This window comes from Mesorhizobium sp. 1B3, assembly GCF_050958605.1.
In the GTDB taxonomy this organism is placed as follows: Bacteria; Pseudomonadota; Alphaproteobacteria; order Rhizobiales; family Rhizobiaceae.
This window is the reverse complement of record NZ_JBJHDO010000002.1, coordinates 1-229,976: the sequence shown is the minus strand read 5'-3', so window position 1 is coordinate 229,976 and position 229,976 is coordinate 1. Positions and strand designations below refer to the sequence as shown.

Genomic DNA, 229,976 nt, shown 5'->3' with positions numbered 1-229,976 from the left:
GATTGTTCCTGGGCAGATTTTCCTTGGCGAGCCCCTTCAGGAGTTCGCGCCCGATAATGAGCTTCTGGACCTCGGTGGCGCCTTCATAGATGCGCAGCGCCCGGATCTCCCGATAGAGACGCTCGGCGATTTCGCCGACCCGCACACCGCGCCCGCCGAAGAGCTGGACGGCCTGGTCGATCACCCATTGGGCATTTTCCGTGGCGGTCATCTTCGCCATGGCCGCTTCCTTCGTCGTCGGAAGCTTCTGCACGTCGCGCCGCCAGGCGGTGCGGCAGGTGAGCAGGGCCGCCGCGTCGACGGCCGTCGCCATATCACCAAGCGTGCCCTGTGCCGTCGGTAGATCGGCGAGCGTCGCGCCGAACATGGCGCGGGAGCGCGCATGTGCCAGCGCCTCGTCGAGCGCGCGGCGTGCGAAACCGATCGCCGCCGCGGCAACGGAGGGGCGGAAGATATCGAGGGTGCGCATCGCGATCTTGAACCCCTCCCCCGCTTGCCCCAGCAGATGCGAGGCCGGGATACGGCAATTCTCGAAACGGAGCCGGGCGAGCGGATGCGGCGCGATCGTCTCGATACGTTCGGCGATGGAGAAGCCCGGCGCGTCGGCAAAGACCACAAAAGCCGAGATGCCTCGCGTGCCCGGCGCTTCGCCCGTGCGGGCAAAAACCGTGTAGACGTCTGCTATGCCGCCATTGGAGATCCAGGTCTTCTCGCCATCGAGCACGTAGGAATCGCCCTCGCGCCTTGCCGCGCAGCGCATCGCGGCAACATCGGAGCCCGCTTCCGGCTCCGACAGAGCGAAGGCCGATATCAGCTCGCCCCGTGCAACTGCGGGCAGGACGCGCTTCTTCAGTGCGTCCGAGCCGGAAAGGCTGATCGCCCCCGTGCCGAGGCCCTGCATGGCGAAGGCGAAGTCGGCGAGCCCGTCGGCATAGGCGAGCGTCTCGCGAACGAGGCACAGCGACCGGCTGTCGATCTCCTCGGAGGCTCCGCCGAACGCCTTGGGCACGCAGTTCTTCAGGATGCCGGCGGCACCGAGCGCCTCGACCAGCCTGCGGCAGGCGGCGTCTACATTCGCGTGGTCGATCGTTCCAAGCCCTCCTCCAGAGACGAAGCGGTCGAGCTCACCGGCGAGCGCGCGATGGGCCGCCTCGAAGAACGGCCACTCCAGATGATCCCGCGACGGGGCGGCTGCGCGAGGCGCGGTCATCTCAGTTCCCCTGGAAGTCGGGTTTAGACTTGCCGGCGAAGCCTTCGAAGGCACGGCGGAAATCGCCGGTCGCCATACAGATGGCCTGGGCCTGCGCCTCGTGCTCCAGCATTTCCTCGATGCCCATCGACCACTCCTGGTCGAGCATCTTTTTGGTCATGGAATGGGCGAACCACGGGCCATCGGCCAGCATGCGCGCGAAACGATGGGCCTCCTCGTGCAGGGACGCGGCGTCATGCAGCGAATTGTAGAAACCCCAGGCGTGGCCTTCCACGGCCGTCATGGCGCGCCCGGTGAAGAGGAGCTCGGCGGCCCGTCCCTGCCCGATGATGCGCGGAAGGATCCCGCAGGCCCCCATGTCGGCGCCGGCGAGACCGACGCGGGTGAACAGGAATGCTGTCTTGGTTTCCGGCGTCGCGATACGGTGATCCGATGCCATGGCGAGGATCGCTCCGGCACCGGCGCAGACGCCGTCCACGACGGCTATGACCGGCTGCGGGCAGGCGCGGATCTGTCTGACGAGATCGCCCGTCATCCGCGTAAAGGCAAGGAGATCGGGCATCGTCATGCGCGTCAGCGGCTCGATGATCTCGAACACGTCTCCGCCGGAGCAGAAGTTGCCGCCAGCGCCGGCAAGAACCACAACGCGTACGTCGCTCGCGCGAGCGAGAGCGCGAAAGAGATCGCCCAATTCCTCATAGCTTTCAAAGGTCAGAGGGTTCTTCTTCTCAGGGCGGTTGAGCGTGATCGTCGCGACCCGCCCGTCTTCGTCCGTCTCGAACAGGAAATGCGTGGCCTTGTGGCCCTTGAAGGGACGCTTCTTGTCCTGCATGGGGTTGGTCATCGTTGTTTCATCCCTTGTGTCATGCTGCCGCGCTTGCCGCCCGGCAGCCTTATTTCCTGGCCGATCAGCGCGCCTGCCGTTTATTCATTCGCGGCCGGCGGCAGGAACTGCACCTCGTGTTCGGCCGACACTTTCACCACCTCCTCGGGATCGCCCAGATTATCGAGCTTCTCGAACAGTTGCTCGAGCATGCCGGCCGGCGAGACCCAGAACAGCGCCCGTGTCGGCTTATCGGATTTGTTGAAATAGCCGTGCGGGATGCCGCGCGGCATGCGCACCAGATCTCCGGCCTGCGCCTTCACCCATTCACCATCGAGCTTGAGGTCCAACTCGCCCTCCTGAACCAGGATGAACTCGTCCTGGGTCGGGTGGATGTGGACCGGCACGAATTGCCCGGGCTCGCTGTTGGTCTCGAAAGCGAATGTCGATTCGCAGACGGCTTTCGGAAAATAGACCTGCCCCAATATGTTCCAGCTTTTTCCGTTCACGCCGCTTCCATTGCGGGTGATACCCTTCTCAAGCTCTCTTGCCATTTCCGTCTCCTCCCTTTCACGCACCAGATCCGCCGATACCGCGCCCGCTTTTCGCGGTCCGCTGCCCCTAGCCTCCCATGACTTCGCCGCCGGCAACGGCGATCGCCTGACCGGTGATAGACTTCGATGCGGGCGAGACCAGCCAGCGGACGGTGTCGGCGACTTCTTCCGCCGTCACCAGCCGCCCCTGCGGATTGACGCCGGCGAGACTCGCCCGGGCCTCCTCGTGGCTGCGGCCCGTCTTGCCGGCGATGGTCTCCACGGCCGCGTCGATCAGCGGCGTCTCGGTGAAGCCGGGACAAACGGCATTCACGGTGACATCGGTGCGCGCAAGCTCGAGCGCCAATGACCGGGTAAGGCCGACGAGCCCATGCTTTGCCGCGCAATAGGCCGAGACATATGGATAGCCGGTCAAGCCGGCCGTGCTCGCAATATTGACGATACGACCGTTGCCGGCGCGGCGGATCGAGTGCAGCAAGGCCTGAGTGACGTGGAAAGCCCCGGTGAGATCGACCCCGAGCACTCGGTTCCACAAGTCCGCCCCGGTCTTCTCGAATGGCGCGGACGGCGCCTCGCCGGCATTGTTGACAAGGACGGCAACTTCGCCGCCTTTCGCCAGGGCTTCGGTCACGCCGCGTTCGACCGCGCGTGGATCGGTTACGTCGAAGCTATCAAGGACGATGCTCTCGCCGTTTTGCGCTGCGATCTCCTTCGCCACGTCCCTGAGCGGTCCGGCTCGCCGCCCGGCAAGCGACACGAACATTCCCTCTCGGGCGAGCGTGAGCGCGACCGCGCGACCGATGCCCGTCCCCGCCCCGGTGACGAAGGCGTGCCGTTTCATCGCGATTTGTCCGCTTCGGCTGCCGCCCGAGCGAGATTGTTCTCATACTGGGTCCGCGCTGAAAGATACTGCTTGGGCCAGGTTTGGTCGGCAAAGCCGATCTTGGCGGCCTCATGCAGAACGAAGGATGGGTCGGCCAGGTGTGGTCGTGCGATCGCGCACAGATCGGCGCGGCCGGCCGCGATGATCGAATTGGCGTGATCGGCTTCGGAGATCGCACCGACCGCGATCGTCGGCACGCGGATCTCGTTGCGGATCTTGTCGGAAAAGGGCGTCTGGTAGAGACGCCCGTAAACCGGCTTGTCGTCCTTCACCACCTGGCCCGACGAACAGTCGATCAGGTCGGCGCCGGCCTCCTTGAACATTGCCGCGAAGATCGCCGCATCCTCGGGCGTGTTACCGCCCTCGCACCAGTCATGCGTCGAGAGCCGCACGGACGTCGGTCTGTCCTCCGGCCATGCGGCGCGGATCGCCCGGAAAACCTCGAGCGGAAAGCGCGCCCGCCCCTCGTGGTCGCCGCCATACTCGTCGTCGCGAAGATTGGTGAGCGGCGACAGGAAGCTCGACAGGAGATAGCCGTGGGCTGCATGGAGTTCGAGAATATCGAAGCCCAACGCGGCGGCACGCTTGGCCGCAGCGACGAAATCGGCAATCACGCGATCCATGTCTTCCCGTGTCATGGCGCGCGGGCAGTCGGAGTTTTCGAGATATGGAATCGCCGAAGCCGAGATCAGCGGCCAGGCCCCCTCGTCGAGCGGCTGATCGATGCCTTCCCAGGCGACACGCGTCGCGCCCTTACGGCCGGCATGGCCGAGCTGGATGCCGATCCGCGCAGGCGTCGCCTGATGGACGAAATCGACGACCCGTTTCCAGGCTTGCGCCTGTTCGTCGTTCCAGAGGCCGAGGCAACCCGGCGTGATGCGGGCATCCGGCGAGACGCAGGTCATCTCCGGGAAGATCAGCGCCGCGCCGCCCATGGCGCGCGCGCCGAGATGCACGAGGTGGAAATCGTTGGGGACGCCGTCGACCGCCGAATACATCGCCATGGGCGAAACGATGATGCGATTGCGGAGCGCCAAGTTCCGCACCCTGAACGGCGTGAACATGGGCGGCGGGACCACTCCGTTAGGCGCGGATATCACGCCGGAGCGCTCGGCGAACCAGCGTTCGTAGCCTTCCAGCCAAGTCTTGTCGCGCAGCCTGAGATTCTCGTGGCTGATGCGCTGCGAGCGGGTCAGCATGGAATACATGAACTGCTCGGGTTCCAGCGTGTCGGCGTAGCGCGTGCCCACCACCTCGAACCATTCCATCGCGTTGCGCGCGGCATTCTGGATCCGCGCGACGTCGACCCGGCGCACTTCTTCGTAGGCGGCGAGCACTGCCGGAATGTTGCTTGCCTCGTGGCCGGCGATGTCGAACTGCCGCGTCAGCTCGATCGCGTCGTCGATGGCGAGCTTGGTGCCGGAACCGATGGCGAAATGAGCCGTATGGGCGCTGTCGCCCATCAGCACGACATGGCTGCGACCGTTGAAATGGCTCCATTTCTCGCAGACCAGCCGCCCGAAATTCAGCCAGGCCGAGCCACGCATATGGCGGGCATTGGTTATCAGCCGATGCCCGTCGAGGGTTTCGGCAAAGAGCTTTTCGCAAAACGCGATGGACTGGTCCTGGTCCATGGCGTCGAGACCATGGGCCTTGAACACGTCCTCGGTGGTCTCGACGATGAAGGTCGAGGTGGTGGCGTCGAAGCGGTAGATATGCGCCTGGAACCAGCCGTGCTCGGTCTTGCGGAAATCGAAGGTGAAGGCATCGAAGCCCTTGTCCGTGCCCAGCCAGACATAGCGGTTGGGGCGGATAATCATGTCGGGCTTGTAGAATTCAGAGTACTTTGCACGCATCCTCGAATTCACGCCGTCAGACGAGATGATGAGGTCGGCATCCGTAAATTCCTCGTCGCTCTCAACCTCGCGGTCGAAGACCAGTTCGACGCCGAGCTCGACACAGCGGTCCTGCAGAATGTTCAGCATCTTCTTGCGACCGATGCCGACGAAGCCGTGCCCGGTGGTGCGGATCTTGCGGCCCTTGAAGACCAGTTCGATATCGTCCCAGTGATTGAAGGCATCTTCTATCGAAGCGGCGGTCTTCGGGTCCCACTGTCGCATCGACTGCATAGTGGCGTCGGAGAAGACGACGCCCCAGCCGAAAGTGTCGTAGGGGCGGTTGCGCTCCACGACGGTGATGCGATGCTGCGGATGCCGGCTCTTCATCAGCAGCGCGAAGTAGAGCCCTGCCGGTCCGCCACCGATACAGACAATTCGCATGGCCGTTCTCCCAATCCGCGCGCTTGACGGTGCCGGCCGAGGAAGATGGTCCAAAGCCGCGCCCCGGCAAGATGGACTGGGCGCAAAAAAACTTCAAGCTTAAAGTTTTTTTGCGCAAGGGCCGAACGCCAAGGCCCCGTTTCGAACCTGGTGGTCAATGCCTGCCGCTTGGTCTCGGAACTGTGGACGGCATCAGGCGGATTTCGAACCTGATCATGCATCCTCGCGGTAAATCCAGCGGCGCCAAAGATCGTTCCTCCGGCGGGCCTTGATCAGCTTGTAAGACAGCCGCTCTCCACCTTCTGTGGCCTTCCTTCGTCGCGCAATTCCCAAGGCCGTTACGCCTTGCAAGACTCAGATCTCAACGATGACGCCGGCCGCGATGATCGCCAGTACAAGCGCCGCAATAACGGTGTAGGCGTAATCTCGCTCGCGCAGGAAGATGGTCAGCATAAGCACCACCCGAGCGACCGGCAGGAGAATGAACACCGCAACGCCGGCCTTCACCGCATCAAACTCGCTCAGCGAGGCGAGCGAATCCACAAACGGCTCGAAGGCCGCCAAGAGCATGCCCGCAGCGATCAGGGCCGAGGCGAACCATGTTCCGTACCAGAGCAGTCCGGCAACGATCCGGTCCCGCCGCTCAAGATTGTTTGACGTGGGCTTCATGCTGCTCCTTCGAGAAGATGGATGCCGAAGGCGCTCAGGAGCATCTGAACCGCCAACAGGGCGAGAACGACCACGAAGAAGGCGCGCAACTTGTCGGCCGGAAGCCCGATCAGCAGGCGTGCACCGACGAGCGCGCCGACGACAGAGCCGAGTGCAATGGGGCCGGCAATGCCAATGTCGATATCACCCCGCATGAAGTAGGCACCCGCGCTGGCGGACGCCGTCACCCCAATCATGAAATTCGACGTGGCGGAGGAGACCTTGATAGGGAGTCGCAAGGCGGCGTCCATCGCCGGGATTTTCAGGACGCCGGAGCCGATGCCGAGCAGCGCAGAGATTAACCCCGCCACGTACATGAGCACCATGCCGAGCGGGATACGGCCGACCTGATAGGCCACCTCCTGTCCCGTCGCATGATCGGGAAAGCTGGAATGCAGGCGCAGAATGGTGGCCCAGCTCTTCATATTCGGGGCGCTCGCGTCGATCACCTCGCGCCGCCGCGCAAGCATCTGCTTCGCCGAAAGCGCCAGAATGACCGCGAACAGGCCATACAGAACCGGCGTCGAGACGATCCCGATGAGAAACACGCCGGTCAGTGCGCCGAGCGTGGTGGCTGTCTCAAGGACGATGGCAAGCCGGATATTGGTCAGGCGGCCTTTCAGGAACGGGGCCGCACTACCGCAGGAACAGGCGATCACCGAAACGATGCTCGCGCCGATTGCGACGTGAATGTCCACGCCGAAAAGCAGAGTGAGCATTGGCACGATGAAAATGCCGCTGGCCATGCCGAGCACACCGCCAAGGGCGCTTGCGCCGAAAGCGGCCACGAAGAGCCATAAGGTTTCTATTGCTCTGCCTCCGCGTCAGGAATGTTCGCGCGAACGCCGGGCCAAGCGGGTGACGAAGCTGATCAGGTCACCGCGATAGTGGAGCTTTTCGTAGTCTATGGGCCGGTGCCCCTCGGTGTAGGACGTGCGCTCGATCAGGAAGACCGCGCTGCCGGGATCGACGGCGAGAGCCTGTGCTACATCCGGCGTCGCGGTGACCGCTTCAAGCCGATACTCCGCATCGGTGAGTGGCAAGTCGTACTTGCCTTCGAGCAGCGAGAAGATCGGCTCGGCCTCCAGATCGTGCGTCACGACCTTCTCCCCGATCTCGCACGGCAGGTAGGTTTCATCGAAGGACATGGCAATGCCATCGGCCAGCCGGACGCGCTGTATCCGCATGACGAGGGTGCCGGATGGCACAGCGAGCCGCCGGGCAACGCCTGTATCGGCCGGTACAATTTGCTTATCGAGCAGCCGGGCGGTCGGGGTACGACCGAGCGCCTGCATGTCCTCGACGAAGCCGGTCAGCTCGGTCAACTCCTGGGTGATTTTGGGCTGCGCGACGAAAGTGCCTTTGCCGCGCCGGATTTCGACTAATCCGCGCGCCACGAGGTTTTCAACCGCTTTGCGCACCGTCGTGCGGCTGACGCTGAAACGCTTGATCAAGCCGTCTTCCGGCGGCAGCTGGCTACCCGGAGTGAGGAAGCCCGCTGAGATGTCGGAAACCAGAGCCGCTTCGACCTTCGTGTATAGTGGGCTGTGGTCGTGTTCGATGCTCATACTGACATCGTGACATCATGATGTCACGATGTCAACGAGCGCCCTTGAGCGCTGGATCGGAGGATAGATTATGCTGACTGGCTCCTGCCATTGCGGCTCTGCGCGCTGGACCTTCGCAGGCGATCCCGGTTCCGCCACGGCATGCAACTGCACGCTTTGTCGTCGTTATGGTGCGCTCTGGGCGTATGACTATGAAGGTCAGAGAATCGGCATCTCCGGACCAACCTCCGCCTACGCTCGCGGAGGGAAGAATGATCCCACACTGGAGATCCTCTTCTGCCCCTCATGCGGCTGCGTGCTGTGCTGGCGAGGTCTACGGCTTGAGGCCAACGGTCGTCGTCGTATGGCAGTCAACCTTCGACTCGCCTCGCCAGAAGCCGTGGCCGATCTCCCCATCGACCACTTCGACGGACTGGACACATTCGAAGACTTGCCGCCGGATGGTCGATGCGTCCGGGACCTGTGGTTTTAGGACGGTCCGGTCGGCTTTCCGCCCACAGCTCCGGCAGCCCGCAATGAGTTACGGCCTCAGCAAGGACTTCTTGAGGGCGCCCAGCGCCGTCTCCGCATTTCTCCGGGCAATGTCCGCGTCATCCGCTGCCGAACGAATCGTCAGGCGGTCTCCATCCCGAACAAGGAACACATTTGCTCCTTTCATGCCGCCACCCAGCGATATCGTGATGAGGCGGCCGATGCCTGTCCCCACATGAACGTCCTCGATCCGGCACGGGATACCTTTATTGGTACAGGTGTCCTCCATCTCGGCGATGTAGGTCTCGTCGGTTCGATTCTCCTGGCCGATCTCGTCCGTGTGTCGATCGATCTCGATGGAGATGATCTGGTTTTCCTCATTGTCGCAGCAGCTTAGGCTCATCGTATTCGGGATGGCCCAGTGATAGAATTCAGGCGCGAATGCCGAAGCTATGTCAGCCTCGACGGTTGTGAGATCGTGAATCTTGAATCCCTCGGCATATGCCGGGCCGCCGAACAATGCGGCAATTCCAGCCAAGAACGCAGTGATGCCGTTCATCGTCATTCCCAATGTCGGTTCCTTCCAGGCCGCTGCTCTTCGCCACCGGCTGAAGCAGTCAGCCGGCTGGAGACGGCCGTCTAGTCCGCCGTCTCGAGTCCCAACCTAATGGACCGTTTGAGTTTGGCCAGTTCCTTCATGAGCGCCGCCCCGTCCCGCTCTGTCAGGCTGGCGAAGAGGCTGCCGATCCAGTCCGCGTGCCGTGCAGCCATCTTCTGGAATTCGGCATGGCCGAACGGCGTCAGCGAGATGATCTGTACGCGCCGGTCAGCCGGCGAGGTCGTGCGGGAGATATGACCGCTCTGCGCGAGTCGGTCGACCAGCGACGTGATGTTGCCGGCCGACACCATCATGCGCTTCGATACCTCGCCCAGCACCATGCCGTCGGGAGCCCGCTCGAGCTGCGCCAGGAGATCGAAGCGCGGCAGCGTGAAATCGAACTCCTCGCGCAGGCGGCGCCGCACCTCCGTTTCGACGAGTGTCGTGCACGTCAGGAGCCGAAGCCACAGGCGCAGTTCATCGCCGTGGTCTCCCGGCGCCTCCAGCACCTTGGTCTCGCCGTCGAGCCACGGATCCGCCAATTCGTCTTCAGCACTCAAGCCGTCTCTCCCGGCCCACCCAAGGGGGCAGGCCCAAATTCCTTCAAGCTTGAAGTAGCTGGTTATGACGCAACATCAAGGAAAATCGCAAGCGCCGTTCAGTCGGCGGGCTCGCCGAGCGTGTCGGCCATCACCGCGCCGCGCTGCCCCATCGGTTCGGGCGGCCCGGTCGTCGAATCGACGGCGGTCTGATGTTCCATCTCCGAATTCAGTTCGCCTCCGACAAGCAGCACCAGGACGGAAAGCCAGGTCCAGATCATGAACCCGACCACGGCCCCCAAGGACCCATAGGTGACGTTGTATTGGGCAAAGTTCTCCAGATAAAACGAGAAGCCGATCGACACGACGAGCCAAGCGATCGTGGCCAACGCTCCTCCCCAGGTAACCCAGCGCCACTTCGCTCTCTCACGGCTGGGTCCATACCGATAGATCAGGGAGATGCCCACGGCGAGCAGCAGCACGATCAGCGGCCACCGCGCCAGCCGTATGACAAGATCGGCTTGATCACCGAGATTCAGCAGGGCGAGCGCCGCGGGAACGATGCCGATGGCGGTGATGAGCACGAAACCGACCGCCATGGCCCCGAAAGTGAACAGGACCGCAATCAGGTTGAGGGCAAGGAAGCTGCGTTTCTCGCGTTCGTCGTAGACGATATTCATCGCCTCGAAGAGCGCTTTGATCCCGCTGTTGGCGCTCCAGAAGGCGATGGCGAAGGCGACGAGAAAGCCGAGGCTCAGTGTCCTGTCGCTTTTCGCGGCCAGCGTGTCGAGTTGTTCGCGGATGATATCGATACCGTCTTCCGGCAGCAGGCCGGCCAGATAGGACAGGTGGTTCGCGATCGTCAACGGGTTCGCGAAAAAGCCGTAGAGGGAAACAAAGGCCGCCAGGGCAGGAAACAAGGCCAGCAGCAGGTAATAGGTGGCTCCGGCAGCGATCAGCATGAGCCGGTCTTCGTCCGCCTCTTTCCACACCCGCCAGAACACGTCGCGCCAGCCGCGCCACGTCATCTGCGAGGGCGAATCTGCGTTGCGGCCGCGGGCCGCGTCATCAACGCTCATGTTCAAGGTTCCTGTTGCCAACCAAACGATCGGAACGAGCTTTTGTTCGTCCTGTTCGGTCGAGACATGAACCTACGGTGAGACCTCGGCGGCGTAGGCCTTCATGAAGAGATCGACGCCGGCGGTCACGATCTGCCGAATCTCCTCCTCGCTCGGGGTAGTCGTCCGATAGCCGAACAGGCATTGGCGGAAGATCCGCGAGGTGCAGAGATCGCCGAACTGGTAGGCCGCAAGGTCGATGTCGGGAATGGAAAGCTTCCCCGCTTCGACGGCACGGGCAAGGAATGCCATCAGCTTGTCGTGGCCGCGCTTGGGCCCGCGCTCGTAAAAGCGCATCCCGACTTCCGGCATGCGCTCGCAGATGCCGATGACCGTGCGCTGCGCCCGCAGCACCGTCGGCGCCGTGACCTTTTTGGCCAACGCCACGCCATAGGCGATGAGGGTTTCGCGTAAACCTCCGTCATGTTCGAGGGCGTCGTAGAGATTGGCGAAGATCGACCGACGTTCTTCCTCGATCAACGCCTCGAACAGGTCTTCCTTGTTCTGGAAATAGACGTAGATCGTACCCTTCGAAACGCCGGCTTCGCGCGTGATGTCGTTCATCGAGGCTGCATCGAAGCCCATATTGATGAAGACACGCCGTGCGCCGTCAAGGATCTGCCGGCGCTTGATCGGGTCTTGCCCCGCTGCCGGGCGCCCGCGTCGAAGGCAATCCGGCGCCTCATCCCCCGCCTCGATTGAAGACGCGATCTCCCTGGATTCGGTGCCCATCGTTTCCTCTATTTTTTTCGAACCAATCGGTTCGATTGCCTCTTGATATGCCCCCTCCCATACGCTACGTCAAGTCGAACCGAACGGTTCGGTTTAATCTAGGAAGTTCAGTCATGTCCACGCGCGTCGCATCCAAGCCTGAAACGGCTGCCATCACCCCCTTGCACAGCGTGCCGTCCATGAAGACGGAACAGGAAGTGGACAGGACGGCTCCGGTCGCGGAACCGCCGGCACCACCACGTGCCGAGGCGCCTGCCCCCAAAAAGAGGTCGGCCAAGTCCTTCCTGTTGCCGCTCGTGGTCATGGCTTTGGTGGCAGGCGGGGGCTGGTACGGATACGGCTACTGGACGGAAGGCCGCTTCATGATCTCGACGGATGACGCCTACGTCCAGGCCGACATGGCTTACGTCACGCCGAAGATCACCGGCTATGTCGCGCGCCTCGACGCCGCGGAGAACCAATTCGTCAAGGCCGGCGATCCCATCGTAACCATCGACGATGGCGACTACCGCATTGCTTTCGACCAAGCCCAGGCGCAGATCGACGTCCAGAACAAGACGCTGGAGCGCATCAAGGCCCAGGCCGAAGCCGCGCGCGCCGCACTGGGCCAGGCCGAGGCGCAAAAGACGTCGGCCGTGGCCGCCGCGAACAACGCGCGGCGCACGGCCGACCGCACGGCACAACTGTTGAAAACCCATGTGGCGACGCAGGCCCAACTCGACGACGCACAAACCGCCGTTGAGCAGGCCGATGCGGCGCTGACGGGCGCAGACGCGCAGATCGCGAGCGCCAAAGCCAACATCGGCGTGCTGGAGGCGCAGTATCAGGAAGCCCAGTCCACCTTGCAGAACCTCGAGCTTGCCCGAGACAAGGCCGCGCGCGACCTCTCCTTCACCGTCCTGCGTGCACCTTATGACGGCGTCGTCGGCAATCGCGCCGTCGAACAGGGCGATCTCGTCTCGCCGGGTCAGAAGCTCGCGGTGGTCGTGCCGCTGAACAAGCTTTACGTCGTCGCCAATTTCAAGGAGACACAGCTTGCCAAGCTCGTGCCCGGCGAGAAGGTGAAGCTATCGGTCGACGCCGTCGACGACATCGCTTTCGAGGGCACGGTCTCGTCGCTGGCTCCGGCCTCCGGCGCGGTCTTCTCGCTGCTTCCCCCGGAAAATGCCACCGGCAACTTCACCAAGATCGTGCAGCGCGTGCCGGTTCGCATCGATCTTTCCGAGAACGCGCTGGCTTCGGGCAAGCTGCGCGCCGGCCTCTCCGTTGTCGTCGAAGTCGACAGCCGGACCGCGCCGGCAGCAAAGACCGCGAGCCTCTACTGAGCGCTGGAGGCTCGCCATGGCCACCGCCACGACCGCAGCCATTCCCGCACGCCCTGCTCCTTCCGAGGACGCGCTGCCGAGCACGCGCCGCATCGTCGCCTTCCTGGCGATGGTGTTCGGCATGTTCATGGCGATTCTCGACATCCAGATCGTGTCGGCGTCCCTCACCGAGATTCAGGCGGGCTTGAGCGCCAGCTCCGACGAGATCTCCTGGGTGCAGACCTCGTATCTGATCGCGGAGGTCGTCATGATCCCGCTGTCGGGCTTCCTGGCGCGCCTGCTTTCGACACGGGTCCTCTTCGCGGTTTCCGCAGCCGGTTTCACACTCGCGAGCGCACTCTGCGCCACCGCCACCAGCATCGAACAGATGATCGTCTACCGGGCGATCCAGGGTTTCATCGGTGGCGGCATGATCCCTAGCGTCTTCGCTGCTGCCTTCACGATCTTTCCGCCGTCGCGCCGCGCGGTGGTGTCGCCGATGATCGGTCTCGTCGCCACGCTCGCGCCGACGATCGGTCCGACGGTCGGCGGCTATATCAGCCACGCAATGTCCTGGCACTGGCTGTTCCTGATCAACGTGGTGCCCGGCGTCTTCGTCACCATAGCGGCCTGGACGCTGATCGATTTTGACAGGCCGGAGCGGGACCTGCTCTCTAAGTTCGACTGGTGGGGTTTGATCGGCATGGCGGCCTTTCTCGGCTCGCTCGAATATGTGCTCGAGGAAGGCCCGCGCAACGACTGGATGCAGGACGAGACCGTCTTGGTCTTCTCGATCGTGCTCGCCATCGGCGCCATCGTCTTCTTCTACCGCGTCTTCACACAGGAGGAGCCGATCGTCGACCTGCGCGCCTTCACCAATGTGAACTTTGCCTTCGGCTCGGTCTTCTCCTTCACCATGGGCATAGGCCTCTACGGCCTGACCTATCTCTACCCGCTCTTCCTCGGTCAGATCCGCGGCTACGATTCCCTGATGATCGGCGAGGCCCTGTTCGTCTCCGGCCTCGCAATGTTCATCACCGCGCCGCTTGCCGGCTTCCTGTCGACGCGCATGGACCTGCGCGCCATGATGATGGTGGGTTTCCTCGGCTTCGCGGCCGGCACGTGGCAGCTCACCCATCTCACCGCCGACTGGGATTTCTACGAATTGCTCCTCCCGCAGATCCTGCGCGGTATGTCGCTGATGCTGTGCATGGTGCCGATCAACAATCTGGCGCTCGGAACCTTGCCGCATGACCGGCTGAAGAACGCTTCGGGTCTCTTCAACCTGACGCGCAATCTCGGCGGCGCGGTCGGCCTGGCCGTCATCAACACGGTTCTCATCCGGCGCAACGACTTCCACTACGGCAGGCTTGCCGAACATGTGACCTGGGCCAATCCGGAAGCCGTCAAGAAGCTGGACGACATGACACGGAACTTCCAGTCGCACGGTCTCGATGGCCCGACCGCCGCGCTGTCGAAGCTGAGTGGCATGGTCGCCCAGCAGGCGACGCTCATGTCCTTCATCGACGTCTTCTATCTGCTGACGGTGCTCTTCGCCTCACTGGCGGTCTTCGCCATGCTCATGCGCAAGCCGCCCGCGGCGGCCGGAGGTGGCGGCGGGCACTGAACGACACGAAGATCCTTTTTGACGGCTATCGAACGAGGTTGTGGCCTCGTTCGGTCCCGGTCGTGCCGAGACGATTCCGACCTCTATTCGAATCGGCTCAGCACCTGCTCCACTTCCGTCAGGCTCGGCATGGAGGGGGCGGTGCCGTGCCGGGTCACGGAGATGCCAGCCACCGCGCAGGCGAAGCGAACGGCCTCGATCCCGGTCAGACCGCGCGCCAGCGCGAAGGCGAAACCGCCGTTGAAGGCGTCACCCGCCCCGGTCGTTTCCACGACGGGGCCCACGACAAAGGCCGGCACATGTTCCGACTGCGAGGCGGTGTGGAACAGCGCACCTTTTTCACCGAGCGTGACGATGACAGCCCCGGCACCTTTTCCCAACAGGGTGTCGGCCGCACGACGAGCGCTGTCGATGGAATCGACGGCGATGCCGGTCAGCGCCTCGGCCTCCATCTCGTTCGGGGTGAGGTAATGACACTGTGGGAAAATGTCGTCGGGCAACGTCGTGCCCGGCGCCGGATTGAGGATCGTCGTCACGTCGGCGCCGCGCGCTATGGCCAGGCCCCGTCGGGCGGCGTCGATCGGCTGCTCGAGTTGCGTCACGAAAATCCCGGCCGAGCGGATCAGTTCGGCATTGGCTTCGATGTCGGCGGCAGAAATCAGCATGGCCGCGCCCGGAGAAACGATGATGGCGTTGTCGCCGCTCTCTTCCTCCACGAAGATATAGGCCGCGCCCGTATAGCTTTCCGGCGTTTCGATGACGACGGGCTTCACCCCGGCCTCCGTCCAGGTCGTGACCGCCATCTCGGCGAAGGCGTCACGTCCGAGCCTGGTGATGAAGCTGACATTGCCGCCGAGCCGTCCCGCAGCCACGGCCTGATTGGAACCTTTGCCGCCGGGGCCAAGCTTGAAGGCGGTTCCAAGGACGGTCTCGCCGATGCGCGGCTGTCGCGTCGCCCGATAAGCGGTGTCGGCGACGAACACGCCGAGGATGACGATCGGCGAGCCGCTCATGCGGCATCCGGCGCAATTACGCCCTTACGCAGCGCGAAGCATCCATAGAAGCGGCGCTCGCCTGTCTGAACGACACAATAGGCCTGTTTGGCGCGTTCATAGAAGGCGTAGCGCTCGACACCGACCATCGGCCAGGAACGGCCTTCCGCCGCGTCGATCGCCCTCTGCACTTCCTGCTGCACCGCTGGGATCTCGGTGGGATTGCCGACGATCTCCATGCGCGCGGCCGCGTCGTCGACGAAACTGTCGAGCGGATAGAGCGACAGGATGGCCGCCGCGGCCTCTCCCGCGGTCACGTTGTCGATCCTGAGCAGCCGGCCGAGCCGCGTCTGCCTGGCGACCGAATCGGCCGGGAAGTTGGTGTCGCAGATGATGAGGTCGTCGCCATGTCCCATCGCCCTCAGTGCGTAGAGCACGTCGGCGTTGAGAAGCGGGCTTATTCCCTTGAGCATGAATTTCCCTCCAACGCCGCACCGGCCGGTGCGGAGGCACAATCAGATGCGCTGCGCGCTGGCCGCGTCGAACAGATGCACATGGTTGGGACGAGGCCGCAGGCGGATCGTATCGCCGGGCTTGAAATCATGGCGTTCGCGAAACAGCGCCACCATGTCGCTTTCCCCGAAACGCAGGAACACCATGGTTTCGGAGCCGGTCGGCTCGACCACCGAGATGCGCGCCGGAAAACCCTCTTCCGACAGTTCCAGATGCTCGGGCCTGATACCGAAGATCACCGGCTGCCCCTCTCCGGCGGCCTGGTGGCGCCCCGCGACGGCGAGACGGGTGCCGTTCACCTCGACCGCCTGGGTCGCTCCGCCCGCGACGGTGCCCTGGAGCATGTTCATCGCCGGAGAGCCCAGGAAGCCCGCGACGAAGGTATTCACCGGCCGATCGAACAATTCGAGCGGTGCGCCCATCTGCTCGACCCGCCCGTCCTGCATGACGACGATCTTGTCGGCCATTGTCATCGCCTCGACCTGGTCGTGCGTGACATAGACGGTCGTGGTCTTCAGGCGCTGATGCAGTTCCTTGATCTCGGTGCGCATCTGCACCCTGAGCTTGGCGTCGAGATTGGACAGCGGTTCGTCGAACAGAAAGACCTCGGGATCGCGTACAATGGCCCGGCCCATGGCCACGCGCTGGCGCTGGCCACCCGACAATTGTCGGGGATAGCGATCGAGGAACGGCACCAGGCCGAGGATTTCCGCCGCCTGCTTGATGCGCTTGTCGACCTCGGCCGGGCTCGTCTTGCGCAGCCTCAGCGCGAAGGCCATGTTGTCCTTGACCTTCATATGCGGATAGAGCGCGTAGTTCTGGAACACCATCGCGATGTCGCGCTCGGACGGTGGAAGATTATTGACCACGCGGTCGCCGATCGAGATCGCCCCGCCGCTGATGCTTTCCAGCCCGGCGATCATCCGCAGCAACGTGGACTTGCCGCAACCGGACGGCCCGACCAGCACCACGAACTCGCCATCGGCTATGTCGATGTCGACGCCGTGGATGACCTCCACTTCGCCGAAGGCTTTGCGCACCTGGCGCACCGAAACCTTTGCCATGCTTCCTCCCGCCGCAGTTCTCCTCCGGGCGACGCCACGGAAGAACAGACGAGCCGGGCCGTCATGTCAACCGCGCTCGTGACCACCTTCGCTTTTTCGTCCGATCGGGCCTTGCGCGCGTCGACGGCACGAGACCGACCCCAATGCTGCAGGTTTTTCGTTTTCGCAGCGTTATTGCCGAAAACTGTTCCGTGTTTCGTATACGCCGCAGGTTCGTTTCGTCTCCCTCTCGGATTTGTTGACTCGAAAAAGTTTTGGCCCGCATACTGGCTTCGCGTGTCGGGCCGGAGGAGGTGCGACGCTCGGGTATACGCCGACAGAACCGTCGGGCAGCCGGGCATGCATGGCTCGAACGTGGTGCCGCGGATCCATGCCACCGCGACATCGGCGGGATGGCATCCGGTTCCGAGGGAGGAATTCCATGAAAGTGCATGTGTACGAGCGGCTCATGGCCATGCAGGCCAGCCGCAGGAATGTTCTGAAGGCCGCGGCCGGCGTTTCTGCCCTGGCCCTCGGCGCGACGAGCGGATTGGGTGTGCTTGCCCCGAAGGCGCGGACGCAGGACAATCTGCGCGCCGAAATCCTCAAGATCCCGGGCGTCGGCAAGGGGTCTCCGACCGACGCGGACTGGCAGAAGGTCGGCGAAATGTGCCTGGCCGGCACCAAGTCCACGGTGAAGGAAGGCGAATTCGCCGGCGTCGAGCTCACCTTCATGGGGCTCAACAACCAGAACCTTCACAACTTCCTGTTCCGCGGCTTCCTGAAGCCGTGGGAAGCCTATACCGGGGCCAAGATCAACTGGATCGACCTCGCCCAGGCCGACTACAACGCCCGCCTGCAGCAGTCGATCGCGACCGGAACGGTCGATTTCGACATCATCGAGATGGGCGCGCCCTTCGAGGGCGACGTCTGTGGCAAGGGCCTCGCCTCGGAGATGCCCGACTGGGTGAAGAGCCTGATCGAGATGGACGACTATGTCGGCTATCTCAAAGCGCCGGTCGGCACCTGGGAAGGCAAGACCTATCGCATCTCGATCGACGGCGATTGTCATACGCTGAGCTTCCGCAAGGACATTTTCGAGAATGCCGATCTCGCGGCTGCCTGGAAGTCCGAAGGCAACCAGGGCGAGTGGAAGGTTCCCACGACCTGGCAGGAGATGCAGGCAGCCACGAAATTCCTGAAGGGAAAGAAGGATCCGCTGACCGGCCTCGACGCCTATGGCTATCTCGACCCGCTCAAGGGCTGGGGCGGGTTCGGCTTCTACTTCCTGGAAAGCCGTGCCACCGCCTATGCCAAGCATCCTGACGACAAGGCTTGGCTGTTCGACCCCGACACGATGAAGCCGCGCGTGAACAATCCCGCCTTCGTGCGCGCCATCCAGGACGTGCTCGACGTCATAGCCGCCCAACCGCCGGACCAGATCAACGCCGATCCCGGCACCACCGCCTTCCAGCAGTTCCTCGCCGGCACCGGCTCGGCCTTGAGCTGGTGGGGCGATGTCGGCTCGATGGCCCGCACCTCCGACACCTCCGTCGTCGGCGACGTCGCCAATTTCTCGATCCTGCCGGGCTCCGACGATGTCTGGAACCATGGCAAGGGAGATTGGGAGAAGCTCGCCTCCGGACCCAATTTCGCGCCCAACATGGCCTATATCGGCTGGGGCGTTTACGTGATGGCCCGCGTCGACGGCGACGAAAAGAAGAAGAAGGCCGCCTGGTCGGCCGCCGCGCATCTCGGCGGCAAAGATCTCTCGCTCTGGTGCTCGGCCTACCCCTCCGGCTTCCAGCCCTACCGCAACTCCCATTTCAACTACGACGAATGGGAAGCAGCGGGCTACGACCGGGCCTATATCGAGGACTATCTCGGCTCCAATCGGGATTCCTACAATCACCCGAACGCCGCGATCGAACCGCGCATTCCCGGCATCTTCCAGTATTATTCCGTAGCCGAGGACGAACTCGCCAAGACCTTCGCCGGCCAGTACAAATCGGCCCAGGAAGGCGCGGATGCGATCGCCGCGGCCTGGGAGAAGATCACCGACCAGATCGGCCGGGAGAACCAGATCAAGCTCTACAAGGCTTCTCTGGGCATATGAGCGACGGAGCATCGGCTCCAGCCTGACCGGCGGGAAGCTTTCCGCCGGTCCAGAATTCTGATCGCATATCGGTGGCACCATGCAAGACGCGTCGGCAATCTCGGCCGATCCCAAGGACCTCGTGGCGCCCGAGCCGGTGCCGGCGGCACGGCAACGCCTCGGCCAGCTCGTGCTGATCGCCGGTTGGGCCGTTCTGCTCGGCACGCTCGCGGTGCAGGTTCTGTCCAGCGCGGGTCTTATCTACAAAGGCTTCGATAACTGGCGACCGCTCGTCTACGCCTATCTCGCCTGGGCCGTCGCCTTCGGCTGGTCCCAGGTGCTGCGGCGCGGCAACGAAGGTTCAAAGGCGCTGTTCGTGCTGCCGGCGGTGCTGTTCATCGCCGCCATGGTGATCTTCCCGCTGGTGTTCGGCCTCTATATCGCCTTCACCGACTGGAATCTCTCCGCATTCGAGGGCCGTAAGTTCAACGGGCTCGACAATGTCAGGCAGATGCTTGCCGATCCGTTCTACTGGAACGCACTCGCCAACATGATCTGGTACACGCTTTCGGTCCTGGTCGAATACGCCATCGCTTTCGGCCTGGCGCTGCTTCTCAATTCGCAGATCCGCGGGCGCAAGTTCTTCCGCGTCGTCTTCCTCTTGCCGCTGATGCTCTCCCCGGTGGCGGTGAGCTGGATGGTCGGCAAATCCATGATGGAGATCCGTTTCGGGCCGGTGGCGAACCTCGCCCGTTGGCTGGGCTGGGAAAACCCCTCCTTCTTCACCGACCCCTGGCTCGCCAAGCTGTCAATCATGGCGATGGACGCCTGGACCTTCATTCCGCTGATGATGATCATGCTGCTCGCCGGTCTCCAGGCGCTGCCGCGCGAGGTACTGGAAGCCGCCAGGGTCGACGGCGCGAGCGCCTGGCAGAGCTTCTGGAAGGTGGTGTTCCCGCTGACCCTTCCCGTCTCCATCACGGCGATCATGATCCGCATCATCTTCAAGCTGAAGATCGCCGACATCATCATCAACGTCACCTCCGGCGGGCCGGGCGGCGCCACGGATTCCGTGACGAGCTTCATCTACCGCGAATACCGCGACCGCTCGAATGTCGGCTACGGCACGCTGCTGGCCATGGTCTATCTCGTGCTGATCGTGGTGGCGCTCACCTTGATGCTCAACATCGCCGGCCGCTGGCTGCGTGGGTATGGGCAGGAGGAGGCTTGATGACTGTCCTCCTTGCCCGGCAGTTCCCCCTCTCCGTCTCGGCTTCGCCGAGCCACCTCTCCCCAACATTCGTGTGGAAGAGGAAAGGCGCCAAATGTGCCGCCGGCGCTTCCTCTCCCCTACGCGCAGCGTGGGGGAGAGGTGGCTCGGCGAAGCCGAGACGGAGAGGGGGACCTGGCGTACCCGCCATGTTCATCTGCAAAGGAAGTGGCGTGCCTCAATGACAGCCATCGACCTGCCTCACTCGACCGTTACCCCCGCCGAAAGCGCCACCGGCCGCATTCGCCACATCGCGGCCCGCATCGCGATTTACGGCATCCTCATCCTTTGGGCCTTCATCTGCCTCTTTCCGATCTTCTGGACCGTAACCACCTCCTTCAAGATCGCGCCGGACGTGATGAAGGGAAATCTCATCCCCTTCGTCGATTTCTGGCCGCAATGGAAAGGCTGGCAGTCGCTGGGGCTCTCGCCCGACACGATCTTCCAGACCTCGACGGTGCGCGACGAATTCCTGAAGCGTTTCTGGAACAGCGTCGTGGCCTCGATCGTGGCGTCGTTCCTGGCGCTGGTGATCGGGTCGCTCGCCGCCTATGGGCTGAGCCGCTTCTCCTACCGGTTCCTGTGGATGCGCAACAAGGACATCTCCTTCTTCTTCCTGTCCCAGCTCATCCTGCCACCGGTCGTTCTCGCCCTGCCCTTCCTGGTGCTCTACAAGGAGATCGCGCTGCTCGACTCGCGCATCGGCCTCATCCTCGTCTACACGCTGATGGTGCTGCCGATCGTCATCTGGATCATGCGCGACCAGTTCAAGGCGATACCCGTGGAGCTCGAGGAAGCGGCCCTGGTCGACGGGCTCACCGTATGGGGCGCATTCCTGCGCATCGTGGTGCCGATCGCCCTGCCGGGCATGGTGGCGGCCTTCATCCTGGCGCTCATCCTGTGCTGGAACGAATATTTCTTCGCCTCGCTGCTCACCAGCACCGAAGCCAAGACGCTGCCCGTGATGGTGGCGAGCCAGACCGGCAGCCAGGGCATCAACTGGTGGGCGATGGCCGCGCTTTCGACCGCCGCCATCGCCCCGCTGATCATCGTTGGCATCGTTCTGGAACGCTATATCATCGCCGGCATGGCGACAGGCGCGGTGAAATAGGGACAGACTGAAAATGAAGACACGGCATTTCGACCGGCTTGGCAATGGCGGCATCGATTTCACCGAGCTGGGCTTCGGCACCGCGCCGCTCGGCAACCTCTATCGGGCGATCTCCGACGAGGATGCGCGCCGCATCCTCGACACGGCCTGGGAGACCGGCTGCCGCTATTTCGATACCGCGCCGCTCTACGGTCTCGGCCTTGCCGAAACCCGCCTCAACCCCTTTCTTCGCGGCAGGAAGCGCGACGACTACGTGCTCTCAAGCAAGGTCGGGCGGCTCCTGAAAGCCTGCCCGCCGGAAGAGAGGACGGGCATCGGCAAGTTCTTCGACACGCCGACCCGCCGCGAGGTCTACGACTACACCTATGACGGGGTGATGCGCTCCTTCGAGGCCTCGCTCGAACGCCTCGGCGTCGACCGCATCGACATCCTCTACGCCCACGATCTCGACGTCTTCAACCATGGCACGCAGGAGGCCCTCCAGGCGCGCCTCGATCAATTGATGACCTCGGGCTACTACGCGCTGCTTGCGCTGCGCGACCAGGGCGTGATCAAGGCCTTCGGCGCCGGCATCAACGAATGGCAGCCCTGCCAGTGGCTCGCCGAGCGCGGCGACTTCGATCTCTTCCTGCTCGCCGGCCGCTACACGCTGCTCGAGCAGGAGGCGCTGCAATCCTTCCTGCCGCTCTGCGAGAAGCGCGGCATCGGCATCGTTCTCGGCGGCCCCTACAATTCCGGCATATTGGCGACGGGCGCCCGCCCCGGCGCCTATTACAATTATTCGGAAGCACCGCAGGAGATCCTCGACAAGGTCTCGCGCATCGAAGCCATCTGCCGCCGCCATGGCGTGCGGCTCATCGAGGCGGCACTCCGTTTCCCGCTGCTCCACCCCCGCGTGATGTCGGTCATCCCCGGAGGACAGGCCGTCGAAGAAGCCAAAAGCAACCGCGCCATCTACGATGCGGTGATCTCCGGTGCATTGTGGGACGAGCTCAAGGCGGAGGGGCTGATGAGGACGGATGCGCCTGTTGGTTAGGTGGTGATGGTCAGGCAGGTCGGATGATGGCTGCTGTCACTGCCGTTCGGCCACTTCGTTCTGCACCATTGGGTGGGTTGCCCGAACGTAACGGAATGGATCCACGGGTCACGTCGCCATCGCTTCGCTCGGCGCCGGCCCGAGGATGACGAAGCTTCCATGGCGATGCCAATCGCCAAGGTTGGTGATTTGGGCAGGTCTTCAACGCAATCGTCATCCTCGGACGGGAGCCCGCGCCAGCGGGCGAGCTGATCCGAGGATCCATTCCGCTACGGTTGAGCAAGCCACCCAACGGTGCAGAACGAAATGGCCGAATCGGCACCAGCACCATCCCGCTCTTTGAGCTTTCCATACGTTGCGCCATGTATTTCACCATCCAAGGCGTCCTCCCAGGACTTATGAACGTCTTCTCCCTGTAGGAGGGAGAAGACCGCTGTCATCTTCGGTTTCGCCAATCACCAACATTCCGATTAGCGAAACCCAAGCGGCCGGCGTCTCTCGCCCCGCTTGCGGGGAGAGATGTCCGGCAGGACAGTGAGGGGCAACTCGCCATCGCCGGAGCTTCACGCCGTCTTCGCCACCACCAGATCGAGCTCCTCGATCATCGTATCGCGCATGATGAATTTCTGCGGCTTGCCGGTCACCGTCATCGGCAGCTCGGTCTTGAAGCGGAAATAGCGCGGCACCTTGTAGTGGGCGATCTGGTCACGGCAATAGTCGCGCATCTCCTCTTCCGTCACCGTCTGGCCGGCGAGCGGCACGATCCAGGCACAGAGCTCTTCGCCATATCTGGCATCCGGCACGCCGAACACCTGGACCTCGCGCACCTTGGGATGGCGATAAAGGAACTCCTCGACCTCGCGCGGATAGATGTTTTCGCCGCCACGGATCACCATGTCCTTCACCCGGCCGACGATGTTGCAATAGCCTTCGTCGTCTATGGTCGCGAGGTCGCCCGTATGCATCCAGCCGCCTGCGTCGATCGCCTCGGCGGTGCGCTCGCTGTCGTCCCAATAGCCGGACATCACCGAATAGCCCCGCGTGCAGAGCTCGCCGCGCGCGCCAGTCGGCAGCGTGTTGCCGCTCTCGTCGACGATCTTGACCTCGACATGCGGATGGACCCGCCCGACAGTCGAGACACGGCGCTCGAGCGGGTCGTCGACCGCGCTCTGGAACGAGACCGGGCTGGTTTCCGTCATGCCATAGGCGATGGTCACCTCGCTCATATGCATGCTGCCGATCACGCGCTTCATCACCTCGATCGGGCATGGCGCGCCGGCCATGATGCCGGTGCGCAGCGACGAGAGATCGAAGCTCTTGAAATCAGGATGATCGAGCATGGCGACGAACATGGTCGGCACGCCGTAGAGCGCCGTGCATTTCTCGGCTTCCACGGCCCTGAGCGTCGCGGCTGCGTCGAAACCCTCGCCGGGAAACACCATGGTCGCGCCCTTGGAGACGCAGCCGAGCGAGCCCATCACCATGCCGAAGCAATGATAGAAGGGCACGGGAATGCACAGCCGGTCCTCCTTGGAGAGGTTCATCGCGGCGGTGACGAAATGCCCGTTGTTGACGATGTTGGTGTGGGTCAGCGTCGCGCCCTTCGGCGCGCCGGTTGTGCCGCTGGTGAACTGGATGTTGATCGCATCGCCGGGCCGCAGCGCCGCCGTCGCGGCGTCGAGCCGCCCGCGCGGCACGGCCTTCCCCTTCTCCATGACCTCGGCAAACGCAAACATGCCGGGACTTTGCTCCTCGCCCATCAGGATAACCGACCGGAGCGAGGGCAGCTTCTCAGCGCGCAGCTCTCCGGGCGCGCATTGGTCGAGTTCCGGCGCGAGCGAGCGTAGCATGCCGACATAGTCCGACGTCTTGAACTTCGACGCCGTGACCAGGGCCGCGCAGCCGACCTTGTTCAGCGCATAATCCAGCTCGAACATGCGATAGGCCGGATTGATGTTGACGAGGATCGCCCCGATCCGCGCCGTCGCATATTGAGTGACCAGCCACTCCCAGCGGTTCGGCGACCAGATGCCGACGCGGTCGCCCTTGCCGAGCCCCAGCTTGATGAGACCGCCGGCGAAGGCGTCGACCTCCTCCTCCAGCTGATCCCAGGAAAGCCGCCTGCCCTGCTCCGGAAACACCGCCGCGTCGCGTGGGCCGTTGCCCGCTACAGCGAGCTGCAGAAGCTGCGGGATGGTGAGGGGAAGCAGCAGTTCGGAAGTTTCCCCCGATACATGCGCCAACCCATCCCGAGGGATGCGGCCGGGTTTCGCGTTGCCGCTTGTGCCCGTCATGGGAACCTCCATGTCTTTCGAATTCCAGCCTAGCCATGTCGGCACAGTTAGGCCAGCTACTTGATAAGGTTGCAGATTCCTGCTTGACTACCTGAAATTGCCGAGTGAGCATGCACCTAGGTGGAGGGTTTGCATGTTCTATGCACATTCGGGCGCGCCGACCGCTCGTCTTGGCAGCCATTGGCAGAACATCTCATCAGCGTTGCCGATCGGGCAGAAGCATTCGGCCGTAGGATAGGCCTCGGCAAAGCCGCGCAGCTTGCCGGGCTGATGCATGGCAGTTCAAGAAAAGAAAAGCTTACAGTGAGCTATGAAGAGCTATTTCAACGACAGCCCGATCGAAGACTCCGAAGACGACCGATATGGTGTCACGCCATTTGCCGAGGCGCTGGCAAAAAGCATACTGAACATCGAAAGTCCCATAGGGACCACCATTGCTTTGAATGGTCCGTGGGGCTCTGGCAAAAGTAGCGCCGTCAACTTGTTACGATCTGCATTGAGCAGAGCTGAAAATCAACGACTCATACTTACAGAGTTTAAGTGCTGGTGGTACCGGGGTGAAGAGGCGTTGGCGCTTGCATTTCTTCAGAACCTCAACGCGATCTTAAGCTCAACACTCAAGGACAAAGTTAAGGATTTGATTCCCAAATTGGGGCGTGGGATCTTACAGGCAGGGCCGATAATTGGACAGGCAATCGCGCTGACTCCGGCAGGCCCGCTAGCGGGTTTGGTCGGCGGAGCGTTCGACTTTGCGAAGCGATTTTTTCCCGACGGTGAGACGTTAGAGGGAACGTTTCAAAAGCTCGCGAAAATCCTTGCGGAGCAGGATCGGCGGTTTCTCGTCATTATTGATGATCTGGATCGGCTAACCCCAGAAGAAGCGCTTGCCATTTTTCGGCTGATCAAGTCTGTGGGGCGGTTGCCCAACGTAATGTACCTCGTGGTTTTCGACCGACAACTTGCTGAAAAAGCGGTTAGTGAGAGGTACCCATCCGAAGGGCCCCACTTTCTAGAAAAGATAATACAAGCTGGGTTTGAACTTCCGGCCCCGCTTCCAACCGATCTCAACAATGCCGTTCTCGCGTCGATTTCTGAAATTTGTGGATCGCCTAACGAGTATCAAATAGTTCGGTTTATGAATGTCTTTTATGATGTCGTTGCACCGTACATCACTTCGCCGCGTCACGTCAGTCGATTCCAAAATGCCATCAGCGTGACGTGGCCTGCTATTGCCGGTGAAGTGAACCCGGCCGATTTCATGGCCTTGGAAACACTCAGGCTGTATGAGCCTGGTCTCTTTGCAGCCGTCAGATCAAACAAGCATCTGGCATGCGGCACCCTACGCGAGGGTGGTGGAAATCGAACCGATCAAAACCGATTCGACACTTTCCTAAAAAGCGTCCCTCAAGATCGCCATGAACTCGCAAGGACGGCACTACAGCGGCTGTTCCCTCGACTAGAAGAGACGAGCTATGCCGGCGACTGGATAAGCGACTGGAGCTCAGAACGTCGTGTCTGCGTTGAAGCGCATTTTGATACCTATTTTCGACTTTCGCTCAGTGACGAGGTTTTGTCGGCTCAACAGATCGGGGAACTGGTCGAGAAGGCAGATGATCGGGAATTCATAAAAGCGGCTTTTCGGAGGGCATCTGAAGTCGAGCGTCAAACAGGGCAATCAATGGTCCCGGTTTATCTCGACGAGCTCACCACGCATGGGAAACGCGTCGACAAGGTCAAGGTTGAGCCACTACTGGGTGCACTGTTCGAGATCCACGACGAAATCGATCACAAAAAAGATGTCGAGGATGGATTTATGGCGGTGGCGAACACAAGCCGTCGCTACCATTGGCTCATCAGGCGTCTTACGCGAGATCGTTTCACTATCGAGGAACGGACCAAGATGTATTTCGAAGCCACCAAGGCTGCGTCCTTGGGATGGCTTGTGGACTTTGTGTCCTCAGCGCGTGGCGACTACCAGCAGCGAGAAGGGAAGTTACCTACGAGGGAGGAAGATTGCCTCACAACGGAAGCCGCTTTGCCCGAGCTGATTGATCGAGCTCTCAAACTAATTCGTTCAGCCGCTTCCAACGGTTCGCTCTTGGGCCATCAAGACTTGCTTTACATCCTTCACCGCTGGGTGGAATTTATGAACAATGATCCTTCGGAAATACAAGAGTGGACGGGCGGATTATTGAAAGAACCAAAGGCACTTGTCGCCCTCGCGCGAGCAATGACCGGGTCTTCTTGGACAATGGCCATGGGTGGGTTCGGTTCGTTAGGTGACCGCGTCGCCAAGCGGTCCATAACTGCGCAAATCAGGGAAGACACGAACATTATTGATGCCACGGCTTTTCGTGAAGCCTTAGAATCCGTTCGGAACTGCGGCGAGCTCGATGATGACGAACGACACTCAATCCACGCGTTTTTAGACGCATGGAACCGCCAAAAATCCGGCGATGACGATTGACGTCACTAACAGCCGTTTTCCGACCAAACGTCAGGCATTGGTGCTCCGTATGCGTCAACTCACTGCGTTGTGCCCCATGGATGCATACAGTCGGCGGAATACGGATAGCGGTCGACGAAGGCCAACCACTGAACGTCTGTTGTCAGGCGTGAAACCAACGTCTGCTATCGGCAAGGGTCATTTGCGATGCAGATGGCGGACGGCCAAGCGGCAAACCGCTCCGCACACGAGCACGTCAAGATGGGGTCTGGACATGTTCAACCTGATCGTCGTTGCCTCCGCCTGCCCTGAACCGCACCAGCAGGCCGCGAGGAAAACTCCCCTCGCTGCCCGCATTCGCACGCGAACCAAGCATACCGGCAACAACGCTGCTGTCACACTCGCTACGCTACGCACTCACCGCGTCGGCTTGGGCCCGGGGAAGGGCGAGGGGTCCGGCTGCGGGTCCGGCATGGGCGGAATAGGGTCCGGCGGAGGCACCGGCTTCGGACCACCCGGACCCGGCGCCTTCATTGCGGCTCTCCGCTGACGGCGTTGTATTTGATTTCCACCTTCGCCTTGTCGGTCGTGTAGTAAGTGACGTCGTAATAGCCCTCTTCGCTCCACTCGATGTCGTCGACGTAGTGGAAGTCCTGGCGCTGCTCGACCTTGGCGACGATCTCGGACAGTTTCTTTGCGTTGTCGGGCGGTATGCGGGGCCGATCCTGCGCAAGGGCAGCAGCCGGGATTGCCAGGAGAAGAATCGTCAACCCGGCACATGTTTTGCGAAGCATGGCAATATCCCTGTCTGAAATAACCCTTACAACGAGGACAGGCCCTTCCGGTTCCGACAGAACCGGCCACGGCAGCAGACGGGATGCCGTTACCCTGCCGATCCCGCTGCGAACCTTCGTGCCGACAACCGGCATCCACATTTCGGCAGGATGCTCTATACAGCTACGCCGAAGTGCCCTCCCCTTCGGTGAAAATGACCCCGCATCGCAATTTCTTCGAACGACGTGCCCTGGAACTCGCGCCAGAACTCATCGGCGCCGAACTCGTGGTCGGCTCGACCGGCGGTATCATCGTCGAGACCGAAGCCTACGAGCCCGACGATCCGGCCTCTCACAGCTTTCCCGGCCCGACCCCGCGCAATCGAGCGATGTTCGGCCCGGCCGGGCATGCCTATGTCTACCGCTCCTATGGCATCCACTGGTGCCTGAACATGGTCTGCCTGCCGGGCAGCGCCGTCCTCATCCGTGCGCTGGAACCGACGATCGGGACAGATGCGATGCGCAAGCGGCGAGGGCTGGAGAATATCCGCCTGCTCTGTGCGGGACCCGGGCGGCTTTGCCAGGCGCTCGGCGTGGACGGCTCCTTCGACGGGCTGCCGCTCGACGCGGCGCCCTTCGGCCTGCGGCTGCCCGCCGACAAGCCCGAGATCGCGGCGGGAACGAGAATCGGGATCAGCCGCGCGGCCGGCCATCCCTGGCGGTTCGGCCTGCGCGGCTCGCTCTATCTCAGCCGGAAACTCTGACGAAGAATCTGGATCAAAAATGGAGAGCCCGGCGAGCGATAGCTTCACCGGGCTCCATGTGACGGGGATTTTCGACCCTCGGGCCGGTATCCCTTCACGGCACCCGAACGACCCAGAGGCCGAAAGGTTCCGCGGTACTGTTTTTTGCCGCCTCCGCGACGAATTTCAGAAGCCTCCGATGTGTCCCGTGCTGTTGGATTCGCGCGCCTCGATGGCGAAGTCGAAAGCGACGTTGCGCCCGCGACGGATGGCTGACGCGGCGACCATCTCCGCGAGCTGACGATCGGAGAGATCGCAATTGGGCAATACGGTTCGGATCGCGCGCAGCGCGTAGCCGGTGGAAATCGGCCATTCCGGGTCCCTGCGCGACTCCACGTACTGGTCGACGACGAAGGCGATGGATCTTTCCTGGAAATGGATATGCGACATGACTGTTCCCTTTATCTGCCTCGCCCTGGCGCCCCGGACTCTAGCAGCGGTCCATGCAGCTTTGATGACTGCCGGAACGCTTGGAATTGCCGGGGGGTACGCAGAACAACGACAACGAATGATGCCGGTCGTTGTTGCCTGGCTCTTCATTCGTCGAAGCGCATCATAGCGGGAAACAAGGCTGCACCGTGGCGGTGACGAGGCAGGAAGGAGATAACCGGTAACCTCCTTTGGATGCTCGGAAATTTGGCGATCACGCCTTTTGGAGGAAGCCCGCTCCATTGCGGTAACCCTTTTGCGCGGTCGCGCTGTATTTTCATAAGCTTAAACGGTAATTTGCTCAACGGGCGGGGCGGCCGATGGAGAAGCGGCATGAGCACCAACAGCACTGTCGAAAGAAACTCCGGCGACGAGGCCATGAGCAGGCTGCTCGCCGAAAACTGGTGGGCGCTCGCCATTCGAGGCGTGGCGGCCATCCTTCTCGGACTCATCGCGATTTTCGTACCCGGCGCGGCGATGCTCTCGCTGGCGCTGTTCTTCGCCGCTTATTTGCTGGTCGACGGCGTTTTCGGCATCATCTCGGCCATTCGGGCCGCCCGCGCCGACCAGCGATGGGGCCTGCTGCTCGCCGAAGGCGTTCTCGACATCGTGGTCGGCATCGTCGCTTTCCTCTTCCCGGTCAGCGCCGTCTTCGCCTTCGTGATCGTCACTGCGGCCTGGGCCCTGATCACGGGCGTCCTGATGCTGATATCCGCCTACAAGCTGACGCGGGAGCACGGCCGCTGGTGGATGGTGCTCTCCGGCGTCGTGTCGATCCTGTTCGGCATAGCGCTCCTGATCGCGCCCTTGATCGGCGCGGTGGTGCTCACCTGGTGGCTCGGTGGCTACGCCATCGCCTTCGGCGTGTTCATGCTGATCCTCGCCTTCCGCCTGCGCAGCCGCCGCGAGCACACCAGTGCGCCCCATGGCGGGGCACAGCCGCACGGGGCCTGACGGATCGCACCAGCAGGCTTGCGTGGCTTCGCCCACGCTTCACCTGCTTAGCTTTCTGTTTTGCCGCAGGTTTTGTCGGAAAACCGTGGGACACTTTCCCGAAACCTGCTTGGGCGGCGATGCCGCGCCGCCCTCGCCTGTCCTTGTCTGTCGAGGCCCATTCCTTTGGGCCAGCCCTTGACTTTCGACCAAAAGCGCGATGAGCAGGGCGCCACCGGCAAGAAACAAGAGGTGAACCATGTCCGTCCCAAGGGAAACGCACGCGATCCTGTCGAAACTCGGCGTCGCGGAAAGAGCCTATACGAACGGCAGCATGGCCTCGTTCAGCCCCGTCACCGGCGAGCAGATCGGCGCGCTGGCCGTGACCAGCCCGGCCGACGCCGCTGCGATGATCGAGAAGGCCGACGCGGCGTTCCGCGCGTGGCGTCTGGTACCGGCGCCGAAGCGTGGCGAACTGGTGCGGCTGCTCGGCGAGGAGCTGCGCGCCGCCAAGGAGGATCTCGGCCGGCTGGTGTCGATCGAGGCCGGCAAGATCCCGTCCGAGGGCCTCGGCGAGGTCCAGGAAATGATCGACATCTGCGATTTCGCGGTCGGCCTGTCGCGCCAGCTCTACGGTCTCACCATCGCCACCGAGCGTCCCGGCCATCGCATGATGGAGACCTGGCATCCGATCGGCGTGGTCGGCGTCATCTCGGCCTTCAACTTCCCGGTCGCGGTATGGTCGTGGAACGCGGCTCTGGCCCTGGTCTGCGGCGATGCCGTCGTCTGGAAGCCGTCGGAGAAGACGCCGCTTACCGCGCTCGCCTGCCAGGCGATCTTCGACAAGGCCGCGGCCCGTCTCGGCGGCGTGCCGGAGGGCCTGAGCCAGGTGCTGATCGGCGACCGCGCCGTCGGCGAAGTCCTGGTCGACCATCCCAAGGTGCCCGTGGTCTCGGCTACCGGCTCGACCCGCATGGGCCGTGACGTCGGGCCGCGCCTGGCCAAGCGTTTCGCCCGCGCCATCCTCGAGCTCGGCGGCAACAATGCCGGCATCGTCTGCCCTTCGGCCGATCTCGACATGGCGCTGCGCGCCATCGCCTTCGGCGCCATGGGCACGGCCGGCCAGCGCTGCACCACGCTGCGCCGCCTGTTCGTGCATGAAAGCGTCTACGATGCGCTCGTGCCGCGCCTGAAGAAGGCCTATGAGAGCGTCTCGGTCGGCAACCCGCTGGAAACCAGCGCACTGGTCGGGCCGCTGATCGACAAGGCCGCCTTCGACAACATGCAGAAGGCACTGCGGGAAGCCGAGGCCAATGGCGGAGAGATCACCGGCGGGGCCCGCGTCGAGAACGGACTTGCGAACGCCTATTACGTAAAGCCGGCCCTGGTCGAGATGCCGAAGCAGGTCGCTCCGGTGACGGAGGAGACCTTCGCGCCGATCCTCTATGTGATGAAATACAGCGACTTCGACCAGGCCCTTGCCGACCACAACGCAGTGGGAGCCGGCCTGTCCTCGTCGATCTTCACGCTGAACCTGCAGGAGGCCGAGCGCTTCCTCGGCGCCGACGGTTCGGACTGCGGCATCGCCAACGTCAATATCGGCACCTCCGGCGCGGAGATCGGAGGCGCGTTCGGCGGCGAGAAGGAGACAGGCGGCGGCCGCGAGAGCGGCTCCGACGCCTGGAAGGCCTATATGCGGCGCGCCACCAACACGGTGAACTATTCCAAGGCGCTGCCGCTGGCGCAGGGTGTGTCTTTCGACATCGATTGATTCGAGCGCGAAAAGGGCCCCTCACTGTCCTGCCGGACATCTCTCCCCGCAAGCGGGGCGAGAGAGGCCGGCCGCTTCGGTTTCGCCAGTCAGAAACGTTGATGATTGGCGAAAGTGGAGATGACAGCGTCCTTCTCCGCGTTTTACGGGGAGAAGATGCCGGCAGGCAGATGAGGGGCCCTGCCACAAACCCATCCTTACCCCTGCGATCTTTGACGCCGCACGCGCACTTCCAATTCTGGGCCTCATGCAGCCCCTCACTGTCCTCCCGGACATCTCTCCCCGCAAGCGGGGCGAGAGAGGCCGGCCGCTTCGGTTTCGCCAGTCAGAAACGTTGATGATTGGCGAAAGTGGAGATGACAGCGTCCTTCTCCCCGTTTTACGGGGAGAAGATGCCGGCAGGCAGATGAGGGGCCCTGCCACAATCCATCATATCGCTGCGATGCGTGCCAGCCGCAGGCGCCCTTGCAAATTCTGAGCCTCGTCAAGCCCCTCACTGTCCTGCCGGGCATCTCTCCCCGCAAGCGGACCGAGAGAGGCCGGCCGCTTGGCTTTCGCCAGTCGGAAACGGTGATGATTGGCGAAAGCGGAGACGGCAGCGTCCTTCTCCCCGTTTTACGGGGAGAAGATGCCGGCAGGCAGATGAGGGGCCCTGCCACAAACCCATCCTCACCCCTGCGATCTTTGACGGCCGCAGGTGCGCTTACCAGTTCTGCGCCTCGTGCAGCCGCTTGTACATCCCCCCGGCGGCCACCAATTCCCCGTGCGAGCCCTGCTCCACGATGCCTGAGGGGCCGACAACCACGATGCGGTCGGCTCCCCGGATGGTGGCGAGCCGGTGGGCGATCACCAGCGTCGTGCGGCCCTGCGCCAGTTCGGCGAGCGATTGCTGGATCTGGCGTTCGGTTTCAGTGTCGAGCGCCGAGGTCGCCTCGTCGAGGATCAGGATCGGCGGATTCTTCAGGAACATGCGGGCGATCGCCAGCCGCTGCTTCTGACCGCCCGACAATTTCACGCCGCGTTCGCCGATGATCGTATCGTAGCCGGCCGGCAATCCTTCGATCATCGTATCGAGGTGCGCGCGGCGCGCCGCGTCGGCGATTTCGGCTTCGGTCGCATCCAGGCGACCATAAGCGATATTCTCGCGGATCGAGCCGCCGAACAGGAAGACGTCCTGCTGGACGATGCCGATCTGGCTGCGCAACGAAGCGAGCGTCATGTCGCGGATGTCGATGCCGTCGATGGTGATGGCTCCGGATTCGACCTCGTAGAACCGCGGCAGCAGCGAACAGATCGTCGTCTTGCCGGCCCCAGAGGGCCCGACGAAAGCGACGGTCTCGCCGGCCCGAATATCGAGATTTATGTCCTGCAGGACTTTTCTGTTCCCGCCATATCCGAAACTCACGCCGCGATAGCGGATATCGCCCTTCAGCCCGTGCACGTCGCGCGCATCCGGCCGGTCGGCAACGTCGGGCTCGGTGTCGAGCAACGCCGCATAGCGCCTGAATCCGGCGATGCCCTTCGGATAGGTTTCGATGACGGAGTTGATCTTCTCGATCGGCCTCATGAACACGCCCACCAGCAGCAGGAAGCCCACGAAGCCGCCATTCGACAGCTCGCCCGTGATGACGAAATAGCTCCCCGCCACCATGACGACGAGCTGGACCAGGCGCATGCTCATGTAGCTCAGCGAGTTGCTGGCCGTCATGATGCGATAGGCGTTGAGCTTCGTCTCGCGGTAGCGGGCATTGTCGCGGGCAAACAGCGCGCGCTCATGGTCTTCGTTGGCGAAGGCCTGGACCACCCGCATGCCCCCGACATTCTCTTCGATGCGGACATTGAAGTCGCCGACACGGCCGTAGAGTGCCTGCCAGTTGCGCTCCATGCGCTCGCCGTAGCGGATGATCACCCACCCCACCAAAGGCACGATGACGGCCGTGACCAGGGCGAGCTTCACGTTGACCGCGAACATCAGCGCGAAGGCGCCCAGGAAGGTCATTACGGCGATGAACAGGTCTTCGGGCCCGTGATGGGCGACCTCGCCGATCTCTTCCAGATCCTTGGTGACACGGGCGACGAGGTGGCCCGTCTTGTGATTGTCGTAGAAGCGGAAGGACAGCTTCTGCAAATGGTCGAAGCTCTTCCTCCGCATCTCGGTCTCGATGTTGATCCCGAGCATGTGGCCCCAATAGGTGACCACCCCCATCAAAGCCGTGTTGAGAAGGTAGATCAGCAGCAGGCCCGCCGCGGCAACCAGGATGAGAACCCAGTTTCCGCCGGGCAGCAGATCGTCCACGAAGGATCGCACCGCCATCGGGAAGCCGAGTTCCAGCAGGCCGGACAGAACCGCACAGGAGAAGTCCAGCAGAAACAGGCCCTTATACGGGGCGTAATAGGAAAAGAAGCGTCTGAGCATGGTCCGAAATGCCGGGAATATGCGACCGGCGCACGGCTGTTTAGCCCTATAAAGATGATATGGCTAGTCGAGTTACATCTTCATCAGCCACTCGTGTTCCCTGGCATTATGGAATTTCCAGGTGCGCCTGGGCCCTGCCATGACGTTGAGGTAGTAAAGGTCGTAGCCGTGGCAGGCCGCGCAAGGGTGATATCCCCGGGGCACCAGCACGACGTCGCCATCCTCCACCGCCATGGCCTCGTCCAGCGAACGGTCGTCGGTGTAGACGCGCTGGAAGGCGAAGCCCTGCGACGGGTTGAGACGATGATAGTAGGTCTCCTCGAGCAGCGATTCGGCGGGCAGATTGTCCTGGTCGTGCTTGTGTGGGGGATAGCTGGATGTGTGGCCGCCAGGCGTGATGACCTCCACCACCAGGAGCGAATCGGCCGGCTCGCCTTCCGGCAATATGTTGGTGACGTAACGCGTGTTGGTGCCCTTGCCGCGCGTTTCCTGGCCGAGGCTGTCCGGAGCGATCACTCTCGCCGGGAGGCCGCCCCCGAGGCCAGGCGCCGAGCAGACGGCGAGTTCCAGATCGGTCTCGGCCGTCACCGACCAGTTCGAGCCCTGCGGCACATACACCGACCAGGGCTTTCCCTCGAAGGGCGACATGCGGCCGCCGAGCAAGCCGAAATCCTGTCCCGCCGCAGAGGCCCTGCCCTTGCCGGTAACGAAAACCAGGCACGCCTCGCGGCCGCCCGTCTCGGCTGACACAGCCTCGCCCGGCTTCAACCGATGGAGGTCGAAGCCGACATAGGTCCAGCCGGCGCTTTCCGGTGTCACGTGGCTGACAAGACCGTTTCCCTTTTTCGGCTTCACCAGCAGTCGCGACATCGTCCTACTCCTTGTTTTCCGCGGGCGGATTGTAGGTGAGGAGGAAAGCCCAGACGGCATAGGCGGTGAAGCCCAGAGCGATCATGCCCCAGCCGGGCGCGTTGGTAGCGAACTCGAGAACGGCCCATCCCACGCATACCAGAATCACGGCGATGCGCCGCCATAGCGGCCGGAAGAACGGATGCTGGTTGTCCTTGGTCACCAAAACGCCACCTCGATCACGTCAACCCCGCTTCCGCAAGATATTCCGACAGGTTCTTGTGGCCGAGCTTCGCATATTTCGAGGGCTTTGCCTTTTTCGGATCCTGCTCGGCCTCCACGACCACCCAGCCGGAATAGCCTTTCAGCTCCTTCAGCACACGCACATAATCGATCATGCCGTCGCCCGGAACGGTGTAGACGCCGGCCAGGACCGAATCCAGGAACGACCAGTCCTCGCGATTCGACTGCCACATGACGGCTTCGCGAATGTCCTTGCAATGGACGTGCGAGATGCGCGCCTTGTAGTGGCGCGCAAGACGCGCCGGGTCGGCGCCGCCCCAGGTGGCGTGGCCGGTGTCGAGCAGCAGATGCACGGCATCGCCGGTAACCGCCATGAAGCGGTCGATGTCGGCTTCCGACTGTACGGTCGTGCCCATGTGATGGTGATAGACCAGCTGGAGCCCATAGGTCTCGCGGATCGCGTCGGCGAATTTCGTGTAACGCTCGCCGAACTGCCTCCAGGCCTTCTTCGGAAGGATCGGCCGAGCCGAGAGCGGCAGTTTGCGGTTGGAGTGGATGGCGTTGGATGTTTCCGCCGCGATGAAGACCTTCGAGCCCATCTCCTCGAGCAACGTTGCATGCGCCTTGGCGGCCTTGAGCTCGGCGGCCGCATTGCGGGTAAGAAGCTCCGTCGAGTACCAGCCGCCGACGAGCTCATGGCCATATTTTTTCAGGATCGGCTGGAGCTTGCCGGCATTGCGCGGGAATTTATTTCCGAGCTCCATGCCCACGAAACCCGCCGCCTTGGCTTCCTTGAGACAGGTCTCCAGCGGAATGTCGCCGCCGATTTCCGGCATGTCGTCATTCGACCAGCCGATTGGGTTCGCCCCGATACGGATCATTTCGTCCCTTCTCTCCATTGCCGGCGCGGATTTCGCGCGCCGTGACCCCTCATCCGACCTCGCTTCGCGAGGCCACCTTCTCCCACGAGGGGAGAAGGTGGAGCTTGGCAAAAGGGACGACTGCAAATCGCAGACGTTAGTGATTGTGCCCGCAGCTTTCCCTTCTCCCCTTGTGGGAGAAGGTGGCCTCGCGGAGCGAGGTCGGATGAGGGGTGGTCTCCCAATCCCCCCGGTCGCCTAATCCCCTACCCTCTGCAGCTTCACCTTCTCCTCATATCCCCGCCGCGCCGCCTCGACCTCGCGACGTGGGCTGACCTCTGGCACCGCGACGTCCCACCAGTGCCCGCCGGCTTCCGTGGACACCAGCGGATCGGTCTCGATCACCAATACGGTCGTGCGCGTGTTCGCCTTGGCCCGTTCGAGCGCCGCCTCCAGATCGGCGATCCCCGCCACTTTCTCCGAGATCGCTCCCAGGCTGGCGGCATGAGCAGCGAAGTCGATCTCAGGCAGCACCTCATGGCGCGCGTCCGTGAAGAGGTTGTTGAAACTGGCCCCGCCTGCGCTCATCTGGAGCCGGTTGATGCAGCCGAAGCCCCTGTTGTCGAGGAGCACGATGGTGAGCTTGAGACCCAGCATCACCGACGTGGCGATCTCTGAATTGAGCATCAGATAAGAGCCGTCGCCGACCATGACGACGACCTCCTCGTCGGGCTTCGCCATCTTGACGCCCAGCCCGCCGGCGATCTCGTAACCCATGCAGGAATAGCCGTATTCGGCGTGATAGGAGCCCGGTCTGCCCGCCTGCCACAGCTTGTGCAGCTCCCCCGGTAACCCGCCCGCAGCATGAAGCAGCGTGACGCCCGATCCCATCACCCGCTGCACGGCCCCGATGACCTGGGCATCCGAAGGCAGGGCTGCATTGGTCGCTGCCGTAACCCTGGCGGCAGCCTGCCGCCATTCGTCCTTGCCCCGCCTGGCATTCTCCGCCCAACCGGGCGGAGCCGACCAGCCCTCCAGCGCCTTCTCCAACTCCTTCAAGCCTTCACGCGCGTCGGCCACCAGCGTGATTGCCCTATGCTTGCCGGCATCGAAAGGCTGGACGTTGAGGCCGATGATCGTTTTGCCTTCGCTCTTGAACAGCGCCCAGGAGCCGGTCGTGAAATCCTGGAGCCGCGTGCCGACGGCAAGCACCACGTCGGCCTCTTCGGCGAGGCGGTTGGCAGCAGACGTGCCGGTGACGCCGATCGCCGCCATGTTGAGCGGATGGTCGTCCGGAAGGGACGACTTGCCACCCTGCGTCTCGCAGACCGGAATGCCGGTCGCTTCCACGAAACGCGCCAAGGCGGCGGAAGCTTGTGAATAGAGCACGCCACCGCCCGCGATGATCAGCGGCTTGCGGGCGCGACGAAGCGCCTCGGCGGTCTCCATCAGCTCGGCCAGGTCGGGCCGCGGCCGGCGTTGCGTCCACAGCCTCTCCTCGAAGAAACTCTCGGGATAATCATAGGCTTCCGCCTGCACGTCCTGGCAGAGCGCCAGGGTCACCGGTCCGCACTCGGCGGGATCGGTCAGCACCTGCATGGCGCGCCCCAGCGCCGGCACGATCTGCTCAGGGCGCGTGATACGGTCGAAATAGCGCGACACCGGCCGAAAGCAGTCATTGGCCGACACCGTCCCGTCGCCGAAATCTTCCACCTGCTGCAGCACCGGATCGGGGATGCGGTTGGCGAAGACGTCACCGGGCAGCAGCAGGAGCGGCAGCCGATTGACATGGGCTACCGCAGCTGCCGTCACCAGATTGGTTGCGCCCGGCCCGATCGACGTGGTCGCGGCCATCGCGCGACGGCGGAAGTGGGCCTTCCCAAAGGCGATCGCCGCATGCGCCATCGCCTGCTCGTTATGGGCGCGGAAGGTCGGCAATTCTTCCCGGACCTGGTAGAGTGCTTCGCCGAGCGCGGCCACGTTGCCGTGGCCGAAAATCGCCCAGACGCCGCCGAAGAACGGTAGTCGCTCGCCGTCGATCTCCGCCATCTGCCGCGCGAGGTAACGGGTCAGCGCCTGCGCCATAGTCAGGCGGATGGTCTTGGCCATGATGACTTCCTCCCGCGGAAACTATGCCGCCTTGCGGCTGCGCGCGGCAAGCCAGGCTTCGGTCAATTTCTCGAAGCGGGTCGCCATGTCCTCGATCGCGGCCTCGTCGGAGATCGCGCCGGCCAGCCATCGCTCTGCCGCATCCATGAAGATGGTGCGGCCCACCGCAAAGCCCTTCACGACAGGCGCGTCGGCTGTCGCGGAAAAGGCCGCTTCCAGCGCGTCATGCTGCGCCTCGAGCCCGAGCAGGACGACGCCCCGGCAATAGGGATCATTGGCGGCGATGACGTCCTCGATCATCGCCCAGGCGTTCGCCGAGGCCTGCGGCTCGAGCTTCCACCAGTCGGGTTTGATGCCGACCCCATAGAGCTCCTCCAGCGCGCGCGGCACCGTGTCGTCCTCGAGCCTACCGTGCTTGCCCGCGATGATCTCGACGAGCAGTTCGCGGCCAACCTTGCGGGCGGCATCATAGAGGCTGCGCAGTTTCTCCTGCTGCTCGCTCTTCAGCGCAGGCGAATCGTCCGGATGATAGAAGCACAGGCACTTGATGCAGTGCTCGACGGGCCATTCCGCAAGCTGCGAGCCGATGTCCTGCGAGAATTCAAAGCGCAGCGGGCGCGAGCCCGGCAACTCCACGGGCCGGCCCAGCCAGGCGAAGGAGTGCTTGGCGAATTCGAACATCGCCTTGCGGCCGAGCCGCTCGTCGATCAGCATGCCGTAGCCGTCGCGACCGGCGGCGACGCGAGCGGCCGCCTTGACGGCCAGCACCTTGAAATCCTCGATGCGGGAGGGGGCAGCGCCGGTCTTGCGGGCGGCTTCCTCGAGCTGGACACGATGATCGACCGCAAGAGCCATCAGCGAGGGGATCGCCCGCCGGCGCGTGGTGGCCCAATGGATCTGACCGAGCACCTCGTCCTTGCGAAGCGCTCGGTGAGGGCTGCCATTGCGGAGGAAGAACTGCAGCTCTTCCCAGGTCGGATATTCCGGCGAGCAGAGCAGGCGCGACACGGCGAAGGCACCACAGGCATTGGCCCAGGTGGCCGCCGTCTCCAGGCTCTCGCCGCCCAGCCAGCCGCGCAGCAGGCCGGACATGAAGGCGTCGCCCGCGCCCAGCACGTTGAAGACCTCGATCGGAAAGCCTTTGCCAACCACCCCATCCTCGAGATCGTCGCTGATCGGCCCGGCATAAACGATGCAGCCCATCGCCCCGCGCTTGAGCACGATGGTCGCGGGCGACTGCGAGCGGATCGTCTTCAGCGCGCTCAAGACGTCGTCTGAGCCGGAAGCGATCATGATCTCTTCTTCGGTGCCGACGATGAGATCGCAATCGGGCAACACGGTCTTGAGCTTGCCCGAGACCTTGTCCGACTTCACGTAGCGTTCGAACCCCTCGGCGTGGCCGGCAAGACCCCAGAGATTGGGCCGGTAATCGATGTCGAATACGACCTTGCGGCCATTCTCCTTGGCGATGCGGATCGCCTTGCGCTGCGCGGCCTCGCTGCTGTCGCGCGAGAAATGGGTGCCGGTGACGACGACCGCGCGTGCCGACGCGACGAAGGCTTCATCCACGTCGTCCGGCGCGAGTGCCATATCGGCGCAGTCGGAGCGATAGAAGATCATCGGCGAGACGCCCTCATCCTCGACCGAGAGCAGCACCAGGGCGGTCAACCGCGCGGGGTCGGTGACGAGGCCACTGACGGACACTCCCTCTCGCTGAAGCTGTTCGCGTATGAAACGGCCCATCTGCTCGTCCCCGACGCGGGTGAGGAGCGCCGAGCGAAGTCCCAGCCGGGCCGTGCCGATGGCGATGTTGGCGGGGCACCCGCCGACCGATTTGGCGAAGGAGGTGATGTCTTCGAGACGCGAGCCGATCTGCTGGCCGTAGAGATCGACCGAGGCCCGCCCGATGGTGATGACGTCAAGCTGCGCCTCTCCGCCGCTTCGAGCTGCCGTCATGATATCCTCCACCGCATCGGCCTGAAAAATCGAACAGATTTTCGGAAGCACGTTTGTCGGCCGACATCATGAAATATTAATTCTATTGTTGCGTCAACATGGAATATGTATTCTCGATTGCGCCAAGGCATCCGCCGGAGTTCAGATTTCCTGGCGGCGCTCTGCGACGGCGACTGTCAGCGCCATGGCCAGGGCCATGGTGGCCGACAGCGAACGGAAGCCGGCGCAATCGGCTTCGGCGACCTCGAACCATTCCGTCGCCGCCTGGGCCAGCGGCGAAAAGGAGCTGTCGGTGATGGCGATCACCGGCACGCCCTGCTCCGAAAGCTGGCGCGCATTGTCGATGGTCGCCGCCGCATAGGGCGAAAAGCTGACCGCGATCACCGCATCCCGCGGCGTCGCGAAAGAAACCATCTCCGGCTCCAGGCCGGAAGCGGATTCGACGAGCTGATAGGGAATCTTCAGCTTGCCCAGCGCATAGGCCATGTAGCTGGCGATCGGGTAAGCGCGCCGGCGCGCCAGGAGGTAGACGGTCTCGGCGCGGGCCAACCTGGCCACCGCGCGCTCGAAGCTGTCGTCATCCAGGCTCCGGGAGATGGTTTCGAGCGACCTGCTCGCCGCGTCGATGAACCCGCGCAGGATCGCGCCGCCCTTGGTCTGCTCCGCGCCCCCACGCAACGCTTTCAGGCGCTCCTCATAGGAGCTGTTTCGCTCGCGAAGCCTTTCGCGGAAAACGGCCTGCAGGCTGGTGAAGCCGTCGAAGCCGAGATGCTGCGCAAAACGGATCAGCGTCGAGGGCTGTACGCCGGCGGAAGCCGCGATGCTTGCCGCAGTGCCGAAGGCGATCTCGTCAGGATTGTCGAGCGAGAATGCCGCGATCTGCGCGATGCGCTTCGGCAACTCCTCACGTTTCTCCAGGATCCGCGCCCGAAGCGTCTCGAAGTCGCGAGGCAATTGCGGTTCAGCATTCATGCTCAGCCTGTTTCCCCCGGCGGCGAATCCAGATCGCTTGACCGCTGGGCTATCGATTCAGCGCGGTTTCGGATGTGAAGCCCTGATATCATCAACCCTCTGCGCACTTCAAATCCGCCGGCGAGCCTATAGGCGCGGCGTCTCGATGTCCACAAAATGAATTGATCATTCCATTTCTTGTCGCAATGGACTATTTCAACCAAAACATTGAAGGAACGGACGGTATGATCGGAGTGGGGCTCATCGGCTCTGGTTTCATGGGCAAGTGCCACGCCATGGCTTGGAACGCCGTCCATCTCGCCTTCGGGGATACGCCGGCAATAAGGCTCGTGCATCTTGGCGAGGCCAACGCGGATCTGGCGGAACGGCGCGCTGGAGAATTCGGATTTGCCAAGGCTTCGGGAGACTGGCGCGCCGTCATTGCCGACCCCGAGATCGATGTCGTCTCTCTGACCACGCCCAACCAGTTCCATCCGGAGATGGCCGTCGCGGCGCTCGAAACGGGCAAGCATCTCTGGTGCGAGAAGCCGATGGCACCCTCCTTCGCGGAAGCGCAAGCCATGGCCGATGCCGCGCGAAAATCCGGCAAGGTCGCGGTGCTCGGCTACAATTACATCCAGAGCCCTGCCATCCGCCACATCAGGACGCTGCTGGACGAAGGCGTCATTGGCACGGTCAACCATCTGCGCATCGAGATGGACGAGGATTTCATGGCCGATCCCGACGCGCCGTTCTTCTGGAAGCACGAGGCGGCTTCCGGCTACGGCGCGCTCGACGATTTCGCCGTGCATCCGCTGTCGCTGATCCAGAACCTTTTCGGGCGCGTTGCTAGCGTCATGTGCGACATGGCCAGACCCTATCCTGATCGACAGACCGACAGCGGCTCGCGCCGGCCGGTCGAGACCTACGATATCGCGTCGAGCCTGATCCATCTGGAAAACGGCGTCTCCGGCACGTTGCTCGTCAACCGCTCGGCCTGGGGGCGCAAGGGCCGCATCGCGCTGCAGATATTCGGCTCCAAGGGGTCGATCCTCTTCGACCAGGAACGTTTCAACGAGGTCCAGCTTTATGTGACTTCGGACCGCCCGACAGAACAAGGCTATCGGACGATCCTTTCCGGACCGCCGCACGAGCCCTACGGCCGCTTCATCCCCGCACCCGGACACGGGCTGGGTTTCAACGACCTCAAGACCATCGAATGCCACGAACTGATCGCCGCGATCGAGGGCCGGCCGGCCAATGTGATCGGTTTCGACGAGGGCCTGGAGATCGAGCGCACCGTACATGCGATGGCACGGTCGTTCGAGGAGCGGCGATGGGTGGAGGTGAGGGGGTGATCACCCTCGTCTGTGCAGATACAAGGGGTAAGCCCTCTAATCCCCGATCACCCCCGCGACATTCTGATCATAATCCACCAAAGACCCCGTCATGACGCCGGATTGCGGGCTCAGCATATAGGCGATCAAGACGGCGAGCTGGTGGGGTTTGACCAGTTGCCCCATGGGCTGTGCGGCTTCCGCCTTCTCCAGCCAGTCCGGTCCGGCGCCGTGGAACTTCGCCTGCACGACCGCTTCGCCCGGGGTATCCATCCAGCCCGGCAGCACGGCATTGCAGCGGATACGGTTTCCCCGATACGCATTGGCTACATTCTTGGTGAGCACGGCAAGCGCGCCCTTGCTCGCCGAATAGGCGGTCAGGAACGACTGGCCGGCATGGGCCGACATCGACAACACGTTGACGATAGCGCCGGGTTTCTTCGCCGCGAGCAGATGCCGCACGACGCCCTGCATCATGAAGAAAGGCCCGCGCACATTGGTCGCAAACAGGCTGTCGAAAAGCTCCGGCGTGGTGTCCGTCAGCGTGCCTCGCGCCGAGGAAGCGGCGGCGTTGACCAGTCCGTTGATCGTACCGAAGCGCTCCAGCCCGACCTCTACTGCCCTGGCGCATTCATCCGGTCGGGACATGTCGGCGCTGACGAAGATCGCTTCCGCGCCGAGCTTCTCGAGCGCTGCCACGGCCAGCGCTCCTTTCTCCGGCGAACGCCCAACGAGCACCAGTGCCTCGCAACCTTCCGCGACGAGTTGCTGCGCGACGGCGAAGCCTATCCCTTGTGCGCCGCCCGTGATGATCGCCCGTGTCCCGGCGTTGCGCTCGACACTCATGCGCCATCTCCCAGACCGATCGTCCTGCCTTCCCTGACCGAACGCAGTGCCGCTTCGGCGAGGACCAGCGCCTTTAGCCCGTCCTGTCCGTCCGGCGAGGCCTTCCGGCCCTTGCTCATCGCCGCGATGAAGGCGGCAATCTCGTTGGCATAGGCTTGCGTGTAGCGCGTCATGAAGAAATCGTGCAGCGGCGGCCGCGTGTAGCCGCCGGCATTGGCGACCTCGATCGATACCGGCCGCTGGTTCTCCGCCGCCACCATGCCTTTGGAGCCGTGCACCTCGATGCGCTGATCGTAGCCATAAGTGGCGCGACGCGAGTTGGAGATCACGCATTGCTTGCCCGATGCGGTCCGCAGGAGAACGCTCACGCTGTCATAGTCGCCGAGCTCGCCGATCCTCTTGTCGACCAGCACCGAGGCCTGCGCGCTGACCGTGACCGGCTCTTCGCCGAGCAGGAAGCGCGCCATGTCGAAATCATGGATCGTCATGTCCCGGAAGATGCCGCCCGACCGGGTGATATAGTCATGCGGCGGCGGGCCGGGATCGCGCGACGTGATGGTCACCATCTCGATCTCGCCGATCGCGCCATCGTCGATCGCCTTCCGCACGGCGGCGAAATGCGGATCGAAGCGCCGGTTGAAGCCGACCATCAAGGTCGCGCCCGTTTCCTCCACCACGCCGAGGCATCGCCCGACGCGGGCGAGATCGAGGTCGATCGGCTTCTCGCAGAAGATCGCCTTGCCCGCTCGGGCAAAACGTTCGATCAGGTCGGCATGCGTGTCGGTCGGGGTACAGATCACCACCGCATCGATATCGCCGGCCTTCTCGATCTCCTCTATCGAGCGCACCTCCGCGCCGTAAACAGACGCAAGCTCCTTCGCCGCCGCCTCAAAAGCGTCGGCCACAGCCACCAGCTTCGCATCGGGATCGCCGGCCACTGCCCTGGCATGCACCTTGCCGATGCGGCCTGCACCGAGCAGGCCAAAGCGAACAGTCATAAGATCCTCCCGACAACTTGGGTTCCGCGCATCCATTGCCTTCGAAGAAAGTGAAATGTATGAGCCAAAAGTTGCGCAGACGAAATGAATATTCCATAGCCAGTTCGGGATCAAGCGGTCTCAATCGCCATCCGCGACGGCAATCTCGTTGTCCTCGCACCATTCGCGCAAAGCCTCCTCGGTCGCTTTCTCCTCGAAGGCGTGCCACGCATGCAGCTTGCCCTTGTCGTGCAGCCATTGCTTGAACCGGCCATAGGCGCCCTTCCTACGAAACATGTCGGAGACGTCTTCCCATTCGTCGGGAGCCTCCTGGCCGACGAAGGACAAAACCACGTCACGGCCGAGCTGCAGCTCGCTCCTGGTGGGAATGGCAAGAAACTCGTCGGACTCCTCCATGTCCTCCGGCCCCTCATAGATCCCCGCCGTGTCGGAGATGACGAAGATCTCGCCCGTCAGGCGGTGAACATAGGCACGGTCACCATACCCGGCTCCCGCGCTTGCGATTTCGAATGCATTGATCAAATCACTCATTTTCACAGGCATCTATCCGCCTCCTTCACAACCGCCATTGAAGTTAAAGCGAGCGAGTGGCTGTGAAAAGCGCTCGAGGAGGGTCATACTCGCAACGGCAAACAAGAAAATCATTCGCCAAATGATGCCAATTCAGGAATGACTTTTCTCCTAAGCCGCCTATTTTTCATTACATGCAGTCCATCATTCCAGCTCGCATTGCGATACTAGTTGCATCCGGCTGGCGGCCGAGCCGTCGCGGCCCGAAAGCTCGCCGGAACGGGAGAAAACGCCATGAGCCGCCTGCGCGGACCCTATTCGTCTGTTCTCGACCTGATCGGCGAGACGCCGGTCGTGGAACTCACCCGCTTCGACACTGGCCGATGCCGCCTCTTCGTCAAGCTCGAGAGCCAGAACCCCGGCGGCTCGATCAAGGACCGCATCGCGCTTTCCATGATCGCCGACGCGGAACGCTACGGCAGACTGGCTCCAGGCGGTACGATCGTCGAGGCGACGGCTGGCAATACCGGTCTCGGCCTCGCCCAGGTCGGGATTCCCAAGGGGTACCGCATCATCCTCGTCGTTCCCGACAAGATGTCGCGCGAGAAGATCCAGCATTTGCGCGCGCTGGGCGCCGAAGTCCGCCTTACCCGCTCGGATGTCGGCAAAGGCCATCCCGAATATTACCAGGACATGGCGGAACGGATCACTGCCGATATCCCCGGCGCCTTCTATGTCAACCAGTTCGCCAATCCCGCCAATCCGCTGGCGCATGAGACGACCACCGGACCCGAAATCTGGAAGCAACTCGGTGAAGATGTCGACGCCGTCGTGGTCGGCGTCGGCTCGGGCGGCACGTTGACCGGGCTCGGCCGGTTCTTCAGGTCAGTCTCGCCCAAGACCGAAATGGTGCTGGCAGATCCCGTCGGCTCGGTGCTCGCGCCCTACATCAAGACCGGCAGGATGGAAGAGGCGGGAAGCTGGACCGTCGAGGGCATCGGCGAGGATTTCATCCCACCCAATGCCGATCTGTCGCTGGTCTCCAAGGCCTATTCGATCCCCGATAAGCAGAGCATGCTCGCCGTGCGCGATCTCCTGGCCAGGGAGGGCATCCTGGCCGGCTCGTCTTCGGGCACGCTGCTTGCCGCCGCGTTGCGCTACTGCCGCGAGCAGAGTTCGCCGAAACGCGTGGTGACGCTGGTCTGCGACAGCGGCAACAAGTATCTCTCGAAAGTCTTCGACGATTTCTGGCTGGCCGAACAGGGCCTCGCGGAACGCGAGCAGCATGGCGACCTCTCCGACCTCGTCGCCCGCTCGCACCGCGAGGGCGGCACGGTCTTTGTCGGACCGGAAGACAGCCTGCTCACCGCCTATGGCCGCATGCGTCGTGCCGACGTCTCCCAACTCCCCGTATTGGAGAACGGCAAGCTGGTCGGGATCGTCGACGAAAGCGACATTCTTTCGGTCGTGGAAGGTCCCTATGACGCCCGCTGGGATCGCTTCAACGCCCCTGTCCGCAACGCCATGACCGCCGAGCTCCACACGCTTCAGGCCGACCAGACGCTCGACGCGCTCCTGCCCGTCTTCGAGCGCAACGAGGTGGCCATCGTCTTCGACGGGGAGGAGTTCATCGGCCTCATCACCCGCATCGACCTGATCAACCATTTGAGACGCAACAGATGACCAACCGCAATCGCCTCGCCTTCTCGACCCGAACCATCCATGGCGGCCAGAGCCATGATCCCACCACCGGTGCGGTGATGGTTCCGATCTACGCGACGTCCACTTACGGCCAGCAGAGCCCAGGAGTGCACAAGGGCTTCGAATATGCGCGCAGCCAGAACCCCACCCGTTTCGCCTTCGAGCGCGCAGTGGCGGATCTCGAAAGCGGCAGCATTGCCTTCGCTTTCGCTTCGGGCCTGGCGGCCATCGCGACGATCTTCGAGCTGGTCGATTCCGGAGCGCACGTCGTCGCGACAGACGACATCTATGGCGGCACGTTCCGGCTGCTGGAACGGGTGCGCAAGCGCTCGGCCAACCTCCAGGTGAGCTTCGCCGATTTCACGGATCTCGCTGCCGTGGAAGCTGCGATCAGGCCGGAGACGAAACTGCTCTGGATCGAGACGCCCACCAACCCGCTGCTGCGCATCGTCGATCTGGAAGGGGTGGCCGCCCTCGCCCGCGGCAAGGGGCTGCTGACCGTCGCCGACAACACCTTCTGCAGCCCCTATCTGCAGCGCCCGTTGGAGCTCGGCATCGACATCGTCGTGCACTCCACGACCAAATATCTCAACGGCCATTCGGACATGGTGGGCGGCGTCGCAGTCGTCGGCGACAACAAGGATTTGTCCGACCGGCTGAAATTCCTGCAGAACGCCGTCGGCGCGATCTCCGGCCCCTTCGACAGCTTCCTCGCCCTGCGCGGCCTGAAGACGCTCGCACTCAGGATGGAACGCCACTCGTCGAACGGCCAACGCATCGCGGAATGGTTGGAGCGCCGCCCCGACATCCGGCGCGTCATCTATCCCGGGCTCGCCAGTCACCCGCAGCACGCGCTCGCGCGCCGGCAGATGCATGGCTTCGGCGGCATGATTTCCGTTGAGCTCGATCGCGATCTGGCAGGCACCAAGCGCTTCCTCGAACGGACACAGCTCTTCACGCTGGCCGAAAGCCTGGGTGGGGTCGAAAGCCTGATCGAGCATCCCGCCTTGATGACGCACGGCAGCATTCCGGCGGAAAAACGCGCTGCTATCGGCATCAGTGATTCGCTCGTGCGTCTCTCCGCCGGCATCGAGGACGCCGACGACCTGATCGCCGACCTCGATCAGGCGCTTGTTGGCTAAGCAGGTTCCGCAAAAGTGTCGCACGGTTTTGCGGCAAGAGCCTGCGACAGACAAAAGAATCTAAGCAGACGTTCGTGGGGTACCCACGAACGTCTGCTTAGTCATCCACAGGCGGGCTTGCCGGCCATGCCCTCAGATGTGGTAAAGGGTTTCCGCCTCGCTGTCGGGGCGGAAACCTGGAACACGACGCCCGGATGAAGCCGCCTTTCAAAGCCTATGACATTCGTGGCCGTATTCCGGCCGAGATCAACGCGCCTTTTGCCTATCGCTTCGCGCTTGCCGCAGCACGAAGTCTCTCGGCAGGGAAAGTCGTTGTCGGCCACGACATGCGCCAGGACAGCCCGGCTCTTGCCGAGGCGCTGACCCAAGGTTTCCTCGACAGCGGCGCGAGCGTGCTCCCTGTCGGTCTTTGCGGCACCGAGGAAGTCTATTTCCACACCGCCGACAGCGAGGCCGATATCGGGCTGATGGTGACGGCGAGCCACAATCCGGAAGATTACAACGGCATCAAGATGGTGCTGAAGGGCGCCACCGCGGCTACCCGCGACAATTCCTTGGCGGCCATAGAGCAGCTTGTTTTCTCGGGCGAGGACCTTCCGGTCGTGGGTGCCTATGCCGAGCGCGGACGGTTGGAATCGACGCTGGATCGTTCCCGCTACATCGACAGGCTGTTGCAGCAGGTGGCCGGGAAGGCTCTGAAGCCGATGAAGATCGTCTGCCATGCCGGCAACGGATGCGCGGGGCCGATCATCGATCTCCTCGAAAAGCACCTGCCGTTCGAATTCATCAAGATCGATCACGAGCCGGACCGCCGGCTGCCGAACGGCATCCCCAATCCGCTGCTGCCGGAAAAACGGGCAAAGGCCTCGCAGGCGGTCGTTGACCAGGGAGCCGATCTCGGGATCGCCTGGGACGGCGATTTCGACCGTTGCTTCCTCTATGACCATCGCGGCCGCTTCGTCGAAGGCTATTATCTGGTCGGCATGATCGCCGAGACGATGCTCCGCGACGAGAAAGGCGCAACCGTCCTCTACGATCCGCGCCTCACCTGGAACACCATCGACATGGTCGAAAGCGCGGGTGGCGTCGCCAAGGTCTGCCCGACCGGCCACGCCTTCTTCAAAGCCAGGATGCGCGCCGAAAATGCCATCTATGGCGGGGAGATGAGCGCACACCATTATTTCCGCGATTTCGCCTATTGCGATTCCGGCATGCTCGCCTGGCTGGAAGTCGTGGCCGAGCTTTCCGCCTCGGGCATGAGCCTCGCCGAAGCCGTCGGCGAGCGCATTGCCGCCTTCCCCTGCTCGGGAGAGATCAACTTCACCGTGGCCGACTCCAAGATCAGCCAGGCCAAGGTCTCAGACGCCTACCAGCGCTTCAACCCGACGGTGGAAACCATCGACGGGCTCAGCATGGAGTTCGACGACTGGCGCTTCAATTTGCGCGCATCCAACACCGAGCCCCTGCTCCGGCTGAACGTCGAAACCCGGGCCGATCAGGCGCTGCTGGAAGCCAAGGTCGCGGAGCTGCGCGGACTGATCGCGGGTGAATAACACCACCAGCGTTGATCTTTGACCGGTCGCGAGTTGCCCCTCACTGTCCTCCCGGACATCTCTCCCCGCGAAAAAGCGCGGGGAGAGAGACGACGGCCGCTTGGGTTTCGCCAGTCGCCAACGGCGGACGATTGGCGAAAGTGGAGATGAAAGCGGTCTTCTCCCCGCAGGCGGGGAGAAGGTGCCGGCAGGCGGATGAGGGGCTTGCGCAAAGGTCAATGCTCATTGCCGCCGGTATATCTCGATTTCCGCCGCACGGCCGCGGGCGGGGCGGCGCTACAACACGATCAGACGAACAGCGCCACCGCCTGCCGGCCGGCGGCAATCCTGTTTCCCCCGGCGTCCCAGAGCGACATGGCCTGAAGCGAGTAGCCGTCCGCGGCCTGCTCGCTGGTCGAGCGCAAAAGGTGCCAGCCGCTTGAGGTTACCGGCTGGAAAAGGTCGATGCCCCATGACATCGTGCTGATCGGCGCCATCGCTGGAAACTGCACCATGGCCGCGGGCGGCAGGCTGTCCGCCAGCGCGAGAAGCGCGATCGCGGGATCGACGCCGTCCTCCTCGACATGCCTGACCCATACGGTGAACTCCGGTTTTTCCGCCCCGGAGAGCGGCCGTGCGCCGCCGGCAAGGCGCATCTCGAAATTCGGGAAGAAGCCGGGCGGAGTGTGCCCCTCGGGAAAGAAGAGCTTGCAGTCCTGCGGCGCGGAGACGGATGGACGTTCCGTTAGGTCATGCCCGACGCGGCTTTCGCGGGCGACACCGTAGGTCAGCACGACCCGAGCCGCGAACTTGTCGTCACCGGTGCAATCGACACTCACCACGGTGGTAGTCCTGCCGCGCCGGAGGAGATCCGCGCGAAAGCCGAGGCGCCCCTGCGCCGGCCCGGCGAAGGTGATCTGCGCGGAACGGAGCGGCGGCAGATCGGAGGCCGACAGCCTGGCCGTTTCCGCGCACAAGGCCGCGACGATCCCGCCGAAGAGGGCGCGGCCCTGCGCCCAGTCCTGTGGCGCATCGGTGAAATACGCGCCATTGTCTTCAGATAGTGATCCGAGCACCGAAAAGAGATTCGGCATCAACCTCTCCCTTCAGCTCGCGGATACCGAAGTCACTCGCTTTTCCGGAAGCCAGGCTTCGTAGTCCGACACCAAGAGATGGACAGGCTCCTCGTCCTCCTCGATCGTGGAGAAACGGCCGATCTTTTCGCGGAAGATGTTGTCGGTCAGGTCGTCATTGACGGTGGAAACCTCGCCGATCAGCACATCGCCCTCTTCGGCCCAGAAAGCATGCCAGACACCGGGCATGAGCGTGACGCTTTCGCCGGGATCGAGCTTGAGCAGCGCCCCCGCGGCCATGGTCCGCATCACCCCGTCAGTCGGCACGCGGACCTCGGCGCGATCGTCGATCGAGCCGTCCGGATGCGACATGAAAAGCTCCAGCACGAGCTTGCCGCCACCGCGATTGATGATGTCCTCCGCCTTCACGTTATGACGATGCATCGGCGAAAGCTGATCCTTGCGCGAGATCATGATCTTCTCGGCATAGAGCATGCCGCTGCCGCGTTTCAGGTCCTCGGCCCGGCCGTTGCGCACGGTGAAGAGGAAGAGCCCGAGTTCGTCGAATTTTTCCACCCCATAGTCGGTGATGTCCCAGCCGAGTCGGGCATCGATGATGCCGGCCGGGCGCCTCTTGCTGAGTTCGGCCGGCGACCAATAGGCGAAAGGCGGCATGATGTAGCCAAAGGAGCGGATGAAGGCATCGCCTTCGCGGATGATCTCGTTGACGCGCGAGCGTTTCATGGTCTCCTCCCGGGCAAGCCACGTTCCGCCCTGCCTCGCATATTTTCCCGCCGCGCGGAAGCCGCATCCGGCCGCCACGGATCAGCGTTTATCCCCAGGCACGTGCCGCCGTTAATCAGGCCGAAACAATTCGTTACCATATTGGCCTCACCGAGGATTGGCCGTTACAGCCATAGGCATGATGCCGCTCCTCGGACCCGGCTAATCCGGAATGAAATGCCTTCCCAGAAATTTTGGATTACCCATGGCTACCCAGGGCGGCCCCCGCACCTCTATGAACGACCACCTCGATTTCATGGGCTTCGATACGGAAGGCCGCGCCCGGCTGCGGGCTCTGAAGCCGGTCGTGGCCAAGGCGATCGGCCCGGCGCTGGCGGTGTTCTACGAGAGGGTGAAGGCGAATCCGGAGACCCGGAAGTATTTTGCCAACGATGCACACATCGCGGCGGCCAAGAGCAAGCAGGAACAGCATTGGCATATCATCGCTGACGCCGAGTTCGGCCCGACCTACGAGACGGCCGTTCGCGCCATCGGCCGGGCGCATGCGAAGATCGGCATCGAGCCCCGTGTCTATGTGGCGGGTTACGCTCTGGTCGCCGAACAACTGATCAAGGCCGTCGTGGCCGAACACTGGCCGCGTCGTTTCGGCCTGTCCGGCAAAGGTCAGGAAGAGTTCGCCGCGACCCTGTCCAGCCTCATGAAGGCGGTGATGGTCGACACTGGCCTTGCCATCTCGATCTATCTCGAGGAGCTCGAAGAGCGGCGACACAAAGCCGAGGCCGACCGGGTCGCCGCCGAGGAGGCCCAGCGCGTCGCGCTCGATGCCGTCAATGCCGCCTTGCGTGGTCTCGCCCAGGGTGACCTGAAAATTCGCATCACCACTGATGTCGCGCCCGAATTCGAACGGCTCAAGACGGATTTCAACGAGGCGACGGCCGAACTCGAGAAGGCGATCGCCTCTGTCGCGACGTCGGCAAGCGCGATCGGGGGCGGCTCGTCCGAGATCGGCCAGGCTTCCGACGACCTGTCGCGCCGCACCGAGCAGCAGGCGGCCAGCCTCGAACAGACCGCGGCCGCGCTCGGTCAGCTCACCGCCAGCGTCAAGCGCGCTACGGCCGGCGCCAGCGAGGCGGCCAAGAAAGTGGTCGCGGCGCGGGCCGAGGCCGAGCATTCCGGCAAGATCGTGCAGAACGCCGTGGCCGCGATGAACGGCATCGAGAAATCCTCGCGCGAAATCTCGCAGATCATCGGCGTGATCGACGAAATCGCGTTTCAGACCAATCTCTTGGCGCTCAACGCCGGCGTCGAGGCGGCCCGTGCCGGCGAGGCCGGCCGCGGCTTCGCCGTGGTCGCCTCGGAAGTCCGTTCGCTCGCCCAGCGCTCGGCCGACGCGGCCAAGGAGATCAAGGCGCTGATCTCGACCAGTTCGGCCCAGGTCGACGCAGGCGTGAAGCTGATGGCCGAAACCGGCAAGGTTTCCGAGAACATCATCGTCCAAGTGGCCGAGATCAACAATCTCGTCTCGGAAATGGCGGCTTCCTCGCAGGAGCAGTCAACCGGCCTCAGCGAGGTCAACATCGCCATCAACCAGATGGACCAGGCGACCCAGCAGAACGCCGCCATGGTCGAGGAGACCACCGCCGCCGTTCATTCGTTGCGCAGCCAGGTGGCCGAACTCGTCCGCACCGTGTCGCGCTTCCAGGCCGAAGGACAGCCGGGGGTTACTTCAGCCCCGCTGCCTGCGGCGCCGAAACGGCCCTTGCCGTCGCAGACCAGCTACGCCGTGCAGGGCAACACAGCATTCGCCGCAGGAGATGTCGATGGATGGGAAGAGTTCTGAGGTATCTGCCGTGAAGGAGCACGTGAACATCGCACTGCCCGCAGTGATGGACATCACCGCGGCCGGTTCGCTGGCAAGCGAGATCCTGCTCCATCGCGGCAAGGATGTGACCCTCGACGCCTCCGGAGTCGAGCGCATGGGCGCGCAGTGCCTTCAGGTGCTGCTCTCCACCGCCGCCACATGGTCGCATGACGGGATGCAGCTTGAACTCGGCAGCCCGTCCCCGCAATTCACCGAAGCGCTCGAGACGGCTGGTCTCGTTGTGGACAATCTCTCGGCAAGGAACAGCTAATGAAGAAGGTCATTCTCACTGTCGATGATTCGCGTACGATCCGGGAAATGCTGCGCACCGCGCTGTGCGAAGCGGGCATGGACGTCGTTCAGGCCGAGGATGGTGTGCAAGGCCTCGAAGTCCTGCAATCGACGATTCCCAGCGTCATCGTTACCGACATCAACATGCCGCGGCTCGACGGGTTCGGTTTCATCGAGGCTGTACGCAGCAACGATCAATACCGGGCCATCCCGATCCTTGTCCTGACCACCGAGAGCATGGACGAGAAGAAGGACCGCGCGCGCCGAGCCGGCGCCACGGGCTGGATCGTCAAGCCCTTCGACCCCGTCAAGCTGGTCAGCGCGATCAATCGCGTCGCCGCCTGAGCACGCAGGGAGGCATTTCCGACATGGATACGATGGCGGCCATCAGGCAGACTTTCTTCCAGGAATGCGAGGAGCAGCTCGCCGAGCTGGAAAGCGGCCTGCTTGCGATCGAACGACAGGAAAGCGACTCCGAGACGATCAATGCCGTGTTCCGCGCCGTGCATTCGATAAAGGGCGGCGCCGGCGCCTTCGGGCTCGACGAGCTCGTCCGCTTCGCTCACACCTTCGAGACGACGCTCGACCTGATGCGCTCGAACGCGCTGGAGATCACCGGCAATCTGGTCAAGCTCATGCTGCGGTCCGCCGACGGCCTCGCCGATCTCGTTCGTTTCTCGCGCGACGGCACCGATCTCGACCGTGCTCGCATTGCGCAACTGCATGCCGAGTTGACAAGCGCCGCCTCAGGCGATGCCGCTCCTACCATAGAAGCTGCCCCTGCCCCGGCCGCCGCGGACGAAAGCAACGGACCCGACGAGAACGGCTTCACGCCGATCCGCTTTTCTCTGGAAGACCTTGTCGCGACCGAACTGGACACTCCCATGGAAGAGACGACGCGAGGCCCGCTCGTCGTCTCCTTCCGTCCGAAGCCCGAACTCTATGCCAAGGCCAACGACGCGCTCGTACTCCTGCGCGAAGTAAGGCGCCTCGGCGACGTCTCGATCTCCTGCGACATCTCCGAGGTTCCGCTCCTCACCGAACTCGATCCGGAGGGCGCCTATCTCTCCTGGAAGGTCGAACTCGATCCGGCCATCGAGGAGAACGCCGTCCGCGAGGTCTTCGAATTCGTCACCTTCGACTGCGACCTCGACATCTCCGTGAAGGCGGCATTTTCTTCGCAGGATACCGAAGCGGCCGATTTCCAGGTGATCCCCGTTGCCGACATCGCCACCATGCTGGCCGAGAGCCCCGCACCCGCAGAGACCGCCCCGATCACGCCGCCCCAGCCGGAGCGCGAGATGACGCCGACCGAGACGCTGATCAAGGCCGGAACGGCGCAGGCCGCGCCCCAATCGGCGCAGCAGACCACGATCCGGGTCGACCTCGACCGGGTCGACAGGCTGATCGACCTCGTCGGCGAGTTGGTCATCAACCAGTCGATGCTCGCCCAGCGCGTCACGGAGGCCGGCATCGCCCGCTTGTCGGAAGTGGCCGTCGGCCTCGACGATCTCGAACATCTCACCCGCGAGATCCAGGACAGCGTCATGGCGATCCGCGCCCAGCCGGTCCGTCCGATCTTCCAGCGCATGTCGCGTGTCGTGCGCGAAGTGGCCGATATGACGGGCAAATCGGTGCGCCTGGTGACGGAAGGCGAGAACTGCGAGGTCGACAAGACCGTCATCGAGCGCCTCGCGGATCCGCTCACCCACATGATCCGCAACGCGATCGACCATGGGCTGGAGAAGCCGGAAGATCGCCTGGCGGCCGGCAAAAGCGAACAAGGCCTGGTGCGTATGACAGCCGCGCACCGCTCGGGACGCGTGATCATCGAGGTCTCCGACGACGGCGCCGGCATCAACCGCGCTCGCGTCAGGCAAATCGCGGTCGACAAAAGTCTGATAGACCCCAACGCTCAGCTTTCCGATGGCGAAATCGACGATCTGATCTTCGCCCCCGGCTTCTCGACGGCCAGCACCATCTCCGACGTGTCGGGCCGAGGCGTCGGCATGGATGTGGTGAAGCGCTCGATCCAGGCGCTGGGTGGCCGGATCAGCATCTCCTCGCGGCCTGGCCACGGCACTACCTTCACGCTCAGCCTGCCCCTCACGCTGGCCGTTCTCGACGGTATGGTGGTGACCGTCGCTGGCCAGACGCTGGTGGTTCCCCTCACAGCCATCGTCGAGACCCTGCAACCCAAAGAGCAGGACGTGCACGGCCTTGGCGAGACGAGCCGCGTCGTCGCCATCCGCGGCTCCTTCATACCGCTCATCGATATCGGCCTGCAGCTCGGCTATCGCGAGGAGGAGGCCGATCCGTTCAACAGCGTCGCCATCATGGTCGAATCGGAAAACAGGACGCAGAGCGCGCTCCTGGTCGACGGGATCATCGGCCAGCAACAGGTCGTCATCAAGAGCCTCGAGACCAATTACGGCCACGTCTTCGGGGTCGCGGCAGCAACCATTCTCGGCGACGGTCGTGTCGCCGTCATTCTCGACGTCGACGCGATCGTCGCCGGCACTCGTTCGGAGATGAACCGGTCGGACAATCGCAAAAGGAGCGCAGCATGATACAGGCTAGCGAAAAAGACCTTTCCGCCAACAGCGAACTGATCGCCTTCCGGATCGGCGGCCAGGAGTTCTGCGTCGACATCATGTCGGTCAGGGACATCAGGGGGTGGACGCAGACGACCCCCCTTCCCCACTCGCCCGATTACGTGAAGGGCGTGATCAACCTGCGCGGCTCGGTGCTGCCGGTCATCGACCTCGCCGCGCGGCTGGGGTTCACACCAACGGAGCCGACGGCGCGCCACGTCATCATCGTCACGCAGGTCGCCAACCAGAGCGTCGGCCTCCTGGTCGAGGCGGTGTCGGACATCCTCACCATCAACGCGGCCACTATCCAGCCCACGCCGGACGTGGCTTCGGAGTTGGCGCGCGTCTTCATGAAAGGAGTGCTCGCGATCGAGGGGCGCATGATCAGCCTGATCTCGCTCGACTGCGTGCTGCCGCAAACCCAGGAAACCGCGGGAACCGTGCATTGAGCACTTCGACCACCATGGACGCGGCGGCCCTCGTGCCGGGCGAGTATCTGCTGACGGTCTCCGATTTCCGGCAGATCGCGGCGATCCTCCATGACGATGCCGGCATCAGCCTGTCGGAATCGAAGGCGGCGCTCGTCTATGCGCGCCTCGCCAAACGCCTGCGCGTCCTTGGTCTGTCGAGCTTCCGCGACTATTGCGCGATCGTTTCCAACGGCAACGCCGTCGACGAGCGCCAGAAGCTGGTCGCTGCGCTGACCACCAATGTGACGAAGTTCTTCCGTGAGAAGCACCACTTCGACCACCTGCGCCAGAAAGTGCTGCCCGGGCTGATCGAGCGCGCCCGTAAGGGCGGCCGGGTCCGGATCTGGTCCGCCGGTTGCTCGAACGGTCAGGAAGCCTACTCCGCCGCGCTTGTCATCCTTCAGATGATGCCTGACGTGCTCGACTACGACTTCAAGCTCCTGGCCAGCGACATCGACCCCAACATGATCGCCGAGGGCCGCATCGGCGCCTATGCCGAGAGCGCGATAGAAGACGTGCCGGCGGAACTCCGGAACCGCTGGCTGAGCCGCAGCCGCGACGGCGGCGAGACGAGATGGCAGGTGGCCGAGGAGGCACGCCAGCTCGTCGCCTTCCGCGAGCTCAATCTTTTCGCTCGCTGGCCGATGAAGAGGCCCTTCGACGTCATCTTCTGCCGCAACGTCGCGATCTATTTCGACAAGGACAAGCAGGCGGACCTATGGGCCCGTTTCGCCGGCGTGCTGGTGCCCGGCGGTCATCTCTATATCGGACATTCGGAGCGGATCTCCGGCCCCGCAGCCGACATCTTTGTGAATGACGGCATCACCACGTGGCGCTGCGCGCAGGGAGGTGTGCGATGAATCCCGTCCGTGTTCTGATCATCGACGACAGCCCGACCATGCGGAAGATCATCGCCTTCGCGCTGAACGGCGCGCCGGGCATCGAGGTCGTCGGCGAGGCACCGGACCCGACCGAAGCCTTCCGGCTCGTCGACACGCTCGACCCCGACGTCATCACGCTCGACGTCGAGATGCCGAAGATGAACGGCCTCGACTTCCTGCGCCGGGTGATGAAGCACCGCCCTCGCCCGGTGATCATGGTGTCCACGCTTACCGTCAGCGGCGCCGCTGTCACTGTCGAAGCACTGGCGAACGGCGCCTTCGACTGCGTCGCGAAACCTTCGCTCCAGGACGACCGCACCTTCCGCGAACTTGCCGAGAAGGTTCGCGCCGCCGGTGAATCGCGCCGCAAGCGGCAGGATGGCCTTGCCGCGCCGACGCAGGCGCCAGCCGCGCCGCACAGCTATCGCGCCACCGAACGCATCGTCGCCATCGGCGCTTCGACCGGAGGTGTCGAGGCCCTCATCACCGTGCTGAGCGGTTTTCCGGCGGACTGCCCGCCCACCGTCATCACCCAGCACATGCCGGCCAATTTCACCCGCAGCTTTTCCGAACGCCTCGACCGTCTTTGCAAGCCGACGATCACCGAGGCCAAGGATCGCGAAGTGCTGACTGACGGCCACGTCTACATAGCGCCGGGAGGCCAGTTCCATCTCGAAGTGTTCAGGCGCGGCAACGGCTTCGAAAGCCGGCTCCGAGAGGGCGATCCCGTCTCCGGCCATCGGCCGTCCGTCGACGTCCTGATGTCCTCCGTAGCGAAGGCGGCCGGCGCCGGTTCCGTCGGTGTCATCCTCACCGGCATGGGCCGGGACGGCGCTCAAGGCCTCCTCCAGATGCGCCAGGCGGGTGCCCGTACGATTGGTCAGAATGAGGCAAGCTCCCTGATCTACGGCATGCCGCGCGTCGCGTTCGAGATCGGGGCGGTGGGCCGGCAGGTCCCCCTCACAAGAATAAGCCAGGAAATACTCGACCCCCGGTCGAGACCGGAATGAAGGGAGCATGGAATGTCACTCCTCGCCCAATTGAAAATCCTCGTCGTGGATGACACGACGACCAGCCGGCTGCTGCTGCGCGACGCTCTCGAGAATCTTGGCTTCCGTCAGATTCACGTCGCGGCCGACGGCGAGCAGGCGCTGAAGATGATGATGACCGCTCCCTGCCATCTCATCATCTCGGATTACAACATGCCGAAGATGGATGGGCTGCAGCTTTTGAAGGCGATCCGCGAATGCAAGCCGCTCAGCCGCACGCCCTTCATCATCCTGACCGGCAATGCAGACCGCAAGGTGCTCGAGGACGGCGCCAAGCTCGGCCTGAACAACTACCTGACGAAACCCTTCACGCCCGACAATCTGCGGCGTTCGCTGGAAGCGATCGTCGGGAGGCTTCATTGACGGAAAGCCGCCGGCCCAAACGGGTCCATGTCATACAAGGCGAGTGCCACGTCACGGACGATCGCGAGACCGTGATGACGACCGTGCTCGGTTCCTGCATCGCCGCCTGCATGCGTGACCCCGTGCTCGGGATCGGCGGCATGAACCATTTCCTGTTGCCCGGCGATGGCGAACGCGGCAGCCAGAAGGAGGCCGAACGCTTCGGTGTCTACTTGATGGAGCTCCTGGTCAATGGGCTCCTGAAACGCGGAGCCAGCCGCCATTCGCTCGAGGCCAAGCTGTTTGGCGGGGCCCGCACCGTCCAGGGTTTCGCCGATATCGGGGCCAAGAATTTCGAATTCGCCCGCAACTTTCTCGAAAATGAATCGATCCGCTACGCCGGCGGCAGCGTCGGCGGCGATCAGGGGCGCAAACTGGAGTATCACCCCGCGACGGGACGGGCGCGTCAATTCCTGCTGCCGCGCAGCACCCCCGAGCCGGTCCTGCCCGCCATCCGCCGTCCATCTCCCGCCGAAGTCGGCAATGTCGAACTCTTTTGAGGAACCCATGAGCGTCGAAGGGGACATTGCCCTTGCCGAGGAATTCCACGAGCCCCTTGCCGACGTTCTTTCACGGGTGGAAGGGGCACTTGCCGAGATGGCCCGGCTGGTCGATCACAACCAGTCGCTGATCGCCCGCCTCACTTGGACGGCGGGCGCCGCCGACCCGTCCTACGTCGCGGCCATGCAGGAAGCCGATCTGGTTTCTCAGAAGCTCGACGGCATCGCAGGCTTTCTGCGCGCCATCGCCAAGACGCTCCCGGCGGATTTCCGTGTGGAGACCCATCGCGCGACCGGCGACCTGCTCCTGGCCGAGCTGATGCACAAGATCGGCGCACGAGGCCGTGAAAAAGCTCATGACGCCGGTCAAGCGGCCGGCGATTTCGACCTGTTCTAGGGTCAGAACTCAATCGGCATTATCGTTTTGCGGCACGGAAGCCGGTTGAGCGTGAGTGACGGCTTTGCGCCCCATGTCGGTCATTCGGAGTGCCTCCCCGAATTCCCCAAAGCTACCGGTCCGCTGAGGCCGCTGCAGTGTCCATGACAGCGTAGTTACGCGCTGCAAGGCAGTGAGATTTCGAGCCTATTGAGTGCAATTCCTGACCATTTTGCGAAGCGCTTGGCTGCGGAGCAACCCCACCGTGAAAAAGGCATGATCTTCTAACGCTCCACGAACAGAACACAGATGACACTCCATTTTCCAGCGGGTAGGGTTCACGGAACCGTCAAGGGGGACGGCAACTGGCGATCAGCGCCGAGGGTTCGGGAGGGGTGATGCGGCTTGATCCGTTGGTCCGGGATTATCCGTCCTACCTCGACGACCTGATACGCGCGCTTTCTGATCCCAAGACGCGGGTATATCTCGACACTTCCCTGCTGATGTGGTTAATTCGGATTGGTGCCGACGCCCGAGCGGAATTTATGGTTTGGGCCGCCTCGCGACCCGCCGGCGCAGTGCGGGTCCCCGTCTGGGCCGCGCACGAGCTGCATAAACACCTGTCCGCCAACACCATCCCCAACAACGTGTCGGCCACGATCCGCGAGGCCATGGGGAAATACGACGAATTCGTCTGGCTCGCCGCCGAGCGGGCCGACGAGGACTGCTCGCGCCGCGGCGGGTTTACCGGGCGGGTCGAACTCCTGTCAGCTTTGAGTTTGTCGCACACTCAGGTCGCCCGGATCGCCAAGGCGATCTCGGTTGAGGACGCGCAGATCCGCGCCGCGACGGAGGAGGTAATCGCCTTCGCCAATGATCGTATGATGGACACGGACGTCAGCGCCATCCTGCAGACTCTCAACGAAGTCGGGCAGTTCCGTTACGACCACCGCGTTCCGCCGGGTTTTCAGGACAACAAGCCCGAGAACCGCTTTGGTGACGTGATCCTGTGGGAAGAAATCCTCGCTGACATGGCCGCGGCGGGCCAGACCAAGGCGGGCAACCCGCGAAGGACGCCGCTTGCCACCAACGCCGTTTTTGTTTCGCGTGACAAGAAGCCCGACTGGGTCAGCGCAGCCCGGTGGCTCTCCGGGGTCGGCCCGGAGGCGAGCAAGGCGGACCGGAATTTCGATCTCGACGTCGCTCTGCCCCATCCGATGCTGCTGCATGAGTTCCGGCGCCGGACCGGCGGCGACAAAGTATTTATCACCCATCCAGCCTTCTTGGCCACCACGCTGGATCTCGCAGCCCGGCGATCCGGGAGTCCCAGTCCGTCCCGCATCTGGCAGGCTGCGACCCACCGCCTCGACTTGGTCGCCCAGCTGGACAAGAGGCTTCAGCCGTTCGGCGAGGCTCCGGTGGTCGTCCAGCCCGAGGCGCCGCCGCCTCCATCCGAGCCCGCGCCGCCCACCGCTTTGGACTGGGACAGTTTTACGGTGCGGCAGGTCGCGACTCCGAGCGTTTCGGCGGAGGTCGACGCCATCCTCAATGCCCTTCCCGCCGAGGCCGAGGCCGCCATCGCCGCACTACTGACCCCGGCTGGGGGCACCGAGATCGATGGCGTGCGGCTAGGGCGGGTGTTCGCCGAGCTCACAGTCGCCGAGGCGTCCGGCTGGCCCGAGCGATTGCCGCTCTATCTGGAAAAGGTGCGCGCTACGAGCGAACAGGCTGCCCAACTGGCGCTTCTCGCTTTCGCAAGTTCAGCGGTGTTTGACCGCTTTGACGAGAACCGCCGAGAGCCAGAGCCGCGTATCCTTCAAGCGGTGCTTGGTCTGGAGAACGATCCCAGGATGGCGGATGCGTTCAGGACGATCGGCCGTCTTGTGGAGGAAAGGGGCGTCCGCTTGCCCTATGTTCCCGGATCTGGTGCCAACGTTCGCTACACGCTCGAACTGGGACCGGCCCCGGCGCCCTTCCGAATCCGGGCGATTCGTCTGGGCGGCCAAGCTGCTTTGCTGGCTAACCTTCCCGCCAACTCCGAACGCACGCTCACGCGTCTCTTGGGCAGGCCCCCAACAGAGGGCTGCACGGGACGGGACTTGAGGCTTCTGCTCGCCCGAACCTATCTGACGCCGGTCGACAGACTGTCGTCGGAGTTCGATGCTAGAGCGCTCACCTGGACAGAGGATTCGGGCTTGCAACCCCTCGATACCGGCGGCGACGGTGGCATCGGGCAAGATTTGGATACGGATGACTATGACTGACCTTACGTCTTCGCCGCTGACGCCCAAGCCCCCGATTCCGCACGTGGGCGCCTTCGTGCTCGAAACCCTGACACTCGGTATGTATGGAGAACCGCGCCACACGCTGCGTGAATATGTGCAGAACGCCTTCGATTCTATCCGCAGCGCCCAGAGGCTGAAACGCCTCACGGGGCGCGGCGAGGTCACTATCCGGCTTGCAGCCGACAAGATTAGCATCCGCGACAACGGTCTTGGCGTCTCGGCGGCTCAGGCCTATCGCACGCTGACCTCGGTGGGTGCGTCCAAGAAAGATCGCCAGCGCGACGCCGGGTTCCGCGGCATCGGACGCTTGGCAGGCATGGCCTACTGCGACACCCTTACCTTTGAAACAAGCTTCCCTGACGAAACTGTTGTGACGACGGTCTCATTCGATTGCACAAAACTCCTGAAGGCCATGGACCCGGACAGCGGCGGGGACATGGAACTGTCGCGCCTGCTAGGTTCGGCAATCACCTTCGCCCAGGTAGAGACCGCGACGCCCGAGGAGCATTATTTCGAGGTCCGGATGGAAGGGCTCGCGCATGCGCCAGACAACCTCAAAAACGGGTCGAGCGTGATCGAGTATCTGTCCGAGACGGTGCCGGTTCCCTACGATCCGTCCTGGCCGAGGGCGGCGCAGATCGAACAGAGCTACCGATCCTTCTTCGGTGCGCCGATGGAGACCATCGATGTGACCGTCGTGGAAGGCGCCATAGAAACCCTCGTCTTCAAGCCTTACGGCGAGCGTTACGACCACGCCAACGGCGAAACCGAACTGGATTCGGTCGAATTCGAACAGGACACAGACGGTCGCTATTGGGGTTGGATTGGTCGGACCAAGGATGCGGTGACCATCTCCGACTGGAAGACCCGGGCGCCGCGCATGCGGGTCCGCAACATCCAGGTCGACGGCACCCAGCTGTTTGAACAGCTTTTCTCGGAAGTGAACCCCTCTTACGGCCGACTGGCCGCCTACTACGTCGGCGAGATCCACATCGCGCCGGACCATGTAGTCCCGAACGCGCGCCGTGACGGCTTCGAGGAAACGGAGAACTGGTTGGCGATCCGCAAGGACCTCATCGAAGGCCTATGCGCCAACCTGGCGAGCCAAGCCTACGAAGCGTCGCGCGACAAACAGAAGGAAATTACCAAGGTAATCAAACAGGTAGATGAGCTCAAGAAAGCCGGTGGCAAGCTGACGCAAAACCCCAAAGCCTCCTACGAAGCCGTGGTAGATCTTCTGACGAAGGCGCGCCGCCTGCGTCGCAATGCCTCCTCCGCCCTCAAGGTCGCAAACGCGGTAGACTCCACCGTCGCAGCGGGCAAGGAACTGGGTCCGACCAGCAATGTCGCCGTGCTTCAGGAAGCTGCCAAGGATGTCGAGGCAATCGAGTCCCAAGCGCGGATGCTGATCGGCCGCTTCATGGACGACGATGAAAAGATCACCGCACTCCGGTCGCGCATCCGGAACGAGCTAATGGAGGAGGTTCTGGCCATCGTGAGCGCTCACGTGGACCCACCCACCTATCAGGCAATCCGGAAGAATCTACTCGCCTTGACGTAAAACATCAGCAGGGCGCGCTCGCACGCGGCCCAGTTAATAAGAAGGTATGTCTGCTGTTTCCAATGCGGCGTGTTGCTAGGCTGCACCATATGGTAGTCTCAAAGCATGAGGTTGTGGAGGTCGGAGCGAATTGCCCGTCAGGCGGTTCAAAAAACCTCTGTGCGCCTTGCAGACAGATCGTTCCGCGGTTTTATTACCGAATATTGGGAGCGGGGGATTCTTGCCATGACCGAACAGCCTCTCGGACCCCTCGTGTCCGGAGACGAAATCACGTCCGAGCTGCGCCGAAGAAAAAGCAAGGATGTTTATAAGACCATCACAGGCTCAACAAAAAAGCTCATAGCCGAGAAGGTCAAGCTAGAAGAGGCGGACGGCTGGCGCGCTGTCAGAAGGAACACCAAATCGACTCGAATGGCTCGAGTCAAACCTACTGATGAGCAACTCGAAGACGAGGTATGGAGTATCCTCGCCCAGATGGGCTTCAAGGAATTGAGCAAGGGCCGCCAGTTTCAAATTGCCGTCGAGGACGGCCTGCCACCTCGCCAGATTGACGTTTTTGCCAAAGACGACGAGACGGTCATCATTGTCGAGTGCACCCAGAAGGACACGCCCGGCAAGAAAAATATGGCGAACCTCATCGAAAAGATGAAGTCAATACGGGAGCCGGTCTGGAAATCTGTCAGGAAATTTTATGGACAACAGGTCAGACTGAAGATTCGGCATGTAATCGCGACAAGAAACGTATCATGGAGCGATGTGGACCTTGCAAAATGCAAGGAAGCCCAGATTGCCGTCGTTGCGGACGGTGAAATCGACTACTATGCCTCGCTCGTACAGCACCTCAAACACGCGGCCCGATACCAGTTTCTCGCGCATATGTTCGGCGGTCAGAAAATTGACGGTCTGGCCAGGCAGGTTGTTGCAACCCGCGGGAAGATGGGTGGAGAGACGTTCTACACGTTTCTCATCCCACCCGATGAGCTGCTGAAAATCGCCTACGTTGGCCACAAGGCCAGCCGCGATATCGAGAACCTCGCAACATACCAGCGCATGTTGCAGCCACGGCGGCTCACGAAGATTGCGGAATACATCAATGGCGGCGGCAAATTTCCGACAAACATCGTTATCAATCTCAAGCCTGGGAAGCGCTCGGCCCTGAGATTCGAGGAAAAGGAAAAGATTGGCGAGGAAGCGCTCGGCATTCTGCACTTGCCTGCGAATTATGCGTCGGCCTGGGTAATCGACGGCCAGCACCGTCTGTATGGATATGCCTACGCCAGGGATGGCGATGGATTTGCGCAGGACAAAACGACCCTGCCGGTTCTGGCTTATGAGAACCTGTCGGCCGACAAGGAGATGAACCTCTTCATCGACATTAACAGCAAACAGGTTAAGGTCAGTACAGGGCTGCTCGTCGAGCTTTATTCGGACCTGCACTGGTGCTCTAGCGACCCCGAAGAAGCGTTTCAGGCATTGCTGTCGCGGATTTCCTCGCGTCTAAATACCGAGAAGACTTCGCCGCTCAACGACCGGATGGTGGTCACCGGCAAGAAGAAGACCTCCTTTCGATGCCTCACGCAGACCTCTATCCGTGACGGTCTCGGTGTTGCAAAGCTCCTCGGAACCTTGAGTAGAGGGGCGGTCGTTCCAGGCCCACTTTCGACGGCGAACGCGGATGCTTACGATGCAAACCTCAAGAAGGGCATCTCCGTCCTCACCGATTGCTTTCGCCTCTTCGCCGACCAATTGGAGAACCACTGGAAAACTGGCGACGGACCAGGAGGGTATCTTTGCACCAATAACGGTATCAGGGCCCTCTTTCACATCATAAAGGATGTTGCCGACCACATCCGGCAAAAAGACGGATCTGACCTGTATCTGCTTTCAGCCGACGAGACGTTTGCAGAGATTTCGCCGTACCTGCAAACGCTCATTGACTATTTCAAGACGGCAACGCCCCAGGAAGTTCAGTCCTTTCGGCGCATCGGGTCGTCCCTGACGGCGGTGCGTCAACAGGCATATGGAATGGAAGCGCAGATAGCCAAGACGTATCCCAACTTCGCGCCGCCGGGGCTCAAGGACTACCTAGAATCTCGCGACGAAGCTGGAACGGATGAGGCGGCTGCCAAGGTCACGAAAATACACAAAAAACTGTTTGATTACGTCATCGGTACACTGAAACGTCACTACGGCATGCAGGACAAGGCGTGGTGGACGAAGGGCGTCCCGCTCAAAATCCGCCAACAATGCTCACTGGCCTGGGAAGAGAAGGATCGTGAAGGTAAGGAAGAGTCCCACCTCTACCTGATCAGCTATATCGATATCTGCCACCAGAACTGGGAACTCGTGAAAGACGTGATTTCCCTCGGTTCAAAGGACAAAGATAACAGGAAGCAGGCTACGAAATGGATCAAGGAGCTCAATGACATCAGGACCATCACAGCCCATCCCGAGCGGGGGGTCCTCACCACGGATCAAGTGGCTTTTGTCAATGAGACCTTCGAAAAAATGGAGAGATACCTGCCCGAAGAAGGCGAGCAGCCGCAAGCTTCGCTGGCGGTTGCATAAAGCGCGTTGATCTTCTGCCGGACCGGTGGTCGAGAGCGGAACTACGACGGGATCGACAAGAGCGGTTTCTCTATGTACGGTGGCCGGCAACTGAATCGGGGCAGGGAATGGCGAACAAAAACATCCTTCTCGTGGAGCCGGGGTACCGCAACAAATACCCGCCGCTAGGATTGATGAAAATCGCCCAATATCACGGGCCGCACGGCAAAAAGGACAATGTGCGATTCATTAAAGGCGAGGACCGGACCGCCTACGATACGGCGTGGGACCGGATATACATCACTACGCTTTTCTCGTTTGAATGGGACCGGACAGCACGCAGCATTGATTTCGCTCTCGACCTTGTAGGTGGGCAGGCCCATCGTGTCTTTGTGGGAGGTATTGCCGCATCGCTGATGCACGAGAAGTATATCAGCGAACCGAAATGGCGCGGAGTTAGATTTATCACAGGACTTTTAGGCTCTTCCCCGGCAGTTTCTCTTAATCTTGATCCATTCGAAGAGGAGTTGTACTCAGACGATACGACTGGCAAGCCAATTGAGGATTTGATCCCCGACTACAGTATCCTAGATCAGATCGAATATAAATACCCGGTTTCGGACGCATATTTCACTTACGCTTCGCGTGGGTGTGTGCGGAAATGCGCCTTTTGTGGCGTTCCGAAACTGGAAGGCATGCAGCGAGATACGAACTCGCTGACCGAAATTGTCGAGGGAGTGAGCCGCCTGTATGGCGAAAAACGCGATCTAACCTTGATGGACAACAATGTCGTGGCTTCGGCCAACTTCAAGGACATCATTGCGGAAATCATAGATCTTGGTTTCGAACGCGGGGCGACCTTGCGCCGTGGGCGCTACGAGCTGCAACGCCGTGTCGATTTCAATCAGGGAGTCGACGCTCGGATTCTCTGCAAAGACCCGATGTATCTGCAGCAGCTTTCTCGGATTGCTATCAAGCCCCTTCGTATCGCTTTTGACCATCTCGGGGTGAAGAAGCCTTACACGCAGGCCATTCGGTACGCGGCGGAAGCGGGGCTCACCGAGCTGTCTAACTACATGCTCTACAACTTTCATGACACCCCGCAAGATCTCTTTGAGCGGATGCGTCTGAACGTTGACCTAAACGAAGAGTTGAATATCCGTATTTTCTCCTTTCCAATGCGTTACCAGCCGGTAACGCTTCCGGATCGCAGTCATGTCGGAAAGAATTGGAACGCATATTACTTGCGATCTATGCAAGTCGTGCTGCAAGCGACCCACGGCATCGTAAGTGGCGCACCAGAGTTCTTTAGAAAAGCCTATGGCGACACTTATGAAGAATTTGAGAATATTCTGTTCAGGCCGCATCACTACATTTTCAACCGAAACTGGTATGAGCAGTTTGAAGGCCGGGCTGAGTTCGACTCTTTTCAATCTGCCATGCGCAGGCTGACGCCTGAGGAGCGTACTGAATTGCTCGAATATCTATGCGGGCGGGACAGGAATAGCTACGAGGCGGATCTGCATTTTCTGGCTAATGGCGCCTTGCGCGAGGCCGCGCGTTATTTTGTCCCTATGCCCAAGAGCGAGGAGGCTCGCATATGGGAGGAGCAGAAGATGCGGCGGGTTGAAGATATCAGCGCATACCTCGTGCCGGAAGATGAAAGGGTTGAGGATGCCGTCTTGACCGACGAAGATGTGCAGCCGGGCACAAATTCGAAGCAGGAGCAAAACGTCACGAAGGCCTATGCGTAACGGAGTGGGGGTCTAGAAGATGATCGAAGCGCAACGGGTTGTAGGTGCCGGCTCTGAAATGCCGGAGATTTTCGTCGGAATGGACATATTGGAGCTCTTGAGTAGCTCGATGTATGTCAATCCGCTTTCGATCTTTCGCGAATATGTGCAGAACGCGACTGATGCAATTGATGATGCCGTGGCATCCGGTCTCCTTAGCTCGACAGATGACGGACTCATTGAAATAAATTTAGATCACATCGACCGGCGGGTGGTTATCCGGGACAACGGCAGGGGTCTTTCAAATAGAGATTTCTCTGTCCGCATGCTCTCGTTTGGCGCTAGTGAGAAACGCGGCACGGATGCGAGGGGGTTCCGAGGGGTAGGGCGGCTGTCCGGTCTGGGGTATGTGCAGCAACTCGTGTTTCGGTCCAGAGCCAAAGGGGACACAAAGGTTCTGGAAGCAGCGTGGGATGGACGCGCGGTAAAGCGGATGCTGGCATCAGCCAGCAACGATGTTGACCTGCAAACGATTGTGAGAGAGGCGGTCACATTCAAGCAGCTTGATCCCGAGGATTTCCCAGTTCACTTTTTTGAGGTCGAGCTCATTAAACCCCGCCGGATAGCTAATGACCGGCTATTGAATGAGTTAGAACTGGAGGCCTTCATCGGACAGGTCTGTCCTTGTCCGTTCTCGCCCGAATTCTCGTTTGGAAGCGAAATCGCGGCACTACTTGCACCTCATGGGCGAGCGGGTAAGTCTTACAACATCCACATCAATGGGGCAGAAACCCCGGTCTATCGTCCTTATCGCGATGAGGTTGTTTATTCGGACGCGAAGAAATCCGCGCTGCGCAGTCTCAAATCCTTCGAAATCGAGAACATTGATGGCGGTATCGCTGCTATCGGTTGGCTCATCCATCACGACTATCACGGTATGATTCCGACCTCGCAAGGGGTTCGTGGCCTTCGCGCCCGCGTGGGTAATATACAGATTGGCAATGACCGCCTGTTCCTAGAGGTATTTCCGGAGGACCGTTTCTGCTCGTGGGCGATCGGGGAAGTTCATGTCCTCGATGCACGCGTTGTGCCTAATGGACGTCGCGACGAATTCGAAAGCAACACACATTTGGACAACATCATTGCCCACTTGCGTCCCGTAGGAGCCGAGGTGGCACGTGAGTGCCGCGTTTCCTCTCAGAAACGGAACCGACTGAAGACATTCGAGCTAAGCGCGGACAAGGTCTACGAGAAGCTGGGCGTGATCAAGCAAGGGGCCATCTCCGACCGTTATGCGAAGTCTATGAAGGCGGAAATCGGTACGCTCCTGTCTGAGATGCAGAAGGCGGTGAATTTCGAACTCTTCGAAGGTGAAGACCGGCGTGCACTTAGAGGGCAACTTGCTTCGATCGAGAAGGCTGTTGACGCTCAGACGACTAGAGCCAGGGGCGATATTATTGAAAACCTGCCTGATCACAAGAGGACAATTTACAAGGAAGTTTTTGATCTTATCTACGATTGCTCTGTGAATCAGGTTGCCGCCAAGAGTCTCATCGACCGAATGCTTGATCGTCTATCACGAAAATAGGACTCCGCCGGGTCGTGTCCCGCATTCCCATGCATTTAAGCTAAGTGCATGCTCGGTTTGTGGGCGTCGAACAGCATCTCGTGCGTTTTGCAGCGGATACGGCAATCGCTCGGGGGGATAAAATCAACCTTTCTCATCCAGAACCGGACCGTCCGGAGACGGCCCCAAACACGTCATTTCACGTTCAGCATGGCAACGGCCACTCATGGTGCTGCTAGCTGGTTCCGAGCGAGCTAGCTACGGCAGGGAAATGTGACGCGTCGGACATAGAAGCCGGTCCAAGCTGAGTTGAGTTTTGACCTGGAACTCTTTTTGCAGCCAAGAAAAGAACAAACTCTATTAGCCGCCATGCAGTCTTCGGGTCGCCGGTAACGTCTTGTTGAGTCTTCTTCTTTAAGAGATCGAGACGCGCCGGCTTGGACTCCCAGTCCAAAGGCATGATGCCGCGCCGCCGCTGCCTCCGGCATTGTCTCTTCCATTTTCTGTACTTGGTCACGATCCGGCGCCAGCAGGAGGCCTCGTCATGAAATTCCGTGCTTTCGGTTTTGGAAAAACGCGCAAGACAGTCGGGAGCGGAATGCGGCTCACGGTTTCGCGCGCCATGGTCGGTTTCGCCTTCCTGTTCGTGGCCGGCTTCGCCGCGGTGGTCGCCGTGAGCAGCTTCGCCTTGATGAAGCTGAAGGTGAATGGGCCCGTCTTCAGCGAGATCATGCTGGGCAACCAGCTTGTCGCCGACATCCTGCCGCCACCGGTGTTCACCGTCGAAGCATATATCCTCGCCCAACAGATGAATGACGGAGCGGAGAGCGCCGCGAGCGGCAAGAAGAGGCTGGCGGAGATGAAGCGCGTCTATCTCGAGCGCAAGGCATTCTGGGACAAGGCGCCGATCCCGGAAGTGCTGCGCGGCGAGCTCAACATGGTCCTCATCGGCAACACTTTTTTCTGGAGCGAGCTGGAGACCAATTTCATCCCGGCTCTGGAGAAGGGCGACCGGGTCGCCGCGCGCTCGTCCTTCGAAAAGCTCAGCAAGACGTTCAACATCCATGCCAACAAGATCCACAAACTGGCCGAGAAGGCGAACGCCTATGTGAAAAAGGTCGACGAGCGGGCCGCAAGCGAGACCAGACTCTACGAGACGATCATGTTGTCGACGGCAGGGGTCGTCCTGCTGATGGTCGGCGGCATGCTGTTCTGGCTGCATCGTCGCGTCGTGCGGGCCGTCACCGCGATGGCTCGCTACATGAACAAGCTCGCAGCCGACGATTACGAGACCGAGGTTCCTTATTCCGGTCGCCGCGACGAGATCGGCGAGATGGCGCGGGCGGTGTCCGTGTTCCGCGCCGCGGGCCTCGAGAAGCAACGACTCGAAGCCGAAGCCGACGACGCGCGCCGTGCGATGGACGAGGAGCGTTCCGCACGCGAGACCGAAACGCTGGAGCGCCAGCGCGCAGCGAAATTCGCGGTCGATGTCATGGCCGAAAGCCTCACTCGCCTTGCCGAAGGCGACCTCGTCCAGCGCATCGAGATCCCGCTATCGGCCGGTGCCGACCAGCTCCGCGCCGACTTCAACGTCTCGGTGGAGCGGCTGCAGCAGACGCTGCTCGGCATCCACGCAGCGGCCAACGCGATCCGGCGGGGCCTCGAAGAGATCACCACCGCGTCCGACGACCTGTCGAGACGCAGCGAACAGCAGGCCGCGAGCCTGGAGCAGACCGCGGCAGCACTCGGACATATCACCGAGACGGTCAGGAAGACCGCCGACGGCGCGATCCATGCCAGCAAGGTCGTCGCCGGCGCCAAGGCGGATGCCGAGGAGAGCGGCGCGGTGATGCGGCAGGCGATCGATGCGATGGGACAGATCGAGAAATCGTCCCGCGAGATCGGCAACATCATCGGCGTCATCGACGAGATCGCCTTTCAGACCAATCTCCTTGCTCTCAATGCCGGCGTCGAGGCTGCGCGGGCCGGTGAAGCCGGCCGCGGTTTCGCCGTGGTGGCCTCGGAGGTCCGCTCGCTTGCCCAGCGTTCAGCCGAGGCGGCAAGGGAAATCAAGCAGTTGATCGGAACTTCCACGGTCCAGGTGGACGCCGGAGTGAAACTTGTGACCACCACAGGAACCGTCCTGCAACGCATCGCCGCGCAGGTGAACGACATCAACGAAGTCGTGGTCGAGATCGCAGCAGGCGCCAACGAGCAGGCGACAGGACTGCGCGAGGTCAATGTCGCCGTGAGCCAGATGGACCAGACGACGCAGCAGAATGCGGCCATGGTCGAAGAGACCACCGCAGCCAGCCATTCGCTGGCCCGGGAGTCGGCAGAACTCGTACGCCTCGTCAGCCAGTTCAAGGTCAGCACGGACAATGCACCGACCGCCAGGGGCGCCGCCACGGCTCCGTCCTATGCCACGATAGCGCCCGTCGGCCGCGGCGCGCTGGCCGTCAAGCTGGTCGAGCCGGCAACGGAACCCGACGGCTGGGAGGAATTCTGATCCGGACACCCTGAGTGCTGCTGGGTGGGGGGAAGAAGAAGAATGCAGCACTTTGCGCTGGACCCGGCATTCCCTCTGGGGAATGCCGGGTCTTTTCATGCAAGCTTCCTTCGCCTCACAGAGGCTGCCAGACGTGCTCAGAGGGTTTGGGCGTCGCATCGGCGATCGCCAAGGCCGTTGCCCCTTGAAGCATCGGCAATGGCGGCTGCCGGCTGTTGTCCTGTAACAGCCGGTCGTCAGTCGGCTCGGTACGAAAGTCGTCGGCCATGGCAGCAAGCAGCCGCGTCTCGCGCCCGACATTGCGGCTCGCCGAAACGAAATGCTCTGCCATATCGGCATTGTCTCGCGCCACTGAGCCGATGACCTTCATCGCCGTGCCGATGCCGCGCAGGCCCGCCGCCTGGCTGTCGGCGCTGCGGGCGATGGCAGTGACCATGCCGCCGATCTCACCAATCTTTCCGCTGATGCGGCTGATCGCGTCCCCTGTTTCGGTGACCAGCCTGGCACCATTCTTGACCTGGCCGGAGGATGCGGTGATCAGCACCTTGATCTCCTTCGCCGCTTCCGCCGAGCGCTGCGCCAGCGAACGCACCTCCGAGGCGACCACCGCGAAGCCGCGACCGGCAGGCCCAGCGCGGGCGGCTTCGACCCCTGCATTGAGCGCGAGGAGATTGGTCTGGAAGGCGATCTCGTCGATGACGCCGATGATCTTGTTGATCTCCTGGGAGGATTTCTCGATGCCGCCCATGGCGGCGATCGCCTGGCCGACCACCTTGTCGCCGCGTTCGGTTTCCGCCGTCACGGCCTCGATCGCCGAGCGCGCCTGCCCGACCCCGCTTGCCATCTCCGAGATGGAGAGTATGGCCTGCCGCGCGGCAGCGGAAGCTTGCTCGATACCGGCCGCCTGCCGCTCGCTGCGTTGCCCGAGCTCGCCGGCAGCTTTGTGGATCGCGGCGGCTTCCGAACGGACATGGCGGCTGGTCGTTCCGACGTAACCGACGGCATCCTGCAGACGATCCATCGCCAGATTGAAATCGTCCTTGAGCTGGCGGAACTCCTCGGGAAAATCGACACGAATGCGGGTCGTCAGGTCGCCTTCGGCAATCCTGGAAAGCACCAGGCTCATCAGCCGAAGCATGGCCGACTGCAGTTTGGCGACGGCTGCCCGAGCGCTCTCGGTCTCGCGGCGGCGCTCCTCCTGCGCGATGCGCTCTGCCATGATGGCGGCGTCGGCGGCATCCTTCTCCAGGGTTTGGTTGCGCAACCTGTCGAGCGTCCGTGCGATCGCGCCGATTTCGTCACCGCGCGAGCCGCAGGGAACCTGGCCATCCAGTTCGCCATCCGCCAGTGCGACGGCTCGCCGAGCGACGGCATGGAGCGGCCGCGCGATGCGCAGCCGCGCGTAAAGATAGACAAGCACGGTCACTCCCAGCGTCGCCATTGCTGGCTGGACCAGATCTGCAAACCCGGTCGGCGCGCGATTCGCCAGAAAGAGCGAGGCTGCCTGGCCGGAGGCGGCAAGCGGAGCTACCGTCAAAGCCAGGCTGGCGGCGATCGACCGCCGCCTGAAAAACCCCGATTGCCCATTCGAACTCATTGCCGCTCCCCAGAATCCGCGACCGCTCGGCCGCGCGTGGTCGCCGGTCCGGTCACCGACTGGCTGCATTCCCGATCCGGACCCTAGAAAACGGGGCTTACTTCAGTCTTGCGGATTGGAATCACGTGAAAACATGTGCACGGAAACACCGGCGGCGGTTTCATCCGAGACATCGGCCGTTACATTGCCCCCTATCGATTCTAAGAACTGCAAGTGGGGGCCCGTGGAAGCAGGCGAAGCATTCCGCAGCCTTGCCGGCGCGATTGCGACGGTGGCATCGCCGGCGGACGGCGTGCGGATCATGCGCAGCATGACGGAACTGGTCGGCGCGGAGCAATATCTTCTGCTCGATCTGCCGCCCGAGCACGCGACTGAAAACACCCGGATTCTGATGTCGAATTGGCCGCACGACACGCTCGACGTGATTGGGCTGGAAACCATCTCGCTACTCGCCGACCCGGCCGGCGTGGCGAACCTTGGGGCGTCTCCCTCACAATTCACACGCCTCGATGAAGCTGCGCTCAGTATCATGCTCGATCCGAGACAGGCGTTGCTGCTCGCCGAGTTCGGACATCACGAGCTTGTCGCGGCGCGCATCCATGCCGGTCGCAGCCGCGGCCTGGCCGTCTTCTCCGCCTCCACCCTCCAGGCGATCGATCTCGAGTTGCTGCCTCAGGTGCAGCTTCTTTGCTGCCATGTCTGGTCGAAGCTCAATGCCGGCATGCAGCGCGGCCTTGCCGAAGACCCGCTCTCGGACCGCGAACGCGAATGCCTGCGCTGGGTATCGGAAGGCAAGACCACGGACGATGTGGCCCTCATTCTCGACGTCTCGGCCAACACAGTGAACCGCTACATACTGCATGCCACCCAGAAATTATCAGCCGCCAACCGCACCATGGCCATTGCTGTAGCCATTCGCAGCGGCATCATCTGACAGGGAAGCAATTCGAATGTCGAAGACGGCGAAAAACAGGAAAGGCGCCTCGAGTCCCGCGCTGGCGCGCGAGCTCAAGGCGTTCGCTGCCCTGGCTTCCGCCTTCGCGGAGCTTGCGCAGGAGGTCGAGGCAGAAGAATATAGCGTGTTCACCTTCGGCCCGAGCCTGGGACAGGCACGCCTCGTCGCCGCCGTCGATTCCGACTTTCCCAAGACCTCGCGCACCAGCAAGCGTCTCGCCGAGCAAACTCGTGCCGGGCTGGGCGAGCGCCTGCGCAACTCGTCGCGTCCCTTCCGCTGGCGGCGTGGCCGGAAGTCGGCGTCACAGGAGCTTTGCCTAGCCGACGAAGCCGATCTGTTCGCTCATCAAGGATCGGGCGTCGCGCTGCCGCTTCACGCCGCCGCGGGACGCAACGGCCTTGCCGTGTTCTTCGGCGAGACTCCAGGCCTATCGGACGACATGCTGATCGAATTCCATTTGCGCTGCGTCCGGCTCTTTTCGGCGCTCATCGACGTGACCACCGCTTCGGCGCGCAAGGTGCCGGCCATGTCGAACCGCGAGCTGGATTGCCTGCGCCTCACCGCCGACGGCAAGACCAGCGAGGAGATCGCAGAGCTGCTGCATCTCTCGGCCCACACCGCCAATCAGTATCTGACCGCAGCCGCCCTGAAGCTCGATGCGGTGAACCGCACGCACGCCGTCTCGAAGGCGCTGAGGATGGGCCTGATCAGCTAGAGCATTTCGCAGCCGACCGGATTCGGTCGGCGTCGCGAGAATGCGGCAAAAACAAAGACCTAAAGCGTGTCACCCGACTCCGATTGCCAGCGACACACTTTAGAGCGGGGCGGAATCCTGGTGTGGGACGCGCGGGATCATCTTGCGCAGCCTCGCCGCCTCCAACGCAGTCTCGAGGAAACTGGTGTTCTCTTCCGGGTCGTCGGAGGAGTTCTCGAAAGCGACGTAGTTGACCGTCACCGAAGCGGACAGGTCGCAAAGGGTGAGCGCGAAGTAAACGGTCGCGCCCTTCGGCTTGAGTTCCATGTCGAGCGTGATCTCGGGTTCTCCGGACCAGCCCATGCGCGCCTCCCCACCATGTCCGAAGGACAGCGTGCCGGGCATGAAATAAAGCTCCGACGCGCTCTCCACGATATCGGCAATGGTCGAGAAATGCTCCAGCCGGATGTAGGCGACGTAGTCGACGACGTCGATCATGCGAAGTTCAGTCGCCACCTCCTCGATGGCTTTCGCCACTATGATTTCCCGGGCGACAGTATGTGGCTGACGGATCATGATAAATCTCTGTAATTATGACGCTGCGCCTGCGCCGGCTTGGCATAGACCACGCGAATGAGTTCGGCGACCGCCTGGTAGAACTGCGGTGGTATCATGCTATCCACCGAAACTTGTTTGTACATGGAGCGGGCGAGCGCCACATTCTCGAAAACGGGGATGTTGTTCTCTTCCGCGATCTCGCGGATCTTGAGCGCGATCAGATCCTGTCCTTTTGCGATGACGAGAGGGGCTGCATCCTTCTCGCGCACATAACGCAGTGCAATCGCGAAGTGGGTCGGATTGGCGATGACCAGCGTGGCCTTGGGGATTTCCGTCAGCATGCGCCGACGCGCCCTGTCGCGCGCCACCGAGCGGATCTTCGCCTTGACCTGCGGATCGCCGTCCGATTGCTTCAGTTCGTCCTTCACTTCCTGGCGGGTCATCCTCAGATCGCTGCGCCAGTGGAAACGCTGCCAGATCAGATCGACGCCCGCAATCATCGCCATGACCAGTGTGATGGTGACGAGGATCTGGATCAACGTGCTCCTGATCACCAGGCCGAAAGCGCCGGGATCGCTCAGCATGCCCTGGAGCAAGGTCGAATGGAGACCCTTCAGCACGAAGGCCAGAGCACCGACCGTCAGCACGAGCTTGCCGACCGATTTCAGGAATTCGGCGAAACCCTGCGCGCCGAACATGCGCGACCAGCCCTGCGCCAGCGAGATCCGCGAGAGTTTCGGCCGGACCCGCTCCAGCACCATGCTGGGCGCATTCTGGAGCAACGATGCCGCGAGGCCCGCCACGACCATCAGGGCGATGAACACCACCAGCGACTTGCCGACCTCGACGAACACGATTTCATAAAGCGACGCGGCGTCGACATCCGTGGCGAGCGACCATTCCTCGGGTTTTTCAAGGAAGATCGACAGGAACCCGCCGAGGTTCTTCATCTGGTCGTAGGCGAAAAACAGGGTGAAGATCAGGAAGGCCATGATCGAAGCGAACAGCGGTGCCTCTTTCGAGAAGGGAACCTGTCCCTTGTCGAGGGCGTCACGGATCTTCCTCTCCGTGGCTTCTTCTGTCTTGCTGTCCTTGTCCGGCTTCTCGGACATCGCTCAGGCCCTATCTGTCCGGCTCAAGCCGCCTCTTCGGCGGTCGGCAGTTGGATCACGCCGTCATTGGCCATCGAAATGGTGCGCGACACGATGGCCCGACGCGCCTTGTTGATGTCGACCGGGTTGACGAAGTCGGACGGCTGAGCGAGCTCGGATTCGATCATGCGCCGCGTGCGTGCGCCAACGGCGGAAAGCGCCGCCTCGACGAGCACGGGATTAGCCTCGCGCAAAGCCATCGTGACGAGGTCGATCTCGATGCCGTCGAACACGGTCACCCGTGCCTTGTGAGTGAGGTTGATGAGATCCTCGAACGAGAAGAGCTGGGCCTTGAGCGACGCCAGATCTTCCGCGCCCGCTTCCTGCAACTCGCCCATGACCTCATCGAGCTCCGACTTGTCGAGCTCGTTGAGGACGCCGACGACCTTTGCCTGGCCCTGCTTCGACAGCTTGCCGGATGTCGTTTCCAGGAACTCGGCCCGCAACCGCCGCTCGACCAGGCGTCGCGCCGGCGCGGAGACGCTGCCCAGGGACAGCATCCGCTTCACGATTTCGCCGCGCGCCTGTTTCGTCAGCGCCAGCAGCACTTTGGCGGCAATCGGCGAGGACAGATTGGAAAGGACATAGGCCGCCGTCTGCGGATGTTCCTTGACGAGGAAAGCGGCAATCGGCTCGGGTTCGATCGCTTCGAGGGCCCCCCAGGGCGGAGTATCCTCCAGCATCCCGAGGCCCGTCGCGTTGCCGAGTATGGCGTTCATCTCGTCCTGTGACAGGTTCTCGGTGAGAAGCGTATCCATGGCGTCGGCGGAATCGAGCAGGCCCGCGCCCTCGGCGAACTCCTCCTCGAACTCGGCGACGATGCGCTCGAGCTCGCTCTGCGGGATGGTCTTCAGTCTTCGGGCGCCTTCCATCAGCTCCTTGAGTTCTTCCTGTTTGAAGAACTTGAGCAGGCGGCCGGCGGCGGGCTTGCCGACCGCGACCAATATGGCCGCCGCCTTCTGCGCCCTGGTAAGTTCCAGGCTATCCATCATCCGGCCCGCTTCCCCGATCTCAGGCAATGTCATGAAACTGCCGCTAGCTCGAAAGCTTGCCGTTGACGATCTCCGTCACGCGGACGCCGAAACGGGAGGGGTCGTTCTCGAGCACGGTGATTTCCCCGCGTGCGATCTTGCGGCCATTGACGACGACATCGACAGGCTCGCCGATTCGGCGATTGAGCGCCATGGTCGCTCCTTTCTGCAGCGTCAGCAGGTCCGACACGGGCACTTCCGTACTGCCCAGAACGATCTGCACGTCGACCAGGATGTTCATGACCACCCCGGCATTGGGCATGGCGTCGCCAAGCGCGGTCGAGAAGGTCTGCTCGGCCGGCGACGGGGGTGCGTCATGCAAGGCGCCGCGCAGTTCGTCGATCGCCTTGTCGAGGTCCTCCTGGTGCTCATCGAGAAGCGGATTGGGAAGGTTCATTTTCTGGCTCCACGCCCGGCGCTGGTTTCCGGGGCCTGACTATTGCGACAAGAGACGGTCGACGAAATCCTGGCCTTCGTCGAAAGGATGCTTGATCCGCACGGAATAGCTCTGTCCGATCTTGCCGAACTCGCAGACGAACAGGGTCTTGTTGCGGGACGACAGCCGGGTCGACGTTTGCGCTCCCGCAGGCAGCTCCAGGATCTGGCCAACCTTCAGCATGGAAAGCTGGCCGAGCGACATCTGCGCCAGCGGGACCATCGCCTCCAGCGTCACGGAGGACTTGCGGACCTCCTCGCCGAGGCGCTCCGACCAGACATTGGCGTCATCGGCACCGTTGGCGAGCTCGCCGTCCTTGTTCTCGTCTCGCGCACTCAGCAGCACCCGTTGCGGCATGGTGACGGCGAGCCGCGCCGACGCATTAGACGATTTCAGCGTGAACACGATGCGCACCGAGGGGCCGTCGCGCAAGACATGCTTGCGGATCTCAGGGCCCGAGAATGCGCGAGGAACAGGTATCCGTAGTTGAAGCGATCGCGGCCCCGAACCGTTGAAGGCGGTCGCGACTTCCTGGAAGACGGCGGTCGCTACCTCCAGCTCGATCTGCGACAGCGGCCGATCGATGCCGATCGGAGCGAATTCCGGGTCGGCGCCGAGACAGGCCGCGACCAGCATGGAAACAGCCTCTGTCTCCAGGTCGAGCAGCAGCGCATCCGGTGACACCGCCGATTGGACGACTGCCACAGCGTTGTTCTCGTTCGTCGAGGAAAGCGCCTGGCCGTAGCGGCCGAGCTCGATCGCCTGAAGTTCGATCTCGATCGGATTGGAGAGAAGCTGGTTCACTCCTTCCGCAATCGCGCCGATCCCCCTTTGGACGAATTTCCGGGCCGCGGCCGTGATCCTGTCCGGCTCCGCCGTATCGCCTACAAGCCTTTCAAGAATGTAGGCCCGTGTCTCCGCTGCCTGCATTTCAGGCCGCCTTGCTTTCGGCGTTGCCCATGCCGAGCGTGCTCTGCTCCACTGCGTCGATCGAAGGGCGATCATGCGCGGAGATCGTCTTGCGGCCGAACTCCAGCGCGACCTGCGGCAGCGAGCCGTTCATATAGGCGAGCAGCGTCTGCTTGACGATGACGTAGAGCCGGTTGCGCTTTTCGCGCACGAGCTTGACCTGCGTGGCGATCGGCACCACGACCGCATAGGAAAGAAAGATGCCGAGGAACGTGCCGACGAGAGCCGCGCCGATCAGCCCGCCGAGGATCTCCGGCGACTGATCGAGGGCGCCCATCGCCTTCACCACACCAAGAACGGCAGCGACGATTCCGAGCGCCGGCAGGCCGTCGCCCATCGTGACGAGCGCATGGTAAGGCTTCAACTTGTCCGCGCGGATGGTTTGGATCTCCTCGTCCATCAGCGCTTCGATTTCATGCGGGCGCGCGTTGCCGATGATGATGATACGGCAATAGTCGCATATGAAATGCGTGAGGTCGTGGTTCCGCAGCACAGTCGGGAACGCCTTGAAGATCGACGACTCCTCCGGATTGTCGATATGCGCCTCCACCTCGTTGCGAGATTTCGTGCGCAACTCGCGCATGATCGAGTGCAGCACGCCGAGGGTCTCTAGATATTCCTGCTCCTTGGGCACGGAGAAACGGAAGGCCTCGAGGATCGCCTTGCCCGTGTCCTTCACGGTTTTCATCGGATTGGCCACCACGAACGTGCCCAGCGCGGCGCCGCAGATGATCACCACTTCCCAAGGCTGCATCAGAACTTCGACATGGCCGCCCATGGCCATGAATCCCCCGAGCACGCAGCCCATTGTGATGACGAGACCAACTAGAATTCCCAAGACTCACCTTCCGCATTTCTCTGGGGACGCAGCGAAATAGCAATCGTGCCTTGTGTGAGGCTTGAATGAGGTTGCGCCTCGTGCCCCCCGGCCCGGGCGGTTCGCCGGAAGCGCGCGAAAGAAGCCCGCAGATGCGACCCAAGGGATGAGGCCGACAGTTTCGCGCAAGCGCCATCCGATATGTCTTCCGCGGAAGCTGCGGCATCCTGCGCGATGTCGGAGCGGATTCGAAGCGGCGGCGGTCTCCGAACTTCCGCTGTTCAGGCAGGAGCGGAGCGGCCGCGTGATCAATACCTACACGAGCTACAAGCTGATAACCCGGGATCTGGCAAAATCGATCGACCGGATCGAGGCCCAGCCGATGATCAAGCGCGAGACCGAATATTATCTCGCCAATATCGGCAAGGTGAAATCGATCGATGAATTTCTCAAGAACGACAGGCTCTTCCGCTACGCGATGAAGGCCCATGGCCTCGAGGACATGGCTTATGCCAAGGCCTTCATGAGGAAGGCGCTGGAAGGCGGTATCTCGGATCAGAACAGCTTCGCCAACAAGCTGACCGACAAGCGCTACGCCGAATTCGTGCGCACCTATAATTTCGCCGATTTCGGCGGGGATGCGACCTCCTACAATGTCACCAATCAGGGCACCGTCGCGCGCTATACATTATGGGCCGCGCAGGCCGGCGTGGAACCGGACAACCCCGTACTGAAGGAGCACAACGCCTATTTCGCCGCCAATATCGGCAAGGTGAAATCCATCAAGGAGTTCGTCGAGAACGATCAGCTTTTCGAATATGCGATGAAGGCTTACGGCCTGGCCGACAAGATCGCGGACAAGGACCTGATGATCGAGATGCTGGAGGGAGGCGTCGACGATCCCAAGAGCCCGGCCAACGTCGATCCAGACGAGCGCTTCAAGGAATTCGTAAGCGTTTTCAACTTCGTGCGGAATGGGGAGAAGACCACGAACGAAGTGGCCGCGCAACAGCCCGCAGTCGACAAATACATGCGCCAGACACTGGAGGAGGATGCCGGTCAGCAGAACGAGGGCGTGCGCCTCGCGCTCTATTTCACGCGCAACGCCTCGAAGATCACAGGCCCCTTCGACGTCCTTGCCGACAAGGCGCTTGCCACGGTGGTGCGCACGGCGCTGGGGCTGCCCGACTCCATCGCCTCCGCCGACATCGACCGTCAAGCCAAGATGCTGGAGGATCGCATCGACTTCACCGACTTCCAGGATCCGGCCAAGCTCGAGAAGTTCATGGCGCGCTTCACCGCGCTCTGGGAGATCAAGAACCCGACTTCGACAGCCCTGTCGAGCGTGGCCAGCCTCATCAGCCAGCCCAGCTCCCAGGGCATCTCCATCGACGCCTTGATGACCCTCCAGCGCGTCAAATTCGGGGGCTGAACCAGATTATGCAGAACGGACTTTACGTGGCGCTTTCCTCACAGATCGCGCTCGAGAACCGCCTCAACACCATCGCCGACAACGTCGCCAATGCCAACACCGTCGGCTTCCGCGCCACTGGCGTCAAGTTCGAGGATCTCGTGCACGGGACGGGCGAGAAGGCTATGGACTTCGTAACCCAGGGCAACACCTACCTCTCGACCGAGACTGGCCCGCTGCGCCAGACGGAAAATCCCTATGATTTCGCGATACGGGGCGATGGCTGGTTCGGCATCTCCACTCCGGCCGGCACGATCATGACGAGGGACGGCCGCTTCACCATGCTGGAAACCGGAGCGCTGGTCACGGTGGAGGGATATCCCGTGCTCGACGCGGGCGGCGCCGCCATCGTGCTCGACCCGCGCGAGGGCGCCCCGACCGCCGGCGCCGATGGAACGCTTCGCCAGAACGGCCAGCTCGCCGGCGCCATCGGCCTGTTCGAGTTCGACCCAGGTCCGAATTTCACCCGCTACGGCAATTCCGGCGTTGTGCCGGACACACCGCCGCAGCCGCTGGTGGACCGCTCCGACGTGGGTGTCGTGCAGGGCTTCGTCGAGGATTCCAACGTCAATCCCGTCAAGGAGATGACGCGTCTGATCATGGTTCAGCGCGCCTTCGACAATGCCGCCGCCCTGATCCGCGAAAGCGAGGCCAGCTACTCCGACGCCATCAAGACGCTCGGTTCGAGATAACGACCGACCATGGACCAGGGCGAGCTTCCGACGGATACCAACGGCACGCGCGCCGTGTCGCTGCCGGAGACCGATCCCCTTCTGGCACTCGAGCGTGCACATCGTGCCTTCAACGGCGAGCGCGGGCTGCTCAAGCGCGGCGGTCGGGTGGCGGAGGTATCGCCCACGCACTATCGCGTGCGGGGTCTCTCCGACGACGTGCGGCTCGGCGACATCGTGGAGCGTGTCGGGCGCCGGTCCGACGGGGCCGGCGAGATCGTCCAGATCACGGTCGACGAGGTTGTAGTGGCGCCGTTCGGCCAATCCAGTGACCTCAGCGTCGGCGATCACGTCTTCATACGCGGCTCCTTCGCGCTCGCACCGGCCCCCTCCTGGCGAGGACGCGTCATCGACGCGCTCGGCCGGCCGATCGACGGCCGCCCGGCATTGATCCCCGGCGACTCCTCGGCGCCGGAAGCGGTACCCGGAGCATTGGCCCGGCAACGGGTCGACACTCCTTTCCTGACCGGCGTGCGGGTCATCGACATCTTCACGCCGCTCTGCTTCGGACAGCGCCTCGGTATCTTCGCCGGCTCCGGCGTCGGCAAGTCCACTCTGCTCGCCATGCTCGCCGCGGCCTCGGCCTTCGACACCGTGGTGGTGGCGCTGGTCGGCGAACGGGGGCGCGAAGTGCGCGAATTCCTCGAGGACACGATCGGCGCCGAGAGCATGGCCAAGACTGTCGCCGTCGTGGCCACCAGCGACGAGAGCGCCATGATGCGGCGCCGCGCTCCAGGCACCGCGATGCGGGTGGCCGAATATTTCCGCGACCGCGGCGATCGCGTGCTGTTGCTCCTGGATTCCATCACACGCTTCGCTCACGCCCTTCGCGAAGTGGCGATCGGTACCGGCGAGCCGCCGGTGGCCCGGGGCTATCCAGCCTCCGTATTCACCGACATGCCGAAACTTCTCGAACGCGCCGGCCCAGGGGCGGAAGGCGCGGGCTCGATCACCGCCATCCTGTCGGTGCTTGTCGACGGCGACGACCACAACGATCCGGTGGCGGATTCGGTTCGGGGCATCCTCGATGGCCATATCGTGCTCGACCGTTCGATCGCCGAGCAAGGACGCTATCCGCCCGTCAATCCGCTGTCTTCCATTTCGCGACTCGCGTCGAAGGCATGGCGCGACGACCAGAAGGCGGTGGTCGCTCGGTTGCGGAGCATGATCTCGCGTTTCGAGGACACCCGCGACATCCGCCTGATCGGCGCCTACCAGAGCGGCGTCGATGCAGAGCTCGATCTGGCGGTGATGCAGGTGCCCATCATCTACGAAGCGCTGGGCCAGTCGCCCAAGGATGGCCCCTCCCCTGATCCGTTCGCGGATCTTGCGCGTCATCTCAAGAACCAGGAACGCTCAAATGTGGCTTAGGCGCGCTCGTTCGCGGAACCCGGCAAATACGGCAGGCATGGCGGAACCAGCGCAGGAGGCCTCCCCGGCTACCGCCGCCCCCCGCGCCACGGCCACCAAGCCGGCTCGGCTGCGCGAGGACCTGCTGCTCGGCCTGTTCGGCATTGCGCTCGGCCTCGGCAGCGCGATGTTCCCCTGGTATGTCTTCTTCAATCAGGAGAAATTCGGCGTGCGGGCGGTTACGTTCGACGGCGCCGGCGAAGCCACCAGCAGCGGGGCGGCAAACACGCCGCAGGTCGTACGCATACCGGACGATTCCGATCTGCCGCTTGTCGACCTCGACCAATTCTCGACCGGCACTACCCCCAAGGACGAAAGAGCCTCGCTGCTCGACCAGCCTTTTCCGACCCAGGACGTTCCCTTCCGACTCGTCCATGTCGCGAACGGGAGGGCGATGATCCAGGACGATACCGGCCTTTGGGTCGTGCAGCGCGGCTCGGTCCTGCCCGACATGAGCCGGGTGGCGTCGATCGAGGAACGTGGCGGGGCGTGGGTGATCGTCACCAGCACCGATCGCGTGGTGACGATCACGCAATAGAGCGCCGCGCGTTCATTTGGACGCGCAAAGGACGCTCTATCCTTTGAAGCTTCGGCAAGGCCCGCGCAAGACTGCGCTTCTACTGTCGCCGCAAGCGCTGAGAAAGTACGATGAAACCTGTTCAACTCTTCGATCTTGCCGCCGCCCAGGCGCGCTGGCTCTCCGTCCGGCAGGCGACTGTCGCCGGCAATGTGGCCAACGCCAACACACCTGGTTTCGTCGCCGTCGATGTCGAGCCCTTCGACAAGGTCCTTGCCAGGACCACGCCGGCCATGGTGGCCACCGATCCCAGACACATCGGAGCGGGTGCTCCCCCGCCCATCCGCAAGAACGAGCAGGTTTCCGACGTCCCCGTGAAGCCGTCCGGCAATACGGTCGTGCTGGAAGAGGAGTTGATGAAGGCCGGCGAAGTGCGCCGGGCCTTCGAGCTCAACACGGCCATCGTCAAGGCCTTCCACCGCATGATGATGTCGACCACGAGGGGATAAGAGCCATGGATCCGATCACAACGGCGCTCAAGGTGGCCGCATCGGGCCTGCACGCGCAGTCTGAGCGGCTGCGCGTCGTTTCGGAAAACCTTGCCAACGCCCAGTCGACGGGAAGCACGCCGGGCGCCGATCCCTACCAGCGCAAGACGATTGCCTTCGCAGCCGAGATGGACCGGCAGACCGGCGGAGATTTCGTGCGCATCACGGGCATCGCGCGTGACCACGCACAATTCCCCGTCGCCTTCGACCCCGGGCACGAGGCCGCCGATGCCAATGGCTACGTCAAGATGCCCAACGTCAACACGCTCATCGAAATGGCCGACATGAGCGAGGCCAATCGCGGCTACGAGGCGAACCTGCAGGTCATCAAGCAGGCGCGCGAGCTTATCACCATGACGATCGACCTGATGAGGAGTCAGAACTGATGAATCCCTTGAGCGCAATCGGTGCGATAAACCAGGCTGGCGGGCTGTCCGGGGTCGTCGATACGATGGCGGGACTCGCCTCGGCCGCCGCCGCCCCGACTGGCGGCGCTGCTTTCGTCGACGCGCTGGGCGATGCCGCCCGCAATGTCGTCAACAAGCTCGAACATTCCGAGTCGCTGTCGCTGGAGGCCCTCCAAGGCGGCGAAATCCAGACCCGAGACGTGGTCGACGCCGTGATGAGCGCCGAACAGTCGCTGCAGGCCGCGATCGCCATCCGCGACAAGGTCGTCAGCGCCTATCTCGAAGTCAGCCGCATGGCGATCTGAGGAAACGACCGATGAAAGCGCTCGCCATCGCTGCCACGGGCATGAACGCCCAGCAGCTCAATCTCGAAGTCATCGCCAACAACATCGCCAATATCAATACGACCGGTTTCAAGCGGGCGCGGGCCGAATTCACCGATCTGCTCTATCAGGCCGAGCGGCTGGAAGGCGTTCCCAACCAGGGCAACCAGGCCATCATTCCCGAGGGGGCCCATGTCGGCCTCGGCGTCAAGACTGCGGCGATCCGCGCCGTTCATACGCAGGGCGCGCTCGCCAATACCGGCAGCAAATACGACGTCGCCATATCCGGGACTGGCTGGTTCCAGATCGAGGGCATCGACGGGCAGATCCGCTATAGCCGCGCCGGCTCTTTCAACACCAACGCTGAAGGCCAGATCGTCACCGTCGAGGGCTTTACGGTATCACCGGTCATCACCGTGCCGCAGGACATGGTGGAGCTGATCGTGAACAAGAGCGGGCAAGTCTTCGCCAGGATCGACGGCCAGGAAGAGCTGCAGGAACTCGGCCAACTCCAGCTCGCCACTTTCGCCAACGAGGCCGGCCTCAAGCCGGTCGGCGACAATCTCTTCGAGCAGACGCCGGCGTCGGGCGACCCGGTGACGGGCGTGCCCGGCGACCCCGGCTTCGGCACGATCATGCAGGGCTATCTGGAAAACTCCAACGTCGATCCGGTGAAGGAGATCACCGAGATGATCTCGGCCCAGCGCGCCTATGAGATGAACTCCAAGGTTATCCAGGCCGCCGACGAGATGGCTTCGGTGGTTTCGCGCAATCTCAGGTAGGATGAAGATGAGCCTCATCCGTTTCAGGAAACGCCTGGCAGGCGCCGCGCTCGCTCTTCTGGCCGGCGCTTCACCGGCGTTGGCGGACGAGGTCGCGGTGGTGACCAACCGCGTCGTTTATCCCGGCCAGGTCATCGAACCGATCATGCTGGAGGTCGTGCCCCTGGTTCGCGGCAACCGCAAGCTCGGTCCGATCTTCCAGAAGCCGGAGCCGTTGCATGGCAAGGTTGCACGGCGCACGATCCTTCCCGGCCGCCTGATCGCGCCGAGCTCGGTGCGCGACGCCTATCTCGTGCAGAACGGGGCTCCGGTGGAGGTGGTGCTGGTCGACAAGAGCCTCACCATCACCACCACCGCCGTGTCGCTGGAGTCGGGCGCGGCCGGTGATACGGTGAAGCTGCGCAATATCGACAGCGGCCGCACCTTCACGGGTATCGTGATGGGCGACGGCACGGTTCGGGTCGGCGCATCATGATGCGTTCTTTCGCATTCGTGCTCGCCGCGGCCCTCGGGGTCCAGCCGGCCGCCGCGGACGGCCTGACCAAGAAGGCCAAGCAGGAGCTTGTCACCAAGGACGGTGGAGCGTTCCGGGACCCGGAATACGATCCGGCGACGGCCGAGCGCCTTTTCAAGGTTGCGACCAGGGCCAGCGCGCTACCGCCCGGCCAGAGCATCTCGCGCATCAAGGACATTTCCGCGCTGCAGAGCGCCCGCGACAATCAGTTGGTGGGGTACGGTCTGGTGATCGGCCTGCAGGGGACGGGAGACGGCCTTCGCAACTCGCCTTTCACCGAACAGTCGATCCGCGCCATGCTCCAGAATCTCGGCGTCGCCACGGAAGACGGGCGCGCCCGCGCGAAGAACGTGGCAGCCGTGATCGTTACCGCCAACCTGCCGGCCTTCGTGCAATCGGGCGCGCGCATCGACGTGACCGTCTCGTCCATGGGCGACGCGACCTCGCTTGCCGGCGGCACGCTCATCATGACGCCGCTCAGGGCCGCCGACGGCGAGATCTACGCTGTCGCGCAAGGGCCCCTGTTCGTCACAGGCTTCTCGGCACAGGGCGATGCCGAAAGCCTGACACAGGGGGTGCCTACCTCAGGGCGAGTGCCGAACGGCGCTATCGTCGAACGCGCACTGCCGGCCAAGCTCGGCGACAGCAACATGCTGACGCTGCAGCTCTTCAACCCGGATTTTTCGACCGCGGTGCGCGTCGCCGACGCCATCAACGGCTATGCCGCCGAGCGTTTCGGCAAGGGTGTGGCGGCCGAGCAGGATTCGCGCACTGTCATGATCAAGAAGCCCGGCGGCATCTCCGTGGCACGGTTCATCGCCGAGCTGGAGAACATTCCGGTCGAGACCGACACGCCGGCGCGTGTGGTGATCGACGAACGCTCGGGAACGATCGTAATCGGGCAGGAGGTCAGGATCTCGCGCGTTGCGGTGAGCCACGGCAAGCTGACCGTGCGCATCACCGAGATGCCGCAGATCTCCCAGCCTGCGCCATTCTCCCGTGGCGTGACGGCCGAGGAGCCGTTCACGGTGATCGAGGCCGACCGACAGGGCACCAAGGTGGCCGTGGTCGACGGCCCGGATCTCCAGACCCTCGTCAACGGCTTGAACCGCATCGGCGTGGAACCGGACGGCATCATCGCCATCCTGCAAGGCATCAAGTCGGCTGGCGCACTGCAGGCCGAACTCGTGGTGCAATAGGAGAGTGCACATGACCAATTCCCTCCCGCGTGCGGGAAAGTTGGCGCTGACGGCCGCTCTCGTGCTGACCGGTGCAATGATCGGCGGCAGTGCGGCTTCCTCGCAGGCCGTCACCAAGAACGGGCAAGTCACCGACGAGATCAGCGAGTTCTGCGCCAACATCACGGACGCGGCCAGAGACCGGCGCCATGCGCTGCAGCTCCAGGAATTGGAAGGCTTGCGCAGGGATATCGACAGCCGCATCACCCAGCTCGAGGCCAAGCGCGCCGAATACGAGGAATGGCTGAAGCGGCGCGAGGAATTCATGAAAAGCGCCGAGGCCGGTGTCGTCGACATCTATTCCCGCATGAAGGCGGACGCGGCGGCCGAGAGGCTGGCCGAGGTCGAGCCCCTGCTGGCGGCAGCCATACTGATGAAGCTGAACACGCGCCAGGCCGGCGTCATCCTCAACGAAATGAACCGCAAGGCCGCAGCCGAACTCACCGGCATCATGGCCGCCGCGGCCCGACCTCAGGACCCGTCATGAGACATCTGCCTCTGCTGATCGCCGCCACAGCGCTGTTGAGCGGCTGCGGCCGGTCCTTCGACGAGATCGGGAGGGAGCCGTTAATGTCGCCGGTCGGGAGCGGACTGGCGCCGACGCTTGCCTCGACGACCAACTATCCGGACATGCCGCCGCCTCCGGTCAAGCGCTTCTCGCTCTGGGACGACCGGCAGGCGCATCTCTTCACCGATGCACGCGCGCTGTCGGTCGGCGACATTCTCACCGTCTTCATCATGCTGGACGACAAGGCGCAATTCAACAACCAGTCCGACCGCAGGCGCAAGCAGGGCCGCAAGATCGGCTTCGACGCCTCCGCCGGCGCGGGAGGTTCCGAGAGCGAAGTCACTGCCGATTTCGATCTGAACTCGACCTCAACTTTTGAAGGCGACGGCGCGACGATCCGCTCGGAGAAGGTCCGCTTGTCCGTCGCCGCGGTCGTGACCGACATCCTGCCTAACGGCAATCTGATCATCCGCGGCTCGCAGGAAGTCCGCGTCAACTACGAGATGCGCGTGCTCACCATCGCCGGCATCGTCCGGCCGGCCGATATCAACGGCAACAATACCATCCCCTACGAACGCATCGCCGAGGCACGGATCTCCTATGGCGGGCGCGGACGCGTCATGGAAGTGCAGCAGCCGACCTGGGGCAAGCAGCTCGTTGACAACTTCTCGCCGATCTGAGGAGCGGTTACGTGACGGTCATACCGGAAACACCTGTGAAGCGCGGCCCATCTGTTGTCGTACAGCTCGGCGTCCTCTTCGCCCTCACTCTCGGCACGGCCGGCGTAGGTTGGCTGGTCGGTGGGTATTTGAACGGCGAGATCGAGGTGCCTCCCGCGGCAGTTGGAGAGGAGACGGAAGCGGGCCAGCCGATGCCGGCCAACATCGTCGATCTTGCGCCGATCACCACAAATCTCGCGGTACCGGAAGCGGTTTGGGTCCGACTGGAACTCTCGCTCGTGGTCGATCAGCCGCTCGAAGACCAGACGCTTCCCGACACCATCCAGCAGGACATCCTTGCCTATATCCGCACAGTGAAGCTCATGCAGGTCCAAGGTGCCAGCGGTTACCAACATCTGAAATCGGACCTTCTGGAGCGGGCAGCCATTCGCAGCAACGGCCTGGTCAAGGACATCCTCATCAGGACCATGCTGTTCGAATGACACGTTTGCTTGCCTCCGCGCTCCTGATGCTCGCCGCCGTCGAGCCAGCCGCCGCGCAACAGATCGATCTCGGCGCGATCGCCGGCCAGGCGAACGGGGCCACGGTCGGCTATATCATTCAGCTCTTCGGGCTGCTCACGATCCTGTCGCTCGCACCCGGTCTGCTGATCATGGTGACGAGCTTCACCCGTTTCGTCATCGCCTTCTCGATCCTGCGCGCAGGTATCGGCCTACAGACGACGCCCGCCAACTTCATCCTGATCAGTCTCGCTCTGTTCATGACCTTCTACGTCATGGCGCCTGCCTTCGATCAGGCTTGGAGCAACGGCATCCGCCCCCTGATGGACAACCAGATCAACGAGGAGCAGGCTGTCCAGCGCATCGCCGAACCGTTCCGGGCCTTCATGCTGGACAATGTGCGCGAGAAGGATTTCGATCTGTTCGCCGATCTGGCGCGGGAGCGGGGCCAGACGGTGGTGACGGACGAAGTCGTGGATTTGCGTGTCCTGATTCCAGCCTTCATGATTTCGGAGATCCGCCGCGGCTTCGAAATCGGCTTCCTGATCGTCCTGCCTTTCCTGGTGATCGACCTGATCGTCGCGACCGTCACCATGTCGATGGGCATGATGATGCTGCCGCCGACAGTCGTTTCGCTGCCCTTCAAGATCCTGTTCTTCGTCCTGATAGACGGCTGGAACCTGCTCGTCGGCAGCCTGGTGCGCTCGTTCAGCTAGCTCGCTGAGCCTCGACGAAGCAAGGCCGCCCGCCACGCGGATGGATATGGCGGGCACGGCGATTGAGACGCCGTGCACAGAAGATGGATTCCAGGCCCATCCCTCATGCGTCCTGTCGCATTAATCTAGCGGCGCGGTTTGCCTCGCATCCGCGTACCGATGTGCCGACAGGAGGCGTTTCATGTCAGATCTTATCGTCATCGTTTATCCCTCGGAAGAAAAAGCGGAAGAGGTTCGCAATCGGCTTCTTCAGTTGCAGAAGGAGTATCTGATCCAGATAAACGACGCAGTCATCGCCACCCGCAACGAGGCCGGCCGCGTCAAGCTGAACCAGATCGTCAACACGACCGCGGCGGGCGCGGTGTCGGGTAGCTTCTGGGGCCTGCTGATCGGGGTCCTGTTCCTCAACCCGCTGGTAGGAGCGGCGGCAGGGGCCGCGGCAGGCGCCCTCGGCGGCGCCCTTACGGATGTCGGGATCGAAGACAAGTTCATGAAAAGCCTCACGGAGAGCATCCAGCCGGGTAATGCGGCCTTGTTTGTGCTGGTTCGGCAGATGACGGCGGACAAAGTGCTTGCATCGATCAAGGAGTTCGGCGGCGTCGTTTTGAAGACCTCGCTCGACGAAACCAAGGAGCAGGTGCTCCGGGACGCGCTCGCAGGGGCGAAACCTGCTTAGTTCCGCAATTCAACAGTCGGCGGTCGGTGCTACCGTGAACTGCGGCAACCCGCGGGGCGGATCAGGATGGCGCGGCCGACGGCAACCGAATCTGGACGGACCAGGGCTCATGCGGCTCCATGTAACACCATGCTGACGGCGAACGCGGTTGTTCCCATCGTCATCGAGATAATCTGCGGCGCGGCCGGGGCAGTTTTCCTGTGCCGGCTCGTCCGCCGCCTCAGCTCTGGCCTGACCGCCGACGCCATTGTCGGGGCACTCGGCGGCTTGGCCTTCACGTGGCTGGCAGCCCGGATCCCGGGACTTGGCCGGTTCGTCGGACGGGTCGAACAAGTTGCCGACGCCACTGCCCAAAGCATGGGCGCCCTCAGCCCGGCCATTCTCGTCGGGGTAGGCGTAGCGGGACTGGTCGGCGGGATACTCTTGGCAGCGCTCGTCGGGCTCATCCGATCAAGGCTGGTGACCGAATGACCGGACCGTCGGAGGCGCCTCGCGATCGGGACGTGAATCGAGAGAGGGACAAGGACGACACGTCCCCGGCGGCGGGCAGGGAAGCAGGCATGCAAGCAACGGCAAAGGGCGTGTCCGCTGGTTTTGTCGCGACCACCATTCTGACCGTCGCACTTTTCTACTTCGCCCGCTCTGTTCTTGTGCCGCTCGCCTTTTCGCTTTTTTGCATCGCGCTGGTCTGGCCGCTTCAGGCGGTCTTGCAGCGATGGATGCCACGGCTGCTCGCGCTCCTCATAACGCTCAGCTTGACCATGTCGGTGGTCGTGGCGGTCGGCTCGTCCGTGGCCTGGGGGTTCGGCAAGCTTGTCCAATGGCTATTCGTCAATGCCTCCCGCTACCAGGCTATCTATGCGGATTGGATTGGGTGGCTCGAGGAAAAGGGCATCTTCATCGCCGGCCCCCTCACGGATCGCTTCGACGTGGCGTGGTTGTTGGGCTTCAGCCAGACAATTGCCGGCAGGCTCAACAGCATCGCGGGATTCCTGGTGCTGGTGTTCATTTTCGTCATGATCGGTCTTCTGGAGGTGGAGGATTTCAATCGCCGCCTGCTCTCCCCTGCCGTGCAGCCGATCGGCGGGCGCATTCTCAGGGCCAATCGTGAGATCGGCGCAAAGCTGCGACGCTTCATGGTCGTTCGCACGTTTGCAAGCGTCCTCACCGGCCTCGTGGTGTGGGTCTTCGCTTTCATCGCCGGTCTGGAGCTTGCTGCCGCCTGGGGCGCGATCGCCTTCGCGCTCAATTACATCCCATTCCTCGGGCCATTGATCGCGACGGTCTTCCCCACGCTCTTCGCCATCGCTCAATTCGAATCCTGGCAGATGGCGGTCGTCGTTTTCATCGGCCTGAATCTGATCCAGTTTGTGATCGGCAGCTACGTCGAGCCATTGTTGACGGGAGCGTCCCTTTCCATTTCTCCCCTTGCTGTCGTCTTGGCGGTGTTTTTCTGGAGTTTCGTCTGGGGACTCTCGGGCGCTTTCATCGGCGTGCCGATCCTGATCGTTTTCATCGTTTACTGTGCGCAGCAACCATCCACGCGCTGGATCGCGCTCCTGCTTTCCGGCGGGCCGGCCAAAAGCGCCGACGAACAACATGTTTGAACGGGCTCCTCCGCCAACCCAACGGCGTGCCTGTCGTGGCCGATCACGGAAAGGAACAAATGTGATTCGAACCTCTCTGCTGCGCCGGATCTTGCCGTTGCTTCTCGCTGTGCCGGGATCGAGCCTCTCAAGCGCTGCAGGGGCGGACGAACCGGGCACCCCCATCGTTCCGCCGGCCGGAGAGAAAATCATCGAAGCCACCTACCAGTGCGACAGCGGGGCGACGGTGATGGTCCGCTACGATAATACGGACGCGGCCGCGCCAAGGGCGAGGCTCGAATACAAGGGCCGCACGTTTGACATGTACAGCGTCTTGTCGGCCTCGGGGGCGCGATATGCGACCGAACAGGGGCTGGAACCGGACAAGGGCCTCCAATGGTGGAGCAAGGGCAACGAAGCTACGCTGAGCGAGATGATCATGGACCATACCGCCCCGGAACCGACCGTGATCGAGACCTGCAGGACGGAACCGCGCAAATAACCCCGCGGAGCCCGCACATGAAGTTTGCCGTTGATCCTCGGCATGGTGATATCGAGGACGACGCCTCGAGCACGAAACAGCGTTCGCTGATGTCGCTCGCCGGCAGCATGCTGGTCGAGATCAGTCCCCTGAAACTGGCCTTGACCTGGCTGATGCTGCTGGTGATCCCCGGCCTGCTTCTCGGCTTTGCACCGATCGTCGCGACTGCCTGGGTCCGGTCGGTCTCCGGGCGGATCATATCCCTGTCGGTTGGTCTGTGGTCGCTGCTCATTCTGCTCGCCTTCCTGCTGGTCGGCTGGTACGGCGCACGGACGCTGCTGCGGATCGCCGAACGGAATTTCTGGTCACTCAACGCCGTCGTCGTCGAGCCCGTCTATGGTACGTGTCGCGAGATGCTGCGCCATATTGCCGAAAGACTGCTCCCGCCCACGGCAAGCGCGGCGCGCCGCTCGGTCCTGCGCTCGGCATGCGCGGCCATCGCCGGGATCATCGTCTGCCTGGCCGCCCTGGCGATCATTGCCGCCGTTTGGCCAAGCACGAATCTATACGGTGACCTCCAGGAAATCCTTTCGCCGCGGCAGTTGGTAAGCGCGACGCTTTCCAACAGCATCGCTCTGGTGGCGGCCTACCTCGCAGCCGGCTCTCTCATCTGGGCCGCCGCCGATACGATGATGGCGCAACCCCGGGATTTACCCGCTTTCCATGCTCCCACCACGAACGACCGACGCTACAGCATAGCCCATCTCTCCGACATTCATGTCGTGGGCGAACGTTTCGGCTTCAGGATCGAAAGCGGCCGATCGGGTCCACGCGGCAATGACCGGTTGGCGCGGCTGTTCCAGCGGCTGGAGGCGATCGATATGACGGCTCGGCTCGATGCGATCCTCATCACCGGCGACGTCACCGATGCCGGCCGATCGGCCGAATGGGCGGAATTCTTCGAGATCCTGCGAGATCACCCATCGCTCGGCGGGCGTTGTCTCATTATTCCAGGCAACCACGACCTCAACATCGTCGATCGCGCCAATCCCGCTCGGATGGACTTGCCGACCAGTCCCAACCGGCGGCTCCGGCAGATCCGGACATTGTCGGCGATGGTCGCCTTGCAGGGAGACCGAGTGCATGTGGTCGACGCGTCGGCGGCCTCGCTCGGGCCGACATTGTCGCAGGCCGTTCATCCGCTACTCGGCGAACTCGAAAGCTTCGCGGACAAGGCGCGGCCGCTTTTCTCGAAAAGTTTCTGCGAGCTTTGGAATGCGGTTTTTCCGATGGTTCTTCCTCCCGCCCGGGAGGATGGCCTCGGCATCATTCTCCTCAACTCCAACGCCGACACGCATTTCTCCTTCACCAACGCTCTGGGCATGATCTCGGCGGAACAGGTCGAGCGTATCGATATCCTTCGCAAAGTTTATCCCCGCGCCTGCTGGCTGATCGCGCTGCACCACCACGCCATCGAATATCCCCATGCCTCGAACGCCTTGTCCGAACGCATCGGCACCGCTCTGGTGAATGGCAACTGGTTTATTCGCCGCTTGACCACGCTCTCCGGACGCGCCCTCCTGCTGCATGGACACCGCCATATAGACTGGATCGGCGAATGCGAGGGTCTTACGATAATTTCCGCTCCTTCCCCCGTCATGGAGGCAACGGACGACCAGCCGACATACTTCTATGTTCACACGGCAGTCATCGACTTGAACGGTCAGTTGAAACTTGCCGCGCCCGAGCGGATCATCCTGGCCGGCCAGCAGCAAACAATAACTCGGTGATCTCTGTCGTTCTGGATGCCGGCTGTGGATTACCAATTCATCTTATCAATTTGGTAGCGATTGTGTGCCAAGGTGGCGGCTATGCAGGATGGGTTGGGCCAGAGGTTCGACAGGCATGATGCCGCGCCATCTTACCGGTGAGCCCGGTATGTCCCTTGTGAGTAATGTGTAGGGACGACATCCATGTCCAGTATTCTGACCAACGTGTCGGCTATGACGGCACTGAAGAGCCTTCAGTCGACCAACAAGAATCTCGAAGCCACCCAGAACCGCATTTCGACCGGCCTGCGCGTCGCGGAAGCCCAGGACAATGCCGCCTATTGGTCGATCGCGACCTCGATGCGCTCCGACAATTCTTCGCTGTCGACGGTGAAGGATGCGCTCGGCTTCGGCGCCGCCCAGGTCGACACGGCCTATACCGGCACCAATGCCGCCCACAAGGTCGTGACGCAGATCAAGGACAAGATCATCTCGGCCATGACGCCGGGCTTGGACAAGGCCAAGATCCAGAGCGAGATCAAGGAACTGCAGGGGCAGCTCAAGAGCATCGCCGATTCCGCTTCCTTCGCCGGCGAGAACTGGCTGTCGGTGAAGTCCGACGCGGACGACTACACTGCCAACAAGGAGATCGTCGCTTCCTTCACGCGCGGTGCGGGCGGAAACATCTCCGTCGGCACGCTGACGATCGACACGAGCCAGACCAAGCTGTTCGACGCCACCGCCGCTTCGGGGACGGGGGCCGTCAAGGGCCTGCTCGACTCCGACATCGACATTGCCGCTCCGACCGGCAGCGCGCCGGCTTACAGCGCGTTCACTTTCTCGATCGCCACGCTGGACGTCTCGACGATCGATGCGGATGCGCTCGAAGCGGTCGTCAATGAAGTCGTCAAGGTCGCCGGAAAGCTCGAGACTTCCGCCGCCACCTTGGGCGCGGCCAAGACCCGCATCGACCTGCAGAACGAGTTCATCGGGTCGCTGCGCGATGCCATCGATCGAGGCGTAGGCACGCTGGTCGACGCCGACATGAACGAGGAATCGACTCGCCTCCAGGCGCTGCAGGTCCAGCAGCAGCTCGGCATCCAGGCGCTGTCCATCGCCAACGGCAACTCGCAGCAGATCCTCTCGCTGTTCCGCTAAAAACCGGTCCTCGAACGCAAATCGGCCCGCGGTGACGATCACCGCGGGCCGATTTCATTTTCGCACAAGCTTCGCAGCCTAGTTTCCCGACACCAGAATTCCGGGAGCGGTGGCGTTGCCTGAGCAGTTGAACCAGATCATAGCGAACCTTCGTGGGCTCGGCCCGAAACGACTGGCCATGGCGGGTGGCGTCGTCGCCCTCGTACTGGCCGTGCTCGGCATTGGCTCCTATTTTCTCAATCGGCCGGCCTACGAGACGCTCTATGTCGGCCTTGAGCGCTCCGACGTGAACCAGATCGGCATGGTACTCGGCGAAGCCGGCGTCTCCTTCGACGTCGGGTCTGACGGAACCTCGGTCCTGGTGCCCACGGGCAAGACCGCGCAGGCGCGCATGCTGCTTGCGGAAAAGGGTCTCCCTTCCAGCGCCAATGCCGGCTACGAGCTGTTCGACAATGTCGGCTCGCTGGGCCTCACCTCCTTCATGCAGGAAGTGACGCGCGTGCGTGCCCTCGAAGGCGAAATCGCACGCACCATACAATCCATCGCAGGCATCAAGGCCGCGCGCGTGCATATCGTCGTCAGCGAGCGGGCGAATTTCCGCCGCGACCAGCAGGAACCTTCCGCCTCGGTCGTGATCCGCGCGAGCGGGATAGACGCCACCAAGACTGCAATGTCGATCCGCCACCTGGTCGCGGCAGCCGTGCCCGGGCTCGCCGCGGACAAGGTGACGGTGCTCGATTCCAGCGGGTCGCTGCTAGCCGCCGGAGACGACCCCGCCAACACCACCCTCACCCGCACGCTCGGAGTCGAGCGCACCATCGAAAGCCAGATAGAGGACAATATCCATCGCGCCCTCGCGCCCTATCTCGGCAGCGAGAACCTGCGCACGAGTGTCCGCGCCGACGTCAATACCGACACGCGGCAGATCGAGGAAACGATCTTCGACCCGGAATCGCGCGTCGAGCGCTCCGTGCAAGTCGTAAGAGCCAACGATTCGTCGAACCGCAGCGCCCAAAGCACGCCGACCTCCGTACAGCAGGACCTGCCCAACGCCGAGATTCCGCCGGCAGCCGGCCCGCAATCTTCCGAGCAGAGCGAGCGCAAGGAAGAAACCACCAATTATGAGATGAACACAAAGCGCATCGCCACCGTCAGCAACGGTTACACGGTCTCGAAGCTGTCGATCGCAGTCGTGGTCAATGAGGAACGGCTTCTTTCGATTCTCGGCGCCGATGCGACGCCGGAGCAGATCGCAGCGCGCGTGGCCGAGATCCAGAAGATCGCAGCCACCGCCGCCGGCTACAACGAAGTGCGCGGCGACAGCATCACGGTCACCTCCGTCGAATTCATGGAAGGGCTGAATGGCGAGGTTGTCGCGGAGCCAGGCGTGCTCGACGCGATCGGCAGCCATGCCGGTACGATGATCAATGCCGCCGCCTTCATCCTCGTCGCCTTCCTCGTAGCCTGGTTCGGCCTGAGACCGCTGACGGCCGCGCTCGGAAAGACGGAAGCCGCCGAGCCCGAAGCCTTGGCCTTCCCTGCCCCCAACGCTCTCCCGAACTTCGCCGAGAATTACGAGTTCCCGACCGTCTCGACGCTGGGCACCTTCAACGCGCCGGATGACGAGGACTCGATCGCCGACCTACGCCAGAAGATGCGGCGCGGCCCGCAGGAGCGCCTTGCCCAGATGGTCGATCTCAATGAAGAGCGCACCGCAATGATCCTGCGCAAATGGTCGGCGCCGGAGGCGGCATGATGGCGATCCCAGCACTCGCCGACGTCCTGGAGGATTTCGGCTGCCGGCGTTCCACGACGCCGGACGTCCTGCCCTTCGATTTCGGCGACGTTCCGGAAGCGCCCGAAATCGCCCCTGAACCCTTGCCGACAGGACCAGACCTCGACGAACTGATCCGCATCGAGGTGGAAAAGGCCGAGCGCGCGCTGTCCGAACGCCTGGTGGCCGAAGGTGAAGCTGCCCTGGCCGAGGAGCGGCAGCGCCACGCCGCCGCGATCGAGGCGCTCGAGGGGCGCTTCGGCGAGTTGCTGGGCTCGGCGCTCGCCAGCGAAATGGCGACGATGCAGTCCGCCGTGACGGCTCTCGTCACCGGCGTCACGGCCCGCATTCTGGGCCCCGTGCTCACCGCCGACATGCATGCCCGCTCGATCGCCCAGCTTGCGGACACCGTGAAGGCCGCACTGGAGGACGCCGAAGGCACGCGGGTCAGGGTCACCGGTTCGCCCGCGCTCTTCGAGGCCTTGCAGCGCGCCGCCGGCGACAAGGCCGCGCATTTCGAGTTTACCGAGAGCTCCTCCCCCGACCTCACCATTCGCATCGACGATCAGCTCTTCGAGACACGCTTTTCGGAGTGGTCGGCGACCATGGAAGAGACCCTGTCATGAGCCAGCTTGCCGACGAGCGTCGCGAGATCATCATCGTCAAGCGGCGCGACGATCTCGAGGAGGATCATCACGGTGGCGTGTGGAAGATCGCCTACGCCGACTTCATGACCGCCATGATGTGTTTCTTCCTCGTCATGTGGCTGATCAACGCGGCCAATGAGGAGACAAAGCTCGCGGTCGCCTCCTATTTCAATCCGATCAAACTCGTCGACCACGATGCCGCCGCGCGTGGCCTCGACAATCCCGGCGAGGACAAGCGTCCGGCTGATAGTCCAAGCCAGTCATCCGATGTCGATGCACAAAAGTCGTCGAAGGACGGGCAGGCCACGGCGGGGCCGTCGCAAGTGGATAACAGCGCTGTCTCTGCCGACGATAAGAATTTCTCCGACGAGAACCTTTTCCGCGACCCCTATGCGGTTCTCGCCGAGATCGCCGGCGACACGGGTGACCAGCAGAACATCAGCACCAAGGGCGATGGCGGTGCGGCGGAAGCTGGCCCAGCGACCGGCGCCTCGGGCGGAGACGCCTATCGCGACCCCTTCGCTCCGGACTTCTGGTCTCAGGAAATGATGACCTTGCCCAGCGGAGGGAGCACCGAGACGTCCCGGGAAACCGCGGACGCTGCCGCGCCCGATCGGCCGACGACCGTGCCGGCCGACGAGACGCCGGCCGGCATGGATGAGCTCAAGCAGGCTTTCGCGGCGCCACCCGAGGAAAAACCCGTCCAAGCCACCGAGACCGAGCCGACGGTCGACGACAGCAACTCGTCCGAAAGCAAACCGGCCGAGGCGATGTCCGGTGGAGAGGCAGACCCGGCCCCGCAAGCGGAGCAGACGGCCGAACGCATCGGCCGGGAACTGCGCGCCGCCTTCCAGTCCGACGACAAGATGTTCGGCGGCATCTCGGTGGTCCCCACCGACAAGGGCGTCATGATCTCGGTGACGGAACAGCTCAACGTCGGCATGTTCGAGATTGGTTCGGCCGTGCCGCGCCGCGAACTCGTGCTCGCCATGGAGAAGATCTCGAAGGTGCTGGCGGCCGAAAAAGGCAACATCGTCATCAACGGCCACACCGATGGCCGGCCCTTCGCCAGCAAGTCATATGACAATTGGCGACTCTCCACGGCGCGCGCGCATTCAGCCTACTACATGCTCGTCCGCGCCGGCCTCGACGAGCGGCGCGTCGTCGAGGTTGCCGGCTTTGCCGATCGCAAGCTCAAGGTCGAAGACGACCCCAATGCGGAGGCCAACCGTCGCATCGAGATCCTGGTGGAGAGCGGCAATTGAGCGACGGCGATCGATTCACAAGCAGGTTCGCGTGGCTTCGGCCATGCTCCACCTGCTTAGCCTCATCTCTTGCCGCAGTTTTTTGTCGGAAAATCTTGGGACACTTTTCCGAAATCAGCCTAGCGGACCTGAGCCATGCTGCGGGCTAGGCTGCTTCTCGGCGCGTTGATGGCCGCGGTAAGCCTGACGCCATCCATTGCCGCGCCCGACGCGGCACTGCCGGTGCTGGCTCCCTATCAGATGATCCGTTCGCTGCAGGTCCTCCAGGAACGCATCGCCGGCGGCGATCACGCCTCCCTGCCCATGCAGAAGAAGATGATCGAGTTGATCGATGCGCGGCTGAGGGAGGCGACGGAGTCGGAATTCGCCGACCGACGCAACATCGAGGCCCTGATGATCTACGGCATGAGCGGTGGCAACCCCCGCACGGTCGAGGCGGTCACCGGGCGTCTCAGCCTGGAAGGCCGAAGCAAGGTCCTCACGGACGGCCTCGTCGCCTATCTTCGCAGCGAGCACGGCAAGGCGGACACGACGCTGGCATCTCTCGACCCGATGAAGGAAAACGCCGAACTCGGCGGTTTCCTGGCGCTGATCAAGGGCACGGTGCGGGCGCTTGAGAACCCGGCCGAAGGCTTGGCGATCCTCGACAAGGCCCGGCTCCTTTCGCCCGGCAGCCTGGTCGAGGAGACCGCACTGCGGCGGTCCATCACGCTTGCAGCAACGGCCGGCGACGCCGGTCGCTTCCTGACGGCCTCGGAACAATATGTGAGGCGCTTCCTCAAATCGCCCTACGCCAGCCACTTCGCCGACGGCTTCATCAATGGCGTAGTGTCCTTGCAGGATCGCCTGGATATGGCCGAGATCGAGGAAATCATCGCAGCCATGAACGGCGAGCAGCAGAACGCCATCTATCTGCGGATCGCGAGGAAGGCCGCCATTCTGGGACATGGACAACTCGCGGACTTCGCTTCGGCGAAGGCCGAGGCCGTCGGCAACGCCAGGCAGGGCGAAGCCGATCAGCGCGCCGAACTCTATAACGCGCTGGGCGCCGTGACCTCGGAATCGATCGACGACGTCGCCGGCCGACTGGAGAAGATCGACCGCGCCACGCTGTCGCCGCGCGACGTGCGCCTGCTCGACGCAGCGACCGCAGTGGTGAAGCGGGTCCTTTCCCCGCCGATGAAACTGTCAGACCTACCGGTCGAGGAGCCGCCTGAGGAGGCCGGTCTTCCGCCGGACGATGCGCCGGAAGAGCCAACAGTCTTGCCCGTCGACGGCGATCTTGCCGCGTCGGGCCAAGAGCTGCCCGACCCCCGCGCCATCGAGGCGACGGCCGCGCGCGCCGCCGAGCAAGAGAACCAGGCCGCTGTGGCTTCGGAGTCCGCGCTCGTCAACGAGACGCGCAGGAAGCTGCAGGAAATCGACAGACTGCTTGAAGGAGCCCGTCAATGAACGCCGCATTGCCAGCAATCCTCCAGCAACCCTCGCCCGCCCCTGCAACGCGTGGCCGAAACGGCATGCCTTCCCAGGGCGAGCCCGACGATTTCGGCAGAATGCTGAAAGCGGGGAATGACGCAAAGAACGGAGCGTCGGCCACGGCATTGGACGAGAGCGACACGGTTTCGGCGGAGCCGTCGAGCGATCTCGGATTGCTGGCGGATGAACTCTTCGCGACGGATGGACAAGCTGCGTCCACCGACATCACCAAGCCTGGGGAAAGCGAAGGAGAAGAGGACGACAAGCCGGAAGCTGCCGAGGCGCTCCTGCCGTTCCTCACCATAGCAGGATCACACGATCGCGCTTCGGCGCGGCAGGGCGATGCGGAGTCCACTCAGGGAACGATGGCCAATGACGCGCCCCCGCCGGTGGCGAAGGCAACCGCGAGGCCAGTGGAAGAAATAAGGGACGGCCGCAAGCCACAGCCCGTCGCCGTGCTGGAGAAACCTGACTCGGCCAAGTCCGGTCGGCGACCGGAGGCCGCCTTCGGCAAGACGCTGATGGCCAATCTGAACGATCTTGCCACCCAGCCCGCCGACCGTCCTGACATAAGGGTCGAGACGAGCGATCGCGATGGGCGGGTGAGCGAGTCGCCAGGGGATGCTCGAGGCACGAGGCGTGATCGGGGGACGTTGATGGCAGATGCCGTGTCGCGCGCCCGCGAGTCACGGGACGTGGGTGACCGAAGGGCGGATCTGCGGCCTGCCGCAGATCAAAAGGCCCAGCCGGCCCCGCTCGCCCAGGGACCACTCGCCACCGGTGCGCCGGTGGTCGAGGCTCTCGCACTGAATCCGCCTCCGGCCGCCACCATTCATCGCGTCGCGGCTGCCAATGCCCATGTCGGCCAAGCCGCCCCCTCCGTCCAGACGCTCAAGATCCAGCTTCAGCCGGTCGAGCTCGGTGTGGTCACCGCAAATCTGCGCATCGCCGGCGAGCAACTTTCGGTTGAGATCGAGGTGGAAAGCGTCGAGGCCTACAACAGGCTTTCCGGGGAAACCGACGCCATCGCGCGGGCGCTCCGCTCTCATGGGATCGCCGTCGAGGAGGTCGTCATCCAGGCGCCTCAGATCCACGCCGTCGCGCCGGCGCGGGATAGTGGCGGCGGCTTCGCGGACACTTCCGCCAATTCAGGACGCCATTTCTCAGCTGGCGCGGAGTCCGGTCAACCGGGCGGCAGCGGACATCCGAACAGGGGTGGGGGGCAAGACAATGGCTACGAGATCGACAGGCCGTCGCCTGTGGAACAGCGTACTTCTGGCGCTAAACCTCGCGGCGGCGTCTATATCTAGCGTCTCCACGCCTGCCGGGGCCGCGCCCGGCAACGCCTGCGAGACCGAGATCCTGCGCGCCTCCGAACGTTATGGCGTTCCGGTAGGCATCCTCTACGCGGTCGGACTGACCGAGACCGGCCGCAAGGGAAGCCTGCAGCCCTATGCGCTGAACATCGAGGGCAAGGCCGTCTTCGCCTCCTCGCGCAGCGAGGCCATCGCAACGTTCCGCGCGGCACAGCGGCAAGGCGCCAAGCTCATCGATCTCGGCTGCATGCAGATCAATCACCACTACCATTCCGAGCATTTTTCCGGACTCGGCGAGATGCTCGATCCCCATCGCAACGTCGATTACGCGGCTCGTTTCCTGATCAAGCTGAAAGACCGGCACGAGTCCTGGTCCATGGCGGTTGCCCGCTACCATGCCGGACCCAATAACGATCCCGCCCAGAAGCGATATGTCTGCCGTGTCATCGCCAACATGGTCGCAACCGGCTTCGGCCGCTGGACACAATCCGCGCGCGATTTCTGCCGGCCATGAGACATGCTCCCGCGGCACCTGAACGGCGGTCCTGGACGCAATCATCGCCCATGCGGAGAACACGACACGTTAACGAATTCTCCGCCCCCAGCTCGCGGATCCGCCGCATTTCTGCCCCAATTGACGATTCCAGGAACCATCTAACCGCTTGATAATAAAAGTCTATCTCAACCGCTTGGTTACCACGCCCGACTCCCAAGAACTGACTCACAAGAAATGACAATTGTTAACAAATGCCGCCAGCGGCTACCCGTTGCCGCATTGGGGCATTGCAATTGATTCGGAGGCGGGCCGATGATCGTTATCGTTGATGAACGTGAGACTGTGAAGGAAGGCTATTCCTCGCTTTTTGGGCGGGAGGGCGTTCCGATCACCGGTTTCGGTGGAAGCGAATTCGGCGAATGGGTGGCGACGGCCGCCGACGCGGATATCAAGTCGGTGGGTGCCGTGCTGATCGGGGAATGCGACAGCCAGCACGTGTCGCCGCGCGCGATCCGTGAGCGCACTGGGGCGCCGGTCATCGCGCTCAGCGAACAGCACTCGCTGGAAAACACGCTGCGCCTGTTCGAGGCAGGCGTCGACGACGTCGTGCGCAAACCGGTACATATTCGTGAGCTTCTGGCCCGCATCTCCGCCATTCGCCGCCGCCAGAGCCAGGATCCCGGCTACACCCAGATCGGTCCTCTGCGGATCTTCGCCGATGGCCGTGACCCCGAAGTGGATGGCGCGCCGCTACCCCTGCCGCGTCGCGAACGCCGTATCCTCGAGTTCCTCGCCGCCAACTATGGGCGCCGTGTCACCAAATCCCAGGTTTTCAACGCCATCTATGGCATTTTCGACGACGAGGTCGAAGAGAACGTGGTCGAAAGCCACATCAGCAAACTGCGCAAGAAGCTGCGTGAGAAGCTCGGCTTCGACCCTATCGATTCCAAGCGCTTCCTCGGCTACCGCCTGAACGTCTGATCCGTTGCCGGGCGCCATCGGCGCCCTTTCCCTTCCAGGAAAATACTATCCGCGATCGCGGATGGAGCCGCGCCCGACAGCCTCGCGCAAGTCACGATAGTTAACCTGGATTAACAAATGCGACGGATCTGAGGAGTAGCTCCATGAGCCTTTACGGAATGATGCGGACCGGCGTGTCCGGCATGAACGCCCAGTCGAATCGGCTGGGCACGGTTGCCGACAACATCGCCAACTCCAGCACGGCCGGCTACAAGCGCGCTTTCACGGAGTTCTCGAGCCTCGTCGTGCCGAATGGCTCCGGCAGCTACAATTCCGGCGGCGTCACCACCAGCGTCCGCTACGACATTACCAAGAACGGCGTCATGAACTACACGACGTCCGTCTCGGACCTCGCGATCGATGGCGACGGCTTTTTCGTCGTGCAGAACGGCAGCGGCGGCAACTTCCTGACACGCGCCGGCTCCTTCGTTCCGGACGGCGAAGGCCGCCTCGTCAATGCCGCCGGCTTCTACCTGACCGGCTACAGCTATGCCAACGGCACACCGAGTGCCACGGCCAATGGCTTCGCCGGCTTGGAGGTTGTCACGATCAAGGAGAGCGGCCTGACCGCCGTCCCGTCTACTTCGGGCGAGTTCAGCGCGAATCTACCCGAGACGGCAGAAGTCCTGACTCCGGCCGCCGGAGTTAACGACCCGGATTCGAAGTATACGGCGAAATCCTCCCTGGTCGTCTACGGCAATCTCGGCAAGGAGATCATGCTCGACGTGTATTTCACCAAGACGGACGACAATACTTGGCAGGTCGCCGTTTACAACAAAGCAAATGCCGCCACCGGCGACTCGCCTTTTCCTTACGCCAATCCGACCGATCCAGCCGATCCAGATTTTGCCAACGGGCCATCTCCCCTGGCAATCCACGAACTGGTGTTCAATTCGACAACTGGCCAGCTTGACCTCGCTGGTGGTGACGGCCCCTCCATGGACATCACCATGCCGGGCAACGCACCGATTGCCATCGATTTCAGCCAGATGAGCCAACTCGATTCGCCCTATGCAGTGAGCGAAGCCTTCGTGAACGGCAATGCGGCGAGCGCCATCGACAGGATCGAGATCGCCACGGACGGAACGCTCTCGGCGGTTTTCCAGAACGGCACGAAGAGGGCGCTTTACCAGATCCCCGTCGCCACCGTGCAAAGTCCGGATCAATTGGCGGTGCTCAGCGGCAACGTCTTCTCGCCGAGCAATGATTCTGGCGACGTACGCATCGGTTTCCCCAACGAGGGCGGCTTCGGCAAGATGGTGTCGGGCGCCGTCGAGACCTCCAATGTCGATATCGCCACGGAGCTGACCTCTATGATCGAGGCCCAGCGCAACTACACCGCCAATTCCAAGGTCTTCCAGACCGGCTCCGAACTCCTCGACGTGCTCGTCAACCTGAAGCGCTGATGAGGGAAGACTAGGGCCAGGGCGGTCTCGCCCCGGCCTCCCCCGCATTCGAAGGAACTACAATGTCGCTTACGACCGCCCTGGGCATCGCACAAAGATCGCTTCTGAGCACGGGACGCCAGACCAGCGTCGTCTCGCAGAACATCTCCAACGCCCAGAACCCCGACTACTCCAGGCGTTCGGCGGTCCTTATCAGCAGCGCGCCCGGCGCGCGCACCGTGGAGATCCTGCGGGCGACGAACGCCTCGCTTTTCCGGAACGGCCTTTCGGCGCTGTCGGCCTTTTCGGGTCAGGCCAGCTTGATGGAAGGCGTGCAGAGCCTCACCCGGTCGGTGAACGGCGTCGAGAATCAGGGCTCGGCGTCGATTCTCATCGGCAAGCTGCAGCAGGCCCTGCAATCTTACCAGACGACCCCGTCCAATGAGAATCTCGGCGGCAACGTCGTGGAATCGGCCCGCCAGATCGTCAAGTCGCTCAACGAGGGCAGCGCCGCGATTCAGGCGTTCCGCGGACAGATGGACCAGGAGATCAAGACCTCGGTCAGCGAGCTCAACGATCTCCTTTCCCGTTTCGAGCAGGCCAACAGGGCTGTCGTCAACGCCACCCAGAGCAAGGGCGATGCCTCCGACTGGCTCGACGAACGCGACGCGCTGCTGAAGAAGATCTCCGCCATCGTGCCGGTCTCCACCATTACGCGCGGCAACAACGACATGGTGCTCACTACCCAGAATGGCGTGACCCTGTTCGAGACCGTTCCCCGGACGGTCAGCTTCAACGCCATTCCGGCCTATTCCGCCGACGCGACGGGCAATGGCATCTATGTCGACGGCGTGCCGCTCGCCGCCGGCACTGGTTCCAACACCGACGCTGCCGGCAGCCTCGCCGCGAAGCTGCAGTTGCGCGACAAAGTCGCGACCACCATGCAGGGCCAGCTCGACGAGATCGCGCGGGGCCTCATCTCGTCATTCGCCGAGACCGGACCGGACGGGACCCTCACGCCTCAAGCCGGCCTCTTCACCTGGCCGGGCGGGCCGGGCCTCCCGCCGGCGGGCGCGATCACCCCCGGACTTGCCGGTTCCATCCAGATCAATGCTGCCGTCGACCCCACGGTCGGTGGCGACGTCAACAAGCTTCGCGACGGCGGCATCAACGGCGCGGCCTACAAGGTGAACACCAGCGACGGCGCCTCCTATTCCGCCGTAATCCAGAAATACAGCCAGAACCTCGACAAGCCGATGGCCTTCGCGCCGGGCGCCGGGCTCGGCGACAACACCAGCGTTACCGATTTCGCCAATGGCGCCATCAGTTGGCTGGAGCAGACGCGCCAGCAGGCGACCAACGCGGCGGAGGTCAAGAACGCTCTGCTGATGCAGACCTCGCAGGCGCTCTCCAACGAAACCGGGGTGAATATCGACGAGGAACTATCGCTGCTGCTCCAATACGAGCAGGCGTATCAGGCGTCCGCGCGACTGATCAAAGCCGTCGACGAGATGCTCGCCACACTCCTGAACGCGGTGCAATAAGCCATGAAGATCTCCTTCGTCTCCAACCACGCTGTGTCCAAGGCGCTCAGCTACCAGTTGACGCGCCTGCAGAACGACATGATGAAGGCGCAGCAGGAGATCTCGAGCGGAAAATACGCCGATGTCGGCCTTGCCCTGGGCGCCCGCACCGGGCAGGTCGTGGCGCTCGATCGCGACATAGAGCGGCTGCAGGGGCTTCAGGTTTCCAATGGACTGGTTTCGGCGCGCATCGACGTGACCACCACGGCGCTCAAGCGTCTTACCACCCAGGCCGACGCGCTGATGTCGGCGCTGAATGTCGGCGGCAACGGCAACACGATCGAGGTGCTGCGCGCCGCCGGAAAGACGGCACTGGAGACGCTGACCGGTGCGCTCAACTCCAGCCACAACGGCGAGTACATATTCTCGGGCATCAACACCGACGTAGAGCCGATCACCGACTATTTCTCGCCGGGCGCCGACAACAAGGCCGCCTTCGACCAGGCGTTCCAGGACCATTTCGGCTTCCCTCAGACCGACCCGCAGGCGCAAGACATCACCGCCGCTGAAATGACCACCTTCCTGGAGGATGTCATCGAGCCGATGTTCCTCGGAAACGTGCCGGGTGGCTGGCAGGACAATTGGTCGAAGGCAACCGACCAGGGCGTCACCAACCGCATCGGGCTCAACGAGACCGCAGAGACGACGCTCAGTGCCAACATGCAAGGCGTACGCAAGCTCGCCATGGCCTCGACCATCGTCGCCGACCTGCTCGATGGAGTGCTGAACAGCGGCGCGCGCGATGCCGTCATCTCGCATGCCCGAAACCTGGTCGGCGAGTCCGTCGCCGACATCAACCAGTCCACCGCCCAGCTCGGCCTGGTCGACAAGCGCATCGACGACGCCAACGAACGCATCAAGATGCAGGTCGATATCTTCAAGATGAGCCTGGGCAATCTGCAGAACGTCGACACCTACGAAGCGTCGACGCGTGTGAACAACCTGCTTGCACAGATCGAGACCTCCTACGCGCTGACAGCGCGCATCCAGAGGCTCAGCCTCCTCAACTACCTCTAGGCCGGGACAGATCCGTATCCATGTACCAATTCTCTTACGCGGACATCCAGACCGACTCCATCGCCGACGCCAAGGAACGCGAGCGCCAGCTCCTGGATCGCTCGATCGACCTGCTCCTGGCAGCCAGGGGCGCCGGCGTCGAGTCGCAGGAGACCGTCGAGGCTATCCATTTCCTGAATCGCATCTGGACAGCCTTCATCGAGGATCTCGGCCAGCCCGACAACGAGTTGCCGCGGGAACTCCGCGCCAACCTGATCTCGATCGGGCTCTGGCTGTTGCGCGAGGCCGAGGCGGTGCGCCGGGGCGAATCCGACAATTTCACCGGCCTCATCGACATTTCCCAGATCATTCGCGACGGCATCCGATGAAGAACACATTGAAGATCTCTCTGCGCGCCAACGAGAAGATCTATCTCAACGGCGCCGTGATCCGGGCCGATCGGAAGGTCACGATCGAACTGATGAACGACGTGCAGTTCCTGCTGGAGAGCCATGTGCTACAGCCGCAGGATGCGGTGACACCCCTGCGCCAGCTCTATTTCATGACGCAGATGATGCTGATGAACCCGGAAGGGGCCAACGAGGCACGCGAAATGTTCCGCAAATCGCTGCCGCTGCTGCTGGCCAACTTCAGCAACGAGCGCATCAAGGCTTCCCTCAAGCATGTCGACCAGCTCGTCAACGAAGACCATGTCTACGACGCGCTCAAGGTCATCCGCAGCCTCTATCCGATCGAAGCGCAGATTCTGGGCGGAGAGACACCAGCGGCCTCCAAGCCTTCCCTTGTCCTCGTAGCAGGAGAGTGATCATGACCGTTTCGGGAGTGAACGGCGTCGGCACGATGAGCAACACGCCGTCGACGCAGCAACCCAAGGCGAATGTCGACTACCAGTCCTTCCTGAAATTGCTGGTCGCCCAGATGCGCCATCAGGACCCGACCAGTCCCATGGACCCGACGCAATATGTCACGCAGCTCGCAACCTTCTCCCAGGTCGAGCAGTCCGTCCAGATGAACACCAAGCTCGCGGACATATTGGCGACGTCGCAGCTCTCCCAGGCGAGCTCCGTCATCGGCAAGGAACTGACTTCGGCCGACGGTTCGACCACGGGCGTCGTCAAGGAGGTAAAGCTCTACATAGACGGGATTGTCGCGACGCTCACCAACGGCAAGGAGATCCTTGTGCAGCCGGGCGTCAAGGTAAAGGACCCGGCTCCGGCGGCCTAGGCCGTCCGCCCCACGAAGTGCACCAATGAATGAAGCCGACGCCCTCGATATCGTCCAATTCGCCATCTGGACCGTTCTGACGGCCTCTGCGCCGGCTGTCATCGTGGCGATGATCGTCGGCATCGCCATCGCCTTCCTGCAGGCGCTGACCCAGATCCAGGAAATAACGCTGACCTTCGTGCCGAAGATCGTCGCCATCCTTTTGGTGGTGGCGCTTTCGGCGCCTTTCATCGGCGCCCAGATCTCCACCTTCACCACCGTCATCTTCCAGCGTATCCAGGACGGTTTCTGACAGCGGCGGCAGTCGCGTCTCGTCGGGCCGACGGCCTGCTTCGACCTCATCCTCGCACAAGGTTGGGCGGATAGTTTGCGGGCCCCGGCGCTTTGCGCCCGATGTTTTCAGACGAATTGGCGAAGCGATCGAATGGCGCTGACAGATTTCTCCCCGGCAACCCCGCAGATCCGCAGGCACGGCCGCGACGTCGGATTCGCCATCGGCATCCTGACCATCCTGGCGGTGTTGTTCCTGCCGATCCCCGCCTTCATGATCGACATGGGGCTGGCGATCTCGATCGCGCTCTCCGTGCTGATCCTGATGGTGGCACTGTGGATTCCGCGTCCGCTCGACTTCTCCTCTTTCCCGACGATCCTGCTGATCGCGACGATGCTGCGGCTGTCGCTCAACATCGCGACGACCCGCGTGATCCTTTCCCACGGAAACGAGGGCACGAACGCCGCCGGTTACGTGATCGGCGGCTTCTCGAAGCTGGTGATGAGCGGCGATTTCGTGATCGGCCTGATCGTCTTCCTCATCCTGATCGTTGTCAATTTCATCGTCATCACCAAGGGTTCGACACGTATCGCCGAGGTCGGCGCCCGCTTCACCCTTGACGCCATACCCGGCAAGCAGATGTCGATCGACGCCGATCTTTCGGCCGGATTGATCGACGAGAAGGAGGCGCAGCTTCGCCGGCGCGAACTCGAGGAGGAAAGCTCCTTCTTCGGCTCGATGGACGGCGCCTCCAAATTCGTGCGCGGCGACGCCATCGCCGGCCTGATCATCACCGCCATCAACATCGTGGGCGGCATCACCATCGGCTACATGCGCCACGGCATGAGCCTCGGCGAAGCCGCCGACGTGTTCGTGAAGCTGTCGGTCGGCGACGGCCTGGTGACGCAGATTCCCGCTCTCATCGTCTCGCTCGCTGCCGGCCTGCTCGTGTCGAAAGGCGGCACCAGGGGCTCCGCCGATCAGGCGGTCTTTGGCCAGCTCTCCGCCTATCCACGCGCGCTCTACGTGGCGGCCCTGCTGCTCGGCGTCCTGGCCGTCATGCCCGGCTTGCCCGCCCTGCCCTTCCTCATGCTCGCCGGCGTGATGGCTTTCGTCGGATACATCATTCCCGTCCGCCGGAACCAGGAAGCCGCAGCGCTGGCCAAGTCCGAGCAGGAGAAAGAGATCGTCAAGGAGGAGGAAGAGAAGCAGTCGATCAAGGCTTCGCTGAAGACGGCCGAGATCGAGCTCCTGATCGGCAAGCAGCTTTCAAGCCGGCTGATCGCCTCGCATCAGGAGCTTGCCTTCCGCATGGGCAAGATGCGCAAGAAGTTCGCCACCCAATATGGCTTCGTCGTGCCGGAGGTGCGCCTCACCGACGACTTCAGCATCCCTGCGAAAAGCTATCAGATAAAGGTCCACGGCACCGTCGTCGCCGAGCACCAGATGCGGATCGGCGAGGTCCTGGTTCTGCTCGGCTCGGGCCAGGCTCCCGATCTGCCCGGAGAGGAATTGCGCGAACCCGCCTTCGGCATGCGCGCCTATTCGGTGCCGGAGACCTTTGCCGACGATCTGAAACGCGACAACTACACCTTCGCCGACAACATGTCGGTGCTGCTCACCCATTTGAGCGAGGTCATCCGCAACAACCTGCCGCAGCTTCTTTCCTACAAGGACATGAAAGCGCTGATCGAGAGGCAGGATCAGGAATACCGCAAGCTGGCCGACGAGATCTGTACCCAGCACATCACCTATCCCGGGCTGCAGGGTGTGCTGAAGCTGCTTCTGGCCGAGCGCGTCTCGATCCGCAACCTGCACCTGATCATCGAGGCGATCGCCGAGATCGCGCCTCATGTGCGCCGCACCGAGCAGATCGTCGAGCATGTTCGTATCCGCATGGCACAGCAGATCTGCGGCGATCTGACGGAAGGCGGCGTGCTCAAGGTGCTGCGGCTCGGCAATCGCTGGGATCTGGCGTTCCACCAGAGCCTGAAGCGCGACGCCAAGGGTGAGATTCGCGAATTCGACATCGATCCACGCCTGCTCGAAGAGTTCGGTCAGGAAGCTTCCAAGGTCATCCGCACCCATATGGAGGCGGGCGAGCGCTTCGCCCTGGTGACGGCGCCCGACGCCCGGCCCTATGTGCGCATGATCATCGAGCGCCTGTTCGCCACGCTGCCGGTGCTGAGCCATGTCGAGATCGCCAAGGGCGTCGAGATCAAGGTGCTCGGAGCTATCTCTTGATCATCGATCCCGGCCAGCTGGTGCTGGCCGCCTTCCTTGCCTTCTGCCGGATCGGCGCCTGCTTCATGGTGATGCCGGGACTGTCGAGCATCCGCGTGCCCATGCAGGTGCGGCTCTTCATGGCGATAGCGGTCGCCATGGCGATCCTCGCCAATGTCTGGGACCTGATTGCGCCCTACGCGCAACGCGATCCCAACGTCGTCACCATCTTCATGCTGTCCGAATTGCTGATCGGCGTGCTCATCGGGCTTCTGGCGCGGCTTTATCTGCTCGCCCTGCAATTCATCGGCTCGGCAATCGCCATGCTGATCGGGTATGGCGGCCCGGGCGGAACCGCGATCGAGGAGGTCGAACCGCAGCCGGCGCTGGCGACCTTGATCTCCTTCAGCGCGCTCCTGCTGCTTTTCGCCCTCGACTTCCACCACGAGATCGTCAAGGCGCTGCTCGCTTCCTACAGGATCCTGCCCCCAGGCACGCTTTTCAACCCGCAATCCGCGCTGGTCGACGTCACCGACACGATCTCGGAGAGCTTTCTCGCCATGCTGCGGCTCGGCAGCCCCTTCATCGCCTATGCGATCCTGGTCAACCTGGCGATCGGCTTCGTCAACAAGCTGACCCCTCAGATTCCGGTCTACTTCGTGTCCCTGCCCTTCCTCATCGCAGGCGGGTTGATCCTCATCTATCTCGGCATCGGACCGTTCCTGCGGCTCTACGCCGACGGTTTCGTGCCCATGACAATCGGGAGGTAGCCATGTCGCCACGCACGAAACGGCTTCGCCAGTTGATCGAGCTTCAGCAGCAGATGAAGGCGATCCGCGAGATGCGGCATGCCGATCTGCGCCGCGAGGCTGCCGCGGCCGAGCAGGAAGCCGCAGCACTGATGGCAGGAGTCGAGAACCAGTCGCCCATCGCGAACCTTTTTGGTGATCTCTACACGAAACGGATCGGAGCGGCGCTCTCGCGGAAGGACGAAAAGGACCGTCTTGCCCGCGAGGAGGCGAAGCGGATCGCCTCGGAAACGGCGCGCGCCAATATCGTGAAACGCTATTATCAGGAGGCCCTGCGACAAGAGGAACGCGCAGCGGCCGAAAAGGAAACGCTGGATTCGGTAACCCGTCAAGCGGCGGAAAAATAGGGATTTTTTCCAGCAAGCCTGCGGCAAGCTTGGCTGCCGATACTGGCTAAACGAATCGAACGGATGAAGGACTTCGCAACTTGGCCATCTCGCCCCCAAGCGACATCGTTCTGGACGTGGCCCAGGCCGTCGGCAAGCCCGACCTCGATGCGGCACGTGCCAGGCTTGCCGATGCCTCGGCGGCGCGCCGCTCGGGCGGTGCTGCCTTCAGCCTCACGGAGGGTTCGTCGCGTGAGGCCGAAAAGCCCGCGAGACCGGCGGGGAAAGCCTACGTCCAGTTCGAGGCCATGGTGTTGCGCAACTTCATGGAAACGATGCTGCCCAAGGAAAACGAGGCCGTCTACGGCAAGGGCCTGGCGGGCGACATGTGGAAGTCGCTGATGGCCGAGCAGCTCGCCAATGTGGTGGCCGAGCGCGGCGGCATCGGCATCTCCGATCGCGTGCTCGGTGATTATTACATGGACGGCGAATCCCAGGTCCCAGTCGCCGGCGTCTCGCAAGGACCGAAACACGAAGCGCTGAACACGCAGAACATGCTGTCGCAGGCGCTTGTGCAGGAAATCCAGCGCAATGTGATCATGGGCAACCAGCAGGATCGGATGCCCGACCTTCCAGGCAAGGATAGCTAGCCTGACATCGCCCGATAGCGGGTCTAGCAGGAATTTAGAGAGTGCGGCCTTCGGGCCGAGAGATTTCATCTGGACGTCCTCGCGAGGGGACCGCAACAAAGAACGGACGCAATGTCGAAAATCTCCGACACCAGGAAGCAGATGGCCTCGCGGCCTGATCTCGCCATGTTCGCCGGTGGACTCGCCGCCATACTCGGGCGGATCGAGGAGTCCATCGACACCGAAACACAGGGAATCCGCACCGACGTCAATTTCGACCTGAAATCGTCGAACGCCCGCAAGAGCCGGCATCTTTACGAGCTGAATCGCGCGATCAAGGGGCTCAATCCGGAGGACCTGCTGGCCGAGGATCGCGAGAACATCATCCGCCTTCGCCACAAGCTGGCGGACAACGAGGCGGCCATACGCGCTCATCTCGGCGCCGTGGCAGAGATCGCCGCACTGGTCCAGGACGCCATACAGCGCCATGAAGCCGACGGCACCTATTCCTCGGCGGAGTTTGGATCGGCGACCAAGCCATGATCAAGTTCATCGTCGCCGCGCTGTGGTTGTGTGCGGTCACCGTCGGCGCGATCTTCTTTTCCTTCTCTCAAGCGGGCCAGAGAACGGCTGCGGCCGAGGGCGCCACGCCCTTCTTCGGGGGACTCGACTACGTCAAGGCGGACCTGATCTCGGTCCCCTTGATCCGCGATGCCCGCGTCGATGGCTACGTTCTGGCCCAACTCGTCTACACCGCCGAGCCCGCGGAAATGCGCAAGCTCAGCATTCCCGTTCAGAACCTGCTGACCGACGAGGCCTATTCCTTCATCTACGCCGATCCCGCCTTCGACATGAAGAAATTCGACCTCGAAGGATTCAAGACCGGCTTGCGCGACAGCATCAACAAGCGCGTGGGTAGCCGACTCATCCATGAAGTGCTGATCGAGCAGATCGATTATCTGCCGAAGACGGACATACGCAACAAGAACCCGCAGCGCTTCCCGATTCCGACAAAAGATCCCGAAACGCCGGCCGCCGCTTCCGGTCATTAGAACGAGCATTTCCAATTATAGCTCGCTCTCGGTGGTGATCAGCCGATGCCGTGCTTTTCCAGGAGTTCCCGCTCGTCACCGGAAATCCAGCCGAAAATCAGCGGCGCTTGGCCGAGCGTCTGAACGAGATAGTTGACATCGAAATCAATGGCGACATCGGGCCGCTCCTTGCGTTCATAGACTGCCGTCCAGGCAACACGGGCCACGCAATGATGTTCGTCGATGGGTGTTATCGCGACAGTCCTTATGCGCATCTCCTTGGTGCCGATCGCCCTGTAATGGGCGTAACCCTGGTCGAGCGCCCGCTTGAGCTCCTCGCCATTCGTGCCCGGCATCACGCCAGCCGGGGTGGCCGCGACAAAAGCCTGGGCGTAGAACGATGCCGCTTCGTCCAGATCGATGTCGCCGTGCAATGCTTTGCCGAAGGAGCGCTCATACCGCTCGAAGAGTTTCCTGACTTCCGTCTCCATTCTCGGCGTCCCGCTTCACCTTTGCCTCGCAGTTTGAACTAGCGAGCAAGCATGCCGGGTCAAGTCCGCGCCCCTTCATATGAGGTGACGCAATCGCCCCGCTCTGTGCTAAAATCTCATGCGTGCAAAACATCGTCGAGGCGTGATGACAACACGGACAGTCATCCGGCCCCTGGCCGGGAAATCCCCGGGAGGCATCGACAGAAAGCGAGCGTCGACCGAACAGTCCGCGACGCTGCCGCCGCTGGACAAGATGATCGGCTACAAGCTGCGTCGTGCGCAGCTCGCCGTCTTTCAGGATTTTCTGACTGTTTTTTCCAAGATGCGGCTGCGGCCGGCCGAGTTTTCGGTGCTGGCACTGATCGCCGAGACGCCGGGACGCAAGCAGAGCGAGATCGCGGAACGGCTCGGCATCAAACGCGCCAACTTCGTGGCTCTGATGGACGGGCTCGAACGACGAGGCCTCGCCGAAAGACGCAAGGCCGAGAGCGACCGTCGTTCGCACTCGCTGCATCTAACACCCGAAGGCCGCCGCTTCGTCCACAAGATGAGCGCGCTCTGGGGAAAACACGAAAGCCGGCTGATCGAGAGGCTCGGCGGTCCCGAGGAAAAGGACAGGCTCCTCGAGCTGCTGGACAGGATGTTCGACTAGGGCGGACAGAATCGCCTTGTCCATCACAGCGCAATATCCATCAAGAGATCGCCGACCCGCGTCTGCTCACCGGCCCGAATATGGACGCCGCGCACAGTTCCCGCTCCCCTCGCAACAAGGGTGGTCTCCATCTTCATCGCCTCCACGACCACAAGAGGTTGGCCGACAACCACCGTCTCCCCGACCGTCACGGCGATGCTTCGCACGAGGCCGGCCACGGGAGAGACGATCTTGGACGGATCGGCTTCGTTGTTGCCCCCCTCGAGAGGATCGGGCTCGCTGAAGCGGAGGGTACGGCCGTCAAGGTCAATGATGACATCACCGCCATCCGCGACCATCACCGCGCGCCGGGCGAGCCCGCCGATCGTGTAGCGGACCTCGGGAAGGACCAGTTGCACATCGGCAACGGAAAGGCTGGCGCCATCCATCGCGATGGACGCAAGCTTCCCACGTTCGAACCGAAGCGTGATGTCGCGCCGCTCCCTCCCGCAGACGAGTGAGATCGGATACTCAGCCACACCAGCCGAACGGAACCAGTCACCGCCGGGCCGAAGCGCCATCGTCGCGGCAGCCAGCGCGAAATCCTCAGCGGCGGGGCCGGGCGACGACATGATTGCCGCGCCTTCGGACATCCACCGGTCGATCAGCTCGGTGGTCATGTCTCCCGCGGTGAATTCCGGGCTGCCAATGAGATCAAGAAGGAAAGTCCGATTGGTCGTCAAACCGATCAGCGGCGTACGAAGCAGCGCCTGCCGCAAGCGGGCGGTCGCCTCCCGCCGATCGCGACCATGCGCGACGACCTTGGCGAGCATCGGATCGTAGAATGGGCTGACTACGTTCCCTTCCACGATCCCGTCATCGATGCGCACGCCGTCTATTCGGGTCGCTTGTTCGGGCTTCCAATAAAGGAGCCTGCCGGCCTGGGGCCGAAATCCCTGATAGGGGTCCTCCGCATAGAGCCGCGCCTCGATGGCGTGGCCTCGAAACGCAATCTCTTCCTGCCGGACAGGCAGCGGCTCGCCGGCCGCCACCCGCAATTGCCATTCGACGAGGTCGAAGCCGGTAATCATTTCCGTCACGGGATGCTCGACCTGCAGCCGCGTGTTCATCTCCAGAAAATGATAGCGCCTGTCGGCGCCGACGATGAACTCCACTGTCCCGGCGCCGCGATAACCAATCGCGAGCGCCGCCTTGACGGCATCCGCACCCATGGCCTCCCGAAGCGCCTCGTCGACGAAGGGCGACGGCGCTTCCTCGATCACCTTCTGGTGACGGCGCTGGGCGGAGCAATCGCGCTCGCCGAGATGGATGCAGTTGCCGTGGTTGTCGGCAAAGACCTGGATCTCGACATGGCGAGCATCGACGATCAGCCGCTCGAGAAGAACAGTCGGGTCGCCAAAAGCGCTCTCCGCTTCCCGCGCCGCGCCTTCAAGCGCGGCACCAAGCTCCTCGGCGCGTCCCACCTTGCGCATGCCGCGCCCACCCCCTCCGGCCGCAGCCTTGATGAGGAGCGGGTAGCCCACCGCTTCCGCGGCCAGAACCAGCGCTTCGCGCGACTGGTCGGCCCCGGCATAGCCGGGCACGACCGGAACACCGGCCTCGTCCATAAGGGCCTTGGCGCGCCCCTTTCGCCCATGGTACGGATCGCCGCCGGCGGCGGCCCCACGAAGATCAGGCCCGCCCGAAGACACGCCTCGGCGAAGGCTCCGTTCTCCGAGAGGAAGCCGTAGCCGGGATGAACCGCGTCCGCTCCGCACAGACGCGCCGCCGCGACGATCGCCTCGCTGTCGAGATAGGACTGGCTGGGAAGGTCGCCGCCGATGCGGATCACCTCATCGGCCATGACGACATGGGGAGCGGCAGCGTCGGCGTCGCTATAAACGGCAACAGTCGTCATGCCCATTCGTCTCGCCGTCCGCATTACCCGGCAGGCGATCTCGCCACGATTGGCGACAAGGAGCTTGCTGATCGCGGTCACCCCAGGCGCTTCTTGTTGGAGGTTCCCGGCAGCGTGCCTTCGAGTTTGCAGATGATGCCGAGCATCACCTCGTCGGCGCCGCCGCCGATCGAGACCAGCCGCGTGTCGCGATAGGCGCGGCTCACCGGATTGTCCCATGTGAACCCCATGCCGCCCCAATATTGCAGGCAGGCATCGGAGACCTCGCGCACCAGCCGGCCGCACTTCAGCTTGGCCATGGACGCGAGCCGGGTCACGTCCTTGCCGGCCACATATTGTTCGACCGCGCTCCAGGTCAGTGCCCGCAGCGCCTCCACCTCGGTGCGAAGCTCCGCCAAGCGGAAATGCACGACCTGATTGTCGAGCACCGGCTTGCCGAAAGCCTTGCGCTCGCCAGTATATTCGATCGTCAGGTCGATCATCCGGTCGAGTCCCTTGAGCGAGCTTGCCGCCGCATAGAGCCGCTCTTCCTGGAACTGCATCATCTGCATGGTGAAGCCCATGCCCTCCTGCCCGATCCGGTTGGCGACGGGCACGCGCACCTCGTCGAAGAACAGCTGTGCGGTGTCGGACGAGTTCATGCCGATCTTCTTGATCTTCTGGCGGGTGACACCCTTGGCGTCGAGCGGGACGGCGATCAGCGACTTGTTCTGGTGGACTTGCCCCTCCGAGGTGTTGGCGAGAAGACAGCACCAGTCGGCCTGCATGCCGTTGGTGATCCACATCTTGGTGCCGGAGATCACATAATCTGCGCCATCCCTGCGCGCCCTGGTGTGGATCGCCGCGACGTCGGAACCGCCGCCCGGCTCCGATACCCCGAGGCAGCTCACCATGTCGCCCGCGATCGAGGGCGCAAGGAAGTTGCGCTTCACCTCGTCCGAACCGAAGCGGTTGAGCGCCGGCGTCGACATGTCCGTGTGGACGCCGATGGCCATCGGCACGCCGCCGCAATTCACCAGCCCGAGTTCCTCGGCCATAACCATGGAATAGGAGAAGTCGAGGCCGAGACCGCCATAGGCCGGGTCGTATTTGATGCCGAGAAGGCCGAGACCGCCGAGTTTCTTGAACACCTGGTGGGCGGGGAACTGCTCGGCCTCTTCCCAGGCATCGACACTGGGGTTGATCTCGGTCTCGACGAATTTGGCGACCGTGCGGCGAAGCTCCTCGTGTTCCGGCGTGAACTGCATGATCGTCCCTCCCCTTGATTCTACATCCTGGCGATGCCGAACGTGTTCGGCCTCAGTTGACGGCGTTCGCCCTCCTCGGCGATCGCCAGACACATCGACAGGATCCGGCGTGTGTCGCGCGGATCGATAATGCCGTCGTCCCACAGCCGGGCTGTGGCGAAGAGGGCATCCGACTGCGCCTCGATCCCTGCCCTGATTTGCCGCGACATCTTCTCCAGCGCGGCTTCGTCGACCGGAGCCCTTTCGCGTGCCGCCTTGCCGCGCGTCACAATCTCCATCACCCTGGCAGCCTGCTCGCCTCCCATGACGGCGGTGCGCGCCGACGGCCAGGAGAAGATGAAGCGGGGCGAGAAGCCGCGCCCGCACATGCCGTAATTGCCCGCGCCGTAGGACCCCCCGATGACGAAGGTGAATTTCGGGACGCGCGCATTGGCGACGGCCTGGATCATCTTCGATCCATGCTTGATCGCGCCGTCGCGCTCGGCCGCGGACCCTACCATGTAGCCGGTCGTGTTCTGCAGGAAGACCAGCGGCGTGCCGGCCTGGTCGCAGAGCTGGATGAATTGCGCCGCCTTCACCGATCCGTTGGGCATGATCGGGCCGTTGTTGGCGATGATGCCGACCTTGCGGCCATCGACGGCGGCGTGGCCGCAGAGCGTGTCCGGTCCGTATTCGGCCTTGAACTCCAGCCATGCCGAGCCATCCACGATGCGGGCAACGATTTCGCGCATGTCGAAAGGGGTCTTGTCGTCAGCCGGCACGACGCCCAGCAGTTCTTCCCGGTCGAAAAGCGGCGCCTCGCCGGAGACAGCCGCTTCCACACTGTCCCAGCCAAGATTGCGCATGATCTCGCGGCCGATGGCGAGCGCCTGCACATCGTCTTGCGCCACATATTCTCCGAGCCCCGTGACGCGACCATGCAGGTCGGCGCCGCCGAGATCCTCGTCCTCGGCATCCTCGCCGATCGCGGCTTTTACCAGCGGCGGTCCCGCCAGGAAGATCTTGGAGCGCTTGCGCACCAGGACGACGTAATCGGAGAGACCGGGAAGATAGGCTCCACCTGCCGTCGAAGAGCCATGAACGATGGCAAGCTGGGGAATCCCCGCCGCGGAGAGCCGCGCCTGGTTGGCAAAGGAGCGCCCGCCCTCGACGAACATTTCCGACTGATACAGCAGGTTCGCTCCGCCACTCTCGACCAGATAGACGAGCGGCAGCCTGTTTTCGAAAGCGATCTCGTGCAGCCGGAGCGCCTTCTTCAAACCGATCGGCGGGACCGTGCCGCCTTTGATGGCGCTGTCGGAGGCCGAGACGACACAGCGCTTGCCCGCGACGACACCAATGCCGGCGATGGTTCCACCACCCATGATGTTCTTGCCGCCGTCGTCGTCGTGCATCTTGTAGCCGGCAAGCGTGGAAAGCTCGATGAAAGGGGCGCCCCGATCAAGCAGTCTTTCCACCCTCTCGCGCGGCAGGATCTGACCGCGTGCGGCGAAACGTTCCTTCTTGGAAGCGGAATTGTTGCGCACGGCCTCTTCGAGCGCACGCACCCTGGCGAGCTTCTCTGCCATGGCCGCGACATTCGCACGAAAGCCTTGCGAACGCGGGTCGAGCGCGGAGCTCATGATAGCCATCAGGCATCGTCTCCCGACAGGACCTGCGGGGTGGTCGCGCGATGGAAGCCGTCGAACGGCGCGACACCCCGGCCTTTGCCGATCGGAAACAGGGCCGAGCCAAGAGGCGCGCCGCCGTCGATCGGCACGGTAATGCCGGTCACGAAGGAGGCGGCCGGCGACAGCAGGAAACAGATCACCCCCGAGACCTCGGCCTCCGATCCGATGCGCCCGATCGGCACGTGTTTCCCGAGTTGGGGAATGAGCGCACGGGTCGATCCATCATAGGTGTCCATGCCCGACGAAGCGATCCAGCCCGGAGCGACGCAATTGACTCTCACCCCGGCGGGCGCCCATTCGTAGGCGGCCGATTTCGTCAAATTCACCATCCCGGCCCGTGCCGCACCCGAGTGTGCCATGCCCGGCATGCCGCGCCACATGTCGGCGGCCATGTTGACGATCGCACCTCCATGCATCTGCATGGATTGCAGATACGTCTCGCGCATCATGAGGAAACCACCGGTCAGGTTATTCGCGACGACGGCTTCGAAACCCTTCTTCGAAATGGCGGCGAGCGGCGCCGGAAACTGGCCCCCCGCATTGTTGATGAGGCCGTGGATGCGGCCGTGCCGACCGACGATCGCAGCGATTGCCGTCTTCACCGCGCCCTCGTCGCGTATGTCGAAGGCATAGGCTTCGGCCTTGCCGCCATCCTCCGCGATTTCCGCAAGGACGCGGTCGAGTTTCTCTTGCCTGCGGCCGATGATGACGACCTGAGCGCCGAGGCTGGCGAGTTCGTGAGCGACGCAACGCCCGATGCCGCTGCCGCCGCCCGTGACGACATGTATCTCGCCCGCAAAGCAGCCGTCGCGCAGAATACTCCCGTAACCCATGACTGGCATTCTCCTCCGGACGGGAAGCTAAGTCACGTTGACGTAAACGTCAATCCGCCGCTATATGCGAGGCTCGTCCGCGGGGGTGGATTTGTTGTAAAGTCTCCGCCGCGCAGATCGACCGGAAACAGCAACAAAGGATAAATCATGGCCATCCAGGACATCGCCGCTAAGCTCAAGGACCGTGTCGCCAGCGCCGGCTTCGACCGCTCGGTCAAGTTTGACACCGGTTCGGATGGCGTCATCGTCATCGACGGCTCGAGCATCTCGACGTCGGACGCACCGGCCGACTGCACCATCAAGCTTTCGCTGGACGACCTCGAATCGCTTATTGCCGGCGACCTCAATCCGACCACGGCTTTCATGACGGGCAAGCTGAAGATCGAAGGTGACATGAGCGTCGCCATGGCGCTCAGCCAATTGCTCTGACCACTGTCAACCCTGGACATGTTTGGAAAGCCCGGCCAGTCCGGGCTTTTCTGTTTGAACCATTTCCGGCTTAAACTGTTTCCCAGTGGCAGCGCCGCCAGTGCGACCGCAGCTTATTTCGATGGTGCGGATGAGGGAGGACGATTGATGAAGACGAGAATTGTTGCCGCGTCGGCAGTCCTCGCCGCGGCGTTTTTCCTCTCGGGTTGCGTCGAGGGCTATTACGGCGAAGTCGGTTTGGGCGGACCGGTGGTCTATGGCGATCGTTATCCCGACCCCTACTACGGCGGATATTATCCTCGCTACGATCGGTATGATCGGTATGATCGTTCTTACTATCGGCGGTACGACCGGCGATACGAGCGGCGATACGAGCGTCCGAGGCGCCCCGACTATGCCGCGCGGCCCGATTATCCGAGGCCATCCCGGCCCGACTACGCTGGCCCGCGTCCCGACCCGGTCGTGGTCCAGCCTCAGCCCCAACCCGAGCCGCCACGCGTGCAATCCCGTACCTTGCCGCGCGGCCGGCTCAATTGCGGCGGGGCGGTAGACGCTGCCGGACTGTGCGACCCCCGAGGCAGGGGCGGAGGCTGGGGCAAGATGAATTGAGGATCAGGCGGCGAGTTGCATGCCGCCGCTTTTCACACGACGGCCGTTAGCCTTGAGCGTGCCGCGAGCGCCGTCGAGCGCGTCCAGCTCCAATTCCAGTGCCAGGAAACGGGCCCTCTCATAGGGGCCGGGCATGGCGAGGCCGGTGGTCTTGTCCGCCGAGAAACCGAAGCGCGCATAGTAGGGCGCATCGCCCACCAGCAGGATCGCGCGGTGGCCGAGCCGAGCGGCTTCTTCGATGGCGTGGCGCATCAAGGCTGCACCGATGCCGCCGCCGGCATGAGCCGGGTCGACTGCCAGCGGACCGAGAAGGAGTGCCGAGCCTTCCTTCTCGCCCTGCGCAAACGACACATCCCACAGGCGCACGGTCCCGATCACGCCGCCGGAAGTGCTACGGGCAATGAAGGCAAGTCCTTCCGAGGGCTTCCGGCCGCGGCGCAGCTTTTCCGACGATTTGCGCTTGCGGCCGGGGCCCATGGCGCGGTCGAGCAACGTCTCGCGCTGAGCGACGTCAGCGGGCGTTTCGGCGGCGATGATGAAACTGGCGGCGTTGCCAGCGGGAGTTTTAACGGCAGTGATTTCCATATCCGCGACCCTTCACCTGCGGAATTGTTTCCACGAGCGAACCGGTGCGCGCAGTCCTGCGCGCAGCCGGGTGATCTGAACGGCCCAGGTATCGGCCCTGGGGGCCGATACCGGAAGAGCCGTCAGATCACGTAGGATCGGAGAGGCTCGAAGCCGTTGAAGGCGACCGAGGAATAGGTCGTCGTGTAGGCGCCCGTCCCCTCGATCAGCACCTCATCGCCGATGGTGAGCGACAGAGGCAGCGGGTAAGGCGTCTTCTCGTACATCACATCCGCCGAATCGCAGGTCGGACCGGCGAGCACGCAAGGCGCCACGGCGTCGCCATCCCGAGGCGTAACGATCGGATAGCGGATCGCCTCGTCCATGGTCTCGGCGAGCCCGCCGAACTTGCCGATGTCGAGGAATACCCAGCGCAGATTGTCGTTGTCCGCCTTCTTGGAGATCAGGACGACTTCCGACTTGATCACGCCGGCATTGCCGACCATGCCGCGGCCCGGCTCGATGATGGTCTCCGGGATCGCGTTGCCGAAATGCTTGCGGAGTGCGCTGAAGATCGCCTGGCCATAAGCCTGCGCCGCCGGCACGTCCTTCAGGTAGCGGGTCGGGAAGCCACCGCCCATGTTGACCATCCTGAGCGTGATGCCTTCCGCGCCGAGCGCCTGGAAGACCTGCTTGGCGTCGCCCAGCGCGCGATCCCAGGCCGAGAGATCGGTCTGCTGGGAACCCACGTGGAAGGACACGCCATAGGCGTCGAGACCGAGCGAAGCCGCGTGACGCAGTACGTCGACCGCCATGGCCGGCACGCAGCCGAATTTGCGCGACAGCGGCCATTCGGCGCCCGCGCCGTCGGTCAGCACGCGGCAGAACACGCGCGAACCCGGCGCGGCGCGCGCGATCTTCTCGACCTCTTCGGCGCTGTCGACGGCGAAAAGGCGGATGCCGAGCTGGTAGGCACGCGCGATATCGCGTTCCTTCTTGATGGTGTTGCCGAAGGAGATCCGATCGGCGAGAGCGCCTGCATCCATCGCCATCTCGATCTCGGCGACAGAGGCCGTGTCGAAGCAGGAGCCCATTGCCGCCAGCAGCCGCAGGATTTCCGGCGCCGGGTTCGCCTTCACCGCATAGTAGATCGCGGAATCAGGCAAGGCCTTCTCGAAGGCGCAATAATTGTCGCGCACGACGTCGAGATCGACGACGAGGCAAGGCCCGTTCGGGCGTCGGGTGGCGAGGAAATCGAGGATACGCTGCGTGGCCATCGGTCTCTCCAAGTCCCCTTTACAGGGCGCACAAAAGGGTTGCGGAACGCGGGCGGCAGCCTGCGAACACGCTGGTGGACAAAGGGCGCGATCGCATGCCCATGGCGCCAGCCGGTGGAGACCCCGGAACCATGAACGCGTGACCACGCGACGATGAGCAGAGCCATACGGCTATACTCGCTTTGTCTGCCTTGGCTTGGATTGGGAGGCCCGTTCCGCACTGCCGGCAATGAAGGTGTGCCTCTTCAGTAACCCCGGTTTATGGACAACCGGCAGACACCAGAAAGGCCCGCACCGTCGTTGCTTCAAGGCGTCCTCGGCTATGCGGTTGGCCGCTTAACCGACCGGGCTCGTTAACTCCCGGGTACCGTCCCGATTGCCTCGCCATTCGAGGGTCGGGGGACGCCCACAGGCACGTGCGACTTTGGGCAAGGCGCGATATAGGTGGGATGCCTTTCACAATCAATCAAAAATCGCGCAGCCGCTTGAAAAATCTCCGGTGGTGAACAACCCTGCCTCCGGCGTATAGAGGTCTTGAACAATGGTGAAAGCAGCCGAGCCGCTGAACGCTTGTGCGAAGAAAGAGCAAGCATTTGTTTTCGCTAGGCAATTCTGCCATTCGGCCGCCGGGCTGCTTCTGAATGGCAAGGTGCTCACCGATCCGTTCCCGGGGAAACCGAGCAAGTCCCAAGTCATCGCGAATCACCTCGGCGCCCGGCACCGCACAGCAGAACAAGGATTCCTGGCATGGACACGCTGACCCGCATGCGCGCCTTCATCGACGTGGTCGAAGCCGAGGGCTTCTCAGCGGCGGCGCGCAAGATTGGCCGCTCCAAGGCGCTGCTATCCAAATATGTGCGCGAATTGGAGGACGAGCTGGGCGCCCTGCTGCTCAACCGGACGACGCGCCAGTTCTCGCTCACAGAAGCGGGCCACACCTACTACAAACGTGCCTCGGAGATCATCCGCGAGATCGACAGCCTGGCCGATTCCGTGCGCGAATCCTCAGGCGACGTGCGCGGGCGCATCAAGCTTTCCGCCCCGCGGACCTTCGCCGATGCGCCGATCGGGCAGTCGCTGATCGATTTCGCGAGAGAGCACTCCGATATCGTGCTGGAGATCCACCTCGACGACCGTTTCGTCGATCTCGTGGAAGAGGGATTCGATCTCGCGATCCGAATTTCTCGGCTGGAAAGCTCTTCGCTCATCGCGCGCCGGCTCGCTCCGTTTTCCGTGCGCGTTTGCGCCTCCCCCGAGCTCATCGAAAAGCATGGCCGGCCCGAGCGGCCGCAGGATCTCGCCGCTCTGCCCTGCATCATCGACACCAATGGCCGGTGGCTGTCCAACTGGCCGTTCCAGAACGAAAACGGAGAGACGATCAGCGTCTCCGTCTCCGGCCCGCTCGAGGTGAACAGCCCGCTCGCCACGAGGGCCGCCGCGCTTGCCGGCCTCGGCTTCGCCATCCTCCCCGACTTCATCGCCGCGCCGGAAATCGAGAGCGGCCGGCTCGTCTCCGTCCTCGACGATCGCGCCTTGTCCGGCGGCGGTATCTTCGCGGTCTATCCGCACCGCCGGTATCTGCCAGCGAAGGTCCGGGTTTTCGTCGACTATCTCGTTCAATGGTTCAAGTCGCGTGGATAAAGCGATTCAGCAAAAGTGCGTAGCGGTTTTGCCTCCGGAATTTTTTCGTCCCAATTCCGCCGGGTTTGTGATGTGTCTCGGCTGTTCCATCCTCCGGGGACAATGACGGAATGCGACTGACAGGACGAAGGGCGATCCCGGCCGCCACACTCGTTGCGTTTTTCCTCTCGACAGCGCCCGCCAGCGTGCACCCGCACGTATTCGCCGAAGCACGGCTCGACGTCGTCCTCGATCAGGACGGAACGACCGTGAAATCGCTGCGTCACCTCTGGCGTTTCGACGACGTGTTCTCAAGCACGGTCATCATGGAGTTCGACAGGAATGGCGACCTGAAGCTCGACGACGCGGAGCTCCAGGAAGTATCCGACACGATTTTCAAGTCGCTTGCCGAGTTCGGCTATTTCCAGATCGTGACTGCCGACGGCAAGGACGTCGCGATGAAGCCGCCGGCGCAGCTCATGGCGAATTACGAAAACGATCAGCTCATCGTTCTTTTCGAATCCGAGCCGAAGGATCCGCTCAAGCTTTCCGGCAAGGTCAATTTCGGCGTCTATGATCCGACCTTCTACACCGCGATCGACTTTGTCGAGGACGACTACATGCAGGTCGCGAATCTTCCGGCAAGCTGCAGCCGGACGGTCATAAGGCCCGATCCGGACGAAGCGATCGCCCAGAACCAGGCGACGCTCACCGAGCAGTTCTTCAACGACCCGGCCGGAACGGACCTGTCCAAGATCTTCGCCACGAAACTGGAACTGGTCTGCAAGGGATGATGCCCGTGAAGAAGACGACCACCCGCGTGATCTTCGGCTTGCTTGCCATGGCCTACGTGCTCACGCATTTTCTCGGGCACGCGCATGCGCAGAGCTCGCTCGGCATCGGCACCAACGAAGCCACCCTTCCCTCCACCGGCCTGTTCGCCGGCTGGCTGAACTGGATCAACGTCCAGCAGCAGGCCTTCTATCGCGCACTGACCGGCGCGCTGAAGGCGATGCGCCAAGACGGCAGCCAATTGTGGATCCTGGTCGGCCTGTCCTTCGTCTACGGGGTCTTCCACGCCGCCGGTCCCGGGCACGGCAAGGCGGTGATTTCGTCCTATATGCTGGCCAACGAGGTTGCGCTGAGACGCGGCGTCATGCTGTCCTTCGTCTCGGCCTTCCTGCAGGCAGCGACCGCCATCCTGCTCATGACCCTGCTTTTCCTGGTGCTGCGCGGCACGTCCGTTTCCATGACCAACGCCACATGGTTCCTGGAGATAGCGAGCTACGCGCTGATCACCGCCTTCGGCGCCTGGCTCCTTTGGCGCAAGGCCGGGCCGCTGCTGACTGCCCGCTTCGTCGGCGCGCCCCTGCGAAGCCTGTCGGCGTCGCATGCTCACGTCCACGACCATGGTTGCGGACACGATCATCATCACGACGACGACCACCACCATCATCACAACCAAGGACATGACCATGCCCACCATCATGGCCATGCCCATGCGGCCGGTGATGTCTGCGCCACCTGCGGCCATTCCCATGCGCCGGATCCATCAACGCTGGGAGGCGACGGCTTCAGTTGGAAAACGACCTGGTCGGCCGTGGCCGCTGTCGGGGTGAGGCCCTGTTCGGGCGCGCTGATCGTACTGACCTTCGCCTTCCTCAACGGGCTCTGGGCGGGCGGCGTGCTGTCGGTGTTAGCCATGGCGCTCGGCACCGCGCTCACCGTCGCGATGCTGGCCACCCTCGCCGTCACGGCGAAAAACGTCGCAGTGAACCTCGCCGGCGACGGGCGCATGGGCAACAGGGTCCACGCCATCATCGAGATCGGCGGCGCCGCACTGGTCATGCTGCTCGGGCTGACGCTGCTGGCCGCAAGCCTTTCGGTTTAGAAGCATTTCGCAGCCGACCGGATTCGGTCAGCGTCGCGAGAATGCGCAAAAACAAAGACCTAAAGCGTGTCACCCGAATCCGATTGCCAGCGACACGCTTTAGGCTCTCAACCCACCTTCCCACCCAACTCGTCGTCGATATGGGCGCGAACGATCTCGTCGAAACTGGTTTCCGCGACGAAGCCGAGTTCGCGTGCGCGATTCGCCGCGAAGCGCGTCGGCCAGTTCTGCACGATCGCCCAGATGGTCGGATCGGGCTCCTCACGGATAAGGCCGGCGACCGCGTCTCCGGCAATGCGGTGAAGCGCTTCGATCTGCTCGCCGACGCTCACTCCCACGCCTGGCATGGTAAGGTTCCGGCGAGGGCCGATCCTGTCGCCGTCGATCTCGGCGGCATGGATCAGGAAATTCACCGCCGAGCGTGGGCTCGCATGTGTATGGACGACGGAGCGCGGCACGGGCAAGACGGCCGGCAGGCCGTTGAGCGGTTCGCGGATGATGCCCGAGAAGAAACCGGACGCGGCCTTGTTCGGCTTGCCCGGACGCACGCAGATGGTCGGCAGGCGAATGCCGACCCCGTCGAAGAAACCCCGTCGCGTGTAATCGGCGAGCAGTGCCTCGCCGATCAGCTTCTGCGTTCCGTAGGATGTGAGCGGGGTCGGGTGGAACTCATCAGGAATGACGTCCGGGAAGGGTGCGCCGAACACGGCGATCGACGAGGTGAAAACCACGCGTGGCGCGTGACCGGCCTCCCTCAGCGCATCGAACAGCGCGCGTGTGCCGTCGAGATTGACGCGGTAGCCCAGATCGAAATTGGCTTCCGCCTCGCCCGACACGACGCCTGCGAGATGGAACACCACGTCCGGCCGCGAAGCGACGAGTGCCGCAGCCGCGCCGGGCGCGGCAAGGTCGCCCGTGTGGGCCGTCACCGCGACATTCGGCATCTCCGGCGCTTCCGGCGGCACGATGTCGTGCAGGTCGAGCGCGAGAACGGGCTTTCCCGCGAGAACGCGGTCGCGCGCCAGGCGCTCGGTGAGCTTGCGGCCGACCATGCCGGCCGCTCCCGTGATCAGGATACGTATGTCAACCTCCCCTACGCTTCTGGGCGCGTCCTCTCAGCCAGAAGACGAGAAAGAACGCGGCGACGAACAGCACGGCCACCGCTCCGGCGGCCACCGTCGAGACGTTTCCAAGCGCCAGCATGATGGTGGGCAGATAGAAGGCAAGCAACCCGAATCCGACCATGATCACTGCTGCCGCGATTGCCGAGTTGCGATTGCTGGTCTGCACGGCTCTTCCTTCCGCCTTCCTCAATGCCGATGGTCACCATCGGCGCACACGCCATATTCCGGCTCCACCGTGGCATGGTCTATGCCGTGCTTGGATGCAAGCTCCTTCTTGATCGCCCGGATGGTGGCGTCCGCCTGCGTACCGTCCTCCAGACAGGCATGAAGCGTCGCCATGTTGCGCGAGCCGTCGAGCGACCAGACATGCATATGATGGATCTCGCGCACGCCGGCCACGGCGCGCTGCAGGTCTCCCGCGATCCGGTCGCGATCGAGCTCGGGCGGCACCCCTTCGAGCAGCACATGGGCGGCGGCCCGCATCAGCGACCAGGCGGTCGAAAGAATGAGCACTGCGACCAGCACGGAAAGGATCGGGTCGATCGGCGTCCAGCCTGTCGCGAGGATGACGAGCGAGGCGACGATGGCTGCCAGCGAACCCAGGAGATCGCCCAGGACGTGGAGCACGGCGCCACGCATGTTGAGGCTGCCCCGGTCGCCGCCCCGCAGGATGAGGAAACCGGCGATGTTCACCACGAGCCCGAGCACGGCGACGGCCAGCATCGGGCCGGCAAGCACTTCGGGCGGCGACATGAGCCGGCGCGCGGCTTCATAGACGATCCATAGGGCGATTGCGAAGATGGTGATGCCATTTGTATAGGCAACCAGTGTCTTCACCCGGCCGAAGCCGTAGGTGAGTCGCCCCGTCGCCGGACGCTCCGCCAGATGGAAAGCATACCAGGCGAGCCACAGCGCGATCGAATCCGTCAGCATGTGGCCGGCATCGGCAACCAGCGCCAGCGAGCCGGTAATCAACCCTCCGGCAGCCTCCGCGATCATGAAGCCGCCGGTCAGACAGGCGACGAGCAGCACCCTCTTCTTGTCCGACGTTCCATGGACATGGCCGGCATGGCTGCCGTGGCCGGCCAGCCCTCCGTGATCATGCGCCATGGGCGTTCTCCTATCGGCCGATGTCGGCCCTGATCTCTTCCAGCCGCCGCTTCTGCCTGCCCTCGGCATCGAAATTGGCGGGGTCGAGCCATTCCTGATAAGCCCGGCGAAGCGACGGCCATTCCTTGTCGATGACGGAATACCACGCCGTGTCGCGATTCTCACCCTTGACCACGACATGTTGGCGGAAGACGCCCTCGAAGCTGAAGCCGAAACGCTGGGCAGCACGCTTGGACGGCTCGTTCAGATTGTTGCATTTCCATTCGTAGCGACGGTAGCCGAGCCCATCGAAGACATATTGCATGAAGAGGAACTGCGCCTCGGTCGCCGCCGGTTTGCGCGCAATGAGCGGCCCCCAATAGATGTTGCCGATCTCGATCACGCCGTAGGCAGGATCGATGCGCATCAACGTCTGGCGCCCGGCGATCCGGCCGCTCGCCTTGTCGACGACCGCGAAGAACAGCGGGTCTTCGCTTGCCTCGGCTTTTTCCAGCCACGGCTGGAACGCAGCCCGGCTTTCCGGCGGATAGTCGAACAACCAGCGGAATCTCTGCGCCGCATCCGGCACAGAGGACGCCTCGTAGAGACCGTCGCCATGGCGAGGGACCTGGAAGGGCTCCAGGCGAACATAACGCCCCTCGAGCAGCTTGCGCTCGGGCCTCGGCCGCGGGTGCCAGTTATTCAGATCGTCGGACAAGCGCATCCCCTTGCGTTGACTTTTGGTCGAAGAGGCTCACAAAAACATGGACCGCGCAACAGAACCAGATGGATCCCCGTAATGCTCCAAACCATCGCCGCCTTCGACCGCCTCGGCGAAGAGAATGCCTTCGCGGTTCTGGCGCGCGCCACGGCGCTCGCCACCGAGGGCAAGGACGTCATCAATCTCGGCATCGGCCAGCCCGACTTCAAGACGCCGCAACACATCGTCGAGGCGGCGATCAAGGCCTTGCGCGACGGTCATCACGGCTACACACCGGCAACCGGGCTTCTGGCGACACGCGAGGCGGTCGTGCGCCGCACACTTGCGACGACCGGAGTGGAGGTGTCGCCGGAGAGCGTGATGATCCTGCCGGGCGGCAAGCCGACCATGTATGCGGCAATCCTCATGTTCGGCGAGCCCGGGACGGAGATCCTCTACCCAGATCCCGGCTTTCCGATCTACCGCTCGATGATCGAGTTCACGGGCGCCACCCCCGTTCCCGTACCGATTCGGGAAGAAAACGGCTTCGCCTTCTCGGCCGAGGAAACGCTGCGGCTGATCACGCCGAAAACGCGTCTGCTGATCCTGAACTCGCCCGCCAATCCGACCGGCGGCGTCACGCCGCGGTCCGAGATCGAGAAGCTGGTGAAGGGTCTCGAAGCCCATCCGCACGTCGCCATCCTGTCGGACGAGATCTACGACGTCATGACCTATAACGGAGAGACGCATACTTCGCTCCTCCAGTTCCCCGAGATTCGCGAACGGTTGATCGTGCTCAACGGCTGGTCGAAGACCTGGGCCATGACCGGCTGGCGCATGGGCTGGTCGATCTGGCCGAATTCGAGGGAAAGCAGTCAGCTCTACGACAAGGTCCGCAAGCTTGCGGTCAATTGCTGGTCCTGCGTCAATGCGCCGAGCCAGTTCGCCGGCATCGCGGCAATCGACGGTCCCCAGGACGACGTGGAGAAGATGATGCGGGCCTTCGACCGGCGCCGCAGAATCGTCGTGGAGGGGCTGAACAGCCTGCCCGGCGTCTCATGCATCACGCCCAAAGGCGCGTTCTATGCCTTTCCCAACATTGCCGGCACCGGATGGAAAGCCAAGAAGCTAGCTTCGGCGTTGCTCGAGGAGACAGGCGTGGCGCTGATCGGCGGCCCCGACTTCGGCGTGCTGGGGGAAGGCTATATCCGCCTCTCCTACGCCAATTCGGAAGAGAACATCCTTCGCGCCATCGAGCGCATAGAGAGGTTCCTGGCGAAGTAAGAATTGACCACTCAGGCAAGTCCACGCGCGGCCTATGAAAGGATTGAGCGGTTATCGCACAGGCTTTACCCTCTCCCCACATAGGGCATCTTGGTCGCCATGACGGTCATGAACAGCACGTTGGCGTCGAGCGGCAGGCTGGCCATGTGAAGGACCGCGTCGGCCACCCTTTGGACATCCATCACCGCTTCCGGTGCAATGCTGCCATTGGCCTGCGGCACGCCGACCGTCATGGCCGATGCCATGTCGGTCAAGGCATTGCCGATATCGATCTGGCCGCAGGCGATGTCGAAGGGCCGGCCGTCAAGGGCCAGCGTCTTGGTGAGGCCCGTAATGGCATGTTTGGTCATCGTATAGGGCACCGAACCCGGCCGCGGCGCATAGGCTGAAACGGAGCCGTTGTTGATGATACGGCCGCCCATCGGGGCCTGGTTGCGCATCGCGCGGAACGCGGCGCGGGCGCAGAGGAACGATCCGGTCATGTTGACGCCGACGACATCGTTCCAGACATCGACCGGTATTTCGTCGATCGGAGTCGATTTGTAACCCATTCCCGCATTGTTGAAGAGCAGGTCGACCCGCCCGAATGCCTTGTCGACCGTCTCGAACAGTTCGTCCACCTGGCTCTCGCTGGATACATCGCAGGCGACCGCGAGCGCCTTGCCTTCGCTGGAACCGGCGTCGGCGATCGCCTTTTCGAGAACGCCGAGCCGGCGGCCGCAAAACACCGTGTTCCAGCCCTGCCCTAAAAGCGCGGTGGCGACCGCCTTGCCCACACCGGTGCCGGCGCCCGTGACGATTGCCGTCCTTTCATTGGTCATGGTCTTTCCTCCGTCCGAGACATGACGCATCGCAAATGGGAACGCCCATGACAAGACGATTGGCGGTCATGCTCAAAAAAGGGCGGCCATTGAGGCCGCCCGTCATTCGAACCGTGCTCGGGAGGAGGAAAGCCGGTTCGAAGTAACCCAAAGGATAGATCCTATCGGTTAACAAATGGTTAACGACAAGTTGTTTCAGAAAATTATCTATCGGTATTTCCTTCGATGCGTTTGCCGTCAACTTCGATCATTACGGCATTGCAGTCGGGTTGCAGTCAGGCAACCTGAACCTGCAGGGACATTGACAACGTCAAGATCGAGATGCGATGCAGGCTCCGGCAAGGGCATCCCTCCAGGACAAACCGGTCCAGGAAGCCGCGACGAGCAAACGGCAAGGCGGTGAGCAGTACGAGTAGCAATGACGCGGACCAAATCTGCTTACCACCATGGCGACCTCCGTCAGGCGCTGCTTACGGCCGCCGAGATCGAACTTGGCGAAAAAGGACTTGAGGGTTTCACCCTTCGTGGCGTGGCGCGACGCGCCGGCGTCTCGCATGCCGCGCCGGCCCACCACTTCAAGGACACGGCCGCGATGTTGACCGCGCTGGCCACCGTGGCGGCTGAACGGCTCACGCAAAGTCTCGAGAAATATCGTGCCCTCGCCACCGAGGATGCCAGCGACCGGATCGTTGCTTCAGGCATCGGCTACATCGCCTTCGCGCTGGAGAACCCGGCCCTTTTCAAGCTTCTTTTCGGCTCGGAACGACCGGATTCCGACGATCCCCGACTGGTCGAGCAGGCGGCGCGAGCCTTCCATATCCTGACTGGCGATATTGCGGAACTGCGCGGCGCCGATCCCATGACGGAGGAGGAAGGCATGCTGGACACGGCGGCATTGTGGTCCGCCGTGCATGGGATCGCCAGCCTGCTGATCGCCGATCGCATGCGCTTCCTCAAACCCATGCTCACGCGGGATCGCAATGCGACGCTGGCCCGACTCATCCGGAGGACGATTCCGCGGTAGGGCTGCCTACCACGGACTGTTCGGCGAAGGTGCCGCCGGAGCGGGTTGCGTCTTTACCGACGAGACTGTCGCCTCGACATGGTCGACAAGCGCGTCCGGCAGTTGCAGCCTGCCGGCAAGCAGGTCGAGATAGCCGCGCTCAGCGCGGGAATTCGGATCGATGGTGAGACGCGAGGCCGTGTACAACTCGACCTTTTGCGCATCCGTCTGCGCCGCCGCGACGATATCGTCGATCGACAAGGGTTTGGCCGTCTCGGCAGCGAGAAACTCCTGGGCTTCGGTACCGAGCCCGGCAAGATCGGCGCGCTCGACGATCTTCTTGCGCTCTTCATCGTCGATGTGGCCATCGGCGTTGGCGGCGGCGATCATCGCGCGCACCAGAATAAGCGCGAACTCCGTTTCGCCCTGGGGAGCCTGCGAGGGGTGGAAATCCGTGTCGGCCGGGGGCGGCAGAAGCTCCGGCTGTCCGTTCTGAGGCTGGGCTTCAGACGGCCGGCCGCCTTCCATGTAGTTCTGATAGGCCTTGTAGGCGAGCCCGGCGATTGCCGCGAGGCCGCCCACCTTCAGCGCCGACCCGCCGATCTGGCGGCCTGCCCTGGTCCCAAGAAGCACCGCCACGAGAGCGCCCGTGGCCAGCGGATTGTCCTTGGCGAGCTGGGTAGCCTGATTGGCCTTGTCGCGCACCGTACCGTCGGTTCCCGGTATCTTGGAGCCGAGTAAATCGTCGAGCAGTTTCTTAGGATCGAGCATTTGGACCTCCCTCGGTTGGCTCCCCGGCTCATTGGGAAATATGCAGCCTTCGCGACATTACAATGACCCGGGAGCCTTGAACCGAAAGTCCGTCAGCTTCCGATGTGCTTTCCCGCCCCGCGCGCTTCGGCAAGTTGGACCTGACGATGGCGTTCGGCGTAACGGGCGCGATCCTCGTCGCTGCGCTCGCCGACGCAATGCCGGCAGGAGATTCCCTCTCGATATTCCGGGCCGGAGCGGTCGGTATCAGTCAGCGGGCGACGGCAAGCGCGGCAGAGTTCGGCCTCGCCGACCTCTAGTCCATGCTTCACCGACACACGCTCATCGAAAACAAAGCATTCGCCTTGCCAAAGGCTTTCCTCGGCCGGGATCTCTTCCAGATATCTGAGGATGCCGCCCTTGAGGTGGAACACCTCGTCGATACCGAGCGACTTGACGTAGGCCGTCGCCTTCTCGCAGCGTATGCCGCCGGTGCAGAACATCGCCACCTTGCGGCCCTCAAGCGCCTCGCGGTGGTCCCGAACCCATTGCGGGAAAGCGCGGAAGCTTGCTGTCGCCGGATCGACGGCTCCCTGGAATGTCCCGATCGCCACTTCGTAGTCGTTTCGCGTGTCAATGAGGATGGTGTCGGGATCGGAGACGAGGGCGTTCCAGTCCCGCGCCTCGACATAGGTGCCCACGCTCCGGCTCGGGTCTATGTCCTCCACGCCCATCGTGACGATCTCCTTCTTCAGCCGCACCTTCATGCGGTGGAAGGGCATTTCCGAAGCCGCGCTGTATTTGACTTCGATGCCGGCCAGGGCCGGGATTCCGTTGAGGTGATCGATCAGTGCCGCGATCGCCTCCGTACTTCCGGCCACCGTGCCGTTGATTCCTTCATGAGCAAGAAGCAGGGTTCCCTTGATGCCGCGGCCGCAGCAGAAGGCGGCGAGCGGCGCCCGGAGGTCGGCGAAGTTGTCGAGCCGCGCGAAACGATAAAGCGCGGCTACGCGGAAGGATGGGGCTGCGGAGGCTTTCATGGCCTTGCCGTAGCTCCTGGACGGCGGCGTTGCAAGAATGCCCTTGCCGGGCAAAGCGTCGCCGCGCCATGGACTGGCCGCCCCCGCTCTGTTAATCGGTTGAAATCGTTTCCTGAAAAATGCGGGGGTGCAGCCATGCCCAACAAGACCGAAAAGCTCCTCTCGCTGCTGGCCGGCCAGCCCATCATACCGGTGCTGAAGATCGCCGATATCGCCCATGCCGTGCCGCTGGCGCGGGCGCTCGCGCGCGGCGGGTTGCCGATGATCGAGATCACGTTGCGCACCACCGACGCCCTGGAAGCCATTCGCCGCGTCAGCCAGGAGGTCGAGGAGGCCGTGGTTGGTGCAGGCACTGCGCTGAATGCCCGGCAATTCGAGCAGGCCGCTCAAGCGGGCTCACGCTTCATCGTCAGCCCAGGTGCGTCGAGCCAGCTCTATGCCGCGGCTCGCGACAGCGCCGTGCCACTACTGCCGGGGGCAATCACACCGGCCGAGATCATGGCGGCTGCTGACGAAGGGCTGGACTTCCTGAAGTTCTTCCCCGCGGAACAGGCCGGCGGCGCGGCATTCCTGAAGGCACTCGCCTCGCCTTTTGCCGGCGTGCGCTTCTGTCCGACCGGCGGCGTGTCGGCCACCAACGCGCGCGACTATCTCAGCCTTCCAAATGTCATTTGCGTGGGCGGCTCATGGGTCGCGCCCGACGAAATGGTGAAGGCGGGGCAGTGGGATGCAATCGAAGCGCTGGCGCGGGAGGCTTCGAAGCTTAGGGGGTAATATCTATCCGGCCACTTCGCGGCCACCCTTCATCCGACCTCGCTTCGCTCGGCCACCTGCTCCCACAAGGGGAGAAGGGAAGGTCTGCGGCAACGTTCGCGCTAGTCGCCGGCGTTGGGGATTGGCAGGAGTGCCTATGCCAAACTCCACCTTCTCCCCTTGTGGGAGAAGGTGGCCTCGCGAAGCGAGGTCGGATGAGGGGTCCTCGAGTCGCGGATGAGGGGTGCCCCCCGTCAGTTGAAGCGCGCCACCGACAGGAACGTGACAGCCTTACCCGAGAATTTGTTGGCTTGCGCCTGGATGTCGCCCTGCTGGAATCCGGCGGTGTAGACCTCGCGCGGCGCGGAGTAGACGATCTTGTAGGCATAGGACGGCGCCTTGGTGCCATCGGTGTTGTTGGCGATGTAATTGCCGTCGAGCGCCCAACGCGCGGCCTGCGGTTGCGCCGCGATGACCATCGGCCTGGGATCAGGCTTGGTATCATGAACGCTGGGGCGGGCCGACTTCGGCGTCGTCTTCACGCCGCCCAGCACCGAAGCCGGATCAATCCCTGGACCACCCCCGGCGAGCGCGCTCTTGGGCGTCGCGCGGATGGAGGCGACGCGCTCGGGTTGCGGTTCGGGAATGATCTCTTCCGGCGCGGTCGCGAAACCTTCCGTCCCAGGAAATGGGGCGGCAGCCACCTGCAGAGATGCCGGTTCGGCCGGCGCATAGGCCGCCGTCTCAGGCACTGCCGAAATGGAATCCGGCAGGGCAGCCGCGATCAGGCTCGCCTGCGCATCCTCGGGTCGCCCGGTCGGCAGCGGAACGGCAGCGGCGATCGCCTCCCCGACCGTTGACGGCTCCGCGCTGGCGACCTGTGTGACCTGTTTCGCGGTAAGTTCGGCCGGCGGCGTGTAGTCGGGCCGACGGCTCGGAAGCGGAACGGCCATCGCGACTTGCGCGGCCGCCTCATCGAGAGGCGCGCCATTCTCGCCCACATCGATCTGGGGACGCGGAGCCGCGATCGGCAGCGGCGCATCGCGACTCGGAAGCGCGGCAACGATGGTCTCCGGCTGCGGCTCGGCGGCAGGAATCTCGACGGGACGCGCAAGCTCGGGCGGCAGGATACGGATCTTTCCGTCCCCATTCGCCGGCTGCTCCGGCTTCGCTTCCGCGACAGACTTCTGAGGCGGAGCGGGCTTCCGGGCCGGAGCCTGGTCACGGGCAGCGGAGGCCACCGCGGCGCCGCCGCTTTCTTCCTCCTCGTCCGCGCTGCGGCCGAAGAGGGCAGCGAGCAGGCCGCCGCCGCGCGAGCTGCTGCCGGAGCTGGCCAGGGCGACCGCCGTGCCGCCGGACTTCCGGCGCGCCTCATAGGCGGCGACCGCCTGCTCGAAACCGGGCAGCGGCTTGCCGTCGCTCGGCACATGCAGCGTCTTGCCCTGGGGGAAGAGCGCGACCAGTTCCTTGCGGCTCATCTTCGGCCAATGCCGGACATTGCCGACGTCGAAATGCACGAAAGGCGAACCGGATGTCGGATAGTAGCCGACGCCACCGCCCTGCATCTTGAGGCCGATCTCGCGCAGCTTCTTCAGCTTCACGTCGGGCAGGTAGAAGTCCATCGCCTTACCGAGCATGTGCTGGCTTTTCTTGGCAACGCCCTTCGAGCGGCTGCGCAACATGGAATTGGTAGCCGGCGAGCGGTAGGCCGACACGACATGGATGTAATCCCTGGAGCCAGCAGCCCTATACGCTTCCCACACCAGATCGAGCAGGCGCGGATCCATCTTGGTCGGCTCGTTGCGCCGCCAGTCGCGAAGGAACTGGTTGATCTGCTTCAGACCGTTGGCGTCATAGCGCCCGTTTCGCTTGAAGGTGATCTCGGCTCTTTCACCCGTATGGATGAAATAGAGCTTCAACGAACGGGTCTCGGCCGTCGCTGCCGGAGCGGTCAAGCAGAGACTGCCTGCCGCAAGCAGCAAGGGTGCCAACCACTTCGCGCAAACGGTAGCGCTCGGACTCCGTCCGCGATTCTTCAGGTCGATCTCGATCAAATCAAAAAGGCCTTACAGATTGCCGTTTTTGTCCCCGGATTTGATGCCCGGATGATTTGGAAGCACCATCCGACTATCGATCCTAATGGTTAATCAGAGCTTATTGAAGCCGAAATGCGGTCAGAGAATGGCGGCAAACTGGCCAAAATGCTACCGGCCGAATCAAGGTAAATGAAATATTTACACTGAAAAATGTGGCGGATGTCACAGTTGATTCGCCGAAACCAACCAACCGGCGCCTCGCCAGGCAAGCAGTCGAGGAGCGTCAGGAACTCGGCCGGTCGACGCGCCCCCGCTCCGGGTCTATGCCGTATTCCCTGAGCTTTCGATAAAGAGTCGAGCGGCCGATTCCCAAGCGGCGGGCGACTTCGCTCATCTGGCCGTTGTAGTGCTCGATGGCGAGCTTGATCATCTCGAGTTCGACATCGGCAAGCGTTCGGACATTGCCACGATCGTCCAAGGCCCGGAGGATGCCGAACTGGCGCTCCGCCGTGATTGGCGCCGCGCGGGGCACAACGTTCCTGATCTCGATCGCTTCCTCAGGGATTCCCAAGCGCACCGGTGGGACGAAATCGAGCTCGATCCCCTCGACTTGGGCCCGTATCTGCGGAAAGTCCTCTACTGTCAGCACGTCGCCATCGCAGAGGACGGAAGCCCGCAATACGGCGTTCTCGAGCTGGCGCACATTGCCCGGCCAGTCATAGGCCTGGAGCAGCGACAGCGCTTCGCCGGAGATCGCCCCGATTCTCCCCACTCCCGGCGCGCCCACGCGCGTCATGAAATGGCCGACCAGCAGCGGGATATCATCACGGCGGTCGCGCAGCGGCGGCACGAAGATGGGAAAGACATTCAGGCGATAGAACAGATCTTCCCGGAACTTTCCGTCCTTCACCTGCTGCAGGAGGTTGCGATGCGTGGCGGAAATCAGCCTGATGTCGACCTTCACTGTCGACCGCGCACCGACGGGATCGACCTCTCCTTCCTGCACGGCGCGCAGCAGCTTGACCTGGACATCAGGAGGCAGGTCGCCGATCTCGTCGAGGAACAGGGTCCCTGAATGGGCTTCGACGAACTTTCCCGTGTGTTTTTCCGTCGCCCCTGTGAAAGCACCCTTCTCGTGGCCGAACAGGATGCTCTCCACGAGATTGTCGGGAATAGCGCCGCAATTCACGGTCACGAAGGGCTTGGTCCGCCGGTCTCCCGATCCCTGGATGGCGCGCGCCACCATTTCCTTGCCGACGCCCGATTCGCCCTCGATCAGGATCGGGATGTTAGAGGCCGCCGCCTTGCGACCGAGCCGGATCACACGCTCCATGGTCTCGCTGCGGGTGACGAGATCCTTGAAGGTCATCGCTCCGCCCGACGGCCTGCGCGCCCGGCGGCTCTGCTCGCCGACGGCCTCGACCTTGAGGGCGCTGGCGATCGCAGCCTGGAGGCGGTCGGGAGAGGCCGGCTTGACGACGAAGTCGAACGCGCCGGCACGCATCGCGGTCACGACGGTGTCGATGCCGCCCTGCGCAGTCTGCACGATCACCGGCATGTCGAAGCCGCGCTCGCGCATCGCCAGCAGGACCTGGTTGCCGTTCATGCCCGGCATCATCAGGTCGAGGATGACCACCGAGGCATCGCGGCCAGGGGAACGCTCCAGCGCGGCGAGTGCCGCTTCACCGCCGTCGACGACAACCGTGTCGTGACCGAACCTCGTCACCGCGGCCTCGAGGAGCCGGCGCTGGACGGGATCGTCGTCTACAATGAGGATGGGACCTGCCATGAAAAACGGGAAATCGGCGAAACGCGGATGGTTGTTGTCTGGATCAACTTCGCACGGGGTTCTAAATAAGCTTTCAAAAAAGCCGGTGAACGAAACCTTTCCGGGTTCGATTGTCGGCCGATCCGAAACGGAAGGCCCGAAATGTCCAATGCTTCGAATCCGGCGGCATCGCCCGCCGCCCAGGTGAAATCGCAGCCCGCCGAGGCTTCCACGCTCGGCAGCCTGCCCGAATGGAATCTCGGCGACCTCTATTCCGGCATGGAAGCGCCGGAACTCTCCCAGGACATGGCGAAGGCGGCCGCCCAGGCTGCCGAATTCGAGACACGCTGGAAAGGCCGCCTGGCATCCGAGGCGGGGAAAGGCAAGGACGGGAGCCTCGGCGAGGCTCTGCGCGAATACGAGGCGCTGGAGGAACTGATCGGCCGCATCGCCTCTTATGCGGGCCTGCTTTATGCGGGAAACACTTCGGACCCGAAGCGCGCCAAGCTTTATGGCGACATCCAGGAACGGATGACGGATGCCAGCAAGCATCTGCTGTTCTTCACCCTGGAGCTCAACCTCGTCGACGACGCGCTGATCGCGGCCGCGCTCGACGCCGACCCGTCCTTCGGACACTATCGCCCCTGGGTGCTCGACCTCAGGAAGGACAAGCCATACCAGCTCGAGGATCGCATCGAGCAGCTTTTCCACGAGAAGTCCGTGACGGGCCGCGGCGCCTGGAATCGGCTCTTCGACGAAACCATGACGGACCTGCGCTTTGAAGTCGACGGGGAAGAGCTGACGCTCGAGCCGACGCTGAACAAGCTCCAGGACGCAGATGGGGAGGTTCGGCGCAAGGCGGCGGAGGCGCTGGCCGAGACCTTCAAGAAGAACCTGCGGACCTTCACGCTCATCACCAACACGCTGGCCAAGGACAAGGAGATCTCCGATCGCTGGCGCGGCTTCGAGGACATCGCCGATTCCCGACATCTGGCGAACCGGGTCGAGCGCGATGTGGTGAACGCCCTCGCCGAGGCCGTCCACGAGGCCTATCCGCGCCTTTCCCACCGCTATTACGCCATGAAGGCGAAGTGGCTCGGCATGGACGCGCTGAACCATTGGGATCGCAACGCGCCGCTACCGGAAACCCCGAAGGCGACGATCGGCTGGAACGAGGCCAAGGACACGGTGCTTTCCGCCTATGCGGCTTTCTCGCCGAAGATGGCGGAAATCGCCGGCACGTTCTTCGAAAAGAGCTGGATCGACGCGGCGGTGCGCCCGGGCAAGGCGCCAGGCGCCTTCGCGCATCCAACCGTACCGTCTGTCCATCCCTATGTGCTGCTCAACTATATGGGCAAGCCGCGCGATGTGATGACGCTCGCACATGAGCTCGGACACGGGGTCCATCAGGTCCTGGCGGGCGGCCAGGGAGCGCTGATGTCCGCGACGCCGCTCACGCTTGCCGAGACTGCCTCGGTGTTCGGCGAGATGCTGACGTTCCGCTCCCTGCTCGACCGCACCACGGACCGGCGCGAACGCAAGGCCATGCTCGCCCAGAAGGTCGAGGACATGATCAACACGGTGGTGCGCCAGATCGCCTTCTATGAATTCGAACGCAAGGTGCACACCGAGAGGCGCAATGGCGAGCTCACCGCCGACAGGATCGGCGAGTTCTGGCTGGAGGTGCAGGCGGAGAGCCTGGGCCCGGCGATAAAGCTGCGCCAGGGATACGAGACCTTCTGGTCCTACATCCCTCACTTCATCCATTCGCCCTTCTACGTCTATGCCTACGCCTTCGGCGACTGCCTGGTGAACTCCCTCTACGCGGTCTACCAGAATGCGGAACGGGGATTTCAAGAGAAATATTTCGAGATGCTCAGGGCCGGCGGCACCAAGCACCATTCGGAGCTTCTCGCCCCCTTTGGCCTGGACGCCAGCGACCCAGGATTCTGGCAGGGCGGGCTCGCGGTGATCGGCGGCCTGATCGACGAACTCGAAGCGCTCGATTGATAACCAGATGCCGTCAGACGCGATGACAGCAATGCCGGCATCCCCCTTCGTCCTCTTCCGCGACGACTTCACAGGCGCCGAACTCCTGTTCGACCGACCTTCGACGATCCTGAGCGCCGACACGCCCGAGCAGTTCGACGCCCTGCTTGCGGCGGCGGAGGCCGCGCATGCCGAGGGGAAATGGCTCGCCGGCTATTTCTCCTACGAGGCGGGCTATCTGTTCGAACCCAAGCTCCGTCCGATCCTGCCGGCCGGACGCCGCGCCCCCCTCGCCTGCATCGGCGTGTTCGACGGCCCTTCCGACAACACCCTGCCGCCGCCCGGCAGGGTGACGAGCAATGGCCCGGTCTTCGATCCCAGACCGGCATGGTCGTTCGAGGCTTACGAAAAACGCTTCAGACGCCTGCACCAGCATCTGCGCGAAGGCGATTGCTACCAGGCCAACCTGACCTTCCCGATCGACGCCCACTGGAGCGGCGATCCACTTGCGGCCTTCCATGCCCTGGCGGCACGCCAGAGGGTAAAATACGGCGCCCTGGTTTCGCTGGGCAATCCCGTCGTGCTCTCCCGGTCGCCCGAGTTGTTCTTCGAGGTCGGAGCCGACGGCTGGATCGAGACTCATCCAATGAAGGGTACCGCGCCGCGCGGCAAGACGCCGGCGGAGGACGCGCGGCTCAGGGAGTTCCTGCAGAACGATCCGAAGAATCAGGCCGAGAACCGGATGATCGTCGACCTTCTGCGTAACGACATTTCTCTGGTCACGGAGGTCGGGACGCTCGACGTTCCGGAACTCTTCCGGGTCGAGAGCTACGCCACGGTGCACCAGATGGTGAGCCGGGTTCGCGCGAAGCTGCTGCCGAACGCCACCATCAGCCAGATCTTCGCGGCGCTTTTCCCTTGTGGCTCCATCACCGGCGCGCCGAAAATCCGCGCTATGGAAATCCTGCATGAATTGGAGGGGCGGCCACGCGATGTCTATTGCGGCGCTATCGGGTGGATCGAACCCAGCGGCCGCATGCGCTTCAACGTCGCCATCCGCACCATTTCGCTCTATTCCGGAGGTGATGCGGTTTTCAACGTCGGCGGCGGTATCGTCTTCGATTCATCAGCGGAAGCGGAATATGCGGAATGTCTTCTGAAAGCGCGCTACGCGACAGGAACGGCGCTGACTACGAATTGATAGAGACGCTGCGCTGGGAGCCCGCAACAGGTTTCGTGCGGATCGAACGTCACCGCGCACGGCTGCAAGCCTCGGCCGACGCGCTGGGCTTCCGGCATGACACGCCTGCTGTGGAGCATGCGCTCGCTTCCGCTGCCGGCGGACGAACGCCGCTGCGCATCCGCCTGACGCTCTCCCACGCCGGTGACGTCGCATGCACCTCCCATCCCTTCGAGCCTATCCCTTCCGGGACGATCTGGAGGTTGCGAGTGGCGGACACGCGTCTCGATGCGGCTGACCCGCTGCTCCGCCACAAGACGTCCAGGCGCGATGTCTTTCAGGCGGCCAGGCTCGAATTCACCGTGGAAGAAGCGGACGAGGTCATCCTGCTCAATGGTCAGGGAAAGCTCTGCGAGGGAACGATAACCAATCTTTTCCTCGACCTTGGGAACGGCAGGCCGCTCCTGACACCGGCACTGGCCAACGGGCTGCTGCCGGGTGTCCTGCGCGGCGAGCTTATCGAACAAGGCCGTGCAGTGGAGGCAGATCTCCTGCCCCACGACCTCGCCATCGCCAAATCCATCTTTGTCGGCAACTCGCTCCGCGGGCTGATCCCGGCAGCAATCGCCACGGATTGATGCACGCTGCAGGTCTGCCGGCCACTTCCGTCCATGAAGAACCCGTCGGATTCACGCATCTCGGCGGTACGATACAAGCGGATGAAGGCTGCTGCCACTGCCGTTCGGCCACGTCGTTCTGCAACGTTGGATGGATGGGTTGCCGATACGCGTGGGCTCCTGGTCCGCGCGCTGCGCGGTATCGCATCGAAAGCAAGTTGACCTTCGACCCACAGCCGCAGCGCGAAATCTTCTTTATTGTGACGCGGATTCGTGTTTTAGCGCCGACACTGGCGGAGATTGGGGCGAAGAGGGAACGTTCCAATCTCATCTTACAATGGGGCGGCCCAGCAACACAGGAGTATCTGTAAATGGCGAAAACGGAGTGGCCGGTCTACGGCGAAATAACCGGCCCCATCGTGATGATCGGCTTCGGGTCGATCGGCCGCGGCACCTTGCCGCTCATCGAACGTCATTTCAAATACGACAAGTCTCGCATGGTCGTGATCGATCCGAACGATGCCAACCGCAAGCTCCTCGACGACCGTGGCATCGCCTTCGTCCACGAGGCGGTGACCAAGGACAACTACAAGAAACTTCTGACACCACTTTTGACCAAGGGCGACGGCCAGGGTTTCTGCGTGAATCTCTCCATCGACACCTCCTCGCTGGATCTGATGAAGCTCTGTCGCAAGCTCGGCGTGCTTTATGTCGACACGGTCGTCGAACCGTGGCTCGGCTTCTATTTCGATGACAAGGCCGACAACGCCTCACGCACCAACTACGCGCTGCGCGAGACGGTACGCCGCGAAAAGGAGAAGAACCCCGGCGGCACTACGGCCGTTTCCTGTTGCGGCGCCAATCCCGGCATGGTGTCCTGGTTCGTGAAGCAGGCCCTGGTAGATCTCGCCAAAGATCTTGGCGTCGACTTCAACGAGCCGGCGCAGGACGACCGCGAAGCCTGGGCGCGGCTCATGAAGAAGGTGGGCGTGAAGGGCATCCACATTGCCGAGCGCGACACCCAGCGGACCAAGAAACCCAAGCCCCTCAACGTGTTCTGGAACACCTGGTCGGTGGAAGGCTTCGTATCGGAAGGCCTGCAACCCGCCGAGCTCGGTTGGGGCACGCATGAGAAGTGGATGCCCAAGAATGCGAAAAAGCAGAACAGCGGTTCCAAGGCCGCGATCTATCTCGAACAGCCCGGCGCCAATACACGGGTGCGCACCTGGTGCCCAACCCCTGGGCCGCAATACGGCTTCCTCGTGACGCACAACGAGTCGATCTCGATCGCCGACTATTTCACGGTCAGATCAAAGAAGGGCAAGGTGCAGTACCGACCGACCTGCCATTATGCCTATCATCCCTGCAACGACGCTGTGCTGTCGCTGAACGAGATGTTCGGCGCGGCCGGAAAGCCCCAGCCGGTGCAGCATGTACTCGACGAAAACGAACTGGTCGACGGTGCGGACGAACTCGGCGTGCTGCTCTACGGCCACGACCGCAACGCCTACTGGTACGGCTCGCAATTGTCGCTCGACCAGGCGCGCAAGCTCGCTCCTTATCAGAACGCCACCGGCCTTCAGGTCTCCTCCGCCGTGCTGGCCGGCATGGTTTGGGCCCTCGAGCATCCTGAAGCCGGCATCGTGGAAACCGACGAGATGGATTTCCGGCGCTGCCTTGAAGTGCAGTCCCCCTATCTCGGACCGGTGAAGGGATACTATACGGAATGGACGCCCCTATCCGGCCGTCCGGGATTGTTCGCCGAGGATCTTGACGAGAAGGATCCCTGGCAGTTCCGAAACATCCTTGTGCGCTAAAAGCATGCCGCCCAAAACTGCACAGCGGTTTTGGGATAACGGAATGCGCAAGAACTTAAGATCCGGAACCGGATGAGCCTCACCTCATTCTTTCGAACAGGGTGAGGCTGCATTCGGATATCGAGCCGGAAGGCTCGCCTTGCTTTCGCCTGTAAATCGGGCAAATGAATTTGAGGATCAGGAGAGGATTCGACCATGACGATGATGCGCGCCATGTTGGCAACCGTTGCGGCGGCTGCGACGCTCGCCGGGTGCGTGGCTCCCGGACCGGACGGAGGTCCGATGGGAACCGCCGCCCGCAACGGCTTCGAGGGCGAATGGATCAGCACGGACGGCGTGGCCATTTCCCGCTTCTCAGGAGGCCTTTTCGAAACCGTCGCCACGGATACGGGCAACAAGCTCTCCGACGGCAACTATCATCAGACGGACGCACGCACCGTTGCCATCACGGTTCGCTCGCTCATCCGCCAGACCACGTCCAGCGTGAATTGCGCACTGGTCAACCCCACCCAGCTCAACTGCACGAGCTCGACCGGTCAGCAATTCACACTTATGCGGCGCGGCGCACCGGCCTGACCTTCCATTAGCATTAGCTGCTTGCGCGGCCATCGCCGGATTGCGATAACCTCCCGGAGATTTCGGGAGGGGACGATGCATTTCGACAGATTGGAAACCCGAGACCCCGAAGAACGCGAGCGCGCGCTCTTTGCCCGGCTGCCCGGTTTCCTGAAGAGCGCGCTCGCCGAAGCCCCCGGTCTCGCGCGCTGGCTGAAAGGCGTCGATCCCGCCGCCATTACAAGCCGCGCCGGCCTGGCGTCCTTGCCGGTCCTGCACAAGGCCGAACTGATGGAGTTCCAGGCTTCCGATCCCCCCTTCGGCGGTTTCGCCAATGCCGCGGCACTTCGGGGAAGTCGGGTTTTTCTTTCGCCCGGCCCGATATGGGAGCCGGAAGGCCTCGGCCTCGATCCCGGGGGCGGCGCGCGCGCCTTCTTCGCGGCCGGCATCAGGCCTGGCGACATAGTGCACAACGCCTTCGCCTATCACATGACGCCGGGCGGCTTCCTGCTGGATGCGGGTGCTCGCGCCCTCGGCTGCACGGTTTTCGCGGCCGGCACCGGCAACACCGAGATGCAGATCGAGGCCGCGGCGACGCTCCGGCCTCGCGTCTATTGCGGCACGCCGGATTATCTGAAGGTCATGCTCGACAAGGCAACCGAGACGGCCAAGGACCTGTCGTCTTTCGCAAAGGGCCTGGTTTCCGCCGGTGCCCTTTTCCCGTCGCTCAGGGCGGGTTACCGGGCTCGGGGAATAGACGTCCTGCAGTGCTACGCCACCGCCGAATTCGGCGTCATCGCCTATGAAAGCGCCGCGGAGGACGGCCAGCCGAATCCGGGTATGATCGTCAACGAAGACTTGATCGTGGAGATCGTGCGCCCTGGCACCGGCGAAGTGCTTCCCGACGGAGAGGTGGGAGAAGTCGTCGTCACCAGCTTCAACTCGGCCTATCCCATGGTGCGCCTCGGCACGGGCGACCTGTCCGCCGTCCTGCCCGGCCGTTCCCCCTGCGGCCGAACCAATACGCGCATCAAGGGCTGGATGGGGCGCGCCGACCAGCGGACGAAGGTCAAGGGCATGTTCGTCGATCCCAGGCAGATCGCCGAAATCGTCCGGCGACATCCGCAGATCCACCGCGCCCGCCTCGTCGTGACCCGCGAAGGGGCGCAAGACGCGATGGCTCTCCACATCGAATCGGACGCCCCTCTTCCGACCGGTGCCGTCGAGATCACGCTGCGGGAAGTGACCAAGCTCGGCGGTGCGGTCAAACTTGCTCCCAAGGGCTCGCTGCCCAATGACGGCAAGGTCATCGCCGACGAACGGGACTACTCCACCTGAAAGCCACGGCGTTTCCGCTTGCATCCACGAAATCGCAGTGTGAACATGCCGTCACGGGTCGGGCCCGCTTGGGTTCGGCCTGCCAGAGGGCAACTTCGTTACATGATGGTCAAGGAGTGGTGCCAAGCCACCGATCATCTCGGGAGATCAGGATGAAGAAGATCACGGCGATCGCGGCAGGCGCGGCTTCGGCTCTCGCGCTGTCGGCCAGCGCCTCCTTTGCCGACTATAGTTTGACCATTCTCCACATCAACGACTGGCACAGCCGCATCGAATCCAACAACAAGTTCGAGTCGACCTGCTCCGCCGAGGAGGAAGACAAGGGCGAATGCTTCGGCGGCGCAGCCCGGCTGGTGACCGCGATCAACGAACGCCGCAAGGCGCTGGAAGGCCAGAACGTGCTCCTGCTCAACGGCGGCGACAATTTCCAGGGCTCCCTCTTCTACACGACCTACAAAGGCACGGCCGAGGGCGAATTCCTGAACCTCATGGAATTCGATGCCATGACCGTCGGCAACCACGAGTTCGACGATGGCGAGGACGCCCTCGTGCCCTTCCTCGAAAAGGCGCAGTTCCCGGTGCTGAGCGCCAATGTGCATCCTGACGCCCAGTCCAAGGTCGGCGATCGTATCAAGCCTTCCATCGTGCTCGAAGTGGGCGGCCAGAAGATCGGCATCGTCGGAGCAGTGGCAAATGACACGCCTGAGCTCGCCGCGCCCGGCCCGCATATTGCGTTCGAGGAGGACGTGGCGAAGATCACTGCGGAGGTCGAAAAGCTCAAGGCGCAGGGCGTCGACAAGATCATCGCGCTGACGCATGTCGGCTACCCGCGAGATAAGGAGGCGATCGCCAGGATTCCGGGGGTGGACGTGGTGGTCGGCGGGCACTCGCATTCTCTGCTGTCGAACACCGACGACAAGGCCGAGGGGCCCTACCCGACGATGATCGACAATCCGGAAGGCTACAAGGTTCCGGTCACCCAGGCTGCTTCCTATTCGAAGTATCTGGGAGAGTTCACAGTCATCTTCGACGACAACGGCGTGGTCAAGGAAGCTAAGGGCGATCCGATCCTCCTCGACAAGTCGATCAAACCCGACGAGACGGTGCTCGCGCGCGTCAAGGAACTCGCCGCGCCCATCGAGGAGCTGAAGAAGAAGGAGGTCTCCGAGACCACCAAGCCGATCGACGGCAGCCGCGAAAGCTGCCGGGCAAAGGAATGCGAAATGGGCAACCTGATCACCGATGCCATCCTCGATCGCGTGAGGGGCCAGGGCGTGACCATCGCCATACAGAATGGCGGCGGCATCAGGGCATCGATCGACCAGGGCGTGGTCACCATGGGTGAAGTACTTACCGTCCTGCCCTTCCAAAACACTCTGGCGACTTTCCAGCTCACCGGCAAAGACCTGGCGACGTCGCTCGAAACCGGCGTCAGCGAGATAGAGGAAGGCAAGGGCAAGTTCCCACAGGTCGGCGGCCTCAAATATACATTCGACCGTTCCGTTCGGCCCGGCGAAGGCCGCATCAAGTCGATCGAGGTGATGGAGGACGGCGCGTGGAAGCCGCTCGATTCCGAAAAGCTCTACACCATCGCGACCAACAATTTCGTGCGCGCGGGCGGCGACGGCTACGAGCTCTTCGCTTCGAACGCCAAGAATGCTTATGATTTCGGCCCGAGCCTCGAACAGGTCGTGGCCGACTATCTGACCGCGAATCGGCCCTACACGCCGAAGCTGGAAGGACGCATCACGGAAGTCGGCGTCGCCACCGCAGCGGCCGAACCGGCCCAGCCTGCGGCGACTGCGCAACCCGAGGCCAAGCTGCCCGACTTGCCCGCAGCCGCGAACGATATCGCCAACACCCCGCCGCCTGCCCAGGCGGCGGCGGCCGCGCCGGCCGCTGTTACGAGCGAAAGCGGGCACGTGGTCGTCAACGGCGATACCTATTGGGATCTCGCCGAGAAATTCTACGGCAACGGCGCCAAATGGAAGGCGATTTCCCAAGCCAATCCCGGGCTCCAGCCGCGCCGCCTGCCCGTCGGCACGAGCTTGAAGATCCCACCGGCGTCGTAAACGGTTTGCAGGCGCGCATTGCTCCGTCGGAGCGTGCCTGCGGCCACAAGGTCCATTGAATTCGCACTGCGCATCGCTAATTTTCGGCGCAAACGGCGGCTCCGGTTAAATGGAGTCGCCGCTACATTTGTTTGCTCCAGCAAGGACCGGAGCGTGTTGCACACGCTCCGCATCGAGGCCGAGATGAAAGCTGCAGACGCCCATGTTGCCGAGGCAAAGGTCGATAGGCCGTTTCCCGGCGGCCCCGCCGCCACCCGCGACGGCAAGATCGGTGTGCTGCTCGTCAATCTGGGCACGCCCGACGGCACCGACTACTGGTCGATGTGGCGCTATCTCCGGGAGTTTCTGTCGGATCCTCGCGTGATCGAGCTCAACAAGGCTATCTGGTATCCGATCCTTTACGGACTGGTTCTGACCACGCGGCCTCAGAAAGCCGGCGCGAACTACGCCAAGATCTGGAACCGCGAACGCGACGAGTCGCCGTTGCGCACCTATACGCGCGCCCAGAGCGAGAAGCTCGCGGCAATATTCTCGGACGAGCCGCGTATCTTGGTGGATTACGCCATGCGCTACGGCAATCCCTCGATCGCCAGTGTCGTTAAGAAGATGAAGGAAGCGGGCTGCGACCGCATTCTCACCTTCCCGCTCTATCCGCAATATTCCGCCACCACGACGGCCACCGCCAACGACAAGCTCTTCCGCGCGCTGGCGACGATGCGCGACGCGCCGGCCGTGCGCAGCATTCCTCCCTACTACAACGAGCCTGTCTATATCGAAGCGCTTGCCCGCTCGGTGGAGAACCATCTCGCCTCGCTCGATTTCGATCCTGAAGTGGTGATCGCTTCCTATCACGGCATTCCGAAAGCCTATTCCGACAAGGGCGACCCCTACCGGCAGCACTGCCTGGAGACGACGCAGATGCTCAATGAGCGCCTCGGCTGGAAGGAAGGCCGGCTCATCACATGCTTCCAGTCGCGTTTCGGCGCCCAGGAGTGGCTGCAGCCCTATACGGACAAGACGGTCGAGAGGCTCGCCGCCGAAGGCGTGAAGTCGATCGCCATCCTCAATCCAGGCTTCTCGGCGGACTGCATCGAGACGCTGGAGGAGATCGCCCAGGAGGCGCGGGAAATCTTCCTGCATGGCGGCGGCAAGCACTTCTCCCATATCCCCTGCCTGAACGACAGCCCCGAAGGCATGGCGGTCATCGAGGCCATGGTGCGTCGCGAACTCCTCGGCTGGCTCTGAGGAGACCTGCGGGCACGGCCCGGGCGCGGAACGACGCTCTATCTCTTTGTTTTGGCCGCATTTATGCGCCCCCAGTGATTCCCCTTGGTTGTGAATTGCTTTAAGTCTCGCACGTCCGGTGCTGGTTGCCGGACGTCTCGGCAACACAGCCAGTCCAGGGAGGCGCTCAATGCCTTTTACCGGTTTCGACATCATCATTCCGGTGCTTATCGTTCTTGTCCTTCTTTTGCTGTTCACCGGCATCAAGACGATACCTCAAGGCTACAACTACACGGTCGAGCGTTTCGGCCGTTATACGCGGACACTGGCGCCCGGCCTCAATCTCATTGTTCCCTTCGTCGACCGCATCGGCGCCAAGATGAACATGATGGAGCAGGTGTTGGATGTCCCGACACAGGACGTCATCACACGCGACAATGCCAGCGTCGCCGTCGACGGCGTCGCCTTCTACCAGGTGCTCAACGCGCCCCAGGCCGCCTATCAGGTTTCAGGGCTGCAGAACGCCATTCTCAATCTTACAATGACCAACATCCGCACCGTCATGGGGTCGATGGACCTCGACGAATTGCTCTCCAACCGCGACGCCATCAACGAGCGGCTGCTGCGCGTCGTCGACGAGGCGGCTCATCCCTGGGGCATCAAGATCACGCGCGTCGAGATCAAGGACATCAATCCGCCGGCCAACCTGGTGGAATCCATGGCCCGACAGATGATGGCGGAGCGCGAGAAGCGCGCGCAGGTGTTGGAGGCCGAAGGCAAGAAGCAGGCGCAGATCCTGGAGGCCGAGGGCAAGAAACAGGCTCAGGTTCTGGAGGCCGAGGGCCGCCGGGAAGCCGCCTTCCGCGACGCCGAAGCGCGCGAGCGCGCGGCGGAGGCCGAGGCGCGCGCGACGCAGGTGGTATCGGAAGCCATCACCAAGGGCGACGTCCAGGCGATCAACTATTTCGTGGCGCAAAAATATACCGAGGCGCTGACGCGGATCGGATCGGCCACCAACAACAAGGTCGTGTTGATGCCGCTCGAGGCTTCATCGCTGATCGGCTCGCTGGGCGGCATCGGCGCGATCGCCAAGGAGGTGTTCGGGGAGGCTCCGGACGGTGCGGCCGGCACGCCGCGTTCGACGAGCCGCCCGCCGCGCACGGGCCAGAGCTGACAGCAGGAGGTTCTCGATGCTCGAGCGCATCTTCGCCGAACTCGGACCATGGAACTGGATGGTTCTCGGCTTCGTCCTGCTGGCCGTGGAAATCGTCGTGCCCGGTTTCTTCCTGCTGTGGATCGGGCTCGCCGCCCTGGTGACGGGCGCGGTCTCGCTGTTGTTGTGGAATGCCGGCTTCTGGGTGTGGCAGACCCAAGTGCTGGTCTTCCTTGTCCTGGCGCTGCTTGCCGCCTATGCCGGAAAGAAGATCATGTCCAGGCGAGGCGATCAGACCGACCAGCCCTTGCTCAATCGTCGCGGCGACCAGCTGATCGGCCGCACGGCCACATTGACCGAGCCGATCGTCAACGGTCGCGGCCGCATCAAGATCGGCGACACGATGTGGCGGGTTTCCGGACCGGATCTGCCCGTCGGCACGACCGTGCGGGTGACGGCGGCGACGGATCTGGATCTGGAGTTGGTGGTGGAAGCTGTGTAGCAAATAGCGCCAAAAGACCGGGGATCTCGCGGAAGCGCAGGTCCTTTCCTTCTCTCTATTCGCTATTCGCTCACTAAGCCACACCGATCCTGAGCAGATCGTGCATATGCACGAGGCCCACCGGCTTACCCTTCTCCACCACCATGAGCGACGTGATGGCGGAGGAGTTGATGAGCTGCAGCGCGGTGGCGGCGAGCGTGTCGGGCGTGACCGTCTTCGGATTGCGGGTCATCACCTGATCGACGGTCATAGGCAGTATGTCCATGCCGATCTTGCGGCGCAGGTCGCCATCCGTGATGATGCCGGCCAGAAGGCCCTCTTCGTCGGTGACGGCGACGCAGCCGAAGCTCTTGCGTGAAATCTCGGCGATCGCCTCCTTCATGCCGGTTCCCGTCGGGACAAGCGGCACCTCGTCGCCGACATGCATGACATCGCGGATCTGAGTGAGGTTGGCGCCGAGCTGGCCGCCAGGGTGGAAGGTCCGGAAATGCTCCGGCGTGAAGCCCCGAGCCTCCAGCAGCGCGATCGCCAGGGCGTCGCCGACGACGAGTTGCATCGCCGCCGAGGTCGTGGGCGCCAACCCGTGAGGGCAGGCTTCGGCCGCGCGCGGCAGGCAGATCACCACGCTGGCCTCGCGCGCCAAGGTCGATGTCTCGCCGGCGGTGATCGCGATGAGCGGAATGGAGAACCGCTTGGCATAGGCGACGATGCCCTGCAGCTCGGTGGTCTCTCCCGACCAGGATATGGCGACGATGACGTCGTCGCGCGCGATCATGCCGAGATCGCCATGATTGGCTTCGGCGGGATGGACGAAGAAGGCCGGCGTGCCGGTCGAAGCGAGTGTAGCCGCAATCTTCGAGCCGATATGCCCGCTCTTGCCGACACCAGTGACGATGACGCGCCCACGGATCACCGACAGGGTTTCCACGGCACTCGCGAAAGGCTCGGCCAGACCGTTGTCGAGGGCCTCGGCGAGCGCCGCAAGGCCAGCCTGTTCAGTCGTCACGGTTCGCACTGCGGAGGCGATCGCGGCTTCCCGATCCGCTTTTTTCTTCAAGCTGCCGATCTCCAGACTTCGGATTCTCGTTTCCGGCGCTCTAAACTGTTCAGTCCTGCCTGTCCATGGTGCTTGACTGGAGCATTGGTCGGCGTGCCAGACGCAACCTGCGGTTCTCCTGTCTCAACCCTCCGTTAACCATCGACATTTACGGTCCGGTAAGGTTGGCGCTGTGGCGCTTGGGCTATTTCAGGGTGGCAATGTCAGGGGCTCGACCCAGGAGAAAACGCGCGAGGTTGAGCGCCTTCGTCCTGATCTCGGGAACAGCGCTCGGCTGCGTCGTGCCTGCTGTTGCGCAGGATACCATGGCCCTGCGCGGTTCCGTGGCGGAAGGCGATGTCAACAACGACCTGCTGCGCAGTCCGCTCGCCAGCCCCTCGCCGCTGGCGCCTCGCCAACAACGGCGGGAGCAGCCGTCGGGCATCCCCTCGCCTCAGTACCAGCCCCAGAGCGCAGGCGCGGTTGCCGATGACGGACGCGGCTCGCCCTCCGATGGATCCCTTTTTCCGGACGAGCCCGCGAACGACGCTTTCGCCGACGAGCCGGGGCTCCAACCGACGCGACCACCCACCACGGCACGGGAACGCGCCGAACAGTCGCGAGCCGAACCTATCGACCAATCCACATCGCAGGCGCTCGAGCCTGTGAGCGGAGCCGAAATCGACGATACACCCACCGGCACGGTGCGGGTCGATACGGTCGATCAGGCTGTCGATCTCAGGATCGACCCGCGTGCAGGACGCGCTCAGGCGATCGAGCGGATCGAGCGTCAGGAGGGCGAGAACCCATATGCTCCGATTGGGCTGAGGCTGGGCACATTCACGGTTCGTCCCTCCCTCGAAACCGGCCTCACCTCGACGTCGAATGCCAATTACAGTCCCGTGCCGGAATCGGCCGTGCTGTCGGAGACAACGCTGCGGCTGAACGCCGTCTCCGATTGGTCGCGGCATTCCGCGAGCTTCAACGCCTTCGGCACGCTTCGCGAGTCCATCTCCGGCGCGGAACTGGACGAAAAATCGGCAGGCTTCGACGGCAGCCTCGGGCTCGACCTCGGTTACGACTATCGTGCCGTCGCCAGCCTCGGCTATCTCGTCGCACCGGAGTCTGCCTCCTCGCCCGTCACCATCGTCGGCACGGTCGACCGGCCGATCCGGCAGACCCTGCTCGGCAGCCTTGGGCTGGAAAAAGATCTGGGGCGCCTCCGCTTCGCAGTGACCGGCAGGGCGGAACGCGACTGGTACGGCGACGCCGAACTGCCGACGGGCGGCACCATTTCCCAGCAGGACCGGGACTCGACCCTGGGCACGCTGGTCCTGCGCGGCGGGTACGAACTCTCGCCGGCCTTCACGCCTTTCGCGGAATTCGAGGTCGGCCGCCGGAACTACGAACTAGAGACCGACAGCAACGGCTTTCAGCGCTCGACCAACCGGCTCGGCGCACGCGCCGGTGTGGCCTTGGACATCAGTGAAAAGGTCACGGGCGAGATCTCGGCCGGCTGGATCGAGGAGCGCTTCGACGATCCAAGGCTTGCCCCTGTCTCGGGGCCGACGGTCGACGCGGACCTTGCTTGGTCGCCGATGCGCGGAACGATCGTCGGCCTCTCCGCGGCGACCACCGTGGAAGGCGCGACCGCGGTCGATGAAAGCGGCTCGCTGCTTTACGCCACGCGCCTCGACGTGGAGCGCGAGATGCGCGCCAATCTCACCGGCAATATCGCGTTCGGCGCTGCCTATCGCGACTATACCGGTATCGGCGGCCACGACCTTACGCTCAGCGCCGAAGCCGGCCTGACCTATTGGCTGAACCGCTATGTCGGTCTCACCACCCGCGCACGCCATGAGCGCCAGACAAGCACCATACCGGGGCGCGGATACGAGGCGAACAGCATCTTCCTCGGCATGAGGCTGCAGCGCTGAAGCTTTAACGGGTCGCTCTACCTTCCGGCCGGCCTGGCCTCCCTTAGCAGGCTTTCGATCGTGCCGGCGAGCTTGGCATGCATGTCCGGCCGCCAAAGCGCGAAGGCCACATTCGCTTCGACGAAGCCTTCGGGTGAACCGCAATCGAACGTCTGGCCGTGGAAGTGATAACCGTAGAAGGGCTGTTCCTCCGTCAGCTTCAGCATGGCGTCGGTGAGCTGGATCTCGTTGCCGGCGCCGCGCTCCTGCTGCTCCAATATGCCGAAGATCTCCGGCTGCAGGATATAACGGCCATTGATGTAGAGATTGGAAGGCGCGGTGCCCGGCTTCGGCTTTTCCACCATCTCCGTGATGCGGAAGCCGTTATGGATAGGCTCGCCCTTGCCGACGATGCCATACTTATGCGCTTCGGCCGGGTCGCATTCCTGCACCGCGACGACGTTGCCGCCGGTGTTTTCATAGAGTTCCACCATATCCTTCATACAGCCCTTCTCGGACTGCATGATCATGTCGGGCAAGAGCAGCGCAAAGGGCTCGTTGCCGACGAGGTCGCGCGCGCACCAGACGGCATGGCCGAGGCCGAGCGGTACCTGCTGGCGCGTATAGCTGGTCTGGCCGGGCGTCGGCTGGAGGCGCTGAAGCTTCTCCAACTGATCGTCTTTGCCGCGCTGGGCAAGCGTGTTGTACAGCTCGAACTGGACGTCGAAATGATCCTCGATGACCGTCTTGTTGCGGCCGGTCACGAAGATGAAATGCTCGATCCCCGCTTCCTTGGCTTCATCCACGACATACTGGATGACCGGTCGGTCGACCACCGTCAGCATTTCCTTCGGCACCGCCTTGGTCGCCGGGAGAAAGCGGGTGCCGAGACCCGCGACGGGAAAAACAGCCTTTCGTACTCTTTTCATGTGTCGGAAAACCCGTTGCAATCGTCTGGAAGCGCCTCACCGGCGATCCAGCGCCGGAAATGCAGCATACTCAACTTGTCGGCCGCGTGATAGGATCGAGGCTCATTGACGGAGGAGGGGGTATACCCAACACACTTTCGATGGAGTTGACGCGTTGCTTGCCGCGCTTGTTTGTCGCGCACCGAACGGCGATTTTTGCCTATCGCCGCCCCCATGGTAAACCGATTGCTAACCCGTACGGCGTTGAATGGTCCCTCGCGAAGATTCGAAGGAGGTTTTGATGCCTGTTCGCAAGAATGCCAGCCGTCTTGCATCGGCGCTCATCGCCGTCGGCCTTGCCGCGGCCACCTTTTTAACGCCGACGAGCGCCTCGGCGGACGCCGGATTCCAGAATTGGGTCCGCAGTTTCCGCTCGACAGCAATTCAGGCCGGCGTTTCGGGCAAGACCTTTGACCGCGCTTTCCGTGGCGTTAGCGCAATCGATCCCGAAGTGCTGGAGAAGGCCCGCTTCCAGCCTGAATTCACCGCGCCGGTCTGGGATTATTTCGACAATCGGGTTCATGATCACTCGATAACCGTCGGCCGCCAGATGGCCAGGCAATGGAAACCCTGGCTCGACAGGATCGAGGCCAAATACGGCGTGGACCGCTACATCCTGCTGGCGATCTGGTCGATGGAATCGAACTACGGCGAAATCCTGAAGAACGACAAGGTGATGCGTAGCGTCGTACGCTCGCTCGCCACGCTTGGTTACGCCGACAAGAGACGGGCGAAGTTCGCGCGCACCCAGCTCATCGCCGCGCTCAAGATCCTGCAGAGCGGCGACATCGACGAAAGCCACCTCACCGGCTCCTGGGCCGGCGCCATGGGGCACACCCAGTTCATCCCTACCAGCTACCAGGCCTATGCCGTGGACATGGACGGCAACGGCAAGCGGGACATCTGGAATTCGGTGCCGGATGCGCTGGCGACCGCCGCCAATCTCCTGCGCAAGAACGGCTGGCAATCCGGCAGGACCTGGGGATACGAGGTGAACCTGCCCGCGGGCAAGCTGCCCGCCGGTTCGATGAGCCTTTCCAAATGGCAGCAGCTGGGCGTCACCCGGGCCAACGGCAAGCCATTCAAGCGAGGTGGCGACAATGCCACTCTCAAGGCGCCGGACGGGCGCAACGGACCGGCGTTCCTCGCCACCAAGAACTTTTTCGTTCTGAAGAACTATAACAATGCCGATAAATACGCCCTCGCCGTCGGCCTGCTCGCCGACGAGATTGCCGGCTACGGCGGCCTCGTGCGCGACTGGGACCGGCCCTTCACGAAACTCACCTTCGAGCAGAAGCAGGAGCTTCAACAGCGGCTCTCGGCCCATGGCTATTATGACGGCAAGTTCGACGGCAAGATCGGCGAGGCCTCGAAGAAGGCGATCCGCGCCTTCCAGGCTCAGGCTGGCATGAGCCAGGACGGCCACCCGAGCCTCGAGGTGCTGTCGACGCTGCGGCGGCGGTGACAAATCCCGGCGGCTCCATCAATCTGGAGCCGCCGGCGCTTTGTTTTGGCCGCATTGTGCGGCGACAACCGAGCGTACATGCTCTAAGGTTGCAGCTTGGAATCGACAGCGGGCTCGGGTTGAAGACCGGTGTGAACCGGCGCTGCAGGGAAAGGGCCAGGACGTGCTCGGATCGCGGAAAGGATGGCGCCTCAGGCAGGCACTTCCGGTGCTTTTGATCGGGCTCGTCGTACTTGCGCTTGCCGTGCCTGCCGCCTTGGCGCAGGAATACCAACCCCGTCGGCCCCGTAATCTCTTCGAGTTTCTCTTCGGCACGCCACGTGAAAGGGTGATCCAGCAGCGCGCCCCCAACAGGCCGGCGGCAACGCCGAGGCAGCGAACGAAATCGGCCAAGGCACGGGTGAGGCCACCGGCCGAGCCAGAAACGCCGGTGGTCGAGAAATCGCAGACCGCGCGGACCGTGCTCGTGATCGGCGACTTCATGGGCAGCGGCCTTGCCGAAGGGCTGAACGTCGTTTTTGCGGAGAATCCCGAGATCAAGGTGATCGACCGCACCAAGGGTTCCTCGGGCTTTGCGCGCCCGGATTTTTTCGACTGGCCGAAAGAGATCAAGGGGGTGATCGACGCTGAAAAACCGGCGGCGATCGTCGTCATGCTGGGCTCCAACGATCGCCAGCAGATGAGGATCGGCGACGTGCGGGAGCAGCCGCTCACCGAAGCCTGGATCAAGGAATACGAGGCGCGCTCGACAGCACTCGCCACCGCCATGCAAGCAAGCAAGGTTCCGTTCGTATGGGTCGGACAGCCCTCCTTCAAGCCGAAGAAGATGCTGTCGGACATCCTCGCCTTCAACGACGTCTACCGCAAGGCGGCCGAGGCTGCAGGCGGTACCTTCGTGGACATATGGGAGGGCTTTGTCGACGAGAACGGCGCCTTCGTCACCAACGGTCCCGACATCAACGGCCAGCCGGTGCGCCTTCGTTCCAACGACGGCATCAATCTCACCAAGGCCGGCAAGCGGAAAGTGGCCTTCTATGCCGAGAAGCCGCTCTATAAGATCCTGGGCATCACGCCTTCCGGCGCGCCCATCCCGGGCGTGGCCGCACTGCCGCAGGCGGGCCCGCAATCGCGCGTGCCGGTGGACCGCACCCTGCCGGTTTCCCTGAACGACCCCGAGCTCGATGGCGGAGCCGAGCTTCTCGGCCAGAAAATCGACCCTAAGGACAAGCCCCGCACGGCGGCGGAACGCCTCGCCATCGACGGCATCGCGCCGGATCCGACGCCGGGCCGCGCCGACGACTTCAAGCCATCGACACCGCCGCCTGCCGCATCCGCACCACAGGTCGAGACGACCGGCGCATTGAGGCGCTGACTGCCGGGTTCCGAGGGTGCTACGCGGCAGCCAATCCGGTCAATTGCCGGACCATTGTATCACCTCGGCAGGACCGTCGACCCCATCAGGTATTCGTCGACCGAGCGCGCCGCCTGACGGCCCTCGCGGATCGCCCAGACGACCAGCGACTGGCCGCGCCGCACGTCGCCCGCGGCGAACAGCTTGTCGATATTGGTGCGGTAGTCGCGGTCGTTCGCCTGGACATTGGTCGAGCGCCGGGTATCGGCCGTGACCGCGAGTCTGTCGCCCAGCTCTTCCACCACACCGCCGGCGATCGGGCCGGCGAAGCCGATGGCGATGAAGGCGAGGTCCGCCCGGATCACGAAGTCCGTGCCGGGGATCGGCTTGCGCTTGTCGTCCACTTCGCAGCATTTGACGCCGATCAGCACGCCGTCCTCGCCGAGAAACTCGAGCGTCGCCACCTGGAACTCGCGCTGCGCCCCTTCCGCCTGCGAGGAGGAGGTCCGCATCTTCGTCGCCCAATAAGGCCAGACGGAAAGCTTGTCCTCCTTTTCCGGCGGCTGCGGCCGGATGTCGAGTTGGGTGACGCGCACGGCTCCTTGCCGGAACGCCGTGCCGACACAGTCGGAGGCCGTATCGCCGCCGCCCACCACCACGACGTGCTTGCCGCCGGCGAGGATGGGGTCCGATGGCCAGGCGACGGACTGGATATCCTCGCCGGCGACGCGCTTGTTCTGCTGCACGAGATACGGCATGGCGTCGTGCACGCCCAGGAGATCGGCACCAGGGATGCCCGCCGGCCGGGGCGTCTCGGACCCGCCGCAATAAAGGACGGCATCGTATTCGGCAAGCAGCTCCGACACTTTCTTGTCGACGCCGACATTGACCCCGCAATGGAAGGTCACCCCCTCGCCCGCCATCTGGACGACGCGCCGGTCGATATAGTGCTTTTCCATCTTGAAGTCGGGAATACCGAAGCGCAGCAGCCCGCCGGGCCGGCTCTCCCGCTCGTAGACATGGACGTCGTGCCCGACGCGTCCGAGCTGCTGGGCGGCCGCCATGCCGGCCGGGCCGGAGCCGATGATGGCGACGCGCTTCCCTGTCTTCCCGGCGGCCGGATAAGGCCGGACATAACCCATCTCAAAAGCCTTGTCGGCGATCGCCTGCTCGATTGTCTTGATGGCGACGGGAACGTCCTCGAGGTTCAGCGTGCACGCCTCCTCGCACGGCGCGGGGCAGATGCGGCCGGTGAACTCGGGGAAGTTATTGGTCGAATGAAGGTTGCGGATCGCATTGTCCCAATCGCCATTATAGACGAGATCGTTCCAGTCCGGGATCTGGTTGTGGATCGGGCAGCCCGTCGGACCATGGCAGTAGGGCACGCCGCAGTCCATGCAGCGCGCCGCCTGTTTCTCGACCTCCTTGTCCGACATCGGCAGCGTGAATTCGCGAAAATGCCGGATACGGTCGGAAGCGGGCTGGTACTTGTGGACCTGCCGATCGATCTCGAGAAAACCTGTAACCTTGCCCATCGTAATTCCAACTCTTGAGCATTTGGGCCTGCCAAAGGCAGGCGATTGTCGGATTGCCTGGTGAAGCATGCCGCAAGCGCCGGCCGGCATTCGATGCCGTCGGCGGGCGGATGGTCGCGGCCTATTCCGCCGCGACGCCCATGCGCATGCGCTCCATCTCGATGAGAGCGCGGCGATATTCGACCGGCATCACTTTCCGGAATTTCGGCCGGTAGGTCGCCCAATCGTCGAGGATCGCTTTCGCCCTCGTCGAACCCGTATAATGCATATGGTTCGAAATGAGCTGCACCAGTCGCTCCTCGTCGTGGCGCGTCATGTCACCCGATACGTCGACGCGGCCTTTATGCGCGATGTCGCCGCCGTGATGGTGCAGCTTCTCGAGCATGTCGTCCTCTTCGGGCACCGGCTCGAGCTCGACCATCGCCATGTTGCAGCGCGCGGCGAAATCACCTTCCTCGTCGAGCACATAGGCGACGCCGCCCGACATGCCGGCCGCGAAATTGCGCCCGGTCTTGCCGATGACGACCACCACGCCGCCTGTCATGTATTCGCAGCCGTGATCGCCCACGCCCTCCACGACGGCGACCGCACCCGAATTGCGCACCGCGAAACGTTCCCCGGCAACGCCGCGGAAGTAGCACTCCCCCTCGATCGCGCCGTAGAGAACGGTGTTGCCGACGATGATGGATTCCTCCGGGACGATGCCCGACGTCTCCGGCGGGCGGATGACGATGCGGCCGCCGGACAGACCCTTGCCGACGTAATCGTTGCCGTCGCCGACCAGATCGAAGGAGATCCCTCGGGCAAGGAAAGCGCCGAAGGATTGTCCGGCCGTGCCGGTCAGCCTCACCGAGATCGTGTCCTCGCGCAGCCCCTTGTGGCGGTAACGCTTCGCCACCTCGCCCGAAAGCATGGCGCCGGCCGAGCGGTCGACGTTGCGGATCGGCAGCTCGATCTTGACGGGAAGCTTCGATTCCAGCGCAGGCCGGGCCAGCTCGATCAGCTTGCGATCGAGCACGTCGTCGATCGGGTGCTTCTGACGCTCGGTCCAGCGTGTCGCCTCGCGCGGCGCTTCGGGCTTGAAGAAGACCTTCGAGAAATCGAGGCCCTTGGCTTTCCAGTGGTCGATCATCGCGCGCTTCTCCAGAAGATCGGTCTCGCCGATGATCTGGTCGAGCCTGGTGAAGCCCATCTGGGCCAAAAGCAGCCGCACCTCTTCCGCCACATAGAAAAAGAAGTTGATGACGTGCTCCGGCGTGCCCTTGAAACGCTTCCTCAGCACCGGGTCCTGGGTGGCGACGCCTACCGGGCAGGTGTTGAGATGGCATTTGCGCATCATCACGCAGCCCGCCGCGATCAGCGGCGCGGTCGAGAAGCCGAACTCGTCCGCCCCGAGCAGCGCGCCGATAACGACGTCGCGGCCTGTGCGCAGCCCCCCGTCTACCTGCAAGGCCACGCGGGAGCGCAGGCCGTTGAGCACCAGCGTCTGGTGCGTCTCGGCAAGCCCCATTTCCCATGGCGATCCGGCATGTTTCAGCGAAGTGAGCGGCGAGGCGCCGGTGCCCCCGTCATAGCCCGAGATGGTGATATGGTCGGCGCGCGCCTTAGCGACGCCGGCCGCGACCGTGCCGACACCGACTTCCGAGACGAGCTTCACGGACACGTCAGCCGCCGGATTGACGTTCTTCAAGTCGAAGATGAGCTGCGCCAGATCCTCGATCGAATAGATGTCGTGATGCGGGGGCGGCGAGATCAGGCCGACGCCGGGCGTCGAGTGACGCGTCTTGGCGATGGTCGCATCGACCTTGTGGCCGGGAAGCTGCCCGCCCTCGCCCGGCTTGGCGCCCTGAGCGACCTTGATCTGCATCACGTCCGAATTGACGAGATACTCGGTCGTCACGCCGAACCGGCCCGAAGCCACCTGCTTGATGGCCGAACGTTCCGGGTTCGACGCCCCGCCCGGCAGTGGCAGGTAGCGGTCCGGCTCCTCGCCGCCCTCGCCCGTGTTGGACTTGCCGCCGATGGCGTTCATGGCACGCGCCAGCGTGGTGTGAGCCTCGCGCGAGATGGAACCGAACGACATGGCGCCGGTGGAGAAACGCTTCACGATCTCCGAGGCCGGCTCGACGTCGTCGAGCGGCACCGGCTGGCGCCCGCCTTCTTCCGCCATCTTCAACCGGAACAGGCCGCGTATGCTCTGGGCGGCCGCAGCCTCGCTGTCGATCTGCTCGGAATATTCCCGGAAGGTCGCCCATGACCCCTTGCGCACGGCGTGCTGCAGCGTCGCGACGGCATCCGGCGACCACATATGGGCCTCGCCGCGCATGCGATACATGTACTCGCCGCCGACTTCCAGCGCGTTCCTCAATACCGGATCGTCGCCGAAAGCCGCCGTGTGGCGGCTGACGGTCTCGGCCGCGATCTCTTCCAGCCCGACGCCCTCGATGGTGGTCGCGGTGCCCGTGAAATACTTCTCGACGAAGTCCGACCTCAGCCCGACCGCGTCGAAGATCTGAGCGCCGCAATAGGACTGGTAGGTCGAGATGCCCATCTTGGACATCACCTTCAATATGCCTTTGCCGATCGACTTGATGTAGCGCGTGACCGCCTCGTTGGCGTCGACCTCGGGCGGCAGTTCGCCGCGTTTGTGCATATCGGCCAAGGTGTCGAAGGCGAGATACGGGTTGATGGCCTCCGCGCCGTAGCCCGCGAGACAGCAGAAATGATGCACTTCGCGCGGCTCGCCGGATTCGACGACGAGGCCGACCGCCGTGCGCAGGCCCTTGCGGATCAGGTGATGGTGCACGGCCGCAGTGGCGAGCAGCGTCGGGATGTCGATACGGTCCGGTCCGACCTGACGGTCGGACAGGATGATGATGTTGTAACCGCCGGCGACCGCCGCCTCGGCGCGTTCGCACAGTCGCTCGATTGCTGCCGGCATGCCGGCGGCACCTTCGGTCGCCGAATAGGTGATGTCGATGGTCTTGGTGTCGAAACGATCCTCGGTATGGCCGATAGAGCGTATCTTCTCGAGATCGGCATTCGTCAGGATCGGCTGACGCACCTCGAGACGCTTGCGCCTGGAACTGCCCACGAGGTCGAAGATGTTCGGCCTTGGTCCGATGAAGGAGACGAGGCTCATCACCAGTTCCTCGCGGATCGGATCGATCGGCGGATTGGTGACCTGTGCGAAGTTCTGCTTGAAATATGTGTAGAGCAGCTTGGCCTTGTCGGACATCGCCGAAATCGGCGTATCCGTTCCCATCGAACCCACAGCTTCCTGGCCGGTCGTGGCCATCGGCGACATCAGGAGCTTGATATCCTCCTGCGTGTAGCCGAAGGCCTGCTGGCGGTCGAGCAGGCTGACGTCCTTGCGCAGCTCGCGCGGCTCGACCGGCTTCAGATCCTCCAGGATCAGTTGCGTGTTGCCCAGCCACTGCTTGTAGGGATGCCTGGTCGCGATCTCGGACTTGATCTCCTCGTCCGAGATGATGCGCCCCTTCACGAGGTCGATCAGCAGCATCTTGCCGGGCTGCAGGCGCCACTTCTTGACGATCTTCTCCTCCGGCACCGGCAGCGCGCCGGCCTCGGAAGCCATGATGACACGGTCGTCGTCGGTGACGACGTAGCGCGCGGGTCTCAGGCCATTGCGGTCGAGCGTGGCGCCGATCTGGCGGCCGTCCGTGAAAGCCACCGCCGCCGGCCCGTCCCACGGCTCCATCAGCGCCGCATGATATTCGTAGAAAGCCTTGCGGTCGGCATCCATGAGCTTGTTGCCGGCCCAGGCTTCCGGGATCAGCATCATCATGGCATGAGCGAGCGTATAGCCGCCCTGGAACAGGAACTCGAGCGCATTGTCGAAGCAGGCCGTGTCCGACTGCCCCTCGTAGGAGATCGGCCACAGCTTGGAGATATTGTTGCCGAACAGCTCGCTGTCGACCGAGGCCTGCCGGGCAGCCATCCAGTTGTTGTTGCCGCGCACCGTATTGATCTCGCCGTTGTGCGCGACCATCCGGTAGGGATGCGCCAGTTTCCACGACGGGAAGGTATTGGTCGAAAAGCGCTGGTGAACAAGGATCAGCGCGGATTCGAAGCGCTCGTCGGCAAGATCCTTGTAATAGGCGCCGACCTGGTAAGCGAGGAACATGCCCTTGTAGACGATCGTGCGCGCCGACAGCGACACGCAATAGGCGCCGATGTCCCTGTCATCGTTCTCGGCGTAGATGCGGCCCGAGATCACCTTGCGCAGAAGATAAAGCCGCGCCTCATATTCCTCGTCGTCATCGATATCCGCCGGGCGGCCGATGAACACCTGGCGATGGAACGGCTCGGCGGCGACGATGTCCGGCGCCTTGGAGAGCGAAGAATTGTCGACCGGAACGTCGCGGAAACCGAGCAGCGGCAGGCCTTCGGATTGCGCCGATTCGGCAATGATCTCATCGATATGAGCACGCAGCTGGGGATCCTGCGGCATGAACCAATGGCCGACACCGTAATGGCCCGGCTTCGGCAGCTCGATGCCCTGCCTGGCCATTTCCTCGCGGAAGAAACGGTCGGGAATCTGCACGAGGACGCCCGCGCCGTCGCCCACCAGCGGGTCCGCGCCGACCGCGCCGCGATGAGTGAGGTTCTCCAGCATCGCCAGGCCATCCCTGATGATCTGGTGCGACTTCACGCCCTTCATTTGGGCAATGAAGCCGACGCCGCAGGCGTCATGCTCGTTTCGTGGGTCGTAAAGGCCTCGGTTTTTGACGGTGGCCGCTTTCGTCTGCGCGGCCGGCATCAATTCCGTCGTCACAGATGGCGCCACATACGTCATCGTCCGTGTCCTCCGTGCCCCTTCCGGGCGTTGGGCCGGCATGGTCCGTGGAGCGGAAGCCCCTCATGATCATGCGGCATGTCTTTCGAATGTCCGGAGCGCCGACCCATCAGGCCAACCACCCCGCGCTCTGCGGCCGCGGCCGGGTTCTGCACACCGCTCGCCGCCCTTCGCGCGGCAGGCTGGATCGCGTTATTATACGCCTATCCAGCCAGCCATGCGCCAATAAATAAGACAGCACTGCTGTCCTATCTCGGGATATGGCAGAATTCTTTCTCCGCTTCAAGTTAGAAATGAACAGGACGTTGCGCAAAGGCGCAATAAAATTGCCGTCTGCGGTTTCATTTCGTAATTATCTAACGTCGGCAGCGAGGTGGATGGCCCGTCAAAGCAGGAATCTAGCCCGGCCCTCTTGAAGAGAGGCGCTAAAAACGCACATGGTCCGCCGCGAAAGCGGTCACATCCGGGAAATCATCATGATCTTTGCATCCGACAACTGGGCCGGAGCCCATCCGGCGATTTCAGCTGGTCTGGCGGCGAGCGCCGACGGCTACGCCTCGGCATACGGTTCCAGCGAGCTCGACAAGGCAGTCAAGGAACGCTTCAGCGCCCTGTTCGAGCGCGAGGTTGCCGTGTTCTTCGTAGCGACAGGAACGGCCGCGAATTCCCTGTCGATGACGCTGGTGAGCCGACCCGGGGGCGTGGCGTTCGCCCATCGCGAGGCGCACATGCTTCAGGATGAATGCGGCGCCCCCGAATATCTGTCTGGCGGCGGCCGGCTGCACGCGGTCGACGGCGCATTGGGGAAGATCGATCCGGTCGGGCTCGAGCGCGCGATCAAACAGTTTGATCCGGCATTCCTGCATGGTGGCAGGCCGATGGCCATCTCGATCACCCAGGCCACCGAAATCGGAACAGTCTACCAGCCAGACGAAATCGCGGCGATCAGTGCGACCGCCCAGCATCACGGACTGCCCCTGCACATGGACGGAGCGCGTTTCGCCAACGCCCTCGTGGCATTGGAAACCACGCCCGCGGAGATGACCTGGAAGCGCGGTGTGGACCTTGTGTCCTTCGGCGGCACCAAGAATGGCTGCTGGTGCGCCGAGGCGATCGTGCTTTTCGATCTCGAGAAGGCGCGCGAGCTCGCCTTCGTGCAGAAGCGCGCCGCGCAGCTCTTCTCCAAGTCGCGCTTCGTCGCCGCGCAATTCGACGCCTATTTCAGGGGTGACCTGTGGCTTGAAACGGCGCGACACGCCAATCGCATGACGGCACGACTGGCCGAGCGCATCGGGGCGGCGAAGTCGATGCGCCTCGCCTGGAAGCCGGAAGCGAACGAACTTTTTACCGTGATGGAGAGCAGTACCGCCGAAGCCCTGCAAGCCAAGGGCGCGGTCTTCTATCCGTGGGCGACGCCGAGCGCCTTCGAAGGCCAGCTCGCGGAAGGGGAATCGCTTTACCGCTTCGTCACGAGCTTCAGAACGACCGAAGATGAGGTGGACCGCTTCGGTGACCTGGTCGGGTAAGCTAGGCTAACGGTTGCATCCCATTGGCGGACGGGTATCCAGCGGACCGGTCGGCAGAGGCTGATTTTGCGCCGTTGGGCGGCTATCAGTAAGGCAACGGAATGGATACTCGGATCACCTCGCTTCGCTCGGGTCCGAGTATGACGAATTGCGTTGATGTGCTCCGCTAATCGCCAACGCTGACGACTGGCATTCGCCTAGAAGCTTCGTCATACTCGGACCCGAGCGAAGCGAGGTGATCCGAGTATCCATTCCGTTCCATAGCGGCCAGGCCGAATACGGTGCAGGACAGACGAAACGGCCCTGGATGCACAAACATCCAGGGCCGCCGATCGTACTATGTTAATTGTACGAGTTAGTTGACCGAAGCCTCGATCTGCTTCGCTTTCGCCGGGGCAACCGTGATCGCGATCTTGCGGGGCTTCAGCTCTTCCGGAATGTTCCGCTTGAGGTCGATGTGAAGGAGGCCGTTCTTGAGAGCGGCACCCACGACATCGACATGGTCGGCGAGCTGGAAGCGGCGCTCGAAAGCGCGGGACGCGATGCCGCGATAGAGCAATTCGGTGCCTTCACCATTGGGCTCATCCTTGCGCTCGCCCTTGACGGTCAGCACGTTGCGATGGGCTTCGATCGCGATGTCGTTTTCCGAGAAGCCTGCAACCGCCATGCTGATGCGGTAGGAATCCTCGCCCGTGCGCTCGATGTTATAGGGCGGATAGGTCTGCCCGCTTTCCGGCTGGCCGAGCGTATCCAGCATGCCGAAGAGCCGGTCGAAGCCGACCGTCGAACGATAGAGAGGGGAAAAATCAACGTGACGCATGGTTCTGTTCTCCGTTTGAGCAACATAAGCGTTTGACCTTTCACGGAAACCCATCCTGGCGTTTCCTCGAGGCCAGCGGTCCCAGTCCGGCGACCGCATCCATGATCTGGGTGTCCCCCAACGACATTTCAAGGCCGCCTCCCCGGCGATGATGAACACAGCATGAACCAGCCTTTCGGGCAGCGTTCAGCAACAGGTGGCTATATTCGGCAGCATCGAAAGAGGGCGGCGCGGTTGCCGCAAGGCAGCGCGACGGGGCGATCCGGACGCTAACGTCCCTTCCGTCCGGATCGACAAGGCCGGGAACCAGCGGGAACGCCCGCGGCTTCCGGCCTTGCTCTTTTTCGCATCGATTTCTCCCGAACCAAGGCCGACTTCGGATCCGAAGCCGTAATCCACTTGCTTTTGGCGGCGCTCATTTTATCACCATGCCATGGACGCCTTAGACCCGGGTCGCGAGGCCCTCGCCAGTCACCTCTTCGAAACGCCGGGCAATCCGGTGCCCGACCACGCCCGGTCGGGTTTCCTGGCGGCGCGGGACGGCAGGAAGATCCGCTATGCGCTGTTCGGGGCGACCGGCCGGCCGCTCAAGGGAACGGTGATCGTGCTCGCCGGGCGCAACGAGTGCATCGAGAAATATTTCGAGACGACAAGGGACCTTGCGTCCCGCGGCTTCGCCGTCGCCACCATCGACTGGCGTGGACAGGGTGCCTCCGACCGCCTCATTCGCAATCCCGAAAAGGGATATGTCGACGATTTCCAGGACTATGTCGGGGATCTCGAGGAGTTCTTTACCGAGGTCGTCCTGCCCGATTGCCGCGGCCCTTTCTACGTGCTCGCGCACTCGACTGGAGCGCTCGTTGCGCTGCTTGCCTCGCCGGCCATGGCGAACCGCGTCCAGCGCATGGTGTTGTGCGCTCCGCTGCTCGGCCTGCCCGATCGATCCCATTCCATGAAGACGGCGCGTCGGACAGCGGCGTTCTTCTATAGCCTGGGGCTCGGCTCGATGTATCTGGGCAGCCGTCGGCGCCCACGCGAGGCGGCGCCTTTCCAGGGCAACATGCTGACCACCGATCCCGATCGCTATCGGCGCAACTGCCTCATCTACGAGGCCCATCCCCGCCTCGCGCTGGGCGGCCCCACGGTGGCCTGGGTCCATGCCGCCTGCCGGGCTCACGACCATGTCCACGATCCCGAATTCATGGCGAGGATACGCATTCCGACGCTGTTCATAGCGGCCGGCAACGACAGCGTGGTCTCGACGCGAGCCATCGAAAACTATGCCCGGCAAGTGAAGTGGGCTTCCATGCTGACGATCGACGGCGCCCGCCACGAGGTGCTGCAAGAGGCGGACTTCTTCCGCGAGCAACTGCTGGGGGCCTTCGACGCTTTCGTGCCCGGTTCGGAGCAGGACGATCCCTACCCTGCCAGGTAGGCCATCGCCGCTTCATGAAGTTCCGGCGTGGCGGCGGCCAGGATGTCGCCGCCAGCTTCCGCCGGCCTCCCGTCGAAAGTGGTCACCACGCCGCCGGCCTGTTCGATGATCGGTATCAGCGCGACGATGTCGTAAGGCTGGAGGCCTGGATCGACGGCTATGTCTACATTGCCGGCGGCGACCATGGCGAAGGCGTAGCAATCGGCGCCGTAGCGGGCGAGCCGGACCGCCTGCTCCAGCCTGTCGTAGCGCGTGCGGCCTTCGCTCTTGAACAAAGCAGGCGTGGTCGTGGTCAGCGTCGCGTCGGCAAGCCTCGTGGTCTTGCGGGTGGCGAGCCGCCGGCAACCGTCGGGCCCCTCGTAAAACGCACCGCCGGAGTCGGCGAAATAGAGTTCCCCCGTGAAGGGTTGCGACATCATCCCTGCAACGGCATCACCCCCGACGGTCAGGCCAACCAGCGTGCCCCATACCGGCAGGCCGGAGATGAAGGCCCGGGTGCCGTCGATGGGGTCGATGACCCACAGATGGTCGGAATCGCCGTTCTCGATCCCATGCTCTTCACCCAGAATGCCATGGCCGGGGAATTCCGAGCGGATAAGTGCCCGGATCGCCTGTTCGGCCTCGCGATCGGCCTCGGTGACCGGATCGAAGCCGGCGCTCAGCTTGTTGGAGACGAGCCCCTGCTGGCGAAATCGCGGCAAGGTTTGCGCGGCGGCCGCCGCCGCCAGTTTCCGCATGAATTCAGTTTCGACTTTCACGCCCGCCCCGCTCTTGTTTAAGCTTAAAACTTCTTCTCTGCATGAACTTGTTGCCCAAATGCCACGCATTCGGAAGAAGAAGCCTTTGCCACATCAGTATGAATTAAAAAAGCATTGACTTTTGTGCAGCGCACAATAATCTGATGTTCGGACAGGGTTTCCTGTCCATGCCCTCCTTGGGCGTTTCCTCCCTAGACTTCGACCGCATCGTGCGAACGATGCGGTCTTTTTTTGCCCTACTCGGCCGCCAGCGGAGGGATCTGCAGATAGTGTTCCGGCAGCGCCATGAGGTCGGCGACGAAGCGCGCGAGGTCGTCGGCCAATGCATCGAAGCCCGGTTCTCTCTGGAAGGTGCGCTCATTCATATAAAGCCCGCGATTGACTTCGATCTGGAGCGCATGGAGGCCCCGCGTCGGGCGGCCGTAATGCTCGGTGATGAAGCCACCAGCATAGGGCTTGTTGTGCGCGACGGTATACCCCATGGCCGCGAGCAGCCCGATGGCGTGCTCGGTGAGCGCCGGTGCCGCCGACATGCCGAAACGGTCGCCGACGATGAAGTCGGGCCGGACCCCGGTATCGCCGACCCGGATGCTGGCCGGCATGGAATGACAGTCGATCAGCACCGCCGCCCCGAAACGGGCATGGGTCGCGCCGACAAGCCGCTTCAGGCACTCGTGATAGGGTTTGTAGATGGTCTCGATGCGGTCCACCGCTTCCGCCAGCGGCAGCTTTCCCGGATAGATGTCGAGGCCTTCGCCCACCAGCCGCGGCACGGTGCCGAGCCCGCCGGCCACCCGCGCCGAGCGGATGTTCACGAACGACGGCACTGGCTCGCTGAACATGCGCGGATCGAGTTCCCAGGCCTCGCGGTTCACGTCGAGATAGGCGCGCGGAAAATGCGCCACCAGCATCGGCGCGCCGAGCGTTACGGCTGCCGAGAAAAGCTGATCGACATAGGAATCTTCCGAACGGCGGATGGTGTCGCGGCCGAGCCTTGTCATGCCCAGGAAGCGATCGGGGTAGGACTGGCCGCTATGGGGGGAATTGAAGACGAAGGGGACGCGTTGTTCCGCGCCGGTCCTGATCTCGAAAGGAACCTGGAAATCGGCGGCGGCGTGGCTCATCGGGTTTGGCGTCGGACTCTGTCTGTCATGAAACGACCGTGCCATCGGGGCACGTCCCTGTCCAGCCCGACGCGCGCAACCCTCGCGGTTTCCGGCGTCCGCGGCGACACGAAAGCGGCGACCTCCGGCGGAATGGCAGCCTGCGGCACGAAGACCGTTCACTTGATATTTACCCTCCGCTATTCATATGAAGAATGGTTAACGGGCCCTGGTGGGGCCCGTAAGGAATTGAGTCGGACGGGAGCCCAATGGCACGAATTCTTCTGGCGGAAGACGACGACGACATGCGCCGCTTCCTGGTGAAGGCACTCGAGCGCGCCGGTTACGACGTCAGCGACTTCGACAACGGCGCGAGCGCCTATGAGCGCCTGCGGGAAGAGCCGTTCTCGCTGCTCCTGACGGATATCGTGATGCCGGAAATGGACGGCATCGAACTCGCCCGGCGCGCCACGGAGATCGATCCCGACCTGAAGGTGATGTTCATCACCGGCTTCGCTGCGGTCGCCCTCAACCCCGATTCGAAGGCTCCCAAGGACGCCAAGGTGCTGTCCAAGCCCTTCCACCTGCGCGATCTCGTCAACGAGGTCGAAAAAATGCTGAAGGCCGCCTGAGGCCGAAAGCCCGTATTCCCGAGAGCGGCAGGAAAGCCGGCCGCTCCATCCACATTTCCCGAATTCTCGCTATTGACGCGCCGGATCAAAAGTGATGTATGCGCGTCGCGGATGGGCGTGTAGCTCAGCGGGAGAGCACTACGTTGACATCGTAGGGGTCACAGGTTCAATCCCTGTCACGCCCACCATCCGATCCCAGATCAATCATTTGCCGGCGCACGGCGGGTTGCTGCTTGCTCCCAGGTGTCGGCCGAACACAGGCTTCGCACCTAAAGATCGGCGGCAACAGCTCGAAGGGTGTACGGCTGGACGAAGATCGCCTATTTCGTATGCGCGGGCTGTCCAGACGAGGCGGCCACGGAGAAGGCAGGCGAATGGGCTTCACACGGAACGCAGGAAGGGGATCTCGGTTGTCCGACATCCTGTCGGCGTTCCTGTTGTGCCTTGGCGCCGTGCTGGCCGGAGCGCAAGCGGCTCCGAATTCCGGATTTGTTTCGCCGGAAGCAGCAAGCGCTGCAAAAATCGCCGGTCAGCGCTCCAGTCCAGTCGTCCCTAAACGCTCCTTTATCTTCGTCAGTTCGGCTGCCGCCAAAGCGACGGTTGTGGCCAGCGCCGGCGGCACAGACCTCGCACTTCCGCCTCGCGAAATCCGTCTTCCCGAAAACGCCGCAGGCGCGTTTCGTGCTTCGGCTCGGCGGAGCACACGGAGCAAAGAGGCTCGACACGCCTATGATGCCTGCGCCCCTCCTGCATTGATCTGATTTCCCTCCGAACCGTGCGGCTTGATCGCCACACTCCAGGAAGCCCAGCCGCAGTCGGGGCATCGACCTGCCACCACAGCGGCGATTTGTGGTATCAGAAACATGCGAACACCCCGTTGGGTGATGGCGACCTATGCCATCATCATCCTTGCCGGCATCCTCGCCGCGCTGCCCAATCTTTTCACCTCCCAGCAACTCGCCTCCATGCCTGCCTGGTTTCCCAAGCAGCAGGTCACGCTCGGCCTTGACCTGCGCGGTGGCTCACATCTGGTTCTGGAGGTCGACGCAAAAGCGTTGAAAGCCGACCGGCTTCGTTCTCTGCTCGACGAAGCGCGGGGAGTGCTGCGGCGAGAACGCATAGCCGTGCAGTCGGCCAGGGTTGTCGATGACGGCGTCAACATCAACATTTCCGACGAAACGCAACGCGCCAGGGCACTCGAAGTCCTGAAGGGCCTGACCAATCCGGTCGGCGGAGGCTTTGCCGCCCCCCGGCCGGATGTAGAGATCGCCGCTACCGGCAACCGCGTCCGCCTCTCGCTGACGGAAGCAGGCCTCTCGGATCGTCTGGATGCAGCGCTGCAGCAAAGCCTGGAGATCGTTCGCCAGCGCGTCGACCAGGTCGGCGTCGCCGAACCGACGATCCAAAGGGTCGGATCCGACCGGATTCTCGTCCAGCTCCCCGGCCTGCAGGACCCCTCGAAGCTGCGCGAATTGCTGGGCAGCACGGCCAAGATGACGTTCCATCTCCTGGCCAACATCCCCCAGGGCGAGCAGCTGCCCCGCGGCGTCTCGCTCCTGCCGGATGCGAAAACCGGACAAACCTATCCCATCGAGGACCGGATCGCCCTGGATGGAGAGAGATTGACCGATGCCCGCGCCGGCTTCGACCAACGCAGCAACGAACCGATCGTCTCGTTCCGGTTCGACAGCGTAGGAGCGCGGCAGTTCGCCGACATCACCAAGGAAAATGTCGGCCGTCCCTTCGCCATCGTTCTGGACGGAAAGGTTCTGTCGGCGCCTGTCATCCGCGAGCCGATCACTGGCGGATCCGGCCAGATCAGCGGCAGTTTCACGGTTGAAGATACGGCGGTGCTGTCCGCGCTCTTGCGCGCCGGCGCGCTTCCCGCGCCTCTGACTGTGATCGAAGAGCGCACTGTCGGCCCGGACCTCGGCGGAGACGTTATTCGAATGGGGCTTTTCACCGGTCTCGCCGGTTTCGGCCTGGTGGTTGCCCTGATGGTTGTGCTCTATCGCGGCTGGGGGCTCATCGCCAATGTAGCCCTTGGCTTGAACGTCATTCTGACCCTTGGCGTGCTGAGCGTCATCGGTGCGACGCTCACGCTTCCGGGGATTGCCGGCATCATTCTCGGCATCGGGCTTGCCGTCGACGCCAACATCCTCATCAACGAGCGCATCCGTGAAGAGACGCGCAGAGGGGCGAGCGCCTTCGAAGCACTCGACCACGGCTTCAAGCGTGCCTATTCCACGATCGTCGATGCCAACGTCACCTCCCTCATCGTGACTGCGCTGCTCTTCATGTTCGGCTCAGGGCCGGTCCGAGGCTTCGCCATCACGATGATGCTGGGCATCGCCATCTCGATGTTCACGGCGGTCACCATCGTCAAGATCCTCATGATCGAGGTGGTGCGGCGCCGGAAACTGAAGACCCTGCGGATCGAGCCGCTGTTCAAGATCGCCCCGGAGAAAACCAGCATTTCCTTCATGCGGGCGCGCTTTCTCGGCATCGGCGTCTCGATCCTGCTGTCGATCGCGTCGATCGGATTGTTCATCAAACCAGGCCTCAATTACGGTATCGACTTCATGGGCGGTATCCAGGTCGAGGTGGCGACGTCTCAGCCGGCCGATCTCGCGCAGCTGCGCGAGCGTCTCGGCGCTTTGGGTCTCGGCGAGGTGGCGCTGCAGAACATAGGCGGGGACAGAAGCGTGCTCATCCGTGTTCAGCGCCAGGATGGGGGCGAAGCGGCGCAGACGGCCGCCGTCGAAAGGCTGAAGGCCGAGATAGCCCAGATCGATCCCGCGGCGACGATCGAACGCTCCGAGGTGGTTGGACCAAAGGTCAGCGGCGAGCTGGCGTGGTCCGGCGTGCTGGCAGTGGTGCTCGCGAGCCTCGCGATGCTCGTCTATATCTGGTGGCGTTTCGAATGGAATTTCGCCATTGGAGCCATCGCCACGCTCGTGCTCGACACGACCAAGACCGTCGGCTTCTTCGCGATCACCGGGCTCGACTTCAACCTGACCGCCATCGCGGCATTGCTGACGATCATCGGCTATTCGGTCAACGACAAGGTGGTCGTTTATGACCGCATGCGCGAGAATCTGCGGCTCTACAAGAAGATGCCGCTTCGCCAACTGATCGACATGAGCATCAACCAGGTGCTGACGCGCTGTATCTACACGTCTCTCGTGACATTCCTCTGCATCCTCCCGATGGCGGTGTGGGGCGGATCGGCGGTCGCGAACTTCGCCATTCCGATGGTGTTCGGCATCGTCGTGGCGACCACGTCGTCGATCTTCATCGCAGCACCCATCCTGCTTCTGCTCGGCAACTGGTGGCGGGCACGCCAGGAGCGGGCCGACGCAGAGGTCGGCGAACGCGTCGCCGTCTAGAGCATTTCGCAGCCGACCGGATTCGGTCGGCGTCGCGAGAATGCGGCAAAAACAAAAACCTAAAGCGTGTCACCCTAATCCGATTGCCAGCGACACGCTTTAGGACAGGAAGCAGGGCATGGGCACCGTTGGATGCCCACGCCCTGCTTCATTGGCTCGTATCCGGGTCTGATCGCCAAGTCGCGTCCTGCTCTACTCCGCCGGGCTGGGTGCCTCCACCGCCCCTCTGCTCTTCATCGGGAACAGCGAGGCCAGCGTGACGAAGAAGACCGGCGTCAGGAACAGGCCGACGAAGGTCACGCCGAGCATGCCCGAGAACACGGCCGTACCCAGCGACTGGCGCATTTCCGCGCCGGGCCCGGTGGCTATGACGAGCGGCACGACACCGAGGATGAAGGCGAAGGCCGTCATCAGGATGGGGCGCAGCCTGAGCCGGCAGGCTTCCACGGCCGCGTCGACCACCGACGCCCCTCGCTCCTGCGCTTGTCGGGCGAACTCGACGATCAGGATCGCGTTCTTGGCCGCCAGGCCGACAAGCACGATGAGACCGATCTGGACCAGGACATTATTATCCAGCCCCCGCAGAGACACACCGACGAGCGCCGCGAGCACGCCCAGCGGAACGATCAAAATGATCGCGAAGGGCAGCACCCAGCTCTCATACTGCGCCGAAAGAGCCAGGAAGACGAAAAGCACGGAAAGGCCGAAGATAAGCACTGCCGCATTGCCGGTGCTGCGTTCCTGAAGGGCCAGTTCCGTCCATTCGAAGGAAGTTCCTCGCGGCAAAGTCTCGGCCGCTATGCCTTCCATCAAGTCGAGAGCCGTGCCTGTCGAAACGCCGGGCGCCGCGTTCCCCTGCAGAGGAACGGACACGTACATGTTGTAGCGCTGCACCAGCTCGGGGCCGGTGACGTCCCTGATCTCGACCAGCGTGCCGAGCGGCACCAGCGCTCCCGTCGCCGAGCGGACCTTGAGCTTGAGGATGTCCTCGCGCTCGAGGCGGAACGTCTGATCGGCCTGAGCCTGCACCTGATAGAGCCGGCCGAACGCATTGAAATCGTTCACGTAGGCCGAGCCGAGATTGACCGACAGCGTCTCGAAGATATTGGGGATCGGCACGTTCAGCATACGCGCCTTGTCGCGGTCAATGTCGAGGAAGAACTGCGGGCTCGACGCCGAGAAGGTCGTGAAGACACCGACGAGGCCCGGGGTCTGGTTCGCCTTCGCCGCGATCTGGTGCGCGAGCTCGAGGATCTTGCGGACATCGGTGCTGTTACGCTCCTGGAGCTGCAGCTTGAAGCCGCCGGAGTTTCCGATGCCCGGCACGGGCGGCGGCGGCAGTGCAATGATGAAGGCTTGCTGGATGCTTTGAAGCCGGCCGAAGAGATCGCCGATGATCCTGTCCTGCGTCAGGCCGGTAGCCAACCTTTCCTCGAAGGGTTTGAACGGCGCGAAGATCACGCCGGAGTTGCTGGCGTTGGTAAAGGTGGCACCTGAGAAACCGGCGAATGCGACCGCGTTCTCGACACCCGGCGTTTCCTGAATGATCTGCGATGCGCGGCGCACCACCTCGTCGGTGCGCGAAAGCGACGATGCGTCCGGAAGCTGCACGACGACGATCGCGTAGCCCTGGTCCATCGTGGGGATGAACCCGCGCGGCACCGTCTGGAGCATGTGATAGGTGGCGTAGAGGAGCGCGGCAAACACCAGCAGCATGGCGCCCAGCGCGAAGCGGGTCCTGACAAGCACCCTCACAATGCTCGCATAGCGGTCCGCCATCCAGTCGAAGCCACGGTTGAAGCCGTCGCCGAGCGCCTTGCCCCAACGCGCCAGGAAGAAGCGCGGCGGCTCATGGGAAGCCTCATGCGGCTTGAACAGCAGCGCCGCCAGCGCCGGCGAGAGCGTGAGCGAGTTGAAGGCGGAGATGATCGTCGAGACCGCGATGGTCACCGCGAACTGCAGGTAGAACTGGCCGGTGATGCCGGGGATGAACGCGGTCGGGACGAAGACCGCTGTCAACACCAGAGCGATCGACACGACCGCGCTGCCCACCTCGTCCATCGTGCGATGCGCCGCCGCTGCCGGTTTCAGCCCGAGCGCGATGTTGCGCTCGACATTCTCGACCACGACGATCGCATCGTCGACGACGATGCCGATCGCCAGAACCAGGCCGAAGAGCGTCAGCATGTTGAGAGAGAAGCCGAAGGCGAGAAGCACCGCCAGCGTGCCGATGAGCGACACCGGGATAGCCACGATCGGAACGATCGCCATTCGCCACGATTGGAGGAAGACGATGATGACGATCACCACAAGGGCCACCGCTTCAAGGATGGTCTTGTAGACCTCGTTGATCGACTTCTCGATGAATTCCGTCGGATTGTAGATGATTTCGTAGCCGACCCCCGGCGGAAAATCCCGGGCAAGACGGGCGATCGTCTCCTGGATTTCCGCGGCCGACTCCAGCGCGTTCGTGCCGGGTCGCTGGAAGATGCCCAGTGCGACCGCCTGCTTGCCGTTGAGATAGGAGTTGGTCACGTAGTCGCGTGCACCGAGCTCGATGCGCGCCACATCCTCCAGTGTCACCAGCCGCCCGTCCTCGGTCGACTTGACGATGACATAGCGGAAGTCGCGCGCCTCGTCGAAGCGGCCTTGTGTGGTGACGGTATATTGGAAGGCGCTGCCTTTGTTGTTGGGTGGTGCGCCGATCGCCCCGCCCGACACCTGTACGTTCTGCGCGCGAAGCGCGTCCACGACGTCTCCCGCCGTCATGCCGTAGATGGAGAGCTTGTCCGGATCCAGCCAGACGCGAAGCGAGTATTCACGCTCGCCGAAGATGATGAGGTCGCCGACGCCATCGAGGCGCAGGAGCACGTCGCGCACGTTCGATCGGGCATAGTTGGACACATAGAGCTGGTCGTAGCTGTCGTCGGGCGACAGCATATGGATGACCATCATCAGGTCCGGCGAGCTCTTGGTGGTGGTCACCCCGAGCCGACGCACCTCCTCCGGCAGCCGCGGCTGCGCGATCGCGACGCGGTTCTGCACCAGCACCTGTGCCTGGTCGAGATCGGTGCCCAGCCTGAAGGTGACGCTCAAGGCCATCGAGCCATCGCCAGTCGAATAGGAGGACATGTAAAGCATGTTCTCCACGCCGTTGATCTCCTGCTCCAGCGGCGTTGCCACCGTCGCGGCGATCGTCTCGGCGTCGGCGCCCGGATATTGGGCGCGAACCACGATGGTCGGCGGCGCGATCTCGGGATATTGCGCCACCGGCAATTGCGTATAGGCGATCGAACCCAGGATCAGGAAAACGATCGACAGGACCGACGCGAAGATCGGCCGGTCGACGAAGAAGTGAGCGAATCTCATCGGGGCAATCCGGCGACTTTGGCTTCAGGCGGGAGCGAGATCATTTCTGCCTTGACTTTCACGCCCGGCCTGACCCGCAGCAACCCGTCGACGACCATCGTTTCCTCGCCGGTCAGGCCGGTGCGGATGACGCGGTAGCCGTGAAGCAGAGGCCCGGTGCGGACGGGCTTGGCCGACACCGTCCCGGCCTGGTCGACAACATAAACGACGCGCCTGTCCTGATCCGCGGCGATCGCCTCATCCGGCACGAGGATGCCTTCGTAGGGCAGAGATCCCGGCATGGTGACGCGCCCGAACATGCCGGGCTGCAGCAAGCCGTCCGGGTTGGGGAAGCGAGCCCGCATGCGCATCGTGCCGCTCTCGGCATCGAGCCGGTTTTCGGAGAAATCGAGCTTGCCGTTCACCGAAACGGGGTCGTGGTCCTGCACGGTGACGACGACATCGACGCCGCCTGCTCCCTCCTGAAGGCTCGCCCCGCGCTGGCGCGCATCCCGCGCATAAGCAAGCGCCGAACGTTCATCGATATCGAAATAGAAATCGATCGGATCGCGCGCCACGATGGTGGTGAGCAGCGTGGAGTCGGCCTGGACGAGATTGCCCACCGAAACGCGCCGGCGATCGATACGGCCGGAAAGCGCCGCCTTGATTTCGGTGAATTCGAGATTGAGTCCCGTCGTGCGCAGTTCCGCCTTGGCGCCTTCGAGCTGCGCGACCGCGGCAAGATGTTCCCGCCGGCGATCGTCGAGGACAGAAGTCGCAAGGTTGCCGGATCGGGAGAGCGCCTCCGCCCGCTCCAGCTGCATCGTGGTGAATTCCAGCGCGCTCGTCGCGACATCGACTTGCGATTTGGCCGCGTCATAGGCGGCCTGATAAGGACGCTTGTCGATCGTGAACAGAAGGTCCCCCTTCTCGACCATGGCCCCGTCGCGGAAATGGACCTGGTCGAGATAACCACCGACTCGCGCCCTTACATCGACTTCGTCCACGGCCTCGAAGCGGCCGATGAAGCTGTCGCTTTCGACGATCTCGCGCACGACCGGCTTGGCGGTCGTCACGACGGGCACATTCTGTTGCTGTTGCGCGGAGGCTGTTTGGAAATTGGATGCCAGTATGGCGATACCAACTGCTCCCACTCTCGCCAAAGCCAAAGGGGAAACTATGATCTGGTTGAGGCGCAGCAACTTTCCGCTCCTTCTGCGAGTTGGCGCGGCATCCACGAGAGGCCCGTGGCCCTTGCTGCGGGCCGAGGCGCTAACCCCGTTTCCGTCGCAAACTACTAAGATCCTCCAGATTGTCGCTTACACTACCGGCTTTCAACTGCTCCGACGAGCAGGTTTCCGGCTTTACGACAGTGCATCGCAAATTGATGCACCAGCGTTGCGCCCAAATGGAAGCCTGTTTCTTCACCCCGCCGTAGGTTCTCCGCGGCGAGATCGAATTGTTGACGGTATCGAGAGAAGCAGCGACTTCGGCTCAAGCTGACGTTCAGACTTTTTGCCGACGGGGCGTGGTCGAATGAACCCTCTCTGTATTTCTGAACTTACGAACCCAGCAATTGAGAGTGACCGTAGCTGATTGGCGTCAGCTACAGTTGGGGAGACGCCTGTCGGAAGTCAACGAGAGGTCACCCGGGACTAACGACCATCCTGACAGACATTGTGGCCGGCGAGGACAAGAGGTTCCCTCGCACCAGCGCGCCGGCCGCCATTTTGGCGGAATGTTGGCAGAACCGTGTCATGAACCATCCTGACATTTTCCTCTGAACGGTCACTCCCGTAACAACGTTCGGATCGGCCGCGCCGCATCGGTGGAAGCGTCACGGAATGGATCCTCGGATCTCCTCGCTTCGCTCGGGTCGAGGATGATGAAGCTTCTATGTCGAAGCCAATCGTCAACGTCGGAGATTGAGGCCTGCATAAAGCGCCCACGTTGGCGATTGGCATAAACATATCAACTTCGTCATCCCCGGGCGCGCAGGCGAGCGAAGCGAAGCCGAAGCTGACCCGGGGATCCATTCCCTTCCCTCGTGGCCGCTCTGGTCGTGACGTATCAATGCAGCACGAGCACGTCGCCCGAGGAGAAGCTGATCTCCGTTTTCTCGCCGACCATCGGCGGCGGCGAGGTGGGGTTGTTGAACGTGTCCAGCGAAACAGCGTTCGGGCCCAGGCCGACCCGCACGCGAATCACGGAGCCGAGGAATGAGACATCGGAAATCTCGCCGCCCAGGCTGGTGTCGCGGCCGGGCTGGCGACCGAGTGCGATCGCTTCGGGACGGAGCGCGAGCGAGACCGCGTCGCCGGTCCTGGCGCCGTTGAGAGCTCCCTTGAGCGAAAGCTGGCTCTCGCCGATGCGCACGGTACCGGTGGCTGCATCCGCCACCGTGCCTTCCAGAACGTTGAGCGTGCCGACGAAATTCGCCACGAAGCGCGTGGCCGGGCGGTTGTAGATCTCGAACGGCGTGCCGACCTGCTCGGCCTTGCCGCCATACATGACGACAATGCGGTCCGAGATCGACAACGCCTCTTCCTGGTCGTGCGTCACGAAGATGGTCGTGATGCCGAGCTTCTTCTGAATTGACCGGATTTCCTCGCGCAGCGAGACGCGCACCTTGGCGTCGAGCGCCGAGAGCGGCTCGTCCAGCAGCAGAAGCTTCGGCTTCGGCGCCAGGGCCCGGGCGAGCGCCACGCGCTGCTGCTGGCCGCCGGAAAGCTGGTAGGGATAGCGATCGCCGAACTGCGGCAGCTTGATGATCTCGAGAAGCTCGGCGACGCGGGCGTCGACCTCGGCCCTGGGCGCGCCGGCCACCTTCAGCCCGAAGGCGATATTCTGCGCGACGGTGAGATTGGGGAAGAGCGCATAGGCCTGGAACACCATGCCGACATTGCGCTGGTTGGGCTTGAGCCGGGTGACGTTCCTACCCCCGACCACGATCGAACCCCCGCTCGGCTCCTCGAAACCGGCCACCATGCGCAGCACCGTGGTTTTGCCGCAGCCGGAAGGGCCGAGCAGCGAAATGAACTCGCCGGCTTCGACGTCGAGGTCGAAGTCTTGAACGACGGTGACCGTTCCGAACGACTTGCGGATGTTCTGTATGCTGAGAAACGGGTCGGCCATGGCTTTCGACTTTCTCGTTCAGTTCGGACGGTTGGCCGATTTCGGGGCGAACCGGGAAAGGATCTGGATCACCGCCATGCAGCCCCAGGTGATCGCGAAGGCGATGACGGCGAGCGCGGCGGGCTCGTAGGCGCGGTTCGCGCCGATATTTTGAAGATATGGACCGAAAGCCGGCCTGTTGAGCAGGCTCGCCATGGTGAACTCGCCGATCACGATAGCGAAGGTCAGGAAGGCGCCCGATAGAACGGCAATCAGCACATTGGGCAGGATGATGCGTGCGATGATGGTCGCCCATCCTGCGCCGAGGATCTGCGCGGCCTCCGTCAAGGTGCGGACGTCGATCATCCTGAGCCCGGTATCGACGGCGCGGTACATATAGGGGAGCGCCAGCGTCGCGTAGCCGATGATCAGGAGGGCGTCGGTAGCGCGCGCGGTGGCCAGGAAGGGCAGCGGCGAGGACGAGCCGTACATTCTGATATAGCCGAAGACGATGACGATGGCCGGGATGATGAGCGGCAGGAGCGTGATGAATTCGACGATCGGCCTCAGATACGGCATCCTCAGCCGAATCCAATAGGCGGTTGGGACCACGACGAGGACCCCGAGCAGGATGGTCAAGGAAGCGACCGTCACCGAATAGAGGAAGGTTTCCTGGAAGCGGGCGTCGCCGAGCACGACCCTGTAGGCTTCGAAGGAATATTCGCCGCGTTTCATGCGCAGCGAGAATTCGAAGGTCGCGATCAGCGGTATGAAGAAATAGGCCGCGCCGACGGCGAAGGTCAGCCAGGCCCAGAAGCGCGAGCCCTTCATCGCAACCACCTTTCGCTGCGCGTCCTGAACCAGATGTAGAAGACGTTGGCGAGACCGGTGACTACGACCATGCCGAAGGCCAGTGCATAGCCCAGATGCGGATTGTGCAGCACGTCGCCGCGGATCTGCGCATAGAGCAGGATCGGCACGATGTTCAGGGACGAGCCGGTAAGCGCATAGGCTGTGGCGATGGCGCCGAAGGCATTGGCGAAGAGCAGGATCATGGTTCCGAGGAAGCTCGGCCACAGCACGGGAATGACGACCATGCGCCAGTATTGAAGCTGCGTGGCGCCGAGCGTCGCGGCCGCTTCGCCCCATTCGCGTTTCAGCCCGTCTATCGCCGGCGTGATGATGACCACCATCAGCGGTATCTGAAAGAAGAGATAGGTGAGCGTCAGCCCCCAGAAGGACAGGATGTTGAAGCCGAGCGCATAGATGTTGATGCCCAAAACGCTGTTGAGCAGCACGGTGACGAGGCCGAGCCGGCCGAGCGTGGCGAGAAAGGCAAAGGCGAGCGGCACACCGGCGAACTGCGAGGCGACGCCGGAGAAGGTGAGCGTGGCCGAGCGCACCCAATTGGGCAGGCCGCCGCGCACGATCGCGATGGCGATGGCGAGCCCGATCAAGGCGCCCAGGATCGAGGAGGCCAGGCTGATACGGATCGAAATCCAGTAAGCGGCCACGATCGAAGGCTGCGACAGGGCGGCGATGTTCTCCAGCGTGAACTCGCCCTGGTTGTTCTGGAAGGCGCCGACGACGAGGTAGGCGGTGGGGAGGATGAGGAAGAGCAGCGCGAACAGGAAAAAGGGTGCCACCCCGAGCCACGCAGTGGGCACGCGCAAGGCTCGCTCGGCAGACGGGGCCGGGAGGGCTGCCGGCTTGGTGACGGTGGCTTCAGCCATGGGCGTTTCCGGGAATGATCCCCAGGCGGCACCGGCCGCCCGGGGAGAGCTTCTTACTGAACGTTGGCGCCTACGACCGAATCCCAGCCCTTGGTGATCGCCTCCTTCGAGGCGCCCTGGTCGTCCAGCGTCGGGAACACGGCGGTCTCGTAAGCGTCGACCGGCGGGAGCTTGTCGAGCAGCTCCTGCGGGACGAGCCCCTTCTTGGCGAGGTCGTTGAAGCGGATCGGATGGCAGTAGCCCTTGAGCCAGCCGAGCTGGCCTTCGTCCGAATAGAGATATTCCATCCACAGCTTCGCAGCGTTCGGATGCGGTGCAAAGGCGCTGATCGCCTGGACGTACACGCCCGCCACCACGCCCGACTTCGGCACGACCACCTCGACCGGTGGATTCCCGTTCAACGTGTCGCGGTCGGCAAGCGCGTTGTAGTCCCAGCGGATGAGGATCGGCGTCTGGCCTTGGGCAAGCGTCGCCGCCTTGCCGATGACCGGCACGAAATTGCCCTTTGCGTTGAGCTCCTTGAAGAACTCGAGACCAGCCTCGCCGGCAGCTTTGCCGGCAGCAGCGCCCTTCGAAAGACCGGCGGCGTAGACCCCCTGGATGGCCTGGTTGGACGCGCGCGGGTCACCGGCCAGCGCCACGGCGTTCTTGTATTCGTCCTTCAGCAGGTCGGCCCAATCCTGCGGCGGATTCGGCACGAGGTCCTTGTTCACCTGGAAGGCGAGAACGCCGTAATAGTCGCCATACCAATAACCTTCCGGATCCTTGGCGCTGTCGGGAATCGTATCCCAGGTCGACACCTTGTAGGGCTGGATGAGGCCATCGGTCTTGGCCTGCGGGCCGTAGGACAGGCCGACGTCGATCACGTCCGGCGCCTGCGGGCCCTTATTGTCCTTGTTGGCCTTGATCGCTTCGATCTCATCGCTCGATCCCGCATCGGGATTGAGCTCGTTGATGGTGATCTCCGGATATTTCGCCTTGAAACCGGCGATCACGTCGCCATAGCCGCACCAATCGTGCGGCAGCGCTATGGTGGTGAGCTGCCCCTCGGCCTTCGCCGCGGCGACCAGCTCGTCCATCGACTGGGCCGACGAAATCGCCGTCGCAGTCATCAGCGATGCCGCGGTGAGGGAAAGCACTTTCCCCGCAAAGTTGAACATCTTGTCTCTCCGTTGAACCGGCGTCACTCGGCGCCAGCGCTGCGGTTACCGCCGTCACATGACAGTTGCGTGAAACGCCCGCGCGAGCTGCCTCAAGACACGAAAACTAAACTACTTTTGATGGCTCTCCGCAATCGCCAGCCTATTTTTCCGGCTAATGATCAAACCGGTTTAGATCGTTCAAGCTAGCGGCCGCGGCTCTTCTTCGTCCCGCCTCCCTCGGGAAGGATCAGAATTTTCCTTCGATCGCGTTGTCGAGCAATGTCAGCGCTGCCTTCTTCGTCAGCTTGACCGGATTGCCGCCCGCCGTTGGATCGACCACCGCCATGTCCGCGATGAGCGTCTTGCGCTTCTTGTCCATCTGCAGCCCCTTGATCAGGCCGGGCAGCGCGTGCGGCACTTTCAGGTCCTTGCGCAGCTTGATCACCGCCTTGGCGAAGCCGTCGAAGCCACCCTTGATGCCGATGTAGTTCGCCAGCCGGGTGATACGCTCTTCGACTGCCTCGCGGTTGAAGGCCAGCACGTAGGGCATGAAAACTGCGTTGGTCATGCCGTGATGGGTGTCATAGAGCGCGCCGACCGGATGCGACAGCGAATGGATGGCGCCGAGCCCCTTCTGGAAGGCGGTCGCGCCCATGGCGGCCGCCGACATCATATGGGCCCGCGCCGTCAGATCCTTGCCGTTCGCATAGGCTTTCGGCAGGTTCTCGAAGACAAGGCGGATGCCTTCCACCGCGATGCCGTCCGCCATCGGGTGGTATCCGGGCGCGCAATAGGCCTCCAGGCAATGGGCGAAGGCGTCCATGCCGGTTCCGGCGGTAATGAAAGGCGGCATGCCCGCCGTGAGTTCGGGATCTGCGATGACGATCGCCGGCAGCATCTTCGGATGGAAGATGACCTTCTTGGTATGCGTCGCCTCATTGGTGACGACCGCCGCCCGGCCGACTTCGGATCCGGTTCCCGCGGTGGTCGGCACCGCGACGATCGGAACGATGGTTTCGGCCTTGGCGCGCGTCCACCAGTCGCCTATGTCCTCGAAATCCCACACCGGGCGCGTCTGGCCGGCCTGGAAGGCGATGAGCTTGCCGAGGTCGAGCGCGGACCCGCCGCCGAAGGCGATGACGCCATCATGTTTGCCTTTCCTGAAGGCCTCGATGCCGGCCACGAGGTTGGATTCCACCGGGTTCGGCTTGACGTCGGAAAAGACGCCGTACGGTACCTTGGCTGCATCGAGCAGCTTGAGGGTCCTGGCAACGACAGGCAGCTTCGCCAGGCCGGGATCGGTGACGAAGAGCGGGCGCTTGATGCCGACCGCGGCCAGTACCTCGGGAAGTTCGGCAATACGACCCGCACCGAAACGCACGGTCGTGGGATAGTTCCATTTCGAAACGAGTTTGGTCATCAAAAGCTCTTTCAGGTCAGATCGTTTCGCGCAGGTGATAGGATTTCGGCCGGGTCAGATTGTCGTAGCCGATCGCCGAAAGGGCGGCGCCCTTGCCGGTGTCCTTCACGCCGGTCCAGACCAGCGCGGGGTCGAGGTAGTCGCAGCGGTTCATGAACACCGTGCCGGTCTCGATCCGGTCGCCGATAGCCGCAGCATGGTCGGTGTCCTGGGTCCAGATCGAGGCCGTGAGGCCGTAGGGACTGTCGTTCATCAGTGCGATCGCCTCCTCGTCGTTGCGCACCTTCATGATGCCGACGATCGGGCCGAAGCTCTCTTCCCGCATCACGCTCATCTGGTGGTCGACATTGGTGAGAACCTCGGGCGCCAGATAGGGTGAACCCTCGCGGTCGTTATCGACCTTCATGCCGATATGGGCCTCGGCGCCCTTGCGCAGCGCCTCGGCCTTCTGCTCGCGGATGAAATCGGCGAAACGGGCCTGCGCCATCGGTCCCATCGTGGTCGCCTCGTCGAGCGGATTGCCGACCACGTAGTTCTTCGTCTCGGCCACGAAACCTTCGACGAACTCGTCATAGACCTTCTCATGCACATAAACCCGCTCGATGCCGCAGCAGCACTGGCCTGAGTTGTAGAAGGCGCCGTCGACAAGATTGGCCACCGCATGGTCGAGCTTTGCGTCAGGCAGCACGTAGGCCGGATCCTTGCCGCCGAGTTCCAGCCCGAGCGTCATGAAGGTGCCCGCCGCAGCCTTCTCGATCGCGCGGCCGCCGGCTACGGAGCCGGTGAAGTTGACGTGATCGACCTTGCCGGAAGCGAGCAGCTTCTCGGTCTGGCCGTGGTTCATCACGATGTTCTGAAAGACATGTTTAGGCAGCCCGGCCTTGTCGAACGCCGCCTGGAAGCGTTCGCCGACCAGCAGCGTCTGCGCGGCATGCTTGAGGATCACGGAGCTGCCGGCCATCAGAGCCGGCACGATGGTGTTGACGGCGGTGAGATAGGGATAGTTCCACGGCGCGATCACCATCACGACACCGAGCGGATCCTTCTTGATGTAGCGGCGGAATCCCGGTTTGTCGTCGGCAATGACAGGCGCGAGCGCTCGCTCGGCGATGCCGACCATGTAACTCACCCGTTCCTTGACGCCGCCGAACTCGCCGTCATAGCGGGTCGGCCGCCCCATCTGCCAGGCAAGCTCCGGCACGATTTCGTCGCTCATGGCGACCAGCGCCTCGAGGAAAGCGAGCATCAGCCTGCCGCGCTCCGCGATCGAGGTTTGTGCCCAGGAAATTTGCGCGGCTCGCGCACGTTCTACCGCGGCGTTGACGGCCTGATCGGTCGCAACCGGCCGCTCGGCATAGAGCGAACCGTCGATCGGGGATTTCAGCTTGACCGTCTCGGTCATGGTCGGTTCCTTTCGTGTAATCAACGGTCAATAAATTGACCTTTGGACAAGCCCCTCATCCGCCTGCCGGCACCTTCTCCCCGTCAACGACGGGGAGAAGACCGATGTCGTCTACGCTTTCGCCAATCGACCGCCGTTCGCGACTGGCGAAACCCAAGCGGCCGTCGTCTCTCTCCCCGTTTTGGACCTGTCGCATTCACACATCTGGAAAGGTGTCTTTCCTGATTGCTTGGAAGGTTTCCCCCTCTCCGTCTCGGCTTCGCCGAGCCACCTCTCCCCCACTTCGTGGGGAAGAGGAAGGGCGCCGAGTGCGGCCGGCGATTCCTCTCCCCTACGCGCAGCGTGGGGGAGAGGTGGCTCGGCGAAGCCGAGACGGAGAGGGGGCCTGCCGTCCGCGCCACGTTCATCTGCAAAAGATTGGCCACCAAGCAACCATGCAGGAAGTGTGAATCCGGTAGGTCCTTCACGGGGAGAGATGTCCGGCAGGACAGTGAGGGGCAAATCACGACCGGTCAAAGATCAACGCCCATAGTACAATTCGTTCCTCCCTCAATACCGTTCGAAGCCGCGATGCAGCTCCCAGTCGGTGATGCGGCGGTCATATTCGAGCTGCTCCCAACGGGCCGTGTGCACATAGTGCTCGATCACGTCCTCGCCGAAAGCCTGCCTGAGCATTGTCGACGTTGCCATCGTTTCCGTGGCATCTCGCAGGGTCTTCGGGATTTCCGGCAGTTCGGTCGCCTGATAGGCGTCACCGGCGAAAGGTTTCTGCAGTTCCAACTGCTCGTCGATGCCGGCGAGTCCCGCCGCGATAAGCGCCGCAAAGGCGAGATAGGGGTTGAGATCGGCGCCGCCGATCCGGCACTCCATGCGAATGCCCCTGGTGCCCTCGCCGCATAGGCGGAAGCCGGCGGTGCGGTTGTCCTCGCTCCACATGATCTTGGTCGGCGCGAAAGTGCCGGCCTGGAAACGCTTGTACGAATTGACGTAGGGCGCCAGGAACCAGGTGAATTCCTTGGCGTATTTGAGCTGCCCCGCCGCCCATTGCCTGCCGAGCGTGCTCAGCGTCCACTCGCTGTTCTTGTCGTAGAAGAGCGGGGTCTTGCCGTCTGCGCTCCACAGCGAATTGTGTATGTGGCTCGAATTGCCGGCGAGCTGATAGTTGTACTTGGCCATGAAGCTGATCGCCTTGCCCATCGAGGCGGCGATCTCCTTGCAGCCGTTTTTCAGGATCACATGGCGATCGGCCATGTCGAGCGCCTCGGCGTAGCGCACGTTGATCTCTTCCTGGCCCGGGCCCCATTCCCCCTTGGAATTCTCGATCGGAATGCCGGCCGCTTCCATCTCGTTGCGGATGCGGCGCATCACACCCTCTTCCTTGCTGGTGATGCCGATCAGATAGTCGCCGATATAGGGCGAGGCCGTCTCGAGGTTCTGCCAGTGCTTGGCGCGGGCGGAATCGTAGGTCTCGCTGAAGAGATAGAATTCGAGCTCGGAGGCGAAATAGGCGAGATAACCGCGCTCCTGCAGCCGCTTCACCTGCCTGCGCAGGATGGCGCGCGGGGAATGCGGCAGGTCGTCGTGGCCGTGATGGTCCTTGACGTCGCACAGCACCAGCGCCGTCTTCTCCAGCCAGGGGACAGGGCGCAGCGTCGCGAGATCCGGCTTCATGACGAAGTCGCCGTAGCCTTGCGACCAGCTCGCCGCCTTGTAGCCCGGCACCGGTTCCATATCGATATCGTTGGCCAGGAGGTAGTTGCAGCCGTGGGTCTCGTCGTAAGCGGATTCGACGAAATATCTCGCCAGGAAACGCTTGCCGATGAGCCGCCCCTGCATGTCGACGGCGCAGGCGAGCACGGTATCGATGTCGCCGGCCGCGACCTCCTTCTTCAACTGATCGAACGAAAAACCTGATGCCATTCTGTCAGCACTCCAGCCTTCTTGTGCTTGGCTTTCAAACTCGCGGCCCGGCCGGTAGGTGAACCGCCGGGCTGCGAAATCACGAAATTGCAGTCAGGCCTGCGCCTGATGTTCCAGCGCGAACTCCTCTTCGGGAGAAAGGATCAGCTTATTGCGGCCGACCAGCCAAAAATAGACGATCGCCACGCCGAACCAGACAGCTACCCACACCACGCCCCTGGTGAAATTGGGATCTTGGATCTGGTAGAGCAGCGTCACGATGCCTATGACGATGGTAAGCGTCGCGCCGGGAATGCCGAGCGGGCTGCGGTAGGGCCGCTCGATATGCGGCTGGTTGCGGCGCAGCAGGATGAAGGAAACAGCCTGCAATATGTAGGAGAACATCGCGCCGAACACCGCCATGTTGAGGAGGACGCTGCCGATGAGCGACCCTGCAGTCTCCCCGCCCAGCGCGAACCACATGATCAGCATTATGCCGAGCCCCACGCCGGCGCCGGCCAGCATGGCGACATGGGGAGTCTTGTAGGCGGTGTGCGTCACCGACAGACCGGACGGGAAATAGCCGGCGCGGCTCAGCGAATAGACCTGCCGACCCATGGCGAAGATGATCGTATGGAAACTGGCGATCAGCCCGACGAGAGCGATGATGCCGAGCAGCACGGCGCCGGAATCGCCATAGATCGCGCGGAAACCGTCGAGCAGCGGTTCGCCGGACGAGCCGAGCTTGAAGGCGCCGACGCCGATCACAGATGGGTTGAGCAGGACGATCATGAAGGCTGAAACCATCAGCGTCGCCATGCCTGCGATAATGCCTCGCGGCATGTCGCGCCGGGGATCGATAGATTCCTCCGCAGCCAGCGGCAATTGCTCGATGGCGAGGAAAAGCCACACGGCGAAGGGCAGCGTCGCCAATACGCCGGAGAAGCCGAACGGGAACCAGGAGCCGTTGCCCTCGGGCAGTTCCGCCGCGGCCCCGTTGGGGCCGACGCCGATATTGAGCGCCCAGCGGCCGAAATCGATGTTCGGGAGGGCGCTGATCCAGAAGGTGATGAGCACGGCCAGCGACAGGAGCGTCACGATGAGCGTCACCCGGAACGACAGCGCCACGCCGAAGATGTTGAGCGCGAGGAATATGACGTAGGTGACGATCCACCAGAATGGCGGCCAGACGCTCGAGCCCGGGAACGCCACCTCCCAGATGCCGCCCATGTAGGAGCCGATGAAGAAGGCGATCACCGCCGGCGTGAGTACATATTCGACATTTTCGCATAGGCCGGTGACGAAACCGCCCCACGGCCCCATGGCCGTGCGCGCAAAAGAATAGGCCGCGCCGGTGTGCGGCAGGGCCGGGCTCATCTCGGCGATCGAGAAGACGAGGCCCACATACATGATGGCGATGATGATGCCGGCCACGAGCATGCCGCCCCACCCGCCGGTGGCGAAACCGAAATTCCAGCCGGAGAAATGGCCGGAAATGACCGCGCCGACGCCCAGCGCCCAGAGGTGCCAGACATTTGCGTGCCGGATCAGTTGCCGGTTTTCGAAATAGCTCTTGTCGCGCCTCGTATAGGCGACACTGCCGACCTGCCTATTGCCGTCTGCCATTGAAGTCACCCTCTCATTGTTGCCGGCTTCGCCGGCGGCGTGTTCCCCTTCGTCCCGTAGCTTTCCCACTCGGCCCCCGGCCCGAAATCGGCAAAGATGCCCGCGAGCAGCCCTGCCCATTTCCGCTGCCCGGCTTCTGCCGGAATCTCGTCGTTGCGTATTTCGATCATCGCGCAAGGCAGACCACGCGAGCGCGCATGCCGCTCCAGCGTGAAATAGACCCGGTCGGCCGGCGAATAGGGTTCGTTCATCCCGACCGTGATGCCTTCGAGGGACTGCAACGCCCCGATCAGTGGCGCGGCGAGCCGGCAGTCGTCGTCATGGATGATGCCGATATTCCAGGGCCGCGCAACGCCCTTGTAGACGGGCGTGAAGGAATGAATCGAAACGAGGCGGGTCTCCCGTCCGGCGGCGAGGCGCTCGCTCACCACATCCTCGATGGCAGCGTGGAACGGATCGTAGGCCAGCGCGACGCGACGGGCGCGTTCCGCTTCCGTCAGATCACGATTTCCAGGGATGATTGTGGTCTCACTCAGGGCCGGGATGAGATCGGGCGCGTCGAGCGGCCGGTTGCAGTCGATCACCAGCCGCGATATCCGCGATTCGATCAGGGTGGCGCCGAGCACTTCGGCCATATAGCGCGCCACCGCAGCGGCGCCGAGATCCCAGGCTATGTGACGCTCGAGATCTTCGTCGCTCAGGCCGAGAGAGCCGAACGTGGCCGGAAGGGCGTTCGAGGCATGGTCGCAGATCAGGACGTAGCAAGAACGGCCGCCTCGGTCGATGATCACGACCGATTCCGACGCCTGCTCAGCAAGCCGTCCCTGTCCCATTGCATTGTCCCCGCGGCGCCGTATCGTTTGTTACATATTCATTTCCATTTGCGCCTGCGCGGATGATTTCATACAGCTTGGAGAGTTTTGTCAAACGGCTTTTAGGCCCCGCGACCGCTCGGGGGGATGAACACTGGACGGCTTCGCGCAATTGGCGGGAGAACTGGCGTCATGACGACGAGCATCCCCGAACTGATCGCCGACAGGATCGATGCCATGCCAGCGGGCGAGCGCCGCGCCGCGCAGGCGCTCGTCGCGAATTATCCCATGATCGGGCTGAAGACGGTTGCCGATTTCTCGGCGCAGGCGGGCGTCAGTTCCCCGACCATCCTGCGTTTCGTGGCGCGGCTCGGATTCCAGAACTACGCCGATTTCCAGTCGGCGCTGAAGGAGGAGCTCGCCGCGCAGCTGCAATCGCCGGCCTTGCGCACGCAGACGCTGCGGCGCGGCTGCGACTCGCCGGCGGTGGAATCAACGCTCGAAAACATCCGGGAGACGTTCCGCCACATACCGGAGCGGCAGATCCGCGACATCGTCGCTCTGCTTGCCGACCATCGCGCCAAAATTTTTCTGCTCGGCGGCCGCTTCACCGACCCTATCGCCTGCTACATGTGCGCCCATATGACCATCATCCGGCCGAATGTGTTCCATCTTTCGGGCCAGGAGAGCAACTGGCGCGACCGGCTGATCGACATGGGTAAGCGCGACACGCTCTTGATCTTCGATATCCGCCGCTATCAGGAGAGCCTCGTGCGCTTTGCCGAAAAGGCACACCAGCGCGGCACCCAGATCGTGCTCTTTACCGATCAATGGCTGTCGCCCATCGCGCGCTTCGCCCGCCATGTCGTCGCCGGGCGTACCGCGGTTCCCTCCGCCTGGGATTCGTCGGCCGCGCTGTTCGTGGTGGCCGAAACCGTGATCGGCGATCTCACTGCCCGGCTCGAACAGAACAGCGCCAAGCGCATCCGCGAAATGGAAAAACTGCGCTAGGGTGAGCTGCAATCAGGTACTGGATACCTTACCTATTTTTAATGTTAAACTACGTGCCTTCGGACCGCAGACTTGCCATAAGGGCGCTGGGGGTTTCGCTGCCGATCGAGCGCCAGCGTCTTCATCCGGCCTAGCCGGAACGATGCCCAATATGTCGGATTCCGAGCCGGAGTACTGAATGTCAGTCTGGAAGCAGGTCATTGTTTCCCTGGTTGTGCTTATAGCCGCAGCCGCGGGATGGGCCGCCTTCTTTCCCGGCGCTCAGGAAATCCTGGCCCGCTGGGGCATCGAATGGGCCGTCGCATCGACGAAGGAGAATGCGACCAAGACTGCCGCCGGCGGCGCCAGCCAGGGCACCATGCGGCCGGCCAGCGTCGTCACCGCCCCTGTCGTGATGGCCACGGTCAATGACAGGCTCCAGGCGATCGGCACCGGCCGTGCCCAGGCGTCCGTTACGGTCACTCCTTTCGCCTCCGGCCGGCTGACGGAGGTCACCGTGCGTCCTGGCATGCAGATCGAGGCCGGGGAAGCTATCGCCCGGCTCGATTCCGATGCCGAGGAGATCGTGCTCGATCGCGCCCGCGTCGCGCGTGACGACGCCCAGGCCAAGGTCGATCGCATGAAGACGCTGCGCACCAGCAACACCGCCACGGCCGTGCAACTCGCCGATGCCGAGGTCGTGCTGCGCAATGCCGAGCTCGCGCTCCGCGACGCCGCCCTCGCCCTCGACCGACGGACCGTCAAAGCGCCGATCTCGGGCATCGTCGGGATCCTGCCGGTCGACGCCGGCAACTACGTGACCACCGAGACCGCCATCGCCACCATCGAGGACCGCTCCACGATCCTCGTCGATTTCTGGGTGCCGGAACGGTTCGCAACGGCCATCAAGGTCGGCGCGCCCGTGACGGCCTCCTCTATCGCGCGGCCGAGCGCCGTTTTCGAGGGAACGATCGTAGCCGTCGACAACCGCCTCGACGAGGCGAGCCGCACGCTGCAGGTACGCGCAGGACTGCCAAACACCGATGATGCGTTGCGGGCCGGTATGTCCTTCCAGATCTCCATGCGCTTCGAGGGCGACACCTACCCGTCCGTCAGCCCGCTCGCCATCCAGTGGGGCACCGACGGCGCCTTCATCTGGGCGATCGCCGACGGCAGGGCCAAGCGCATGCCCGTCCGCATCGTCCAGCGCAACACCGAAAACGTGCTGATCGAAGCGCCCCTCACCGTCGGCGACGTGGTCGTCACCGAGGGCGTGCAGAACGTTCGCGAAGGAAGCGAGATTCTCGTCGCCCAACGCCGTCCGGCCGCGAACACCGATGTGGAGAGCGTCCCACCTCTTGCGAATGGCGGCTGATCGGGACGGCGAAAGATGAGCGGAAGCACCACCGACAACGCGGAGAAGGGCCTGACCGCTCTGTTCGTCCGCAGGCCGGTACTGGCCTTCGTGATCAACACGCTGATCGTGGTGGCAGGCCTTGCCGCCCTTTACGGGGTCGAGGTCCGTGAACTGCCGGATGTCGACCGGCCGGTGATCACGATCTCCACCGACTTCACGGGTGCCGCCGCCGAGACCATCGACCGTGAGGTGACCGATGTGATCGAAGGCGCGGTCGCACGGATCAGCGGCGTGAAATCCATCTCGTCGAGTTCCTCCTTCGGCCGCAGCCGCGTCACCGTGGAGTTCAACGACGACGTCGATCTCGATGTCGCCGCATCGGACGCCCGCGACGCCGTCTCCCGCGTCCAGAACGACCTGCCCGACGGCATCGACCCCACACGTATCGTGAAGGCCGACGCCAACGCCGATCCGGTGATGCGGCTCGCGCTGACCTCCGACACCATGGCGGTCGAGGACATGACCGTGCTCGTGGAGGATCAGATTTCCGACATGCTCGCCGCGGTCAACGGCGTCGCCGACGTCAATGTCTATGGCGATCGGGAGAAGGTCTTCCGCGTCGACATCGACCAGAAGAAGGTGGCAAGCCTCGGCCTCACCATCGGCGACCTCAGCGCGGCGCTCGCCTCGGTGGCTTTCGACACGCCGGCGGGGTCGATCACCACGAACGACCAGGACATCATCGTTCGCGCCACCGCGTCGGTGACCACGCCGGAGGAATTCGAGAACATCGTCATCAGCGGCAAGACCAAGATCCGCGACGTGGCAACGGTGACGCTGGGCGGCGACATCTATCTGACCTCGCTGCGTTCCGACGGCAAGCCGGGCATAGGCATCGGCATATTGCGACAAGCGCAATCGAATACGCTCGACATCTCGCAAGGCGTTCGCGCCACCGTCGCGAAGATCCAGGAGACCCTACCGCCGGGCATGACCCTCAAGGTGACGAGCGACGATGCCGTCTTCGTGCAAGGCGCCATACATGAGGTCGAGATCGCCCTCATATTGTCCGTCTCGATCGTGCTCCTTGTCATCTATCTTTTCCTGCTCGACTGGCGCGCGACGCTGATCCCGGGCCTTGCCATGCCGGTCGCGCTCATCGGCACCATCGCGGCGATCTACCTCGCCGGCTTCTCGGTCAACATCCTCACCCTGCTCGCGCTGGTGCTCGCCACGGGCCTCGTCGTCGACGACGCGATCGTGGTCTTGGAGAACATCGTGCGGCGACGCAACGAAGGCATGGGGCCGCGCGCGGCGGCCGTGCTCGGCACCCAGGAAGTCTTCTTCGCGGTGGTCGCAACTACCGCCACGCTTGCCGCCGTCTTCATCCCCCTCTCCTTCCTGCCGGGCCAGACCGGCGGCCTCTTCCGCGAGTTCGGTTTCGTGCTCGCGATGGCGGTGCTCTTGTCGTCCGTCGTCGCGCTATCCCTTTGCCCCATGCTCGCCTCGCGCATGCTGACCGCCGCCGAAACCGATGGCGGGGAACGCACGGGTCTCGGCGCACGGATCGGCCGGGCGCTTTCCAAGCTCTATCGCCGCTGCCTGCACGCATGCCTGGATGCTCCGATGATCGTCATCCTGGTCTCGGTGCTGTTTGCCGGCGCCGCCTTCTCGCTCTTCGGGACGATCCGGCAGGAGCTGACGCCGAACGAGGACCGCTCGATGGTGCTGCTGCGGATTTCCGCGCCGCAGGGCGTGAGCCTGGATTACACGACGCAGCAGATGCTGCGCATCGAGGAACTCATCCGACCGATGCGCGAGTCCGGCGAGATCGAAGCCACCTTTGCCAATGCCGGCTCCGGTGGCGCCGCGAGCAACGGCTTCATGGTGATGACGCTGGCCCCTTGGGAAGAGCGCCAGCGCACCCAGCAGGAGATCGTGGCCGAGGTCAACGAATTGGCGAAGCAGGTTCCCGGCATCAGGGTCTTCGCGATGCAGCCCAACAGCCTCGGCATCCGCGGCGCCGGCAGTGGCCTGCAATTCGCTGTCGTCGGCGGCAGCTATGCCGAGCTCGGCCAGGTGGCCGCCAAGATCATCGCGGAGATGGAGAAGGATCCCCGTTTCGTTCAGCCGCGTTTGACCACCGATGCAACGCAGCCGCAGCTCGCTGTCGAGATCAATCGCGAGCTCGCGTCCGACCTCGGCATCAACATCACCGGCCTCGCCGAGGCGGTCCAGGCGGTGCTCGACGGGCGCGAGCTCGGCGACGTCTTCGTCAACGACCGCGCCTTCCCCGTGAAGCTGGTTTCGACGACGAACCCCATCAACGACCCGACCGACCTCGAGAACATCTATCTCAAGACCGGAGACGGCCGCTACGTGCCGATGTCGACGATCGCCACGCTGACAGAACGAGCGGTGCCTCCTTCCCTAGCGCGCGAGCAGCAATTGCGCGCTGTCGGCATCACCTCGGGCCTGCGCAGCGACTTCGCCCTCGGCAGCGCCTTGGCCAGCGCGCAAGAGATCGCAGCCCCCCTGCTGCCGCCGGGAGGTCGCATTATCCCGCTCGCCGAAGCCGCGACGCTGGATGAAACGAACAGCGGCATGATCACTATCTTCGGCTTCGCGCTGGTCATCATCCTCCTCGTGCTGGCGGCGCAGTTCGAAAGCTTCATCAGCGCGGTGATCATCATGGCCACTGTGCCTCTGGGGCTAGCCTGTGCCGTCTTCGCGCTGATCCTCACCGGAACGAGCCTTAACGCCTACAGCCAGATCGGCCTGGTGCTGCTTGTGGGCGTGATGGCCAAGAATGGCATCCTGATCGTCGAATTCGCCAATCAGTTGCGCGATCGCGGCATGGGCGTTCGCCAGGCGATCGAGGAGGCCTCGAATATCCGCTTGCGGCCGGTCATGATGACGATGATCTGCACCGTGCTCGGCGGCCTTCCCTTGGTGCTTGCCAGCGGTGCCGGCGCCGAAGCGCGCGTCGCGCTGGGCTGGGTGATCGTCGGTGGCCTGGGCCTCGCGACGTTGTCGACGCTGTTCCTGACGCCCGTCGCCTACCTCATTCTCGGGCGCTTCGTCACGCCGAAGGTCGAGGAGGAAGCCCGGCTGAAGCGCGAGTTGGAGGAAGCCGCCTACACGAATGTCGAGCCGGCGGAGTAGGCGGCCGTAGGCGGCGCACTTCAGCTCTTTATAGGGCGCGCGCTACAGCACCCCCCTCTGGCCTGCCGGCCATCTCCCCCTCAAGGGGGGAGATTGGCAGCTTTGGTGCCGGCGCCTCTTCTGCCACATCGACGATTGGCGACAACATGCGTGACAGCCAATCTCCCCCCTTGAGGGGGAGATGGCCGGCAGGCCAGAGGGGGGTCCCATAGGGTGGCGATTTGGGGCCGATGCAAGCAATTCCGGCAGCCGCCCAAGTTGCAGTCGCTCGGCATCCCAGCTGCCCTCAACCGGCGCCTTGCGAATACCGTGCCAATGCCTTGATCACCTGCTTGACCGTGATCCTGCCGATCTGTCTGCCTGATTCATCGGTCACGCCAACCCAGTCGTGTTCAGCAAACAGCGGCAAGACGTCCTCGCATCGCGTGTCGGCTGGCACCGAGAGCTCGCAAGGCGGGACGTCTCCCGTTTCCATGATCGCGCGGACGTGAATGGCCCGTGCCTTGTTCACCTCGCGGACGAATTCCTCGATATGCTCGTTGGCCGGTTTGAGCACGATGTCTTCGGGCTTGCCTACCTGCTGAACTGCGCCATCCCTGAGAACGGCGATGCGATCGCCGATCTTCAATGCCTCGTCGAAATCATGGGTGATGAACAGGATCGTCTTGTTCAGGGCTTTCTGGAGATTGATGAGCTCATCCTGCATCCCCGACCGGATCAAGGGATCGAGGGCTGAAAACGCTTCATCCATGAGAATGATGTCGGTATTCATCGCAAGAGCCCTGGCGAGCCCGACACGTTGCTGCTGACCGCCCGACAACTGGCGGGGCCATGCATTCTGGTAGCCGGAAAGCCCCACCGTCTCGATCCATTTCTCGGCTTCCTTGACGCGTGCTACCTTGTCGACACCTCGGACCTCCAGCCCGTAGGCGACATTGTCGATCACGGAGCGGTGGGGCAGAAGCCCGAACTTCTGGAACACCATGGTGACGGTGTCGCGGCGGAACTGCCTGAGACCGTCCCTGCTCATCTTGAGAACATCGGTTCCATGGACAAGGATCTCGCCGGCTGTCGGCTCGATGAGGCGATTGACATGCCTGATCAGTGTCGACTTGCCCGAGCCCGACAAGCCCATGACCACGAAAATCTGGCCTTTGGCGACATCGAGCGACACGCCGTCGAGCCCGACGACATGGCCGGTTTCGGCCTGCACGTCGGCTTTCGATTTGCCTTGGCACAGAAGATCCATCGCCCGCTCGGGGGAATCCCCGAAGATCTTCGTGACGTCCTTGATCTGGATCGCCAGGTCGGTTCCAACGCCGCTCATGGACGCCCCTCCGATACGCCGATACGGGCCTGTAGCCGCTTGCCGAATGCCTGGATCACACGGTCGAACACCACGGCGAGCGCCACGATGCCGAGACCTGCGAAAAGGCCCCGGCTGATTTCGAGCCTGCCGATTCCCTGCAGCACCTGATAGCCGAGACCGCCTGCGCCTATCATCGAAGCGATCACCACCATAGCCAGCGCCATCATCGTGGTCTGGTTGATCCCGGCGAGAATCGTCGGCAGGGCCAACGGGATCTGCACCCCGAACAAACGCTGTGTCGGCGTCGTGCCGAACGCTCGACTCGCCTCCATCACCGACGGGTCCACCGAGCGAAGACCAAGATCCGTGAGGCGGGCAAGCGGCGGAGCCGCATAAACGATTGTGGCAATCAATGCCGGGATCTTGCCCGGACCGAATATCATCACCGTAGGGATGAGATAGACGAAGCTCGGCAGTGTCTGCATAAGATCGAGGATCGGCATGACGACCTGGCGCGTCATCGATGAACGCGACATCCACACGCCGACGGGAATCGAGATGACGATGGCGCTGATGGTGGCGGCCAGCATCAGGGCGGTGGTCGCCATGGCATCCTTCCATAGGTCCATGATGCCGAGGAAAACCAGCGCGCCGAGAACGACAAACGGAAGCTGCCAGCGGCGTGTCGCGAGCCAGGCAGCGGCGACGGCAACCCCAACGATCAGCCACCAGGGTGCGACGAGAAGCAGATGTTCGATCGCGTTGAGAAGGATGAGAAGCGGCCGTGCGCCGGCCTCGAAGCTCTCACCCCAGTTGGACACGACCCAGTTCAAGCCGTCATCGACGGCTCGCCGCCAGGGATTGGTGTCGACGAAATCTGGAAACATCTAGCCCGATCTACGGTTATTGAGAATTGCGGAGGCGTGAGCCCGACGATTCTTCAGAAACCGCCAGCCTTGCAGGTAACCCGTCCCCTCCCCGGACCATGCTCCCGGCAAGGCGGGGAGCATGGGAGGGGGCCCATTCGTCAGGGCGATTCGACATCATTAATCGAGACTGGCCTGAACCTTCTCGGCAACCTCGGAGGGAACCCAATTCCTCCAGATGTCGGATTTGGTCTTCAGGAAGTTGAGCGCTGTGGCCGCCGCATCGGCCTTGTTCTCGTCCCCATAGACAAGCAGTTCACTGATCTGCGCGTTGCTCAGGCCGACTTTCGAGAAATATTCGGCAATGGTCGGAGCGTCGTCCTTGATCCATCGCGCGGCGCCCACGACCGCGGGAGAAGACGGATAGGCCGTCACAGCCGGTGGGTTGCTGCAATCGGAGTCGGTATTGCAGGCATAGACATCGGGCTTCGCCTCACCGAGATCGAGCTGGACGGCGTCGAATTTGCCGAGAACGGCAGTCGGGCCCCAGTAGTAGAAAAGGATCGGCTCCTTGCGCAGGAACGCACGAGCGATCGAGGCGTCCAGCGCGCCTCCCGACCCGGCGGAGAAGAGATTCCAGCTTCCCCCCATGTCGAAGGCCTTGAACAAGGCCGTGGTCGACAGCTCGCAAGCCCAACCCGGCGGGCAGGAATACAGCCGTCCCTTGCTCGGATCTTCGGGGTCCGGGAAAAGATCCGGCCTGGCGATCACGTCGGGCCCGCTCTTCAATTCCGGATGAGCCTCCTGAACGTAACGAGGAATGAACCACCCCTCGACGGTGCCGTCGGTGATCGCATCGCCGAGTTCGACGACTTTGCCGTTCTGCAACCCTTCCTCCCAGGAGGACTTGATGACGCTGGTCCACAGTTCCGGCGCGACCGCCGGTCTGCCGCGCGATAGCATGGACGAGGCTGTCGGCACGGTATCGCCGGTGACGATCTCCACCTTGCAGCCGAATCCTTTCTCCAGGATCGCGGCGTGAACATGCGCGAGCACCGCCGCCGACGGCCACGTCATCTCGGCGATGTCTATCGTTCGATCGGTGCCGCAGGAGATATCTTGAGCCAGAGCTGGCTGTGAGAACCATGCCGCGACAGCAAGAACTGATCCGGCAAGCAAGCCTTTTCCGCGTGATATCATCCCTATGTGGTCTCCGTTTCCAACAGTATCGGCGGCGGGCCTAGCGGATGATTCTCAGATGGTCAACCCGCGTAAAATCATCACAAAATAACAAATCCACAATTCAAGTAAGAACATTCGTTTATGCTTTGACACTAAATTGGCGCGCAACCGAAAATAATACAAACGACGAATTATACCTTATATAAGCATACTAGCTGACATTACCGAATGAATGGGGTTGATTTTAGGGTATATTTCCCGGATGCTCTGCGCACACATAGGCGCACTGAGCCTGCTGCGTCTGCTCGCCCGCAACCGGGCATCGATGCCGACCGAGGGAGCAAAGCAATTCTGATCCGAAGCAACTATGAATACGACGCGGTGGACGACACTTCGGCAGGACGCATTTGCCTTGCCCGGACATTGTCGGCGTTGTCGATTGAGGATGCGGCCAATCAGCTCGGTGTCACAGCGGAACGATGGTCCGATTGGGAACGCGACCGCGATATTCCTGAAAGCTACCTTGTTCCCAGAATGGCGGGCATACTGGCGGTAAGCTCATGCTGGCTGCTGGCAGGGAGGGGAGAAGGGCCAGATGCGGATTTGGGCTAGGAATGCGGGCCTGGCCTGATACTGGTGGTCGTGGCCGTTGATCATCGTCCACCGTTGGCTCCGCCCACAACCCTCGGTATGATCCCGTCTCGATTATGTCAGTCCAACGCCGCGCGGATCGTTCGCGCGGCGTTGGTTACGCGATGGTCTACTGACGCCCGACTTCCTTCCACACGCCGCCCTCGATCTTGGAGACGACGATGATGTCACCACCCTGATGATCATCCGGGCCATAGTTAATGTGGGCGTCGAGGATATGGTCGTCGTACTCCAGCGTTTCCATGCCCTTCTGGAAAGATTCCGGAGTCAGATCCTTGCCGGCGGCCTCCAGGCCCTTTACCGCCACAACCGCCGCTGCGCGACCGAGCTGGGCTGCGGTGCCTGGATCCTCCCCGGTTGCCGCCTTGAAGCTTTCGGCCCATTTCTTGAGCTCGGGATCGGTGCCCAGGCGATTCTCGAGGTCCGACCAGCCCGCCGCCGCGTAATAGCCCTCCGTCACCCCGCCGGGCACCTTGGCAACGGCGGTATTGAAGCCTGCGGAAGAGCCGATAAACGCCACATCGTTCCAGCCCAGCTTCTTGGCGGTGCCGAGAATGACGATGGTCTGCCGCACACCGACCGCGGTCGCCACGATATCGCAGCCAGCGTCGCGCAGCTTGGTCAGCGACCCCACGAAATCCTGATCGTCGGGCTTGTGGGTCGTCTCCGCGGCGAATTTCAGACCCAGCTCTTCTGCCTTTTCCTTCGTCCCTTCATAGACCTCGAGACCGAAGTCGGATGGGAAATACATCGCGCAGACTTCCTTGGCGCCTTTTTCCTTGGCAAGGAATTCGATGCCGGCCTTCATCTGATCGTAGTAGGACGACAGCCCGGTATATTTGTAGGTGACGTCGCCCTCGATCATCTGGCGCGCGGCCGTCAGCGGCGAGATGTTCGCGACCTTCGCAGGCTCCATCATCTTGAAGCCGGCAATCACATGCGGCGTTCCCAGATTGAGGATCATGGCGAACACCTTGTCGGAATTCACCAGCTTGTTGTAATTCTGCACTGCCTTCGGCACCTGGTAGCCGTGATCTTCGACGATGAACTTGATCTTGCGTCCGTGCACCCCGCCGGCCGCGTTGACTTCGTCGAAATATTGCTGGGCCGCCTTGATGGCCTGCACGTTGAAGGGAGCGAAGACGCCCGACAGGTCGCCATTCGAGCCGATCCGAACCTCGGTGTCCGTAACTCCCTGCTGTGCATAGGCAGCCGACGCCATGCCGGCGGCAAGGCCGAGCGCCAGGATCGAATTTCTTATTGCAGATTTCATTGCAAGCTCCTCCGTGGTGTTTCAGTTCCCAAGAGCGCCGTGCGTCCAACGGACGTAAGAGGCTCTATCTCTTCTTTTCCGCGTTTCGCGATGCCAAGCAGAGTTCCACCTGGCTGCCAAATGCGGTTTGCGGCTGGGCGTTTCTCCGCCTCATCCGTACATTTCGTCGATCAGCTTCTTGTGCTTTGTCTCGACGAAGCTCCGCTTCAGCTTCATCGTGGCTGTCAGTTCCTCGTCCTCCGCGGTGAGCAGCACATCGATCAAGCGGAAATCCTTTATCTGTTCGACGCGGGCGAATTGGCCATTCGTTTCAGCGACGATACCCGCGATCAAATCCCGCACCTCCTGGGCGGCGCAGAGCGAGCGGAAATCGTTGAACGGCACCCGCCGGTCCTGCGCGAACTTCTCGACATTCTCCTGGTCGATCATGATCAGCGCCGACAGGAACTTGCGCCTGTCGCCGATGATGACGGCGTCGGCGATGTAGGGCGAGAATTTCAGGCGGTTCTCGATCTCGGCCGGAGTGATGTTCTTGCCGCCGGCGGTGATGATGATGTCCTTTGCCCGGCCAGTGATGGTGAGGAAGCCCTCATTGTCGATCCGCCCGAGATCTCCGGTGCGCAGCCAGCCGTCGACGATCGTCTCCGCGGTTTTGTCCGGCTTGTTCCAGTATCCCCGGAATACGTTTCCGCCGCGGTACTGGATCTCGCCGTCGGGGGCTATGCGAAGCTCGCTTCCCGGCACGACCTTGCCGACGCTTCCCGTCTTGAACTCCTCCATCGTGTTGAGCGAGATGACGCCGGAGCTTTCGGTCATGCCGTAACCCTCCAACAAGGTGACGCCGATCGCCTTGTACCATCTGAGAAGGTCCGGCGAGATCGGCGCAGCGCCCGTCGTGCCGCGTCGCAGCCTTTCGAGGCCGAGCATGCGGCGCAGATTGCCCAGCACCATGAAGTCCCAAAAGCCGTAGGTCGCCTTGACGCCGAACGGTACCGGCTGGCCTTCCTCCAGATAGGCTGCCCGTTTCATGCCGGCCGCGACCGCCCGGGCGTAAGCCCATTTGCCAATTGGAGTTGCTTCGCCCGCCATGATGGTGACGCGGGAATAGACCTTCTCCCACACGCGAGGAACAGCGGTGAAGACGTGCGGGCTCACCTCCCGGATATTGTCGAAGACGGTTTCGGGACTTTCGGCGAAATTCACCGTCGAGTTCAGTCCGATCGGAATGAACACACTGATCAGCCGCTCCAGTATGTGGCAGAGCGGCAGGAAGCAGACCTGCTCGTCCGTATTTTTAACCGGCAGCGTGATCAAAGCTCCGGTGATCGAGCATATGATATTGCTGTGACTGATCATGGCGCCCTTGGGCGGCCCTGTTGTGCCGGACGTATAGACGAGAATGGCTATTTCCTCGGGCTGTGAGCGCGAGATCTCCTCCTCGAAACGGGTCGGGTTCTCCTTCAGATAGTCGCGGCCTATGCGGTAGAGATCATCCAGGAAAATAACCTTCTCATCGGAAAAGCCATGCAGGCCATCGCGGTCGAACACGATCACCTTCACCAGCCCGGGCATGTCGTCCTTGACGGACAGAAACTTGTCGAGCTGCTCATCATTCTCGACGAACAGGAAACGGCTGTCGGAATCGTTCACCAGGTAATTGAGCTGGGCGGCGGAGTCGGTCGTGTAGACGCCGGACACGATGCCGCCCACCGACTGCACGCCGAGATCGGCATAGATCCATTCCTTGTTGTCCTCCGACAGGATCGAGACAACCTCGCCGCGCTTCAGGCCGAGTGCCACGAGCCCAAGGCCGATCAGCCGTGCATGCTCGTAGAAATCGGTCCATGTGTAGGACAGCCAGATGCCGTAGTCCTTCTCACGATGCGCGACCTTGGGTCCGAGCTCCTCGCAACGCTTGCGGAAGAGCTTCACCAGCGTGTCGGCGCCGTCGAAGAAATATGGTCCCTTGGTGAGGTCGGCATTGATGCTGTGACCGTCCACGACCTTCTGCGCCGGCATGTTGGGTGCGATGGTCATGTGATTATCCTCCCGTGTGGAGTGGAGCCGGGGAACCCCTCATCCGACCTCGCTTCGCGAGGCCACCTTCTCCCACAGGGGGAGAAGGGAAGGCCGGCAGCAGTGTTGAAGCCAATCGCCAGCATCGGCAATTTGCAGAAGCCTATTTGCCAAGCTCCCCCTTCTCCCCTTGTGGGAGAAGGGGGCCCGAAGGGCCGGATGAGGGGCAAGCGCGCCAGCTCGCTCATCGCCATGTCTTCTTCTGCTTCCAGCGTTTCTGGCCGCGCTGGGTCTCGCCCTGGACCCCGAGATAGAATTCCTGGATGTCCTTCGACTGCAGGAGCCGCGCCGCCGTGTCGGCCATGACGATGCGGCCGAGCTCCATCACATAGCCGTAATCCGCGACTTCCAACGCGACGCGGGCATTCTGTTCAACCAGCATCATGGTGACGCCCTGCTCGCGATTGAGGCGGCGGATGATCGAGAAGATCTCTTTCACGAGAAGCGGCGAAAGGCCGAGGCTCGGTTCGTCGAGAAGCATCACCCTGGGATCGGCCATCAGGCCACGACCGATGGCGAGCATCTGTTGCTGGCCGCCCGACAGCGTGCCGGCGGCCTGGCGCCGCCGCTCGGCGAGGATCGGGAAATAGGAATAGACCATTTCCTCGTCGCGGCGGACGGCTTCCGCGTCGGTGCGCGTGAACGCTCCCATCCTGAGGTTTTCCTCGACGGTCAGCAGCGGAAACACCTCGCGCCCCTCGGGCACATGGACGATACCGGCCCGCACGACCTTATCGGGCTCCTGTCCGGCTATGTCGCCGCCGCCATAGAGGATCTCTCCCTTTTGCGGGTTCATGACGCCGGAGATCGTCTTGAGGAGCGTTGTCTTGCCCGCACCGTTGGCTCCGAGAACCGTGACGATCTGGCCCGCGCGGACCTCCAGGCTCACGCCGCGGATCGCCATGATCGGCCCGTAGAAGCTTTCCAGATTGCGGACCGAAAGCACCACCGACTTTTCCGACGGCACAGAATGAACGACCTGAAGGCTGACCGTCATGCCACCGCCCTCTTTTCCGGATCGGACACGCCGATATAGGCCTCGATCACCTTCGGATCGCTCTGCACCTCCTGTGCCGTGCCCAGCGCCAGCGCCTTGCCGTCGGCGAGGGCGAGCACACGATCCGAAACGGAAGAGACGAGATGCATGTCGTGCTCGACCATCAGCACGGTGATGCCCATCTGCGTCTTGATGTCTTCGATCCAGAAGGCGACGTCCTGCGTCTCCTCGACGGAGAGGCCCGAGGCCGGCTCGTCGAGCAGCAGGAGTCGCGGCTCGATGGCAAGAGCCCGGCCCATCTCCACCACCTTGCGCACCCCATAGGGCAGGCCGGCTATGTATTTGTCGCGATAGGCCTGCAGGTCGAGGAAGTCGATGACCTTCTCCACCGCCTCGCGATGGCGTCGCTCCTCCTGCCGCACGAAGGGCGTGAACAGCAGCTCATTGGCCATGTTTCCCTTGCGATGGCGGTGCCGTCCGACCAGGAGGTTCTGCAGCACGGTCGCCTGCTCGAAGAGCTCGATGTTCTGGAAGGTCCTGGCGATACCGAGCCGCGCCATCTCGTGGGGTGCACGCTTCAAGATGCTCTCGCCGGCGAAGCGTATGTCCCCTTCCACCGGATCGTAGAAACGCGAGATCAGGTTGAAGAGGGTGGATTTGCCCGCCCCATTGGGTCCGACCAGCGCGAAGACTTCGCCCTGCTCGACCGAGAACGACACCTTGTTGACGGCGACCACGCCGCCGAAGCGCAACGTCACATTGTCGATTTCGAGGAGGCTCATCGCATGCGCTCCGTCTTCAGGTAGCTTTTCTGGCGACGGAACATGTCGCGGCGGTAGAAGGGAAAGAGTTCGAAGTAGGTCCTGACCTTCACCCACCGGCCGTAGATGCCCATCGGCTCGAACAGGATGAAAAGAATGAGCAGCGCGCCGAAGATCGCCGACTCCAAGCCTGGAATGGCGACGGTGCCGCCGCCGAACATACCCCCCACGAAATCGCGCGAGATGGCGATGGCCTGCGGCAGCAGCGCGACAACGAAGGCCCCGAAGAAGGCGCCGTGGATCGACCCCAGCCCACCGATGACGATCATCAGCAGGAGCTGAATCGAGATGATGAGGTTGAATGTCTCGTTGTTGAAGATGCCGGCGAAATGCCCCATCAAAGCGCCGGCAAGCCCCGTTATCGCCGTCGATATGGCGAAGGAAACAGATTTGGTCTTGGCGACATTGACGCCCATGGCGCGCGCCGAAACCTCGGAGTCGCGCACCGCCGAGAAGGAACGCCCGAGCGGCGTGCGCAGGAGATTGCGGTAGACGAGCACGACCGCAACGGCCACGACCAGCACCATCCAGTAAAAGCGGGCGGGCGAGCCGTAGCGATCGATTTCCAGACCGAAGATCGAGATCGTCGGCGGGATGAGGCCCACGACGCCGTTGGTCAGCGGCTCGGCAATCACGATGAGATCGTCGGCCAGGATGGCGAGCGCCAGCGTGCCGATACCGAGATAAATGCCGTGGAGCCGGCTCATCGGCAGGGCGATCAGCGCCCCCGCCACCCCGGCGATCAGTCCGGCCAACGGAAACGACAGGATGAACGGCAGCCCGATCGGATCCTGCAGGAGCACGTTGGCGTAGCAGCCGATCGCCAGGAAGGCGGAATGGCCAAGGCTCGCCTGGCCGGTCTGGCCGACCAGGATCATCAGCCCCATGCCGGCGATCGACCAGATGAGCACATTGGTCATCTCGCCCAGCCAGAACGTGTCGAGCAGGAAGGGCAGCACGATCGACAGCACCAGCAGCGCCATGTACCAGCCGACCTGGTGGCCGTGCTTGAACAGGTTGATGTCGGCGTCGTACGAGGTTTTGAAGACAGTCCGCATGCGCCGTCACACCTTTTTGCTATGGACCTGGGCCAGAATGCCGTGCGGGCGGAAGACCAGGATCAGGAAGAGCAGCAGGTAAGGCATGATCTGTGAGTAGCCGGCCGCGATGTAGTAGGAGGCGAAAGGCTCGATCAAGCCGACGATGATGCCGCCGAGCAAGGCGCCGGGCAGGCTGCCGAAACCACCGATCACCGCGGCGGCGAAGGCCTTGATGCCCAGGAGGCCGGTCGACGGATCGATCGACCCCTTGGACGCGAACAGAACGCCCGCGATCGCAGCGACCGCGCCCGCCAGCGCCCAGATCAGCGAATGAACGCGCTTCACCGGAATGCCCATGTAGTAGGCGGCGAGTTGGTTCTGCGAGGCGGCCTGCATGGCGATGCCGAGCCTTGTCCTGTTGAAGTAGAGATAAAGCACCGCTGTCAGCAGCACTGTGACGACGATGACCGTGATCTCGTCGAGCCCGAGCACCAGACCGCCAAGTCGCACGTCGACGCCGGCAATCGGCGATTCCAGCGATTTGGGCTCGTGTCCCCAGATCACGCCCGCGACGAAGCGGAGCACGAAGCCGAGCGCGATGGTGAGCATGACCACGGCGATCTGCGACTGGCCGAACATGTGCCGGAGTACCAGCATATCGAGCAGGTAGCCGAACACCCCCATCATCACGATGGCGATCGGCACCGACAGCCAGAACGGCAATCCAAGGAACTCGGCGTTGGTAAGTCCGAGCGTGATGAAGGCGCCCAGCATCATGAAATCGCCCTGAGCGAAATTCACCGCTTCGGTGGCCTTGTAGATAAGCACGAAGCCCAGTGCGATCAGGCCATAGACGCATCCATTGGCCAGACCACTGACAATGAGCTGCAATACGTCCAAGACGTCCTCCTCCCATTCCTTCGGTACTTACGCGGTCTTTTTTGCCGCGCTTTTTCCCGACTATAGATTACCCGTTCCCGCGGGCAACCGACGAAAGTCATACATTTGTCAGGGCGATAGGAATACCTTCCCGTTCGGCTTGGCGAGCTCTCCCGAGACCCTTTCAATGGCCTCGGAAAGCGGCACCACAGCCGTTACGTCGGTCTTCCACCTCCCGTCCGAAAAACGCTTCTGCGCTTCGGTGATCGCCTGCACCGTCCGCTCCTGCGGGCCGCGCATCCATTCGACCAGCCAGAAACCTTCGATGCGCTTGTGCTGGAAAATGAGCTGGCCCGGCTCGCGGATGACGGTCGCATCGGGGTCGAGCCTGCCATAGACGATCCAGCGCGACCGTTTCGGCATCACGTCGAAGATTGCAGAGGCGAGCGGGCCGGTCACGGCATCCAGGAAGACGCGCGGCTGTTCGGTTTTCACCAGCTCGCGCAGAGCATTCCGGAAATCCGCCGACTCGGCGTTGAGCACATGGGCTGCCCCCGCCTGCTTGAGCATCGGAATCTGGTCGTCGCGGCGCACGATGGCGATCGGCCGGAAGCCCTCGTCGCGGGCCACGCCCATGATCAGCTTGGAAAGCTGGCTAGCCCCGGCCGTCAGGATGAAGGCCTTCTCGCCTTCCTCGCGCACGATGCCGAACATGGCCAACGCGGTGAGCGGATTGACGATCATGGCCGCGCCGTCGACGTCACGTATGGTATCGATAAGCGGAATCGACGAGGCGGCTTCCGCGATCGCGTATTCGGCCCAGCTTCCCCAGCTGCTGGTGCCGGTGGCAAAGGCGACACGCTTCCCGGCGAAGCTTCTAGCGTAGGGGTCGTCGCCCGTGGCGACGACGATGCCCACGCCCTCGAAGCCGGCTGGCTGCCCTTTGATACGCGGCTGGCCATACATGCCCTTTACGAACATCACGTCGGAGGGGTTGATCGAAGCGAGCGCCACCTTGATCAGAAGCTGCGTCGGCTTCGGCGACGGCACGCCGATCGAACCATATTCGACATAGGGCTCGAGAGCTTCGAGAACGGTTCCGGAGGGAACGGCGGCATAGGCGTCGTGCTTGAGCAGAAGCGCCTTCATCTCTGTCGCAATAGCCATCGCTGTCACCTCCTCGCCGTTCCGCCCTCAGGGCTTCAGGATCAGTTTTCCGGTGGACCCGCGGCCGAGCACGCGCTTCAGCACATTGGCCGCATCGGCAAGCGGATAGGTTCCTTCGATCACGGGCTTGATCTTGCCGGCGACATACCAGCCGATCAGCTCCTCCATGTTGCCGGCATGGACCTTCGGCTCCTTCTGGGTGAAGGCCCCCCAGAACACGCCGACCACGCTGAAGCCCTTGACCAGCGCCAGGTTGACCGGGAATTGCGGGATCGTGCCGGAAGCGAAGCCGATGACCAGCAGCCGTCCGCCCCATGCCATCGAACGCGCCACCGCATCGAAGGACTCACCGCCGACCGGATCGAAAGCGACATCGACACCCTTGCCTTCGGTCGCCTCTTTCAGGCTTTCCCTCAGATTATCGTAGCCGATCACGATATCGGCCCCGGCGTCTCGGGCGATCGACCGCTTCTCCGCCGAGGATGCGACACCAATCACCTTCGCGCCCATAACCTTGCCGATCTGTATCGCGGCAATGCCTGTGGCGCCGGAGGCTCCGAGCACGCAGAGCGTCTCACCCGGTTGCAGGTTGGCGCGCTGCTTGAGCGCGTGATGCGAAGTGCCGTAGCCGCACAGCAAGGCGCATGCGTCCTCGCCCGACAGGCCGGCCGGCAGCTTCATCACCGCGATCTCGGGCGCGCCGACCCGCTCGGCATAGCTGCCGAGGCTGGAGAGCGCGGCAACGCGATCGCCGGGCTTCACCGAGGTCACATCCGGGCCCACGGCGATCACAGTACCCGCGGCTTCCATACCCGGCACGAAAGGCAGCGGCGGCTTCATCTGATAGAGACCCTGCACCAGAAGGCCGTCGGGATAATTGACGCCGATCGCTTCGGCCTGGATCACGACCGTGGAGCCGGTCGCCTCCGGCTCCGGCCATTCGGCATATTCGAGCTTGTCGAGCGGTGCGAAGTCGCGTGCGACGATGGCTTTCATGTCGACCTCACACCTTTTCCTGCGTGTATTTGCGCAGTTCCTCGCGCGCCACTTGGCGGCGATGGACAGCATCCGGACCGTCGGCCAGACGAAGCGTCCGCAGGTGGGTCCAGGAGCGAGCGAGCGGCGTGTCCTGGCTGATCCCTTGCGCGCCGAACATCTGCACCGCCTCGTCGACGACCTTCAGCGCGACGCGCGGGGCGATCACCTTGATCTGACTGATCCAGGGAGCCGCCGCGACTTTGTCGCCCTGATCCATCATCCATGCCGCCTTCAGGCAGAGCAGGCGCGCCATCTCGATTTCCATGCGGCATTCCGCGACGATGTCGTAGTTGGCGCCGAGCTGCGCCAGCGGCTTGCCGAAGGCCTCGCGGCGCATCGAGCGTCGGCACATCAGTTCCAGCGCCATCTCGGCCTGGCCGATGGCGCGCATGCAGTGGTGGATGCGGCCGGGGCCCAGACGTCCCTGCGCGATCTCGAATCCCCTGCCCTCTCCGAGCAGCAGGTTGCCGGCCGAAACGCGCACGTCCTCGAAGCCCAGATGAAGATGGCCGTGCGGGGCGTCGTCGTCGCCATAGACTTTCATTGCCCTCAGCTTGGTGATGCCCTTGGTGCCCGCCGGCACAAGGATCATCGAATGCCGGCTATGCTTGGGACCTTCATCGGCGGTGCGCACCATGACGATGTAGATCGCGCAACGCGGGTCGCCCGCGCCCGAGGACCACCACTTCTCGCCATTCAGCACGTAGTCGTCGCCGTCCCGCTTGCAGCGCATCGAGATGTTGGTGGCATCGGAGGAGGCTACGTCGGGCTCGGTCATCAAAAAGGCGGAGCGGATCTTGCCGTCGAGCAGCGGCTTCAGCCACTTCTCCTTGTGCTCGACGCTGCCATAGCGCTCCAGCACTTCCATGTTTCCGGTGTCGGGGGCGGAGCAGTTGAAGACTTCGGCGCCGATATGGGCCTTGCCCATCTCCTCGGCGAGATAGGCATATTCGACGGTGGAGAGGCCGTAGCCGCGTTCGGAGTCGGTGAGCCAGAAATTCCACAGGCCGCGCTCGCGTGCCTTGGCTTTCAATCCCTCCAGTATTTCGGTCTGACGCGGGGTGAAGGTCCAGCGGTCGCCGCTCTTGCCCACCTCGGCCAGGAATTCCTCGTCGAGCGGCATGATCTCCTCCCGCACCATGCGGGCGACGCGCTCGTGGATCGGCTTCAGCCGCTCCGTCATGCCAAGGTTCATATCCGACACTGTTCTACTCCTCCTTGGCACCCAAGCCACGCAGTGCAAAGACTACGACTTGCCGAACGATCGCATCCACGTCGCCACCCGTTTCATTGGGGCGCGGCGAGTACCAGAAGATCGGCGAATTCAGCGTGGTGAACATGACCTGGTTGGCGATGCTGACATTCTCGAACCGGAATACGCCGGCTTCGAGGCCCTGCGCGAGGATCTCGCGGAAGATCCTGCCGTAATTGGTTCGATATTCGAGCAGCTCGCCCAGCACTTGACGCTGCTGCGGGGTCGTTGACCCGCGAAGGGTCATCTCGACACCTTCCCAGACCGCGCGTTGAAATTGGCGCGTGACGATCATCTGGCGGGTATGCGCCGTCGCCATCTTCCTCCACTTCTCGACCGGACCGGTCTGCAGGTTCCGATAGGGCTCGACGGCGGCATAGTTCATGTCCATGCCGGTGCGATAGACGTCGGCGAACAGATCCGCCTTCGAAGGATAGTAGTGGTAGATCCGCCCCTTTGTAGCGCCGAGACGCCGGGCGACGTCGTCTATCGAGGTGGCGTTGTAGCCTTGCTCCATGAAACAGGTGGCAGCGGCGTGCAAAATCTCCGCCCGTGCATTGTCCAGGACATGCTCCCTGACGCTGAGCGTCATCCGGCCTCCCTGCCGCCCTCTTTCCCCCGCCCGCGCCGACGCGTCCTGACAGGGCTTTACTGACAGGCAAATGATGAACATACTACCCGGTATGTTGTCAACGCGGCTTAATACATGTCGATAAAAAAGCCCGCGGCTGGACCGCCAGCACCATTCGGCCGCAGGGCGGTCCAGCTGATTGTCTTCGCCGCATTTGTGCTTCGCCAAGTTTGTCCACTTGACGGCAAAGTGTTTAGGAGGGTGGATGTCGTATCTCGATGAGCTCTTTTCGGTCGCTGGCAAAAAAGCGCTGGTCACCGGCGCGGCAACGGGCATTGGCCGCATGGCGGCGACGGCCCTGGCGCGGGCAGGCGCCGACGTGATGATCGCCTCGCGCAAGGGTGCCGATTGCGAACGGGTTGCCGGCGAGATCAACAGCCTGGGAGGTGCCGGGAAGACCGAGGGTTTCGCTGGAGACGTAAGCAGCGAGGCCGGCATCGCCGCGCTGGTGGACGAGGTTGGGAAGCGCACGGACAGGCTCCACATTCTCATCAACAATGCCGGCGTCACCTGGGGCGAACCGCTCGAGACCTTCCCGTATCACGCCTGGGCGAAGGTGCTGAACGTCAATGTCACCGGCCTGTTTCACCTAACCCGCGAATTGCTGCCAATGCTCGGCAAGGCGGCGAGCGATACCGATCCTGCCCGCATCATCAATCTCGGTTCGGTGATGGGCACCCAACCCCTGGCGGATGACGCCTATTCCTACACAGCCTCCAAGGCGGCGGTACATCACCTCACCCGTACGCTCGCCAGCGAGTTCGCGCAGCGGCGCATCACCGTCAACGCGTTCGCTCCCGGACCTTTCCAGAGCCGCATGACAGCCTTCGCCACCGGAACCGAGGAAAAGGCGAAGCATGTCGGCGACCACGTCCCGATCGGCAGGATCGGCGCCCCGGATGACATTGCCGGCGCGACATTGTATCTGTGCAGCCGCGCCGGAAGCTATGTGACCGGCGCCATCATTCCGATCGACGGCGGCCAGTCCGTGCAGCACGGGATGACACTTTTCAAGGACTAAGGGCCGGAACTCCCGTTTGCCGGGGATTTTCGAGCCCCGACAACAACGAACCGGAAAACCATCTCGAAACAATGGTTTGCCGGTTCCGGCAACAGGAAGACCAGGCTTGAACACTGTCAGTTACGATGAACTCGTGGCCAATCAGGGCAAGGAAATCGGCCTTTCGCCCTGGCGGGTCGTGAGCCAGCAAATGATCGACCAATTCGCCGACGCCACGGACGATCACCAGTTCATCCATGTGGATCCCGAGCGTGCCGCGCGCGAAACAGCCTTCGGCGGGACGATCGCACATGGGTTCCTGTCGCTGTCGCTGCTTTCGGCGATGACCTTCGAGACCTTGCCGCAACTGGAAGGCGCAAGCGTCGGCATCAATCACGGCTTCGACAAGATTCGCTTCATCGCACCGGTCAAATCCGGAGCGCGGATCAGGACACGTTTCGTGCTGGCAAACGTCAATGCCCGGCCATCCGGCTGGGTCCACATCGACTACGACGTGACCATTGAAATCGAGAATTTCGCGAAACCGGCGCTCACGGCCCGCTGGCTGACGCTCACCCATCTGGAGCCCAGGGAAGACAACTCATGAGTGATGCGAACACGCTCGATGCCGCCGCACTCGCGCCTTATCTCGAGACCCATGTTCCGGGCTTTTCGGGATTGGAGCGGATCGAGAAGTTCAACTCCGGTCAGTCCAATCCGACTTATCTGCTGACCGCCCGGAGCGGCCGCTACGTCTTGCGCGCCAAGCCGCCAGGACAATTGCTCAAATCCGCTCATCAGGTCGACCGCGAATTCCGCGTCATGAAGGCGCTCGCCGTAACGGAAGTGCCCGTGCCGCCGGTCCTTCATCTTTCGCAGGAGGATTCGCCGATCGGGCGCATGTTCTACGTCATGGCCTTCGTCGAGGGGCGGATATTCTGGGATCCGACCCTGCCCGAAGTTTCCGGCAATGACGAGCGCGCGGCGATCTACGACGCCATGAACGCCACGCTGGCGGCACTCCACAATGTCGACCTGGAGGCCGCCGGCCTTACCGACTACGGCAAGCCCGGCAACTATTTCGAGCGGCAATTCGGGCGCTGGACCAGCCAGTACCGCGCCTCCGAAACAGGCGTCGTGGCCGACATGGATCGCCTGATCGCCTGGCTGGAATCCCATCTCCCGCCCGACGATGGGCTGGTGTCGCTTGTCCATGGCGACTACCGGCTGGACAACATGATCTTCGCACCCGAGCAGCCCGCCGTGGTCGCCGTGCTCGACTGGGAACTGTCCACCCTCGGCCACCCCTATGCAGACATCTCCTATCAATGCATGCAGTGGCGATTGCCGTACGCTTCCGGGTTCAGGGGTCTCGGCGGCGTCGACCGTGCGACGCTCGGCCTTCCGACCGAAGAGGCCTATGTCAGGCGCTATTGCGAACGACGAAACATCGACGGCATCGACAATTGGACCTTCTATCTCAGCTTCTCCTTTTTCCGCCTCGCCGCCATCTGCCAAGGTGTCTATAAGCGCGCGCTTGACGGCAATGCATCGAATCCGGAAAAGGCCAAGACTTACGGAGAAGCAGTGAAGCTGCTGGCGGCGCTCGCCGTGCGGCTGATCGAAGAGGATAAGAAGGCATGAGACGTTTCGAGGGGCTGACCGTCCTGCTGACGGGAGCGACGGGGGGATTCGGGCGCCGAACGGCCGAGCGGCTGGCTGCGGACGGCGCCCGGCTGGTCCTGTCCGACATCGATATGGGCTCGCTCGAGAAGCTGGCGGCCGAGTTGCCCACCGAGACCGCTCTGCTGGCCGGCGACATCTCCCAGGAGAGCCTCTCCGAAGCGTTGGCCGACGTCGCCGTCAGCCGCTTCGGCCGCCTCGACATCGCCATCAACAATGCGGGCGTTGCCCAGAGCTTCGTCAAACTGCCGCAAGTCCCTTCGGACGAGGCGCGGCGCATCATCGACATCGACCTGCTCGGCGTTTTCTACGCCATGAAGCACCAGATCCCCGTCATGGAACGGCAATTCCGCGTCGACGGCGCGCATAGCGCCATTGTCAACATCGCATCGGTGGCGGGGCTCGCGGGCGCACCGCGGCTTTCCGTCTATGCCGCCGCCAAGCACGGCGTCGTCGGCCTGACACGTTCGGCCGCTTCCGAATACGCGACCCGCGGCATCCGCGTGAACGCGGTCTGTCCTTCTTTTGCACGCACCCAGATGGTCGGCGATTTCGTCAAGCTGGCAGGCGGCAACGAGCAAGAGGCGCATACCGAGCTCACCCGCGGCGTGCCGATGAAGCGCGTGGCCGAGGTCGACGAGGTGGTCGAGGTCATCCTTTTCGCCGCCGACCCGAAGAACTCGTTCATGACCGGCCACACTTTGTCGGTCGACGGCGGCATCACGGCGATCTGAGCATACCGCTCAAATCAGGACCAGCCCCTCGCGCATGGCGATGCCGATCGCTTCGGTGCGATTGGCCGCGCCGAGCTTGCTCACGACCGCTGCCACATGGAACTTGGCCGTGTGGACGGAAATACCGAGGCGACGGGCGATGATCTTGTTGGGTGCTCCCTCCGCAAGAAGGGCCAGCACCTCGCGCTCGCGCGCGCTCAGATGATAATGCCCACCGGAGGTGGGTTCGTCAGACGCCCGGCCGGATGGATTGTCCCGCTCCATCCGGTAACCCGCCGCCACCAGACGGATCGCTGCGACCACGACGCTCACGCCGACCCCTTCGGCCAGCATCGCGCGGGCATTGGCCTGTCCGGTCGCTTCGCCGCCCCAAACGACATGCGGAGTGACGGCATCACGGGGCAGCCCATCCGTGACGACCACGTCGGCTTGATCGGCGGCGTCTGACACCACCATGTCACGCTCTTCCGATATCGCGGACAGAAGCTCCTCTGCCCTCTCGAGATCGGCGAGCATCAACGCGATCATGATGGTCTGCTGCGCCATCGAAAACCTAGCTCATCGGCCGCGAACCGACGGTGACGGAGAGGTCGCGCTGCTCTCCGCCGCGCACGATGGCGAGCGTGACAATGGTGCCGACGCTGTCCGAACCCAGCCGGCGGATCATGTCCCGGGGGCCATGGACCTCTTCGCCATTCCACGCTGTCACGATGTCGCCGAGATGCAGACCCGCGGCACGGGCCGGACCGCCCTCGTCGAGGCTCATCACCATGGCGCCCCGGATCGAGGAATGATGCACGGGATGTAGGCCAGCACCGAGATAACCCCGCGCGATATGACCTTTCTCCCGCAGCGCGGATGCTGTCCGTTCGACCGTCTCGGCCGGAATGACCAGCGGACGGCGGCGCGGGCCGAACAGCACCAGACCGATCAGCCCTCCCTCGGTATCCAGCGCGGCCGCGCCTTCGAAGCGCCCATCCAGTGGCGCGGCCAGGCCGATGCGATGATCTATCAGACCGCCGCGCATGCTGCGCCAGGAAGGGCCGTATTCGCTGACCATGCCGAAGGCGACGAGCGGCGACCCGCCGCTGCCGCCCACGATGACGGCGAAGGCGCCCGCCGCGATGTCCTTCGCTGACGCGAACGAGTGGGAAGAAGAGTGGCCTTCAGGCTTGACCAACGCAATGCCGGTGGACGGATCGCGGCCAAGCAATTCCACCTTGGCGGCCGTACCGCCGGGAAGCGTGGCCTCGAGTTCCTCGCCGGTGTCGATGCCTTCCTCGGCGGTGACATATAGCCCGTCGCGCCAGTGGAAGGCGCTGGTCGTGTGGCGCGGATGGACGTTCAGACAGATGACGGAAGGCGCCGCCTTCGCGGCGAGCTCCGCCACGGCGCGCGAGAAATCGGGGAGATTGAACTTTGCCATGATCGCCTCCTGGGCTTCGGTCGCCCAGATATCGCGGAACTTCACCCCGGTTCCTACTCGCCAGAGGGCTAGCCTCCCCATCCGGTCAGGTCGCGCCGGGTTTCCGTGCTCCGCACATATAGGAACAAAGCAACCCTTTGAAATGGAGAGAAAGATGGGCGAAGCCGCACACGATCTCTACGGCGACAACGACGCCCTTTTGCTCGATGCCTATTCGCAATCCGTCTCCGACGCGGTCGACCTCGTCGGGCCAGCGGTGGCGCGCATCGAGCACGTCGGCAACAAAGCCGGCCATGGCTCCGGTTTCGCCATCTCGCCGGACGGCCTGGTCGTCACCAACAGCCATGTGGTCGGCACTGCCAGGACAGTCCGCGTCACCATGCCCGATGGCGGTTCGACGGAAGGCCGGGTGCTCGGCAGCGACCCGGACACCGACATCGCCCTGGTGCGCGCCGACGGCCGCTTTGCCAGCGTGGCACGGCTGGGCGACTCCAAGAAATTGCGGCGCGGCCAGATCGCTATCGCCATCGGCAATCCGCTGGGCTTCGAATGGACGGTGACGGCAGGTGTGGTCTCGGCGCTCGGCCGATCGATGCGCTCCGCCACGGGACGCCTGATCGATGATGTCGTGCAGACCGATGCCGCGCTCAACCCCGGCAACTCGGGCGGACCGCTCGTGGCGTCGAGCGGCGAAGTGATCGGCATCAACACCGCCATCATCTTGGGTGCGCAAGGCATCGCCTTCGCCGTTGCATCCAACACCGCCAGTCATGTCGTGTCGGAGATCATCCGCCATGGGCGCGTACGGCGTGCCTTCATCGGCATTTCGGCCGACACCGTCGCGCTACCGCGACGCGTGGCCCTGGCAACGCAGATCATCAGCGACACCGCAGTCAGGATCCGCAAGGTCGAGCCGGACGGACCCGCCGACCGTGCCGGCCTGCGCGACGGCGATGTCATCGCGGCGATCGACGGAAGGGCGCTCACGGGCGTCGATGATCTCTTGCGGTTGCTCACTGGCGATAGGATCGGCCAGGCTCTGGTCTTCACGATCATCCGTCGGAGCGTGGCCGATAAAGTCACGGTGACGGCGCAGCCACGTCCGGAAATGACCTGAAACGTCAGGAGCCTGCAGGAATCGGGTTGAGTTCGAGGCGTGGACGCACGATCTTTGGCGTAAGCTGAAAAGATGAGGGCCGTGTCATGGGCCAGACCGAGCATCACTATACCGTCTTCGAAACGGCTGGAGGTTTCTGCGGCATCGCGTGGAACGATGTCGGTATTACGCGCTTCCAGTTGCCGACCCGAAACGCCGAGGCAACCGAACGGGGCCTCCTGCGCCGCCTGCCCGGAGGGAAGCCCGGAACACCGACGCCTGAGGTGGCGGCAGCGATCTCCGCCGTCCGTCGCTATTTCGAGGGCGAGGAGACGGATTTCTCGGGCTTTGCGCTCGACCTCGGCGACCAGGACGAATTCTTCAAGCGCATCTATGCGGCTGCCCGGCAGGTCGGCTGGGGCCACACGACAACTTACGGCGCGCTGGCAAAGCAATTGGGTGCGGGACCGGAAGCCGCGCGCGACGTCGGTCAGGCGATGGCCAGGAACCCGGTGGGGCTGCTCATCCCGTGCCATCGCGTGCTGGCAGCCGGTGGCAAGGTCGGCGGCTTCTCGGCGCCGGGCGGCGCCGTGGCGAAGATGCGCATGCTGGAGCTCGAAGGCGTACGCCTTGCGCCGCCCGAGCCGGCGCAGCAGTCCTTCGGGTTTTGAGGCAGTGCCTCACGCCATTGCGTCGCGGGCTGCTTCCGACAGGAAGGTGAAGACGTAGTCCGAAAACGAACGCCAGCATTCTATCCTGAATGCATCTTCCGCCGTACGCAGGACGACGATCTCGACCTTGCCGAGGATCGTGCGCGAACAGGCGCCGACCGGGAAAGCCACGAGCGACAGGTCTTGCGGGCAGCCGGCGGCGAGCGTCGCCTCGGCGCCGGGTCCCTCGACTGAAATCGCGATATTGCGATGCGAGATGCCGACTGCCGAGTGTAGCGCGGATATCTTTGCGCAATCCGTACCCGGATCCTTGCCCGCTTCGTCGATCACCAGCCATTCGTCTGGCCCGAGCCACAGCGCCGTCCGAGCATCCTTGGCGGCTGAAGTCTTCGGATTTTGTGGCAGCATCAAGCCGAGCGCCTTCGACAGGGCTGCGACAGAGGCGCCACGCGCCCGCAGCGAAATGCGCTCGGCCGGCGGCAGCATTGAGATCCGGACACCCCTCGCGGAGAGATCGACCCCGGCTAGCGCCGGCCTGCGTTCCAACTCCGCGGCAACCGAGGCGCGGGACTTCGAAGCTGCCTTAGCCATTGAGGCGCTCCCCCTTCTCGTCAAAGGCCACCATTCCGGTCACTTCCACCTCGATGACGCCGGACGGCATCGGCACGTATAGCGTTTCGCCCACGCGGTCGCGGCCGCCTGCGACCAGCGCCAGAGCGATCGAACGGCCACAATTTTCCGACCAGTAGCTCGACGTGACATGGCCGATCATCGTCATCGGCACGGGCTGAGCCGGATTGCCTACGATCTGCGCGCCTTCCTCGAGCACGAGATTGGGGTCCCTGGTTTTCAGCCCGACGAGTTGCCTGCGCCCCTTGGCCACGAGATCGGGGCGCATCAAGCCGCGGATTCCGACGAAATCGGCCTTCTTCTTGCCGACGGCCCAATCAAGCCCGGCATCCTCGGGCGTCACGGTGCCGTCCGTATCTTGGCCGACGATGACGTACCCCTTTTCCGCCCGCAGAACATGCATGGCCTCTGTGCCATAGGCGCAGGCGCCGTGCTTCTGCCCCTGGGCCCACAGCGCTTCCCAAACCGCCTGGCCGTAATCAGCGGGCACATTGACCTCGAAACCGCGCTCGCCGGTGAAAGACATCCGGAAGAGCCTCGTCGGCACGCCGCAGATCCGGCCCTCCCGCACCGACATGTGGGGCATGGCCGCATCGGAAAGGTCGATGCCCTCCACCAGCGGTGCGATGATGTCGCGCGACCTCGGCCCCTGCACGGCGACGACGGCCCACTGTTCCGAAATCGAGGTGAGCCAGACGTCGAGATGCGGGAATTCGGTCTGGAGATAGTCTTCCATGTGATTCATCACGCGTGCGGCGCCGCCGGTGGTCGTCGTCACATGGAACCGGTCGGTCGCAAGCCGCCCCACCACGCCATCGTCATAGATGAAACCATCCTCCCGCAGCATGATGCCGTAGCGACAGCGGCCGGGCTCCAGCTTCTCCCAGGGATTGGTGTAGATGAGTTCCATGAACTTCGCCGCGTCCGGCCCGACGACTTCGATCTTGCCGAGTGTCGAAGCGTCGAACAGCCCGGCTGTCTTGCGGACCGTGGCGCATTCGCGGTTCACCGCGGCATGCATGTCCTCGCCGGACCGTGGGAAGTACCACGCCCGCTTCCATTGGCCGACATCCTCGAACACCGCAGCTTGGGCGGCTGCCCAAGGATGAATCGGCGTCCTGCGGGTCGGATCGAAGAGAGGCCCGCGCGAGTGGTTCACGATGGCGCCGAAGGTCACCGGCGTATAGGGCGCACGGAACGTGGTGAGACCGACCTCCGGTATCTCCTTGCCCAGTGTCTCGGCCGCGATGGCCAAACCGTGCATGTTGGATGTCTTGCCCTGGTCTGTCGCCATTCCCGTCGTGGTGAAGCGCTTGACATGCTCGATCGAGCGCATGCCCTCGCGCACGGCGAGCCGAATGTCCTTGGCGGTCACGTCGTTCTGGAAGTCGACAAAGGCCTTGACCTTGCTGTCTTCGCCAGCGCCCGGACCGGCCCCCAGCATGCCGCCCGTCCAGGCCTCGGTATCGTCGACTTTCATTTTGAGGGCCTTGCCTGCCTGAACGCCGGCCTCCTTCGCCGCTCGCAGACCGGCGGCAAGCGCCTCGGCCACCGTTCCCTCCAATCCGTCAGTGCCGTTGCACGCGCCGACCGAAACGCACCCCTGCGCATAGGTGCCCGGCAGGAATCGTTTCGTGGCCTCATCGAAGGCAACCTTGCCGCGCGATTGCGAGAAGAGATGCACGGAAGGCGTCCAGCCGGCCGACATCAGGATCGCGTCGACGGGAATGGTGCGCTCGCCCCCGCCCTGCTTGGGCTGTATCGTCATGGAGGAAACGCGCAGCCTGCCGCCAGCCCTGATCACCGCGCGTCCATGATTGATCTCGATGCCGAGCGAGCGCGCCTCGTCGACCGCCGGACCGGTCGGATTGTCGCGCAGGTCGACGATCGCCGCGATATTGACCCCAGCCTTCTTGAGGTCGATCGCGGCCGCATAGGCGGAGTCGTTTGCGGTATAGACACCGACGTTGCGCCCCACGGCGACGCCATAATGATTGAGATAGGCGCGCGCGGCGGCGGCGAGCATTATGCCGGGCCGGTCGTTATCGGCGAAGACCATGTGCCGCTCTATCGCGCCGGTGGCCAGCACCACGCGTTTGGCGCGCACCTGCCAGAGCCGTTCGCGCGGAAGCGCGCGGTCCGGTCCGGCGAGATGATCGGTGACGCGTTCGACGAGACCGACGAAGTTCTGCGCGTAGTAGCCGAAGGCAGTGGTGCGCGTCAGCACGCGCACATTGCCCATGCGCTTCAGCGAGGCGACCGCCTTCTGCGCCCAGTCCCAGCCGTCAGCGCCTTCGATGCGCGCGCCCGTCTCGAAGCGCAGCGCTCCACCGAATTCCGCCTGCTCGTCGCACATGATGACCCGCGCGCCGGTTTCGGCTGCGGCGAGAGCCGCGGCGATGCCAGCCGCGCCGCCGCCCACAATCAGCACGTCGCAATGGGCGAAGCGGGAGGAATAATGGTCGGGATCCGGTTGATCGGGCGCCACGCCGAGGCCCGCGGCGGCGCGGATGTTCGGCTCGTATATCTTCTTCCAGGCCGCCTTCGGCCACATGAAGGTCTTGTAGTAGAACCCGGCGGAGAACATGGGCGAGGCGAAGTCGCTGACCGCTCCGACATCGAGGGAAAGCGACGGCCAGCGGTTCTGCGATATGGCGGACAGCCCGTCGTAAAGTTCCTGGACCGTGGCGCGGACATTGGGCGTCTTGCGCGCCGCATCGCGTTCAACGGTGACGAGCGCGTTGGGCTCCTCGGCGCCGGCGGAAAGGATGCCGCGTGGCCGGTGATACTTGAAGGAACGCCCGACAAGGTGGATGCCGTTGGCGAGCAGCGCCGAAGCAAGCGTATCCCCTTCAATACCGGTGTAGTTCTTGCCGTCGAAGGTGAAACGCGCGGTCTTCGCAGGCGTCAGGCGGCCGACCCCAGAAATGCGGTGGGAGGTGGTCATGCGATGCGCTCCGGGGCGGCTGTCGGCGTTGCGGGGTGACGGTCCGGCAATATTGCGACTGTTCGTACCCCCCTCTGTCCTGCCGGACATCTCCTCCTCAAGGGGGGAGATCGGCTGTCATCAATGACGGCGCTCATTCTGCGGCGTTGACGATTGGCGAAAGCGAAGATGAAGGCCAATCTCCCCCCTTGAGGGGGAGATGTCCGGCAGGACAGAGGGGGGTGGACAAGAGCGATGACCCTCATTGAGCCCCGCTCCTCGTGCCATCTGACTTCTTCCGCGCCGGCTTCTTCACATTGAGCTGATCGGGCGGTCGATTGGCCCAGGCGGCCGGGCCGGGGTCGTTCGCGGCTCCTGCGATGTCCGGCTTGGGCTCGCCCGCCTTGTAGGTCGTCAGGAACCTGTCGGACACGGTGTCGCGTACGGCGTTGAAGAAGCGCGCGCAGCCATGAACGTGACGCCAGCGCTCGTAGATGATGCCCTTGGGGTTCGAACGAATGAAGAAGAACTTCTCGAAATCTTCGTCGGAGATCGACGCGATATCAGGAGAACGGGCGATGTGCGCCTCTCCCGCATTGCGGAACTCGAGTTCCGGGCGCTCTTCCTCGCAATAGGGGCAGCGGATGAGAAGCATGCTTGTCCTGCCTGGTTATGGCTTGGCGCTCGGCCGCATCAATGCGCGACGGCCGCGGCCGCCGCCTCGTCGATCAATCGTCCGGTGCGGAAGCGCTCGATCGTGAAGGGCGCATTGATCGGATGCGGATTGTCGTTGGCGATGGTGTGGGCGAAGACGTGGCCCGAGCCGGGCGTTGCCTTGAAGCCGCCGGTGCCCCAGCCGCAATTGACATAGAGACCCGGCACCGGCGTCTTGGCCAGGATAGGCGACCGGTCCGGCGTCACATCGACGATGCCGCCCCAGGAGCGCAGCATCTTCATGCGGGTGAAGATCGGGAACATCTCGCAGATCGCATCGAGCGTGTGATTGATGATGTGGAGCCCACCGGTCTGCGAATAGGAGACATACTGATCCGTGCCCGCGCCGATGACCAGCTCGCCCTTGTCGGATTGCGAGATATAGGCGTGCACCGTGTTAGACATGACGACGCAGGGAAAAACCGGCTTCACCGGTTCCGATACCAGCGCCTGGAGCGGATAGCTCTCCAGGGGCATGCGCACGCCCGCCATCTGCATGATGACAGAGGAATGGCCCGCTGCGACGACGCCGATCTTCCTGGCGCCTATGAAGCCACGCGTCGTCTCGACACCGGTAACGTGGCCGTTGGGGGAGCGCGTGATGCCGGTCACCTCGCAATTCTGGATGATGTGGACGCCGCGCGCCGACGCGCCGCGCGCATAGCCCCAGGCTACGGCATCATGGCGGGCCGTTCCTCCGCGCCTCTGCAGCGCCGCGCCGACGACGGGATACCGCGCTTCCCTGGAGATGTTGAGCGGAGGGCAGAATTCCTTGGCCTGCTCGGGCGTCAGCCATTCATTGTCGATCCCGTTCAGCCGGTTGGCATGGATATGGCGCTTGAGCACCTGGATATCGTGGACGTTGTGCGCGAGCATCATGACGCCGCGCGCCGAATACATGACGTTGTAATTGAGGTCCTGCGACAGCCCATCCCACAGCTTCACGGCATGGTCGTAGATCCCTGCCGATTCGTCATAGAGATAGTTCGAGCGGATGATCGTGGTGTTGCGGCCCGTATTGCCGCCGCCGAGCCAGCCCTTCTCGAGCACGGCCACATTGGCGACGCCATGTTCCTTGGCAAGGTAATAGGCAGTGGCGAGGCCATGACCGCCGGCACCGACGATAATGACGTCATACTCCTTGCGCGGCTCGGGCGACGACCATTGCTCCTCCCAGCCGACATGGCCGCGCATGGCCTCGCGCGCGATGGCGAACACCGAAAATTTCCGCATGGGCCCTCGCCTCGAAGAATGCCGGAAAACGCCGCCTGACGTCAGATGCGACGGTATCACTAGCGAAAGGCGGCTGTCACCCTTGCGCTATTTGCGACGGGAATTGCCGTTTTGCGCCTGCTCCTTTAGCGGCTTTCGGGTGGCTGTCTTGCGCTCCGTTTGCGACCAACGCCCGGCAAACAGGAGTAAAACAATGTTCACCCTTATCGACAAAATCGCAATCATCACCGGCGCGAGCTCAGGCATCGGTCGCGCGACCGCGCTTCTCTTCGCCGAACAAGGGGCAAAGCTGGTGCTCGCCGCCCGCCGGCAGCCCGAGCTCGAGGCGTTGGCGGCCGAAATAGAGGATACCGGTGGCGAGGCCGCGGTGCTTGCGGGCGACGTCAGGGACGAGGCTTACGGCGAGGCCCTGGTCGAGCTTGCTACCAGGCGGTTCGGCGGGCTCGACATCGCCTTCAACAATGCGGGCACAGTCGGCGAGACAGGCCCTGTCACAGGGCTTTCCCTGGAAAGTTGGCGCAAGACGATCGACACCAATCTCACCGGCGCCTTTCTCGGCGCCAAATACCAGATTCCCGCCATGGTCGAACGCGGCGGCGGATCCCTTATCTTCACTGCAAGCTTCGTCGGGCACACCGTGGGCATGCCGGGAATGGCCGCTTACGCGGCAGGCAAGGCCGGCCTCATCGGCCTCACCCAGGCACTCGCAGCCGAGCATGGGCGCCAGGGCATTCGGGTAAACGCCTTGCTCCCCGGCGGGGTCGACACGCCGGCTCTGACCGCCAAGACACCGGACGAAAGGGCTTTCGTCGATGGATTGCACGCGCTGAAACGGATCGCACGCCCGCAGGAGATCGCACAAACCGCGCTTTATCTGGCAAGCGAAGCCTCCAGCTTCGTCACAGGCGCGGCGCTGTTGGCCGACGGAGGCGTTTCCATCAACCGGACGTGATCCCACCTTGGCTTTCCCAGGCATTTGTGGGTATCTCCCGCCCGGCGGCTGCCTCCCGCCGCCGAGCGATGCTATGGGAGATGCCATGAAGGTGGAAATCGACATGGGAACAGCGGCCGGGGGCGCGCCGGCCAGGCTCGACCTCGAGGAGCTGCTCGCCACGCGCCTCCTGGTGCAGGGCAATTCCGGCTCGGGAAAGTCGCACCTGCTGCGCCGCCTGCTCGAGCAGAGCGCCCCCTGGGTACAGCAATGCATCATCGATCCCGAGGGCGATTTCGTGACGCTGGCCGACAAGTACGGCCACGTCGTGGTCGATGCGGCACGAGCAGAGTCCGAGCTGACGCGAATCGCCGGCAGGATCAGGCAGCATCGCGTTTCCGCCGTCCTCAACCTGGAAGGGCTCGATGCGGAGCAGCAGATGCGCGCCGCCGCTGCTTTCCTGGGCGGCATGTTCGATGCGGACCGCGACTATTGGTATCCCGTCCTTGTCGTTGTCGACGAAGCGCAGCTTTTCGCGCCTGCGGCCGCCGGTGAAGTCTCCGACGATGCCCGCAAGCTGTCGCTCGGGGCGATGACCAATTTGATGTGTCGCGGCAGAAAGCGCGGCCTTGCCGGCGTCATCGCCACCCAGCGCCTCGCCAAGCTCGCCAAGAACGTCGCGGCCGAAGCTTCCAACTTCCTGATGGGCCGCACCTTCCTGGACATCGACATGGCGCGCGCCGCCGACCTGCTCGGCATGGACCGTCGCCAGGCGGAGATGTTCCGCGACCTAGCGCGCGGCAATTTCGTCGCGCTCGGGCCTGCCCTGTCACGGCGCCCCCTTCCCATGATCATCGGCGCGGTCGAAACCTCGGCACGCTCGACCAGTCCGAAGCTCACGCCCTTGCCGGAGTCGCCCGCCGACGCGCGCGACCTGATTTTCACTCCAGGCCCAGAAGAGACGACACCCACCATCGTCCGCCGCCCACCGCCACCGCCCCCGACGCCGACGGCGGACATCCTGGCCCAGTTGGTACGCTCCCGTCCCGCCGTCGAGCCGACAACCGAGCCCGAGGTCGAGATCGACGAGGCCGAGCGGGATGCGGGAATAGAGCAGGTAATGCGCGAGATCCTCGAGGATCCCGACGCCTCCTTCCGCACGGACGCGGTGCTTTACCAGGATTTTCTGGTACGGTGCCGGATCCGCCGCGTTCCCGGCGCACCCCTCTCGCTTTCGGCGTTCCGCCGGCGCTACGCCGTGGCGCGGGCAGGAGTCGGCGGCGAGGTCGCGACGAGCGAGGGCTGGCAGCAGGCGCTCAGCCTATCGGAAGGCTTGCCGGACGATCTGCAAGGCGTGTTCCTCGTGGTGGCGCAGGCGGCAATCGCCGGCGACCCCTGCCCCTCGGACGCGACGCTGGCGCGCGCCTACGGCACCCATTCGGCCCGACGCGCGCGTCGCCTGCTCGCCTATTTCGAGGAACGTGGGCTGCTGATCCTGCGGATCGATTTCCACGGCAAGCGAGTCGCCGCCTTTCCCGATCTCGGCTGCGAGACTCAGCCCGGCGACCCCGATGGTCCTGATATCACCGAGGCCCGGCAGGCGGCGGAATAACGGAATAGCTCTCGACAAGAGCCGCCTGTTCTGCTATCTGCCCGCCACATTTCGCGGTGGAAGCCATCGCGGAGGCAAAAGCTTATGTGCTGGCAACCCAACTGAACCAAACGGGAAAGACAGGAACACACGTGCAGGTACTCGTCCGCGACAACAATGTTGACCAGGCACTTCGCGCTCTCAAGAAGAAGATGCAGCGCGAGGGCATTTTCCGCGAAATGAAGATGCGCGGACATTACGAGAAGCCGTCCGAGAAGCGTGCCCGCGAGAAGGCTGAGGCCGTGCGCCGCGCCCGCAAGCTGGCCCGCAAGCGCGCCCAGCGTGAAGGCCTCGTTCCTGGCGGACGTCCTGCGGCTGCGGCTCGCCCGGCGCGCTGACCACGCCAATTTTTGGTCCTTTTCCGACGGTACTGCCGAAGGTGGCGCGATGAGAATCGCCGCCACCTTTTTTATTTGGCCCGTTCGGTGTCGGGACACGACACGGGCGAAACGCGACTGAGAGGGAAGAGCGAATGATTGGCATGGGCGGCGGTCGGAAACTTCCCTGGTGCGGCAATGTCCCCGTGCTTGCCATGCTAGCCATGCTGCCGCTGGCGGCATGCCAGAGCGGGCCAGCCGGCGAACTGACCAGGATCGAGGCGGCGCAAGGCTCCACCGAAAACATTTCGTCCCTCACCGCGGTGATCCAGCGCAATCCGCGCGATCCCGAAAGTTACAACACCCGTGGCTCCGCCTATGGTCGCGGCGGCAAGTACCGCGAGGCGCTGCAGGACTTTGATCAGGCCATCCAGCTCAACCCGAGCTATTACCAGGCCTATTCCAACCGCGCGCTGATCCACCGCTTCATGGGCGATCAGAAAGCGGCACTCGCCGACTATAACCGTGCCCTCCAGATCAACCCCAATTACGATTCAGCCTATATCGGGCGCGGTAATCTCTATCGGAAGGCGGGTCGCACACAGGACGCGTTCAACGATTTCCAGAAAGCCATCCAGCTCGATACGACCGATCCGCGCGCCTATCATAATCGCGGCCTGATCTATCAGAGCCAAGGCCAGCATGCCTTCGCGATCGAGGATTTCTCGACCGCCATCTCGCTGTCGCCCGATGCGCCAGAGCCCTATAATGGCCGCGGCCTCTCTTACATTGCTCTCAACGACGACGAGAACGCTTTCGCAGACTTCAACTCGGCCATCAAGCTGAACGACAGGGTCGCCGAAAGCTGGGCCAATCAGGCGCTGGTCTACGAGCGGCGCGGCGAGAAGGACAAGGCGTCGAGATCCTATGCGCGCGCCGCCCAGCTCGACCCGAATTACAAACCTGCGAGCGAAGGCTTGGGCCGCACCCGAAGCTGAGCTTCCTACCTGATCGGTCCCGCAACGATCGCATCTCCTCGGCGCGATCAGCGCTTCGCGACGCCCGGACGAGGAACGCTTTCGGCCCCTCGTACGATGCGGGCAGCGGAACCCATGTAGCCTCTGGCAAGTTATCACGCCGGGACACGCATGGAGATTTGATATGCTGAAACGAATGATCCTCGCAGCCGCATCGACGGCGGCCTTATCCGCGGCACCGGCCCTCGCGCAGGAGCGCACCGAGCTCGGAATGCTCGAATGCACGATCGAGGGTGGCCCCGGCTTCATCATCGGCTCGCAGAAGGAACTCGCCTGCCTGTTCAAGCCGTCGGAGCAGAATCGGCCGGCCGAGGCCTATGTCGGCACAGTGACCAAGTTCGGACTCGATGTCGGAGTGACCGGCAAGACCATCATGCAGTGGCTGGTTCTGGCACCGACCACCGATCCGTTCCCTGCCGGCGCCCTTACGGGCGACTATGTCGGCGCGAGCGCCGACGCCAGCGCGGTGGTCGGGGGCGGCGCCAATGTCCTGATCGGTGGCTCCAACAACACGATCACGCTGCAACCGGTGAGCGTACAGGCTCAAACCGGGCTCAACCTTGCGGTTGGTGTCAGCAGCTTCCAGCTCAAGATGGCGAAAATCTAACGGAACCGGGCGGGCGGCCTTTCCGCCCAGCGCCAGGTCGCTGGAACCGACGCAACCCCTGAGCAGTTATTGCAGGGGTGAGTTGCAAGGAGATTTGAAATGATGAAGAGATTGGTTATCGGCGGTCTCTGCCTTGCCGCCGTCTCGACAATGCCAGCGGTTGCCCAGTCGCCGAAATGGGTCCAGGTCGGCATGCTCGACTGCACGGCCGAAGGCAATGTCGGGCTTATCCTGGCGTCGCGCAAGAACGCGACATGCGTTTACCAGCCGTCCAACAGGGCCCTTCCGCGGGATACCTATGTCGGGACTGTAACCAGATACGGTATCGATGTCGGCGCTACGGGGCGTACATTGATGCAATGGCTGGTCCTGGCCCCGACCAGCGCTCGCTATGCGACCGGAGCGCTGGCAGGCGATTATGTCGGTGCCGGCGCGGAAGCCACCGCTGTGATCGGTGCGGGCGCCAATGTCCTGGTTGGCGGTTCCGACAAGACCTACAGTCTTCAGCCGGTCAGCATCCAGCAACAGAGCGGTGTCAATGTCGCGGCGGGCGTGACCAGTTTCAGGCTTCAACCCGCGGCGCGGATCAAGACGAGCAGGAAACAGTAGAACGAAGACTTCCCAACAGACGGTGGCGGAACGTTCGCCTAAAGCGTGTCACTGGCAATCGGATTCGGGTGACACGCTTTAGGACTTTGTTTTTGCCGCATTCTCGCGACGCCGACCGAATCCGGTCGGCTGCGAAATGCTCTAGGCAAAAAGCCCGGCGCCGCGGCCGGGCTTTTTGTTTCAGAAGATCGAAGGCTCAGTGATCCATGGCCTTGACGATTTCCTCGGTCATCTTCTTGGCA

Annotated in this window: 205 protein-coding genes, 1 tRNA gene and 1 pseudogene (1 of these 207 running past the window's edge); 116 read left to right on the top strand and 91 right to left on the bottom strand. The window is 63.0% G+C overall.

What is annotated here, in order from left to right; genetic code table 11:
* From ACCO56_RS06155 to ACCO56_RS06120, 8 genes are all read right to left on the bottom strand, one after another.
* A protein-coding gene (locus tag ACCO56_RS06155) for an acyl-CoA dehydrogenase family protein (RefSeq protein WP_433638696.1) crosses the window boundary here: on the bottom strand, positions 1–1,210 show its 5' portion. The gene continues 14 nt to the left of window position 1, outside the view; only the first 1,210 of its 1,224 coding nucleotides appear in the window; it begins with the start codon at positions 1,208–1,210; its stop codon lies beyond the left edge, outside the window.
* Position 1,211: 1 nt separating this feature from the next.
* Positions 1,212–2,054 carry an enoyl-CoA hydratase family protein gene (locus ACCO56_RS06150; RefSeq protein WP_433638695.1) on the bottom strand — a complete coding sequence of 281 codons (843 nt, stop codon included), beginning with the start codon at positions 2,052–2,054 and terminating at the stop codon, positions 1,212–1,214.
* An 80-nt stretch (positions 2,055–2,134) separates the two neighbouring features.
* A complete protein-coding gene (locus tag ACCO56_RS06145; RefSeq protein WP_433638694.1) occupies positions 2,135–2,587 on the bottom strand; it encodes a cupin domain-containing protein in 453 nt (150 codons plus the stop codon).
* 67 nt (positions 2,588–2,654) lie between these two features.
* Entirely contained in the window at positions 2,655–3,428 is a 774-nt protein-coding gene (locus tag ACCO56_RS06140) for an SDR family NAD(P)-dependent oxidoreductase (protein WP_433638693.1), read from the bottom strand.
* Entirely contained in the window at positions 3,425–5,749 is a 2,325-nt protein-coding gene (locus ACCO56_RS06135; RefSeq protein WP_433638691.1) for a bifunctional salicylyl-CoA 5-hydroxylase/oxidoreductase, read from the bottom strand. The genes ACCO56_RS06140 and ACCO56_RS06135 overlap by 4 nt, the downstream gene beginning before the upstream one ends.
* A gap of 354 nt (positions 5,750–6,103) precedes the next feature.
* Positions 6,104–6,418, bottom strand: a complete 315-nt coding sequence (locus ACCO56_RS06130) for a DUF1634 domain-containing protein (RefSeq protein ID WP_433638689.1) — start codon at positions 6,416–6,418, stop codon at positions 6,104–6,106.
* A complete protein-coding gene (locus ACCO56_RS06125) occupies positions 6,415–7,266 on the bottom strand; it encodes a sulfite exporter TauE/SafE family protein (RefSeq protein ID WP_433639778.1) in 852 nt (283 codons plus the stop codon). The genes ACCO56_RS06130 and ACCO56_RS06125 overlap by 4 nt, the downstream gene beginning before the upstream one ends.
* A 15-nt stretch (positions 7,267–7,281) precedes the next feature.
* Positions 7,282–8,025, bottom strand: coding sequence for a GntR family transcriptional regulator (locus ACCO56_RS06120; protein WP_433638688.1), 744 nt, complete (start codon positions 8,023–8,025; stop codon positions 7,282–7,284).
* A gap of 70 nt (positions 8,026–8,095) precedes the next feature.
* Between ACCO56_RS06120 and ACCO56_RS06115 the strand changes: the two genes are divergently transcribed.
* Positions 8,096–8,497 carry a GFA family protein gene (locus ACCO56_RS06115; RefSeq protein WP_433638686.1) on the top strand — a complete coding sequence of 134 codons (402 nt, stop codon included), beginning with the start codon at positions 8,096–8,098 and terminating at the stop codon, positions 8,495–8,497.
* 48 nt (positions 8,498–8,545) lie between these two features.
* On the opposite strand, the gene ACCO56_RS06110 is transcribed toward ACCO56_RS06115, so the two are convergent.
* From ACCO56_RS06110 to ACCO56_RS06095, 4 genes are all read right to left on the bottom strand, one after another.
* Complete coding sequence (locus ACCO56_RS06110) at positions 8,546–9,055, bottom strand: hypothetical protein (protein WP_433638685.1); 510 nt, start codon at positions 9,053–9,055, stop codon at positions 8,546–8,548.
* Between the two features lie 80 nt (positions 9,056–9,135).
* Complete coding sequence (locus tag ACCO56_RS06105) at positions 9,136–9,654, bottom strand: MarR family winged helix-turn-helix transcriptional regulator (protein ID WP_433638684.1); 519 nt, start codon at positions 9,652–9,654, stop codon at positions 9,136–9,138.
* A 98-nt stretch (positions 9,655–9,752) separates the two neighbouring features.
* Positions 9,753–10,712, bottom strand: coding sequence for a YihY/virulence factor BrkB family protein (locus ACCO56_RS06100; RefSeq protein WP_433638681.1), 960 nt, complete (start codon positions 10,710–10,712; stop codon positions 9,753–9,755).
* 72 nt (positions 10,713–10,784) lie between these two features.
* Positions 10,785–11,483, bottom strand: a complete 699-nt coding sequence (locus ACCO56_RS06095) for a TetR/AcrR family transcriptional regulator (protein ID WP_433638680.1) — start codon at positions 11,481–11,483, stop codon at positions 10,785–10,787.
* Between the two features lie 113 nt (positions 11,484–11,596).
* Between ACCO56_RS06095 and ACCO56_RS06090 the strand changes: the two genes are divergently transcribed.
* Both ACCO56_RS06090 and ACCO56_RS06085 read left to right on the top strand, forming a co-directional pair.
* The gene (locus tag ACCO56_RS06090) at positions 11,597–12,808 is read left to right on the top strand and encodes an HlyD family secretion protein (RefSeq protein ID WP_433638678.1); all 1,212 of its coding nucleotides are present in this window, start codon (positions 11,597–11,599) and stop codon (positions 12,806–12,808) included.
* Positions 12,809–12,824: 16 nt separating this feature from the next.
* A complete protein-coding gene (locus tag ACCO56_RS06085; RefSeq protein WP_433638675.1) occupies positions 12,825–14,414 on the top strand; it encodes a DHA2 family efflux MFS transporter permease subunit in 1,590 nt (529 codons plus the stop codon).
* A gap of 83 nt (positions 14,415–14,497) precedes the next feature.
* On the opposite strand, the gene rbsK is transcribed toward ACCO56_RS06085, so the two are convergent.
* The 3 genes from rbsK to ACCO56_RS06070 are packed head-to-tail and all read right to left on the bottom strand — an operon-like array spanning position 14,498 to position 16,983.
* A complete protein-coding gene (rbsK, locus tag ACCO56_RS06080) occupies positions 14,498–15,427 on the bottom strand; it encodes a ribokinase (protein ID WP_433638672.1) in 930 nt (309 codons plus the stop codon).
* Positions 15,424–15,879, bottom strand: a complete 456-nt coding sequence (locus ACCO56_RS06075; RefSeq protein ID WP_433638671.1) for an RbsD/FucU family protein — start codon at positions 15,877–15,879, stop codon at positions 15,424–15,426. The genes rbsK and ACCO56_RS06075 overlap by 4 nt, the downstream gene beginning before the upstream one ends.
* A 42-nt stretch (positions 15,880–15,921) precedes the next feature.
* A complete protein-coding gene (locus ACCO56_RS06070) occupies positions 15,922–16,983 on the bottom strand; it encodes an ABC transporter ATP-binding protein (RefSeq protein ID WP_433638670.1) in 1,062 nt (353 codons plus the stop codon).
* Positions 16,984–17,404: 421 nt separating this feature from the next.
* On the opposite strand from ACCO56_RS06070, the gene ACCO56_RS06065 reads away from it, so the two are divergent.
* The 4 genes from ACCO56_RS06065 (at position 17,405) to ACCO56_RS06050 (ending at position 22,474) form a co-directional block, all read left to right on the top strand.
* Positions 17,405–19,078 carry an ABC transporter substrate-binding protein gene (locus ACCO56_RS06065; RefSeq protein WP_433638669.1) on the top strand — a complete coding sequence of 558 codons (1,674 nt, stop codon included), beginning with the start codon at positions 17,405–17,407 and terminating at the stop codon, positions 19,076–19,078.
* A 79-nt stretch (positions 19,079–19,157) separates the two neighbouring features.
* Positions 19,158–20,288 (top strand): carbohydrate ABC transporter permease, encoded by a 1,131-nt coding sequence (locus ACCO56_RS06060; RefSeq protein ID WP_433638667.1) that lies wholly within the window; start codon positions 19,158–19,160, stop codon positions 20,286–20,288.
* Positions 20,289–20,508: 220 nt separating this feature from the next.
* Entirely contained in the window at positions 20,509–21,438 is a 930-nt protein-coding gene (locus ACCO56_RS06055) for a carbohydrate ABC transporter permease (RefSeq protein WP_433638665.1), read from the top strand.
* A 13-nt stretch (positions 21,439–21,451) separates the two neighbouring features.
* Positions 21,452–22,474: an aldo/keto reductase gene (locus ACCO56_RS06050; RefSeq protein WP_433638663.1), complete on the top strand. Its 1,023-nt coding sequence runs from the start codon at positions 21,452–21,454 to the stop codon at positions 22,472–22,474.
* Positions 22,475–23,037: 563 nt separating this feature from the next.
* On the opposite strand, the gene ACCO56_RS06045 is transcribed toward ACCO56_RS06050, so the two are convergent.
* Entirely contained in the window at positions 23,038–24,768 is a 1,731-nt protein-coding gene (locus ACCO56_RS06045; protein ID WP_433638661.1) for an AMP-binding protein, read from the bottom strand.
* Positions 24,769–25,078: 310 nt separating this feature from the next.
* Between ACCO56_RS06045 and ACCO56_RS06040 the strand changes: the two genes are divergently transcribed.
* A complete protein-coding gene (locus ACCO56_RS06040; RefSeq protein WP_433638660.1) occupies positions 25,079–27,235 on the top strand; it encodes a KAP family P-loop NTPase fold protein in 2,157 nt (718 codons plus the stop codon).
* Between the two features lie 509 nt (positions 27,236–27,744).
* On the opposite strand, the gene ACCO56_RS06035 is transcribed toward ACCO56_RS06040, so the two are convergent.
* Positions 27,745–28,008: a PepSY domain-containing protein gene (locus ACCO56_RS06035; protein ID WP_433638658.1), complete on the bottom strand. Its 264-nt coding sequence runs from the start codon at positions 28,006–28,008 to the stop codon at positions 27,745–27,747.
* Positions 28,009–28,202: 194 nt separating this feature from the next.
* On the opposite strand from ACCO56_RS06035, the gene ACCO56_RS06030 reads away from it, so the two are divergent.
* Positions 28,203–28,751 (top strand): DNA-3-methyladenine glycosylase, encoded by a 549-nt coding sequence (locus tag ACCO56_RS06030; RefSeq protein ID WP_433638656.1) that lies wholly within the window; start codon positions 28,203–28,205, stop codon positions 28,749–28,751.
* Positions 28,752–28,916: 165 nt separating this feature from the next.
* Here ACCO56_RS06030 and ACCO56_RS06025 read toward each other — a convergent pair whose 3' ends face one another.
* Complete coding sequence (locus tag ACCO56_RS06025; protein WP_433638653.1) at positions 28,917–29,180, bottom strand: hypothetical protein; 264 nt, start codon at positions 29,178–29,180, stop codon at positions 28,917–28,919.
* 372 nt (positions 29,181–29,552) lie between these two features.
* Here ACCO56_RS06025 and ACCO56_RS06020 point away from each other — a divergent pair, with 372 nt between their 5' ends.
* Complete coding sequence (locus tag ACCO56_RS06020; protein WP_433638652.1) at positions 29,553–30,173, top strand: HdeD family acid-resistance protein; 621 nt, start codon at positions 29,553–29,555, stop codon at positions 30,171–30,173.
* 238 nt (positions 30,174–30,411) lie between these two features.
* A complete protein-coding gene (amaB, locus tag ACCO56_RS06015; RefSeq protein WP_433638651.1) occupies positions 30,412–31,923 on the top strand; it encodes an L-piperidine-6-carboxylate dehydrogenase in 1,512 nt (503 codons plus the stop codon).
* Positions 31,924–32,626: 703 nt separating this feature from the next.
* Here the strand turns inward: amaB and ACCO56_RS06010 are convergent.
* The 7 genes from ACCO56_RS06010 to ACCO56_RS05980 all read right to left on the bottom strand — a co-directional run bounded on the left by ACCO56_RS06010 (position 32,627) and on the right by ACCO56_RS05980 (position 41,328).
* A complete protein-coding gene (locus tag ACCO56_RS06010; RefSeq protein ID WP_433638650.1) occupies positions 32,627–34,339 on the bottom strand; it encodes an ABC transporter ATP-binding protein in 1,713 nt (570 codons plus the stop codon).
* A gap of 72 nt (positions 34,340–34,411) precedes the next feature.
* Positions 34,412–35,209 (bottom strand): 5-deoxy-glucuronate isomerase, encoded by a 798-nt coding sequence (gene iolB / locus ACCO56_RS06005; protein ID WP_433638649.1) that lies wholly within the window; start codon positions 35,207–35,209, stop codon positions 34,412–34,414.
* Between the two features lie 4 nt (positions 35,210–35,213).
* A complete protein-coding gene (locus ACCO56_RS06000; RefSeq protein ID WP_433638648.1) occupies positions 35,214–35,411 on the bottom strand; it encodes a DUF3329 domain-containing protein in 198 nt (65 codons plus the stop codon).
* A gap of 16 nt (positions 35,412–35,427) precedes the next feature.
* On the bottom strand, positions 35,428–36,312 hold the full coding sequence (iolE, locus tag ACCO56_RS05995) for a myo-inosose-2 dehydratase (RefSeq protein ID WP_433638647.1): 885 nt from the start codon (positions 36,310–36,312) through the stop codon (positions 35,428–35,430).
* Positions 36,313–36,549: 237 nt separating this feature from the next.
* Positions 36,550–38,400: a 3D-(3,5/4)-trihydroxycyclohexane-1,2-dione acylhydrolase (decyclizing) gene (gene iolD / locus ACCO56_RS05990; RefSeq protein WP_433638645.1), complete on the bottom strand. Its 1,851-nt coding sequence runs from the start codon at positions 38,398–38,400 to the stop codon at positions 36,550–36,552.
* A 21-nt stretch (positions 38,401–38,421) separates the two neighbouring features.
* The gene (locus tag ACCO56_RS05985; RefSeq protein ID WP_433638644.1) at positions 38,422–40,356 is read right to left on the bottom strand and encodes a bifunctional 5-dehydro-2-deoxygluconokinase/5-dehydro-2-deoxyphosphogluconate aldolase; all 1,935 of its coding nucleotides are present in this window, start codon (positions 40,354–40,356) and stop codon (positions 38,422–38,424) included.
* Between the two features lie 141 nt (positions 40,357–40,497).
* On the bottom strand, positions 40,498–41,328 hold the full coding sequence (locus tag ACCO56_RS05980) for a MurR/RpiR family transcriptional regulator (RefSeq protein ID WP_433638642.1): 831 nt from the start codon (positions 41,326–41,328) through the stop codon (positions 40,498–40,500).
* A 224-nt stretch (positions 41,329–41,552) separates the two neighbouring features.
* On the opposite strand from ACCO56_RS05980, the gene ACCO56_RS05975 reads away from it, so the two are divergent.
* Positions 41,553–42,665, top strand: a complete 1,113-nt coding sequence (locus tag ACCO56_RS05975; protein WP_433638641.1) for a Gfo/Idh/MocA family protein — start codon at positions 41,553–41,555, stop codon at positions 42,663–42,665.
* A gap of 36 nt (positions 42,666–42,701) precedes the next feature.
* Here the strand turns inward: ACCO56_RS05975 and ACCO56_RS05970 are convergent, their stop codons facing one another.
* The 3 genes from ACCO56_RS05970 to ACCO56_RS05960 all read right to left on the bottom strand — a co-directional run bounded on the left by ACCO56_RS05970 (position 42,702) and on the right by ACCO56_RS05960 (position 45,031).
* On the bottom strand, positions 42,702–43,490 hold the full coding sequence (locus ACCO56_RS05970; RefSeq protein ID WP_433638640.1) for an SDR family oxidoreductase: 789 nt from the start codon (positions 43,488–43,490) through the stop codon (positions 42,702–42,704).
* On the bottom strand, positions 43,487–44,488 hold the full coding sequence (iolG, locus tag ACCO56_RS05965; protein WP_433638639.1) for an inositol 2-dehydrogenase: 1,002 nt from the start codon (positions 44,486–44,488) through the stop codon (positions 43,487–43,489). The genes ACCO56_RS05970 and iolG overlap by 4 nt, the downstream gene beginning before the upstream one ends.
* Before the next feature lie 120 nt (positions 44,489–44,608).
* Entirely contained in the window at positions 44,609–45,031 is a 423-nt protein-coding gene (locus ACCO56_RS05960; protein ID WP_433638637.1) for a UPF0158 family protein, read from the bottom strand.
* A gap of 261 nt (positions 45,032–45,292) precedes the next feature.
* On the opposite strand from ACCO56_RS05960, the gene ACCO56_RS05955 reads away from it, so the two are divergent.
* From ACCO56_RS05955 to ACCO56_RS05945, 3 genes are all read left to right on the top strand, one after another.
* A complete protein-coding gene (locus ACCO56_RS05955) occupies positions 45,293–46,681 on the top strand; it encodes a pyridoxal-phosphate dependent enzyme (RefSeq protein WP_433638635.1) in 1,389 nt (462 codons plus the stop codon).
* Positions 46,678–47,841, top strand: coding sequence for a cystathionine gamma-synthase (locus ACCO56_RS05950; RefSeq protein WP_433638633.1), 1,164 nt, complete (start codon positions 46,678–46,680; stop codon positions 47,839–47,841). The genes ACCO56_RS05955 and ACCO56_RS05950 overlap by 4 nt, the downstream gene beginning before the upstream one ends.
* Before the next feature lie 194 nt (positions 47,842–48,035).
* A complete protein-coding gene (locus ACCO56_RS05945) occupies positions 48,036–49,394 on the top strand; it encodes a phosphomannomutase (protein WP_433638632.1) in 1,359 nt (452 codons plus the stop codon).
* Between the two features lie 287 nt (positions 49,395–49,681).
* Here ACCO56_RS05945 and ACCO56_RS05940 read toward each other — a convergent pair whose 3' ends face one another.
* Together ACCO56_RS05940 and ACCO56_RS05935 are read right to left on the bottom strand one after the other, a co-directional pair.
* Entirely contained in the window at positions 49,682–50,467 is a 786-nt protein-coding gene (locus ACCO56_RS05940; RefSeq protein ID WP_433638631.1) for a thioesterase family protein, read from the bottom strand.
* Between the two features lie 12 nt (positions 50,468–50,479).
* Positions 50,480–51,190, bottom strand: coding sequence for a D-lyxose/D-mannose family sugar isomerase (locus ACCO56_RS05935; protein ID WP_433638628.1), 711 nt, complete (start codon positions 51,188–51,190; stop codon positions 50,480–50,482).
* A 244-nt stretch (positions 51,191–51,434) separates the two neighbouring features.
* On the opposite strand from ACCO56_RS05935, the gene ACCO56_RS05930 reads away from it, so the two are divergent.
* The 16 genes from ACCO56_RS05930 to ACCO56_RS05855 all read left to right on the top strand — a co-directional run bounded on the left by ACCO56_RS05930 (position 51,435) and on the right by ACCO56_RS05855 (position 71,816).
* Positions 51,435–53,030 (top strand): methyl-accepting chemotaxis protein, encoded by a 1,596-nt coding sequence (locus ACCO56_RS05930; RefSeq protein ID WP_433638627.1) that lies wholly within the window; start codon positions 51,435–51,437, stop codon positions 53,028–53,030.
* Entirely contained in the window at positions 53,011–53,322 is a 312-nt protein-coding gene (locus ACCO56_RS05925) for an STAS domain-containing protein (RefSeq protein ID WP_433638626.1), read from the top strand. The genes ACCO56_RS05930 and ACCO56_RS05925 overlap by 20 nt, the downstream gene beginning before the upstream one ends.
* A complete protein-coding gene (locus ACCO56_RS05920) occupies positions 53,322–53,687 on the top strand; it encodes a response regulator (RefSeq protein ID WP_433638624.1) in 366 nt (121 codons plus the stop codon). Before ACCO56_RS05925 ends, ACCO56_RS05920 begins: the two co-directional genes overlap by 1 nt.
* Positions 53,688–53,710: 23 nt before the next feature.
* The gene (locus tag ACCO56_RS05915; protein WP_433638622.1) at positions 53,711–55,912 is read left to right on the top strand and encodes a chemotaxis protein CheA; all 2,202 of its coding nucleotides are present in this window, start codon (positions 53,711–53,713) and stop codon (positions 55,910–55,912) included.
* Positions 55,909–56,385 (top strand): chemotaxis protein CheW, encoded by a 477-nt coding sequence (locus ACCO56_RS05910; RefSeq protein WP_433638619.1) that lies wholly within the window; start codon positions 55,909–55,911, stop codon positions 56,383–56,385. The genes ACCO56_RS05915 and ACCO56_RS05910 overlap by 4 nt, the downstream gene beginning before the upstream one ends.
* Positions 56,386–56,399: 14 nt before the next feature.
* Positions 56,400–57,266 (top strand): CheR family methyltransferase, encoded by an 867-nt coding sequence (locus tag ACCO56_RS05905; RefSeq protein WP_433639776.1) that lies wholly within the window; start codon positions 56,400–56,402, stop codon positions 57,264–57,266.
* On the top strand, positions 57,263–58,297 hold the full coding sequence (locus tag ACCO56_RS05900) for a protein-glutamate methylesterase/protein-glutamine glutaminase (RefSeq protein WP_433638618.1): 1,035 nt from the start codon (positions 57,263–57,265) through the stop codon (positions 58,295–58,297). The genes ACCO56_RS05905 and ACCO56_RS05900 overlap by 4 nt, the downstream gene beginning before the upstream one ends.
* A 12-nt stretch (positions 58,298–58,309) precedes the next feature.
* Positions 58,310–58,699, top strand: a complete 390-nt coding sequence (locus tag ACCO56_RS05895; protein WP_433638616.1) for a response regulator — start codon at positions 58,310–58,312, stop codon at positions 58,697–58,699.
* Positions 58,696–59,238 carry a chemotaxis protein CheD gene (locus ACCO56_RS05890; RefSeq protein WP_433638613.1) on the top strand — a complete coding sequence of 181 codons (543 nt, stop codon included), beginning with the start codon at positions 58,696–58,698 and terminating at the stop codon, positions 59,236–59,238. The genes ACCO56_RS05895 and ACCO56_RS05890 overlap by 4 nt, the downstream gene beginning before the upstream one ends.
* A gap of 7 nt (positions 59,239–59,245) precedes the next feature.
* Positions 59,246–59,635 carry a hypothetical protein gene (locus ACCO56_RS05885; RefSeq protein ID WP_433638611.1) on the top strand — a complete coding sequence of 130 codons (390 nt, stop codon included), beginning with the start codon at positions 59,246–59,248 and terminating at the stop codon, positions 59,633–59,635.
* 377 nt (positions 59,636–60,012) lie between these two features.
* On the top strand, positions 60,013–61,878 hold the full coding sequence (locus ACCO56_RS05880) for a PIN-like domain-containing protein (protein ID WP_433638609.1): 1,866 nt from the start codon (positions 60,013–60,015) through the stop codon (positions 61,876–61,878).
* A 43-nt stretch (positions 61,879–61,921) separates the two neighbouring features.
* A complete protein-coding gene (locus ACCO56_RS05875) occupies positions 61,922–63,460 on the top strand; it encodes an ATP-binding protein (RefSeq protein ID WP_433638606.1) in 1,539 nt (512 codons plus the stop codon).
* Positions 63,461–63,685: 225 nt separating this feature from the next.
* Positions 63,686–66,028, top strand: coding sequence for a DGQHR domain-containing protein (locus tag ACCO56_RS05870; protein WP_433638604.1), 2,343 nt, complete (start codon positions 63,686–63,688; stop codon positions 66,026–66,028).
* Between the two features lie 107 nt (positions 66,029–66,135).
* Positions 66,136–67,761 carry a radical SAM protein gene (locus tag ACCO56_RS05865; RefSeq protein ID WP_433638602.1) on the top strand — a complete coding sequence of 542 codons (1,626 nt, stop codon included), beginning with the start codon at positions 66,136–66,138 and terminating at the stop codon, positions 67,759–67,761.
* 19 nt (positions 67,762–67,780) lie between these two features.
* A complete protein-coding gene (locus ACCO56_RS05860; protein ID WP_433638601.1) occupies positions 67,781–69,328 on the top strand; it encodes an ATP-binding protein in 1,548 nt (515 codons plus the stop codon).
* Positions 69,329–69,851: 523 nt separating this feature from the next.
* Positions 69,852–71,816: a methyl-accepting chemotaxis protein gene (locus ACCO56_RS05855; RefSeq protein WP_433638600.1), complete on the top strand. Its 1,965-nt coding sequence runs from the start codon at positions 69,852–69,854 to the stop codon at positions 71,814–71,816.
* 115 nt (positions 71,817–71,931) lie between these two features.
* Here the strand turns inward: ACCO56_RS05855 and ACCO56_RS05850 are convergent, their stop codons facing one another.
* Positions 71,932–73,413 (bottom strand): methyl-accepting chemotaxis protein, encoded by a 1,482-nt coding sequence (locus tag ACCO56_RS05850; protein WP_433638598.1) that lies wholly within the window; start codon positions 73,411–73,413, stop codon positions 71,932–71,934.
* Positions 73,414–73,636: 223 nt separating this feature from the next.
* Here ACCO56_RS05850 and ACCO56_RS05845 point away from each other — a divergent pair, with 223 nt between their 5' ends.
* Both ACCO56_RS05845 and ACCO56_RS05840 read left to right on the top strand, forming a co-directional pair.
* Positions 73,637–74,347, top strand: a complete 711-nt coding sequence (locus tag ACCO56_RS05845) for a helix-turn-helix transcriptional regulator (protein WP_433638596.1) — start codon at positions 73,637–73,639, stop codon at positions 74,345–74,347.
* 16 nt (positions 74,348–74,363) lie between these two features.
* Entirely contained in the window at positions 74,364–75,083 is a 720-nt protein-coding gene (locus ACCO56_RS05840; RefSeq protein ID WP_433638595.1) for a response regulator transcription factor, read from the top strand.
* Between the two features lie 99 nt (positions 75,084–75,182).
* Here the strand turns inward: ACCO56_RS05840 and ACCO56_RS05835 are convergent, their stop codons facing one another.
* The 6 genes from ACCO56_RS05835 to motA are packed head-to-tail and all read right to left on the bottom strand — an operon-like array spanning position 75,183 to position 80,045.
* Complete coding sequence (locus ACCO56_RS05835) at positions 75,183–75,638, bottom strand: hypothetical protein (protein ID WP_433638593.1); 456 nt, start codon at positions 75,636–75,638, stop codon at positions 75,183–75,185.
* Positions 75,635–76,732 (bottom strand): flagellar biosynthesis protein FlhB, encoded by a 1,098-nt coding sequence (flhB, locus tag ACCO56_RS05830; protein WP_433638591.1) that lies wholly within the window; start codon positions 76,730–76,732, stop codon positions 75,635–75,637. The genes ACCO56_RS05835 and flhB overlap by 4 nt, the downstream gene beginning before the upstream one ends.
* A 23-nt stretch (positions 76,733–76,755) precedes the next feature.
* Positions 76,756–77,763, bottom strand: coding sequence for a FliG C-terminal domain-containing protein (locus ACCO56_RS05825; protein WP_433638589.1), 1,008 nt, complete (start codon positions 77,761–77,763; stop codon positions 76,756–76,758).
* 43 nt (positions 77,764–77,806) lie between these two features.
* A complete protein-coding gene (gene fliN, locus ACCO56_RS05820; RefSeq protein WP_433638587.1) occupies positions 77,807–78,199 on the bottom strand; it encodes a flagellar motor switch protein FliN in 393 nt (130 codons plus the stop codon).
* A 39-nt stretch (positions 78,200–78,238) separates the two neighbouring features.
* A complete protein-coding gene (locus ACCO56_RS05815) occupies positions 78,239–79,168 on the bottom strand; it encodes a FliM/FliN family flagellar motor switch protein (protein WP_433638585.1) in 930 nt (309 codons plus the stop codon).
* Between the two features lies 1 nt (position 79,169).
* Positions 79,170–80,045, bottom strand: coding sequence for a flagellar motor stator protein MotA (motA, locus tag ACCO56_RS05810; RefSeq protein WP_433638583.1), 876 nt, complete (start codon positions 80,043–80,045; stop codon positions 79,170–79,172).
* A 283-nt stretch (positions 80,046–80,328) separates the two neighbouring features.
* On the opposite strand from motA, the gene ACCO56_RS05805 reads away from it, so the two are divergent.
* The 40 genes from ACCO56_RS05805 to ACCO56_RS05610 all read left to right on the top strand — a co-directional run bounded on the left by ACCO56_RS05805 (position 80,329) and on the right by ACCO56_RS05610 (position 114,552).
* Entirely contained in the window at positions 80,329–81,456 is a 1,128-nt protein-coding gene (locus ACCO56_RS05805) for a DUF1217 domain-containing protein (RefSeq protein WP_433638581.1), read from the top strand.
* An 8-nt stretch (positions 81,457–81,464) separates the two neighbouring features.
* Positions 81,465–82,187: a flagellar basal-body rod protein FlgF gene (flgF, locus tag ACCO56_RS05800; RefSeq protein ID WP_433638579.1), complete on the top strand. Its 723-nt coding sequence runs from the start codon at positions 81,465–81,467 to the stop codon at positions 82,185–82,187.
* A gap of 9 nt (positions 82,188–82,196) precedes the next feature.
* Positions 82,197–83,597: a flagellar protein export ATPase FliI gene (gene fliI, locus ACCO56_RS05795; protein ID WP_433638577.1), complete on the top strand. Its 1,401-nt coding sequence runs from the start codon at positions 82,197–82,199 to the stop codon at positions 83,595–83,597.
* A 37-nt stretch (positions 83,598–83,634) separates the two neighbouring features.
* Positions 83,635–84,174: a hypothetical protein gene (locus ACCO56_RS05790; RefSeq protein WP_433638575.1), complete on the top strand. Its 540-nt coding sequence runs from the start codon at positions 83,635–83,637 to the stop codon at positions 84,172–84,174.
* A gap of 110 nt (positions 84,175–84,284) precedes the next feature.
* Positions 84,285–84,662, top strand: a complete 378-nt coding sequence (gene flgB, locus ACCO56_RS05785; protein ID WP_433638573.1) for a flagellar basal body rod protein FlgB — start codon at positions 84,285–84,287, stop codon at positions 84,660–84,662.
* A gap of 5 nt (positions 84,663–84,667) precedes the next feature.
* A complete protein-coding gene (gene flgC, locus ACCO56_RS05780; protein ID WP_433638571.1) occupies positions 84,668–85,087 on the top strand; it encodes a flagellar basal body rod protein FlgC in 420 nt (139 codons plus the stop codon).
* On the top strand, positions 85,087–85,413 hold the full coding sequence (locus ACCO56_RS05775; protein WP_433638569.1) for a flagellar hook-basal body complex protein FliE: 327 nt from the start codon (positions 85,087–85,089) through the stop codon (positions 85,411–85,413). The genes flgC and ACCO56_RS05775 overlap by 1 nt, the downstream gene beginning before the upstream one ends.
* Before the next feature lie 11 nt (positions 85,414–85,424).
* On the top strand, positions 85,425–86,213 hold the full coding sequence (flgG, locus tag ACCO56_RS05770) for a flagellar basal-body rod protein FlgG (protein WP_433638567.1): 789 nt from the start codon (positions 85,425–85,427) through the stop codon (positions 86,211–86,213).
* Positions 86,214–86,220: 7 nt separating this feature from the next.
* Entirely contained in the window at positions 86,221–86,688 is a 468-nt protein-coding gene (flgA, locus tag ACCO56_RS05765; protein ID WP_433638566.1) for a flagellar basal body P-ring formation chaperone FlgA, read from the top strand.
* Positions 86,685–87,926, top strand: coding sequence for a flagellar basal body P-ring protein FlgI (locus ACCO56_RS05760; RefSeq protein ID WP_433638564.1), 1,242 nt, complete (start codon positions 86,685–86,687; stop codon positions 87,924–87,926). Before flgA ends, ACCO56_RS05760 begins: the two co-directional genes overlap by 4 nt.
* Positions 87,927–87,936: 10 nt before the next feature.
* Positions 87,937–88,452 carry a MotE family protein gene (locus ACCO56_RS05755; protein ID WP_433638562.1) on the top strand — a complete coding sequence of 172 codons (516 nt, stop codon included), beginning with the start codon at positions 87,937–87,939 and terminating at the stop codon, positions 88,450–88,452.
* Positions 88,449–89,153, top strand: coding sequence for a flagellar basal body L-ring protein FlgH (gene flgH / locus ACCO56_RS05750; protein WP_433638560.1), 705 nt, complete (start codon positions 88,449–88,451; stop codon positions 89,151–89,153). The genes ACCO56_RS05755 and flgH overlap by 4 nt, the downstream gene beginning before the upstream one ends.
* A gap of 11 nt (positions 89,154–89,164) precedes the next feature.
* The gene (locus ACCO56_RS05745; protein ID WP_433638559.1) at positions 89,165–89,635 is read left to right on the top strand and encodes a flagellar basal body-associated FliL family protein; all 471 of its coding nucleotides are present in this window, start codon (positions 89,165–89,167) and stop codon (positions 89,633–89,635) included.
* Positions 89,632–90,369, top strand: a complete 738-nt coding sequence (gene fliP, locus ACCO56_RS05740) for a flagellar type III secretion system pore protein FliP (protein ID WP_433638557.1) — start codon at positions 89,632–89,634, stop codon at positions 90,367–90,369. Before ACCO56_RS05745 ends, fliP begins: the two co-directional genes overlap by 4 nt.
* 181 nt (positions 90,370–90,550) lie before the next feature.
* Positions 90,551–91,045, top strand: coding sequence for a DUF1269 domain-containing protein (locus tag ACCO56_RS05735; RefSeq protein ID WP_433638556.1), 495 nt, complete (start codon positions 90,551–90,553; stop codon positions 91,043–91,045).
* 129 nt (positions 91,046–91,174) lie between these two features.
* The gene (locus ACCO56_RS05730) at positions 91,175–91,516 is read left to right on the top strand and encodes a hypothetical protein (RefSeq protein ID WP_433638555.1); all 342 of its coding nucleotides are present in this window, start codon (positions 91,175–91,177) and stop codon (positions 91,514–91,516) included.
* Positions 91,517–91,605: 89 nt separating this feature from the next.
* Positions 91,606–92,652, top strand: a complete 1,047-nt coding sequence (locus ACCO56_RS05725) for an AI-2E family transporter (protein WP_433638554.1) — start codon at positions 91,606–91,608, stop codon at positions 92,650–92,652.
* 61 nt (positions 92,653–92,713) lie between these two features.
* Positions 92,714–93,133: an MliC family protein gene (locus ACCO56_RS05720; protein WP_433638553.1), complete on the top strand. Its 420-nt coding sequence runs from the start codon at positions 92,714–92,716 to the stop codon at positions 93,131–93,133.
* 17 nt (positions 93,134–93,150) lie between these two features.
* On the top strand, positions 93,151–94,902 hold the full coding sequence (locus ACCO56_RS05715) for a metallophosphoesterase family protein (RefSeq protein ID WP_433638551.1): 1,752 nt from the start codon (positions 93,151–93,153) through the stop codon (positions 94,900–94,902).
* A 183-nt stretch (positions 94,903–95,085) separates the two neighbouring features.
* Positions 95,086–96,039 carry a flagellin gene (locus ACCO56_RS05710; protein WP_433638550.1) on the top strand — a complete coding sequence of 318 codons (954 nt, stop codon included), beginning with the start codon at positions 95,086–95,088 and terminating at the stop codon, positions 96,037–96,039.
* 115 nt (positions 96,040–96,154) lie between these two features.
* Positions 96,155–97,795: a flagellar basal-body MS-ring/collar protein FliF gene (gene fliF / locus ACCO56_RS05705; protein ID WP_433638548.1), complete on the top strand. Its 1,641-nt coding sequence runs from the start codon at positions 96,155–96,157 to the stop codon at positions 97,793–97,795.
* Positions 97,792–98,439, top strand: a complete 648-nt coding sequence (locus ACCO56_RS05700) for a hypothetical protein (RefSeq protein WP_433638547.1) — start codon at positions 97,792–97,794, stop codon at positions 98,437–98,439. The genes fliF and ACCO56_RS05700 overlap by 4 nt, the downstream gene beginning before the upstream one ends.
* Complete coding sequence (locus tag ACCO56_RS05695) at positions 98,436–99,725, top strand: MotB family protein (RefSeq protein WP_433638545.1); 1,290 nt, start codon at positions 98,436–98,438, stop codon at positions 99,723–99,725. The genes ACCO56_RS05700 and ACCO56_RS05695 overlap by 4 nt, the downstream gene beginning before the upstream one ends.
* Before the next feature lie 135 nt (positions 99,726–99,860).
* Complete coding sequence (locus ACCO56_RS05690) at positions 99,861–101,177, top strand: chemotaxis protein MotC (protein ID WP_433638543.1); 1,317 nt, start codon at positions 99,861–99,863, stop codon at positions 101,175–101,177.
* Complete coding sequence (locus ACCO56_RS05685; protein ID WP_433638541.1) at positions 101,174–102,511, top strand: flagellar hook-length control protein FliK; 1,338 nt, start codon at positions 101,174–101,176, stop codon at positions 102,509–102,511. Before ACCO56_RS05690 ends, ACCO56_RS05685 begins: the two co-directional genes overlap by 4 nt.
* Positions 102,432–103,031, top strand: coding sequence for a transglycosylase SLT domain-containing protein (locus tag ACCO56_RS05680; protein WP_433638540.1), 600 nt, complete (start codon positions 102,432–102,434; stop codon positions 103,029–103,031). Before ACCO56_RS05685 ends, ACCO56_RS05680 begins: the two co-directional genes overlap by 80 nt.
* 294 nt (positions 103,032–103,325) lie before the next feature.
* On the top strand, positions 103,326–103,994 hold the full coding sequence (locus ACCO56_RS05675) for a response regulator transcription factor (RefSeq protein WP_433638539.1): 669 nt from the start codon (positions 103,326–103,328) through the stop codon (positions 103,992–103,994).
* 143 nt (positions 103,995–104,137) lie between these two features.
* Complete coding sequence (locus tag ACCO56_RS05670; protein WP_433638538.1) at positions 104,138–105,439, top strand: flagellar hook protein FlgE; 1,302 nt, start codon at positions 104,138–104,140, stop codon at positions 105,437–105,439.
* 62 nt (positions 105,440–105,501) lie between these two features.
* Positions 105,502–106,962: a flagellar hook-associated protein FlgK gene (gene flgK, locus ACCO56_RS05665; protein WP_433638537.1), complete on the top strand. Its 1,461-nt coding sequence runs from the start codon at positions 105,502–105,504 to the stop codon at positions 106,960–106,962.
* 3 nt (positions 106,963–106,965) lie between these two features.
* Positions 106,966–108,018, top strand: a complete 1,053-nt coding sequence (locus tag ACCO56_RS05660) for a flagellar hook-associated family protein (protein ID WP_433638536.1) — start codon at positions 106,966–106,968, stop codon at positions 108,016–108,018.
* Positions 108,019–108,038: 20 nt separating this feature from the next.
* The gene (gene flaF / locus ACCO56_RS05655; protein WP_433638534.1) at positions 108,039–108,386 is read left to right on the top strand and encodes a flagellar biosynthesis regulator FlaF; all 348 of its coding nucleotides are present in this window, start codon (positions 108,039–108,041) and stop codon (positions 108,384–108,386) included.
* On the top strand, positions 108,383–108,823 hold the full coding sequence (gene flbT / locus ACCO56_RS05650; RefSeq protein WP_433638533.1) for a flagellar biosynthesis repressor FlbT: 441 nt from the start codon (positions 108,383–108,385) through the stop codon (positions 108,821–108,823). The genes flaF and flbT overlap by 4 nt, the downstream gene beginning before the upstream one ends.
* A gap of 2 nt (positions 108,824–108,825) precedes the next feature.
* Entirely contained in the window at positions 108,826–109,242 is a 417-nt protein-coding gene (flgD, locus tag ACCO56_RS05645) for a flagellar hook assembly protein FlgD (protein WP_433638531.1), read from the top strand.
* 25 nt (positions 109,243–109,267) lie between these two features.
* Entirely contained in the window at positions 109,268–109,534 is a 267-nt protein-coding gene (gene fliQ / locus ACCO56_RS05640) for a flagellar biosynthesis protein FliQ (protein WP_433638529.1), read from the top strand.
* Between the two features lie 132 nt (positions 109,535–109,666).
* A complete protein-coding gene (gene flhA / locus ACCO56_RS05635) occupies positions 109,667–111,757 on the top strand; it encodes a flagellar biosynthesis protein FlhA (RefSeq protein WP_433638528.1) in 2,091 nt (696 codons plus the stop codon).
* On the top strand, positions 111,754–112,506 hold the full coding sequence (gene fliR, locus ACCO56_RS05630) for a flagellar biosynthetic protein FliR (protein ID WP_433638527.1): 753 nt from the start codon (positions 111,754–111,756) through the stop codon (positions 112,504–112,506). Before flhA ends, fliR begins: the two co-directional genes overlap by 4 nt.
* Positions 112,507–112,508: 2 nt before the next feature.
* Complete coding sequence (locus ACCO56_RS05625; RefSeq protein WP_433638526.1) at positions 112,509–112,892, top strand: hypothetical protein; 384 nt, start codon at positions 112,509–112,511, stop codon at positions 112,890–112,892.
* 80 nt (positions 112,893–112,972) lie between these two features.
* Complete coding sequence (locus ACCO56_RS05620) at positions 112,973–113,521, top strand: rod-binding protein (RefSeq protein WP_433638525.1); 549 nt, start codon at positions 112,973–112,975, stop codon at positions 113,519–113,521.
* A gap of 141 nt (positions 113,522–113,662) precedes the next feature.
* Complete coding sequence (locus ACCO56_RS05615; RefSeq protein ID WP_433639774.1) at positions 113,663–114,043, top strand: hypothetical protein; 381 nt, start codon at positions 113,663–113,665, stop codon at positions 114,041–114,043.
* On the top strand, positions 114,040–114,552 hold the full coding sequence (locus tag ACCO56_RS05610; protein ID WP_433638524.1) for a hypothetical protein: 513 nt from the start codon (positions 114,040–114,042) through the stop codon (positions 114,550–114,552). Before ACCO56_RS05615 ends, ACCO56_RS05610 begins: the two co-directional genes overlap by 4 nt.
* Before the next feature lie 38 nt (positions 114,553–114,590).
* On the opposite strand, the gene ACCO56_RS05605 is transcribed toward ACCO56_RS05610, so the two are convergent.
* Positions 114,591–115,022 (bottom strand): nuclear transport factor 2 family protein, encoded by a 432-nt coding sequence (locus ACCO56_RS05605; protein ID WP_433638523.1) that lies wholly within the window; start codon positions 115,020–115,022, stop codon positions 114,591–114,593.
* A gap of 145 nt (positions 115,023–115,167) precedes the next feature.
* On the opposite strand from ACCO56_RS05605, the gene ACCO56_RS05600 reads away from it, so the two are divergent.
* On the top strand, positions 115,168–115,674 hold the full coding sequence (locus ACCO56_RS05600) for a MarR family winged helix-turn-helix transcriptional regulator (RefSeq protein WP_433638522.1): 507 nt from the start codon (positions 115,168–115,170) through the stop codon (positions 115,672–115,674).
* Between the two features lie 23 nt (positions 115,675–115,697).
* Here the strand turns inward: ACCO56_RS05600 and ACCO56_RS05595 are convergent.
* The 4 genes and pseudogenes from ACCO56_RS05595 to ACCO56_RS05580 form a co-directional block, all read right to left on the bottom strand.
* Positions 115,698–117,595 (bottom strand): annotated as a pseudogene (locus ACCO56_RS05595) (acetyl/propionyl/methylcrotonyl-CoA carboxylase subunit alpha).
* Positions 117,596–117,648: 53 nt separating this feature from the next.
* The gene (locus ACCO56_RS05590; protein WP_433638521.1) at positions 117,649–118,818 is read right to left on the bottom strand and encodes an acyl-CoA dehydrogenase family protein; all 1,170 of its coding nucleotides are present in this window, start codon (positions 118,816–118,818) and stop codon (positions 117,649–117,651) included.
* Positions 118,819–118,838: 20 nt separating this feature from the next.
* Positions 118,839–120,449 carry an acyl-CoA carboxylase subunit beta gene (locus ACCO56_RS05585; RefSeq protein WP_433638520.1) on the bottom strand — a complete coding sequence of 537 codons (1,611 nt, stop codon included), beginning with the start codon at positions 120,447–120,449 and terminating at the stop codon, positions 118,839–118,841.
* Positions 120,449–121,321: an SDR family oxidoreductase gene (locus ACCO56_RS05580; RefSeq protein ID WP_433638519.1), complete on the bottom strand. Its 873-nt coding sequence runs from the start codon at positions 121,319–121,321 to the stop codon at positions 120,449–120,451. The genes ACCO56_RS05585 and ACCO56_RS05580 overlap by 1 nt, the downstream gene beginning before the upstream one ends.
* A 147-nt stretch (positions 121,322–121,468) precedes the next feature.
* Between ACCO56_RS05580 and ACCO56_RS05575 the strand changes: the two genes are divergently transcribed.
* A complete protein-coding gene (locus ACCO56_RS05575; protein ID WP_433638518.1) occupies positions 121,469–121,750 on the top strand; it encodes an SCP2 sterol-binding domain-containing protein in 282 nt (93 codons plus the stop codon).
* Positions 121,751–121,897: 147 nt separating this feature from the next.
* Entirely contained in the window at positions 121,898–122,359 is a 462-nt protein-coding gene (locus tag ACCO56_RS05570; RefSeq protein ID WP_433638517.1) for a hypothetical protein, read from the top strand.
* 3 nt (positions 122,360–122,362) lie between these two features.
* Here the strand turns inward: ACCO56_RS05570 and ACCO56_RS05565 are convergent, their stop codons facing one another.
* The 3 genes from ACCO56_RS05565 to ACCO56_RS05555 all read right to left on the bottom strand — a co-directional run bounded on the left by ACCO56_RS05565 (position 122,363) and on the right by ACCO56_RS05555 (position 124,857).
* The gene (locus tag ACCO56_RS05565; RefSeq protein WP_433638515.1) at positions 122,363–122,944 is read right to left on the bottom strand and encodes a GNAT family N-acetyltransferase; all 582 of its coding nucleotides are present in this window, start codon (positions 122,942–122,944) and stop codon (positions 122,363–122,365) included.
* Positions 122,945–123,066: 122 nt separating this feature from the next.
* Positions 123,067–124,200 carry an ornithine/lysine decarboxylase gene (gene odc2 / locus ACCO56_RS05560; protein WP_433638514.1) on the bottom strand — a complete coding sequence of 378 codons (1,134 nt, stop codon included), beginning with the start codon at positions 124,198–124,200 and terminating at the stop codon, positions 123,067–123,069.
* Between the two features lie 462 nt (positions 124,201–124,662).
* The gene (locus ACCO56_RS05555; protein WP_433638512.1) at positions 124,663–124,857 is read right to left on the bottom strand and encodes a hypothetical protein; all 195 of its coding nucleotides are present in this window, start codon (positions 124,855–124,857) and stop codon (positions 124,663–124,665) included.
* Positions 124,858–124,947: 90 nt separating this feature from the next.
* Here ACCO56_RS05555 and ACCO56_RS05550 point away from each other — a divergent pair, with 90 nt between their 5' ends.
* The 3 genes from ACCO56_RS05550 to ACCO56_RS05540 all read left to right on the top strand — a co-directional run bounded on the left by ACCO56_RS05550 (position 124,948) and on the right by ACCO56_RS05540 (position 127,711).
* The gene (locus tag ACCO56_RS05550; RefSeq protein WP_433638511.1) at positions 124,948–125,841 is read left to right on the top strand and encodes a LysR family transcriptional regulator; all 894 of its coding nucleotides are present in this window, start codon (positions 124,948–124,950) and stop codon (positions 125,839–125,841) included.
* A gap of 110 nt (positions 125,842–125,951) precedes the next feature.
* The gene (locus tag ACCO56_RS05545) at positions 125,952–126,614 is read left to right on the top strand and encodes a DUF1007 family protein (RefSeq protein WP_433638510.1); all 663 of its coding nucleotides are present in this window, start codon (positions 125,952–125,954) and stop codon (positions 126,612–126,614) included.
* The gene (locus tag ACCO56_RS05540) at positions 126,611–127,711 is read left to right on the top strand and encodes a nickel/cobalt transporter (RefSeq protein WP_433638508.1); all 1,101 of its coding nucleotides are present in this window, start codon (positions 126,611–126,613) and stop codon (positions 127,709–127,711) included. Before ACCO56_RS05545 ends, ACCO56_RS05540 begins: the two co-directional genes overlap by 4 nt.
* 107 nt (positions 127,712–127,818) lie before the next feature.
* Here the strand turns inward: ACCO56_RS05540 and denD are convergent, their stop codons facing one another.
* From denD to ACCO56_RS05520, 4 genes are read right to left on the bottom strand one after another with little or no spacing between them, the layout of a single operon-like run.
* Positions 127,819–128,793, bottom strand: coding sequence for a D-erythronate dehydrogenase (denD, locus tag ACCO56_RS05535; protein WP_433639772.1), 975 nt, complete (start codon positions 128,791–128,793; stop codon positions 127,819–127,821).
* Between the two features lies 1 nt (position 128,794).
* Positions 128,795–129,001, bottom strand: coding sequence for a hypothetical protein (locus ACCO56_RS05530; RefSeq protein WP_433639856.1), 207 nt, complete (start codon positions 128,999–129,001; stop codon positions 128,795–128,797).
* Between the two features lie 20 nt (positions 129,002–129,021).
* Positions 129,022–129,945, bottom strand: coding sequence for a cation diffusion facilitator family transporter (locus ACCO56_RS05525; protein WP_433638506.1), 924 nt, complete (start codon positions 129,943–129,945; stop codon positions 129,022–129,024).
* 10 nt (positions 129,946–129,955) lie between these two features.
* On the bottom strand, positions 129,956–130,648 hold the full coding sequence (locus ACCO56_RS05520; protein WP_433638504.1) for a GNAT family N-acetyltransferase: 693 nt from the start codon (positions 130,646–130,648) through the stop codon (positions 129,956–129,958).
* Between the two features lie 75 nt (positions 130,649–130,723).
* Between ACCO56_RS05520 and ACCO56_RS05515 the strand changes: the two genes are divergently transcribed.
* Complete coding sequence (locus ACCO56_RS05515; RefSeq protein ID WP_433638502.1) at positions 130,724–131,908, top strand: pyridoxal phosphate-dependent aminotransferase; 1,185 nt, start codon at positions 130,724–130,726, stop codon at positions 131,906–131,908.
* Between the two features lie 65 nt (positions 131,909–131,973).
* Here ACCO56_RS05515 and ACCO56_RS05510 read toward each other — a convergent pair whose 3' ends face one another.
* Complete coding sequence (locus ACCO56_RS05510) at positions 131,974–132,729, bottom strand: SDR family oxidoreductase (RefSeq protein ID WP_433638501.1); 756 nt, start codon at positions 132,727–132,729, stop codon at positions 131,974–131,976.
* Positions 132,730–133,147: 418 nt separating this feature from the next.
* Between ACCO56_RS05510 and ACCO56_RS05505 the strand changes: the two genes are divergently transcribed.
* Positions 133,148–133,753 carry a TetR/AcrR family transcriptional regulator gene (locus ACCO56_RS05505; RefSeq protein ID WP_433638500.1) on the top strand — a complete coding sequence of 202 codons (606 nt, stop codon included), beginning with the start codon at positions 133,148–133,150 and terminating at the stop codon, positions 133,751–133,753.
* A gap of 6 nt (positions 133,754–133,759) precedes the next feature.
* Here the strand turns inward: ACCO56_RS05505 and ACCO56_RS05500 are convergent, their stop codons facing one another.
* Both ACCO56_RS05500 and ACCO56_RS05495 read right to left on the bottom strand, forming a co-directional pair.
* Entirely contained in the window at positions 133,760–134,503 is a 744-nt protein-coding gene (locus ACCO56_RS05500; RefSeq protein ID WP_433638498.1) for a tellurite resistance TerB family protein, read from the bottom strand.
* A 92-nt stretch (positions 134,504–134,595) separates the two neighbouring features.
* Positions 134,596–135,522: a rhodanese-related sulfurtransferase gene (locus tag ACCO56_RS05495; RefSeq protein WP_433638495.1), complete on the bottom strand. Its 927-nt coding sequence runs from the start codon at positions 135,520–135,522 to the stop codon at positions 134,596–134,598.
* Positions 135,523–135,657: 135 nt separating this feature from the next.
* On the opposite strand from ACCO56_RS05495, the gene ACCO56_RS05490 reads away from it, so the two are divergent.
* Entirely contained in the window at positions 135,658–136,296 is a 639-nt protein-coding gene (locus tag ACCO56_RS05490; protein ID WP_433638494.1) for a 2-dehydro-3-deoxy-phosphogluconate aldolase, read from the top strand.
* Positions 136,297–136,529: 233 nt separating this feature from the next.
* Here ACCO56_RS05490 and ACCO56_RS05485 read toward each other — a convergent pair whose 3' ends face one another.
* Positions 136,530–138,230, bottom strand: coding sequence for a DUF882 domain-containing protein (locus ACCO56_RS05485; RefSeq protein WP_433638491.1), 1,701 nt, complete (start codon positions 138,228–138,230; stop codon positions 136,530–136,532).
* A gap of 364 nt (positions 138,231–138,594) precedes the next feature.
* On the bottom strand, positions 138,595–140,100 hold the full coding sequence (locus ACCO56_RS05480) for a sigma-54-dependent transcriptional regulator (RefSeq protein WP_433638490.1): 1,506 nt from the start codon (positions 140,098–140,100) through the stop codon (positions 138,595–138,597).
* Positions 140,101–140,241: 141 nt separating this feature from the next.
* On the opposite strand from ACCO56_RS05480, the gene ACCO56_RS05475 reads away from it, so the two are divergent.
* The 10 genes from ACCO56_RS05475 to ACCO56_RS05430 all read left to right on the top strand — a co-directional run bounded on the left by ACCO56_RS05475 (position 140,242) and on the right by ACCO56_RS05430 (position 152,526).
* Positions 140,242–142,089 (top strand): M3 family oligoendopeptidase, encoded by a 1,848-nt coding sequence (locus ACCO56_RS05475; protein WP_433638488.1) that lies wholly within the window; start codon positions 140,242–140,244, stop codon positions 142,087–142,089.
* A gap of 22 nt (positions 142,090–142,111) precedes the next feature.
* The gene (locus ACCO56_RS05470; RefSeq protein WP_433639770.1) at positions 142,112–143,269 is read left to right on the top strand and encodes an aminodeoxychorismate synthase component I; all 1,158 of its coding nucleotides are present in this window, start codon (positions 142,112–142,114) and stop codon (positions 143,267–143,269) included.
* On the top strand, positions 143,218–143,886 hold the full coding sequence (locus tag ACCO56_RS05465) for an aminotransferase class IV family protein (protein WP_433638487.1): 669 nt from the start codon (positions 143,218–143,220) through the stop codon (positions 143,884–143,886). The genes ACCO56_RS05470 and ACCO56_RS05465 overlap by 52 nt, the downstream gene beginning before the upstream one ends.
* Positions 143,887–144,236: 350 nt before the next feature.
* Positions 144,237–145,682, top strand: coding sequence for a homospermidine synthase (locus ACCO56_RS05460; RefSeq protein ID WP_433638485.1), 1,446 nt, complete (start codon positions 144,237–144,239; stop codon positions 145,680–145,682).
* Between the two features lie 195 nt (positions 145,683–145,877).
* Positions 145,878–146,258, top strand: a complete 381-nt coding sequence (locus ACCO56_RS05455) for a hypothetical protein (protein ID WP_433638484.1) — start codon at positions 145,878–145,880, stop codon at positions 146,256–146,258.
* Positions 146,259–146,333: 75 nt separating this feature from the next.
* A complete protein-coding gene (locus ACCO56_RS05450) occupies positions 146,334–147,575 on the top strand; it encodes a phenylacetate--CoA ligase family protein (RefSeq protein ID WP_433638481.1) in 1,242 nt (413 codons plus the stop codon).
* 152 nt (positions 147,576–147,727) lie between these two features.
* On the top strand, positions 147,728–149,647 hold the full coding sequence (locus ACCO56_RS05445; RefSeq protein ID WP_433638478.1) for a 5'-nucleotidase C-terminal domain-containing protein: 1,920 nt from the start codon (positions 147,728–147,730) through the stop codon (positions 149,645–149,647).
* 183 nt (positions 149,648–149,830) lie between these two features.
* Positions 149,831–150,892 carry a ferrochelatase gene (gene hemH / locus ACCO56_RS05440; RefSeq protein ID WP_433638476.1) on the top strand — a complete coding sequence of 354 codons (1,062 nt, stop codon included), beginning with the start codon at positions 149,831–149,833 and terminating at the stop codon, positions 150,890–150,892.
* Positions 150,893–151,061: 169 nt separating this feature from the next.
* Positions 151,062–152,045 carry an SPFH domain-containing protein gene (locus ACCO56_RS05435; RefSeq protein WP_433638474.1) on the top strand — a complete coding sequence of 328 codons (984 nt, stop codon included), beginning with the start codon at positions 151,062–151,064 and terminating at the stop codon, positions 152,043–152,045.
* Positions 152,046–152,061: 16 nt separating this feature from the next.
* Positions 152,062–152,526: an NfeD family protein gene (locus ACCO56_RS05430; protein WP_433638472.1), complete on the top strand. Its 465-nt coding sequence runs from the start codon at positions 152,062–152,064 to the stop codon at positions 152,524–152,526.
* A gap of 73 nt (positions 152,527–152,599) precedes the next feature.
* Here the strand turns inward: ACCO56_RS05430 and ACCO56_RS05425 are convergent, their stop codons facing one another.
* The gene (locus ACCO56_RS05425) at positions 152,600–153,592 is read right to left on the bottom strand and encodes a KpsF/GutQ family sugar-phosphate isomerase (RefSeq protein ID WP_433639767.1); all 993 of its coding nucleotides are present in this window, start codon (positions 153,590–153,592) and stop codon (positions 152,600–152,602) included.
* A gap of 227 nt (positions 153,593–153,819) precedes the next feature.
* Between ACCO56_RS05425 and ACCO56_RS05420 the strand changes: the two genes are divergently transcribed.
* Complete coding sequence (locus ACCO56_RS05420; RefSeq protein WP_433638470.1) at positions 153,820–155,499, top strand: outer membrane beta-barrel protein; 1,680 nt, start codon at positions 153,820–153,822, stop codon at positions 155,497–155,499.
* A 17-nt stretch (positions 155,500–155,516) separates the two neighbouring features.
* Here the strand turns inward: ACCO56_RS05420 and galU are convergent, their stop codons facing one another.
* Positions 155,517–156,407, bottom strand: a complete 891-nt coding sequence (gene galU / locus ACCO56_RS05415) for a UTP--glucose-1-phosphate uridylyltransferase GalU (protein WP_433638469.1) — start codon at positions 156,405–156,407, stop codon at positions 155,517–155,519.
* 280 nt (positions 156,408–156,687) lie between these two features.
* On the opposite strand from galU, the gene ACCO56_RS05410 reads away from it, so the two are divergent.
* Both ACCO56_RS05410 and ACCO56_RS05405 read left to right on the top strand, forming a co-directional pair.
* Positions 156,688–157,911, top strand: a complete 1,224-nt coding sequence (locus ACCO56_RS05410) for a lytic murein transglycosylase (RefSeq protein WP_433638466.1) — start codon at positions 156,688–156,690, stop codon at positions 157,909–157,911.
* A 208-nt stretch (positions 157,912–158,119) separates the two neighbouring features.
* Positions 158,120–159,283 (top strand): SGNH/GDSL hydrolase family protein, encoded by a 1,164-nt coding sequence (locus ACCO56_RS05405; RefSeq protein ID WP_433638465.1) that lies wholly within the window; start codon positions 158,120–158,122, stop codon positions 159,281–159,283.
* 59 nt (positions 159,284–159,342) lie between these two features.
* Here the strand turns inward: ACCO56_RS05405 and ACCO56_RS05400 are convergent, their stop codons facing one another.
* Both ACCO56_RS05400 and gltB read right to left on the bottom strand, forming a co-directional pair.
* Complete coding sequence (locus tag ACCO56_RS05400) at positions 159,343–160,797, bottom strand: glutamate synthase subunit beta (protein WP_433638463.1); 1,455 nt, start codon at positions 160,795–160,797, stop codon at positions 159,343–159,345.
* Between the two features lie 121 nt (positions 160,798–160,918).
* A complete protein-coding gene (gene gltB, locus ACCO56_RS05395; RefSeq protein WP_433638461.1) occupies positions 160,919–165,616 on the bottom strand; it encodes a glutamate synthase large subunit in 4,698 nt (1,565 codons plus the stop codon).
* A gap of 476 nt (positions 165,617–166,092) precedes the next feature.
* Between gltB and ACCO56_RS05390 the strand changes: the two genes are divergently transcribed.
* Complete coding sequence (locus ACCO56_RS05390; RefSeq protein WP_433638459.1) at positions 166,093–167,142, top strand: threonine aldolase family protein; 1,050 nt, start codon at positions 166,093–166,095, stop codon at positions 167,140–167,142.
* A gap of 355 nt (positions 167,143–167,497) precedes the next feature.
* On the opposite strand, the gene ACCO56_RS05385 is transcribed toward ACCO56_RS05390, so the two are convergent.
* Positions 167,498–167,962, bottom strand: coding sequence for an Hsp20 family protein (locus tag ACCO56_RS05385; RefSeq protein WP_433638458.1), 465 nt, complete (start codon positions 167,960–167,962; stop codon positions 167,498–167,500).
* 433 nt (positions 167,963–168,395) lie between these two features.
* On the opposite strand from ACCO56_RS05385, the gene ACCO56_RS05380 reads away from it, so the two are divergent.
* Complete coding sequence (locus ACCO56_RS05380) at positions 168,396–169,397, top strand: alpha/beta fold hydrolase (protein ID WP_433638455.1); 1,002 nt, start codon at positions 168,396–168,398, stop codon at positions 169,395–169,397.
* Here ACCO56_RS05380 and hisN read toward each other — a convergent pair.
* The gene (gene hisN, locus ACCO56_RS05375) at positions 169,382–170,134 is read right to left on the bottom strand and encodes a histidinol-phosphatase (RefSeq protein ID WP_433639765.1); all 753 of its coding nucleotides are present in this window, start codon (positions 170,132–170,134) and stop codon (positions 169,382–169,384) included. The genes ACCO56_RS05380 and hisN overlap by 16 nt on opposite strands.
* Positions 170,135–170,391: 257 nt before the next feature.
* The gene (locus ACCO56_RS05370) at positions 170,392–171,324 is read right to left on the bottom strand and encodes an N-formylglutamate amidohydrolase (protein ID WP_433638453.1); all 933 of its coding nucleotides are present in this window, start codon (positions 171,322–171,324) and stop codon (positions 170,392–170,394) included.
* 203 nt (positions 171,325–171,527) lie between these two features.
* On the opposite strand from ACCO56_RS05370, the gene cpdR reads away from it, so the two are divergent.
* From cpdR to secD, 4 genes are all read left to right on the top strand, one after another.
* Positions 171,528–171,890 (top strand): cell cycle two-component system response regulator CpdR, encoded by a 363-nt coding sequence (gene cpdR, locus ACCO56_RS05365; RefSeq protein ID WP_202312920.1) that lies wholly within the window; start codon positions 171,528–171,530, stop codon positions 171,888–171,890.
* A gap of 113 nt (positions 171,891–172,003) precedes the next feature.
* Positions 172,004–172,078: transfer RNA gene (locus ACCO56_RS05360), tRNA-Val, on the top strand.
* A 222-nt stretch (positions 172,079–172,300) separates the two neighbouring features.
* A complete protein-coding gene (locus ACCO56_RS05355) occupies positions 172,301–172,651 on the top strand; it encodes a hypothetical protein (protein ID WP_433638452.1) in 351 nt (116 codons plus the stop codon).
* A gap of 102 nt (positions 172,652–172,753) precedes the next feature.
* The gene (gene secD, locus ACCO56_RS05350) at positions 172,754–175,279 is read left to right on the top strand and encodes a protein translocase subunit SecD (protein WP_433638450.1); all 2,526 of its coding nucleotides are present in this window, start codon (positions 172,754–172,756) and stop codon (positions 175,277–175,279) included.
* A 192-nt stretch (positions 175,280–175,471) separates the two neighbouring features.
* Here the strand turns inward: secD and ACCO56_RS05345 are convergent, their stop codons facing one another.
* From ACCO56_RS05345 to ACCO56_RS05295, 11 genes are all read right to left on the bottom strand, one after another.
* Positions 175,472–178,648, bottom strand: a complete 3,177-nt coding sequence (locus ACCO56_RS05345) for an efflux RND transporter permease subunit (RefSeq protein ID WP_433638448.1) — start codon at positions 178,646–178,648, stop codon at positions 175,472–175,474.
* A complete protein-coding gene (locus ACCO56_RS05340; RefSeq protein WP_433639763.1) occupies positions 178,645–179,796 on the bottom strand; it encodes an efflux RND transporter periplasmic adaptor subunit in 1,152 nt (383 codons plus the stop codon). Before ACCO56_RS05340 ends, ACCO56_RS05345 begins: the two co-directional genes overlap by 4 nt.
* Positions 179,797–180,697: 901 nt before the next feature.
* Positions 180,698–181,762 (bottom strand): ABC transporter ATP-binding protein, encoded by a 1,065-nt coding sequence (locus ACCO56_RS05335; protein WP_433638446.1) that lies wholly within the window; start codon positions 181,760–181,762, stop codon positions 180,698–180,700.
* 18 nt (positions 181,763–181,780) lie between these two features.
* Entirely contained in the window at positions 181,781–182,572 is a 792-nt protein-coding gene (locus ACCO56_RS05330) for an ABC transporter permease (protein ID WP_433638443.1), read from the bottom strand.
* A complete protein-coding gene (locus tag ACCO56_RS05325; protein ID WP_433638442.1) occupies positions 182,569–183,474 on the bottom strand; it encodes an ABC transporter permease in 906 nt (301 codons plus the stop codon). The genes ACCO56_RS05330 and ACCO56_RS05325 overlap by 4 nt, the downstream gene beginning before the upstream one ends.
* A gap of 53 nt (positions 183,475–183,527) precedes the next feature.
* On the bottom strand, positions 183,528–184,634 hold the full coding sequence (locus ACCO56_RS05320) for an ABC transporter substrate-binding protein (protein ID WP_433638441.1): 1,107 nt from the start codon (positions 184,632–184,634) through the stop codon (positions 183,528–183,530).
* A gap of 229 nt (positions 184,635–184,863) precedes the next feature.
* Positions 184,864–186,036: an iron-containing alcohol dehydrogenase gene (locus ACCO56_RS05315; RefSeq protein WP_433638439.1), complete on the bottom strand. Its 1,173-nt coding sequence runs from the start codon at positions 186,034–186,036 to the stop codon at positions 184,864–184,866.
* Positions 186,037–186,052: 16 nt separating this feature from the next.
* Positions 186,053–187,438: an aldehyde dehydrogenase family protein gene (locus tag ACCO56_RS05310; protein ID WP_433638437.1), complete on the bottom strand. Its 1,386-nt coding sequence runs from the start codon at positions 187,436–187,438 to the stop codon at positions 186,053–186,055.
* A 549-nt stretch (positions 187,439–187,987) separates the two neighbouring features.
* A complete protein-coding gene (locus tag ACCO56_RS05305; RefSeq protein WP_433638436.1) occupies positions 187,988–189,358 on the bottom strand; it encodes a glutamine synthetase family protein in 1,371 nt (456 codons plus the stop codon).
* A 93-nt stretch (positions 189,359–189,451) separates the two neighbouring features.
* Complete coding sequence (locus ACCO56_RS05300; protein WP_433638435.1) at positions 189,452–190,963, bottom strand: amino acid permease; 1,512 nt, start codon at positions 190,961–190,963, stop codon at positions 189,452–189,454.
* A gap of 5 nt (positions 190,964–190,968) precedes the next feature.
* Positions 190,969–191,796 carry an N-formylglutamate amidohydrolase gene (locus ACCO56_RS05295; RefSeq protein WP_433638434.1) on the bottom strand — a complete coding sequence of 276 codons (828 nt, stop codon included), beginning with the start codon at positions 191,794–191,796 and terminating at the stop codon, positions 190,969–190,971.
* A gap of 171 nt (positions 191,797–191,967) precedes the next feature.
* On the opposite strand from ACCO56_RS05295, the gene ACCO56_RS05290 reads away from it, so the two are divergent.
* The 3 genes from ACCO56_RS05290 (at position 191,968) to ACCO56_RS05280 (ending at position 197,287) form a co-directional block, all read left to right on the top strand.
* A complete protein-coding gene (locus ACCO56_RS05290) occupies positions 191,968–192,786 on the top strand; it encodes a MurR/RpiR family transcriptional regulator (RefSeq protein WP_433638432.1) in 819 nt (272 codons plus the stop codon).
* Positions 192,787–192,964: 178 nt separating this feature from the next.
* Positions 192,965–194,140: an efflux RND transporter periplasmic adaptor subunit gene (locus ACCO56_RS05285; RefSeq protein WP_433638429.1), complete on the top strand. Its 1,176-nt coding sequence runs from the start codon at positions 192,965–192,967 to the stop codon at positions 194,138–194,140.
* 15 nt (positions 194,141–194,155) lie between these two features.
* Positions 194,156–197,287 (top strand): efflux RND transporter permease subunit, encoded by a 3,132-nt coding sequence (locus ACCO56_RS05280; protein WP_433638427.1) that lies wholly within the window; start codon positions 194,156–194,158, stop codon positions 197,285–197,287.
* Between the two features lie 286 nt (positions 197,288–197,573).
* Here ACCO56_RS05280 and ACCO56_RS05275 read toward each other — a convergent pair whose 3' ends face one another.
* The 13 genes from ACCO56_RS05275 to ACCO56_RS05215 form a co-directional block, all read right to left on the bottom strand.
* Complete coding sequence (locus ACCO56_RS05275) at positions 197,574–198,614, bottom strand: quaternary amine ABC transporter ATP-binding protein (RefSeq protein WP_433638426.1); 1,041 nt, start codon at positions 198,612–198,614, stop codon at positions 197,574–197,576.
* Complete coding sequence (locus ACCO56_RS05270) at positions 198,611–199,483, bottom strand: ABC transporter permease (RefSeq protein ID WP_433638425.1); 873 nt, start codon at positions 199,481–199,483, stop codon at positions 198,611–198,613. Before ACCO56_RS05270 ends, ACCO56_RS05275 begins: the two co-directional genes overlap by 4 nt.
* Before the next feature lie 159 nt (positions 199,484–199,642).
* Positions 199,643–200,662, bottom strand: a complete 1,020-nt coding sequence (locus tag ACCO56_RS05265) for a glycine betaine ABC transporter substrate-binding protein (RefSeq protein WP_433638423.1) — start codon at positions 200,660–200,662, stop codon at positions 199,643–199,645.
* A gap of 742 nt (positions 200,663–201,404) precedes the next feature.
* Entirely contained in the window at positions 201,405–202,568 is a 1,164-nt protein-coding gene (locus tag ACCO56_RS05260; protein ID WP_433638421.1) for an ABC transporter substrate-binding protein, read from the bottom strand.
* 150 nt (positions 202,569–202,718) lie between these two features.
* A complete protein-coding gene (locus ACCO56_RS05255) occupies positions 202,719–204,605 on the bottom strand; it encodes an AMP-dependent synthetase/ligase (RefSeq protein ID WP_433638418.1) in 1,887 nt (628 codons plus the stop codon).
* 223 nt (positions 204,606–204,828) lie between these two features.
* The gene (locus ACCO56_RS05250) at positions 204,829–205,641 is read right to left on the bottom strand and encodes an ABC transporter ATP-binding protein (protein WP_433638416.1); all 813 of its coding nucleotides are present in this window, start codon (positions 205,639–205,641) and stop codon (positions 204,829–204,831) included.
* Positions 205,638–206,423 (bottom strand): ABC transporter ATP-binding protein, encoded by a 786-nt coding sequence (locus tag ACCO56_RS05245; protein WP_433638414.1) that lies wholly within the window; start codon positions 206,421–206,423, stop codon positions 205,638–205,640. The genes ACCO56_RS05250 and ACCO56_RS05245 overlap by 4 nt, the downstream gene beginning before the upstream one ends.
* Complete coding sequence (locus ACCO56_RS05240) at positions 206,420–207,520, bottom strand: branched-chain amino acid ABC transporter permease (RefSeq protein WP_433638412.1); 1,101 nt, start codon at positions 207,518–207,520, stop codon at positions 206,420–206,422. Before ACCO56_RS05240 ends, ACCO56_RS05245 begins: the two co-directional genes overlap by 4 nt.
* Positions 207,521–207,526: 6 nt before the next feature.
* Entirely contained in the window at positions 207,527–208,402 is an 876-nt protein-coding gene (locus ACCO56_RS05235; RefSeq protein ID WP_433638410.1) for a branched-chain amino acid ABC transporter permease, read from the bottom strand.
* Positions 208,403–208,510: 108 nt separating this feature from the next.
* The gene (locus ACCO56_RS05230; protein ID WP_433638408.1) at positions 208,511–209,548 is read right to left on the bottom strand and encodes a zinc-binding dehydrogenase; all 1,038 of its coding nucleotides are present in this window, start codon (positions 209,546–209,548) and stop codon (positions 208,511–208,513) included.
* Positions 209,549–209,575: 27 nt separating this feature from the next.
* Positions 209,576–210,544, bottom strand: coding sequence for an NADPH:quinone oxidoreductase family protein (locus ACCO56_RS05225; RefSeq protein ID WP_433638405.1), 969 nt, complete (start codon positions 210,542–210,544; stop codon positions 209,576–209,578).
* Between the two features lie 7 nt (positions 210,545–210,551).
* Entirely contained in the window at positions 210,552–211,790 is a 1,239-nt protein-coding gene (locus ACCO56_RS05220) for an acyl-CoA dehydrogenase family protein (protein ID WP_433638404.1), read from the bottom strand.
* 4 nt (positions 211,791–211,794) lie between these two features.
* Positions 211,795–212,430 carry a TetR/AcrR family transcriptional regulator gene (locus ACCO56_RS05215; protein ID WP_433638402.1) on the bottom strand — a complete coding sequence of 212 codons (636 nt, stop codon included), beginning with the start codon at positions 212,428–212,430 and terminating at the stop codon, positions 211,795–211,797.
* Between the two features lie 244 nt (positions 212,431–212,674).
* On the opposite strand from ACCO56_RS05215, the gene ACCO56_RS05210 reads away from it, so the two are divergent.
* The 4 genes from ACCO56_RS05210 to ACCO56_RS05195 all read left to right on the top strand — a co-directional run bounded on the left by ACCO56_RS05210 (position 212,675) and on the right by ACCO56_RS05195 (position 215,886).
* The gene (locus ACCO56_RS05210) at positions 212,675–213,490 is read left to right on the top strand and encodes an SDR family oxidoreductase (protein ID WP_433638400.1); all 816 of its coding nucleotides are present in this window, start codon (positions 212,675–212,677) and stop codon (positions 213,488–213,490) included.
* Between the two features lie 106 nt (positions 213,491–213,596).
* On the top strand, positions 213,597–214,076 hold the full coding sequence (locus tag ACCO56_RS05205; RefSeq protein ID WP_433638398.1) for a MaoC family dehydratase: 480 nt from the start codon (positions 213,597–213,599) through the stop codon (positions 214,074–214,076).
* Positions 214,073–215,113 (top strand): phosphotransferase, encoded by a 1,041-nt coding sequence (locus ACCO56_RS05200; RefSeq protein WP_433638396.1) that lies wholly within the window; start codon positions 214,073–214,075, stop codon positions 215,111–215,113. The genes ACCO56_RS05205 and ACCO56_RS05200 overlap by 4 nt, the downstream gene beginning before the upstream one ends.
* Positions 215,110–215,886: an SDR family NAD(P)-dependent oxidoreductase gene (locus ACCO56_RS05195; protein ID WP_433638394.1), complete on the top strand. Its 777-nt coding sequence runs from the start codon at positions 215,110–215,112 to the stop codon at positions 215,884–215,886. Before ACCO56_RS05200 ends, ACCO56_RS05195 begins: the two co-directional genes overlap by 4 nt.
* A 9-nt stretch (positions 215,887–215,895) precedes the next feature.
* Here ACCO56_RS05195 and ACCO56_RS05190 read toward each other — a convergent pair whose 3' ends face one another.
* A complete protein-coding gene (locus tag ACCO56_RS05190; protein ID WP_433638392.1) occupies positions 215,896–216,432 on the bottom strand; it encodes a response regulator transcription factor in 537 nt (178 codons plus the stop codon).
* A 7-nt stretch (positions 216,433–216,439) separates the two neighbouring features.
* On the bottom strand, positions 216,440–217,357 hold the full coding sequence (locus ACCO56_RS05185) for a S1C family serine protease (RefSeq protein ID WP_433638391.1): 918 nt from the start codon (positions 217,355–217,357) through the stop codon (positions 216,440–216,442).
* 109 nt (positions 217,358–217,466) lie between these two features.
* Here ACCO56_RS05185 and ACCO56_RS05180 point away from each other — a divergent pair, with 109 nt between their 5' ends.
* Together ACCO56_RS05180 and ACCO56_RS05175 are read left to right on the top strand one after the other, a co-directional pair.
* The gene (locus tag ACCO56_RS05180) at positions 217,467–218,429 is read left to right on the top strand and encodes a S1C family serine protease (protein WP_433638388.1); all 963 of its coding nucleotides are present in this window, start codon (positions 217,467–217,469) and stop codon (positions 218,427–218,429) included.
* A gap of 86 nt (positions 218,430–218,515) precedes the next feature.
* Positions 218,516–219,079, top strand: a complete 564-nt coding sequence (locus ACCO56_RS05175; RefSeq protein ID WP_433638386.1) for a methylated-DNA--[protein]-cysteine S-methyltransferase — start codon at positions 218,516–218,518, stop codon at positions 219,077–219,079.
* A gap of 9 nt (positions 219,080–219,088) precedes the next feature.
* On the opposite strand, the gene ACCO56_RS05170 is transcribed toward ACCO56_RS05175, so the two are convergent.
* The 4 genes from ACCO56_RS05170 to ACCO56_RS05155 form a co-directional block, all read right to left on the bottom strand.
* Positions 219,089–219,670 (bottom strand): sarcosine oxidase subunit gamma, encoded by a 582-nt coding sequence (locus tag ACCO56_RS05170; protein WP_433638384.1) that lies wholly within the window; start codon positions 219,668–219,670, stop codon positions 219,089–219,091.
* Positions 219,663–222,656: a sarcosine oxidase subunit alpha gene (locus tag ACCO56_RS05165; protein WP_433638382.1), complete on the bottom strand. Its 2,994-nt coding sequence runs from the start codon at positions 222,654–222,656 to the stop codon at positions 219,663–219,665. The genes ACCO56_RS05170 and ACCO56_RS05165 overlap by 8 nt, the downstream gene beginning before the upstream one ends.
* Before the next feature lie 241 nt (positions 222,657–222,897).
* Positions 222,898–223,290: a sarcosine oxidase subunit delta gene (locus tag ACCO56_RS05160; protein ID WP_433638380.1), complete on the bottom strand. Its 393-nt coding sequence runs from the start codon at positions 223,288–223,290 to the stop codon at positions 222,898–222,900.
* Between the two features lie 38 nt (positions 223,291–223,328).
* The gene (locus ACCO56_RS05155; RefSeq protein WP_433638377.1) at positions 223,329–224,582 is read right to left on the bottom strand and encodes a sarcosine oxidase subunit beta; all 1,254 of its coding nucleotides are present in this window, start codon (positions 224,580–224,582) and stop codon (positions 223,329–223,331) included.
* Positions 224,583–224,775: 193 nt separating this feature from the next.
* Here ACCO56_RS05155 and ACCO56_RS05150 point away from each other — a divergent pair, with 193 nt between their 5' ends.
* The 6 genes from ACCO56_RS05150 (at position 224,776) to ACCO56_RS05125 (ending at position 229,734) form a co-directional block, all read left to right on the top strand.
* Positions 224,776–225,534, top strand: coding sequence for an SDR family oxidoreductase (locus tag ACCO56_RS05150; RefSeq protein WP_433638374.1), 759 nt, complete (start codon positions 224,776–224,778; stop codon positions 225,532–225,534).
* Between the two features lie 85 nt (positions 225,535–225,619).
* On the top strand, positions 225,620–227,125 hold the full coding sequence (locus tag ACCO56_RS05145; protein ID WP_433638371.1) for a helicase HerA domain-containing protein: 1,506 nt from the start codon (positions 225,620–225,622) through the stop codon (positions 227,123–227,125).
* 131 nt (positions 227,126–227,256) lie between these two features.
* On the top strand, positions 227,257–227,502 hold the full coding sequence (rpsU, locus tag ACCO56_RS05140; protein WP_433638368.1) for a 30S ribosomal protein S21: 246 nt from the start codon (positions 227,257–227,259) through the stop codon (positions 227,500–227,502).
* A gap of 134 nt (positions 227,503–227,636) precedes the next feature.
* Positions 227,637–228,479, top strand: coding sequence for a tetratricopeptide repeat protein (locus tag ACCO56_RS05135; protein ID WP_433638367.1), 843 nt, complete (start codon positions 227,637–227,639; stop codon positions 228,477–228,479).
* A 163-nt stretch (positions 228,480–228,642) separates the two neighbouring features.
* Complete coding sequence (locus tag ACCO56_RS05130; RefSeq protein WP_433638365.1) at positions 228,643–229,125, top strand: DUF992 domain-containing protein; 483 nt, start codon at positions 228,643–228,645, stop codon at positions 229,123–229,125.
* Positions 229,126–229,224: 99 nt separating this feature from the next.
* Complete coding sequence (locus tag ACCO56_RS05125; protein ID WP_433638363.1) at positions 229,225–229,734, top strand: DUF992 domain-containing protein; 510 nt, start codon at positions 229,225–229,227, stop codon at positions 229,732–229,734.
* Positions 229,735–229,976: the final 242 nt, after the last annotated feature.

What these genes read in the sequence shown, in the direction of transcription:
- secD (WP_433638450.1), top strand. Translation starts at nt 172,754, where the DNA reads ATGCGAACACCCCGTTGGGTGATGGCGACCTATGCCATCATCATCCTT.
- ACCO56_RS05520 (WP_433638504.1), bottom strand. Translation starts at nt 130,648, where the DNA reads ATGCGCTTGTCCGACGATCTGAATAACTGGCACCCGCGGCCGAGGCCC.
- ACCO56_RS05505 (WP_433638500.1), top strand. Translation starts at nt 133,148, where the DNA reads ATGACGCGGACCAAATCTGCTTACCACCATGGCGACCTCCGTCAGGCG.
- ACCO56_RS05790 (WP_433638575.1), top strand. Translation starts at nt 83,635, where the DNA reads ATGGCGGAACCAGCGCAGGAGGCCTCCCCGGCTACCGCCGCCCCCCGC.
- ACCO56_RS05755 (WP_433638562.1), top strand. Translation starts at nt 87,937, where the DNA reads ATGACCAATTCCCTCCCGCGTGCGGGAAAGTTGGCGCTGACGGCCGCT.
- ACCO56_RS05195 (WP_433638394.1), top strand. Translation starts at nt 215,110, where the DNA reads ATGAGACGTTTCGAGGGGCTGACCGTCCTGCTGACGGGAGCGACGGGG.
- ACCO56_RS06145 (WP_433638694.1), bottom strand. Translation starts at nt 2,587, where the DNA reads ATGGCAAGAGAGCTTGAGAAGGGTATCACCCGCAATGGAAGCGGCGTG.
- ACCO56_RS05960 (WP_433638637.1), bottom strand. Translation starts at nt 45,031, where the DNA reads ATGCCTGTGAAAATGAGTGATTTGATCAATGCATTCGAAATCGCAAGC.
- fliI (WP_433638577.1), top strand. Translation starts at nt 82,197, where the DNA reads ATGGACCAGGGCGAGCTTCCGACGGATACCAACGGCACGCGCGCCGTG.
- ACCO56_RS06025 (WP_433638653.1), bottom strand. Translation starts at nt 29,180, where the DNA reads ATGTCGCATATCCATTTCCAGGAAAGATCCATCGCCTTCGTCGTCGAC.
- flaF (WP_433638534.1), top strand. Translation starts at nt 108,039, where the DNA reads ATGTACCAATTCTCTTACGCGGACATCCAGACCGACTCCATCGCCGAC.
- flgG (WP_433638567.1), top strand. Translation starts at nt 85,425, where the DNA reads ATGAAAGCGCTCGCCATCGCTGCCACGGGCATGAACGCCCAGCAGCTC.
- ACCO56_RS05735 (WP_433638556.1), top strand. Translation starts at nt 90,551, where the DNA reads ATGTCAGATCTTATCGTCATCGTTTATCCCTCGGAAGAAAAAGCGGAA.
- ACCO56_RS05330 (WP_433638443.1), bottom strand. Translation starts at nt 182,572, where the DNA reads ATGAAGGGCTCGCGCTTCTGGGCCTGGCTGACCTTCGCCGTCGGCGCG.
- ACCO56_RS05885 (WP_433638611.1), top strand. Translation starts at nt 59,246, where the DNA reads ATGAGCGTCGAAGGGGACATTGCCCTTGCCGAGGAATTCCACGAGCCC.
- ACCO56_RS05660 (WP_433638536.1), top strand. Translation starts at nt 106,966, where the DNA reads ATGAAGATCTCCTTCGTCTCCAACCACGCTGTGTCCAAGGCGCTCAGC.
- ACCO56_RS05710 (WP_433638550.1), top strand. Translation starts at nt 95,086, where the DNA reads ATGTCCAGTATTCTGACCAACGTGTCGGCTATGACGGCACTGAAGAGC.
- ACCO56_RS05385 (WP_433638458.1), bottom strand. Translation starts at nt 167,962, where the DNA reads ATGCGTCACGTTGATTTTTCCCCTCTCTATCGTTCGACGGTCGGCTTC.
- ACCO56_RS05260 (WP_433638421.1), bottom strand. Translation starts at nt 202,568, where the DNA reads ATGAAATCTGCAATAAGAAATTCGATCCTGGCGCTCGGCCTTGCCGCC.
- iolB (WP_433638649.1), bottom strand. Translation starts at nt 35,209, where the DNA reads ATGTCGCGACTGCTGGTGAAGCCGAAAAAGGGAAACGGTCTTGTCAGC.
- ACCO56_RS05920 (WP_433638624.1), top strand. Translation starts at nt 53,322, where the DNA reads ATGAAGAAGGTCATTCTCACTGTCGATGATTCGCGTACGATCCGGGAA.
- flgC (WP_433638571.1), top strand. Translation starts at nt 84,668, where the DNA reads ATGGATCCGATCACAACGGCGCTCAAGGTGGCCGCATCGGGCCTGCAC.
- ACCO56_RS05225 (WP_433638405.1), bottom strand. Translation starts at nt 210,544, where the DNA reads ATGAAAGCCATCGTCGCACGCGACTTCGCACCGCTCGACAAGCTCGAA.
- ACCO56_RS05950 (WP_433638633.1), top strand. Translation starts at nt 46,678, where the DNA reads ATGACCAACCGCAATCGCCTCGCCTTCTCGACCCGAACCATCCATGGC.
- ACCO56_RS06110 (WP_433638685.1), bottom strand. Translation starts at nt 9,055, where the DNA reads ATGAACGGCATCACTGCGTTCTTGGCTGGAATTGCCGCATTGTTCGGC.
- ACCO56_RS05985 (WP_433638644.1), bottom strand. Translation starts at nt 40,356, where the DNA reads ATGACGGCAGCTCGAAGCGGCGGAGAGGCGCAGCTTGACGTCATCACC.
- ACCO56_RS05585 (WP_433638520.1), bottom strand. Translation starts at nt 120,449, where the DNA reads ATGGCTATCATGAGCTCCGCGCTCGACCCGCGTTCGCAAGGCTTTCGT.
- ACCO56_RS05525 (WP_433638506.1), bottom strand. Translation starts at nt 129,945, where the DNA reads ATGGCGCATGATCACGGAGGGCTGGCCGGCCACGGCAGCCATGCCGGC.
- ACCO56_RS05290 (WP_433638432.1), top strand. Translation starts at nt 191,968, where the DNA reads ATGACGACGAGCATCCCCGAACTGATCGCCGACAGGATCGATGCCATG.
- ACCO56_RS05170 (WP_433638384.1), bottom strand. Translation starts at nt 219,670, where the DNA reads ATGGCTAAGGCAGCTTCGAAGTCCCGCGCCTCGGTTGCCGCGGAGTTG.
- ACCO56_RS05870 (WP_433638604.1), top strand. Translation starts at nt 63,686, where the DNA reads ATGACCGAACAGCCTCTCGGACCCCTCGTGTCCGGAGACGAAATCACG.
- ACCO56_RS05475 (WP_433638488.1), top strand. Translation starts at nt 140,242, where the DNA reads ATGTCCAATGCTTCGAATCCGGCGGCATCGCCCGCCGCCCAGGTGAAA.
- ACCO56_RS05900 (WP_433638618.1), top strand. Translation starts at nt 57,263, where the DNA reads ATGAATCCCGTCCGTGTTCTGATCATCGACGACAGCCCGACCATGCGG.
- ACCO56_RS06060 (WP_433638667.1), top strand. Translation starts at nt 19,158, where the DNA reads ATGCAAGACGCGTCGGCAATCTCGGCCGATCCCAAGGACCTCGTGGCG.
- ACCO56_RS05565 (WP_433638515.1), bottom strand. Translation starts at nt 122,944, where the DNA reads ATGGAAATCACTGCCGTTAAAACTCCCGCTGGCAACGCCGCCAGTTTC.
- ACCO56_RS05915 (WP_433638622.1), top strand. Translation starts at nt 53,711, where the DNA reads ATGGATACGATGGCGGCCATCAGGCAGACTTTCTTCCAGGAATGCGAG.
- ACCO56_RS06065 (WP_433638669.1), top strand. Translation starts at nt 17,405, where the DNA reads ATGAAAGTGCATGTGTACGAGCGGCTCATGGCCATGCAGGCCAGCCGC.
- ACCO56_RS05925 (WP_433638626.1), top strand. Translation starts at nt 53,011, where the DNA reads ATGGATGGGAAGAGTTCTGAGGTATCTGCCGTGAAGGAGCACGTGAAC.
- ACCO56_RS05550 (WP_433638511.1), top strand. Translation starts at nt 124,948, where the DNA reads ATGGACACGCTGACCCGCATGCGCGCCTTCATCGACGTGGTCGAAGCC.
- ACCO56_RS05285 (WP_433638429.1), top strand. Translation starts at nt 192,965, where the DNA reads ATGTCAGTCTGGAAGCAGGTCATTGTTTCCCTGGTTGTGCTTATAGCC.
- ACCO56_RS05430 (WP_433638472.1), top strand. Translation starts at nt 152,062, where the DNA reads ATGCTCGAGCGCATCTTCGCCGAACTCGGACCATGGAACTGGATGGTT.
- ACCO56_RS06045 (WP_433638661.1), bottom strand. Translation starts at nt 24,768, where the DNA reads ATGACGGGCACAAGCGGCAACGCGAAACCCGGCCGCATCCCTCGGGAT.
- ACCO56_RS05680 (WP_433638540.1), top strand. Translation starts at nt 102,432, where the DNA reads ATGGCTACGAGATCGACAGGCCGTCGCCTGTGGAACAGCGTACTTCTG.
- ACCO56_RS06085 (WP_433638675.1), top strand. Translation starts at nt 12,825, where the DNA reads ATGGCCACCGCCACGACCGCAGCCATTCCCGCACGCCCTGCTCCTTCC.
- flgD (WP_433638531.1), top strand. Translation starts at nt 108,826, where the DNA reads ATGACCGTTTCGGGAGTGAACGGCGTCGGCACGATGAGCAACACGCCG.
- ACCO56_RS05625 (WP_433638526.1), top strand. Translation starts at nt 112,509, where the DNA reads ATGTCGCCACGCACGAAACGGCTTCGCCAGTTGATCGAGCTTCAGCAG.
- ACCO56_RS05480 (WP_433638490.1), bottom strand. Translation starts at nt 140,100, where the DNA reads ATGGCAGGTCCCATCCTCATTGTAGACGACGATCCCGTCCAGCGCCGG.
- ACCO56_RS05490 (WP_433638494.1), top strand. Translation starts at nt 135,658, where the DNA reads ATGCCCAACAAGACCGAAAAGCTCCTCTCGCTGCTGGCCGGCCAGCCC.
- ACCO56_RS05510 (WP_433638501.1), bottom strand. Translation starts at nt 132,729, where the DNA reads ATGACCAATGAAAGGACGGCAATCGTCACGGGCGCCGGCACCGGTGTG.
- ACCO56_RS05310 (WP_433638437.1), bottom strand. Translation starts at nt 187,438, where the DNA reads ATGACCGAGACGGTCAAGCTGAAATCCCCGATCGACGGTTCGCTCTAT.
- ACCO56_RS05570 (WP_433638517.1), top strand. Translation starts at nt 121,898, where the DNA reads ATGAAGACGAGAATTGTTGCCGCGTCGGCAGTCCTCGCCGCGGCGTTT.
- ACCO56_RS05325 (WP_433638442.1), bottom strand. Translation starts at nt 183,474, where the DNA reads ATGGCTGAAGCCACCGTCACCAAGCCGGCAGCCCTCCCGGCCCCGTCT.
- ACCO56_RS06135 (WP_433638691.1), bottom strand. Translation starts at nt 5,749, where the DNA reads ATGCGAATTGTCTGTATCGGTGGCGGACCGGCAGGGCTCTACTTCGCG.
- ACCO56_RS05575 (WP_433638518.1), top strand. Translation starts at nt 121,469, where the DNA reads ATGGCCATCCAGGACATCGCCGCTAAGCTCAAGGACCGTGTCGCCAGC.
- ACCO56_RS05850 (WP_433638598.1), bottom strand. Translation starts at nt 73,413, where the DNA reads ATGAGTTCGAATGGGCAATCGGGGTTTTTCAGGCGGCGGTCGATCGCC.
- ACCO56_RS05455 (WP_433638484.1), top strand. Translation starts at nt 145,878, where the DNA reads ATGACGATGATGCGCGCCATGTTGGCAACCGTTGCGGCGGCTGCGACG.
- ACCO56_RS05910 (WP_433638619.1), top strand. Translation starts at nt 55,909, where the DNA reads ATGATACAGGCTAGCGAAAAAGACCTTTCCGCCAACAGCGAACTGATC.
- ACCO56_RS05245 (WP_433638414.1), bottom strand. Translation starts at nt 206,423, where the DNA reads ATGAGCCTCCTCGAAATCGACAATGTGACGTTGCGCTTCGGCGGCGTG.
- hemH (WP_433638476.1), top strand. Translation starts at nt 149,831, where the DNA reads ATGAAAGCTGCAGACGCCCATGTTGCCGAGGCAAAGGTCGATAGGCCG.
- ACCO56_RS05280 (WP_433638427.1), top strand. Translation starts at nt 194,156, where the DNA reads ATGAGCGGAAGCACCACCGACAACGCGGAGAAGGGCCTGACCGCTCTG.
- fliQ (WP_433638529.1), top strand. Translation starts at nt 109,268, where the DNA reads ATGAATGAAGCCGACGCCCTCGATATCGTCCAATTCGCCATCTGGACC.
- ACCO56_RS05180 (WP_433638388.1), top strand. Translation starts at nt 217,467, where the DNA reads ATGGGCGAAGCCGCACACGATCTCTACGGCGACAACGACGCCCTTTTG.
- ACCO56_RS05150 (WP_433638374.1), top strand. Translation starts at nt 224,776, where the DNA reads ATGTTCACCCTTATCGACAAAATCGCAATCATCACCGGCGCGAGCTCA.
- ACCO56_RS05580 (WP_433638519.1), bottom strand. Translation starts at nt 121,321, where the DNA reads ATGGGTTACGGGAGTATTCTGCGCGACGGCTGCTTTGCGGGCGAGATA.
- ACCO56_RS05320 (WP_433638441.1), bottom strand. Translation starts at nt 184,634, where the DNA reads ATGTTCAACTTTGCGGGGAAAGTGCTTTCCCTCACCGCGGCATCGCTG.
- ACCO56_RS05895 (WP_433638616.1), top strand. Translation starts at nt 58,310, where the DNA reads ATGTCACTCCTCGCCCAATTGAAAATCCTCGTCGTGGATGACACGACG.
- ACCO56_RS05860 (WP_433638601.1), top strand. Translation starts at nt 67,781, where the DNA reads ATGATCGAAGCGCAACGGGTTGTAGGTGCCGGCTCTGAAATGCCGGAG.
- ACCO56_RS05315 (WP_433638439.1), bottom strand. Translation starts at nt 186,036, where the DNA reads ATGACCAAACTCGTTTCGAAATGGAACTATCCCACGACCGTGCGTTTC.
- ACCO56_RS05265 (WP_433638423.1), bottom strand. Translation starts at nt 200,662, where the DNA reads ATGATATCACGCGGAAAAGGCTTGCTTGCCGGATCAGTTCTTGCTGTC.
- ACCO56_RS05370 (WP_433638453.1), bottom strand. Translation starts at nt 171,324, where the DNA reads ATGGCACGGTCGTTTCATGACAGACAGAGTCCGACGCCAAACCCGATG.
- flhA (WP_433638528.1), top strand. Translation starts at nt 109,667, where the DNA reads ATGGCGCTGACAGATTTCTCCCCGGCAACCCCGCAGATCCGCAGGCAC.
- ACCO56_RS05935 (WP_433638628.1), bottom strand. Translation starts at nt 51,190, where the DNA reads ATGAAACGCTCGCGCGTCAACGAGATCATCCGCGAAGGCGATGCCTTC.
- flgF (WP_433638579.1), top strand. Translation starts at nt 81,465, where the DNA reads ATGCAGAACGGACTTTACGTGGCGCTTTCCTCACAGATCGCGCTCGAG.
- ACCO56_RS06095 (WP_433638680.1), bottom strand. Translation starts at nt 11,483, where the DNA reads ATGGGCACCGAATCCAGGGAGATCGCGTCTTCAATCGAGGCGGGGGAT.
- ACCO56_RS05545 (WP_433638510.1), top strand. Translation starts at nt 125,952, where the DNA reads ATGCGACTGACAGGACGAAGGGCGATCCCGGCCGCCACACTCGTTGCG.
- ACCO56_RS05345 (WP_433638448.1), bottom strand. Translation starts at nt 178,648, where the DNA reads ATGAGATTCGCTCACTTCTTCGTCGACCGGCCGATCTTCGCGTCGGTC.
- ACCO56_RS05610 (WP_433638524.1), top strand. Translation starts at nt 114,040, where the DNA reads ATGATCAAGTTCATCGTCGCCGCGCTGTGGTTGTGTGCGGTCACCGTC.
- ACCO56_RS05390 (WP_433638459.1), top strand. Translation starts at nt 166,093, where the DNA reads ATGATCTTTGCATCCGACAACTGGGCCGGAGCCCATCCGGCGATTTCA.
- ACCO56_RS06030 (WP_433638656.1), top strand. Translation starts at nt 28,203, where the DNA reads ATGACCCCGCATCGCAATTTCTTCGAACGACGTGCCCTGGAACTCGCG.
- ACCO56_RS06075 (WP_433638671.1), bottom strand. Translation starts at nt 15,879, where the DNA reads ATGCTCAAGGGAATAAGCCCGCTTCTCAACGCCGACGTGCTCTACGCA.
- iolG (WP_433638639.1), bottom strand. Translation starts at nt 44,488, where the DNA reads ATGACTGTTCGCTTTGGCCTGCTCGGTGCAGGCCGCATCGGCAAGGTG.
- ACCO56_RS05215 (WP_433638402.1), bottom strand. Translation starts at nt 212,430, where the DNA reads ATGACGCTCAGCGTCAGGGAGCATGTCCTGGACAATGCACGGGCGGAG.
- galU (WP_433638469.1), bottom strand. Translation starts at nt 156,407, where the DNA reads ATGAAAAGAGTACGAAAGGCTGTTTTTCCCGTCGCGGGTCTCGGCACC.
- ACCO56_RS05270 (WP_433638425.1), bottom strand. Translation starts at nt 199,483, where the DNA reads ATGTTTCCAGATTTCGTCGACACCAATCCCTGGCGGCGAGCCGTCGAT.
- ACCO56_RS05500 (WP_433638498.1), bottom strand. Translation starts at nt 134,503, where the DNA reads ATGCTCGATCCTAAGAAACTGCTCGACGATTTACTCGGCTCCAAGATA.
- ACCO56_RS05335 (WP_433638446.1), bottom strand. Translation starts at nt 181,762, where the DNA reads ATGGCCGACCCGTTTCTCAGCATACAGAACATCCGCAAGTCGTTCGGA.
- ACCO56_RS05165 (WP_433638382.1), bottom strand. Translation starts at nt 222,656, where the DNA reads ATGACCACCTCCCACCGCATTTCTGGGGTCGGCCGCCTGACGCCTGCG.
- ACCO56_RS05255 (WP_433638418.1), bottom strand. Translation starts at nt 204,605, where the DNA reads ATGACCATCGCACCCAACATGCCGGCGCAGAAGGTCGTGGACGGTCAC.
- ACCO56_RS06150 (WP_433638695.1), bottom strand. Translation starts at nt 2,054, where the DNA reads ATGACCAACCCCATGCAGGACAAGAAGCGTCCCTTCAAGGGCCACAAG.
- ACCO56_RS05690 (WP_433638543.1), top strand. Translation starts at nt 99,861, where the DNA reads ATGCTGCGGGCTAGGCTGCTTCTCGGCGCGTTGATGGCCGCGGTAAGC.
- hisN (WP_433639765.1), bottom strand. Translation starts at nt 170,134, where the DNA reads ATGCGGAAACTGGCGGCGGCGGCCGCCGCGCAAACCTTGCCGCGATTT.
- ACCO56_RS05380 (WP_433638455.1), top strand. Translation starts at nt 168,396, where the DNA reads ATGGACGCCTTAGACCCGGGTCGCGAGGCCCTCGCCAGTCACCTCTTC.
- ACCO56_RS05495 (WP_433638495.1), bottom strand. Translation starts at nt 135,522, where the DNA reads ATGAAAGCCTCCGCAGCCCCATCCTTCCGCGTAGCCGCGCTTTATCGT.
- ACCO56_RS05825 (WP_433638589.1), bottom strand. Translation starts at nt 77,763, where the DNA reads ATGATGGATAGCCTGGAACTTACCAGGGCGCAGAAGGCGGCGGCCATA.
- ACCO56_RS05190 (WP_433638392.1), bottom strand. Translation starts at nt 216,432, where the DNA reads ATGGCGCAGCAGACCATCATGATCGCGTTGATGCTCGCCGATCTCGAG.
- ACCO56_RS05445 (WP_433638478.1), top strand. Translation starts at nt 147,728, where the DNA reads ATGAAGAAGATCACGGCGATCGCGGCAGGCGCGGCTTCGGCTCTCGCG.
- cpdR (WP_202312920.1), top strand. Translation starts at nt 171,528, where the DNA reads ATGGCACGAATTCTTCTGGCGGAAGACGACGACGACATGCGCCGCTTC.
- flhB (WP_433638591.1), bottom strand. Translation starts at nt 76,732, where the DNA reads ATGTCCGAGAAGCCGGACAAGGACAGCAAGACAGAAGAAGCCACGGAG.
- ACCO56_RS05240 (WP_433638412.1), bottom strand. Translation starts at nt 207,520, where the DNA reads ATGCGGACTGTCTTCAAAACCTCGTACGACGCCGACATCAACCTGTTC.
- ACCO56_RS05615 (WP_433639774.1), top strand. Translation starts at nt 113,663, where the DNA reads ATGGCCTCGCGGCCTGATCTCGCCATGTTCGCCGGTGGACTCGCCGCC.
- ACCO56_RS05460 (WP_433638485.1), top strand. Translation starts at nt 144,237, where the DNA reads ATGGCGAAAACGGAGTGGCCGGTCTACGGCGAAATAACCGGCCCCATC.
- ACCO56_RS06035 (WP_433638658.1), bottom strand. Translation starts at nt 28,008, where the DNA reads ATGCTTCGCAAAACATGTGCCGGGTTGACGATTCTTCTCCTGGCAATC.
- ACCO56_RS05155 (WP_433638377.1), bottom strand. Translation starts at nt 224,582, where the DNA reads ATGCGGAAATTTTCGGTGTTCGCCATCGCGCGCGAGGCCATGCGCGGC.
- ACCO56_RS05775 (WP_433638569.1), top strand. Translation starts at nt 85,087, where the DNA reads ATGAATCCCTTGAGCGCAATCGGTGCGATAAACCAGGCTGGCGGGCTG.
- ACCO56_RS05730 (WP_433638555.1), top strand. Translation starts at nt 91,175, where the DNA reads ATGCTGACGGCGAACGCGGTTGTTCCCATCGTCATCGAGATAATCTGC.
- ACCO56_RS05855 (WP_433638600.1), top strand. Translation starts at nt 69,852, where the DNA reads ATGAAATTCCGTGCTTTCGGTTTTGGAAAAACGCGCAAGACAGTCGGG.
- ACCO56_RS05600 (WP_433638522.1), top strand. Translation starts at nt 115,168, where the DNA reads ATGACAACACGGACAGTCATCCGGCCCCTGGCCGGGAAATCCCCGGGA.
- ACCO56_RS05685 (WP_433638541.1), top strand. Translation starts at nt 101,174, where the DNA reads ATGAACGCCGCATTGCCAGCAATCCTCCAGCAACCCTCGCCCGCCCCT.
- ACCO56_RS05835 (WP_433638593.1), bottom strand. Translation starts at nt 75,638, where the DNA reads ATGATCCGTCAGCCACATACTGTCGCCCGGGAAATCATAGTGGCGAAA.
- amaB (WP_433638651.1), top strand. Translation starts at nt 30,412, where the DNA reads ATGTCCGTCCCAAGGGAAACGCACGCGATCCTGTCGAAACTCGGCGTC.
- ACCO56_RS05135 (WP_433638367.1), top strand. Translation starts at nt 227,637, where the DNA reads ATGATTGGCATGGGCGGCGGTCGGAAACTTCCCTGGTGCGGCAATGTC.
- ACCO56_RS05715 (WP_433638551.1), top strand. Translation starts at nt 93,151, where the DNA reads ATGAAGTTTGCCGTTGATCCTCGGCATGGTGATATCGAGGACGACGCC.
- ACCO56_RS06010 (WP_433638650.1), bottom strand. Translation starts at nt 34,339, where the DNA reads ATGCTCAGACGCTTCTTTTCCTATTACGCCCCGTATAAGGGCCTGTTT.
- ACCO56_RS05700 (WP_433638547.1), top strand. Translation starts at nt 97,792, where the DNA reads ATGATGGCGATCCCAGCACTCGCCGACGTCCTGGAGGATTTCGGCTGC.
- ACCO56_RS05905 (WP_433639776.1), top strand. Translation starts at nt 56,400, where the DNA reads ATGGACGCGGCGGCCCTCGTGCCGGGCGAGTATCTGCTGACGGTCTCC.
- ACCO56_RS05880 (WP_433638609.1), top strand. Translation starts at nt 60,013, where the DNA reads ATGCGGCTTGATCCGTTGGTCCGGGATTATCCGTCCTACCTCGACGAC.
- ACCO56_RS05695 (WP_433638545.1), top strand. Translation starts at nt 98,436, where the DNA reads ATGAGCCAGCTTGCCGACGAGCGTCGCGAGATCATCATCGTCAAGCGG.
- ACCO56_RS05865 (WP_433638602.1), top strand. Translation starts at nt 66,136, where the DNA reads ATGGCGAACAAAAACATCCTTCTCGTGGAGCCGGGGTACCGCAACAAA.
- ACCO56_RS05305 (WP_433638436.1), bottom strand. Translation starts at nt 189,358, where the DNA reads ATGGCATCAGGTTTTTCGTTCGATCAGTTGAAGAAGGAGGTCGCGGCC.
- ACCO56_RS05295 (WP_433638434.1), bottom strand. Translation starts at nt 191,796, where the DNA reads ATGGGACAGGGACGGCTTGCTGAGCAGGCGTCGGAATCGGTCGTGATC.
- ACCO56_RS06090 (WP_433638678.1), top strand. Translation starts at nt 11,597, where the DNA reads ATGTCCACGCGCGTCGCATCCAAGCCTGAAACGGCTGCCATCACCCCC.
- ACCO56_RS06040 (WP_433638660.1), top strand. Translation starts at nt 25,079, where the DNA reads ATGAAGAGCTATTTCAACGACAGCCCGATCGAAGACTCCGAAGACGAC.
- ACCO56_RS05145 (WP_433638371.1), top strand. Translation starts at nt 225,620, where the DNA reads ATGAAGGTGGAAATCGACATGGGAACAGCGGCCGGGGGCGCGCCGGCC.
- flgH (WP_433638560.1), top strand. Translation starts at nt 88,449, where the DNA reads ATGAGACATCTGCCTCTGCTGATCGCCGCCACAGCGCTGTTGAGCGGC.
- ACCO56_RS05210 (WP_433638400.1), top strand. Translation starts at nt 212,675, where the DNA reads ATGTCGTATCTCGATGAGCTCTTTTCGGTCGCTGGCAAAAAAGCGCTG.
- ACCO56_RS05300 (WP_433638435.1), bottom strand. Translation starts at nt 190,963, where the DNA reads ATGGCAGACGGCAATAGGCAGGTCGGCAGTGTCGCCTATACGAGGCGC.
- ACCO56_RS05945 (WP_433638632.1), top strand. Translation starts at nt 48,036, where the DNA reads ATGAAGCCGCCTTTCAAAGCCTATGACATTCGTGGCCGTATTCCGGCC.
- ACCO56_RS06120 (WP_433638688.1), bottom strand. Translation starts at nt 8,025, where the DNA reads ATGAGCATCGAACACGACCACAGCCCACTATACACGAAGGTCGAAGCG.
- ACCO56_RS06130 (WP_433638689.1), bottom strand. Translation starts at nt 6,418, where the DNA reads ATGAAGCCCACGTCAAACAATCTTGAGCGGCGGGACCGGATCGTTGCC.
- gltB (WP_433638461.1), bottom strand. Translation starts at nt 165,616, where the DNA reads ATGACGTATGTGGCGCCATCTGTGACGACGGAATTGATGCCGGCCGCG.
- ACCO56_RS05930 (WP_433638627.1), top strand. Translation starts at nt 51,435, where the DNA reads ATGGCTACCCAGGGCGGCCCCCGCACCTCTATGAACGACCACCTCGAT.
- ACCO56_RS05970 (WP_433638640.1), bottom strand. Translation starts at nt 43,490, where the DNA reads ATGAGTGTCGAGCGCAACGCCGGGACACGGGCGATCATCACGGGCGGC.
- ACCO56_RS06070 (WP_433638670.1), bottom strand. Translation starts at nt 16,983, where the DNA reads ATGGCAAAGGTTTCGGTGCGCCAGGTGCGCAAAGCCTTCGGCGAAGTG.
- ACCO56_RS05760 (WP_433638564.1), top strand. Translation starts at nt 86,685, where the DNA reads ATGATGCGTTCTTTCGCATTCGTGCTCGCCGCGGCCCTCGGGGTCCAG.
- ACCO56_RS05725 (WP_433638554.1), top strand. Translation starts at nt 91,606, where the DNA reads ATGCAAGCAACGGCAAAGGGCGTGTCCGCTGGTTTTGTCGCGACCACC.
- ACCO56_RS06055 (WP_433638665.1), top strand. Translation starts at nt 20,509, where the DNA reads ATGACAGCCATCGACCTGCCTCACTCGACCGTTACCCCCGCCGAAAGC.
- ACCO56_RS05940 (WP_433638631.1), bottom strand. Translation starts at nt 50,467, where the DNA reads ATGCCGAATCTCTTTTCGGTGCTCGGATCACTATCTGAAGACAATGGC.
- ACCO56_RS05250 (WP_433638416.1), bottom strand. Translation starts at nt 205,641, where the DNA reads ATGACGGTCAGCCTTCAGGTCGTTCATTCTGTGCCGTCGGAAAAGTCG.
- flbT (WP_433638533.1), top strand. Translation starts at nt 108,383, where the DNA reads ATGAAGAACACATTGAAGATCTCTCTGCGCGCCAACGAGAAGATCTAT.
- ACCO56_RS05230 (WP_433638408.1), bottom strand. Translation starts at nt 209,548, where the DNA reads ATGGCTATTGCGACAGAGATGAAGGCGCTTCTGCTCAAGCACGACGCC.
- ACCO56_RS05470 (WP_433639770.1), top strand. Translation starts at nt 142,112, where the DNA reads ATGACAGCAATGCCGGCATCCCCCTTCGTCCTCTTCCGCGACGACTTC.
- ACCO56_RS06050 (WP_433638663.1), top strand. Translation starts at nt 21,452, where the DNA reads ATGAAGACACGGCATTTCGACCGGCTTGGCAATGGCGGCATCGATTTC.
- ACCO56_RS05815 (WP_433638585.1), bottom strand. Translation starts at nt 79,168, where the DNA reads ATGCAGGCAGCGGAGACACGGGCCTACATTCTTGAAAGGCTTGTAGGC.
- ACCO56_RS05670 (WP_433638538.1), top strand. Translation starts at nt 104,138, where the DNA reads ATGAGCCTTTACGGAATGATGCGGACCGGCGTGTCCGGCATGAACGCC.
- ACCO56_RS05465 (WP_433638487.1), top strand. Translation starts at nt 143,218, where the DNA reads ATGTCTTCTGAAAGCGCGCTACGCGACAGGAACGGCGCTGACTACGAA.
- ACCO56_RS06100 (WP_433638681.1), bottom strand. Translation starts at nt 10,712, where the DNA reads ATGAGCGTTGATGACGCGGCCCGCGGCCGCAACGCAGATTCGCCCTCG.
- ACCO56_RS05175 (WP_433638386.1), top strand. Translation starts at nt 218,516, where the DNA reads ATGGGCCAGACCGAGCATCACTATACCGTCTTCGAAACGGCTGGAGGT.
- ACCO56_RS05450 (WP_433638481.1), top strand. Translation starts at nt 146,334, where the DNA reads ATGCATTTCGACAGATTGGAAACCCGAGACCCCGAAGAACGCGAGCGC.
- ACCO56_RS05400 (WP_433638463.1), bottom strand. Translation starts at nt 160,797, where the DNA reads ATGGGCAAGGTTACAGGTTTTCTCGAGATCGATCGGCAGGTCCACAAG.
- ACCO56_RS05130 (WP_433638365.1), top strand. Translation starts at nt 228,643, where the DNA reads ATGCTGAAACGAATGATCCTCGCAGCCGCATCGACGGCGGCCTTATCC.
- ACCO56_RS06020 (WP_433638652.1), top strand. Translation starts at nt 29,553, where the DNA reads ATGAGCACCAACAGCACTGTCGAAAGAAACTCCGGCGACGAGGCCATG.
- ACCO56_RS05590 (WP_433638521.1), bottom strand. Translation starts at nt 118,818, where the DNA reads ATGCAGTTCACGCCGGAACACGAGGAGCTTCGCCGCACGGTCGCCAAA.
- ACCO56_RS06115 (WP_433638686.1), top strand. Translation starts at nt 8,096, where the DNA reads ATGCTGACTGGCTCCTGCCATTGCGGCTCTGCGCGCTGGACCTTCGCA.
- ACCO56_RS05675 (WP_433638539.1), top strand. Translation starts at nt 103,326, where the DNA reads ATGATCGTTATCGTTGATGAACGTGAGACTGTGAAGGAAGGCTATTCC.
- ACCO56_RS05515 (WP_433638502.1), top strand. Translation starts at nt 130,724, where the DNA reads ATGCTCCAAACCATCGCCGCCTTCGACCGCCTCGGCGAAGAGAATGCC.
- fliP (WP_433638557.1), top strand. Translation starts at nt 89,632, where the DNA reads ATGACACGTTTGCTTGCCTCCGCGCTCCTGATGCTCGCCGCCGTCGAG.
- ACCO56_RS05540 (WP_433638508.1), top strand. Translation starts at nt 126,611, where the DNA reads ATGATGCCCGTGAAGAAGACGACCACCCGCGTGATCTTCGGCTTGCTT.
- ACCO56_RS05125 (WP_433638363.1), top strand. Translation starts at nt 229,225, where the DNA reads ATGATGAAGAGATTGGTTATCGGCGGTCTCTGCCTTGCCGCCGTCTCG.
- flgK (WP_433638537.1), top strand. Translation starts at nt 105,502, where the DNA reads ATGTCGCTTACGACCGCCCTGGGCATCGCACAAAGATCGCTTCTGAGC.
- flgA (WP_433638566.1), top strand. Translation starts at nt 86,221, where the DNA reads ATGAGCCTCATCCGTTTCAGGAAACGCCTGGCAGGCGCCGCGCTCGCT.
- ACCO56_RS05435 (WP_433638474.1), top strand. Translation starts at nt 151,062, where the DNA reads ATGCCTTTTACCGGTTTCGACATCATCATTCCGGTGCTTATCGTTCTT.
- fliN (WP_433638587.1), bottom strand. Translation starts at nt 78,199, where the DNA reads ATGAACCTTCCCAATCCGCTTCTCGATGAGCACCAGGAGGACCTCGAC.
- flgB (WP_433638573.1), top strand. Translation starts at nt 84,285, where the DNA reads ATGAAACCTGTTCAACTCTTCGATCTTGCCGCCGCCCAGGCGCGCTGG.
- ACCO56_RS05975 (WP_433638641.1), top strand. Translation starts at nt 41,553, where the DNA reads ATGATCGGAGTGGGGCTCATCGGCTCTGGTTTCATGGGCAAGTGCCAC.
- ACCO56_RS05275 (WP_433638426.1), bottom strand. Translation starts at nt 198,614, where the DNA reads ATGAGCGGCGTTGGAACCGACCTGGCGATCCAGATCAAGGACGTCACG.
- iolE (WP_433638647.1), bottom strand. Translation starts at nt 36,312, where the DNA reads ATGATCCGTATCGGGGCGAACCCAATCGGCTGGTCGAATGACGACATG.
- ACCO56_RS05410 (WP_433638466.1), top strand. Translation starts at nt 156,688, where the DNA reads ATGCCTGTTCGCAAGAATGCCAGCCGTCTTGCATCGGCGCTCATCGCC.
- ACCO56_RS06140 (WP_433638693.1), bottom strand. Translation starts at nt 3,428, where the DNA reads ATGAAACGGCACGCCTTCGTCACCGGGGCGGGGACGGGCATCGGTCGC.
- ACCO56_RS05160 (WP_433638380.1), bottom strand. Translation starts at nt 223,290, where the DNA reads ATGCTTCTCATCCGCTGCCCCTATTGCGAGGAAGAGCGCCCGGAACTC.
- rbsK (WP_433638672.1), bottom strand. Translation starts at nt 15,427, where the DNA reads ATGAGCGGCTCGCCGATCGTCATCCTCGGCGTGTTCGTCGCCGACACC.
- ACCO56_RS05980 (WP_433638642.1), bottom strand. Translation starts at nt 41,328, where the DNA reads ATGAATGCTGAACCGCAATTGCCTCGCGACTTCGAGACGCTTCGGGCG.
- iolD (WP_433638645.1), bottom strand. Translation starts at nt 38,400, where the DNA reads ATGGCCAAGACCATCCGCCTGACTATGGCGCAGGCGCTGACCCGTTAC.
- ACCO56_RS05200 (WP_433638396.1), top strand. Translation starts at nt 214,073, where the DNA reads ATGAGTGATGCGAACACGCTCGATGCCGCCGCACTCGCGCCTTATCTC.
- odc2 (WP_433638514.1), bottom strand. Translation starts at nt 124,200, where the DNA reads ATGGCCACGCAGCGTATCCTCGATTTCCTCGCCACCCGACGCCCGAAC.
- ACCO56_RS05840 (WP_433638595.1), top strand. Translation starts at nt 74,364, where the DNA reads ATGTCGAAGACGGCGAAAAACAGGAAAGGCGCCTCGAGTCCCGCGCTG.
- ACCO56_RS05605 (WP_433638523.1), bottom strand. Translation starts at nt 115,022, where the DNA reads ATGGAGACGGAAGTCAGGAAACTCTTCGAGCGGTATGAGCGCTCCTTC.
- ACCO56_RS05955 (WP_433638635.1), top strand. Translation starts at nt 45,293, where the DNA reads ATGAGCCGCCTGCGCGGACCCTATTCGTCTGTTCTCGACCTGATCGGC.